Origin of the sequence: Clostridium sp. YIM B02569 (assembly GCF_022320765.1) — a bacterium.
Taxonomy (GTDB): domain Bacteria; phylum Bacillota; class Clostridia; order Clostridiales; family Clostridiaceae; genus Clostridium; species Clostridium beijerinckii.
This window is the reverse complement of sequence record NZ_JAKJJX010000004.1, coordinates 57,039-280,494: the sequence shown is the minus strand read 5'-3', so window position 1 is coordinate 280,494 and position 223,456 is coordinate 57,039. Positions and strand designations below refer to the sequence as shown.

Sequence of the window (223,456 nt, the reverse complement as noted above, 5' to 3'; positions counted from 1 at the left end):
CGTTAGCAGAATTAGATAATTTAGAAGAAAAATGGGGAGACAAATATCTAATAGCAATAAAAAGTTGGAGAAATAATTGGGATGAACTCTCAACATTTTTCAAATACCCACCTGAAATAAGAAAAATAATATATACAACAAATGCAATGGAGAGTTATAACCGCCAACTTAGGAAAGTTACTAAAAGTAAATCAATTTTCCCTAACGATGAGTCATTGCTAAAGATACTTTATCTTGCAACTATTGATATAACAAAGAAATGGACGCAAGGAATTAAGGGCTGGGCGCAAATTTTAGCTCAATTATCAATCTTCTTCGAAGGTCGTTTAGACGAAGTTTTGTTTTAAAAATGCAGGAACTCAACTCACTCAATCTATACATACATAATGTAATAATATTGAATAAATATAAAATTAAGGTTAGAAGTTTTATTCTACCTCCAACCTTATAAAATAAACATATTACTTTTTGAAGTTTACACGAAAGTCTTGACAGACTCTCAGGTACGTTGTGTGTGTCGAAATCAACATAAACAAGATTTTCAGTATCGGAAGCATTACTAATTACATGTGCACCTTCTTTACCTGCTGGAAAAGTTATAATATCGCCCGCCTTAACTGATTTTATCCCGTCAGGTGTTCTAACTGAGCCGACCCCACTAATTATATAGAATACCTCTTCATTTTTTTCGTGATAATGGTAACCGAATGCTTGGTTTCCAGGTGGTACTTCAATAAATGATACTGTACATTGGCTCGCATCAGTCCCAGCGACTACCGGTTTAATGTAAAATTCATTATCATTTTGTTTTCTTTGAATTGCTTCAATTGCATTTAAATTTTTAATAGTAAGTTCTTTCATAGAGAAAGCCTCCTCGATGTAATTAATTGGATATTATCTATCTATGTTTTTATAATACGGTTATATAAACAATCTGTAAAGTAAGCACTTCAAAGTGGTATAGGCACCTAAAGGTAACTATTATATCTATAATCTAAAAAATACTTCCATACAAAATAAATGATTGTACCTGAAGTTTGTTCTGAATTTTTATATAATAGGCTAGTATATTAGCCTTTATTTCTATATATTTATCATATAGATAACATAACTGTAACTTTGACTTATGCGTATAACTCATCGAAATAAATAATATAATTGTGTTCTATATAATTTCAGCTATTTTCAGGATTATGCTCTTCTCCCCAAAATGCCATTAATTCTAAGATAGGTATCAAATTCTTCCCCTTTATAATTTTATCTAATTTGTTTTATCAGTTTCAATAACTATTCTTATTATCTTAATTTCTCTTATAGATAGCCCAACCAATTCACTAATTAATTCATCACTCATACCTTGATCCATGGCTATCTTAGCAACCTCTACTGATTTTTTTAATTCACCTTGCCCAAATCCTTGTTTATAACCATCATCAATTAACATACCACTTAATTCAGTCATATACTTTCCCCTATAATACTAATTAGTTTTAATAGTTTTTCTTATTATCTGTATTTGCTCAATAGATAGTTCTAAAAATGAAGCAATTTGATAACGATGATTAATACAATTAATAATTGATTGTATTAATCTTTCTTTAAATCTTCATCTTTTTCCATATATCAGGTATTTATACTAAGTATTTCGAAAGATTCTCTATATCTCATATAAGCTTAGACAAATTAGAAACTCTCTATATAACAAATTTAATGTAAAATAATAGGCCTAAAATTTATACTCAATGCGGATATAAATATTCAAGCCAATTTGATAAAGTTAGGATCACCCATAAAAACAGATGATCCTGACTATTTTACACCATAATTTTTATCACAAATATATTTTATATTACCATTTCTTTCTAAACCTTGCGAGTACCTATTTTCCTAATCTCTTTAATTTTTCAGCTATTTTTACAACTGAATCAGCAACAGCATTGCAAACTTCTTCATTAAACACGCTTGGAACTATATACTCTTCGTTTAACTCACTATCATTTACCAAGCTTGCAATTCCTTTTGCTGCTGCGATTTTCATTTCATCACATATATCTTTCGCTCTAACACTTAAAGCTCCTTTAAAAATACCTGGAAAAGCTAAAACATTGTTAATTTGATTTGGAAAATCCGATCTTCCTGTTGCTATAACTCTAGCTCCTGCCTTTTTTGCCTCGTCAGGCATTATTTCTGGAATTGGATTTGCCAAAGCAAAAACTATACTATCTTTATTCATACTCTCTATCATTTCTTTAGTTACTGTATTACCATCTGAAACACCAATAAAAACATCAGCATTTCTAATTACATCTTCTAGTTTCCCTTTCTCTAAACTTCTATTAGTAACCATAGCAATTTTTTGTTGTGGTTCATTTAATGTAGTATCACCTTCTACAACTACACCATTTATATCGCATAATATTATATTTTTTACTCCAGCTGAAATTAAAAGTTTAGCAGTTGCAATTCCTGAAGCACCTGCACCATTTATTACAACTTTTATTTTAGCCATATCCTTATCTACTATTTTTAATGCATTGTATAATCCTGCTAAAACTGCAATAGCTGTTCCGTGTTGATCATCATGATATACTGGTATATCAAGCATTTCTTTTAGCTTTTCTTCAATATAAAAGCATTCTGGAGATTTTATATCTTCAAGATGTATTCCACCGAAACCTATTGAAATATTTTTTATTGTATTTATTATGTCATCTGAATCTGTAGAATCTACGCAAATTGGCATTGCATCAACATTTCCAAATCTTTTAAGTAATAGTGACTTACCTTCAACTACCGGAAGTCCTGCTAATGATCCTATATTTCCAAGCCCAAGTACTGCCGTTCCATTTGTAATTACAGCAACAGTTCTACCTTTTATTGTATACTCATATGCATTTTCTTTATCCTTAGCAATTTCTAAACATGGTCCTGATATGCCTGGTGTATAAGCCAGCGCTAAATCATCACCATTTCTTAATGGCATTGTTCCAATGATTTCAACTTTCCCTCTTTTTTCTCGATGTAATTTCAATGATTCTTCCTTTACATTAATACTCATACTATGCTAGTTGAACTATTCATAGTTATAGTTCAACTTCACCTCCTTCTACAATTACATTATAATTATTGCAAATATTATTTTATCTCTACTCTTCTATGGCGCAAACATATTCATCAATAGCTTGTGCTACCATTTTAGATACTCTTACAGCCTCAACGACAGTCTTTGCACCAGTTACTACATCTCCTGATGCAAACACTCCTTTTCTGCTTGTTCTACCAATCTGATCAACCTCTACTAAACCAACATCATTAACATCTATTCCTATTGTGTTTGAAATAATGTTTGAACGCGGTCCTTGTCCAATCGCCAAAATTATTGAATCTGCCTTAAATATATCTTCTGATGATTCTATATACTCAACTTTTTTATATCCAGTTTCATCTACTTTAATTTCCGTTCTTATATACTTAATCCCATCATCAACTATTTCAACAGGTGCTTTATAAAATTCAAATTTGACTCCATCAATTTTCGCGTATTCGACTTCAATATCTTCTGCTTCAATATTTTCTGGACCTTCTCTATACATTATATTAACATCTGTGCATCCATTTCTAAGAGCTGTTCTTGCTACATCCATTGCTACGTTGCCTGCACCTACTATGCATAATCTTTTCCCTAAGTTATAGACTGATGGATTTTTTAAATAATCAATAGCATAATGAACATGTCCAAAAGTTTCACCTTTTATGGCTAAATTTCTAGGTTTCCATACCCCTGTTCCAATAAATATAGCCTTATATCCATCTCTAAATATATCATCAACAGTTATAGCTGAGCCAATTAAGGTGTTTGGTCTAATTTTTATTCCCATGTTTAATAATTTATCTTTTAATTTTAATAAAACAGTTTTGGGTAATCTAAATTCTGGAATTCCATACCATAAAACTCCACCTATATTATCCAGTGCTTCAAAAATGGTTATGTCATAACCTTTAGCCGCAAGCATAATAGCTATAGTAATTCCTGCTGGACCTGCTCCTATTATTGCAACCTTCTTACCAATCTTTTTTATTGTTTTATTAGTATGAAAATTTAAATAATAGTCTGATATATAGTTTTCTATTAAACTTATTTGTACTGGACTTCCTTTTCTTCCCAGAACACAATGTCCCTCGCACTGATTTTCATGCGGACAGACTAGTGAACATATTACTGATAAAGGATTATTTTCGAAAAGTTTTTCTCCACAGTCTATAATGTTTCCATTTAAAAGCATTTCTATAATTTCATTAATAGGAGTGTTAACTGGACAGCCCTCTTTACACGCAGGCTTCTTACAATTTAAGCATCTCTTAGCTTCTTCTATAATAAACTTTCCCATAAATTATTCCTCCAGTACTTTAAATTATTTTACAGTGGTCCTTAAGTGTTATAGATTTAAACAATTGTTTTGAAAAGTTTATTATTTAAATGCTTCTGAATTCATCCCTGCTCTAGCAATATCTTCTGAGACATTTTTAAATTTTTCAAAATTCTTTTCAAAACTTTCTGCTAATTCTAATGCCTTTTTATCGTATTCTTTCGTGTCCTCCCATAAATCTCTAGGATTAAGTATCTCTGAAGGAACATTAGGGCATTCTGATGGTATAAATAGTTTGAATATAGGATGTTCATAGAATTGAACATTCTTAAATTGATCATTAATAACTGCATTAACCATTTCTCTTGTATATGATAAATTAATTCTTTTACCAATACCGTAAGCTCCACCTATCCATCCGGTGTTTATAAGGTATACTTCTGTGTTACATTCATTAATTTTTTCTCCAAGTAATTTAGCATAAGCTACTGGGTTTAAAAGCATAAATGGTTCCCCAAAACAAGCTGAAAATGTAGCTTTTGGTTCTGTTATGCCTCTTTCTGTTCCTGCTACCTTACTTGTATATCCAGACATAAAATGATACATTGCTGATTCTTTTGATAATTTACTTACAGGTGGCATTACTCCTGTTGCATCTGCTGTTAAGAATATAATCTTACTTGGATTATTTCCTGCACCACTCTCTTCAATATTTTCTATGTGATGAAGTGGATATGCTGCTCTTGTATTTTCTGTATATCTGTTATCTTTATAATCAGGTACTCTTTCATCATTTAAAACTACATTCTCAAGGATTGCTCCAAATTTAACAGCACCATATATTTCTTTTTCCTTTTCTTTGTCAAGCCCTATTGCTTTTGCATAACATCCACCTTCAAAGTTAAATACTCCGTTACTGCACCAACCATGTTCATCATCTCCTATAAGCTTTCTTTCAGGATCCGTAGATAGAGTTGTTTTTCCAGTCCCTGATAGACCAAAGAAAACTACTGTTTTTCCGTCTTCTCCTTTATTCGCTGAGCAATGCATAGGTAGTACACCTTTTTGTGGAAGTAAGAAGTTCATGATAGAAAACATAGATTTTTTTATTTCACCTGAATAAGCTGTTCCTCCTATAAGAACAATCTTCTTTGAAAAATTAACTAATACAAATGCTTCCGAATTTATTCCATCTTCAATTCCTTTAGCCTTAAAACCTGGAGCTGAAATTACATTAAACTCTGGAATATGATTAGAAAGTTCTTCTGCAGTTGGTCTAACAAACATTTGATTAGCAAACATAGCTTGATAAGCACATTCGCATACAACTCTTATAGGAAGAGTATATTCTTTTAAAGCACCTACAAATCCATCAAATACAAATAGATCCTTTTCCTTTAAGTATTCTGTTACATCGTTATAGATTTTATCAAATACATTTTCATCTATTGGTAAGTTTATTTCACCCCAATTTATTGTATCTTTTGTAATATCATCTTTTACAATGAATCTATCCTTAGGTGATCTTCCTGTATATTTACCTGTATTTACAACTAAAGCTCCCTTATCTGATAAAACGCCTTCCCCTCTTTTTGTAGCGAATTCTATAAGACTCGGTATGCTAATATTCCTATACACCTTGTTGTAACATCTAATATTTAAATAATCTAAATTTATATTCATTTCAATTTATCCTCCTTGTAATTTACACATTAAATTTATGTTAACTAGAATAATTTTCTTTATTATTGTATTCCAATGATTCTAATGTTTTTTCCAATCTGTATTAAAGATTTAACTTATTAAAAAAATCTTACACAATGATATTTTCTATTTCACAATCAATTAACATAAAACCTGAAAAGATAAAATCAATCTCAGGTTTTATGTTATTTTGAAACTAAATCAATTTAAAATTGATTAATTCATTCTCTTACTACATTAAAAATAGTTTATATAGTATTGTTATAAAGAATACTTTGCACAATAATGCAAATGGATAAGTTGCACCATAACCAGTGGCTGCATCATCACTGCCTATTGCATCAACCGCAGCTCCAAGCCCTGGTGTTGAAGTCATACCACCACATATAGCACCTGCCAATATAACCCAGTTAAGTTTGAATACATATCTTCCAACTACAAATCCCATTAGAATTGATGCTAAAACAACTACCAATCCCATCATAGCTAACCAAACTCCTGATCCACCAAATATATTAATAACATCATATCCATAAGTTAATCCAACTGTTGCCAGGAAGCATACTAATCCAAACTGTCTGATTGCACTTAGTATTTTACCGTCCATTCTAAAGCTAATAGTACCGATTTGACCTACATTACTAAATATAAGAGCACTCATTAATACTCCTCCTGGAGTTCCTAAACTAAAGTGTCCTAATTTTCCTAATGGAATGTTTATCGCACCTAAGAAATATCCAACAAAACAAACTAGCGCAAACGCAACGAGATCAAATCCAACTTCTTTAACAGTTTTTTTCTTTGCTTTTTCACTATCTACAGCTACTTCTTTTTCTAATTCCAAGTCATTTCCTGCAGCACTTTTTATTGATTGTGAAAACGCTTCTTTTTCTTTCTCAACATCTATACGGAATAATTTTGGAATAAGTACTACAGATAATATTATTGAAACTACTCCAAATGGGAATGCTGCTGTAAATCCTGAACTTACATCTGCTTGAGTTGCTTTAACAACTGCACCCTTTTGCTCATCTGTTAGTTCAGTAGTATTTTCTGGAGTTAGCTTTCCAGACTTATCTATCATTTTTAACACTTTATCTTTATCTTCTGTTGACATAGAACTATATGTTGCAACTATTTCGTTTCCATGTTCTTTAGCTGCATCTAGTGACGCTGCAAGCCCTGGTGAACTTGTAAGTGCTCCAGCATATATACCAGATACTTGGTGAGGATTGTATTGTTTATTAGTTGCTAAAAATCCGTAAGTTATTGCGACTCCTGTAAATGTAATTACAAAACCTATAATAATAAGTTTAGCTCCATATTTTTTCAATACACCTTTTAAATCTTTACCGGCTAAAAGTCCTACTGCCGCAATAAATAGAATGAGGAATAAATTAAAAAGATCTGTAGATATAACACCATTAGTTACTAATTGCTGTGCTGTTTTATTAGTTGCACCACTACTAACTATGTTTTTTGCATATGTTAATACTGACCACCCTAATGCTATTCCCGCAAATAAAGCTCCCGAAAAACCAAACTTAAACTGACCAATTTTTATTTTTCCAAATAGAAGTCCTAAAAATACTGATGCAAACAGTAACACAAATGGACTCATTACAAGACTATTAAAATTTATCATGGTAAAATTCCTCCATATACTCTAAATTATTTTTAATATTCGTTCCTTGTATATACATAACCATCCATTATTCTTCGTGCTGTTCTAAGTATTTTTACACTTTCAATCTTTTCACCATTAGATTGAGCAATTGTATCTGTAACACCACCAGGATGACCAATCGTAATTTTATTGCTACCGCCTTGTACTAACTTATTAACTAAAGTTCCTTCAATACTTGCAGCTGCTGTTATACATACTGCGCCTGTTATTGCAAGTGCCTTATGAGGCTTTTGCATTGACATCATTCTAACCACCAAATCCATATCTTCTTCTTTTCTTTCATTTCCACTTAAGTCTACATAATCAGCTGACGCTGATACAATTGTTGACTTTGGTACCGCTGGTGATTTTTTTGTTGCTTCTTCTTTACTTGCAAATCCGCATAGTTCAGCCGCAATAGAACGTATTTCTTCTATTAGCTTTAACTTTTCATCTGTAAAGTCATCGGGCAATTCAGTTCCCTTTAATCCAACATCTTCAGCATTAATAAAAACTAAAGGATTAGCTGCATCAACAATAGAAATACTTATTTTACCTATGGAAGTTTCTATGGAATCAATTACATTGCCTGTAGGTAAAAGCTTCCCTGTGACAGATCCTTCCGGATTGCAAAATCCAAGGTATATTGGCGAACTTGGATTCGGAACCCCCGGAATATACGTTTCACCTTCAGTTTTTGCACAGCCATTTTCAATTTCAACTTCTGAAATTATTAATTTATTTGTATTTGTATTTAATATTCTTACCTCTGCTTTTTCGCCTGTTACTTCTACTAACCCTTCATCTATTGCGAATGGCCCTACTACTGACGAAATATTCCCACAATTTCCTTTAAAATCAACCACTTTATCCGTTAAACTCACTTGAGCAAAAGTATATTCAACATCATACTCTTTGTTATCTGATTTTTTTATTATTGCAACTTTACTTGTTAATGAATTAGCTCCGCCTAAACCATCGATTTGTCTAGCATCTGGGCTTCCCATTACATCTAAAAGAAAATCAGACCATTTTGTTTTATCTTTTGGCATGTCATCATAATGAAATACTGCGGCTTTACTTGTACCGCCTCTCATTATAGCGCATTTAACTTTGTTCATCCTTAATTCTCCTTAAAAATTTATTCTTCTAATTTCTTGCATAAGCATTGAATAAATTGTAAAATTATATTTGAATAATTTATTATGCTTTACTCTTTGAGATGTTATTGAATCACACCACATAATTTTAATAGCATCCCAAAGAGTTTTTATAATTGATGAGTTTTTTTATAATTAATTTTTTTGAATTTTAGTTCAATAATTGTTACAATAACTTCTTAATGAAATTCAATTGTCCTCCAGCTAACAACACTTCTTTTTGTCTATCTGAAAGAGTTGCATAAGCTTTAATTTCAAATCCTTGAGTTTCATTTGCTATAACAAATTCACTTTTATTTACTAATTCCTTAACATTTTTAATGACCAATTTATCATCTTGATTTATTCTGTCGTAATCAGCTGCATCAGTAAATCTTAATGGTAAAATACCATAATTGATTAAGTTATCATGATGAATTCTTGCAAAAGATTTTGCAAGTACTACTTGAATTCCTAAATACATAGGTGCAAGAGCAGCATGTTCTCTACTTGATCCTTGTCCATAGTTTTCTCCTGCTACTATAAATCCACCATTTTCACTTTCTTTTGCCCTTTTAGCAAATGTAGGATCTATTCCGTTAAATACATATTGTGATATAGCTGGAACATTTGATCTAAGTGGAAGAATTTTAGCACCAGCAGGCATAATATCATCAGTTGTAATATTATCTTCTACTTTTATAAGACATGGTGCACTTATTACATCATCTAATTCCCCTCTTAATGGTAATGGTTGAATATTTGGTCCTCTTCTTACAACAACATCTTCTGTATTTTCTACAGGTGCTTCTAGCATTCTGTCATCTACAATACGATCCATTGATTCCTTTATTGATTCTAAAATATTTACATCTACTACATCTTTTGGATCAGTTATTACTCCTGTTATAGCACTAGCTGCTGCAACTTCTGGACTTGCTAAATAAACTTGTGCATCTTTTGTTCCACTTCTACCTCTAAAGTTTCTGTTAGAAGTTCTTAGAGAAACTCCAGCTGATGGTGGTGCTTGTCCAATACCAACACAAGGTCCACATGCACTTTCAAGTACTCTAGCTCCAGAAGCAATTAATTTTTGAAGTATTCCGTCTCTTGCTATCATTTCGAAAACTTGTTTTGAACCTGCTGCTACAGATAGACTTACGTCTGGATGAACGCATTTTCCTTCTAAAATAGCTGCAGCCTTAGCTAAGTCGCTATAGGATGCATTAGTACAACTTCCTATAAATACTTGATGAAGTTTAGTTTTTTCAAGGTCTTTTATTTTAACTACTTTGTCAGGCATGCTAGGCTGAGCTACCATTGGTTCTATTTCAGCAAGGTTTATTTCCATTACTCCGTCATATTCCGCATCTTCATCTGGTAGTAATTCTGCCCAATCTTTTTCTCTTCCTTGAGCTTTCATGAATTCATAAGCTACTTTATCACTTGGGAAAAGCGAAGTTGTTACACCGAGTTCAGCTCCCATGTTAGTTATTGTTTGTCTTTCAGTTATGCTTAATGTTTCCACTCCTGGACCAGTATATTCTAATACTTTTCCAACTCCGCCTTTAACAGTCATAATTCTTAAAATTTCTAAGATAACGTCTTTAGCAGCAACTCCTGGTCTTAACTTTCCTGTTAACTTAACATTAATTACTTGTGGCATTACTAATGGGAATGGTTGTCCTGCCATAGCCATTGCTACGCTCATTCCACCTGCACCTATAGCTATCATGCCTAATGCACCTGATGTAGGTGTATGGCTATCTGAACCTAATAAAGTTTTTCCTGGTGCTGCGAATCTTTCTGTATGAAGTTGATGACATATTCCATTACCTGGTCTTGAGCAATATATTCCATGTTTTTTAGCTATTGTTTGTAAGAATATATGATCATCTGCATTTTCAAAACCTGCTTGTAAGGTATTATGATCAATATAACTTACTGAAACTTCAGTTCTTACTTTTGGTATTCCTAATGCTTCAAAAGCTAAATAAGACATTGTACCTGTAGCATCTTGTGTTAGTGTTTGGTCAATTTTAATAGATATCTCTTCTCCTGCAATCATTTTTCCTTCAACTAAATGTGATTGTAGAATTTTTCTAGTTATATTTTGTTTCACTGTTTTATACCTGCCTTTCTATAAAGTGAAATATTTATATTCATAATTGTATACCTGTATACAATTGATGGAGTGGCATAATTTTTAAGTATTAAAAGTTGCTTATATATAATTCTTCATAATCAATTAATTCATATATTTTATATAATAATTCACTTACTGAATGATTTCTGCTTCTTCCACATGTTTTTGCACTATTGTTACACAACAAACACTTTCTTGAATGTAAGCCTATTCCACTTCTGCTAACTTGTTCTCCATTTACATTAATTACATCAAAGTCAAATAATCTTCCTAATTTATGATTTTCTTCAATTGATGTAGTTACTCTTTTTACACGCCATTGGTCTGCATCCACAACTAAGAATGCTTCATCACCATCAGCAGTAATCTGAACTATTTTATGAAGTAACTTTATATTTTGCTTTTCCAATTCTTCTTCTAATAATTCGATACCATTCTCATGAATCTTAGTAAAAGTTGGATTATGTTTTTCTACTCCCGGAATATTTAATGTAAAAGAAATCAAAGTATTTTTATAAATATTAATCAATTCCCTTTGCATTTCTGCTCGTTTCTCTCTTGCATTAAGTATTTCTTCAATTACTTGTTCTTTCTTGTTCATTATCAATTCCCCTTTTTTATCTATTTTACTTGCTTGATAACGTCAATAATTGTTCCATCTCTGTATTCTACTATTCCAACAATTTTATCGCCATATTCGATTGGTTTTGCTTTTCCCGTAACGCTTTCTGCTTTCTCTTTTAATTCTTCTATAGTAAATACAGGTAATTTTGCTTTTTTAAATCTTTCAATTAAATCTTGTCTTAAAGGATTTACCGCTATTCCTCTATCAGTAACTACAACATCTATTGTTTCTCCTGGAGTTATTACTGTATTAACCTTATCTACTATTGTAGGTATTCTTCCTCTTATTAATGGACATACTATCATAGCAAGTTTTGCACCTGCTGCAGTATCACAATGTCCACCTGAAGCACCTCTTATTACTCCATCTGACCCTGTAATTACGTTAACATTAAAATCAGTATCTACTTCTAAAGCACTTAACATAACTATATCAAGCTTATTAACGGCACAACCTTTATTATGAGGATTAGCATAGAACGATGCACTTATTTCATAATGGTTTGGATTTTCCCCTATTGATTTTGCTGCTGTTAAATCAAAACTTTGAGTGTCGAATAATTTTCCAATTAATCCTTCTTCTAACATTTCCACAAATTGTCCTGTAATTCCACCTAATGCAAAACTAGCTTTAATATCCTTTTCAATCATCTTTTCTCTTATGAATCTTGCAACTGCTAGTGAAGCACCACCTGTACCACATTGCATAGAGAAACCTGGCTTAAAATAACCTGAAGCTTCAATTGCTGATGCTGCATATTTTGCGATTAATAATTCTCTTGGATTTTTAGTATATCTTGTAGCTCCTGATACTATTCCCTTTGGATCACCGATTGACTCTACTTTAACTACATAATCTACATCAGTCTGAATAATACTTGCTGGTACATTTGGATATCCAACTAAATTATCTGTGATAAGGACAACTTTATCTGCATGTTCTGCATCTACCTTTGCATACCCTAATGAACCACAGAACGATTCTCCACTATATCCATTTGCATTACCATATTCATCACAGCAAGGTGCACCTAAAAATGCAACATCAATTTGTGAATCTCCTGCTTCTATGGCTCTAGCTCTACCACCATGTGAACGAATTATGATTGGTGTGTCTAAAATTCCCTTTGATATAGCTTCAGCCAAAGGTCCTCTAACACCACTTGTAATTATTTTAGTAACCACACCATTTTTTATGTGGTCAATTACTGGCTCGTGCACTCCATTTAGTGAGCTTGATGCTAAAGTTAAATTTTTTATTCCAAGCTTTGCTACAGCATCTAGAACCATATTTAAAATATAGTCACCTTCTCTAAAGTGATGGTGGAAAGATACTGTCATACCATCTTTAAGTCCTGTTTCAATAACAGCTCTTTCAATACTATCTAATAATTTACTGCTTCCTGGCATTACTTGAGATATTTTACGTCCAAATTTACGTTTTATAGGTTCAAAACTAAATGGTCCATTGTAAGGATTTAATTCTCCAATTCCTTCTATATATTCTGGTACTTCTCTTCCGATTATATTTTTAGGCAATTTCATCCCCTCCTTCATTTACATATACACCTGCTGCTTCTGCTAGCATAAGAGCTCTTTGTGCTCTTTCTATTATCGGCTTATCTACCATTTTTCCATCTAAAGATACTACCCCTGAGCCTCTCTTTTTAGCTTCTTCTGCTGCTTTTATTACTCTAATAGATTTATCTATTTCCTTTTGTGATGGCGTATATATATCATGAACAGGCCCTATTTGTCTAGGATTTATTACTGATTTTCCATCGAATCCCAATTGCCTAATTAATTTAACTTCATTTGCAAAACCTTCTTCATTGTTTACATCTGAGTACACTGTATCAAAAGCATATATTCCTGCTGCTCTTGCTGCAAGTATTATTTGACTTCTTCCAGCTAAAAGTTCTATTCCTTCTGGAGAACGAGTAGTCTTAAGATCGGTTACATAATCTTCAGCACCTATTGCAATCCCCATTAGTCTTTTACTTGCTCTAGCTATTTCATATGCATTTAATACTCCTAATGCTCCTTCAACAGCAGCCATCATCTTTGTTTTTCCTACTGGGATTCCCGCTTCTTTTTCTATTCTTGCTATTTCATTTTCTACATCTATAATATCTTGAGCAGATTCTGTCTTTGGAAGTCTAATAACATCAGGCTGTGCTCTAACTATAGCCTCTAAATCTTCCATTCCAAATGGCGTTTCTAATCCATTTATTCTTACTACTGTTTCTACTCCTTCATAATCTATATTTTTTAATGCATTATATACTAAAAATCTAGCAGCATCCTTTTCATTTAGTGACACAGAATCCTCTAAATCAAACATTATTGAATCTGCCCCATATATATGTCCATCTTTAATCATTCCCGGATTATTTCCTGGTATATACATCATGGTTCTTCTTAGCTTGTACATTATTTTTCGCCTCCCCATTTGAAGTTAGTCTCCTCTGCTGCTCTTAGGGCTGCAGTCTGCACTCTTGATCTTATAACACAATCTAATGCGCCTTTATCATTTGCCTTAATAATAGCGCTATCCACTTTAAGCTCTTTCAGTGTATCGATTATAACCTTCTTAATCTGTTCACCAAATTGTTTTTCTACAGAGCTTTGTAATTTAATAGATACTTCCTTTTCTGGGTTTGGTTCAATTACTATTGTAATATCACTAGATTCCAGAGTTCCTGCCATGGCAGTGTTTTTTATTTCCATAACTCTTCCTCCTATATTGAATTATAGTTATTTTAAAATTAATAAATTTTAAAGCTTATTAATTATTGCCTTAGCTTCTGATGATATCAAAAACTTATAAGTTGATTCAGGAATCAACTCTTTCAATGCTAAAAAATTATTTTCCTTAATTAATTTTCTAACTCTTGATGCGCTTGTCACATTATTTCCAATTCCTATTCTTGGGACTTCAATAACATCAACCTCATAACTAGGCAATATTTCTTTCATAGTTTCATTATATGTTTTAGTAACTTCACATGAGGGTTCTTCCCCTACATATCTTCTATTAATTCCTAACATTGGAACTATATAATTTGCAAAAATCTTTATATCTAATACTGTATGTATCTTAACTGCTTCATCTAATTTTTTTATAAAGTAGGATGGAAAAGTTGCACTTGAAATTATATATTCTTCCCCTGAATGTATTACTATATTTTTTAAGTGTTTCAAACCTTCTTCAACTAGCTTATATCTTACCTTCGCTGAAAAAACTGATCTATCTTCTGAAACCACAAAAACATGAACTACATCGCTTTGTTTAGATGCTTTTTCTATCAAATATTTATGACCTAATGTAAAGGGATTACAATTTACAACTACAGATGAAATTATTTTTCCATCAACTTTTTTGTCATGTATCCTATTTAAAAAACTATTTATTCCATTAGAATCATTTTCTAATAATATAACTTTATTAGGAACTTCTTCAATTTTATAAAAACCAAAATCTTTAAACATTTTATAATTACTAGGTTTGGTATAAACAAATAAATGATTATTACCTCTTCTATACTGTTCATTAATTAATTCTGATACAATTTTATTAGAAATCCCCATTCCTTTATGATTTTCATCTACTGCTATGCATTTTAAAATTTTTCCATCAAACGAACCAGTAGCAATTATCTTATTATTATCGTACAATGCCACTGTATATTCTACATTGTTATCAAATCTCAATCCTTGTTTGGTAAGAAAATTTTTCACCTCATTTAATTTTTTATAATCATTGCCTTCAATAATTACTAATTCCAAATTAAGGCATTCCATACCATCACTTCCTTCATCTTTATAGTAATATTTCATACATATTGTATTATTTAGAATTCTAAACATGCTATGAGCAATGTTTCTTATAACACAAAGCAAAGATTCTTAAGACATACACTTAATTTAAATAATACTTAAAACTACAATTAAGACGTAAATCATTTCCTGTATACCTGTATACAATCCTAAATAGAGATAGGACATATGATTGTATACCTGTATACAGTTATTTTACAAAAAATATAACAAATTACTTTTTGTACATCTTCGCCATAATAGATTGTATACCTGTATACAATCTATTATGAAAACAATCTTTGCTTTCCATGTGTTAATTATAATACATATTTTAATGCTTTGCAATCGTTTCTATAAAAAAAACAGAATTTTTTACGTTTTTAGTCATATTGTATACAGATATTCGTTTTTATACGACATAAAGTATACCTGTATACAACTATAATTAAAATAAATGAATCTCTTTTGTTAGAAACTTCTTAGCATTTAATGTATGCTCTCTGCCTATCTGTTCAGCTAATATTTCATCTTTTTTCTCAAAGGCTTCAATTAATGCTTTATGTTCTTCCATAGCAATACTTCTTCTTTTATTCATGACCAAAGTAAAATTTCTTAACTTTGATAAATACTCATAAATCTGTTTCATTTGATCTATAAGCCTTTGATTATTACTAAGATACATTATACTACTATGAAATTCACTATGTAATCGCCAATATTCTTTTATGTCATTATTATTAATACTTTGCTCCATTTTCAGAAGCATTTCCCTTAACTCTAAAATTCGTTCTTTAGAAATATTAGCACATGCTAACCTAAATGCTAATCCTTCAAGAACTTCCCTAATTTGATATATTTCTAATATATCTCTTTTCGATATTCCTTTAACAATAGTACCTTTTCTAGGAACATTCTCTGCTAATCCTTCAATTTCTAATTGTCTAAAAGCTTCTCTTACAGGAGTTCTACTTACTCCCATTCCCTCAGCTATAGAAGTTTCTACTAATCTATCTCCAGATTGAAAACTTCCATTCATAATTGCCTTCCTAAGTCTCTCAAGTACTATTTCCCTAATAGGTCTTAAATCGGTACTTTCTATCTTTTCAAATATTTGATCCATATATTCACTTCCTTAAATCCTGTATATATTTTTTTAATTATCTTATGTAAATATTACAACTTTTATATTATTATTAGTACAACTTTATTTAAAAAACGTTATTTTCTATAAGGTATTTATATTATAACTTCTTCATATATTCTTCTACAAGACTTAAAAACACTGTTACTCCTAGTAAATCTGCACTTCCGCCAGGGCTTATATTTCTTTTTATAAACTCTGTACTCAAATTATTTATTTTCTCTCTTCCTTTTGCAGTTTTCATTCCTCCTATTGCTATTATTTCTCGTGCTGTTTCTTTTACTTCTTCTAAAACTTCCACTGAGTGTCTATGGATTATAGTAGAATCATTGCAATTTTGCATTATTCCCATAAGAGTTTGAATCAGTCTATCATTAATACTTAATTTAGAATTCTCTTTATAAAAATTTAATGAAAATTGAAAGACTGTTGGAATCCCCCTTTCTACCTCACCTCTTACACCGTCAGTTTTATACTTTAAAAATAATTTCTCACCATGACTATGTGCATCCGTGTCCTTTAATTGCATGAGTTCCTTTTCCACTATTCCAGAAGTCATTTCTTTTATAATACTTTGTATGTATTTAAAACTTTTATTCTCATGAATGGTCTTTCCTACAGCTGCACAAGAAATTCCCATTAGAAACAACATCCCCTTATGAGTATTTATCCCTTTAGTTTTAACGAACATATCTTGCTCAGCAGTGATTCCTATCTTTCTGATAGAATTAAATATTTCTTTATATGACTTGTTAGAAAATCCTTCTTGGATAAAAAGTGTTAGATACTTACTTAATACTGATGTACTATCAATGAATGTGAAAAAATCCATGTCCTTATGTGCACCGCAAGATACTGGCGATACCAATCCAGGTGATGGATAACAAGAAACTTCGTATATCATAGCTTGAACTGCTAAACTACTAATTTCCATTGCCATTTCATTAACTGTATATACTTTTATTCTACTCATTTAGTTTCTCCATATATGTTTTTTTAGATTTTTTTGCATTAGTTGCAAAATTTTTTAGCTAATTTACAGTGATATTCTATCACACTTAAAATTGAAATACTATCTTAATTATAACCTTTGTAATATTTCTTCATCACTCCTTTTCGAACTTTCAGCATTTGTATGTAGATGTCGTGTTATTCCTAAAACTAAATAAAGGTAACTTTGAAATTGTTATTTATTTTCCTGTAACTAAATTTTAAATTTTTGAGCTAAACCAATTAATACTTGAGAAGTTTCAGCTTGACTTTGCGCTGATTTTGCAACTTCTGAAACTGCATGTGTTGTTTCATTTACACTAGCCAATATATCCTCAGAATTATTAGCTGATTCTACAGATGTTGATGATAAATCCTCTAATGCATGATTTATTTGATTTATAACTTCATTCATTTGCTCTGATGAATTTGCTATATCACGTGCTATATCATTAACAAATTCTGCATCCTTTTCATACTGAACTCCTGTTTCTCTAAGTAATTCATAACTTGGCCTCACGCTATTTTCAAGATATTCCAATACTTCTTGTCCACTTTTAGAAAGATTATTAAATGCTTCTTGCACTTTATAAACCATTCCTTGAATATTTCCCACAGCATTTGAAGATTGTTCTGCAAGTGTTCTTACTTCTTCTGCAACTACGGCAAATCCTTTACCCATTTCTCCTGCTCTTGCTGCTTCAATAGCCGCATTTAATGCAAGCAGATTTGTTTGTTCAGCTATCTCCCCAATTGAATCTGCCATAAGTTTAACTCCTTGAACAACTTTTCCATCTTCTATTGCTTTCAAAATATTTTTGCGATTTTCTTCATATATTGCATTTCCTTGTTCTATATTACCATTTGCTTTATCTTTTATCTTAATAGCTCTTTCTTTAATTTCAATTGCAGACTTAAAACTAATATTCGCTTTCTTAGTTAATTCATTGGTTGTATTCCCTATTTCCTCTGCTGATGCACTAACTTCCTGAGTCGTAGCGCTTAAATCTTGAATTCCTCTAGCTATTTGTTCGGTAGATTCATTAACTATTATCATCTTCGAAGAAACTTCTTCTGATGTTGCCGATAATTGTTCACTGGCAGCACTAATATCACTAGCATTATTAACAATCTCTGCTATAAGCACTTTCATATTACCTTTTGCTTTATTTAAAGAATTAGCAACTTCACCAAACTCATCTTTTGAATTAATATCTACATTTTTAGTTAAATCTCCTTCTCCTAATGAATTAGAAAAACTAACAATTTTCTTTAGAGACTTTGAAGTGGCTAATGATATTAAAACTCCAAGGATTATAGCAATAATTAGTCCTAATATTGTGATCCCAAGTACCAGCATTTTAGAACCATTATATGCTATTAAGTTATTCTCATATGCCGTGTCTGACTCATCCATATTAGTATTTATTATTTCATCAAGTGCCTTAAAAAGACCTGTTCTAGTAGCAGTCATTCCTGAAAGTTGTTTTTGAGCAGTTGGATAATCTCCAGCCACAACTGCATCAGACACCTTCTCTCCTACACTTAAATATTCTTTTGATAGATTTTCTATTTGATTTAAAGAAGCGTTTTTCTGATCTGTTGGAGAATTCTCCTTATAATTTACTAAAAGATCATTAGCTTTTTGAGATGAATCCTTAAAATCTTTTATCAGTCCTTCTAATTCATTTTTTTCTATTTTTTCTTTATAAGTCATTTTTAATAATGTTGCTCTAATATTAAGATAATTTTGTTCTATGCTATTGAGTTGTTCTACTGATTTGAGATTAACATCATGCATTACCATTGAATTTGACTTTATCTTATCCATATTATGTATTCCTATTGCCCCCACAATTCCTATAAACAGGGATAAAAATATAAATAGTGAAATTAATTTAGTCATCATTTTAAAGTTATTAAACCATCGTATCATATGTATTTCCTCCACTCTAATAATTAAACGATTTACTTTATTTGTCGTACATGGTCGAAGTTGCTTTAGTTATTATTTATTTTATATTATTTAAATTCTTGTAAAAATCCACATAATAATATGCATCAACTTAATGCAGCACTTTCAATTCAGTAGTATATATTCAGTAGTTAATTCCATATAGTTATTAGCCGTTAAGCGTTTCTCTTGTTTTAACACTTTAAATAAATTCATTTAGTTAGTCTTCTATGGAACCAAAGAATTGCAATTATTTGCAAAGCGCACAATACATTATATTTCAAATTTTTCTAAAATATCATACTACAATAACAAACATTTTTCTAATACCTTTTTCCTTATTTCATCACGATCAAATTGTTGTAATGAAATAAACAGTTTGATTAAATGCATATTTTTATATATAATACTTCTTAAAATGATTATTAACTTGTAACCCATAATCTATAGTTTTATAAATTTGTTTCATCAATGTTCAATATTTTTTAAAAATTAAAATTACAAGAGGTAATATTATTGATACAAAAACGAAATTTGACTAAAGAAAAAATTATTCAAGTTGCTTTTTTATTGTCTGAAGAAATTGGTCTTAATAAGATAACCTTTACTAAAATTGCAGAAAAATTAGACATAAAATACCCTTCATTATACAATTATTTCGACAACATGGATAATTTAAAAATAGAAATGGTCAAATATTTTTTAAATAATTTGAATCTAAATTTAATGAAAAGGTTAATTGGTAAAAGTGGTAAGGATGCTATCAAAGAGTTTGCCTATACTTATAGAGATTTTGCTTTTAAAAATAGAATTTTTTATGAGCTTTTTATGACCATTGGAATTACAAAAGATGACGAAATACATCTTTTAGTCAAGAAATTTAATAACATTCTTTATGAAATATTAAATTTTTATATCGAAGATAAAGAACAATTAATTTATAAAAGTAGATCTCTTAGAAGTCTTTTACATGGTTTTGTATCTATGAATTTCCATGGATATTTCCATACTGATGTAAATTTAGAAAGCAGCTTTGCATTTATGGTGGATGATTTTATTTTGTCACTTTCTCCAAAATAGCCAATATAACTCTCAGTAATATTAGCTTAAGTTTTGCGTACTTAAGCTAAAGAAACAAAAAGACTTATGACAATAGCAACTATAAGTTGAAAACTCAATTTCCCACGTAATAGCTTTTTCATATTCTGTATCCAACTCCCCATACTGTTTTAATATATCTCGGATTTTCAGGTTCCTCTTCTATTTTTTCTCTTATCTTCCTTATATGAACCATTACAGTATTGTCTGATTCGAAAAATACATCTCCCCATATCTTCTCATAAATCTTTTCTATACTAAAAACTATACCTTTGTTGCTTGCAAGAAGCTCAAGTATATCAAATTCTTTTTGTGTAAGTCTAACAGTATTGTTTGCTATAAATACCTGTCTTGTATCACGATTTATAGTTAAACTTCCAATTTTAATATGAATTCTATCTAATTTTTGATAACTAGGGCTAATTTTATATCTTCTGATCCGCAACTTTACTATTTCTATAAGTTCCTTAGAATTAAATGGCTTTTTAATGTAATCGCCCATTACTGATGGCAAGCCTTGAACAGCATTAATATTTTCTATCTCATTAAACATAAAAATAATAGGTACAACATTGTTTTTTCGAATTTTTAAGCAAGCTTCAATCCAGTTCATAGTAAAAATCTTAACATCTATTAGTATAAGGCTAATTTCACTTTCGCATACTTCTTTAAGTGCCTGCTCTCCATCTTCTACACCCAATACCTCATAGCCTTCGTTTTCTAAATACATGCCAGCAATTTTCCTTATTTCATTATCCTTATCCACTATTAAGATTTTATTGAGCATAAAGCTACTCCTTTCTTTTAATGACTTTCACATTTAAAAATGTAGGTTTGGAAAGCATGAAGTCAAAAGAATATATATTCATTTCTTTTTCCTATCATACCAAAACCTTACTATATAAAAAGTACTTATACTTATTGTCAACACCATCAAAGGAATACTACAATTAGACTCCATATTTTCTCCTCCTACTAGCATATTTTAAAAATTAACGCTTCTATTCCATCTCCTGTAATTTATATAGCTCATTAGAATTACAACAATAAATGTAGCAATAAATACATATAGAGAATACTTCATGCTTATCCCTAGGAAAGTATATAGAAGGATAACAGGTGTATCAGCCACAAATATAGTTAAGACATACTTTGTGAAAGACATTCCAGTTAAAGTAGAGAAGAAACATACTATATCTGACGGTACTACAGGCGACGAAACACCTAAAGCTAGGATTTTAACATTATTATTTTGAATTAGTGAATATATTTTAGGGTACTTATTAATTATCTTTTCTTGATACCCCATACCAATTGTGGCTTTAACAAATAAAAATAAAAGAATCTCACTTAACAAGTTTGCTATGGCAACTAAAACAAATGCTTTTAATGGATCAAATAATATTCCAGCACTAACAATGAAAACAGTACAAGGAATAAAAGTAAAGATCCTAAATGAAGCAATTATTAAAAATAACAACGTACTATACTTAGGATATGCTTCCAAAAATCCAGTAATTTTTGCAATTCCATTGATATATAATTGATATTTAATAAATACAAATAAGATTGCTATCCAAAATAAAAAAGCCAGACATTTAAATAACTTATTCATTATTAATCTCTCCATTCTTAAAGTTATTTTTATAATAATATGTAGTTATATCAATATTTGAAATAACTACTTTATGAATCTGACTTTATTATAAATCCTACTTATTAAATAATTTTCGAGGAAAACATTAAGAATTATTAAGATCTTTTCTTAAATAATTAATCTTTTCTTAACAAAACTAGAAGAAGTGTTTTGACCAAAATTAAAAGAGCTCTCAGTGCTTTCTTTAGCTCCAAGAACTCCTTGTTTTATATATGTAATACTAAATTATGAACTTTTCTAATCTATTCTCATTCACTTATTTTAGGTAATTCAATATTAAATTTAATTTTATTATCATTGCATTCTGCCCAAATTCTACCTCCATGAAGTTGAATAATTTTCTTTGAAATAGGGAGTCCCAGGCCAGATCCTTCAATTTCAGCATTCCTAGATTTATCGATTCTATACATTTCATCAAATATTTTCAGTAAATCTTCTTCATTTATATTATCACCTTCATTAATAAAGGAAAGTTTAATGTTCTCTTCATCATCCCACATTATAATTTTAAAAGTTGAGTCTTTATAGCTATACTTTTCAGCATTTTTTACTAAGTTTTCAATAACTCTAACAAATTTTTGCATATCAATTTCACAAATCAATTCATTTTTAGCACATTCAATTTCAACCTTTATATTCTTTTCAGATAAAAATAAAACATGCTCCCCCACTACCTGATTTACTAGAACAGCTATATTAAATGGAACTTTATCCAGTTTCACATAGTTATTTGAGAGCTTAGTATATTCAAAAAGTTCTTCAATTAATTTCTTTAAATTTTCGCTTTTTTCATAAGCTACTTTTAAAAACTCTTGCTGATTTTCTGTAAAATTTTCTTTATCTTTATTAAGAAGTTCCAAATATCCAATAATAGATGTTAGTGGAGTTTTTAAATCATGTGAAACAGCTACTATCAACTCGTTTTTAGCTTCTTCCTGCTTTTTCTCTTTTTCATAATTTTCTTTAAGTCTCTCAGACATTGTATTTATATCCTCAGCTAACTGAGAAATCTCGTCATTACCTTTTATCTCTATAGGATTTAAATAGTGCTGTGTCTTTATATTAGTGACACTTTTACTGATATACTTTAAATATTTAATCCTTCCATTAATTGCAATCAGAAAAATAACCATAAAAATTACCAATTCCAATACGAAACTTACGATAGCTATGACAGCTCCATATTTTTCGTAAAAATTAATGTTATCACCAATTATTTTCTTAAACATATTAAGAAGAAATCCCAAAAATAATAAACTTATTATTATATCGATAGGAATTAATATCAGTAATTTTATTCCTACTTTGTTGATTATCCCTTTCTTCATATCTTATATCCAACTCCCCAAACTGTTTTAATATATTTTGGGCTTTTAGGGTCTATTTCAATTTTTTGTCTAAGGTTTGTTATATGAACCACTATAGAAGTATCTGATACTGCAAATTGTTCATTCCAAATAGTCTCATACAATTTTTGTACAGAAAATACTACACCTCTATTTTTAGCTAAACACTCCAATATATCAAACTCCTTTGGAGTAAGCTTAATTTTATCACCTCTCACTGTAACTTCATGAGTATCAAAATTAATAATTAATTCTTCAATAGTAATACTGCTACTATTTTGAGGTTCTACATTAAATTTTTTATATCTTCTAAGTTGAGCCTTTACCCTTGCTATAAGTTCCATAGAACCAAAAGGTTTAGTAATATAATCATCAGCACCAACTGTTAAACCTTCAATTTTATGAATTTCTTCATCTTTTGCCGATAAAAATATTATAGGCATAGTGTAGTCTTCTCTAATTTTAAGACAAGCGCTTATGCCATCTAAAACTGGCATCATAACATCTAAAATTACTAAATCAAAATTATTCTCATTAATCAAATTCAAAGCTTCCTCTCCATTTGAAGCTTCCATAATATTATACCCTTCATTCTCAAGATAAACTTTTATCAAATTACGAATACTCTTGTCATCATCTACAACCAAAATATTTGTCTTCATACATACATCCCCTTTCTAGAATTGTACTTATTACACGGCCTAACTCTTCTTACTATATTTTTTATTATTCCTTCACCAAAAATTGTACTGATAATTAATATTACTATTACCATATATCCAATTAATCTATTCTTATAGCCTAGTAATATAAAAACTGCTATTATAATCCAAATAGCTCCTAGATTCCCCATTACTGTTATTGCAGGCATTAATATATCTAAATATTTATTATTTATGTATCTCTTTATATAACATAAAATATAATCATCAAATTTATTTATTGTTTTTAAAATATTTAAAAACACCCTTTCCCTCCATTCTGTTAGTATAACACCTTACCATTTTAGCTTCCTATAAATGTTTTTAATTAAATTCACTAAGATAAATATATTTCAACTTTTCCCTGATTTTAATTTTCACATCTCAAAACATAGGCTGGTGGCAGATTTAATAACACCCTTTTCCTTCTAATTTTACCAAAATACATTTTAAAAAGCTTGATTTTTAACAAAGTATATTGAAAAGTTATAAATACTCCCTGGCCTTTTAGTATCTCTTTTGTTACTGACAATATACTTTTGCTCATAGAATCAGGTAAACTTGCAAATGGAAGTCCTGAAACTATATAGTCAACCTTATTAATATTGTATTTATTTAGATGTTCTTTCAAATTCTCCGCTGAGTCATTTATAAGTATAAAGTTTGTCCTATTTTCAAACTTCTCTTTTAATATCTTATAAAAATCTTCATTATACTCTATTGCTATAAATATTGTACTGTCTTTCTTTTGGTCCAATATTTTCTCAGTAAAAACTCCTGTTCCTGGCCCATATTCAACAATACATGATGCATTTAAAAAATTAATGTCTTCAACCATTTTATATGCTAATTTCTCTGAACTTGGTGCTACCGCACCTACTGTTTTAGGATTTTTTATATACTGTTTGATAAAATTACTAATATCCATTATATTTTGCCTCCAAGATTAATATAGGGATAGTATAAAATACAAATATTAAGCTTTTATCAAAAAAAGTATTAAGATTTATTAAGATTTTTTTATTTCATTCTATAAGGAAATCGTCACAAGGACCATGGAACCAATGCCATAATCATTATTAAAATATTTTTTATTAAGCTAATAAAGCTTGAATATTTCAATAACTTTATAAAATATCAACTGCTTATTACTGCGCTAATACAAAAAATTTATTTGTTCTCTTTATAATTTGGGATAATAATTTAATATTTTGCATAAAATCAAACCTCACTATAAATTTAATATCTATAGCGAGGCTTCATTTTTTCTAATTATTGTCAAGTGTTTTTTTATTAATTTCTTATTTATTTCCTTAAGTTTATGCCATTGAGCGAACGCATGAGTCGGATTCCCTTTTATATTCCTAGGTTCTAATATTCTTAAATTCTTTTATTCTTAAGTTCTCGTATAAATTCAAATCTCATGCAAAACAAGAATTTACAGATATTTTTTCCCTTCGACCCATGCATCTCCGGCTTTCTCACCTAATGAAAAGTAGCTGTTGCTGAACGAATCAAAAAATAACATTCCTGTTTTCTTGGCATCAATTCTGCCGGTTTTATCTAACACTGACTCATCTGCCGCTACATTGACAATCCTGGCAAGTACAGTAGTGAAATTATTTGTTCTTACAACCTCTATGAGTTCGCATTCGATGACTAGTGGACTGCCTTCGATGATAGGGGCATTGACGTGTTCACTCTTTACAGCCTTCAAGCCTGTTTTTTCAAATTTATCAGGAACTCTATGGCCAGTTACAATTCCAAAATAATCCACTTCCTTTATCAAATTCTTATTAACCAGTGCAACAGTAAATGCGCGTCTCTTTTTAATGTTTTCATGCGTCTTACTACGTGGACCAATACATAATGCAAGATCACCTGCATTCGTCCTTGTACACTCATGCAAATTCATCACATTGACTGTTCTATCATCATTATAAGTGCCAACCATTAAAACCGGCGCTGGATAACCATACGAAAAAACGTTTGGGCCTAAATTTTTCATCATAATAAATAACCTCCCCCTATTTCTTCTCTCTTAACTGAAGTCCGTCGTGGTAAGCATCACCGGCCTTCTCACCAACGGACATATATGACTTATTCATCCAATCGAAAGTGATCGGATGGAATTTTTCAAATGATACCTTGCCATCTTCTCCAAGAATCCGTTCATCCAGACTTACATTGACGATTTCGCCTACCAGTCTCCAAGTTTCCTCATCATAGCTCTTCACTCTGCATTCAACGGCAAAAGGAAGCTCATCGATAATAGGTGCATCTACGAATTCGGACTTTGTTGTATGGAATCCGGACTTCTCAAACTTTTCTTCCACTTTATTTCCTGTTGTTATACCAAGGTAATCACAAGCAACTTCATTTTCCACATCTGCCATACTTACAACAAAGGAACCTCTAGCAGTAATTCCCTTTAACGTATTTCTCTGGGCTGCTACGGTAATAGTAATTTCTGTCTCATTCGTGATTCCACCCCATACTGCTAACATGGCGGTCGGCTTTTCAGCCTCATCATAAGACGAAATCATCAAAACCGGCATCGGTGTGATGTATGGCTTTGCTCCGATATTTTTTCTAGACATATTTATCCTCCTAATTATTTAATAAATCACAGTTATTCGATGCATTATACTCTTAACAATATGATTTCTTATAGATTTCCAGATAATCTTCATCCGTAAGCGGTAACGGGTCCGCGGTAATGTCGCCGCCGAGCACCTCGTGTATTCTCTTCGGATACTTTGTGAGCTCTTCTTCATTAATTCCTGCATCACTCATGCGGAGATCTTTACATCCGACTGATTCGATCAGTTCATCCAATGCTCTGATAAAATCTTTTCCGGATGTCGGATTATCAACTCCCATTGCTTTTGCCATTTTGATCATCTGTTCTTCTGCAGCCTTACGTTCTGCAAAGAAATCATAATAGGCATGAGCAATCATAATCAAACCAGCACCGTGGACCAGATTTTCGTGGTAGGATCCCATGGCATGTTCCATTGTATGTGCTGATGTGATGAGCATGTAGTAGCCCGCAAGTGAATTAGCTAGTGCCATATTTGCTCTTGCTTCCTGATTGCTTCCATCACGATATACAACAGAGAGATTGGCGGCAATCAGTTCGATAGCTTTCAAAGCAAACATTTCTCCCATCGGATGCTCATTCTTATTAATCACAGATTCAGCTGCATGGAAAAAAGCATCCATTCCCTGAAAAGCTGTAAATTTAGGCGGTACACTCATCATCAGATTAGAATCAACAACAGACAGTACTGGGAACATTGATGGAACTAAAAAACCGGATTTTTCACTTACTTCGTCGTTGCTGAGCACCGCGCAACAATCCACTTCACTTCCCGTTCCTGCTGAAGTGGTAATAGTGACAATTGGAGCGGCATCTTTTTCTGGATTCTTTTTTCCTCCGTTTAGCGAATAACTGTAATCCCAGATATCACCCGTATTGGTCATCATAAGTGCGATACATTTGCTGGAGTCCATGACGGATCCTCCCCCAAGTGCAATGACAAATTCACAGCCTGTCTCCTTTGCTTTCATTGCACCATCCATAATATTACGGTTTGTCGGATTTGGACGGATATCATCAAAGATCTCATAGGTAACTCCCGCAAGATTCAGTTCTTTCTCAAGCGCGTCCAGATATCCGAACTTCTTCGTAGATGAACCGTTCGATGTCACGATCAGTGCTTTCTTTCCCGGAAGCACTTCTGTATGCAGCTCCTGAAGTTTTCCAGCTCCAAATAATACTTTTGTCGGCATATAAAAATCAAAATTATACATATATTCTATTCCTTTCAATTTGAACTTTCTTGTTACTAAATCCATCATATAGATTTTCACCTTCCAAATCAGCGCTAAATATTAACTTGAATTATGGCGTATTTTAACCTTATAATTAGATATAAACATGTTTGGTTTACCAAAAACGTTGCAATGCTTGAAAGAATTGCTCAGAAATCTGAAGAAAGGAATGTTGTTATGTCTTGGAATTGTGATACTGAAATCGATCACTCATTAGAAAAACTCGGTCGGGACTTTCCGCACCTCAATTGGGACTTTAGCCCGGATCCGTCCTCAGGAAATAACGAATTGATTTCGCATTGGTTGGGAGAGAAATCCGAGGAAGTTATGGTGTGTGTATTTAAAGGGAAAAAAATTGAGGAGCGTTTTCACCGCCAGGACTTTTTTTTCATTCATTTTGCTTACCACGGAGATTATGATGCATTAAGCGCCAACTATAACAATCGGATCACGGTAAAAGAAGGAAACTGCTATATCGGTCAGCCCTACAGCGGTTATGCTGTTAAGCGGGATTCTGATCACGAATGTATTATTCTCGGAGTACTGATTCGTAAGGAAACCTTTTTCAGGGAATACCTAAGTGCGCTCTCAGCAGATAGCTCCATGCTTAATTTTTTTCTGGAACCACAGAAAAACAAATATTCAGAAGAGTTCGTTCATCTGGAAATTTCAGCTTCTTCGCCAATTTGGCAGTTGCTGAATGTCATGATTCTTGAATATGCTCATAAAACAGAGGACTCACAGAAAATTTTAAAACCTATGGTCATGTCCCTTGCTATGTATCTTTCTTATGAGTACAAGCGTCAGCATCTACCTACTGGCACGACATTAATTGACCGGATTATGGAATATATGGAATCACACTCTGATTCTGTAACATTGAATGACATTGCATCCCATTTCGGATATCACCCCGTCTATATTTCCCGTCTTTTGCCGAAAAAGACAGGAAAGACCTTTTCTGCTCTACTAGCTGAATCACGTATGCGAAGAGCCAAACTATTATTGGATCATACGGATCTTTCCATTGAAAAAATTGCTGATATGCTCGGATACAGCAATAGCAGCAATTTCTATAAGGCCTTTAAACAGTATTATGGTACTTCTCCTCGTCAGCTTTAATGGTCAATGTTACGGCTTCAACGTGAAATGCATCAATAACGTTAGAAGAAGATAGCCTTGTAGAAAGGACTGTATATGCTGAAGTACCGCCGAGAGTCGAATATTCACTTACTGAAGATGGAATGAGCCTAAAGCCTGTACTAAATTCTATGCTTACATGGGGAAAGCAATATAAAGAGAGGATAAATGCTAATCTATAATTCAATATACAATAAAAATAGTACCATAGCTTTCAAAAGCTTAGTACTATTTTAGCTAGTAATCCTATTTTTCCATGTTAAATGTACCTTGTATATGACTTCCAAAAACCATTACTTGGTTACTATCTGGTAAGCTAACAACTTCAGGCACGTTGTGTGTGTCAAAATCAACATAAACAAGATTTTCAGTATCGGAAGCATTACTAATTACATGTGCACCTTCTTTACCTGCTGGGAAAGTTATAATATCGCCCGCCTTAACTAATTTTATCCCGTCAGGTGTTCTAACTGAGCCAACCCCGCTAATTATATAGAATACCTCTTCATTTTTCTCGTGATAATGGTAACCAAATGCTTGGTTTCCAGGTGGTACTTCAATAAATGATACTGTACATTGGTTAGCATCAGAACCAGCGACTACTGGTTTAATGTAAAATTCATTATCATTTTGTTTTCTTTGAATTGCTTCAATTGCATTTAAATTTTTAATAGTAAGTTCTTTCATAGAGAAAGCCTCCTCGATGTAATTAATTGGATATTATCTATCTATGTTTTTATAATACGGTTATATAAACAATCTGTAAAGTAAGCACTTCAAAGTGGTATAGGCACCTAAAGGTAATTATTATATCTATAAGAGGAAATCTTGAAAGCACAAGGCTGGGATCATCATATTAATTTTAACCAAATGATGTTGACTAAAATATTTGGTTCTTCAGAAGCTCTTTTCAGTTTTGATACTTATCAATTCGAAGATTATTCAAAAGTAGTTACAAGCGTTGATCCTGAAAAGAAAGCAAAAATACGCAAAGAAGTGTTCCCAAAGGATTGTGAAGAAGCTTTTAAAATGGGAGCCAAATTTGCAACATCTAGAATCTAATTTGTTTTATCAGTTTCAATAACTATTCTTATTATCTTAATTTCTCTTATAGATAGCCCAACCAATTCACTAATCAATTCGTCACTCATACCTTGATTTATGCCTATCTTAGCAACCTCTATTGATTTTTTTAAATAAAAATATTAACTTTTTTACTATTATCTTAATTTAACTAGCTAAATCCATATATCTGCATATGCAGAATTATCTCAACTTGCACACTACACCAAAAACTATAGTAGCATCTTTTCTATCAACTGCAGCCTAAAACCTTATTACCACAAAGAAGGCATGTACATTTAGCTAAATAACGTTTCCCGAAGTGTTCCAGTTGAAATTAAGGAATAAACATATATAGTATCCTAATTGATACTTACTCGCTATAAAAATCGTACTTGTTATTTATAGTATACATGTTATCATTATTGCATAATCAATTTTAACATACAGATATAGGAGGAGTAATCATTATGAAAAAAGCATTGGAATTTTTAAAAGAGAGTGGTACTTTTTACTTAGCTACTACTGAGGGTGATCAACCAAGAGTAAGACCATTTGGCGCTGTTTTTGAATATGAAGAAAAATTATATATTGTTACTAACAACAAAAAAGATTGTTTTAAGCAAATGTTACAAAACCCAAAGGTTGAAATCTCTACTATGAACAAAAAAGGTCAATGGATTCGTGTTGCTGGAGAAGTTGCAAATGATGATAGACGTGAAGTAAAGGAATTTGCACTAGAAGCATATCCATCTTTAAAACGCATGTACAGTCTTGATGACGGGATTTTTGCTGTTTTATACTTCACTAAAGGAACAGCTTCTATTTATTCTATCAACGGTGAAACTGAAACATTTTCACTATAATGTATAATTAGAAAATTCAATTATCAGATACATAAAAAAGGAATGTCGCAAAATGATTAAATTTTAATCATTTTGCGACACTCCCTTAATACTAATTATATTAATAATGAGAAACTGTATTTTATTTACGATATAGTTGTCCGTGTCAATAGCAAGTGACAATAAATTTTAACTCATATATCGCTTTCTTTCATCTAAGTGACTTAAATGACATGCTATAACCATATATTTGATTCCTTATTTACAGGCTATATGCACGGATAAACAACTATTATATTACGGTATTGATGTAGTATTAAACCGGCTATCGGCTTTTTTTGACTTATCTCGTTGTGCATCTTACTTGTTCTTTATCTTTTGCTTGTGATATATTTCTCCCAAAGAAAAAAGATAAAATTAATCCCATAAATGCAAATCCACAAACTATCAATGTTGCAGTTGAAAATCCTGTTGCTATTGCAACTTCATTAGTTGCATGGTGCACTTCTAATGCATTAATTTGAGCTGCTGACATTATTCCAATAAAAAGTGATGACCCTATAGCAGCAGAAACTTGTTGAAGCGTATTTACTATTGCTACTCCATGAGGATAATATTCTTTTGGTAATTGATTCAACCCATGAGTTTGAGAAGGAGACATAAATAGTCCAACTCCTACGCTCATGCATATATAGATTATTACTAAGTGCACTAAAGATGTATCACTTTTAGATAAAGATATCAAAAATACAAATACAGTTACTATTCCTGTTCCTAATGGTATTAAAAACTTTACACCAAATTTATCGTAAATTTTCCCTCCTACAGGTGCTGCTAGTCCAGCACAAATTACAGCTGGTAATAATGCTAACCCTGCTACAGAACTTGTTTTTCCAAGAGCTCCTTCCATATACATTGGTAACATTATACTCATAGTAAAAGTAACCATCATTGCTATCATTACTAAAATTGTTCCTATTACAAATTTAGAATATTTAAACGGAGATAAATTTAGCATTGGTTCTTTTAAAGCATTTTGTCGTTTTATAAATAATATCAAACAAATAATACCTATTATAAAGCTTATTAAAGTTGTCCTAATATTCCCTTCACTTATACTGCTTATAGCATATATTATTGTTCCGACTCCAATTGTCGATAAAATAATGGATAGGTGATCCATCTTAGGCTTAGTTAATTCTCCTACATTAACTAATAATAGTGTTCCTATAATCATAAGTATGCCTACAATTGGTATTAACATTATAAATAACGCATGCCAGCTAAAATATTGTAATATAATTCCTGATACTGTTGGGCCAAATGCAGGGCCTAATAAAATTGCTGGCACACATATTGCCATTGATATTCCTAGTTTTTCTTTTGGTGCTACTAATAATATGGTATTCATCATAATTGGTATTATCATTCACGTACCTGATGATTGTATCATTCTTGAAATTAATAACATAGCAAAAGAATTTGAAAATGCTGCACATATTGTTCCAATAAGCAATAATCCCATTGCACTTAAAAATAATTTTCTTGTTTTAAATGACTGAATAAGAAAAGCAGTAACAGGTACCATTACCGCTGCTACTGTCATATAAGCTGTAACAAGCCATTGAACAGTTCCAGCAGATACATTCATGTCTTTCATAATTGCAGATAATGCAACATTAAGTATAGTTTCATTAAAAGTTGCCACAAAGGCACTTGCTACTAATATAGCAATAATACTTATAAAATTTATTCCTTGATTACTTTCTAACTTATATTTTTTATTCATAGTTCCCTCCATAAATTAGACCGATCTAAATAATTGATCACATAAAAATGTAACACTAATAATTATGTTAAAATTTAACTCAGTCTTATTGATTCATTATTAGCTTAATTTGTTCTCCAATTTTCCTTAAGTATTCCCCATTCTTCTCACTCAAACTAATCAAAATAGCGCATTCTGCCATAGATTAAATAGTCATCGTCGTTGATTTTGATTTATTTATCTCAATTTTCGAATCCATTGTAATCACTCCTTTTACATTACTTATTTTTTCAAATGCAATACTTGCTTCGTAATTGTAGCAATGTTTCATTAGCTTTCGTAAGCAAAATTTGTTCTAAATATCAAAAAACTTTTTTTATTAATATATGTTCTCGATTACATTAAAGTTTTTGCTCAATTATACTTAATGAATTATTGGTGATACAACGATTTGTTTAAAAACTGTATTTAAATGAAACCATTACATATTCGTTTCAGCTTCCCATTATAGACATAATTGAAGTTTCACTTATCTTTCAAATTACTATCAATACTTAAATCATTTAGATTTAGGTTTGCCTTGGCTTCTTTTCAACGGTTATAGATATATGCAATGATACCGTTTAGTAATAAAATTAGCTTAACCTATTTTAATTTCTTAGTATCTATACAATTTGTTCAATTAAATTAATTATGATAACATTACTAATATATTTTTAGGTGATGGAGTTCGCCTTTAACTGCGTAATGCTAATGACTCCTACAAAATAGCGGTAATCCGCTTTTTTGTAGGAGTCATTTTTAGTTTTCCAAGTACGGCAACTTTGGACTTGTTATTTATTTTCACGTACCTAAATGCAGTAATATTTACAATTATAACTATAATAAGAAAAGGAGAGATATAATGCAGAAAAGTAATTCAAAAACTTTAAAAACTATTTTATTTATTAGAAACTTAAACATGAGTACTATCCTTGGCCTCTCATTTTTAAAATGGATTGTAATTAGCACAATTGTAGGATCCCTGATAGGATCTGCTGCTGCTTTCTTTTTAAAAAGTTTGGATATTGCTACGACTTTGAGAAATGATAATCCTTGGTTATTATTCCTTTTACCAATCGGTGGTGCTTTTGTGAGTTTCTTATACTCTAAATATGGAAAAAACTCATCCAAAGGTAATAATTTGATTATAGATAAAATTAACACAAGCGAAGATCATATTCCTTTGCGTATGGCACCTTTAGTCTTTCTTGGAACTTTTATAACTCACTTGTTTGGTGGCTCTGCAGGAAGAGAAGGTACTGGTGTACAAATTGGTTCAAGCATAGCAGAAGCCATTGGAAATCTATTAAAATTAGATAAAGTAGATACTAAAATTATTTTAATGTGTGGTATAAGCAGCGGGTTTGGTTCTGTGTTTGGTACCCCCCTTGCTGGTACTATATTTGGACTTGAAGTAGCTGCTCTTGGAACTATGAATTATGCTGGACTAATCCCTTGTTTTATTTCAGCTTTTGTAGGAAATCTTATGACAGAAATATGGGGAATTCACCATACTCATTACAGCATTTTAGATGTTCCTGATATTACATATGGAGTGATATTAAAAGTTGTAATTGCTGCAATTTTATTTGGATTAATTAGTAAACTATTTAGTGAACTAACTCATAAATTAAAAGAAGTTTTTACTTCTGGTTTTGAAAATACATCTATTAAAAGCTTTATTGGCGGATTTATAATAATTGCATTTACTTATATAATAGGAACACGCGATTATCTTGGTCTAAGTATTCCACTAATTGGTGATTCATTTACTGGTCATGTTAACCCTTTTGCATTTATGCTTAAAATTGTATTTACTTCATTTACTTTAGGTACAGGCTTTCAAGGTGGTGAAGTTACTCCCCTTTTTGTAATAGGTTCAACTTTCGGTAATACTTTATCAAGTATACTTAATATTTCACCATCATTTTTAGCAGCCTTAGGTCTTATTGGAGTATTTGCAGGAGCTACAAATGCACCTATAACATCTTTTGTTTTAGGCCTTGAAATGTTTGGTTCAACAGGTATGGAATTTATGTTTATGACTTGCGCTATAAGTTATTTATTCTCTGGGCATTCAGGTATTTATACCTCTCAAAAGATTGGTATAAGTAAAAGTAGATTAATTAAAGTCCCTCAAGAATCCAATCTTGCTTACTACAGAAAAAAGAAAAGTGGAGAGAAAAAATCTAAAGATAATCAAGTTCTTGCAGGTCAATTTAAATTTGGAATTTCAAGTATAGAATTGCCTAGTATAGAATGACTAAATATTTATAAGATTAAATGTAGCAAGAAAGGTATTAGACTAGTGCATCGCTCATTTAATCCCGATGGTGGTACATGGTCAGATCCTCCAAGCGGCGATCAAGAACAACATATAGATTTATATGAAGGTGAGCATACAATAAAATTATCCATTGAAGAACATTTCGGAAGAAAAGATAAACTCACTTTGGTTAATACTAATTTTAAAAATAATGTTGATATAAACTATAGTGTTAATAAAATATCTGATGATTGCAGTTTAGAAAATCTCAGCTAATTAAATAGTATTATTTATAAAATAAATAGAAATATAAAAACTCAAGTATTTATGAAAATAAATTGCTTGAGTTTTTAATATAATCTATATTATACAATAACCTTACATAATGATGTAGCTAAAATAACTCCTCCTAAGCTCAAGAAAATATTTAGATTAATGGTTTTATTATTTATTCATAATTAAATCTATTGGAGTTGCAAATACAACACCCTCCTCAACTAAATTTTTGAGTTCATTTAACAAATCATTTAAATTTTCACATGGAACAATGCATTCTATTACAATAGGCATTTTTTCATTAAGTAAGCTTTTCATTTTATCACTTCCCCCTTAACACTTAATTTTTAAAACTTTTTAACTAGTATCAAAACTTAATACCTCCTTACTATATTAATTTATGTTTTAAAAATCTATTTTTTATTGGAATAATAAAATAATTGTCTATTGCTTTACATGATATATATTTATTGTGAAAATCCACCAAAAACAAAAGGACCCCTACTATAACTTTATTATAGTAGAAGTCATCAATCCCAAAAGAGATGTTTAAAGAAAAATTTTTTCTCAATATTACTTTTCTATATAAGTTATATGTAACTTAACCATATATACTATATATAGAGGTAATTTTAACACAAAACACAATATATGTAAAATAATTACTTTTATTCATAACTCTTATATTGAAGATGGAGGTTTATATGGATTTTGATTATGTTGAAACTTTAGTTACCAGATGTAAGAATAATGATGAAGACGCAAAAGAAAAATTAGCTTATGAATTTAGGCCTTTGATTTATAATATTTCTAAAAGGACTTTCATTGATAGGTATAATTTCCACGATATTATACAGGAATGTTACCATTCACTTTTCAAATCTGTTTCCAAGTATAATTTAGAAAAGCATAGATTTGTTGCCTACGCTACCAATGCTATTAAAAATAATATGAATGATCTAATAAAGCGAACTAGAACCAGAAGATCTACTGAAGGTAGTTATGCATTAAGCTTACATGATGATGTAGAAAATGATTTTCCAGAACTTGAAATCTCAACTGAAACTTCATTATGTGAGATGTGCGACTATGAGGATTTAAAATTAGCCCTTAAGAATTTAAATAAAGAGGAAGTTGAACTTATAGATTTTGTATTCTATAAAAATTACACTGTAAAGGAATATGCTTATTTTAAAAATATGTGCTACTCAACTGCCATTCAAAAAAAGAAAAACATTTTAATGAAAATCCTTAATAATATTTCATTGTATTATTAATCAATATAACAGCTCTAAGGTTAATACTTAGAGCTGTTAGACTTATAATAATACTAATATTTCATTTACCTATTCAAAACTAAAATTATTTACAACCTCTGTAGTTTTCTCCACATAATCTCCAATAACTTGATCTATTCTATCGCAAATGCATTTTAGGCTGCAGCCCTGGCATTTATCTAATATCTCATCCTCAAGCAAAGAACATTTTAAATCATCATTAAAAGTAGAATCTCTAATTGCTAAAGCTATTTGCTTTTTATCAAAGCACTCTCCTTCTTCTGAGTTAAGTTTAATTTCATCTCTAATCATTTTTACAACACGCCCCAATAATTTATTTACAGCCTTAAAATTTAGCAACTGCTATTATGGATATATGCTTTATTCTGTAACATAACATTAAAATAATGATTGAATTTGTATGTCTAATCTCCTAACCCGCATTTTACGAGCAAATTCTTAAGTAGAACTTTCGCTATGAGCATTTTATATTTGGCTATAAGTGAAAAGTTCTTAATTACAGCATAGCTGCTTAATTTATAGGGGCAGAACTTTCTCTGTGAGTATCCAGCAAGCACATGTGAGTCGTATTTCCTTTTATATTCTTAAGTTATAAAGAATAAATATTCTTATATTGTAAAATTCTTAAATTCCTAAGAATTTATATTCTAAAATTCTTGCAATATTTTTAGAATTATCATGAAGAATTATTTATGCAATGTATATATTTTAGTTTTATGTACTATTTGTTTTCTAACGTGAAATAATACGTTTTATATCATATATCCCTTATAGGAGGTGATGGATTTATGGAAGTAAATGAGTTAATTAACCTTATTGTTAATAATGGCTTTCCAGTAGCGGTATCTGCCTATTTGCTAATTCGTTTAGAGAAACAAATTGTTAGCTTATCTAGTTCAATTAATAAATTAAATACCATAATATCAGCTAAGCTTGGAGTAGCTATTGATACAGAGATTTCTGTTAAAAATTAATTACCATTCCAATGATAGATTAATTGTACAACGCCAGAAGAGAACGTTCTGGTGTTGACCATTTTTAAATTCAATCTCTGTTTTATATCACTAAACAACGGTTTTCCTTCTCCCAAAATAACAGGGTGAATAGATAATCTAAATTCATCAACAAGCCCTAAATTTATAAAGGTTGTAATGAGACTTGCTCCTCCATATAGCCAAATGTCTTTACCGGGCTTATTCCTCAATTTATTTACTTCTTCAAGAATATTTTCATTTATAAATATTGCTTGATTATTAGTAGCTATTTGTGTTCTGGAAAACACGTATTTCTCTTTACTATGAATTAACTTCCAAACTTCTTTTTCATCATCTGAATCTTCATCTTGTGGAATATATTGTCCCCATAAATCGTAACTCTTTCTACCATATAAAATAGTGTCAATTTCATTTAAGAAATTAGTGAATCCCATATCAGCGTCCATAATGCACCAATCAACTTCTCCGTTTTTCCCTTCAATAAAGCCATCTAAAGTAGTTGCTAAATCTAAAATTATTCTTCTCTGTTTTACGTTATTTGACATAACTCTTCCTCCTTCTTATATTCATCCTTGAAAACTTTAATTATGGCACAACAATTTACTATCAAGAAATATTTTTAAAAACCGTCTAAATTCATTTGTTTTTTCTTTATGCACTTATTTCTTTTTAATAATCATAGCTATACCTTAAAATTATTAACCATATTAACTAGCTTATTAGTGCTTACATTAACTTCATTAATTAATTCAACAACATTTCCTGAACTTTCAGATATAGTATTCATATTTTCTGCAATATTATTGGTTCCATCAGCTAATTCAGTATTTGAATCATTTATTTGTTTTACTGCATCCGCAACTCTAAGCATAGAATCCATAATACTGTTAGATTTATTGCTAAATTCTGTTGTCATATCATAAACCATAGCTGCATCCTTACTATACTGCTCTCCTGTTTTAACAATCATCTCATAATCATTTATCACATCAACATTAATAAATTTTATCATATCTTGAGAAGTAGAAACTAAGTTGTCTACTATTCCCATAACAATATTACTAATATTACTTATTTCTGATACAGTTTTTTTAGAATCTTCTGCAAGATTTCTAATTTCTTCTGCTACTACTGAAAAACCTTTGCCTGCTTCACCTGCTCTTTGAGCCTCTATTGATGCATTTAATGCTAATAAATTTGTTTGAGAGGCAATTTCTAAAATAGCTTCTGATAAAGCCTTTATCTTTTCTACTTCTTTAGCTTTTTCAATAGCTTCTAATAATTTACTTTGAGTTTGTAAATTAATCTTTTGAGCATTTTCCATAGAATTAACAGCTTTATTTTTAAGTTCATTAGCTCTCTCATTTATAAGCTTAGAATTCTCAGCTTCACTTTTTGCCTTTTGTGCAATTTCCATCATATCTGAGTTAATTAAATATGTAGTATTACCCATTTCTTCTGTTGACGCTGCTGTCTCCTCCATACCACTTGATAATTCTTCTGTTGTAGTATAAACATTTTCGATTAATCCAGATAACTTACCTATATTTTCATTAGTTTTTTCAACTTTATTTTCAACATTTCTTGATTCATTAATAACGACATTGATAATCTGCCTAAAAGATTCCTGCATTAAATTAAAACTTTTTGCCATTTCACCAATCTCATCATTGCTATGAAAATCAATCCTTTGAGTTAAATCTCCGCCATTATTAGACATTTCATTAAGTTTTGAAAGCATAGTAGCTATTGGTGTAACAATATTTTTAGATATATATCTCCAAGTTATAACAAATATTATTACCAATGCTAGAACAGATATTCCCATTAAAATTATTGTATTTCTTATATCATTTTCTATACTACTTATAGATATTTCAATGTTTTTTGCTGCTGCTTCGTTAAATTTATCAACTTCCTCATTAATCTTTTCTGAAGTAGAATCAAATTCTTCCATAGATAAATTTCCTTTTTCAGGCCCACCGTCTATGTAAGCTTGCGCCATTTTCTTTCCTGTTTCATAATAAGGTTCAAAACTTTTTTGTATATTATCTAATTCACTTACACTTTCTGGATTTTTTTCTTTAAGATCACTCAAAACACTTTCTAGATCCTTAGCAAATTTTTCTGCATCATCAAAACCATCATCAAAGCCTTTTGCGCCTCTTGTCGCGCTAATATCTGTAAGGAATTGCTGGACTTGTACAACATCTAATTTTAGTTCATCAGCTTTAGTGCTTGTATAAAAATATTTATTATTCATTTCCCGTACCTTTTTTAAATTATTACTTGTAGAGTTAAATTGTATTGCCATAAACACTATAAAAAACAAACTTATTGATATTAATGGCAGCAATACTTTTAGCTTTATCCCTTTTATCATTAAAATCATTCCCCTTATAACTTATTTAAACAAAGAATTAGCGAAAATTATACGCTTATTTATAGTTTATAACTTTCGCCAAAATATTTCATCTATTATCTTAATTTTTTATAAATTTACCTAATTATATCATAAACTTATTTTTACTAATCTAAACTTTTTCCATTAATATCATTAATTTTTACAAAATACCAAGATAGTCAAAAAAAGAATGATCTACTAGGGTGTAATAGACCATTCTGAATACTTGTTAATATTTATTTAATAATGGGTAAATAATGTTTAAATACTTTATATTTATATTTATATAATACTTAAGATTTGTGACAGCAATTTAGCATATATTCTAAGAAAGAATACCAGTAAAGGAGGACGCTTATGTCTGAGTTTAGCTGTCTATTTTGTAGAGTTTGGCGAGCCCACCATCTGCTGTTTCACGGTAATCGCTGCTCATATCCAGGCCAGTTTCATACATGGTCTGTACAACCAGATCAAAAGATATCTTACGAGTGTTTGACAAGAAATTTGCTAGGTTCATCGCATTTATCGCCCTCATCGCAGCCACGGCGTTCCGCTCGATGCAAGGGATCTGAACAAGTCCGCAAATCGGATCACAGGTCAACCCCAAATGGTGCTCCAAAGCGACCTCAGCTGCATACTCAATCTGGTCGATACCCATTCCAAACAGCTCTGAAAGAGCTGCCGATGCCATGGAGCAAGCACTACCAACTTCCCCTTGACAGCCACATTTAGCACCGCTGATGGATGCATTCTGCTTGATTAAGTTGCCAATTAAACCTCCAACTGCCAGAGCCCTGATGATCTGTTCGTCCGTGACATGTTTCTTCTCTTGCATATAACGAAGCACTGCCGGCACCACACCGCTGGCGCCGCAGGTTGGTGCCGTTACAATTGTACCACCGGCGGCATTCTGCTCGCTGACGGCGAAAGCATAAGCACAGACAATCCTGTTTTCCCGCGTCTCTGGGCTCTCATCAATATGCCGCTGGTTATAAAGAAATTGCGCCTTTCGTTCTACGTTGAGACCGCCTTCTAGAACACCTGTGGATGTAAGCCCTTCGTTAATCGAATGCTTCATAGCATCCCAGATTACATAGAGAAAATCCCAAATCTTTTTGCCTTCGCACTGCTCTATGTACTCGCTTAGGCTGATGTTGTTTGCTTTACAGAGACTGCTGATTTCTGAAAAGGTATTTTCCTTATATATATCCGGTACCAACATCTCCTCACGCCCATCGATAACTATATCCCCACCACCGACACTTACAACACGCATGGATGTTGTTTGCCGCCCATCTTTGTAAGCTAAAAAATCAATGGTATTTGGATGAGGCAGAATAAAATCTGCGTGGGTAATAAATTCAATCTCAGTTGGAACTGGTGACAGTGCCTTAATAATAGCCTTGTCAGTCATATGACCCTTGCCCGTTTTTGCAAGGGAACCATAAATCAACACCTTGAAGCGTTCTGCACCCTCATTTTCTGCTTTAAAGATTCTAGCGGCTTTTTCCGGCCCCATTGTATGGGAACTGGACGGCCCACTGCCAATCTTATATAATTCTATCAATGATTTCATATCGCCCTTATCTCCTTCCTCTGTTCTGTTTGAAGATCAAAAGACCTTCCTTTACCTTGACCAATATATTCATCTAATTATAGGCTAGTTCGTCGAATCGGACAAAACGAGTAATTACCAAATCCTTTTAACGAAATGGACTATCTTTCATTCCCCTGAAAACGTCCCTTGATTTTTATCAATCTCTCAAACACACCCTCTTCATCAATGGACATGTCGTACAATTGGCGGGTAAGTTGGAAACCTTGATCACTGACTAAGGCTTTTTTCCAAGGACGGGATAAAATTGAATGAGTAAGATGTCTCGCAGAGCGAGGTGCTTGCATTATCATTTCTGCGAGTTCCCATGCACGTGGAAGAAGCTTTTCACGTGGCATCACTTCACTGACCATACCGAGGTTCAATGCCTCTTGAGCATTAATGTTCATACCCGTGTATGCGTAAAATGCCGCTCTCTTGATCCCTAGTAAATTTTGAAGTGTTAAAACGATTCCATCTCCAGGAGGTATACCACCAAGATAATGTGCATCGAAAAATTCTGTTCCTTCAGCACAAATTGTAATATCGCAAAACGTTCCCAGTTGCCAGTGCGATCCTGTGCCATTGATCGCCCCAATTGTTGGAATATCAATGCAATATATCATATTTTCAATCATTCTCAAGGATTCATGATACATTTCCAGCTTACGGTTCCTCGGCCAATCCATAAATTTTGTTTTCCAGACTTCTGGATTTCCTATTTGCCACAAATCCCCTGTCCCCGTAAGAATCATCACCTCGTTTTCAGGGTCACGGCCAATATCTGACCATACATTACCATATGCGGTTTGGCCCGGCCAGTCAAATTGAAACGGTCCCCCATTAGTATGAAAACGTACTTCGATTATGCCGTTACGGCGGGTCATTATGAAAAAGTCTTTGTACTTCTCTGAGTATTCTTCGAGCCTTGTAGGCCCCACCATACATTTATCAGACATTTCGATTCCTCCTTAACAAAAATGCCAGTATTTCTTAAAAAACTTAACAAAGGGGCCGTTTGCCTTTAGTTTTATACTTAAAGGCATATAGCCCCTCTATCACTATTTATTTACTTCCAATATCAATTTAATGCTATTATCCTTATTTGCCCATTAATCGCCCTTTCATTTTTGTCAATCTTTCAAGAACACCTTCTTCATCAATGGCCATGTCGTACATTTGGTGAGTAAGTTGGAACCCTTGATCACTGACTAAGGCTTTTTTCCAAGGACGTGATAAAATTGAATGAGTAAGGTGTCTTGCTGAACGAGGTGCCTGCATTATCATCTCTGCAAGTTCCCAAGCACGTGGAAGAAGCTTTTCGCGTGGCAACACTTCACTTACTATGCCAAGCTCTAATGCTGTTTGACCATTAATATTCTTACCAGTGTATGCGTAATATGCTGCTTTCTTAAAACCAATCATATTTTGCAATGTAAGAATCATTCCATCTCCAGGAGGTGTGCCTCCTATAAAATGTGGATCAAAAAAGTCCGCGTCTTCTGTACAAATTGTAATATCGCAAAGAGATGCAATTTCGCAGTGAGTTCCAGGACCATTTATCGCCCCAATTGTAGGGATGTCAATGCAGAATATCATATTTTCAAGTAGTCTTAGTGATTCATGATATTGTTCAAGTTTCTTTTGCTTAGGCCAATCCATAAATTTTGTGTTCCAGACATCTGGGTTTCCTACTACCCATTTATCCCCTGTTCCAGAAATAATCATTACCTCGTTTTCAGGGTCACGGCCAATATCTGACCATGCATGAGACCATGCAGTATGGGCTTCCCAATTATGTTCATATGGTCCTCCGTTAGTATGCAATCTTACTTCAATTATTCCATCACTACGGGTCATTGATAAAAACTCTTTGTACTTCTCTGAGTACTCTTCAAATTTTGTTGGTCCAATCATACGGTTTTCTGACATTTTAATTCCTCCTAATTTTGTTTTAATATTATTAATTATTTTCAAGCCAATCTCTGGCAAAAGCCGCATAAACAGCAGCACCTTTCTTAAGCACATCATCCGAGAATATCGCCTTTGGATGGTGCATAGGGTAACTATAACCTTCTTTAGCATTGCCTGCATTAATAAACACCGAGATACTTGGCACCTCTTGTGTTACAAATGAGAAGTCTTCAGATCCCATTAATTTACCACCGGGTGTTAGTTGTGATAGATAAATATAGGAATTTGCACCAAAAGTGTTTGCTATAGTGGTTCTCATTTGACTGCTAAGCTCGCTGTCATTTTTTATTTCAGGACATCCCCTGGTATAAATCACCTCTGCCTTTGCATTAAATGTTTCCGCAATACCTGTGGAAATTTCTCGGATACGGGTTTCAATTTTTTCTCTCAATACGGCGTCAAAAGTACGTACGCTGCCTTTCATCCTGGCAGTATCGGGAATCACGTTGTTTGTAGTTCCGCCTTCCATTACTCCAACCGTAAGAATTGCACTATCAGTTGGAGAAATTTCATGGCTTATGATACCCTGTAGCGCCAGATGAAGATGAGCAATTACATTTAATGGATCTACTGCGGCATTAGGCATCGCTCCATGTGCACCCTTTCCTCTGATGATGACTTCGAACCAATCTGAAGAAGCTGAACTCGCTCCTCCAGCCTCAGGCGTAATAAATAACCCATTGGGAAACGGAATTCCTGTCATTACATGTAGCATCATTGCCGCATCCACTTTAGGATTTTCGAGGATCCCATTTTCAATCATCATCTTGGCACCATGCATAGTTTCTTCGCCCGGCTGAAACATAAGTTTGACCGTTCCTAAAAGCCGCCCTTCATTTGCCTTTAGTATCTCTGCAGCTCCTAGCAGCATTGAAGTATGCATGTCGTGACCGCATGCATGCATGTTTCCGTTGGATGATGCAAAAGGAAGATCAGTTTCTTCTTCAATTGGCAGCGCATCCATATCTGCACGAATAAGAATCACCTTCCCGGGGCGTTGTCCGCCGATGGTTACCATTAAGCCTGATTCTCCCACTGGAGTGGGCTTAAGGCCAATCGACTCCAACGCCTCTTTTACATAAGCAGTTGTCCCAGGTAAACTTAGGTCAAGTTCCGGAATCGAATGAAGATGATGTCTGTACATGACCAATTTTTCCTGTAACTGATTGGCCATATTCAAAAATTCTTCAGTTTTTTCAGCCAAAATTAACACCTCCTTAAAAATAGATTGTATTAGTGAACAACAGATTAAAATTGCTCATTTTTTTATTTTAAGACATTTTAAGAACACTTTCATTGTACTTTAAGAACAAAAAGTTGTCAATAATAAAATAAGACATTTTAAGAACATATTTTTTCCCAACTACTGGCATCATTGAAATATGACATTTTTTATGTTATAATTCATGTCATTAAATTGTTTATGAAAGGAATTTGCCATGAAAATCAGACTGGGTATAATCACAACGGAATCCTATATGGACTATTTCCGTGACATTGAAGAAGAATTGCAGTCGGTATGTAAGTTTCGAATTTTTACAATCAGTAACTTGAGAGAAACAAAAGACGTATATCTAAAAAACTTAGATTCGGTGGAAGGATTTGTTATCAGCGGCAGGATTCTTTACGAATCAATAGATAAGGAATGTTTAGATACGAAAGTACCTACGCACATTTTGCAGGATAATGAAACCCTTCTATACAGAGAGCTATTTAGGCTGCTGCTTACTGAACCTGGGCTTGACATATCAAGAATCTATGTAGATTTTGCATATATTATCGATTCTTTCAGTGAATTCCAAAAGTACTTGACTCATCAGGGAAAGCCTATTGATAGCGACAATCTGTTCGAAAGAGTGGAAACAATGCTTGAAAACCATATAACACTGTGGGAAGAAAATAAAATAGACTTGTCGATTACGGCATTCAGCCATTTTGTTCCAGAACTAAAAAAACACGGGGTAAAATATATCTTAATACGACCCACTTTGGAAAACGTTAAAGAAACCATAAGTGGGATCATCAACGAAATTACCATCCTCGAGCTCAAGAGCAGGAGTGCAGTTGTGGCATGCTTATCGATTGAAACGGTGCACCCACAGTCCGAAGAGCAACTTCATGAGCTGAAAGTGCTAGCCGGCAGATTTCTGAGCAGCATGAATCTTCCAGACACGGCCCAAGTTTCGGAAGGCTTTGTTAAACTATACACTACCTACGGAAATTTTACGAAAATCACCTCTAACGCGCAGAATTGTGCACTGTTGAAATATTTGGAGGAGCATGCAAGCGACAAAGTAATAATCGGATGGGGCTCGGGGCATGAATATTATCAAGCTAACGAAAACGCCATCAGAGCTCACCGTCAGGCCAATGCATTTACAGGCAGCTGTAGCTTTTTTATAAACGAGGATCAGAAGGTCATCGGACCAATGCAGAACATGAATGTTATACAGTTTTGTGAAAAGGCCGCCCCAGCAATCATGGCATTGGCCAAAAGCATCGGAATAAATAACATTAATCTGCAGAAAATCATGTATTATGCAGAAATTATGAGAACAAACAAACTATCCTCTGAGGATGTCGCCCAATGCCTATCCATCACCGTCAGAGGAGCAAACCGTATTCTTAACAAAATCGAAGAAAAGGAATATGCGAGAACTGTATTTGAAAAAAGAGACAGCGGCAAAGGAAGGCCCCAAAAGTACTATGAGCTACTGTTTCTCGACAGTGAGGGAAACCTCTTAGAAGGATAACCACGTTCTTTGTGGTTATCCTTTTTATAAATAAACTATTATGATTTCATAGATTAATTATACATAATGTTTTTTTAAATCCTGGTATATAGAAAATTTCTTACGAAGTTCAATAAGATTTTTGCCAAAACTTTCTTCTAATAATTCTCTATGCTTCTCCATGATTTCCATAATATACAGATCATGAATCATTACTTCTGTTATAGGCATAACCAATCCTTGATGCATTGTCCATGCTGCCCTGCTATCTTTACCTAGTGATACAATACCCGCTACAACTTCTGAATTATCAGCGCTAGCTACAATCCAACGCCCTCCGTATTCATCGGTAATTTCTGTACTCATATCATGTAAGTAAACATTTGCAAAATCAGCTACTATTTCTCCATAAGCAATAATGGTTACCATAACTCCTTTGTCAGCTGCCTTTTTTAATTCAGATTCTAATTCTTTGAATTCCTCTTTCCAAAGTTCAAGCAAAATTCTATGTTTTGCTGAGAGGATGCATTCTTTTACTTTATCAAGTATTTCGTCATGACCAGTTATATTCCAGATATTCTCACGATTCTTTGAAGATTGATTATATTGTTCTAACGATGTTTCTGCAAGTTTAAAATTTTCTTCAGCTTTTATCCGACGATTTTTAATAAGTTCTTTTGCTGGAATTGGAACATACTGTTGTGTATTTCCATGGCTAATTAAAATATCTCCACGCATAGCAAGACTATCTAAAACCTCATATATTTTTGAACGTGGCACACCTGAATTTTTTGCTACTGCATAGCCTGTTAATGGTGATTCTTCTAACAATGTAAGGTATGCTTTTGCTTCATATTCTGTAAAATTTAAATTTTTTAATACTTCTAAAATGTTATCTTCCATAAATCCTCCAATAATATTAGTCGCTACTTTAGTAACTAATATTATAACTAAATCTATTGACACAATCAACTAAAACTGATATTGTAATCACAAGTAGTTACAATAGTAGTCACTAAATTAAAAGGGGGATATATATTTCTATGTTAAAGGCCAAATCATTACTAGATAATCAAAAAACAACTATACAAAATGGAACTTTATCTTACTATTACTTGGCTAGTACTGGGGCTGTTGTATTATGGAGTGCATCTTTTATTGCAACAAAATTAGCTTATGAAACTTTTGCTCCTATTCAACTCGCTGCAGTTAGAACTCTTTTTGCTGTGATTCTCTTTTGGTTCATGAGGAAAATCACATCAAATAATGAACAAATACAAAAGGAAGATCGTATGCGTATTGCATTAAGTGGATTTTTGGGGATTACACTTTATTTTGCAATAGAAAACATTGGGGTTAGTATGACATCTTCTTCAAATTCTGCTTTGATAGTAGCTTCTTTTCCTGCTGTTACAACACTACTAGAATTTTTTATTTATCATTCAAAACCAAATGTAAAAAAGGTACTTGGAATTATACTCGCTATCATTGGTGTTGCAGTTTTAACTCAAATTAATGTAGATGGAAATTCTAAATCTATGTTAGGAAATATAATTCTAATAGGAGCCGGAGTTGTATGGGCATTCTACAACTTTATTACAAGAGATTTGACAAATAAATATTCTGCAATGACGTTAACATATTATCAAATGCTAGCAGGCTTCATCTTCTTTTTGCCATTTGTCATCATCGAGGGTAAAACATGGAGAATGCCTACCATGACTTCAGCAAGCGCATTGATCTATCTAAGTGTAGGTTGCTCTATTGTTGCATTTCTATTATATAATTTAGGACTCAGAAAACTCTCTGCTAGTATTTCAGTGTCTCTTATGAATCTAGTTCCTGTTTTAGGTTTGATATTTTCAATATTAATCTTACATGAAAGTGTATCTACCGTACAAATATTAGGAGGAATTATTGTCATCATAGGTGTTATATTAAGTTCTATTCAGAAAGGATAAAATTAAAATGTATAATGAAGTTAATATTTATTTAGTAAATCTATTTAAATTCTTTAACAAACAAAGTCTATAAAATATACCTAGATCTAGCCATAGGATATAAATGCACCAAAAACAGATTTGGTGCATTCACTATTATTTAAAGCTCTTGTTCATAGCTTTCTATCATTCTTTTCACCATTTCTCCACCAATTCTACCATTGTCTCTTGAAGAAAGGTTCCCTTTATCAATGTTTTCATAATCACTTAATCCAATTTCTGAAGCTGCTTCAGTTTTTAATCTTTGCAATCCTTGTTTTGCTTCTGGTACTAAAGTTGTATTTCTTCCACTACTACTTGATGCCATATTATTATTCCTCCTTTTGACTATATTTCTTTACAGAAATATATTAACCATAATTTCAAGCTATAGCCTTCAAAAATAATAACAAAAATAGAATTTATTTATTACTCTACCTATGCAAGGTTGATTTTTCTTGAAAAATTATAAACTAAAACATTCACTTTTCATATTCATCCTTTTAATACCTTTAACCTGTTTTAGTTCTTTTCTTAAATAAGAAAACAAATAATTTTCATCTATTTATGTAATGACTAAAATTTATACATATATCCTTTATGAAAACAAAATAAAGGAGGTTAAAACTATGGCTGTAACTAAAACTATTGACTCTGTTTCTCTCAGTATTGAAGTTCAAAAAGCTCTAGACAAAGCAGGCGATCCAATTTATACAAAAAAGACTTTTTCAGGTATAAAAACGGATGCTACACCTGATAATGTTTATGCTGTTGCAGATGCAATCAAAGGTGTTATGGAAGCTAATACTAGAGATTACTTCATTAATGAATCTTCTAGCTTAGCAAATGCTTAGGATCTTATTCTAAAAAAATATTGCAGGAAACTCGACTCACATTCGTCCGCTGAGTTCTCTACTTAAGATTGGAGGTAAATTAAATGGAATATTCTTTATCTATGACTTTTTTAACTGTAGCTGGTGAAAAAAGTACTTTAAGTGTTTCTGGTGTTAAACCTACTCTTACAAAAGATGAGGTTAACGCGCTTATGGACACTGTAATTTCTAAAAATGTTTTCAAGACTAATTCTGGTGATTTAGTTAAGAAATCTGGTGCTCAAGTTACTCAAAGACAAGTTACCAAATTTGAGGTAGCTTAGTATTTTAATAAAAATGGAGGTTTTTCCGATTGCAAGAGTCTGTCAAGACTTTTGTATAAACTTCAAAAAGTAATATGTTTATTTTATAAGGTTGGAGGTAAAATAAAACTTCCGACCTTAATTTTGTATTTATTCAATATTATTACATTATATATGTATAGATTGAGTAATTTAAGTTCATGTATTTTTAAAACAAAACTTCGTCTAAACTACCTTCGAAGAAGATTGATTATTGAGATAATTCTAATTCTATTAATTCTTTTTTATCTAAAAAGTATTGATACATTTCATCATCATCAGCTAAAATGCTGACAATATTTTATACTTCCCTTTATTAAAATTAGGATTTAATTTGCACTTTTAGGTTGAAATAATTTACCGTGTAACTTTCCTAATCTTTCTGTTATTTTCTTCTCAGCTAGTTCATATAAATTGTCAATCTTACATCTTAATTTCAAGTTATAAATATAATTTACTGCGAAAACAATTATATACGCACCTACTACATCCATAGGATAATGGTTTCCAACATAAACTCTTGAAAAACCAACAATTAATGATAATATAGTTAAAATTGTACTAAGTATCTTATTATATTTTGCAAGTCCCAAAGCTATACTCATTGTTCCTGTAGCATGATCACTAGGAAATGATGCATCTGTAACATGTGGTACTAATAAATTTACTTTATTGTGTACAAAAGGTCTGTCCACATAGTATATACTCCCAATTATAAAACTTAAAGTTAAATTAATTACTGTAATAACAAAAGCACTAAAAACAGCTTTTCTGCTATTAGAATTCTTTTTCATGATTCCTATGATAAATACTATTGCAGCAACTGCCATAAATATGTAAGGGACATCTTTTGAAAAGAAAATCATTATCTTATCTAAAATTGTATTTTTATTTGCTAGATTGTTTATCATTGTAAAAAGTTCCATATTCATTTTTATCTGTCCTTCCTGCAATATATTTTAACAAAGCAATTGATTCTTTACTGCATACTAAGCGTAAAGCATTACCAGCTAATACATCTGTTTGGTAATGTGCATATAAGTATAATCTTGAAAATGCCCTTAACTATATTGCTTTGTCATTATGAACCCAGAAGATTAAAATTAGATTAAAAACTTCTTAGAATCATCTTAAAAATAATAAAGATGAAAGAATAAACTTCTTCCATCTTATTATTTACTATATAGATTAATTTTCTCGATATAATATAACAATTACCCTTGTACCCTTCCCCTCTTCACTTTCTACATCTATAGTTCCTTTATGCATATCAACAATTCGTTTAGCTATGGACAATCCTATCCCTGAGCCAGCACTTTCTTTAGACCTTGATTTATCCACAATATAAAATCTCTCAAAAATATTGTTAATTTCATCTTTAGGTATTCCTATACCAGTATCGTTAACAGTTATTTTTACAAACTCTTTATGTACTTCTGAATCAATCTTTATTTTTCCACCTTTCGGAGTAAATTTAATACTATTACTAACAAATATTCTGAGCATCTGCTTTATCATTCCGTAATCTGCAGTAATTTCTCCAATATCATTCCTATCACTTAATATTTCATGATCTTTTTCTATTACATTACTTTCATCAATTACTTCTTCAATTAATTTATTAATGGAAATCTCCTTTTTCTCCATTACTTGTGTTCCACTATCACCCTTTGCTAAAAACAGTAGACTTTCAACCAAACTTGCCATGCTATTAGCTTCTAATTTAATTGCGTATATTGATTTTTCTAATGCTTCCTTATCATTTTTCCCCCATCTATCTAATAAATTAGCATATCCTTGTATGACCGCAATTGGGGTTCTAAGTTCATGAGAAGCGTCTGACACAAATTGTATTTGTCTATTAAAAGAATCTTGAAGCCTATCTATCATCTTATTGAAGGTAGATGCAAGTCTTTTTAGTTCATCGTCTGGACCTGTTATATTTATTCTTTCTTTTAAATTATTAATACTTATATTTTCAGCTGTTTTAGTTATGTAATTAATTGGTTTAAGCATTTTTTTACTTACTATGTATCCAACTATAATAGAGGCAATAACACCTATAGAATCTGCAATTGCCATAAGTCCAAATACCATTATCATAAAATAATGTTCACTTTTCATATCTTTTACTATTTGAAAATATATAATTCCATATTCTTGGCTGTTATATTCAACAGTTTTATATCTTAAATGCCTACCTTTATCTTCTAGACGTTTTACTTTATCTCCTAAATATTTTATGTTGTTATTGAGTTCATCAACATCAAATGGGAAATCTTCTGAAGCATTTATTAATTCTCCATCTTCTTTTAATATCCTTACATATATACTATCTGTAGAAGAAATATTAGCCAAAACTTCTTTGTTCAATAAATCTAACTGCTGATTTGAGGAGTCAAGCATATTTGATATCATGCCCTTAGTATCTTCTATATCATTATCTGCTTCACGATATAAATAATGTTCCATTCCAAATAAAACCGCTGCATTTATCGAAATTAAAATTAATGAAAACATAAAAGCGTAAATTATAGTTAACTTTATTGAAATCCTTGCATTACTAAGAATTCCAAAATTCACATATTTACTCTCCTTTAATAACATATCCTACCCCTCTTACAGTACTTATGATTTTCTCCTCAAAATTATCATCAATTTTACTTCTTAGGTATCTTATAAAAACATCTACTACATTAGTATCTCCTGAATATTCATATCCCCATACTTCCTCAATTAATTGATCTCTTGTAAGCACAATATTTTTATTTATTAATAACATTCTTAAAAGGTCATATTCTTTTTTAGTAAGTTCAATTTCTATTCCATCTCTCCATACTTGATGTATTCTATCATCCATAGTTATATTATTTACCTTAATCACACCAGTTTCATTTTTTGATACTTTTTCTCTCATATATACTCTTATTCTTGCTAATAATTCCTCTATTGCAAATGGCTTAGTTAAATAGTCATTTGCTCCAGCATCAAGACCTATAACTTTATCTGATACATCTCCCTTGGCTGTCAGCATTATTATGGGCACATTAGAGAATTTCCTGATTCTCTTGCAGACCTCAATTCCATTTAAATTAGGTATCATAATATCAAGTAATATTAAACTATACTCTATACTTTCTACTTTTTTAACAACTTCTCTTCCATCGTACTCTACATCAACCTTAAATCCTTCATGAATAAGTTCCATTTCAATAAACATTGCCATTTGCTTTTCATCTTCCACTAAAAGAATTCTAAAATCATTCAAATTTATAGCCTCCTTACATAATCTAGTTGTAGCATCACATAAAAAAATATTTATATACAATAACAAAACTTACACTTTTTAATATTTTGATATCCCAATTTACTGCTTTGCTTCTACCTTGTTAAAGAATTTACACTACATAGTTTTAATTAATTCACTATCTTTAATAAAAATATTATATACATCTATACATAGTATTTCTATAAGTATTAAATAATTTACTGTCTAAAAATACTTAGATATTTTCTCAACCTGAATTGTTTTATAATAATTTCATCTAAATATAAAAAGAGTTGCATAAAAACAACTCTTTTTATGAATATGAGTAAAAATTAAAAAAGATTTTATATGAATTTCTGACGACGACCTTCAGAAATTTCAAAATTCTAGGAAAAATATTTAATGATGAAAGAATACTTTCCCTTATTGCTAGAATAGTAAATCTCTTTACAATAATATTATTACATCAAAACATTAAAATTAGATTAAAATATAATTAGAATAACATTAGAATATTAATTAATCCACACCACATTAGATCCTAATTTATATTCATTTAATTTCGAAAACATTAAGCCACCTCCAATACTTATAATTATTTCATATTAATCTCGCTCATCACTTTAAGAAAATGCTTTCTGTATAATTCTTGCATAAGGATAAAACTATACTTTTTATGCAGGTAAGTATATATAACTATTATCAACATTAACACCCTTTCGTGCAAATATACCTTTACTAGTTGGATAATATTCATTTACCTCATAATCAGAAAAATCATTGAAACTTACCTTTGGAGTTGCTAAATCTACTGTCATCTTTGAAAGATGTCTATTATTAGTTACATTTATAAAATATATTGTCCCATTAAAAATCTTCATATCCTCTCCATTCATTACCTCTAATCTTTTTGTTGATAGGTCTTTTAAATCAATTGAATAAAGATTATTATTATCTGAAGAATTAAAAGCCAATATTTGTCCTGAATACGGTACAAACCTATTTACTGAAAAATTAGAAAGTTTTTTGTTTTTGTGTACCGTCTACTTTCATTGAGTATAAAGTAGATTAATTTTTCCACTTTTAAATTGTTCTTTGAATTCTTAACATAATATTACATTAAAAACTTCGTTTTCAACAATAATTTTCTTTGGTAGATTGGAGGTAGCTTAGACTTAGTTTTTGAATATAAAAATGGAGGTTTGTCCTAATTACAAGGATAAATCTCCATTTTTTCTTTACTTCTAATTTTTATATGAAAGCTTAAGTAAATTGATAAAAATTCACTTAACTAAAGTATCCTGGATATTGTGTTTCTTATACCCTTGTTGATGTTTTTTTGTATAAAATATCACTATATCCTTTTATGAATAATATAATTGTGATAATGCTAGATAAAAGGTCTGTTATAGGTTGAGCGAACCATAGCCCGTCTTGACCAATTACCTTTGGTAAGAAAAATATAGTTAGTGCTAATATCACTGATTGCCTTGATATACTTAATAGTACGGCGGTTTTAGGTTTACCTGTTAGCATCATGAAGCCAGATCCAAAGGTAGGGATGGAAATAAGAAAGATAAGCACTGTATATTTTTTTAAGCCATTTATAGAAATATTCACAAGTTCAGGGTTCTGCGTAAAAAGACTAACGGCGAATTTGGGGAATAGCTGCATAATTATAGCACTAAATGCCAAAAATCCAGTGCTAAACAGAACAGCAAGGGCAAGAGTCTTCAGGGTTCTGCCATAGTTCTTTTTTGCATAATTATAACCGATAATGGGCTGAAAGCCTTGAGCTATTCCATAAACTGGCATCAAAAATAACATTGTAATGGAGTTTAGTACAGTCATTGCGCCAATTGCTAGTTCTCCACCATATAAATTTAAGGAATAATTGCTTACAATTTGTGCAATACTTATGGATAATTGATTAGAAAATGGAACTAACCCAATTAAGAAAATAGCTTTTACAATTGAAATATGTAATTTGAAATTGATCTTTTTAAGTATTAAAGTATTTTTTAATTTCATGAAATAATAAAGTCCAAGAATTACGGTAGTAAATTGAGCAATGACAGTAGCAATAGCTGCACCTTTTATTCCCATGTGAAATACATATATAAATAAGGCATCAAGTAATATATTAAGAATGCACCCTGTGATTGTAATAGCAGCTGAAAATATAGGATTTCCATCAGAACGAACGATAAAAGGCAGACAAAATCCCAGCATATTAAAAATAGTACCAGCCATGATGATTGTAATAAAATCTTTGGTATAAGATAATATTTCACCGTTTATACCCAGCCATCCTAATATTGAATTTTGAAATATCAGATACAAACTGGTGACCAAAAGCCCTAAAACAATGCTTAGAGATAGTGCATTTCCAGCAAAATTTTCAGCTTCTTCTTTATTGCCTTCTCCGAGTTTTATAGAGATATTAGAGCTGGCCCCCATTGATATGAGAGCAGATAACGCTACTACTATTGTAGTAATTGGCATTGTAAGGCCAATTCCAGTTAAGGCTAGAGTTCCGACTTCTGATATATTTCCTATAAACATCCGATCAATTACTATATAAAGTGAATTAATCAATAAACTGAGTACTGTTGGAACTGAATATTGTATAAGTAATTTTCCAATAGATTTTTGTTCAAGTTCTTGTATTTTGTCCATTATGTAATTTCTCCTTTAGATATATTAAAGATATATAATATCTGCAATTCGAATATAAAAACCCATATATTAATGGGTAAATATTTATTCTTTGTTGGTTTTGCAGTTTGATTTATTTTGAGTCAGATCATATAGTTTTTTATCTTCTAGATAATTTTCTAGTACATTTTCAGCTTCTCCCATTACTTTTTCAATCAAACATTTGCTATTTTCATTTAAATTGCAAACAAATAATGAGCCAGTTCCTTCAGTGGCCTTAATAACATCCATAAAAGAAATAGACTTCATGTCTTTACGCAAAACGTAACCTCCATTTGCACCTGGAGTTGACTCAATTAAATCAGCTTTTACCAGCTGAGTTAAAATTTTTGAAAGATATGTAGTAGATAAATTAAAGTGTTCCGCTAGAGCACTTACGCTTAGCTTTTCACTTTTCGCATTTTCCATCATATATACAATTGTATGTAGCGCATAATTTGTTGCTTTTGTATATTTCAAATTAAAACCTCCTAAAAGATATTGCAGAGTTTATTTATCTATAATAATAAATATAATATATTATTTTGTCAATAAGTATTTCATGCACCTGGCAATTCGGATTTTGCAGTTAGGCGGTATACATCTAATTCCGGTATTAAACTCATTTCTACATTTTGGATAGCATCCGTTCCATCTTTCCTTTTTCCTGTTACTACCCCTATGTCGTGTTTCACGACACCCCTGCAATGTCTTAAAAGTACATCTCTTAGATTTTTATCCGATAGCTAGCATCCGTACCTCCCATTCTTTAAGTAGAAGATAACGACTGCACGCTCCTAGATAAGTTCAACTGGTTTAATCCTGCCATAAAGCCTTTCTGCATCCATCGCAAACAACTGCTCCATTAAATTCAATAACATCTTTATCACTTCCACAAAAAATGCATCCTTTAATATATTTTTTAACAACCACCCCATTATCAACCTTAATTATTTCCATGGAATCTCCCTCATCAATTCCTAGTACCTTTCTTATTTCTTTTGGTATTACAATCCTTCCAAGTGGGTCGAGCTTTCTTACTATTCCTGACGATTTCATCTTTACATTCTCCTCATATAAATTATTTCTTGCATTGAATTACTCTTGTCTTTTCCTCTAATATCTCTATTTTCTTTTCTAAAATCACATTTTCATAACCTAGCTTAGGCACAATCAAGGAAACTCCTACTCACATTCGTTCATGGGAGTAAGTGCGAGCAGCCAAATATGAAAGCTCACAGAGAAAGTTCGAGTAACCAAATATAAAATTTGGACTCTCACTTTTTGGGCTCTTACTTAAGCCTATAATTATTACTAATATCCTTCTCAATTTCTACAACATAATCTTTTGACATTTCATATATTCTTGAAGCGACCCCTTCATCAAATGTCAGTAATCTGTCAACAGAGAATTCGCTGCTGACTATGATAGGCAGAAAATTAAGATACCTGTAATTAATAATTTCAAACATAATATTTGTATCTGTTTCATTGATTTTTCCCTTAAAGAGATCATCAATAAGTAGTACCTCACATAATTGATACTTTGAGATGGTCCTAGTATAATATTCTTCATCAATCATATTTTGTTTTACCTTTGTGATTACATCACGATAAGGCATGTACAGCACTTTAATTCTTTGTTTTAAAAAATTCAATGCAACAGCAATGCTACAGTGCGTTTTACCGCTACCAACCTGTCCACATAATAAAATACTATTTCGCCTATTATCTTTTATTTCATCAAAATCAGTACAATATGCTGCTGCAGTGTCCTTCATCCTTTGTGACGCATTATTCCAAACTTCAAAACTAGAAAAAGTAAGTTTACTTTGTTCAACATTGATTCCCGAATACTTCCACTCATTCTTTAGTTTTTCTATTTTTCTGCATTCACAGGCTACAGCAAGAGGCTGCATATGTTCCTGGGGGATAAGTATCCATCCAGTATCACAGCATTTATCGCATTTATATGAGGTTTGCTTCAATCCTCTTTCGTTCAGCCTCTGTAAGTTTTCGCGGTTCCTTCGGCTTGAATCCTGCAAATTCATTTTTATCTGCTCTGTTACTCTTTCCATTGCTTCTAACCCCATTTTTCTTTACCTCCATATGATCTTCTGGATACCCATCTCTCCTCCAGTTTTTTAATACCCCAATTGCATACTTTATGTCAGGACAATTCTTCTCAAACCCAACATCCATGGCCATCTTAACCATTTTTTCTCCATGGATATCAATAGCCGATCTAAGAGCAACATAGTCGCATCCTCCTGGCTTTCCTGTTATTTTTTCATGATAATGCATAAGCTCTAAAGCTTTAAGATTTATGTCCTCCTCTTCCCCTGATTCACTTTTAGTATTATTGTGTTTCTTAGATAGATTCGACTGGCTAACTTCATCATCACAAGCTGAGCCTTTATTATTTATATCAAAACCATTATTCTTTTTACCCTCTATGTTTTTATCTTTATCTATCTCTTTTTTCTCTTTCTTATTCTTCTTCTTATTATCTATCTTTTTCTTATTCTGCTGCGTTACTGTAACGTTACTTCTATTTCGTGTAACGTTACTATTATTTTTAGTGACAATACAATTATCATCAGCAGTTTCTAAAATGTTATTACTGATATCTTCATTAGTATCAATAATTTCTACAGTACTATTATTACCTGCTTCGCTAGTAGTAATATTAGTTTTATCATTAATATACGTATTTCCAGAAGCCTCTTCATTAGTTTCCAAATTTTCTAATATATCATTTTTACCTAGAGCTTTGTTTTCTTCTATAGTAGAATTCTTAGAGTAATCTTTCTTTCGTTCTAATTCATTAGTTTTTTCTAATTCTACACTTTCATCCATATCTTGATTTTCTTCTAAATCTATAAATTCTTCTAAGACTTTATCTTCCTGAATTTCTTCCTTATTACTTTTAGCTGCATTCTTCTCTTCTTTTTTCTTTTCTCTATGATTTTCAACTCTTTTTCTATTTTGTTCACGGACCCTTTCCATTCCCTCTATATTCTGATGCTTATCCCAGTTCACAATTCTAATTACTTTATCAGAAGCTATTTCAATCATGCCAAAGTTAGATAATACTTTTAATGCAATCTTAATATCCTCTAAAGGCCTAGAAAATAATACAGCTAACATTTTGGCAGTGAGAGGTTTCCCTTCTGATAAGAAAACCTTTCCATTAGCATTAAGTTTTCCACCAAGTAAAAGTATTCTTATCCAAACATAATGAATTGTATCCCTGTTAGGCATTGCATCTATTAACTTCATCTTTTCATCATCATGCATATTAGTAGCTAATTTAATCCATTTAATATCTGCCATTATTTTCACGCTCCCATAAATAAAATTGCCTAAATCTTTTGAGACCATTCCATGATGGGTTTAACTCAATTAACTTACAAACATCTATATAACATTTAAAAATCCTAAAATTCATTTGTAAGTCCTCACTTTCTTTCTATACATTTCTATCAAAAGTTGTATCCCTGATACATTCTAGCTAAAGATGTATTAAAATAAATTTGCATTTATTTTTTAATTTAAGACTACTATTTTCTTAATTCAATTAAAATTTCTTTTAATGATTCTTCAGTAGCTTGTCCTTCTATAAAAATAACTATCAGCTCAACATAATGCTCTTACATTACAATATATACGTTGCAATTCCCAATGCACATTTCACAATTACGTATAAAATTCTTGCAATATTTTTAGAATTGTGATGAAGAATTATTTTTGCAATATATATAATTAATTTTTGATTTCTAACACTATATATAAAGTTAATACAATTTACTTTTCAAGTAATTTATTTATTAAAAAAAATCTCTATTGGATTATTTATATCTAATAGTTTTATCATCTTATCAATTTCATTAGAACCAAATATTCCTTTATTAAGTTTATTACCTAAGGTTTTTGGAGACATTCCTAATTCCCTTGCCAGCTTTTCCTGAGTATATCCTTTTCCTTTTAACTCATTAACTAATATCATAAATGCTCCCCTTTCGTTACTCATTAAGTAATATTTTATATATTATGGCTATTATTGTCAATACTTCTTACGTAACTTTTTCTATATACTGGAAAATAATTGTTGCATATCCAGAAACAGATGTTATAATAAATTAAAATATATAAATTTTGGACTGTCTTCCAATACATTAATATATATAAATGCTATAATATATTTTATCTACACTGTCTTAATTTATGGACTTTAACCAATGTATTAATTACAAGTGATTATTATTATTATTTATCATAACTCTTTAATTTATCGACCTTAATTAAAAATTAAATGCTAATACTTATTACCAGAATTTATTTAAATATTTTATTTTGTTAACCATTGCAAATAAATTATATTAATAGTCTCAAAATTAGAATGATTTTTTTAATTTGCCTAACTGCAGTAAACAAAATAAATAAAAAGTTATTAAGTTTTATTAGGACGCTTCAATTTTATTATAGATTATCAATAAATTATATTAATTGATAATCTATAATTTACTTACTTTTAATATAGAACTAAGAGGTGATATAAAATGGGTTTGAAAGAAAATATCAAAAATAGACGATTAGAATTGAATCTCACATTAGAAGATGTTTCTAAAAGATTATCTATTAGTAAGCCAACACTTCAAAGATATGAAAGCGGTGTAATCTCTAATATACCTTCTGACAAAATCGAAAAACTTGCAGTAATATTAGAAACAACTCCATCTATTTTAATGGGATGGGATGAAAACAAAATAAAAACACGTTTACAACTATCAGAAGAATTAGAATGTTTATTAAAAAAATATAATTCTTTAGATAATCTAGGCAAACATACGGTAAACACAGTATTAGAAATGGAGTTTAATCGTTGCTCACAACTTAATAATCATGATAAAGGCTTTTAATTTCTTGTCTATAATAGGAAGTTATTCACTAAAAATAAATTAAAATGCTGCAATTAAATTACAGTACTTCTAATTAATTGTACAAATAGCTATATCACTGATATACAACCTTTTAATTATTAATTTTCATATATAATTAATAATGCTGTATAATTCACTCTAGAATAATACAGCACTTTCATTTCTTGCTTTAAGCTATATTTTAATTTTAAGTTATTTTTAATTACACCCTCCTCAAATGCAAAAATATTGAACCTTTTCTATTCTCATACTTTTATTTTCATTGCTGCAACTAACTGACCATTTTTATATTTTGTAAATTCTATAATAATTTCTCTTCTATATTTTATGGCTGTTGTTATGCCAACTTCATCAAGATATTTGAACTTCTCATCTTCATGGAATTCTACAATTTGAAATTTAACGAATTTATCTGGGTATGATTTTTAGACTTCCTGCTATTTCACTTGAATAAACTTTATTCCTTTGTATAGTACGATCTTTTCATATTTTATTAAGGCTCATTCAAAAAAATAGCAAGTTAGTTTCCTAATTTTAAATAAGACTATAAATTTGAATTTTGAAGTCTACGTACTCTATCTTCTATCGTTGGATGAGTGCTAAATAGATTCATTAATCTTTGCTCACTTAGAGGATTGACTATAAACATATGGCTTACTGCAGGATTTACGTCCATAGGAACCACTCTTGAAGCCTGATCTAACTTAAGTAATGCATTAGAGAGTCCTCTGCTATGTCCTGCAATCCTCGCTCCTGTACTGTCAGCAAGATATTCTCTAGATCTCGATACTGCCATCTGTACTAACATAGCTGCAATAGGTCCTAAAATAATTAATGGTAAAGCTGCTAGGAATCCTGAGCCTTCTTCTTCATCACTGTTACCCATGCCAAACATTAACGCCCATTGCGCCCAATTAGCCATTGTTGTGATTACTCCTGCCATTACAGCTGCAATAGTACTTATAAGCACGTCCCTATTCTTAATATGTGCCAGTTCATGAGCAATAACACCTTCTAATTCTTCATAATTTAGTATATTCAATAATCCTTGTGTAACAGCAACAGCTGAATGCTTAGGATTTCTTCCTGTTGCAAACGCATTAGGCTGCGTAGAAGCTGTAATATAAAGCCTTGACATTGGTATTCCTGCATTTGCTGTCAATCTTTCCACCATATTATAAATTTCAATATTATCATTTCTTGTTAATGGCTTAGCTCCAGTCATAGATAGTGCAATTTTATCACTAAACCAATAACTTCCTCCATTCATAACTAATGCAAGCACCAAAGCCATCAGCATCCCTGATTGCCCTCCAATACCTCCGCCTATTAATACTACTAATATCGTCAGGACACTCATCAAGAGTAAAGTTTTAATTTGATTTCCAAAACTACTCATTTTGTTTTCCTCCTTTTACTTAATCACTAAAATATTTTGACAATTTTTTCTCAATTCAGAAATTTATGTAACAAAAAAAAACTCTATAGCTAGAACACGTTCTAACTATAGAGTCTCACTAAGCATTTTTTGCTTTCAAAGCCGGGATCTCTCCGTAATGACGACTTTGAATCCTGTTATAATTAACAGGCAGTTACTCCCCCTATAAATGAGATTATCACTGTCTTTTTAATATTGTTATTAACAATATTACTATTAAATAAAAAACTTGTCAATATTATAAAAATCTTAACATGATAAACTTTTATTGATTTATTCTTACATAATTGTTATATTATTTTAAATAAGTTTTTTAATTACTTTTTAAAATTATTATAATTTACACAAAAAAGCAAAAATTATATTAATATTGTTTTTACATAAAATTTCGAATATATTAAAAAAATATATACAATTTAAATACAAATTTATCTGAAAGGAGCTACAAAAATGTCTACTAGAAAACATTTATTTAAGTTTTTATTAATTACATTTATAGCCGCTATATTTAATTTAGCTATATGGTATTACATGGGTTCTGAAAGAGCTTTAGAATTTCTCGGAGGATATATTATTGAATTAAGTCTTAGTGTCGATAATCTTTTTCTCTTTTTATTAATTTTCTCAAGCTTTGGAATTACTGCTAAACATCAAAAAAGAATTTTAACTTATGGAATTTTTGGTGCGATTATTCTAAGATTTATATTTGTTTTATTAGGAATTGCAATTATTAATGCATTTAAATGGATTATATATATATTTGGTATACTTCTTATTATAAGTGGTATAAAAATGATGATTAACAAAGAAGATGATGTATCATTTGAGAACAGTAAATTAATTAAACTTCTAAAAAAAATGATACCTGTAACTAAAGAGCTTCATGATGAAAAGTTTTTTATAAGAATAAACAATGTTCTTCATGCAACACCATTATTTGCAATATTATTTTTAATTGAAGGATCAGATTTACTATTTGCTATTGATTCAATACCTGCAATATTTGCAATAACGACTAATGCTTTCATTGTATACACATCAAATATTTTTGCAATATTGGGTCTTAGAAATTTATATTTTATTTTAGAAAAACTACACAGCACCTTCGAATATGTTAAATACGGAGTAGCCTTAATACTTATATTTACTGGTATAAAGCTTGGAATATCATTTAAGTATCATATATCTATAGTGATTTCTATTTCTATTATTTTACTAATTCTTGTAATAAGTGTAATAACCTCTATAATAATCAGCAAAGAAGGGAAAAAATGAATTATTAAATAATATCATATAAAACAAAAAATAAGGCACATAAAAAAATAACAAGACCTAAATGCCATGATTATTTTTCATTAGGCAAGGAAATTAATTTTCATATATAATTAATAATGCTGTATAATTCACTCTAGAATAATACAGCACTTTCATTTCTTGCTTTAAGCTATATTTAAATTTCAAGTTGCTTTTAATTACATATTTCTTCTAATGCTAGTATGGTGCAGGTCATATTTCATAGTTTTCCAAAATAAAATTAATAAACTTATATCTATTTAACTAATCAAAAGTTTTCTTATAGGTTAACTTTTCTCATAATTTAATATACTACTTTATTTCTAGTGCTTTATTAAATTTGCACCTAGTTCAAATGCTTTTTGACAATCTAAAGGAAATTGAATTTTTCTATGTGCTGCTTTTTCTTCTTCAGAGAAGGATTCAACTTTATATTTTGAGTAATCATCAAATTGATAAGTATTATTTGAATACATAACTAATGGTTTTGTGAATATATGTCCAATATTAGATTCCATGCGCTCAAAAGTTTTTAAATAACCAATTTGCTTCATCACCTCTTCTTTAACATTCATTGTATAAACAAATGCTGTTGGCATCCTCTTTGGCGCCAGTGAAGTACCATTATTATCATACACAAGATATGGAAATAATAATCTTTCTAAAAATGATAGAAATTTACCTGTTACATTACTAAAATATACTGGAGAACTAAAAATAAGCCCATCAGCTTGAGATACTTTTTCTAAAACTTCTTGAAGCTCGTCTTTTACTGCACATTTTCCATAACTTTTACCTCCAAGTCTTTTACAAGCAAAGCAACTTATGCATCCAGTATAATTTAAATCATATAAATTAATTATTTCAGTTTCAATTTCTTTATCTTTTGCAGCTTCTTTTACTCCCTCTAAAGCTTTTTCAAGCAATGTAGCTGTATTTTTATTTTTTCTTGGACTTCCGTTAATACCATAAATTTTCATAGTAGCACTCCTCTTTCTGTATATTCTCTTATAATGTTTTTGTTATAATTAATATAGCATAGGAGAAAAGATATACAAGAATGCAGTTTTTTCTGTGCCAGTATAAAAAGTATACTATTGAATTTGAAGGAGTTGTGATTATGAGTGATTATATGAATTATAATAAAGAATTCCCTGCCGATAATGTATATGAAAGAAAATGTCCTGTTATATATGCACTCGATATTTTAGGCCAAAAATGGAAATTACCTATCTTATGGTGTTTATCCAACAATGATTTTACTAGATATAGTGAATTAAAACGAAAAGTTAAAGGTATTACTAATATGATGCTTACAAAGTCTTTAAAAGAATTAGAAGAACATAAGCTAATTGTTAGAACTCAATATGAAACCATTCCCCCTAAGGTTGAATATTCTTTGACAGAAAGAGGTAAAGCCTTACTTCCCACATTTAAGGAATTATACCTATGGGGTGAAGAGCAACTTAAACTTGATACGTCAAAATCAAATTATGAATAATATAATATAAAATAAATGTATAATATATAAATTTACGTAAAAGTAAATCTATATATTATCCTTATTATTATAAATTTATATTTCATATCTTTTAAATGCTTCTCATTTACTTTAATGCATAATGTAAGAATATTGAAAACTAGCATGAAACTATTTATGTCTAGTTATAACATCTTTAATGATTATTATTAAGTATTTAAAGCATAGATTATTAATGAAATTATTCCACAAACTATAACGCTAGTAATAATCCTAGTGAGTAGATACCCTTTCGTTAATTGACTTAAATTACCTATTTGTGAACAATTTACCAAATCTGTGAAGTTAGCCATTGAATTTTTTATATTCGTCAATTTTGCATTTATCTTTTTATCCACGAAATTCCTCCCTAGTATTAATTGATCATTGACAATAATTTACTATTACGAATCAATTATACCATATTTTGTAAAAATTCCATTGTTAAATTTTCAAAGAATAATATTTAAAATAGCTACTTCGCATTTTTTAGAATTACGAAATAAAAAATATCACATTATTCATTTATTATCTTGAATAATGTGATATTTAAATCTGTTTTTACTTTTGAAACATAATTATATTCTTCCATAGCATTGTAGTTTATTATTTGCCTAATAAACTTTTCTAAATCCTCTCACGCTGTCTGTAAACCCAACTCTTTCGTAAAATTGATGTGCATTTTTTCTAAAATCAGATGATACAAGAATTGCATAAGCACAATTTTTTGTTCTAGCGAACTCGTCAAGTGATTCCATTAATTTTCGCCCTATGCATTTTCCTCTTAATCCTTCTTTAACAATTACATCTTCAATTACTAAAAAAGATACCGCTAAGCATTTACAACATATCCCAATAGCCGAACCTATAATCTTATTATCTTCTTTAGCAACTACTAAATAATAATTCTCATTCGTTAGCATTTCTTTATATGTTTCAATAGCTTTATCAAAAGAAATTTCAAATGGTATAAGAGTACTATGCAATTCTAATACCTGCGAAATGTCTTCTATATTTAACTTTTCAATAATCATAATCTTAAAATCTCCTTTCTTAATAAAGCTTAAAATTTCAACTACTAAATTATATCATATTTTACAAGTATTATACTATTCAGTTTTCAAAGAACATTTTTTACCAGTTACTACGCACTTTCTACATATTGTGCAGTAAAAAACCGCAAATTCAATCTCTTGAATAATGCGATTTTATAATTTGCTATTTATTTTTAGTAATTCATAATTTAAGAATAGTGTAAATCTTATATATTGAATATAACATTAAAGCATGACCGTAAAACGGAAATTAAACTTGAATACATTTTAGTTTGTTTATTAAAAAAAATAACTATAATGATAGAACATTTCATTTCTTTTATACCCTGATTGTTCATATAGTTTTTGTGCAGTAGTATTATCTATTGCAGTTGATAAGGTTAATCCTTTTGCTCCTGTTTCAAATGCAAACTCTTTTGCTTTATTCATTAAACTTTTACCTATACCTTTCTTTCTCGCACTTTCTTCAACATATAAATCATTTAGTATCCATATTCTTTTCATGGATACTGATGAAAAAGATGGGTATAATTGAACAAATCCTAGAGGTATTATTGAGTCTTTCATGATAATAAAAATTACTGATTCATTATGTATCATTCGTTCTTCAATAAATTTCTTTGAAGATTCTAAATTTGAATCTTGTCCATAAAATATTCTATACTTATTGAATAAGTTTCCAATCAACTCTAAATCTTCTAAATCAGCTTTTTTAATTTTTATATTTTCCATATTCTCTCTCCTCTTTATACTTTATGATTTTATTTCGATATAACTATGCGCTAGTAGTATTTCACCATAATTTACTACATCAAATCTATATATTATGTAAAGTTTCTAGTATTTTCAACTCTCTAATTCACCTTTATAGTCTTCTAATATTATTTAAAAAAACTTTTGATAGTTTCACATACAAAATCAACTTCTGCTTCTGTTATTTGAGGATATATTGGAAGTGCAAGTATTCTCTCACATATACTTTCAGCAACCGGAAAATCTCCTTTTTTATAACCTAAATAACTGAAACACCTTTGAAGATGTAATGGTATAGGATAATAAATACTAAATTGAATCTGATTTTTCTTTAAGTATTCTCCAAGTTCATCTCTCTTTTCTGTTAATATATTAAATACATAATACACGGGATTTTGCTCGCCCTTCAAAGTGGCAAATTTTAATTCCTGACAATCTTTTAACCTATCAAAATACCAATTGGCAACAATTTCTCTCTTTTTAATGCTTTCTTTTATGTATTTCATTTTCACTTGAAGAATAGCTGCCTGTATAGTATCCAATCTTGAATTGTATCCAATGTGTTCATAGTGATATTTTTTTGATGCTCCGTGAACTCTATACATTCTAGCTAATCTAGCTAATTCATCGTTATTTGTCACTATCATTCCTCCATCCCCAAAACCACCAAGAGTCTTGGTTGGAAAGAATGAGAAAATCCCAAAATCTCCAATAGTGCCTGAATGTTTATATTCAGATCCATTTCCTTTCCATCTCATTCCAAATCCCTCAGCAGCATCTTCAAGTACTCTCAAATTATGTTTACCTGCTATGTCCATTATTTTATCTATATCAGCCATTTGTGAAAAAAGATGAATCGGAACTATACCAACAGTATTTTTAGTAACTTTTTCTTCTATTTTATTTACATCAATATTAAAAGTGTCCTCATCAATATCTACAAAAACTGGTTTTCCCCCTCTTCTTGTTATACATGATGTAGATGCAAGAAAAGTAAATGGAGATGTGATGATTTCTTTTCCATTTTCAAATCCTAAAATATCCGAAGTTAAAATTAGCGCATCAGTTCCAGATGCAACAGCAATTGCATGTTTAGCTCCGGTAAACTCCTCAATAGATTTTTCAAAATCAGTCACCTCTTTTCCAAGCGTTGAAATTCCTTCTTGCATAACGCTAATAACAGCATTATCAAATTCTTGTTTATGTTCTTCATATTCTCTTTTAGATGTATAAAAATCAACTTTCAATTTATGTTCCTCCTTTTGTTTTTTCTATATTTTTATAAATTACTACTATAAATCTGCATATTGCTCAAATTATATGAATAGTTATTTTTCTTTATACACCTATTTTAATTCCTACCCTTAGGTATGAGTCAATATTAATATCCTAACTGTTTTCCTACAATAATTACATTTATCCTATCTTTAATAAACTGCCCTCTAATTGATAGATAAGATTATTTATATACGAACATAATCAATTGCTATCCAACTTCTCATATTATATAGTCCTATACCCTATATATATTGCTGAATTAAACTTACATAATCCATATTAATAACATCTAAAAAGAGTACTTTTTAGATATTTCACTAATATAAAGTACTCTTTTTCAAAAGCTATGTTATATTATTACTATATAGTTTGCTTAGCAGATATAACTGTTATCTCTAATACTCTACTTAAAAAAGGAAATTTTTTCTTCACCATATCAAAGTCTGGACCCTCTACAAGGAATTTTGCAGTTCCTTCTATTAAAAATCCTGCTCCTGGATGTTGATGTCCCATAACCTCTTTGCTACCTAAAGTAACTTTAACTTTATTATTTGCTTCTATGTTTTTTTGAGTTCTTCTCATGCCTCCTGCAGGTACTAATATCCTACCATCTTCAGTAACACTAAGAAATGAATGCCAAGTATTAACTACATGCGCCTCATTGTTACTACAAGATACTATAGCCACTACACCTTCATGTGATATAACTTCAAGCAATTTTTCATTTAACATTTAAATTCCTCCTCTGTATTTCTACAAATTTAATTATTTTCATATTTTAAAAAGTCTTAATTTGTGCACATTGACTTTTCTATAAAACAATTATACAATCAACGTGTACTCATCAAAAGTGCCAATTCATTTTATTTTATAGGATACAGTTTATAAGGAGTGTGTTTTAAAAAAATGATTGTTCTAGATAATGATTCAAGAGTTCCACTGTATTTGCAAATTTACGAGCAGCTAAAAGAAGAGATAATTTCAGGACAAATTCTGGAAGGTAGTAAGCTATATTCAACACGAACGCTTGCAACAACATTAAATGTCAGTAGAAATACAGTAGAAAGTGCTTATCTACAACTTTCTTCTGAAGGATATGTTACAAGTAAAGCAGGCAGTGGATTCATAGTTGAAAAACTAGATAGTATGCTAATCACTAAGTTAAAAAGAGATAACTCTGTCAATATTGAGAAATATAAAAAAACTACGCTACCTAAGATGAATTCTGATAATAATTATAAGTATAATTTCAAATATGGAAAGTTAAATGCTTCTGATTTTCCTTTGCGCTTGTGGAGAAGGATATCCAATAAATGCTTGGCCTCTATAGATGCTGATGTTATGACATCCTATACTAGCAGTAAAGGCGAAAAAGAATTACGAATAGAAATAATGAATTATTTAAATAAGTCAAGGGCTGTCTCATGTACCTCAGAACAGATTATTATTACTTCAGGCTTTGAGCAGTGTTTAAGTTTGCTATGCCAAATGTTTAGAAACAATTTTTCTAAAGTAGCTTTAGAAGATCCTGGCTACATTGGCGCAAGAAAGATTTTTAACAATAACGGATATGATGTTGTTCCAATTAGCTTAGACAAGGATGGAATAAATATTGCTGAATTAGAAAATAATTCCGCAAAGATAGTATATGTAACCCCCTCACATCAATTTCCTACTGGATCAGTGATGCCAATTCAAAAAAGGTTACAATTATTAGATTGGGCAAGAAGAGAAAATGGAATTATAATTGAAGATGATTATGATAGTGAACTTCGTTACAATTCAAGGCCAATACCTTCAATACAAGGCATCGATTCAAAAGGCTGTGTTATATATATTGGTACTTTTTCAAAGTCTTTATCCCCAAGCTTGCGATTGAATTATATGGTATTACCCCAATCATTAATAGAAATATATGATAAATTTTTTAGCAGCTACCAAACCTCAGTTCCAATAGTTGAGCAAAAAATCATTCAACAGTTTATGCATTTAGGACATTGGGATAGTCATCTGCGCAAGATATCTCTTCTAAACAAAAGAAGACATGATATGTTAATTCACTCTATTCATAAATTTATGGGAGATAATGTTATTATTCATGGTAAAAATGCAGGTTTGCATATCTTGCTGGAATTAAATAATGGATTATCTGAAGAAGAGATAATAGAAAAAGCTAAAGAGTATGGCGTTATAGTTTCTCCTGTATCTACATATTGGTTACGCAAGGATAAATATCCTAATAATATGGTTTTTCTTGGTTTTGGTGGAATGACTGACAGTGACATTGCTGAAGGTGTTAATTTACTTAGTAAAGCATGGTTTAGTAAGTAAATCCTATTAGGAAATTAAAATAGGCATTATAAGGGTTGTCGCATTAGCGGATTAAAATCCATTAGCGATAGCTCATTTTTTAGCCTATATAAATTATTTATTAAATAAGATATTGAGCGAATTAATAAAAGGTCCAAATTCTATTTTTTAATCAACATTTGAACCTTTTAAATCTAATCTAATTGTTTTTATGCTATGAATCCAGCTCTTTTCTTTATTAAGAAATAATAATGGAATCTTAATTATAAGTCCAATATTATTCTTACCAATTAGATTATTTACTCGCTTTATATATGGGAAGCAAAATATTATCAATAATATCCTCAGTATTCGTTTCTGTGATCCTTCCATGTAAAACAAGCTCATTTATAATTAGTATAGCTGGTAAATTTAAAGCCTTTTCAGAAATAGTATCTATTGAAAGTGAAATCTCTTTGCGCTGATTAGCTCGCGTTATAATAGTTTCAGTTGATTCACGAAGACCATTTCCGTTGTTTATAACATTAAATAAATCGTAAGGCGTCATATTAGAAAGCATATCTAAAATAACATCTCGTAGATCATCGGGTCTGATAATTTCAAATAGATTTAAAACATTAAATAAGGCTATTAAATCTTCTCTTAGCGAACCATGATCACTGACTTCTAATTCTATTGATGGTGCATGTCGGCTTAAAGCGGCAAAAATAAGATAACATTTTTGTGGCCATCGACGATAAATAGCATTTTTATTAGTCTTTGCAGCTTGAGCTACATCGTCCATAGTCAATTTGCTATATCCTATTTGATTAAGCAATAACCAAGCCTGATCTAAAATCGCATTTTCAAGTATAACTCCTCGGCGTCGACTAACTTTTTCATTCATGATATAACCTCCTATTTTTGGTCTACATAATTCCACCATAATATAGTACCATAAACACCAATAAATAAAATAGCCAAAATCGTGAATTTACTGATCCAATTAATAAGCTGAGGATTATTTAAATATATTCCTGAAATTGTCCACGGGATATAACGACCCATGGGCTGCGATCCAAAAATGGCAGCTATAATTATAGCTACAAAGGAAGTACTAACGGGAGCTAATATTCCTCGCGTGATGCTAGCGATAAGTGGGAATAGAAAACTAAGACTACAATTATAGAGTGTTACTATCCCTAACCTTTTTAGAAGAGTTCCAGTCAATAACACATCAAAATTTGTAAAATCCAAGCACAAACCCATGGCAAATGTCCCACCAATTGCTAATACTGTTATGCCTAAAAAACTTAATCCTAAAGCAAAAAACTTTGCACATACTAAACTTGTACGAGAAATTGGCAATGACAAAAGATCTTTAAAAGTTTGATCCTGATACTCTCTACCAAATACCCAGCTGCTTAAAATACCAAATCCCATTAATCCAATAACAGTAGAATACATAAAAAAAGTATTTTTCAAAAATTCTTCCCACGTTTTATCCTGCATATGGATAAGTAACAAAAAGCTATAAAAGGCTAAAATGTAAATTGGTATATGACCTCGTATTATTTTATAAAACTCAATTTTAGTCATTGACCATATCTGTTTCATAATGATTTGCCCTCCTTAATTGTTCTAATAAAGAATTCTTCTAAGCTTTCATTTACAGGTTGAAAAATCATTGGATTAAATTTCTGATTTTCTAACTGCTGTAATAAAGCAGAATATTGGTTAATAGATATATCCGAAACAAGTATTTCCTGTTCACTTACTGATGTGCATTGCAAGTTTTTTGTAGCAAGGTAATGCTCAAGATTCTTGACAGAGCCATCCGTTTTTATGTAAAGCTTAGATTCTCTGCAGGTTTCAAATTCCGAAAAATTTAATTCTCGTAGCAGACATCCATGTGCTAATATCCCAATTCGACTTACCAGCTTTTCCATCTCATCTAATAGATGGCTTGAAATAAAAATAGTTGTCCCATCTTTAGCCATTTCTAATAGAAGATTACGAACGACTACAAGCCCCTCTGGATCCAATCCATTTGTTGGTTCGTCTAACAAAAGAATTTTGGGTCTATGAATAAGCGCCTTAGCTAATCCAATTTTTTGATTGTTTCCCAAAGAAAGATCTTTTACCTTAACCTGTAGGTAATTATCTAGCAATAGCTGCTGTGAAATGTCATCAATTCGTTTCTTAATTTCTGAATCAGGTATTAGTCTTTGCTTTGCATATAATATAAGATTTTCTTCTACAGTAAAGTTTGGATAAGCATGTGGTGTTTCAATTAGGTAACCCACCTGATTCCAAAATTCAGAAGGCAACTTTGAAATTGATTGTCCAGAGTAATAAATTTCACCAGATGTAGGATTAATCATTTTAAGCAACATCCGCATTGTGGTTGTTTTTCCTGCACCGTTTAATCCTAGAAAACCATATATTTCACCTTCATTAGCTGTCAGATTAATATCATAAACACTATTTTTTGATCCGTAACTCTTTGTTAACTTCTTCGTTTGTATTATTGACAAAACGTAAACACCTCCAAGTTATACTTCATTTAAGATACTGAAGTACCTTAAATGAAGTATAACATTGTAGATTATAAAACGCAATACTCAATATTCATGTTTTTTATTTATTCTTATCATTACTACTAAATTCCTTATCTCTATATTAATGCAGATTATTTTGAATATCTTCTTATCATTTACTGCAACAGTTTTTATGATTAGAATAGATGGTAACCAAGAGGTTATGGAGTCGCGTCGTTAATTACATGATCATCAAAAAAAAGCCGTGCAATATTGCACTAAGCTTTAATTTGATCAACCAATGATTTTAACAAGTTGCTCGTCTTTTCTTTCCCATCCTCTTTAATCATTTTTTCAGAAATAATAAATGATCCACCAACCGCTAAAATATTATCATTACTAATATAATCTATAAAGTTATCTGAATTAATTCCCCCTGTCGGCAAGAATTTCACATCATAGAATGGTCCACTTAATGCTTTAATTGCTTTTAAACCACCATAAATATCTGCTGGGAAATACTTTACAACATGAAGTCCATAACTAACTACTTTTTGAATATCAGTTGGAGTTGCTGTTCCAGGAAAAACTGGAACTTTGTTTTCAATACAATATTCAATTATCTCTGGAATCACTGCTGGAGAAACTATAAAACTTGCTCCATTTTCAATTGCCTTCTTAGCTTCTTCTAATGTACGCACAGTTCCTGCTCCAACAATTAACTTACCCGATTGTGAAAGTTTATTAATTGCTTCTAAAGCCAGATTGCTTCTAAATGTTACTTCTATAAAAGGTACATCATTTCTTAAAAGAATCTCTTCCAAATCATCTAAATACTTTAAATCAGTTGCAGTATAAAGTGGTAATAACTTTATTTCTCCTAATTTTTTATATACATCTACATTTACACTCATTATTATTGCTCCAATCCATTTTCTTTTTGAGATTTTGTGATAGCTTCATGCAATCCTCTTAAATAAGTAAAGCCTAAAGCACGATCATATAAACCATATCCTGGCATTGCTATTTCATCCCAAATTGAACGACCATGATCTGGACGAATAACCCCATCAAAATTAACATCTATAAGCGCCTTCATAAGTGCATACATATCCAATGATCCATCAATACTCAAATGAGCAGATTCTCTAAATTTTTGTTTTCCCAAAAATTCAACATTTCTTAAATGTACAAATTGAATTCTATTTCCTAATTCATGTATGACTTTGACTAAATCTGTTTCTGGATTTGCTCCTAAAGATCCTGTGCAAAGTGTTACACCATTATAAGGAGAATCAATAATATTTATTATTCTTTTATAATCCTCTAAATTTTTTGTTACCCTTGGAAGATTAAAGATTTCCCATGGTGGATCATCCGGATGAATCCCCATTTTCACATCAACTTCCTCACAAACAGGAATAACTTTTTTTAGAAAGTATGCAAGATTGTTAAATAAATCTTCTTCTGTAATATTTTCATACATTTCCATCAAATCATTAAACTTTTTCAGACGTTCTTCTTCCCATCCAGGTAATTTAAACCCATTAGATTGACTATTTATAAGCTTAAACATCTCACTCGCATCCATATGTTCTACAACAGACTGATCAAACAACAATGAATAACTACCATCTGGATTTTCATATTTCAAATTTGTCTTAGCCCATCCGAAAATTGGTTTAAAACTATAACATACTAAATGAATATCACATGCTGCTAAATTTCTAATTGTTTTAATATAATTATCAATATAATGATCACAGTCTTTTGTTCTTGCTTTAATTACATCATGAACCGCAATACTTTCAATACCAAGTAACTCCAATCCCTCTTTTTCAATTGAAGCCTTAAATTCTTTAATTTCATCAACTTCCCAAACATCTCCAGGTAACTTATTTAATAAGGTCCCTACAACACCATCTGTTCCTGGAACTTGCCTGAAATGTTTTAAAGGAATAGAGTCTTTCACTCCATACCATCTAAATCCCCACTTCATTTTATCCCTCCATCAAAAATCATCATCTTCATCAACCTCATTAGTATCTACATTATCAGAAAAATGCCATGAACTAATACATTCTTTTGCTTGCTCTGCAGCTGATTTTGCAACTATTTCAATTTGTGTCCCTAAAATTTGATGATTGATTATTTCCAATAACATAGGTAAGTTAACTCCACCAATAATATAAACCTTATCTTTTAGTTCTGGGTCTAACTGATTTGTCGCAAGAACTGATTGATTATATGGGCTTGCGCTCACTAAATCAACTAATACCACAACACCATCACCTTGATTTACTTCTAAAATAGCGTTATTTATCTTCTTACCAAGTTTCTCAACATCATCTCCTGCATTTAAATTTACAGTTGCGATATTTTCTGTATTCCCCATAATAACTTCAGCTGCATCTTTTATACCGTTGCTTAAGGTACCATGTGTGGCTATTACAATTCCTAACATGATTTAATCTCCTTTTATATTTTGATTTAAGGCATAATCAAAAATAATCATGACTTTTTGGACTCTTTATTTTCTTTCATATGCCTAACAATTCTATTACTTGAGTAAAATGGCTATAATTTAAATTTTTCTTATTTAACTTTGACTTATCTAAGTAAAACTCTTTATCTTGATTCATATCTGCACAAAATAAATAATTGATTTGACCTCTAGGTGATACATATCGGATTTCTTTAGATTCAGCAAGCTCTTCTTTAAATTGTTTACCCATTACATTTAAAGTGGCATCTGCTCCAATAGAATCTAAAAAATAAACCTTTGCATTCTTTTTTACAGAACTCATTAAGACATCTAATCCTCGTCTGCCATAACAACCGTCATCGATAAATGCATAAGCAACTTTTTTCTGATTTTGATTCTCTGTTAACATCTGTAGCAAGCAAAGTACTGAAGATGTATTTCTAATTAAATTCTTTCGATTCCACTCACCTTTTGATAACTTTGATAAAATAATAAAATATCCACCGTATATTAGTGCAAGACATGCTGTTTGCGCAGAAAATAAAACAAATGGTGCAAAAACCAATTTCATATATAAAAGTGTTCCTAGAATACCCAGGAAAATCCAAATTAGAGACATACAAAGAACGGCTTTTGTAGTTTGTTTTTCTTGTTTTTTTCTATTAAACAATACATAATCTCCTAAATAGGCTGGAGGTGTATCATAATAAGTACAAACGATTTGATCTGCCTTTTCAATATCTCCAACATACACATTTCGTGCACTGTCTTTTTTTTGATTACTATATTCGATTACGGAAATATCTTTTCGCACTTGTGATATATCTGTTACAAGCGCCTTCAAAAATCTAGTTTTCTCTTTATTGCTATTCCGTGAGCGATACATAAACGAATACCTAGCTAATCTATCGTTAAAAATATCCTCCATGATAAACCTCCAATTTTTATTATAAGGAAAATAATAATCTTTCATTTAAAAACAATTATTTAAATTTACTAACAACATCTTTCAATTCTGTTTTAGGAGCAGAAGGAGTAGCTTGGAAATAGATATTCTCTACTCCATATTTATCTTTCATTTCTACTAATCTATCTACATCCTCTTTGTTTATATAAACAGATTTTGTAACTAGTAAATCTTTACTTGCATCTTTTTGTGCAATACCTCCAATATTCAATTCTTTCATTGGCACTCCATGTTTAACCAAGTCATACATAACTTTTACAGTTTTTGCTATCAAGATACAATTATAATCTTTGAATTGATATTCATCCCAATAGAATTTAGCTTTCTCTGGCGTAATTACTATTGTTTTTTGTCCGGTACGGCTACCTGCATTTTTATATAAATCTCTCATGAATGGGTCTTTTGCTACAACTTCATCTACTACAAAAATTGAATTTACCCCGCTCTTTTGTGAAAGAGTCACCATAACTTGTCCATGAATTAAACGTTCATCTACTCTTGCTAAATTTATAACACCCATTTTTCAACTCTCCTTTTTACTCTATAGAATTCTAACGCTAGCTAAAACAATTAAAATTAATGTTAACCATAATAATGCTGGTGTAACTTTTAAACCTTTTTTATTGTAGAACAAATAAACTCCCATAACTACTGCTAATGGTAAAATACCCGGAGCAACAGAATCTAAAATATTTTGGATAATGAATGCTTTTCCAGAAATCGTAAATTGTAAATTTGCACTAACTTTTACATAGTTACCTGCTAAGATTCCCATCATAAATAGACCTAAAACAGATAAAGTATCGATTGCAGTTTTAACACCTGTACTTCCCATCAATCCTGTTGCGTTGCGTCCCATATCAAATGCTTGACGAGCAAAGAATAGACCCAATAAAACTTGGTAAAGTGCAAAGCAAACGAATGGGAACAACGCTCCTAATGGACTACCTTGCTGTGCCCAGGGAACTGCGATGGCAATAAAGATATATTGCACAGTCCCTGAGTCAATTGCATCACCAATTCCAGCAAGTGCACCCATTAAACCAGCTTTTGTGTTATACATCAAATCATCTTGCATTGTTATTTCTGATTGTTCATATTCTTCTTTTGCACGTTGTGATTCCATGGAAGCCATTAAACCAGTAATAACTCCACCACCCCAGCTTAACTGAGTATTGAAAAATAATAGTTGTCTTTTATAAGCAGCTTTTAACGATTCATCATCTTTGTATAATTTTCTTAAAATTGGCATCATTCCATACAACAAAGAAGATGCAAGATATCTTTCAAATGAATGTGGAATTTCATTCGCAAAATGCCATCTTAAATATGCTTTAGTAACATCCTTTTTTGTGATCTCTTCTGGAGCTTTAGCAGCTCTTTTTACATTTTCACTCATTTTATCTACTCCTTAAAACCCATCATCATAATCATCTTCATCTAATGTCTCTGTACCCTTAACAACATTTGTACTAGGAACATTCTTTCCTTTTTGAGACATACTGAAAATTAAAGCAATCAATAGACCAAACACAGCATAAGTTACCATTGTAATATTCAATGATTTTAATGAAACACTCATGAAATACGCCAAGAAAAAGAATGCTAAGTAATCCTTACGTCCAATTACATAAACTGTTGTGGCAATACCAATAGCAGCTAATCCACCACCAACAACTTCAAGTATATGAATGACATAACTTCCTTTCAAAGCATTGATTACATCTGCAATAATTGGTGCCCCAAAATATAAAGCTACAAATACCAATGGTACAAATAAAGCAAATGATGCAATTGTAGGTAAAAGAATTATCGAACGCTTAATAGCGCCATCATTTAAATCTTCTACAGCTTTATCTGTATATTTACCTAAGAATGTATTGATAAAAAAACGGAATTGATATAAATAACTTCCTAACAAACCAACTGGAACTGCGACAGCAATAGCGGCTTCAGGCTGTAAATTTCCTAATAAAGCAACCGGTACTGCGATAGCTGCTGCAATAGATGGTTCTTGTGGCATGGATCCTCCTGGAGAAAAAACGCCCATATAAATCAACTGCAGCGCTGCTGTAACAATCATTGCTTGGCCAACATTTCCCATAACAATACCAACAATCAAACCAGTCATTAAAGGTGAAAATCGAAGCGTTAGTGAAGCTCCTCCACCAAGCCATCTTGACATAACCGCGCCAACCCACAAAGCGATTAAAAAACTCTGTAATACACTTAAAGTTTCCATTACTCTTCTTCTACCTCTTTTCTACATATTTTTCTAAATCAAAGATTGTTTTTTTCAAAATATCTGGCGTAATTACAATAGGAATCAAATGAACTTTTTCTTTTGAATTAATAAAACCAACTATATCATCAAGAACTTTTTCATCTTCTGGATACAATTCCATATAATGCAGAGATACAGGTAGTTTCAAATCTGAATAGAAAGGCATTAAAGAATCAATCGTCGACCATTTGCCTTCTAGAGCCAACTGGTATAAAACCCCATAAGCTACTTTTTCGCCATGAAGATATGAATGGCTTTCCGGAATATATTTAGCTATTGCATCATGCATTGCATGTGCTGCGGCATTACGGGCATATTTATCTCCCAATCCTCCACATAAACCTGCAACTGCTATCACAATTTCAGATAAATGTACAAATTCCTCCGAAACTACTTTATTCTCCATATCTTTCATTGCTTTAGCCGATTCTTTTACAATTGATTCATTACATAACTTTGCAGTATAGCTTGCTAACTTCAAAAAAGGTTCGTTCTGTAAATGTTTTTGAGCTAAAATAGAATCTGATTCATACCATTTTGCAATTGTATCTGCCAACCCTGCAATGAAGTAACGTACTGGAGAATCAATCACCAAATGCGGATCTGTTATCAGGAAACTAGCCTGCCTCATATAATGCTCAGATTTTCCTTCTGATTCTCCACTTTCCTTATACATAACAGATAGAGGTGTCCATGGTGCACAATTACTAACCAAAGTTGGAACGACCCCATATTTAACATTACAAATATGACCAGCATATCCAACAAGATCTACAAGCTTTCCACCACCAACTCCAATAATAAAATCGATATCATTTTCTTCAACGATTTGTGCTATTAAATCTCCACCATAATAACTACATTCACCTGTATATTGATGATAAAAAACATTTTTATCTATCGTTTCTAAAAACTTCATCTTTGGCTTTGCTTTTTCCCAAGAAATTGTTCCATGTACGATCAAGATATTCTTTGATTTATGTTCTTTTAATAATTGCGGAATAAAATCAATTGCACCTTCATGATACCTATAGAACTCAGGACCAACTTTAACCTTTAAATCTGTCAACATTTTTATCCCCCCTATTTTTTAATGAATTTACTTGTTGACTGAATTGCCCTTTCTGGTAAAATACCTTGAACTATTTGTTCCACATCTGTTACGCATTTATTACCCATTTGCTCTAGACATTCTATAGTATAAGCTGATGTATGAGGAGTTATTAAAACGTTATCAAAAGCTAGATAAGGATGGCTCTTTCTTCCTGGCTCTTCTTCTAAAACATCTGTCGCAAAACCAGCAATTTTTCCAGATTTCAATCCCTCAATAACCGCATTTTCATCCAATAATGCTCCTCGCGCACTATTCGATATGTAAACACCGTCTTTCATTTTTTCTATTTCGTTTTTAGATATCATATGATAACTTTCTTTGGTTAAATTTGCACAAAGACAAATAATATCAGAAGAAGTCAACAATTCATCTAATTCAACTTTTCTTGCCCCATAAGTCTGTAAATACAAATCTGACTTGTATGGGTCATAAGCTAAAACATTACATCTAAAGCCATTTCTAACAATCTCTACTACACAACTTCCTGTGTTTCCAACTCCAATAACACCTACTGTTTTATTAAAAAGTGCATGTCCAACAAATTCAGCTCGATCTTCCCAACGATCCGCTTTAACTCGATTACTGGACTCCATTGTTTTTCTTAATACAACCAGCAAATTTGTAATGTTGTTTTCTGCGACTGCGTCCCGTTCTACTAAAGCCGGAACTATTGTAACAATAGTATCATGTTCTTTTGCCGCATCGATATCAATATTGTTGTATCCAATTCCATGACGTGTAATCAGCAAAAGCTCATCTTTATAATCAAAAAACTCTTTAGTGAAAAATGGGGTTACACTTGCAATGATAATATTGTATCCACTTAATAAGTTTGCAAGTTCTTTTCCATTCATTTCATTATCAACTTGAAAATAATCAACAGCTCCTATTTCCTTCAAACGATCAATGTGTTCAGGGAATATCTTTCCAAAACTACTTGAATTAACAATAGCTATCTTATATTCTCTCATATCTACTTATCCTTCTTTACAATAGAATGTCCACCAAATCCGTTTCGTAAAGCCGAAACTACCTTTGCAGAAAAACTATCATCTTCTTGAGACAAATTACGCATAAATAAACTTAAAGCAATTGTTGGTACTGCAATCCCCATATCCAAAGCAGTTTCAATAGTCCATTTTGCTTCTCCAGATGCAGCAACAACTCCTCTGTAGTCTTCTAAATTCAGACTAGCTTTGAATTGTGATTCAGCAATTTCCATAAGCCAACCTCGAATAACAGATCCGTTATTCCAAACCCTTGCAACAGCAGCTAAATCATAATCAAATTCACTTTCTTTAACAATTTGAAAACCTTCACCGATTGCTTGCATCATTCCGTATTCGATTCCATTATGGATCATTTTCAAAAAGTGACCACTTCCTGATTGGCCAGTATATAAGTAACCCTTTTCAACTGATATATCTTTGAAAATTGGCTCTATATCCTTAAATACTTCAGGATCTCCACCAATCATAGTACATGCACCGCCAAGTGCTCCAGAAGTTCCACCTGATGTTCCACAATCAAAATAAGATATTTCTTTCTCCTTAAAAGTCTTTGCACGTCGTATTGAATCCTTAAAATTTGAATTTCCACCTTCAATGACAATGTCATTTGGAGAAAGTAAATTCAGCAATTGATTCAATACAGATTCCGTAATTTCTCCAGCAGGTAACATAGACCAGATAACTCTTTTTTCAGTAAATGAAGTAACGATTTTCTCTAAATTATCAAATGTTTTTATACCTGCCTTTTCAGCATTTTCTTTTGCTTTATCAGATAAATCAAATCCCATAACATCATAATTATGATTCTTTAAATTACATGCTATGTTTAACCCCATCTTACCAAGACCTATAATTGCTATTTTCATACAATCCCTCCATTTCATGTCTCTATTGTATCAAAAAAAATTTTTTTTGTAAATATTTTTATAAAAAAAAATTTTTTTGATACAATTACGCTTTTCTCATACTTCTATCTCTATCCACCTCTTGCAATTTCAGAAATACTATGATATTTATATAAAGTAGCAGACATATTAAGTCGTTATAGTTAAAAGATTACTAATGATTTAGTTGTTAGTGCTTTAAAAATGCTTATTATAGTTAGTCTTCTCATAAAAATAAGGAACTGAGTTGACTTGTCGTATTCAAGATATTGACACAAAATTACTATTTGATATACTTATAACAATGCTATTTTTTAATAATTCAACCACTTTTCATACATATTAAACTCACTTGTTCATTCGACCATATGAACAAAAAATCTATATCATTTTCTTTTATAAATTTGATTTTTATATATAGTACTATTTAGAATATACATTACGCTCAAAATTTTTTAGTGTTTTTAAAGTTACAATATATCATTTATAAAAAGGAGGACCAACATGGAGGTATCTGTTAGACTTAAAATTAAATCGTTATACAATGGATTAAGTGCTAAAGAACAAAATATTGCAGACTATATACTTGAAAATCCCATTTCTGTGGCTCACAATTCTATCAGCTATTTATCTGATGAACTCAATGTTGCAGACTCTACCTTATTTCAATTCGCAAAAAAACTAGGCTATTCTGGCTTTAAAGAGTTTAAGATGGCTATCTTAATTGAAGAAAATAATTTTTCAACTACATCAATTCATGAAAAAATTGAAATTGATGATAATGAATTAACTATGGCACAAAAAGTCTTTGATTCAAACATTAAAACACTAACTAATACTAAGAAGATATTAGGGTTAGACGATTTGAAAAAAGCGGCTGAGATTATATCAAATTCAAATCTACTATATTTTTTTGGTGTCGGCGGATCAGGAATACTTGCAGAAGATGCATATCATAAATTTTTACGTTCCCCAGCTCATGTCCGTCATAGTACTGATTATCATATACAACTTATGGAAGCATCTTTATTAACACCACAGGATTGTGCAATTTGTATCTCACATACAGGAAAATCAAAAGAAACTATCAGGATTGCTGAAATAGTAAAAGAAGCTGGTGCAAAAGTAATTGTTATAACTAGTCATGCATCTTCTCCTCTAGCTAAGATAGGTGATGTCGTTTTTATTTCTATATCTGAAGAAATTGAATTTCATTCGGAAGCCTTATCTTCTCGTATATCTCAATTGAGCATCTTAGATTCACTCTATGTAATTTTGATGTTTATGAATAAAGAAAAATCAAAAGAGGCTTTATCTAAAGTTAGACGCACTATATGGGACGTAAAGCATTAAAACCTATTACAACAAGATTTTATTGAACCGTGATTAATGTTATCCTTTAAAGCGGATTATTTTATTGAAAGTTGAAGTCGGGATTAATTATCCCGACCTCTAGCTAATCAATTTGATTAATCAGAATTATTTTATTATCTGATAGAATAAGCTCTTTCCATTTCATTAAGGGGTAGCGCTACTAAAACTTTCAGCGGAATTTACATCTCCACTTCCTTTGTACTCAGTATACGCAGGATATTCTAAAGACGGACGTGTACGACCTTTAGTCTTTTCAGAAAATAGGATTTATAATGTTAAGAGCAATCTGCTTTTTATCACAATATTGTAAAATTCTAAAATTCTTAAAAATATACATTCTTAAATTCTTTAGAATTTTAGAATTTCTAATGAATAACCATATATCTTTTACGAGGATTCACAAAAAATACTTTAAAACTCTACAAAAGACTTATCTGATATTTATTTAATATAAAGCTATTCTTTTTTAACAATTAAAATTTTATTTATTCTTTTACTATCACATTTTAATATCACAAACTCACATTCCTTATAATTAATTTTATCATTAACTTGTGGATATGATTTTAGTTGTGAATAAACCCATCCACCTATAGTATCAATATTTTCAACCTCAATTTCTGCATCTACCAGTTCATTTATATCTTCAATATGAACTTTTCCGTCCACTATATATTTACCATCTTCAATTTTCTTAATTTCTTCCATCTCTTCATCGAACTCATCTTGAATTTCGCCAACTATTTCTTCTAAAATATCTTCAATCGTTACAAGCCCAAATGTTCCTCCATATTCATCAATAACTATAGCCATTTGTATTTTTTCTTTCTTAAATATCTTTAATAATTCACTTATTGACATTGACTCTGGAACAAATTTGATTTCTCTAATGATGTTTTTTATATTATTATCATTTCCTTCGATTTTAAGCTTATATAAATCCTTAATATGTATAAACCCACTAATATTATCTTTACTATCAGTACATACCGGATATCTAGTTAACTGTTCTGCTAAGGCATATTCAATTATTTCATCAAATGAACCTTCAAGAAAAATGCATGCCATATCAGTTCTCGGTATCATTATTTCTTTTACTGTCTTCTCCGAAAAATCAAATATATTATCTACAAAAGTTAATTCAGTTTTATCTATTAAACCATGCTTATAACTTTCTTCAACCAATAGCTTTATTTCCTCATCGGTATGGGCTGCCTCATGTTCATCAACTTGAGAAAGCCCAAATATCTTTAGTATAAAATTTGTAGTGTGGTTAAACAACCACATAATTGGATAAGTTAAATTATAAAACATAATCAAAGGTAAAGATGTATGCATTGCTATTTTCTCTGCGGTTATAATGGCTAATGATTTGGGTACTAACTCTCCAAGTACAATATGAAGAGTAGTTATAATTGAGAAACCTAAAACAAATGAAATTGAGTGCGCAGTTCCTTCTGAAATGTTAAATAAATTAAATAATGGCATTAACATATCTGACACTGCCGGTTCTCCAATCCATCCTAAACCTAAAGATGCTAAAGTTATTCCTAATTGACATCCAGATAAATATGAATTCAAATTATTGACAACCTTTAAAGTGTGTTTAGCACTTTTATTTCCTTCAAGGACTAATGTTTCTATTCTAGACTTTCTTACTTTTACAACAGCAAATTCAGCTGCGACAAAAAAACCATTCATAAGTACAAGTAAAATCACAATAACAATATTTATTAATATATTCATTTATTCATATACCTCCAAAATAATCTCTACTAACCACCACTTATGCTACGAAATTCAAGAAATAGTATAAAGTGTTTGCTAATAAAAAATAAATACAAATGCCTTGCATTTTCTGTAATACATCTATATCATAGTTTAACTATAAAACCATTTCTTCATTCTTAAGAGAAAGTTTTATTTTTTCAATTCTTTTTTCTATCATTTCTTTTATTTTAAAAACTAAATTATCATATTCTACATTTGGAAATTTATATAACAAAAGAACTCTATAGCCGGAATATTTTCCAACTATAGAGTCTCACTAATCATTTTTTTCTTTCACATATTTAGAAGTCGCCTTTTTAACTCATCACTCTTTTTTATTTTACTATATTTACTGTTCCTTCTTTTCTTGTTGGAGCTTTTGGTTCTTTTCCTCCATTAAAGCCTAGCGTCGCTGTACCAAATGTCGCATAGTTTTCTGGAATTCCTAGCTCAGTAAGCACATTTCTGACCTTAGGATCATCTCCAACCATAGCTAAGGTATGTACCCAACATGATCCAATTTTAAGTGAATGAGCTGCTAACATTATGTTTTGTATTGCTGCAGCACAATCAGACTGTCCTACCGGTAAGTTTTTATCACAAGATGTTATCACTATAGTAGGTGCATTATAAAATGGGTTAAAGTTTGGATTATTGGCCATCTTATTTATCTGCTCTATAGGAGAATTTTGTAATGCTTCTTTAGCTGCTGAAATCAGATTATTTATCTTCTCTCTATTTTGTACGGCTGTAAAATGCCAATCCTGACTATTCATTCCGCTTGGAGCAAACTTAGCAGCTTCTAATATTTTATTTAAGTCTTCATCGGAAATTTGCTCTTCTTTATACACTCTTATACTTCTTCTTGTTATGATGTTTTGTATTACTTCGTTCATTATTTTTCTCCTTCCATTTAAGCCCCAATATAACTTTATTTATATTATTATATTGATTAGATTAATTATAAATTTGTCTAGAACTTTCATTCTAGTATATAGTATTATCATTTTTGCAATAAATATATAAATGTGGCGCCAATAAATTTATATGCTTAATATTCCTTTTCACATAAATTTCACATAACAGAATTATAATTCCCTTATAGCCGGTTATTTCTATACTAATCTATGTTTTTAACATAAAAATAAATTTTTATATGACGTAAGGAGAGATAATTATGAAAAAGAAAAAAATACTAGGAATTGCAATAGCAGCTATAATCTCAATATCAAGCCTTGTTCCAGCATTCGCTGATGATGCTTCTACACAAAATGTAACAAATAGTGTTACTACAGGGCAAGTATCGCAAAATAATAAGGCCGATAAACTTGCAAAACTTACTCAAAAAGCTTCTAAACTTGGAATAGATATTACTGGATTAACTAATGACCAAGCAAAATCAAAAATAAGAGCTGCTGTAGCTGCTAAACTTGGGATTGATATAACAGGTCTGTCAGATAAGGATGCTTCAGCTAAAATTAAAGCAGCTTTTGAAGAAAAGACTCTTGAAAGACTTAATAAAAAAGCAACTGAATTAGGTATAGATATAACAAATCTTTCACCTGATAACGCTAAAGCTAAGATTTTATCTGCAGAGGCAGGAAAGCTTGGAATTGATATAACAGGACTATCAAATAAAGATGCTTCAGCTAAAATTAAAACAGCTCTTGAAGCTAAAAATCTTGCCAATTTAACTAAGAAAGCAACAAAACTTGGAGTTGATATAACAGGTCTATCAAATAAAGATGCTAGGATAAAATTAAATCAAGCAGAAGCTTCTAAACTTGGAATAGATGTTACAGGTCTATCAAATGAAGATGTATTAGCTAAAATTCAAAGTGCAAGAGCTGAGAAATTAGGAATAGATATAACAGGATTATCATTTAAAGATGCTCAAGCTAAAATTAAGGCAGCATCTGAAGCAAAAAAAGAAGCTCATCAAAAGAAAAATACATCAACAACTACAACAACTGATACTTCCGTACAATAATTTAATTAAAGAAGAGATGCTTTCATAAATTTGAAAGTATCTCTTCTTTACCATGTAATAATATGTGAATTTTAAGCCCTCATTTTCTATAATTTAAAGAATTTTATATATAGGATTTTAAAAATCCACCTCACTGAAGACTACATTATAAATTATAAAATAATTGAAGTACGATAATTTTATAAAAGATGAACTATGTTATTTAAATCTTACATACAAAGATTTATTAAACTTTGCTATTTCTGTAAGCCACATGCCTAGTAACCATCATGGTGTTTTCTTCCCCTGGAAAATATACTGGATTAATTTTAGTTTCATTATACAAATTGATTGCATCTACTACATCTATTGCTAATTCCTTAAAACTAATGAGACCATACATTCTCGGTGGAAGGATATAGATAGGTTTATCAATCTTTGAAGTTTTCACAAATTTCTTAACTTGCATTATTAGATGGGGACAACATACAATTATATCAAATTCATTCATTCTCTTATTTACTAATAAAAATGGAGAAAATTCAATTGAATAATCATTTTGCATATTATTCTCTAATATCTCCTTTTCGACCTTACTGGCTAGGGTACTTGATGAAAAGCCCCCTCCACAGCACAAAAGTATTCTTATCATTTCTAATCCTCCACTGCCTATTATTAATCTTAAACACTAAAGATTTATGGATATCTAATTTAGAGATCCAGCTTATTCAATAACTATATTTATTTGAATATACTAAACTTTATCAGTTTTTCTTTAACTTTACAATCCCCTCTTTAATCGTTATTTGATTAGTTTCCTCTAAATATCTTAGAGTGGGCTCTATACGTTCCTTTACTCTTCCAAGTTTTGAGCCGAGCAGAGTCTTTTGATAAGTTGTGAAACATATTCTATCCAATTCATACAAATTCATGCCATCTGGTCTTATCTTAAGATTCATTATGACTTTTTCTATAGTATTCATAATATTCCCTCCTTATACATATGTAATTATACAGAAATATGTAAATTCCTTCCATAAAATTTAATTATATAAAGATGAATCATATTATTTAATACTTCTATATTAGTGATATGAATTTCTTTAAATCCCGTTGTCGAGTAGCTCGTTGTATTGATTTATTATATCGTCTAACCTCTGACTAGCAGTAATAACTTCTATTCCTAATAAACTTTTTTCATTATTTATAATTTCATATAAGGATTGTCTCATTTTACAAATCATTTTCTCTATCTCTATTATTTTTTCCAAATTATACTCCCCCTTACTTTTTTATAAGTATAACTCTAAAAAAATACATTTACTGTATCAATTGTTACATTATGTAACAAACTTTACTTGTTGTATATCGCAATAAATTATATAATCGCTAAAAATAAAATATTCTATATTAATATTTATACAAAAAAATCGCAGACAACTGTTGAGCCATAGATTTTACTGGAATATAAATTTCCAAAGAATAAAACAAAGCCAAATAACCATTCTACTAGAATGAATATTTAGCCCTACATATATTCTAAAAATTTTAATCCCTTATATTTTTTCAAAGCGCCTGGATAAAACAATTCTATATATTATTCAGAACTTATATATTTCTAGACTTTAAATTTATTTGCCATTTCAATCATGCTATCAGCCATCTCTGATGTGTCTTTTGCCTGATTAGTAACATTGTCTACTGAGGCGCTAGTTTCACTAATACTTGCAAATATCTCTTCTACACTAGAAGCTGATTGCTGTGATTTTGACGAAATATTTACTATAGCATTATTGACTTTAGATACATTATCTGCAATTTTAATTGCTGACTCAGCAATCTCTTTTGACATCTCGTTCACAACTTCAGCATCTTTTTCATATTGATTTCCTATAGACTTCAACATTTCGTAATCTGGTCTAACCTGACTATCAATAAATCTCAATATATCTTTAGTATTATTAGTAAAGTTTTCAATAACACTTCCAACTGTACCTATATTTTTCTTTATATCTATAACTGTTTCTGATGACTTCTCAGCTAATTTTCTAACTTCCTCTGCAACTACAGCAAATCCTCGACCTGCATCCCCAGCATTAGCAGCCTCTATGGATGCGTTAAGTGCTAGAAGATTAGTTTGTTCAGCTATTTGTCCAATAGCTTCTGCCATTTTTTCTATTTCTTTAACTATCTTTATATCCTCAATTGCTTTTTTAATCTTAATTTCTTTTTCATTATATAGGCTTATTGCATTATTAGATGATGCTTCTGCTTTTTCTTTTACGTTTACCGCTCTTTTCATAATTTCATCTGAATCTAATTCTCTTTTTTCAGCATTTCTGCTAAGTTCATCTGTCAGCTTTTCTATTTCCATTGTATATGAACTAACATCTTGAGTTGCCGCACTTAAATTCATGCTTGCATCAGCAATTTCATGAGTTACAGTTTTAATATTATTCATAGTTGCAGACATTTCTTCCATTGTTGAAGTTAGATCTTCATTTGAAATTCTGACATTTTTCATACGATTAGTAAGTTCCATAATAAGATTTTTCACGTCTAATACAGCAATATTCAATGCTTTTGACATATTACCTATTTCATCATATGCATTTATATTTATTTTCTCAGTAAGATCTCCTTCCGCTAAACCATTAGCAAAATTAACTATACTGCTTATTCTCTTTCTTAACCAAATTGCTAATCCACCACTTAATATGGCTAATATCAATGCTGAAATAACAATAAATATTGCAAGAAATTTAAACGAATTTTTAAAAACTGCGTTACTTGATTCCGATGTTGCTTTGGCCGCATCAATATTTTCATTTATTACAACATTTATATCATTTGCTATCTCTTCTCTTAAAGTAAAATACTCCGAATTATATAATGTAATAGCTTCCTCATAATTATTGTCAGTAACATCCTTTATTATCTTTGTTCTTATATCCCTATACCTAGTTAATGCATCTTTAACTTTTTTATAATCAGCTTCTTCTTTTTCACTAGAATAAGGTATTTTTTCAATTTCTTCAAAAGTTTTATTATTTAAATCGGATAAATCTGCTAAATCTTTTTGTGCCTCATCTATATCATTTTTAAAATTACTATTAATAATATGTTCCATATCAGATAGTCCTAAGTTAATATTACTTTTTACTACGTATAACTTTTGAAGTCTCATTAAATTATTATTATAAATTTTATCTGTATTTATATTTAGTTTGTTCATGCTAAATAGACCAGCTATGCCGACTAAGACTAAAAATACAGTACATATCACACTACTTCCTATTAATTTTTGGGATATTTTCATTTTCTTAAACATTGTATTTATCCTTCCCTTCGTCCTTTAAGATATAAAAGCTATCATGTTTAATCCCAATACCTAATTCCATAACCATTCTATAAACTACTAAGCTTATTCACTTATTTTTACATAAATATCAAAAACCAATAAGTAATTTACTTCTACTCTAAATTATACCATAAAATCCACTTAATTTACATGAATCCGATAATTATTCTCATATTATTTGATTGTATTTGTTTTTTAATAGATGTGATAAAAGTTCCGCAAGAAAAAATGGATTCAATTTCCATCCGCTGTTTATTTTCAATCTTGTTGAATAGATTCCTGTGTAACTTTTCCACATTCTTACCTCATTACAATTTTCCAAAAATAAAAAACAATCTCCTCATCTTTTAATAGGAGACTGTTTTTAATTTAGTATAATTCTCTAACTAAATATTATTTTCTAATTTATTATATCAACAATATCAAACATTGCTGTCATTTCTATAAATACTTGTTTTTTGCAACAAAACTCTCTTTTTGAAATATGACAATTAGCAATTGCTTTGCTCGAGTTATCAGATTTATATTTCTCCAGCTTTTCTTGAAGTTCTTCAAGACATAGATCGTGAATTGCTTTAATGATATCTTCTTCCCATATACAGGCTGGGTAACTATTTATCACTTTTATTTTCATTAATTTCACCTCTTATTAATAATGGGGTGTAAAATCCAATAAATATTAACTACTGAATAATATTTATTATATAATAATCAGATGAAATTAATATTGTGAATGAAACATCTTTGTATTGTAAATTACTACCCTTTAGCATATTATGATTTAAATAAAATTAGAAATCCCCTGTAAAGTCATCATCAATTTACAGGGGATTTACTGTTAGTAGGTATAGTAAAATATAGGAGTGTTATGTAACCACATATTAAGGGGTATATGGGAATCAATTTTTACACACTCAATATATTATTCGTTAATAAATATAATTTTCTGACATAAAACATAAATTTTTCTGATAAAAAGTATATTCTCATTGTTATCAATCATAAATTTTATTATCCCTTTATAACTGAAAGGAGTACTTAGTAAATCTAAAGATATTATTATTTTGTCATTATTTTTTTATTTTTATGTATAATGTCTTTAAATTTCGCAAATAATTATTAGTGAAAATATTACTTTTCAACTACACCAAAAGAGATAGCATTTATTAATCTAACTGCTATCTCTTTTCACATTAAAAATCAGTTTCTAAAACTCCTATCATTTTTTTGATTTAATTACTTATACCTCTTAGTAATTTTAGAATATTTATCCTAAAATTTAATAGTATTCCAATGAAAAATAATATATTATTATTTTTTTTTGCCATTTGCACCTTTTTTATATTTTTATTGTTGAATTAAAACAGTTTATGTCGTATAATGTTAATGTAAATATACAATTTACTTATATTGAAATTTTTCCTAGAGTTTTGATATAGTATTTTCTTTTTTTACCAATTAGAGTAAGAAACTAGACATATTCTAGTTTCTTATTTTTTAACTCACAACCTCATCCGCCCATTTTATAGCATCTATATAGGCTTCTGCAAGCTTATTATCATTGGCACCTATTTCCTTAGTATAAAACTCAACATTTTCCCACTGACCTTTTTCATAGTTAATAGCCAATTTCAATATTTTATTCAAGAAATTATCTTTTTCAATTAGTCCTTCCTTTATTTCATCATCTATATATAATTCTTTTAAGATCACTTCAATTGAACAATTTAAAATTGCGTCCATAACTGAAAATAATCCTACCATATAAGCTGAATAAACATTATTTTTATACTCACTCATATTACATATTAATTCACATAACTTCGCTCTCTGCAATGAGACTTTTATAAGTTCATCTGTGTTATTTTCCTTTAGATCATTTAGCAGAACTACATATAACCATTTTATAATCTCTTTTCTTCCCAAAAGTGCAATAGCATATTTTATAGATCTTACTTCATTCTTTAGGCAGTATGCAGACGAATTTATCAATTTGATTATTTTATATGATAAACCTAAATCCTTTATTATTAATTCTTCTAATTTATTAAAATCAAAATCATCTCTATTAATTAACTTTAGAATTTTTATTGCTGTATCTTTGTTAGTCGGAATGTTTTTTCTGGAAAGCACTATTGGTTTACTAAAATAATATCCTTGAAAGTATGAATACCCTAATTTCAAAGCCTCATCATATTCTTCTTTGTTCTCTACTTTTTCAGCCAAAAACTTTATTTTATTATTTATTTTTTTTAGTTCAAATACTTTCTTCCTTTCACACCCTGTAGTGATTCTGAAATCTATCTTTATAATATCAGCTATTTCTATTAATTTAATATATTTAGTATGGAATACAAAATCATCTAACGCTAAGATAAATCCTCTTTTCTTAAGTCTTTTACACGCATCCACAATTTCATCATTTGGTTCTATATTTTCTAAAATTTCTATCACAACATATTCTTTAGGAAGTATGGTTGCTATTTCTTTCTTTATCAATTCTTCAGTAAAATTTATAAATGCCTTCTTGTTATCAGTAATATCTTTGAAGTCAAATGTATAAAATGTATTAGCTATAACCTTTAAAGTTGCTTCATCCCCATTAGTATTGTTATAGAAATTATTTTGTCCATTTCTAAATAGAAGTTCATATGCAACAACTTCATTTTTCCTGTTAAATATAGGCTGTCTAGCTACAAAAATATCCATAACAGTCTCATCCCCTTCATTAATACTTATATACCTCTTAATTTAACCCTTACTGTAGCTGTAGTATAATTGTGATTCATAAAAATTAAAATCTTCTCTCAATGATCTTACTTACGTAATGCTTAAACTTAAGATATATAAGTTCTTATTTATATATAAATCAAGTAAATTTTTTCACATAAAAAACCAATTAAAACTAACTAATAAAATAATTAATTAATCTTAATTGGTCGGTTGCACAACTAGCTCCAAACTCTTAAAGTGCCCACTTAGAAAGAATTCTTCATAGCTTCCAATTGTAATATAATACATTAATATGTACTCATTTCATATATATGAAATATTATCATCAATCTATAATAAAATCAACAAATAATATCATTAGGAATACTAAATTAGAGATTTTTAAGGAAATTTTAAGATTATTCCCTCTTTTTATAGAGACATTATTTTTATTTAAAAAATAACTTTTCTTAAATATCGTCTAAAATTATAAACAAAAAAAGATTAGTTACATCTATATTTCCTTGTAACTAATCTTCTTAATATATAATATATTAAATGCTATCTACTTAAATATTCATCTATTGCTGCAGCTGCTTTCTTTCCTGCTCCCATTGCTAAGATAACAGTTGCAGCACCAGTAACTGCATCTCCACCAGCATAAACACCTTCTTTAGTTGTTAATCCATCTTCACTAGCAACTAAACAAGCTCTACCATTGATTTCTAAACCTTTAGTAGTTGATGAAATTAATGGATTTGGTGAAGTTCCAAGTGACATTATTACTGTATCTACGTCTAACACAAACTCTGAATTTTCCTTAACTACAGGCTTTCTTCTTCCTGAAGCATCTGGTTCTCCAAGTTCCATTTTAACGCATTTCATTCCTTTAACCCATCCATTTTCATCTGTTAAGATTTCTGTTGGATTAGTTAAAACATCAAATATTACTCCTTCTTCTTTAGCGTGATGCACTTCTTCTACTCTTGCTGGAAGCTCTGATTCACCTCTTCTATATACTATATGAGCTTCTGCACCAAGTCTTAAAGCAGTTCTTGCTGCATCCATAGCAACATTTCCTCCCCCAACTATAGCAACTTTTTTACCTGCTTTAACTGGAGTATCATATTCTTCTTTAAAAGCTTTCATTAAGTTTACTCTTGTTAAAAACTCATTAGCTGAAAATACACCATTTGCATTTTCTCCTGGTATTCCCATAAACTTTGGAAGACCTGCTCCTGATCCAATGAATACAGCCTCAAAATTTTCATCTTCAATTAATTGATCTATAGTTATTGTTCTTCCCACAATTACATTAGTTTCAATTGTTACTCCAAGCTTCTTTATGTTTTCAATTTCTGCTTTAACAACATCATCCTTTGGTAATCTAAATTCAGGTATTCCATAAACTAGAACTCCACCTGCTTCATGTAGTGCTTCAAATATAGTTACATCATAACCTTTTTTAGCTAGGTCTCCTGCACAAGTAAGACCAGCAGGGCCACTTCCAATTACCGCAACTTTCTTCCCTTTAGAAGGTTCTGTTTGTGATAAATCTACTTTATTTTTTCTTGACCAGTCTGCGGTAAACATTTCTAATTTACCTATAGCTACAGCTTCACCTTTAATTCCAAGTACACAGTTACCTTCACATTGATTTTCTTGTGGACATACTCTTCCACAAACCGCTGGAAGTGCACTATATTTTGCTATTTCTTTAGCAGCACTTTCAAAATCTCCAGTTTTAGCCTTTGATATAAATCCTGGAATATTAATTGATACTGGACATCCCTCAACACATTTAGGATTTTTACAATTTAAACATCTATTTGCTTCTTTTATAGCATCGTCTTCATTATATCCTAAACAAACTTCCTTAAAGTTTTTTGCTCTTACTTCTGGAGCTTGTTCAGTAACAGGTGTTCTTTTCATTCTATCGTTCATCTCTATTACTTATCCTCCTTGCATCCACAACCACCATGGTTATGAGTGTTTCCTTCTTCATGTTTTAATAATTCTCTTCCTTCTTCTGTTTTATACATAGCTTGTCTTCTCATTGATTCATCGTAATCTACTAAATGTCCATCAAATTCAGGCCCATCAACACATGCAAATTTAACCTTTCCTCCGACAGTAACTCTACAAGCACCACACATTCCAGTACCATCAACCATTATAGGATTTAAACTTACTACAGTTGGAATATTTAATTCTTTAGTTAACATTGAAGTAAATTTCATCATTATCATTGGTCCAATGATAACAGCTTGATCATATTTCTTACCCTGATTATTAACTAATTCCTTAAGCATATCTGAACCAGTTCCTTTAAAACCGTACGAACCATCATCTGTTGTCACGTAAAGATTTCCAGCAACTGCCTTTAATTCTTCTTCATATATTAATAAATCTTTATTTCTGCTTCCTAAAATAACATCTACAGCTATCCCATGTTCGTGCATCCACTTAACTTGAGGATAAACTGGAGCTGCTCCTACGCCTCCTGCAATAAAGATAATATTTTTCTTTTTCAATTCTTCTAGATCTTCATGAATAAATTCACTTGGTACACCTAATGGACCTACAAAATCAGAAACATAATCTCCAACATTAAATGCTGCTAACTGCTTAGTTCCTTTTCCTATAGCTGCAAAAACTATAGCCACTGTACCTTTTTCCGCATTATAATCTGCAATTGTTAAAGGTATTCTTTCTCCTTTTTCATCATTTTTTATAATTATAAATTGACCTGGTTTTGCTGATTTAGCAACTCTAGGCGCTTCTATATCCATCAAGAATATGTTATTGGTAAGTTCTCTTTTGTTAACAATTTTGTACACTTTTAGTACCCCCTACGCTTATAAATTCTATTGATAATTTCAAATTAAACTTGCTTAGATAGAGCTTGATCTTAATCTTAGCTGAGCTTTATCTATAGTCATGTAGCTATTGCATCTCACTAAAAGAAGTCAGTGTATTACAGCTTCCAGAGATCAGATAAATCAGATAATTGGAATTTTCATCCTTATTGCCATATTAACAACAAAGACTCTCTGAGGTTGAGAGCCATTGTTGTTTTATTAATGTTGTAACGATTCTTTTAATAATTATTCAATTGTTTATCTCAATAACTTTTTTAAAGTTATATGATTTTTAATGTAAAACAACGTACTTTATCTCTATAAGATTATGAACTAAAAAAATTGCCTTTATTTATCTTACAAATTAACTTTAGTTCCATAGTATGTGCATTCAAATAATTTTTCCATTGTAGCATCATCTATTTCTCTAGGATTTGATCCTGTGCATGCATCTAATACTGCGTTATGAGCGATAAATGAAAGATTAGCTTTAAAATCTTCTTCAGTAACTCCATACTCTTTCATTGAGTGAGGAATCTCTAACTTATCATTTAATCCATTAATTAATTCAATTAATGAATCAGTTAACTCGGCATCATTGTTTCCTTTTAATTTTAAGGCTCTCGCAATATCTCCATATCTATTTTCGCATTTTGTTCTGTTATACTCAATTACATATGGTAAAAATATAGCATTTGCACATCCATGAGGAATATGGAATACAGCACCAACCTTATGAGCCATTGAGTGAACTATTCCAAGTAATGCATTAGAAAATGCCATTCCAGCTAAACATTGAGCTTCATGCATTAGATTTCTAGCTTCTTTATCTCCTTCAAATGATTTGATTAAATTTTCTTGAACCATTTCTACAGCTTTAATTGCTAATGGATCTGAGAAATTTGATTGAAGTGATGCAGTGTATGCTTCTATAGCGTGAGTTAATGCATCCATTCCAGTATGAGCTGTTAAAGTTTTTGGCATAGTTTGAGCAAGTGCTGGATCAACTATTGCTATATCTGGAGTTATGTTAAAATCAGCTAAAGGATATTTAATTTTTTCTGAATAATTTGTGATAACTGAGAATGCTGTAACTTCTGTAGCTGTACCGCTTGTTGATGGAATAGCTACAAACTTAGCTTTTTGTCTAAGGTCTGGTAATCCAAATGGAACAACTGCTTGTTCAAAAGTAAAATCTGGGTATTCGTAGAATATCCACATAGCCTTTGCAGCATCAATTGGTGATCCTCCACCCATTGCAACTATCCAATCAGGCTCAAAGTTTCTCATAGCTTCTGCGCCTTTCATTACTGTTTCCACTGATGGATCTGGTTCAACACCTTCAAATAATTCTACTTCCATTCCTGCTTCTTTTAAATAATCTTCAACTTGTTTAAGAAATCCAAATCTTTTCATTGATCCGCCACCAACTACTAAGAAAGCTTTCTTACCTTTTAAAGTTTTAAGTGCCTCAAGTGCTCCTTCTCCATGATAAATGTCTCTTGGTAAAGTAAAACGTGCCATAAATATTTCCTCCTAAAATTTGCTCATTCATTATTTTGCACAAGTGCAGAATAATAAGTTAATATGTCTATTTTTGACCACATAAATTATTAAAGCAATATTCATGCCAACTTGTGATTATTTTATCAATATATTTTATATTTATGATAATAAAATGTCAAAATACAGGAATACTTTTCTAACAAAAAACTCGTAATTCCTCAGAAATATTATATTTAAAGGTTTTAAATTAAGTTATTAAATATATATAAAATGAGTTATACACAAATTGATTGTTAAGCATATACTCATTTATATAAATAATTTTTAACAAAGATATGTCCTAAAATAATACAGTATAAATTTAATACAGCGTAATATTTTAGGACATGCTTTATAATTTATTTATGTTTTTTTAATTTTAGGTATAGAGTGTTTCTACTTATACCTAAAGTTTTAGCAGCTTTTGTCATATTATGATCATTTATTCTTACAGCTTCATGAATTGCCTTCATTTCTAGTTCTTCTAGATTTAAAGTATTTACCATATACTCAGTCTTTTCAGTATTAACATTCTTAAATAAACCATTAGTCTGATTGTCTTCCCATATCTCTTTATTTAAAAAGCCATCTTTTAATATTTTCCTATCATATGTTTTATCTGTCTCAAAACTTTGATTATCTTCAAATTCCCATAAATTAAAAGATGATCGTCCATCCAAATTCACTATATTCTCAATATAATTTTCAAGCTCTCTTATATTTCCAGGCCAATCATAGTCTAATAGCTTATTATATAAACCTTTATCAAGCTCTGGTATTGATTTATTCAACTGAAAAGATTTAATCCTTAAGAAGAAGTCAATAAGCATTTTTACATCGCCTTTTCTCTCTCTTAAAGGCGGTAAAGTGATTGGAATTACACATAATCTATAGTACAAATCTTCTCTAAAATTTCCTTTTTGAACTTCTCTTTTTAAATTTTTATTAGTAGCTGCTATAACTCTTACATCTATAGGAATCTCTTTGCTTCCACCAAGCCTTGTGACTCTTCCATTTTGAAGTACTCTTAACAGCTTAACCTGTGCATCAATAGGCATTTCTCCAATTTCGTCTAAAAACAAAGTACCTCCGCTTGCAATCTCAAACTTACCTGGATTTCCGCCTCTTTTTCCTCCTGTAAAAGTCCCATCCTCATACCCAAACAATTCACTTTCTATTATATTAGCTGGTATAGCTCCACAATTTATTGCAACAAATTTATTTCTTCTTCGCACACTATAATTATGCATAGCTTGTGCTAATATTTCTTTACCTGTTCCACTTTCTCCTTGAATTAGAACAGTCGAAGGACTATTGGCAATAACCTTACAGTTAGTTATCACATTAACAATAGCTGCACTATCCCCAATTATATCATTAAAAGTAAAAAATGCCCCTGTTGCATTTTTGTTGTCTTTTCCTTCTTTTTCATAGCTTATTGTTACAACCATACCTATAATATTTTCTTTATGTTTAAGCCCTTTAAAAACCAACCTTATTTTATGTCTGCTTGTATGCTTTAATTTTAATTCCTTTATAATATCACCGTTATGGTTTTCAAGTTCTTCTATTACATTTCCCAAATCAGGCAAAATATAATGTATATCTTGACTTATTATCAAATCCTTATCTATATTAAATATCTCTACTCCAAGTTTATTTATATTTATTACTTTATACTCTTTATTTACTATCATAATACCTTTGTCAACATTATCTATAACGCTCTCCATATAGTTATAGGTTTGATTCAATATATCCCGTATACCCTTCTTGTCCAATTCATTTTCGATTGCCTTTACACCAAAAACAACTAAACCTAAAGTATGTGGATGCTTCATATCTCTTCTACCTGTTAAGTTCAATGTTCCAATAATTTCTCCCTTTGTATTATGAATAGGTGCAGCAGAGCATGTTAAATTGTGAAACCTTTTTATGTAATGCTCAGTTGCAGTTATCTGAATACACCTGTCTTCTTTAATTGCTGTTCCCATTGCATTAGTGCCTATATTTTGTTCATCCATATAAGCCCCAACTTCAAGATTATTCCCCCCAAGCTTACTATTATTTTCTTCTGCTCCTTTAATATATAGAATGCACCCATTTTTATCTGTTAACACTATAATAAATTCATTATCCATAACTGCTGAAAATACCATATCTATGTATATTTTTGATACTTCTATTAATTCTTTATTAATAGTTAATATATTTTCTAATTCTTCACCAGTAAGAATCTTATTTGAATGATCTGAATTTTTTTCAACTCCATAACTTTCGCTTCTCTTATGTGAGTTTTCAATTAATAGTTCTTTATTCTCCATAACGTACCTCCATTCTTTAGTAAAATTCTTTATCTTCACATAAATTTACCTAATCTTTTAATATCTCAATACAATTTCTTAGCTACATTTTTTTCATTTTCATAACTTATTTACTAAAACTCTATAATTATTTAATAATATTTTAATAATCTATTTTTTATTCTATATTAATACCTTTCTCTCCCTTTACCAAAATACACTTTTAAAATCTACTTATATTTTAACATAAAATAGAGTTTTCTTTACATTAACTCACAATAAACTCCAAAAATCTTAAATCTATCAGATTTAACTCCCCTGTTATAGACAAACCAACTAAGACCTGAACTTATGCATATAGCTCGCCGAAATAAGAATTCAACTTATTAGATGAATGTCTTTACAAATTCACTAAAACTTTAAGCTCATATCTTCACTAGAAATCATAAATATATTTGTGAAGAAAACATTTGAAAATGAGCTGTTAAAGGTTCTTTGCTGTAGGTTGTTCCATTTTAGCTTGTCAAACTGAAAGTTGGAGCATGCTAAAGTGGATACAACCTGCGGCTTAGAACCTTCAGCGATATTTTCATAGCTTTTCGGAATCAAAATATTTATGATTTCGTTGAGGTATACGCATAAGTATGGATTATAGTTAGCTTATCTATATTTCTACATAAAAATAAAAAAAGGTAAATTAAGCGTTATCACTCAATCTACCTTTAAAGATAATTATACTTGTAAAAACTTTTCATAAGTCTCTATTTTATCCTCTCTGTTGTTTTTCTTTAGCCATTTATTATATTCTAAAATGACTTCTTCTACTGTTTTTAAATCTAGCTTAACATTCTTTTTTTTCTTCATTTCAGCGTACATATTAATTTTAATTATATTCCCCATGTTGTTCTCACCTCTTTTAAATATATGATAATATTAAATTCTTGTGATTTTTATACAAAAATAATTAAAACTTTATGACTTTTTGTAAACATTATCACACAATATAAAAATTTTTTATATTGCCTATAATACATTATTGACAACATTTACACTTTCTAATATATATATTACCATTAAATTTTGTCAGTTTTTTGTCAATTGAAAATGTTTTCTTAAAATTTTACTAAAAAATAAAAGTATATAACAAGAGAACCCTATCCAGGGTTCTCTTACACATATGTTTAGTTTAATATTTTGCTTAATGCATAATTAATAGAATCTTTCAAACCTTCAAATGACATTTCGTCCATTGTTATCGAAGGTTCATCTTTTACTACATATTCTTCACCTTTGCAACTTATTAATATTGCTTTTTCTATACTACTGCTTAATTCACGATTTTTATGTTTTGATATTTTCACTTCATTACCATTTCCATCTACACTGTATCTTATAAAAATATTTGCTTTTCTACCTGGGAATATTATAGCATTTTCATCTGGGACAAATTCAACATACTTGTCTGCATTTCTACTACTAAATAACTCATTCATTAAAGTTATTATGCTATTTATCTCTTTATCTACATTTTCTTTACTAATTTTTTTCGGGCATAAGCTATGTACATAGTTTTCAATCCATGACTTCTGATTAAATTCCATATCCTCACCTCTTTCCATAATAATAATTATACAAAAAAGGAGAAATTCCTCTAAAAATATTAAATCTTACTTAACTGTTTCCATAAATATTTTATTATAGACTCTCATTTCCTCTAATTTTGTTATTATTTTTTCATCCATTTTTAATAAGTTCTTATCGATAATTTCAACTTTCTCTGAATCGCTTATATTTTCTCTGCAAAAATCCAATATTTTTTTGTATGATTCCATTTGCATTTTAATCAAAGCTTCATACTGTTGGTTAGTTAAATCAACAAATTCTATTTCTTTACTAGTCATATTAGCCGCCTTTCTAAAAATCCAGTATGATTTTACATTATCTTTATTAGTACTATCTTATTATCTTTAAATATAGGAACTATTTTCCTCAGTAAATCATTATCTTGTATGTACTTGATTGCTTCATCAAATTCATCAATACTCATTCCTATCTGCTCATATCCCAAAGATTTAGGAACATTAACACCTTCGATATTTTCACATGGCATATTTTTTATTATTTCTAATATTATATCTACATTTTGATTCATTAACTCATCCCCTTAATATAGATAATTATATAAAAGTTTATATTTCCCTTCTATAATTTTATATTAATTCAAATATTAGTAATAATCATCCATTACATTTTTCTTAAAGTATTTCCATTTTTAAAGCTTTTTCAAACTCTTCACACTTGATTTTTATATACGAATTTTTATCATAACACACTCTACTATCCTCTTGGTGCATACATAATTACAATAACACCCACTAGAGCTATACATCCACCAATTAAATCAAACTTATCAGGTACTATATTATCAATTTTCCATCCCCATAAAATGGACATTACAATAAATATTCCTCCATATGCTGCATATACCTTACCAAAATCAGCATTTGAGGGCTGTAAAGTAGGAATTATTCCATATAAAATTAATATGACCGCTCCTATAACTCCATATAAATAGCTTTTTCCATCGCGTAACCATATCCATATAAGATATCCACCTCCAATTTCAAATATTCCAGCCAATATAAAATATAATATTGATTTTATAATCTCCATATTCTTTCCTCCAAGTGTAAGCATTTAAATAATAATTAAAAAGACATCCTTAAATTTATATCTACTACTAGGCTAAATTATAGCATATATTGTAAACATCATCTAATTGTTGTAAAGTCGCCTTTTAATTGATTAGGTGACCTATGGTTTATTAACATATCTCTTAACTGAATACGCAAAAAGATACAGCCAAATTATGGCTGTATCTTATATAAAATTTAGGGGAGATTAAGAGTGGGGTTTGGATATCTTTTGTATACATTTATATTAACACAATATTAAAAAATAATCTATATTTTTTGATATTGATTATCAGGTTTTTTTCGACAAATGCTTTTAATATATTTATAGTGCTAAAATAAGAATTTATCTAAGTTTTATAATTATTTTGCCCCTTATTTTATAAATAAGAAAAGAGATAACCATATCTATAGTCATCTCTTTTCGAAATATCTTTAGTTTATTTAAATCTTTAGTTTTTTCAAATCATTTGTTATGTATATAATATACCATAGTATGACATATTAGTCTATATTTTTTCATTAAATCTTTTTTACAAAAAGACAAATTTATTATTTTATTGTTCCATTCGCTTAGGTATATTATTTCTAAATTCTACCGGAGTTATTCCATATGCTTTCTTAAACAATCTAATAAAATGCTCTACATTTTCATAACCAACTTGCTCTGCAATATTTTCTACTGTCATTCCACTTCCTTTAAGTAAGCTCTTAGCTTTATCCATTCTAATTTGTTTTACTATATCCACAAAAGTACTATTTGTACTTTCTTTAATATATTTCGATAAGTAAGGCTTAGATAAGTAAAAAGTTTCTGAAAGCTTTTCTAATGTGACCGTCTTATAGTTTGATTGAATATAATTTAATACCTCTGTCATTCTACCATCTGATCTTTTCATATTCTTAATCTCTTCTAATTGATTAACTGCTACTGCTAAAGCTGCAATTGATGAATTAATAATATCATTTTCTATTCCTACGCCCCAATAAAGCTTATTATGGCATTTAATTCCCACATAAGTAACAGCTTTCGATGATGACCCTCTTGTTAATGAATGTTCTTCATACACATCTAAGTCATAATCAATATCAAAATACTGTTTAATTGCATTGCTAACTGCATCTAATCTTCCGTTTCCATGCGCTGTTATACATTGTATTTTCCCCCCATGACAAATTGTAGTATCGGCTGCCATCTCCTCTCCTTGTATAAAATGACATTCTGGAATTTGAAATACATGGGAGTTACGAATAAACTTCTCTTCTAAAATTTTATAAATTCCTTCTGGTGTTAATTCTCTATGAGCCTTATCTGATACATCCTTTACTGTATACCCAAATGCTTCCTGCATCTGTTTTGGAAGTGATATTCCGAAATTCTTTTGTAATATATAAGCCACTCCACCTTTACCTGATTGGCTATTAATGCGAATAACATCTGAATCATATTGGCGCCCAACATCCATTGGATCAATAGGTAAATATGGAACTTCCCAATACTCACACTCTTTATTTTCACGCCACTTTATCCCCTTTGAAATAGCATCCTGATGAGAACCCGAAAAGGCAGTAAACACTAATTCACCAGCATATGGTTGGCGCATACCCACTTGCATATTAGTTAATCTTTCATAATTTTCAACTATTTCAGGCATATTTCTAAAATTCAAATTAGGATCTACACCATGAGAGTAAAGATTCATAGCAACTGTAACAATATCTAAATTTCCTGTTCTCTCGCCATTACCAAATAAAGTTCCTTCTATTCTATCTGCACCTGCAAGTATACCAAACTCTGCATCACTCACTCCACTTCCTCTATCATTATGTGGATGTAAGCATAAAGTTACAGCCTCCCTATACTTTAAGTTTTTGTGAATATATTCAACTTGGCAAGCAAATACATGAGGCATTGCATTTTCAACTGTTGTAGGAATATTAATAATTGCCTTCTCTTCTTTTGTCGGCTTCCAAACATCCAATACTGCATTACATACTTCTACCGCATAATCTACTTCTGTTCCCGGAAAACTTTCTGGACTATATTGAAATGAATAGTTTCCTTTTTCTTCTTTCGCTATTTCTTTTAGAAGTTCTGCCCCGTTTACAGCAAGCTGCTTAATTTCATCCTTAGATTTACCAAAAACCTGTTCCCTTTGTGCAACTGAAGTTGAGTTATATAAATGAATTACTGCATGCGGAGCCCCTTTAACCGCTTGAAAAGTCTTTCTAATGATATGTTCTCTAGCTTGAGTTAAAACCTGAATTGAGACATCATTAGGAATCATATTTTTCTCAATTAGTGTCCTTATAAATTGATATTCAGTTTCAGAAGCAGCCGGAAAGCCTACTTCAATTTCTTTAAAACCTATTTTTACTAACATATTAAAAAATTCTAACTTTTCTTCTAAACTCATAGGTTCAATTAATGATTGATTTCCATCACGTAAATCAACACTACACCATCTAGGCGCTTTATCTATATAATCTTTTTTCACCCAATCGTATGTCACTTTTGGTGGCATAAAATACATTCTTTTATATTTTTCAAAATTTTCCATCTCTATCACTCCCCAATATAGCAATTTTATAAATGCGCTTACATATATCTATTAAAATATTAATTATATCTATTTTGGCATTAATCAATAAATTTTATTATGCGCTTTATGAAAATTTTGCCTTTTGCTTTATGATATATAGAATAGCACATTTTAAATATTAATTTTAGTGATAAATTTAATCATTCTTATTGATGTATTTTAACATACTACATATTAACTTGCATAATTATAGAGCATATAATAAATTACTCTTCAATCTCTATAAGTTATTATCTTTGATAATTTCCGCAAAAATAAAGAAAGAGATATTTATTTAAATTCAAATATCTCTTTCTTATTATCACTTAATCACTAATCTAGCCTTTCAAAAGTGACTCTTCCCATAAACTCTCATCTCTAAAACCAACAAGTACAAAGTCATCTCCAACTACAATAGGGCGCTTAACCAACATTCCGTTTGTTGATAAAAGCTTTACTTGTTCTTCTTCTGAAAGTTCTTTAAGCTTTTGACTCAAATTCATCTCTTTATATACAGTTCCACTTGTGTTAAAAAACTTTTTAATTGGCAATCCACTTTTCTTTATCCATTCTTGAAGTTCTTCTATTTTCGGATTGTTATCAACTATATGTCTATCCTCATATTCAACTTGATGTTCATCGAGCCACTTTTTTGCTCGTTTGCAAGTTGTACATTTTGGATACTCTACGAATAAATAAGACATTCTTATTCCTCCCTTTCAATTTTAAACATTAAATAAGCTTTTTCATCATTATATACCACTTTGCTGTCACTTCCAACATACTATAAAAAAATAAGCGTAAGTGTTTATCTACTTGCCTATAGAAATCACTTACACTTATACAATATTAATTATTGCTCAAGTACTGGAATTAGGAACGATGCAACATATAAATTACTATCTGTTCGCAGTGCATGAAAAACTCCAGTATATTTTCTTTTTAATAAGATTTTTATATCTGTAATATTATCACATGCATTACATATTCTATTTATTATTTCATAGGTATACTAGCAATCAATATCGAATAATTATCTATATTTACAGTATCTTGTGTTAATATCATTTTTTTGCATGAATTTTCTGTTTTTATATTTCTATCAATTACCTCTAGTATTTCCTCTCTTATAGTATCTAAAACATCACTAGATATATCAGTTTTATCATGTACCAATATAAGTTTTAGCCTCTCCCTCTCTAGACCATTTGATGAAGAAGTCGAAGAAAATAAATTCATCATAATTACCCCCTGCGTTATTTAATTTTAAAAATATTGTTTATAAAAAGAATTATTACAACTTTATTCTACAAAATATATTGTTGCAAATTTGTGGCAAGATATTATTATTTTTATAAATGTCACAAAGAAAAGGTTAAAAATGTAAATAGTGTACATTTTTAACCTTTCTTGGAGTATTCATTTTTATTTTATAATATGAATTATTATTTAAATTATGCATAATAGTCTAATATTATCCAATATTTGTAAACACTTATAGTACTTATCATAAAAATTATTAGCTAGTTATCTAAAATGTATTTGTATAATTCTTTTACAGCTGCTGATGGCTCCATCTGCAAATCATTTTCCATCATTTCATAATACTCATTATAATATTTTTCTGCTTTTTTTATTCCACCGATCTTATAATGAAACATCAAAGCATTTTCTCTCATCTCCTCGTCATAAGGTTCATATTTAATAATAAGCTCAACAAGTCTTAAAATCTTAATTGGCTCAGCATTAATATCTTTATAATATTTTACAAGTTTACGTGCTCCATTTAAAAAATATCTATGATAATTTTCTCTTTCAAAATAGCACCAATCACTATTAAAATCTTCAAGAAGCATATATTTATAATCAAGTATAATACTTTCATAGCATTCCAAGTTAGAGTCATCTATTTCAGTTATACTAAATACTAAGTTTTCTAATTCAAATGCATCTATTCTTATATCTGGTTCTGCTATTAGTAATTTGTATCCATTTCCAGTAGATATGATTGAAATTTTTATAGAATTCTCCCTAAAAGTTTTATTCAATCGGCTAATTGTACTTCGAAGATTAATATCCGCTTTTTCTTTATCCTTATCTGGCCATACTTCGTTCATTAATCTCCATTTAGATATTTCTTTATCGTCTTTCCCTAGAAGCATGAAAGCAAAAATTTCAGCACTTTTAGCTGTCATCCATCTAATAGGCTTCTTTTCATCTCCTATATATAGAGATACCCCTCCAAATAAAGAAATTTTTATTTCTTTATTTGGACTAACACTAGAAATCAAAAATCTTCTCTTTTTCACACGCTCAATTGAACTATATAGTTCCTCAACTATGATTGGCTTTAACAAATAATCTATAGCATTAACTCTAAATGCATTGATTGCATATTGATTATACGCTGTAATAAATACAATCTCGCAATCATGTTCTATTGAATTAACTATTTCTGCAAACTGCAAACCATTAATTTCTGGCATTTCTATATCTAAAAATAACACATCCGGTTTAAATCGCATTATGCTATCAAGAGCTTCATGAGGATTTGTATATCCCTCAACTTCAGCACCTGTATCCCTAATTAATTCGCAAATATGATCATTAGTTAAAGTTTCATCATCTACAACCATTGCCTTAATCATAACTTCAATCCCTTGCTCTTAAATATTTAATTTTAGAGGTATATTTATTGTAGAAGTAGTTCCTTGCCCCACCTTACTTTCGATAATTATACCATGTCCATATTCATTTATAAGTCTTTTGTTAACATTTTTTAATCCACTATTTATCGATATACTATCGTCCAATAATCCCTTTAACTTTTTAGCATCTATCCCTACCCCATCATCCTGTATTACAATTTTAATATAATCATTACTTCTTTTAATAGATATCTTTACTCTACCGCCAGAAATGCGTTTCACTAAGCCATGACGTATTGAATTTTCTACTAGAGGCTGTATAACTAATGCTGGAATAGTATTTTGCAAACACTCTTCATCAATATCAAATTCAAATTCAAGCCTTTCCCCAAACCTAGCTTTCTCTAATTTCACATAAGATCTGACAAAAGACATTTCTTCCTTCAAGCTTATAAACGAGTTGTAAGGGTCTATATCAAAGGCGAAACGTAAATATTTACTTAATTCTCCAAGAAGCTCTCCTGCCTTTCTCCCATCTCTATAGCACAGAGAAACAATAACACTTAAAGAATTATACAAAAAATGAGGTCTTATCTGAGATTGTAAAAATACAGTTTCCATTTTCAAAGCTTCTTTTACTGCAATTCTCATTTTTTGAAGAGTTATTACTCTAGCTTTTAATTCCATAAAATTAAAAGGTTTGGTTAAAAAGTCATTAGCACCTGCTTCAAAACCCAACGCTATATCATCTGGTGTACTTCTGACTGTTAAAAGTAATATTGGAAGCTCAAATAGCTTGTACTCTTTTCTTATCCTTTTACACACATCATAGCCAGATAATCCTGGCATCATTACGTCAAGTAATACAATTGATATATCTTTATGTTTTTTAACTAATTCTAAGGCATTTACCCCGTTATATGCAACTAAAGTTTCATAATTACTGTCATAAAATATTTCTTGTAAAACTTTGATATTGCATACATCATCATCAACAAGTAAAATCTTTAGCTTTTCTCCATTGTTTTTAGTTTCAGTTGGTTCACACAATATATTAGCACTAAGTTTTTCATCACTCCTTAAGGTAGTTATATTATTTTCAATATCCTGCTCTTGTCTAATGACATAACTATTTTCGTTTGCTTTAGGTATCTTTACAACAAATATTGATCCTTTATCTGGTTCTGACCACTTCAGATACAATTCCCCGCCAATTCTAGATGCAAGCAACTTAGAAATAGAAAGACCAAGCCCAGACGGAAATATTCCATTAAAAACATCTTTATCTATATCAATGTTTCTTTCAAATATTTCATCATGATACTTTTCATCAATGCCTATACCTGTATCTTCAATTGTTATATTAATATAATTCTTTTCTGCTACTTCAGCTTTAATTTTAATAAATCCATTTTCAGTATATTTCAAAGAGTTAACTATAAGATTAAACAAAATTTGCTTAAACCTATTTTCATCTGTATAAACATAATATTCTCCAATTGGCACACTATTAATTAACTGTATCTCTTCATTCTTTCTCATATAAGCCAAAATATCAAATACTGCCTGTACAACACCATTAATATCAAATACTTCTTTATTAACCTTAAGCTCTTCATTCTGTATACTTTGAAAGTCAATTATATCATTTACAAGGCTTGATAATCTTGTCGTTGTGGATATTATATATGCTAAATTTTCATCTACCTTTGCTGTGTTTCTATCGTTTTTATTTAAAATAGATTGAGCAATATTTATTATTCCATGCAAAGGAGTTTTAAACTCATGGGAAGTGCTGATTAAAAATTCATTTCTCAACTTGTCTAATGATATTAAATCACTATTTATTGTCTGAATTTTATTATATGCATTTATATGTTGCTTCAAAATAATAACCAAAGCCGCCAGTAAGAAAATAAAGTATGTAATAAAAGGAATTATGTTGCTCTTCATTATTGAAGAATAGTACAGTACAAAAATGCAATATTGAGTTAAAGCTGCAATAACTCCACAAAGCAAAAGTATTGTTCCTTTTTTCCCTAATTCTCCATATCTTTTGTTATAAATTGCTTTCATAATTGAAAAAGCCACAAAAACACAAATTAATATATTTATTGTATCAGTTATATTTTCCAATAATTCCACAAACTCCATTGGCATTAGAAAAGCTGTAAAGATACTAGCAAAAATTATATACTTTGTTATTTTTATATTTTTTCTAGTAATAAAATCATTACCATATTGTCGTATGAGTAAGAGTACAAGATATATACTCAGGCTTATTAATGCTAACTTTATCTTCAAAATTTCGGAATATGATATAAACGAAAAAATTTTATTAAATATCTTTTCGTTTACTGTGGATGAAACAAAAGCATAAATTATACATACGCTTCCAATATACAAAAATTTCTTTTGTTTAATATTTTTCAAATAAATTCCAATGTAGTAAACCCCAAAGATCCCTAAAATTAATATATTGGCTATATCTAATACTATAAATATAATGTAGTAATCTAATATCTTTTCATAATCTCCAAAGAAAACACTTTGGATTATCCCCCCACTAAAATAATCTAAATTCGCTACCTGAATAACAATATCTAAAGTATCTCCTTCTGGCTTAAAGCATGCAACAGTCCGTTGAATATCTGAAAAATATCCTTCCTCAAAGCTTGGCTTTGGGTCACCTCTTTGTCCAATTTCTTTTCCGTTCACAAATATTTTGTTTGCTGACCGTATGTGTGTAGTCTTTATACCATACATTAAGACACTTTTATTTATCTTAATTTTTACTCTATAAGTTCCAATTCCTTTATCAGATATCACATTATTGGGAATTTGGTTTCTCCATGCACCAGGAGTGTTAATGTAAACCTTATGTAATTCCACTTCATTATTAATATCTGAAGGAGATAAAAGTTCATTAGGATAGAATTCCCAATATCCATCCAATTTTACATTTCCCTCCTTATCGAAATCCCAATCTGAAAGATCAATAAAACCATTTTCAACTTGAGGCGCTTTATTATAGAAACTTTTGTTCTTAAAATAACCTATAGAAAATACTAATAAAATTATTAACCCAAATAGTAAATATACATATTTCTTTCTCAATTTTACTTAACCCCTCAATCTATACCCTTAAAATTTTTATTTTAAAATGCCTATTTTTCAATATGAATATACAAAACTTTTACTCCTTATGAACATAATTTCTATAATCCCCTCTAAATATTAACTGTTATACTTATCTAAATAATTTATAAATATAATAATGCGCATAAATAAAAACATATGATAAAGACATAGCAAAAACCAGATAACTACTATCTCATTATATGTTTTCTATAAATAAGCAAATTTTAATATATTAATCTAATTATTATAGTTACGATCGCTTCTTTGTAATTATATAACTATAATAAAAACATAATCTCATATTCAAAGCTTTAAACAAAACAAATCAATCATGACTAAGGATTAATTAGTTCCAGTTGATCGGTTACATACCCAACTTCAAATACTTAAAACCATTATATAAAAAGGAACTACTTAAAGTTCCCATATCAACATTTTTTATATAATATACGTTGCAAAAATAATTCTTCATCATAATTCTAAAAATATTGTAAGAATTTTAGTCGTAATTGTAAGATGTGCATTGTAAATCGCAACATATATATTTATAATTTTAATACAATTAAATATATTTTATCATTAGAATGCTAGAAAATCAATATTTGATTCACTTGAAATATTAGTAAAGCAGCCCCAAATTAAGTTCTAACTTGGAGCTGCTTATAGCTGTATATTTTTTAGTCACGAATACACTGTATATGTAACAACAAATAATATGGACAGATAAATTAACCCTTTAAGACCAATTCTTATTTTTATTTCTCTTATTAAGCTTTCTATTCTCCTTGTTAAATTCCCCGTATTCAAAGTTACTCTTAAACTTGTTTTTTCTATAGGAATAACTTCCATCCTCAAATTCATCATTTTCCTTAGTTGTTCTTGTGTACGCTTCAATTATATCTTTGTATTTTTCTTCTAAATCCATCTCATCTCATCCCCCTGAATATCAAAATTATTATAATGCTTTTAAGTTAAAACACACTCACCATTATCACGATGCTTACAAGTATGTATTATTTCTTTTATATTGCTTTCATCATCTAATACATAACAACATCTTATTGGAAATATCTTTCCACAAGTTAAAATATAATTTTCTTTTACTTTTACTTTTCTATCTGTGAATTCACAATAAATTTCATAGTTCTTTAATGTTGGCATAAGTTCATCATCCTTATAAACATTTTATTAATTTCATTAGAAACACGATCAAATTACAGCATAAATACTTATTAAAGACATTTTTACTTAATTTCTTTACACTCAAATAAATCTATTTCATTCATCTTTAAATCAGTTAGCTCAACAACTTCTCGTGCAATCTTATTCATTTTAATTAAAAATTCTTCTTTTTCTTCTTCTTTAATAATAAATCCATCAAATCTTATATCAAATTCTTCTGCAAATTTTGAATTTAAATTTACAAGCCAACTACTCATAAATTCCACCTGCCCTCTGTTTAGAATAAATGCGCTTCCTGATTTACAGATCTTTTTAATATTTATCATCAAAATCAGTCATAAAACTTCACTACTGGTGGGTTAGTTTAGAATCAAGTATCGTTTACATTTCTTTTTTCTATATAATATAGAAAAATAAGTTTCTATAAAAAGCATCTATTTTCTTCTATATAACTATTCATTTTTTGACAAATAATCAATTATTATTACATAATAAAACACTCACCACTCTTTCATTCTTCTTTTATTATTTTTTTATTTTAATTAAGATAAAACACTAGTGAAAATACTATAAATAAATTCTATCATAGCTCATTGATATTATTTGTCTTATTTTGTATTTTAGAAAAAATATTTTTTCTAAATATATTTTGAAATTAAATTTTATACATCTTACCATTAATTAATTCGCTAGGATTACCTTGTATTCCAAATATAAACCTATTTATCGAAATTATTGCGTAATAATTTCCATAATCTAATGAAAATAAATTAATGAGTTTCTAAAATAACTTTATTAATCATTCCGATATAATATTAATCTTAGCTTTAACCAAATAGGATTCGAATCTTTCATCTGAAGTTATAAAACTATTAATAATCTTTCCTATTTCATATTGTTGCTTTGTGATGTTCATTTTTTTATCTGGGAAAGGAATAAAACATGTACACGCATCTACAAAAACGCCATATACCACCTTAATTATTTGCTCCCTATATTTAAGAATAAACCTTTTATTATATGCATGTTTATTTGGAAAAATACTTGTCCAATCTTCATAACATGTATCATCGCTATTTTCAAGCCATTTTATATCATTTTTTATCATTATATCGATATTATTTCTATACAAATATACTCCTATATCATCCTCATAACACCAATCACTCATATCACTTGAGCATACTTCTTCAAAATATTCCTCATATTTCATCTCTCTCACTCCATTAAACATAGTTGCCTTTACTATATAGCAGTTAGAAAAGATATTGATAGAATCCATATTAAAATTAGACGTTATCAACTATCTTTTCCGTAATCTATCTTACAGCAAAAAATCTTTTCTATCTCTACACTCACCATCAACATCACTTAACTTCTTCTTTAGTTCTTAACCATTGAATATATTTAATATTTCTAATAATCCTTCATCGCTCCTACCCAAATTACTTAGCAAATAACGTTATTATGTGTCTTGATACTTTAATTCCTTTTAAACTTTTTTTCACACTCAGCCCCAATAAATCTCCTTAACTTATTAAGCAGTAAGTTTATTACAAAATCTACAATTGATCATAAGAATTTGCTCCTATTTTGATACTTGTCTATTCAATAAATTATTAATTCGTAATATATATAACCAAAATATTAATTATAAGCATAATTACAAACAAAAATATAAATGTAGATACTTTAAAATCTTTCATGAAATCTTTCATAATCTCTACCTTTCTCTGCTAGCATAAAGATTAAACATCAGCACTTCATGTGCTAAATATTTTTATCTTTACTTTATAACTTCATTCGCATCATATTAAAAGCTTCTTAACAATTAATTGCGAATTAACTCCCGTCTTTAAATGTAATTCAGTTACCTTTGAATACGAAATATCATTATCATACTCTATGTATGCATTATCCAAGACACAATGTCCTACAAATTCATTGTTAAGAAGCGTATAAAAATCAATAATATACGGCTTTACATTATCGTAGCTTATTTTATTCATAGCATTATAAAGAATGATTATTTCCTCATTATTTAATCTAATATTTATAAATTCTTCGCTCCCATAATTCAATTGTTTTTTTATAAGACTTACTTCTTTTGATAAATCAAATTTAATTTTTCCAACTTGTATGCCATATTTTTCTCTTGTATGCTTAGATCTAATTTCTATATCATTAATTAAATGAACCATATACTTCCACCTTTCATAACCTCCATTGTATTGTACCCACTTCAAAATTCACCACAGTAAACCACTATAAATTTTATTTTGCTTATTCCTTTAAAATTACATAAACGACCTATTTAAACATCCATAAGAAACTTGCCTATGTCTTTATCCAATTCTATTACATGTTTTCGCCACCAATATGACATTTTCTGTTGTTCGCTTATTACAAATAACGTAGACACGCCTGTAGTTTCGAACACTTTTCTCAATTCTTTTAAATTATTTTTGAAAATTTCATGTTCCTTATGCTGAATCTCATAATTAGGATAATTATTTTTCTTTTGAATTTCCTCCTCATCGTTGAAATGTCTAATTACATATTCTTCAAGAAAATTCAAAGTTGTAATCATCTCCTCTTTTCCTTCTGCACTTTTCATAGAACATACAAGCAAGTTAATTCTGTCAAACAATTCTTTGTGTTGTCTATCTATCTTATCAACACCAACCGACCACATTTTATCCCATATTAAATCCATCCATTTTCACCTCTCATACATATTTTCCCACATTATAATTTTGAATTACTTTTATCACTCATAATATCCTATTTAAATCTCAGCCTGATAATCCCATATCAACCACCTTCCTAAAAATTCATTTCTTTTATGTAATTAAACTTTTCTACAAAATACACTTGAAAACCTTCTTTTTATGTCAGAATATTTTTTCTTTTTTTCGTCATTTATTCACCTTTTTCTATGTTTTTTCTTTTTATATCCATGTTTTTATAATATTATTTGTATCTATTTGTCGTTATTAAAATTAAATTGTAACACGATTTTTTCTATAATCATTTATCCTTTTACATATAAATTCATTTTTTATAAAATTGCATTAATAGATAACCCAAAATCTATATTCTAACTTAATGTTTAATCAGTATTCGTTCAAGTAATAATAAAAGCTAGGCATATTTTATGCCTAGCTTTACTTTTTATTTAATTTCCCAAAAACATAATAATTTTCACCAATAACACTATATCTTCACCGCAAGCAATACATTATTCATATATAAATACCATTTCTCATATGCTACCCTCAATATATTAATACCCATATAATGTTGAATAGAATTATCCCATTTAAATTTTTGATATAAGATTATCAAATCAAACTAGCAAATACAATTTAACATCATGCTTATGATTATATTTACGCGTATTACGTCTATTCATCATATCAAATATAATTTTTTCCTCCGTAATGTTTACTTGATTAATATCTTTTACTACGCCCTCATTTATTCCATTAATCTCCTCATAAATAGAAGGACAAATTCTACAATTTAAATTTTTTCTTAACTCTTTTTTGTCTTGTTCTAAAATTCCCCACATAATTTTACACCCTCTTATAAATATTGTTTTTTCAATCAAAATAAATCTAATACTTTAAAACTAACGGATTATCATTTTCATTAAATAAAGCTTCATGCATTGAAGCAAACATGACATTCTTTTGATATTGATCAGCAAAAAAATTTATAACTTCAATATCTTCATCTGATAATTTACTTCTAATGACCATCACTTCATTATAGTTAGTTTTTTCTAGTAATTGAACAATATCTCTTGCGTATGTACTTTTCATCTTTATGCCTCCCATAACCCCTCTTTTTTTACTCAATTATAAAATTCCTCAAATTTGTATAAGCACCTTCTTTTTAACCCTTCCCCTCTCTTTTTAAGCACACTTTTACTTAAATTTCCACATTACTAACTGTTTTATTTTTTTAGCTTTTTAGCATTACGTATCTGTTTCAGTCGATATATTATTTTTTCCAAAATCACCAACCCACTTTTAACATTTCCTAATTAAGAAATTAACAATTCTCCTCTAATATATAACCATATGTAAAAATAAATATATATTAAAAACATAGTATGAAAAGTTAATCTCCCTCATATATTGACATTCATCCTTATATTGGATTAGAATTATCTAAATGTATAAATTAAAATTAATAAATAAGTTTAATAAAAATGCAAGGTATAAAAACATATTAAATTTATAATTTAATATTAATTAGTTCAAAGCTTAATTCTACTAAAAATCTTTTTATGTAAACTAGTATTTTTTGCTTATGTAGTACTGATTAATAAGGTGATTCAATTTAATGCTAATGCAAATTATCTCATCATTTCTACAAATATCTCCTTCACCAACTAGTTTGTTTAGATATTCTCTAACAGATTCTATTTTAACTTCCAATTCTTCCATAATACCCTCCTGATAGCATTTTATTGATTTTATACCCTAACTTAATAGTACTATTTTTATAATTCTCTGGCAACATTTTTTTGCAAATAGTTCATAAATTAATTCAAATAGCTACTTTTGTTATATTGATTAAGAATGTACAGTTATATAAAAAAAGAAATTAAATTAAATAATATTGATTTCACAGATATAAAAAAAACTATGAAAAACTAAAAGAAAGCCTAACGGAATAACTAAAGATTATTTTTAAACAAGCTGATAAATCAGCTTATTAAGTCCAACTTAAATTGGGACAGCATCATTTAGATTTTCTGCTTCAATTAGAATTTCCCAAGTTAAATATTCCTTTATTCTTTTAATTTCTTCAAAAGCATATGTATTTTAGTTAGTGTGCTTAATAGTATTTTTGTGAGAAAACTATATGTTTTAATTTTCATAAACGAACTCAAATAGCTTTTTTTGTTATTTGCCTTTAAAATATAAAGTTATATAAAAAAAGGAATGATAAACTTGAATAATATTAATTATATAGATATCGGAAAACGTATAAAGGCTGAAAGAGAACGCAACGGCTTAACTAGAGAAAAGTTTTCAGAATTGGTTAGTATATCTCCAACTTATTTAAGCCAGATTGAATTGGGACAACGTCACCCGTCGCTTCCAACTACAATTAAGATTGCTTCAACTCTACATATTTCTTTGGACTTTTTAGTTTATGGCGAAAGAGCCCTTAATGTTAATAAAGATGACTTGATAGATATAATAAATCATGCTCATGAGAAGGATTTATATGTACTAAAAGAGATTCTCACCGCTATCCTTCCATCCGTAAAATATTAATCAAACGTATATTTTTATACTTCTATGCACAAAAAGTAGACAGTTAGAATTAACTGCCTACTTTTTTTGTACTATGTTAAACGCTCTAAAAATATAAATTTCAAATCCCAACTTGATAATTATCTTTTTTAGAATGATATTGATATTTATTTAACAATTCACGTCCTAATTCTAAATGCACATTTTTATGTATATATAGAGAAGCATCATGTACGCAAAGAATACTTGAATTAAACTTTTCATTATATCGATTCCAATAATCTTCCTGCTGTAAAAAATATTTTTGCAAAGAAGATTGAATTATCCATCTATTTTTATTATATCCCTTATTTTCACTCATTTTTATTTCTTCACTAAAACTAATTGAATTACTCTTATTACGAATAATTTTTTTCATGTCTTCTATACATATAAATTGCACCTTTTCAATAGAAATTCCATTAATTATAAGTAAATTTTTTAATTTCTTGTAGAGATTTTTCTGAATAGAAATATGAACTTTTTCACTATTTCTTATACCTTCTTCTATATAATTATACAAATTAATAAACAAATTGTAGTCCCCATAATAATACACATCTCGTTGCTTATTACCTACAACAGTATTTCTTCTGCCAGCTTTATAAAACTTAAAAGCATTACAATCTATGCACTCAGCAATCAAATCACCAACATATTGATTCAAAGCAATTATCTCATCATCCAAAAAATTACCTTTCTTTTTAATAATCATACTATCTAATCTTTGTCTCCATTTTTCCACACTACTTCTTAAATAACACTCATTACACATTCTTCTCATTCCCCCACCCTATAATAACATTAAATACTTTTATATTTTTTCAAATTTTAATGTTTAATTTTTCCTAATTGATAGATAGATTATTTAATTCCAGGTATATAATTCTTTTTCCACATTAGACCTCTTAATACTTTTTTTATATACAATACCTTTATTTAATACTACTATTATTACAGAGCACTTGCAATATATTTTTTTACAATTAGTTCATTTTTTAATTCAATTAGCTTTTTGGGGATTAGTTTCAAAATTTATGAGTTCTTATTAAAACTAAGTTAATGCCCTAATTGAAAAGTGCATGTACATTTGCAAAAAAATAGCTATATGTAATTAACCCAAATTACATATAGCTAAATTGCTCAAAAAAATCAATTTCATCTAAAATATTCTTCACAAACGCCATTACATTCAATTATTGCATCTCTTAATAAAAGCATCAACTGATCACAACCCAAATTACTAATAGTTTCTTAAATTCTTCCATTACCGTTTTTATTTAGTTTTCATTCATTGTCCATTACAAGTTTTTTAGCGTTTTTTCCATGCTATAGACTGCTTTCATTAGTAAATCTTTATCATCATTTTTTGCAGCATTTTCTGCTTGTAACGCAAATTCAGCTATATCATTGACTCTTACAGTACCTGCTGACCCTTTTAGCTTATGTAGAAGTATACATGATTCATTTAAATCATTTTGATCTATACATTCTTTAATTTGACTCAGAATTTTCTTTGATTGCTCACAAAATTCTTCAAGCAATTCTGTGCAAAAACGTTCATCAAATCCCGATTCCTCTATAAGACTTTTTACTATTTCAGTAAAATAATCACTTTGATTCATCTCAAAACCATGGTCATTTAAATCACTTAAAATATTCATATCATCATTATGAATATTTTTCACATGCTTTTCTAACATTTCCATAACTTGATCAACAGTAAAAGGTTTGCTTAAATAATCGATCATTCCTGCTTCCAAACACTTAATTTCGTCATCTTTCATAGAATAAGCAGTCATAGCTATTACAGGAACATTTTTATAACTTCTTAACAAAAGAATTTTTCTTGTTGCTTCATAGCCATCCATAACTGGCATCTGACAATCCATAAAAATTATATCGTATTCCTTGTTCTCACATGCTTTTAACGCTTTTGCCCCATCAATAGCAATATCACAAGTCAAACCATTCAATTTTAAACTATTAACAAAAAATTTTATGTTTATATCATTGTCTTCTACTAAAAGTATTTTTATCTTTTTATTATATTTAGCTTCTTCAACATTTTGCTTTGTTATAAAAACATCATTATTATATATTTTAGAGCCATCTCCTTTAATCACCATTGCAACGCAATCGAGCAAATCCCCCCTTTTATAAGGTTTTGAAATATATCCAGAAAATTTATTTTCCTTCGCTATCCTTGCTTCAGAATTTGCGGTAACTGAAGTTAATAGTATCAACGGAATGTCATTTATTAAGCCTCTTTCCTTCATTATTTCAACAAGCTCAAAACCAGTTATCTCCTTCATTTGGTAATCAATCAAAATAGTGTTGTATGCCTTCCGATTATTTATAAGCATACTTAATGCCGACTCTAAACTTTCCGCCTCATCAATCATACACCCAACCTCTTCAAGATAAACTTTTGCTATATAACGATTCATCTCATAATCATCAATAACTAATATTCGTTTACCTTTAAATATAGAGTAATCAGGAGGCATTTGAATTACTGATTGTTCTGATTTATCTAGTAATAAATCAAAACAAAAGGTCGTCCCTTTATTTTTTACACTTTTCACACTTATAGTACCACCCATCATCTCAACTATTTTTTTGCATATCGCAAGGCCTAACCCAGTCCCTCCATATTTTCTAGTTGATGAAGAATCAGCCTGACTAAATGGTTTGAAAAGCTTACTTATCTCTTCCTCATTCATGCCTATCCCTGTATCTCTTATTTCAAAATAAAGCTGTACTTCAGTGTTCGTTTCTTTTATAACGGAAACTTCAATAAATACTTCTCCATTGTGTGTAAATTTGACTGCATTGCTGACTAAATTGCTTATAATTTGTCTAATTTTAGTAGGATCTCCTACCAAACAACTTGGTATGGCTGAATTTATAAGCATATTAAGTTCAAGCCCTTTCTCTCTTGCTTTTGCATCATAAAGAAATATAGTGCTTTCAATTACAGAACGGATATCAAAAGCAACTTTCTCTATTTCCATTCTCCCAGCTTCAATTTTAGAAATATCAAGTATATCATTTATAACTACAAGTAATGTCTCTGAAGAAGTTTGGATTGTCTCAACATAATCTTGCTGGGTACTATCTAGGTCAGTTTTTTCCAAGATACTCAAAAATCCAACAATTCCATTAAGAGGAGTTCTTATTTCATGACTCATATTGGCTAAAAATTGACTTTTTGCCATATTAGCATCTTCAGCTGCTTCTTTTGCAATAATCAGTTCATTTGTTCTTTCTTTAACTTTTTCTTCAAGGTTATTTATAAACGAACACAGTTCTTCCGCCATGCTATTAAAAGCCTTAGACAAACTTCCTATTTCATCATTTCTAAAAATCTTGGCCCTATCTGATAAATTCCCCTTAGAGAATTTATCAGATATCTCTATCAAATGATTTATTGGTTTCAATATAATTTTAGTACTCTTCATATGAATAATAACAGCTATAATAAGAGCAATCACAGTAAGTTCTATAGCTATATTAATATTATTCCTTATTTCTTTTGTAAAAATAGTTTCTGGAACAGATGTTATTATAAGCCAGTCCAGACCATCTTTATTATACTCAAATATTTTAGTATGGTAGTTCTCATTATTAACTTCCGAAATAAAACTTGTATTAGAAGTATTTATATAGTTTTCATATGCATCATTAATTGATTTATCCGTAATATTCTTAACTAAAGTTCTATTAATATTTCCATCAGAAAGTATTTCAAAATTAGTTTTGTTTAACGAATTCGCAACTAGAAATCCAGAATTCTTTTCAACTATATATATTGAAGCCGAATTCTCATTGGCGATTTTTTCCAAGGATTCATTAAGAGTAGAAAGAACTATATGTGTTCCCATTACCCCTTGAATACTCCCATCTTTATTATAAATAGGATATGCCGCTGACAAAGCCAAATCATCTTTTGTAAAATGTTTATAAACGGAAGAAAATACCGGCTTTCCATTTTCTTTAGCACTTATATACCAATCTCTTGTTCTAGGATCGAAATCGCCATAATCATTAACAAATTTTCCCTGCTTTAAATTTTCATCTACATTATAATATAAAGAATGACCTTTGGTTTCAGGTGTACTTCTATATATTTCTATATCGTCATTTCCATTTTTTCTAGCACCATAGTATTCACCATCTTCTGTACCAAAACTAAAACTGTAAATCTCATCACTACTATATTTAACTATTCCTGCAAAAAAAGCATCTCTCTGATCTTTGTTATGCATATCTATAACTTTGTTTTCAATCAGAGTATGGTTAACTTCATTGTTATATAGAGGTATGCTAAATAGCGATTGTATTTCACTAAAAACATCTTGATTGGAATCGTCTTCAATTTTTATGATAGTATTATTCACCGAACTTTTCCAATTATTAAATATAATATAGGTTATAATGCCAACAGTTGTAGCCATAAGTGTAATAAACAATACACTTATTAAAAGTCTTAATGAACCTTTTCTTCCTATCACTGTATTTCCAATTCTGTTAATTATAAATATCACCACCCCAATTTCTTATATAAATATGTAGAATGTTAATAGAAATAAATGTAAACTTATATAAATTATTCTTTGAATCTTATTATATCATCGCACTAATATTTATACAATATTTTTAATATTTCACTGTTTTTCATTATAAAAGTTTATTTTATTAATTTATTTCCATTCTTTAAATAAATATTCTTAAAAGCTTATGTATTTTTTTGACGAAATAGATAGCATTTAATTCTAAGTATCAACAAATTCTTTATAAAAAAAACAAAACGAGATATGTTTATTTTCTAATTTCAACACATCCCGTTTCAATCTTTAATGATTTACATTTAATCTAAACACAGATTGGTATTTAGTCGTTCGCATATTGTCTATTAAAAATCGAAGTATCTATTTCTCAAATCTTTTATAACCTCTATATTAGTGCTATAAGTTGCCCCCTCATCTCTAATATCCTTAGAATTTTCGTCATATTCTCCAGAGAAAGATAATAAATTAAAACTTGTCTCCATATAATATTGCTCATCGCAGATTAAAAGCTTATTATGAGAGTTCACCTTTTTTATTTTAAAATTCCCTCCATAATATTTAAATTTATCTTTTAGCCTTTCTGCTATTATATCGCTATTTCTATTCTTACTTCTATTATTGCCATCCTTTTTAATGTGATAAATAGAGCTATTTTCTTCTATACCATATATGATTTTGATAGATCCTCCTCTTGAAAGTAAATTTTCCATCATATTTATCAAATTATTGTTAACCACATAATTATTCATCCATGGGCTCGCAATATTAAGTTCATACTTGGCATCAGAAAAAGCTTTAATAAATTTATCTCTTATCTCTTTATTTTGTAAGTGATACTCTTCATATTTGTTTGTGATTTCATTCAATGTTCCATATATTTCTTTATCTAAAGGTTCTATATTTTTTATTACATATTTATTTTCTTCATAACTTATATATAAATCACATATATTCTTAATCCTAAATTTACTTAACTTATATGTTTTTTCTATTGAGATTTCATCCTTATTTAACTGGCCTATAGTTTCTTCTATCTGAATAATACTTTCTTTCCAAAAAAACATTAATGCATTTATTGCTTTACCATCAATATTCACATTCTCATATTTAAAAAATCTTCGAGATAAACTTTCTTTTTTACAGCTGATTACAGAGTTTAAATCATTAGATTTTATTAGACAATAATCCATTTCTTTTAATTGATCATCATACTTAAGAAATTCATTTTCATACTTTTCCAATTCTTCTTTCTTAGCTTTAAGCTCTTCAAACTGTTTTTTTGCAGATTCTAATGTTAGCTTCTCTGCTTTTCTAGATTTTTTAAATTTATATTTAATTAAATTCTTAAATTTAATAGTGTTTTTTGTAAATATATCTAATAATGATATTCTATTATCTTTTTTATTTTCAGAATATAATAAATCCTCCTTCATTCAAACACCTCATTTCCTTACTATTATGGATTACATTCTTTATTTATCCTAATTTTACATACTCAAATTATGTACGTCAATCTATATTTTAAAGAAAAATATTTTTAAGTTTTTTTTCAATTTTAGGAGGATTTTAACCAATTATGTCAAATTAATAACATTGAGAACATTTACTTAGTATATGTTTTAATAATCTAATGGTATGATTAAAGGGAGGAATAATTATGAAGAAATTATTTAAATGTAGTGTGTGCGGATTTATATGCGAAGGAGTAGAAGCTCCAGAGAAGTGTCCAAAATGTGGAGTTCCTAAAGAAAAATTTGTCGAATTAACTAGCGAAGAGGCTGATAAAATCTATCACTCTGATAGAACTAATGATATTCATTTAGAGATCATTAACTTAGCTGATAAAATTTTCAAACTTTCTAGAGAAGGAATAGACTTAAATTTAGATCCTACATGTGTAACAGCTTTTGAAAAAGCTAAAAATAGTGCTTGGACTATTAAGCAAATATCAAAAGCAGAATTAGCAGCGCATATGAGCAAAGGAAAATGGTAAAATATTAAAACGAAAATTTTCTGTTAATTAAACTATTGTTTAAAAAGCTGAAAATCCTCAGATTTGAAGGATTTTCAGCTTTATTAAATATCTATCTAGAATTCCAACAGCTTTGTGATTATTTATTTTCTACAAATTGAATCTTCAATCCATTAGGATCTAAAACATAAAAAAACTTAGTATTAGGATTTGGTTGAAATGGTCCACTATGAATTTCTATTCCTTTTTCCTTAATAAAGTTTATTTTCTCATCTATGCAGTCAACTTCAAATCCAAGAGAAATATGCTCGCCATAACTTACTTCTTTTACTTCCTCATCACATATTAGTTCTATTTTAGTTTCTCCATCTCCTAAAAATGCAATTTTCCTTCCAGGTCCTGCATTAAATCTTTTATTAGTCTTAAGACCAACAATCTCATGATAAAACTTCAATGATTCTTCTAGATTTTTAACTTTTAAAGTACTCCAACAAAATTTCATAACTTATTCCTCCTAAATATATATCACTTATGTATAAATGTTATATTTTACATTTATTTTAATATTTATTAACCTGTCTATTGCTAGCTTTTGAATTACATATGTATTAAAGTATGTCGCTCCTATATTTAATCACTAGAAACATATTACCCATTAATTTAGCAAATTTGTAAATCCAAGTTCAGTAAATATGTTTTTCATTCCCTCTTCATCTATTTGAAGTTTCAATTGATCTATTGTTATATTATTAAGTTCTTCTATATCACACTTTATAGTGGCCAATTGTTTGCAAAGCAAAGCTGCTTTTTTCCCGACTATTTTTTCATTTGATTCCTCAACTAACTTTGATAACGGGGAACGTAATATGCCAAGATCTTTGAACATTTTTTTTACTTCTTTTTCAGGTGAATTTTCTATAAAATCATATATACCTTCCACTGTTTCAAATTCTTGAAGTAATGGTATAACAGACTTTTCTCCAACTCCATTTATTCCCGGAATATTGTCAGAAGCATCGCCTTCTATAGCTTTTCTATCAATAATTTGGATAGGATCTACACCATAAAAATGATTTACATACTGTGTAGTAAATTCAAAAACTCCGCTAGGTATATTAAGTTCTTTAATATTTATTCCAAGACTTTCGTACATATCGGTACACTTTGAAGTTATAAGCCATACCCTTACATTATCATCAACAAGTTGAAGACAATCTTGATCTTTAGTCCAAATGCTAACTCTCATAGATCTTCCAAATTTCTTTGCCAAGGTACCTATTATATCATCCGCTTCATACTCTTTAAACACAAACTCTGGAACATTCATTTCTTTTAGAACTTTTTGAGCTAATGCAAACTGGCTACCCAGCTCACTTCTCATATCCTTTCTAGTACCTTTATACTCTGAATATAATTTTTTTCTAAAGGTAAATTCTTTAGTTAAATCCCAAGCCACAGCAATATGAGTGGGATTTTGATTCTTAATCATTTTAAGCATTGATGCCATCATTGTAAAGACCCCATTAGTAAACTCGCCTTTAGGTGATTGACGTAATTTTTCAATATATTTATCCTTCTCTTCATCAGTTTTAGCAAATCTATATTCTCTTGGAAGATTACCAAAAAAACAGCAAGATAAAAGAGACGAACCGTCTATTAATAATAAATTGTCATGCATAAATAAAAACTCCTAGCTTTTCTTAAGTTTATTCTGATTAATACCTTTTTATATTAAAACGACTAACCATAATTATTATACCACTATTAATTTGCATAAAAAATACAGCCAAACTAATGACTGCATTTTTTAGTTCCATATTATTGCTATAAAGGTTTATACATAATTACATATCTATATTACCATATTTTAATACCATATTAAACATCATTGCATATATTTGTTAAATATTACAAACACATCAATTAATTTATCTATAAATTATTAATTCACAATTTTTCTTTACTGTTATTTATTAGATTACTTATTATATAATTGCTTACTTTCTCTTAAAATTCATATATTGCTGGCTGGAATATTTCATTTTTGTCATTTCTTCTAAAGACCACAATTAATATTTTGATTGTTTTTCTTTTACTCTCAATAAGTTATCTCACATGTACATATCTATAAATGCCCTTTGCTTTTTTTGTAAATATTTTACATTTGTGTTATAATTTATTAGAGCCTATTATGTCTCATTAAAAAGCACCAACAAAGGGGAGTGGACAAATGCTAAGAGTAAAGAGGCTAGTGTGCTTATTAAGCATCATTTTAATACTTGATACATATGATGTAAGCACAATAACACCATTTAACGCTTTAGCAACAGATGTTGTAGAAGATAATAATATAGAAATAACACATAAAGAAAAAATAGAATTTAAGGAAAATCCTATAGATGAAATAAATAATGAAAAAATTGAGCAAAGAGAATTGACCAAAAAGAAGGAATCCGAAGAAAAAGAACAAGAAAAGAGTGTTACACCTGAATGGAAAGACTTTATATTAACTTTTTATACATCTCTTGATTCGGAAAATAGTAGTGCTGGTCCAGTGACCTGTCAAAATAAGCCATTAACTCCAGGTGGCGTTGCAAATAACGTAATACCTCTGAATACCCAAATATATTTGGATGGTTATGGACAAGTTACTGTTAATGATAAAGGTTCAGATAAGTATTTTGGAGTAGATAATAGATTAGATGTATTTGTACAACGAGAACCTGGTGAGAACGATCATGACTACTTTCGAAGGGTGAATAGCTACGGAGTACAAAGAGTTCGAGGTTATATAGTTAAATAAATTACATTAGTAATTACAACTCTTAAATCTCAGTAATATATAGATAAGCCAACTATAATCTATACTTATGCGCATACCTCACCGAAATGAGTAATATACTTTTGCTCCAGTTTCTAGGTAATTATGATGGGTGATTCTAAGGCTATAAAGTTGCACTCAAAGTGCTAGCCTCAAAGAGCAGGCTTTGAACTAGCACATTTGGAACAACTTATAGCCAAAGAATCACATCCATCAAAATTACCAATGGAACATTCCACAAAAGTATATTACTCATTTCTAGTTGGAAGCTATTTCATAGTCTAAGTATAGTTTATGATTGCGTTATCTATATAGATAAACAATATACAACTTATGCTTATGCAATAATCTCCGAAAGTAAAAACATTGTTATTTCACAGGACTATGAAAATTTCGCTGAGAGTTCTAAATTGCAGGTTGCACCATTAATGCTTGCTCCCAATTTCATTGTGACAAGCGTTAACGGAACAACCTACAATTAAGAGCTTTTAACAGCTCATTTTCAATTCCTGCTGCATAAAAATGTTTTTACTTTCTGGTATGGTATCTACATACCAATCAGCACTTAAGAAATCATATTTTTCTGTTTAACTTTTTCTTTCTTAATCTTATATAAGTCACTATTACTCCAACAAAACAGATAATGGCCGAACAAACATATACATACCTCATTCCATACATAAAGACATCATCTCTACCCTCTATATATCCAAGTACTTTCTCTCCCATTTTCATACTCATAAATGAATATAAAAGCATTGTCGCCATAGCAACACCGGATGATTGTCCCAAATTTCTTACAAAAGCGTTTATACTTCCTGCAATCCCCAACTTATCACTAGATGCTGAAGACATAACTAAGGAATTATTAGGAGGTAAAAACAATCCATTTCCAATAGCAATAAAGACTATATATACAATTAATTGATATATATTAGAGTTTTCATTTAAAGTCGCTATTAAACCCATTCCAATTCCTATGAGTATCAATCCTAAAAATGTTAGAAATTCTGACCCTATTTTATCTGATAGATAACCACTAAAAGGAGAAATAACTGTTATTAATACAGGAGAGATCATCATTATCATTCCCGCAAAACTTGGAGTCATTTTCAAAACATTTTCGAGGTAAAAAGGCTGTACAATATTATTACTGTTAATTGATGCATAACATATGAATGTGCATAATATTCCAACCGTAAAAAGTGAATTTCTAAATAATGATAAATCTAGAAGTGGATATTTTAACTTTCCTTCTATTCGTATGAATATTATAAATAGAATTATAGCTGCAATAAAACTAATTCTAATCATGTTATTATCGTAACCAACAGTTTGTCCATTTATAAGAGAATAAAATAATAATACGACACTTATACCAAAAATTATTGCACCAATAAAATCAACGTCTTCTTTCTTTTCATTTGACTTACGAGGCAATACTTTAAAACCAATTGCTGTTCCAATTATTCCTACTGGAATATTTATTAGAAATATATAATGCCAACTTAAGTAAGAAATTATAATACCTCCTAATGGCGGTCCAATCATTGTGCCAAGAGCTAGAAATGTTCCCGATATTCCAAGAGCTCTACCCCTTTCATTAGCTGGAAATACTTGCGTTATTATCCCTTGGTTGTTTGCCATAGCCGCAGATGCTCCTATCGCCTGAACTATTCTAAAAAATAATAGGTACGTAAAATTTTTTGATAACGCACAAAATAAAGAACCTATGGTAAACACCAATAACCCTAAATTAAATACTATAGACTTTCCTTTTATGTCACCGAGCCTTCCAAACAGTAATATTGTACTAACTATTGTTATAAGATAGCAGATTACGATTAACTGAATAGAAGACATCGTTACTGAAAATATATTCACCATAACAGGAAGTGCTACATTAACTATTGTACTATCAAGGGTGCCCATAAACGGAAGCAAAACCACAACAGCCAATATTATCCACCTATTCTTATATACATTTTTATTGTATATTTCCATTATTAAAATCATCCCTTTTCATTAATTCTGTTATAAATATACTTTATTATAATTTTAAAAGTTTCTAATATACTCAATGAAATACAAAAACTTTACTAAGTATATTCTTTCGGATATGTTATATTTATATATTATACAGAAGCTATAAAATAGATATTATTTATAGGAATAATCCAGCTTAATAAAATCACATTAACTTACTCTCTTACTGTTACTCTTTATTTTTTTAAATATTAAGTTTTTTAACTGCTAACTCCACAATTTCTCTTACCTTCTCATTTTCCTCATTAATATACATACAAAATACTATCCTCAACCTAAATTTCAACTTTAACATGTATATACATATATTTAAAATAATATAGTTTATCAATAATAGATTTAGGTTACTATTACTTGTTTTCAACTATATCTATAAAGCTATTAATTTCGCATTAATTAACATGCATATGAATTTAAATTAAGGACTTTTTTATCATTAAACAAACTATTTCTATAAATGATAAGACGTAAAATAATATATGGCTACAACTAAGTCCTAAATATGAATTAAATCATTACTTAGGTACTTTATTTGGAAGAGTTATTAATAAAATTTTGTATTTGCGCTAATGTTTTTAAGAATTCTTCAAATTTCTCAGCGCCTATCTCCTTCTCTATTGGTGATTGTACTTCATTCCATACAGGAATTGCCTCATCGAGCTTCTTAATTCCGACATCACTTATTGAAATGCACTTTCTTCTTGAATCATTATCATCTGTTCGCACATCTACATATCCCTTTTTTCTTAAAATTTCAATATTGCGAGTTACTGTTGTCTGATCCATTAGCAAAGCCTCTGCCAACTCACTTACAGCAACATTTTCACGAGATGCTATATCTGCTAATAATGAAAACTGTGGCGCTGTTAATCCAACCGCTTGAAAAACTTGATCAAAATACTGAGTAGTAACCCTTGTTGTCATGCGCAAATTTCTACAAACACAACTTCCAATTTTCTTTAAATCATCTAAATTAGACATAAATAAATTACCTCCGTCAAAACCTCTGAATATACATATAGTAATCTATAGAAATTCTTATTGTCAATATACTCACAAGCAGATTTCAGAAAAACCAGCTTTATTTAAGAATATATTATTTTTATCTCATGATATCATCAATTTTTAAGTTTAAGATATTATTTCCTATTAAAAACACAGATTGTTTTGCCAAATCCTGAACACTTACCGCATGATATACATTTTGATGGCTCAGCATTACCTTCGCTCCAACGATTAATAAGATCACTTTCACATACTAATGGTCTGGACAATGCAAAATAATCAATGGAGCTTTCATTAAGAATTTTTGTTAGCGCTGAAATGTCACGTATTCCGCCTACAGAAATAACTGGAATATCAACTTCTTCCTTTATCCTTTCAGCATAAAACGTATAGTAAGGAGCTTGCCCTTTCACTATTTTTCTTGAATAACTCTCATTTGGGCGTGAAGATAAACTCCCCCCACTAATTTCAACAGCATCTACGCCAAGCTTTTCAAGTTTTTTGCATACATATTTACATTCTTCAAAAGTCATGCCTTGATCCATAAAATCTTCGCAATTTATTTTAACTAAAACTGGATAATCTTTTCCTACTTTATCACGTATTTTTTTATACGTTTCTATAAGCATTCTAGATCTATTATCAATACTACCACCATACTCATCTATTCTTCTATTATAATAAGGTGTTAAGAACTTACTAAGTAAATATCCATGAGCTGCATGTATCTGAATGCCATCATACCCTGCTTTTTTTGCTCTAAGCGCTGCATTTGCAAAATCTATCTGAATTGAAACAATTTCTTCCAAAGTCATTTCTTTAGGAGTATTTTTATATCCCAAATCTGTTATATTACTTGGACCTAAAATTACCTTTTCTTCATTTCTAATGGTTTGTGTTCCTGCTGCTCCAAGTTGCAATATTATATTGGTATTGTGTTTATGAGTTACTTCAATAATTTTTTTATGATTATCAATAAATGAATCATTATAAATTCCCATTTGGCCTGGAATAAATTCTTCTAAATCAGTCACAGATGTTATTCCAGTAATTATAGTTCCTACACCTCCTTTAGCTAAATCTTCGTAAACTTTAAATAGTTCATCATTTATATTTCCTTTTTCATCTGCCATTCCCTCATATGTTGCAGATCTTATAAATCTGTTCTTTAATTTAAGTGGACCAATTTGCGTTTGATCGAATAATGATTTCATAATTAACCAACTCCATTCTAATTATATGCATATACATATATTTTGTTAAAATTTTTTATTCAATAAAAATAAATTTATCAAAACAGATATTATATGTATATGCATATAATATCATAATCGTTAATTAATCGTCAATCAACTAAAAATTGTTATACCTTATTTTAATTAAGACCTTATATTTTATTCGAGCTAATAAAAATTTCATTTATTTCAATATACTTTATTAAAATAATCAACGAAAATTATTCAATAGAAACACTACATTTGAATATATATTCCTTTTTAAAAATGTATAAAATTGAACCGCTACTTAATTTCAATATATAATAAATTTAATTAAAATAATATCTAAAAATGCCTGTCATAATTAAGCACAGTAATATTTAGTAATATTTCACATATTTTATAGGTACATAGTTTGATTTAACAATGAAACATCACATTTATTATCATATTATATATTTTTTTCTTAAAACCCAAAAATAGTAGTAGAAATTCTCCTACTATTGCTTAACATATCATCAATGCTAATTTGTATTTTTTACCAATTAATGTTATAATTATTATGCCATCTCAAATCGATATATTATGGAGGCGTAGCATATGAAACGTGCACATGTAAAAAGGCGTTTCGATAAGGATTTAATGAAAAATATATTTCTTTTTCTTAGTGAGCTACTCAATCTAATCTCTATAATTTTAAAACTCTTCAAATAACGATAGCAAAAATATATACTTGAAACATTATTTATATTTTTAGGACTAGTATAATTATATTGCTTAAAAAACGTAAGTACCAATTACGCGAGATGGTAAGTTATTATAATTGAACGTCCTTTTTTATTCTTTAAATAATTATAATTCGAATAAATATGAATAATTTATATAAAAGATCATTCAAGTGAGTTTAAAAATAACCCAAAGAATTTTTATTTTATCTATCACAACACAAGCATAATTATATCATATTTGGAATTTAATGTAAATATAATTTTGTATATTTTAGACCGACTCATTCTAAAAGTATAATTTAGTCTTATGAGTCTTATCTAAATGATTCAATGCACGATTACATTCCAACCGATAAGGACTTAGAAAGAGGATTCTTAGGTCTTCCTAAAATCCCTGGAATCTACTAATAAATCAAATATTATTCCTTCTCTCAATAAAAATGAGAGAAGGAACCCTTTTAATCATATTTAGTCTTCTAAAAACTTTTGTTTTCTCTCATCTTTTCTATCTATAACAATATCATCAATTTTAACGTTATTTGCTCTTAATCTTTGAATAATATCCTTTATAAATGCGTCACTTCCAACTACATAATACATAGCATCCTCTGATTTCATTGATTGGCTAAGTATTTCATAAAATTCTTTCCTAGAATTTATCCAATAATTCTTATAATTTTCATCTGCTAATTTATCCAGTTGATTTCTAAATACAAATTTATCTGATGAGTCTATATTTATATTTGATAAGTATGAGATATTAGTTTCATCATTAATAAATGATAAAATAAGAGGTCTCATAGTAGCTATTCCAACTCCCATTGATATTAAGATTATAGGTTTATTTATACGTCTTAACCCCATTCTTGAACCTATCTTAAAAAATACAGCTTCATCACCAATTTTTAATTCTGATAGCTTATTCTTGAATTCCGATTTGCTCCCTGGTACCCTTGTTGTTATGGCAATTTTATTTTCCTCTGGTAAAGTTGCAATAGACATGTGTCTTACCCATTCTTTCCTAGGCTGATCACCAATATCAAACCCAATGTGCCCAATATGGGTATGTGAGCCAGGTTCCCATATTAAATTTTCTGGTTTTTCAAAAAAATATGTTTTTGTATTATCTGTTTCATTAATTATATCAATAATTTTTAGTGTATATTTTTCCATAATCCCTCTCCTTTAATAACAATTCTCAATTTAATAGTATCAACTAAAATTTTTCAAGTCAATATTTATAAATTTCAATTATAGATAACCCAACTAAAACCTGAACTTATGCATATAACTCGCCGAAATGAATAACATACTTTTGTTCCAGTTTCTAGTTGAGATATATTTCATAGTATAAATCTAACTTATAATTGGCTTATCTATATATAGATTTTCCAAGCAAGAATAATAACTTTTAGTTTTCATTTATAATATGTTTTATTATATTCATTAATGATGATGTCACTAATGTCTTATCACGAAAAATGATATATATTACAAGAATAATCCTTCATCATAACTCTAAAAAAATTCCAAGAATTTTATCCGCAATTGTGAATTGTGAAATGTGCATTGTGAATTGAAATATATATACTTTGTAAAAAATTAAGAAGATAAATTTCTATTTATCTTATAGAAATTTATCTTCTTGATCTATATAAATACTATTAAAATATTATTCTTCAGATAACTATTTTATTATTTCAAGGCATTTTCCCTAAATTCATAGGTTTTAATGCTTCTTCAATTTCTTCAATATTTTTACCTATACTACTTTCAACTGCTGCTGTCACAGCTCCCTCAACTATTGGGCAATCTACTATCTTTATTTTTTCCTTCATCTTTTCATCTAGAAATTCTATTGCCATTTCTGCATTCATAAAGGCACTGCCTAAATCAAAAATAATAATTACTCCATCTTCTGAATAAACATCTTCTATTGCAGCTGATATTTTATCCATATCAGTGCCAACTCTTCCGTCTGCTATTCCTCCAGCCACACCTATAGCTACATTAGGTGCCATTTGACTTGCTAATTCCTTTACACCATCTGCTATATTTTTACTATGCGATATTATCACTATTCCTACCATATATATTCTCCTTCAACGACTATTTTGATGTAACTCAAAATAAAAACTACTAATTTAAAGCTTCATATATTGTTTCTAATATTATTGCAGAAGATGTAGCCCCAGCATCTTGGTGCCCTAAACTTCTTTCTCCAAGATAACTTGCTCTTCCCTTTTTAGCTATAATTTCTTTTGTATGCTCTACACCTTTATAAGCCGCTTCTTTTGCTGCTTTTAAAATTTCCTTGACTTCAATCCCGCTATCTATACCTTCTTTTATTGATTTTAATGCTGGCTCTATAGCATCTATCATAGTTTTATCATCTGCTTGACCTTTACCTCTCATTTTTATACCTTCAAGAGCCTCATCTAGCATCTTTGCGAAATCATTAATATCAACTTCCGATTTTCCATTAACACTTACAGCTGCCTTCATAAAAGCTGTTCCATATAGTGGTCCTGAAGCTCCACCAACATTAGATACTAATGCCATTCCTGACTTCTTTAATATACCTCCAATATCATTTCCATCATCGTCTTTTATCTTTTCTACTACAGCCTTAAATCCCTTGCTCATATTAAGCCCATGGTCTCCATCTCCAATTGCAGCGTCTAGCTCCGATAAATATGCTTTATTTTCATCTATCTTTTCACTTATTTTTTCTAATATTTCAATTACTTTCTTTCCTTGAATACTCATTTCTATTCCTCCTATATAGCTTAATTTAGATGATGCTTATATATTAAAGCTTCATCTAAATTATAATTCTTTGGTAGTAGAATCCGTCACACTCTTAGATATTCTCTACTAAATTCATCTAATCTCAAAAACTCTACCTAAAAATCTTTGCTTTATATTACTTTAAATGCTGGTGTGTTTGCTGGTGCATCTAATAATTCTTTTAATTCACTATCAAGTTTTAATACTGTTATTGAAAATCCAGCCATTTCAAGAGATGTCATAAATTCACCTACAAATGTTTTATGAATTTTAACCCCTTTTTCCTCCAATATTTCATTTACCTTTTTATTTACTATATATAACTCCATAAGTGGTGTTGATGATAAGCCATTTACCATGACTGCTACTTCTTCTCCACTACTCAATTTGATATCTTCTAGAATTTTGCTCATTAAATGTTCTGTAATTTCATCTGCTGTTTTTATTTCCTCTCTATGAGTTCCTGGTTCTCCATGAATTCCCATACCAATTTCCATCTCATTTTCTCCTAATGTGAAATTTGGTTTACCAGCAGCTGGTACAATACAAGATGAAATAGCCATTCCCATACTTCTAACATTTGATATTACTTTCTCTGCAACTCTTGTAACTTCTTCAAGACTAGCTCCTGTTTCAGCTTTAGCGCCTGCTATTTTGTGTATAAATACTGTTCCTGCAATTCCTCTTCGTCCTGCTGTATAAGTACTATTTTCAACTGCAACATCATCATTTACTACAACAGCTTTTACATTAATGCCTTCCATTTCGGCCATATCTTTTGCCATTTCAAAGTTCATAACATCTCCAGTATAGTTTTTAATTACAAGTAAAACTCCTTTGCCTGAGTCTACAGCTTTTATTGCTTCATATACTTGATCTGGTGTAGGTGATGTAAACACTGCTCCTGCTACTGCTGCATCAAGCATTCCTTTTCCTACATATCCTCCATGAGCTGGCTCATGTCCACTTCCTCCACCACTTACTAAAGCAACCTTTCCATCTATTGGTGAATCTACTCTTACTAAAACATCTGCATTTTCTAATTTTTTTATATATTCCGGATGTGCAGCTACCATTCCTTTCAACATATCCTCAAGTACTAGATTTGCATCATTAATTATTTTTTTCATAAAATTCTTCCTCCCATATTTAAATATTCTTTATGATTAAAATTATTTATATCTAATTTGTATACATATGTTGCAATTCACAATGCACATTTCACAATTCACAATTACAGTTAAAATTCTTTTAATATTTTTAGAATTATGATGAAGAATTATTTTTGCAATATATATAACTTCTAAATAACATAATTCATTCATTATAAAGTTATTAACCTTTATTACCTAAGTAATATAAGATAACTTTCATGAATTAATTTTTTTAGAATATATGTAAATAATTTTGATTTACTTTTATTTATATTTGTACTTTTATATACAGCAATACTCATGCCACAATTTGAATTACTAACTAAATGTTTTTAAAAGTATGTATTTTCAAGCCTTCTAGCCTAAAGTGTAAGTAAACATTTACAGAAAATTGTAATATAAGTGTTCTATTCCTTGGTAAAAAGTATCAAGTTGTTCTTTTTTATCATGATACTTTTTACCAACTTGCTATTTTTTATTCCCAAGTTACCTTTTTCTCTATTCCATATTGTCTTGCCTTCGCGGCTACTGTTTTATGAGTAAGTCCTAATGCTTTTCCCGCAGCATTATAGCTTCCATATTTCTTAAGTGCTTTTTCTATTATAATTTTTTCATATTCCTTTAGCGGTAATATTTCATCTGTTTCAATAAGCATGTCTATTTCATTATTATTTTTACTTTTGATTGCATTGTTAACTGTATTTATATCTTTTCTCATATAAGCTGGAAGATCACTTAATTCTATTACTTCTGTTTCATTTAAAGCCATTATTCTCTCTACCAGATTCTCTAATTCCCTTATATTTCCTGGCCATTTGTATTCTAATAGAGATTCCATTGCATCATTTGTTACTATAGTTATTCTTTTATTTATCCTCTTACCTATTTTATCTATGAAGTGCTCTAATAAAGGCGCTATATCTTGCTTTCTTTCTCTTAAAGGCGGCAAAAATATTGGAATTACATTTAATCTATAATATAAATCTTCTCTAAATTCCATTAACTTTACCATTTCTTCTAAATTTCTGTGAGTCGCAGCAATTATTCTAACATTTATTTTTATAGTTTCTTCTCCACCAATTCTTTGAAATTCTTTTTCTTGAATTACTCTTAAAACTTTAGCCTGCATACTCTTATCCATTTCTCCTATTTCATCTAGAAGTATAGTACCATTTTGAGCCAATTCAAATTTACCTAATTTTCTTTTTATAGCTCCTGTAAAAGCTCCTTTTTCATATCCAAAAAGTTCGCTTTCTAATAAGTTTTGTGGTATTGCCGCACAATTTACTCTAATAAAAGGTCCTTTGGAATTCTTACTTGAAAAATGTATTCCTTCTGCAATTAATTCTTTTCCTGTCCCACTTTCTCCTCTTATTAATACTGTGGTATCTGTTTTCGCTGCTTTTAATGTTGTAGCAAGTGCATCTAATATCTTCCCACTATGACCTATATACTTCGAAAAAGCTGAATCAGGTTTCTTAGTTCTCATAAGCTCTTCTTCTAGATAATCAGCTTTTGCAGAGACCTGAGTTAATTTCTCAGAAAGTTTTTGAACTTCTGTTACATTTCTAACTATAGACACAACACCTGTTATTTCTCCGTCAATTATTATAGGGTTTACATTTGAAACTATTATTACACCATTTTCCTTATAACTTATAGCCCCTATGATACTTTCTCCCGTTTTAAGTACTTTAATTCTTGCACCCTCTGGAGATACATCTCTAATATTTTTATTTAATATATCCTCTTCTTTTTCGTTCAAAATTCTAAGATACGCCTTATTTACGTATGTTATATATCCATCTGAATTTATAACACATATACCATCTTGTACTGTTTCTAATATAAGCTGTAGCCTCTCTTTCAAATCTTTCACCGTTTTTAGTTCATCTTTAACTTTTTCTAATTTTGAAATATCATTAAATACTGCTAATGCACCTTTAGGTTTCTTGTCTATTATTATTGGAGTTCTATTTATAAGTAATATTCTATTATTTATTATTTCTTTTACCATTAGCTCTGATTTGCCAGTTCTATTTATTTCATGAAGATTTGTGAATTCTATTATTTCATATACTTTTTTACCAATAGCATCACCAGAAGATATCCCTAATAATCTTTCTGCTTCTTCATTGAATATTGAAATTATATCTTTCTCATCTGTAGCAATGATTCCATTAGGTATATTACTAAATACGTGCTCCAACGTTATAGTATTATTATTTATTATGTTATCAACTTGATTAATAGTACTTTTATCTTCTAAATCAAAATCACTTTGTAGAAAATCGCATAATTCATTTAGCGCATCTTTTGGATCTTCTCCATGAACTTCTACTATAATTTTCGCATTCTGCTTTACCTTCAATAAAACCAGGGGCATAAGACTTGTAGCTAAAATTTTCTTTTTATCTTTATAAATTATAAAAAACTTTAAATCATGTCTCTTTTCAAGTTCGCTTACCTTATGAACAACCATAGCCAAGACTCTCGCATGCAATCCTTTACTGTGCCTTATAACCACTTCTTTGCTAAGTATCAAAATTCTTCACTCCTAATCTTAGTTCTTTAACATATATATGTTGCAATTCACAATTCACAATTACGGGTAAAATTCTTGCAATATTTTTAGAATTATGATGAAGAATTAGTTTTGCAAAATAATATATATTATTTTAAAATACAATTTTACATTTTCAATAACCATTAACTTATACTCTTTTAACTCAATTGTATAAATTTCATTTTATCAATTTACATATTATACTAATGTAGGTATAAATAAAAGCTAAATTTTACCACCCAATCTCTTAATTCATTGGCTATTTATACAATACACTTTAAATAATTCACTTTAAACAATACTATAACTTAAAATTAACAATATAATATAAGTAATAAAAATCATTCATATTTTTAATTTTCGATTAGCTTAATGAACCTTAACTTTCTGAATCAGTGTTTCCATAACTTATACTCTCAAGTGGTACAATGTCCACATGTTTAATCTGAAAATAAATTTCTAGATAACAAAAAATCCCCCTCTTATTTTATAAATAAGAGGGGGATAATAATTAATTATTCTATTATTTTAAATTCATAGCCTTGCTGTTTTAAATATTCTATTATTCTTGGTAAAGCCTTCGCTGTTTCTTCTTTTCCATAAGTATCATGCATTAAAATCAGTGCCTTTTCTCTATTACCAATACTTTTTATAGCTTCCTGGGTTAGTTCATCTGCATTCTTTTTATGAGTACCTTCTGCATCTCCTGATAATGCATTCCAATCAATTTGATGCCAATCCTTCTCATGTAGGGCTTTGTCCACTTTTTCTGCTCCTTGAGGATCCTTTTTACTCCATGTTTCTTGTCCACCTGGAAACCTGATTGATCGTGTTGAAAAATCTTCGCCCAAAACGTTTTTTAAAGCTTTATCTGTTTTATCAAAATCAGACATACAATTCTCCAAGCTTATTTTACCCTTTGGAAATAAGTAACCATAGTCATGTGAATATGAATGTATACCAATTGCATTACCTTCTGCTACTTCCCTCTTTACTAGGTTCTTGCTTGCATCATCTTTATCAACATACTTTCCTATAAGGAAAAATGTTGCATGTACATCTTCAGATTTAAGGATATCTAAAATTTGAGGGGTAACTGTTGTCGATGGGCCATCATCGAAAGTTAAGTAAGCAACTTTTTTGCCATCAGCGCCGTCGGGCTTTTGGTTCTTCTCTTGCTGCTCAATATACTTTTCTAAATATGCAACATCTTCTACGCTGCCATTACTTTCTTTATTAACTGAATCGCTATTTTCTTTATCATCATTACTACTTTCTCCCGTGCTGCTAGCAGCTTGTACCGTCTTACTGCCTGTTGAAAATTTCTGTGCTGCTACTATACTTCCTATAATTACAAGTAATGCAACTGCAACAATTAATATAGTAATTCTCGCTCTCTTAATATTTTTAGTGCTATTACTATTATTACGTTTCATTTTTCTACCTCTTATACATTTAAAAATTTATGATCCTCTATAGCTTTAAGAGACTCATGATAAAAAAGCTATATTATTAAATATGATATTACCTATACAATTTATACTAACATATAAATTTTTTTAAATATATAAACATCTTTTTACAGCTGATGCTTAAACTGACTATTATAAAGTTCTGTATAAATTCCACCTTTATTTACAAGTTCCTCATGATTCCCTCTTTCAGCAATTTTACCATTCTTCATAACAAGGATCATATCTGCATCACGGATAGTAGAAAGTCTATGAGCTATAACAAAGCTTGTACGTCCTTTCATCATTGAAAGAAATGCATTTTGTATTTTTAGCTCAGTTCTTGTATCTACATTACTTGTTGCTTCATCTAATATGAGCATTGGCGGATCAATTAGCATTACTCTGGCTATAGTCAAAAGCTGCTTTTGACCTTCAGAAAGATTTCCTCCAGATTCAGTTATAATCGTATCGTAACCATCAGGAAGTCTTTTTATAAAACTATGAATAAAGGCAGCTTTAGCTGCATTTTCAACTTCTTCTAAAGTAGCATTTGGTTTACCATAAGCAATATTTTGCCTTATAGTTCCTTCAAATAGCCATGTATCTTGAAGCACCATACCAAATTGGCCTCTGAGATTATTTCTTGTAAGATCATTTATACTCTTGCCATCTATAGTAATCCTACCTTTGTCTAAATCATAGAACCTCATAAGTAAGTTAACTATAGTGGTTTTGCCAGCACCAGTTGGTCCTACAATAGCTATTGTACTTCCTTTTTTTATATTAACGCTGAAATTTTCTATAAGTGGAACTTTCTTATTATAAGAAAATGATACATTATCAAACTCAACATTTCCATCACAGCTCTCTATATTTTCAGCTTCTTTAGAATCTGCTTTTTCTGGCTCTTCATCTATAATAGAAAATATTCTTTCACAAGATGCAATAGCTGCTTGAAGCTGAGTAGCTACACTAGTAATGTTGTTTATTGGTTGTGAAAACTGAGTTGAATAGGTTAAGAAACTTGAAATCACACCAACACTTAACCCGCTTAAAACCGAAAGTATTCCTCCAACAAGGCCAACTAAAATATATGTAATATTATTTACAAATCTTGTGGCTGGATTAGTAAGCGATGAATAAAACTGTGCAAGCTGTCCACACTTGTAAAGCCTTGAATTAATTCCCGAAAAGTTCTCTTGTGCTCTTTCTTCATATCCAAAAAGTCTTACTACTTTTTGGCTTCCCACGATTTCTTCTATATAACCATTTAATTCACCTAAAGTCTTTTGCTGCTCTTTAAACATTTTATTTGATCTCTTTGTAATGAAAGAAGCAATAAGAAAACAAAAAGGTGTCATTAAAACTATAACCAACGTTAATTTAAAACTTAAACTTACCATCAAAACAATTGAACTTATTATAGTTATGATTCCTGGATAAAATTGTGTTATTCCTTGAAATAACCCATCTGAAACATTATCCATATCATTTGTAAGTCTGCTTATAATATCTCCATGAGGATTTTTATCAAAGTATTTTAAAGGCAGAGAGCTTATCTTATTTAAGGCTTCATTTCTAAGATCTTTTACTGTGTTATATGCTACAATATTAGCTACTATAGTAAACAGCCACGTAAATAGTGCACTTATTACATATATTACTCCTAGTATTATAATTGTCTTAATTAATCCATCAAAATCAACTTCACCTTTAGCAACTATATGATCAATAGACCTTCCCACTATTAACGGCATAAATGCTATAAGTATATTACTTATTAGTGCAAATATCAGAGATGCGAACATATATCCTTTATATTTTGAAACATAACCAATCAATCTAGAAAATGTACTTTTTTTCATTTACATAGCCTCCTTTGTAACTTGAGAGCTACATATTTCTCTATAAACTTCGGACTCTTTAAGCAATTGTTCATGATTTCCAACTCCCGCGAGTTTTCCGTCATCTAATACAATTATTAAATCAGCATCCTTTACAGTGCTTATTCTTTGAGTTACCATAATTACAGTTGTATCACTTGAATTTTCTTTAAGAGCTTTTCTAAGTGCAGCATCTGTAGCATAATCAAGAGCACTTAAGCTGTCATCCATTATTAATATTTCAGGTTTCTTTACTAAGGCTCTTGCTATAGTAAGTCTTTGCTTTTGACCACCAGAGAAATTAACTCCGCCTTGGGATATATATGTGTCATATTTTTCAGGCATTTTTTCTATAAAATCTGCTGCCATTCCAATTTCAGCTGCCTTCTTAACTTCACCCATGCTTGCATTTTGAGAGCCCCATCTTATATTTTCTGATACAGTTCCGGTAAATAAAACGGCTTTTTGAGGAACTAGTCCTATATTGTTATCAATTTCTTTTTTATAATAATCTTTAACATTAATTCCATTTAGCAAAACATTTCCTTTGCTTGTATCATATAGTCTAGGTATTAAATTAACTAAAGTAGTTTTTCCTGAACCTGTACCACCTATTATCCCAACCATTTGTCCTCTTTTTATTTCAAAAGAAATATTACTTATTGCATCTTCCTTAGATCCTTTATAAGAAAAAGATACATTATCAAATTTAATTATTGGAATATCTTTATTAATATTTTTACTAAACTCAGAATTTCCACTGTACTTAATACTTGGTTCTGTTCTAAGTACCTCATTTACACGAGCTGCACTAGCTGCTGCCTTAGTAAAAGTAACTATAAGGCTAGCAAGTACTATGAGCGCCGATAATACCATGTTTATATAATTTATATAAGCTATAACCTGTCCTGTTGTCATTCCACCTACATTTACTCTTATTCCACCAAACCAAATTACTGCCATAAGTGCAAAATTCATTATTACACTTGTAACTGGATTCATAAGCGCAGATATTTTTCCTACCTTAATTGCAGTGCTTGCAAGTTCCTCATTCGATTCTCTAAATCTTACTTTTTCACCTTCTACTCTTGAAAATGCTCTTATAACTCTTACTCCAGATAAATTTTCTCTTAAAATAAGCGACAACTTATCAAGTTTTCTTTGAACCACCTTATATAGAGGAAGAGATTTATTCATAATAAGATATATTGCAAAAGCAAAGAATGGAATTGATAAATACATTATAAGCGACAATTTCACGTCAAGATACATAGCCATTATGATTCCGCCGATGCAAAGAAACGGCACCCTTATAGCAAGTCTTATAAGCATTGCAAGACCAAGTTGAAGCTGATTTACATCATTTGTAACACGATTAATAAGAGATGGCGTCCCAAAATCATCAATCTCATTATATGAAAAAGTTCCTATTTTTTTGAACATCTCATTTCTAAGAGCCGTCCCAAACCCTTGTGAAGCAATAGATGCAAAATACTGGCATGTAAAAGATGATAACACACCTAAAATTGCCATAAAAAGCATTATTAATCCTATTTCAAATATATAGTTTATATTTTTTGTTCCTATTCCTTTATCTGTTATAAATATCATTATTGTTGGTATTGATATTTCAAAGACAGCCTCGAGTAACTTAAATATAGGACCTAATGTAACTTGCCTTTTATACGGTTTTACGAATTTTAATAAATAATTCAAGATTTATCCCCCTATCTGTAATGTCTTATTGAATATTCTCAAAATTTCCTTTATCATTATAACAAAAACATATCTATATAAAAAATACATAATATGTATCGATGCCATATATTTTTTGTATATCAGAGGGTGGATAAAAATGGATATTAAACAATTAAAATATTTCTATGCGATTGCAGAAGAAGGTCAAATAACAAATGCTGCCAAAAGACTTCATATGGCTCAGCCCCCTTTAAGCTATCAGTTGAAAAACTTAGAAGATGAACTCGGCGTTAAACTGGTTGAGCGAGGAAGTCGAAATATAAAACTTACTGATGCTGGAGTTATACTTTATAAGCGCGCTAAGCAGATATTATCTTTAACAAAATCTACTGAAAATGAATTAAAAGATTTTAAACAAGGAAATCACGGGACCTTATCCATAGGCACTGTATCTTCATCTGGAGCGTCACTTTTAGATAGCAGATTAAATATATTCCACGAAAAATACCCTTTCATAAATTTTGAAATTCATGAAGGGAATACCTATGAATTATTAGAGTTATTGGATAAAGGTATAATTGAAATTGCTATTGTAAGAACTCCATTTAACAATTCAGGAATAAACTCAATTTTTTTACCAAAAGAGCCTATGGTTGCAGCTATGAGAAAAGACTTAAACTGGACTGATAGTGAAATCATAAACATTACTGAATTAAATAATAAACCCTTGATATTCTATAGACGATTTGAAAGTCTCATATTTAAAGTATGCCAAGATTTTAATTTTCAGCCAACTGTATTTTGCAAAAATGATGATGCACGGACTTCCCTGCTTTGGGCTAATTCTGGACTTGGAATCGCCATAGTACCAAAATCTGCAATAAAATTAATAGGTTCTTCAAGTATAATTTACAAAGAAATTGATAGTGACATATTAACAACTCAGATAGCTATAATATGGTCAAAAACAGGGTACCTTTCATCATCTGGAAAAAATTTTTTAGACCTGTTCGAAAATACGTAAATTTTTAATATCGGACTTGATTACTTTTTAAAAAAGTTTAAAACAACAGCAAACTCGCTGATTATTCAAAAACAGCTTTATAAAGTTCATCAGTTATCCCAATAATTCAGTAGTAACTTTACTAATCGCACAATATAATTTTTTAGTCTACTTGATTATCTCATTAGAATATGAAATAAATAAAGCTGAGGCTTTCTTATATAAGAGCGCCCCAGCTTTTAATTAATATTTATAACGTCTCAATCATTGTTAACTATTCTCTAACTATACTCTATAATTTAATTTACTTACATCAATATACGTTAAAGATTAGTTATTTATTTTTAAGCTTTTCTTACATTCCATTTTATAAAATACACTACTCCAACGCTAGAAATAGTGGTCAGAATAACGATGCTAAAAAGGCTAAAATTAAAATCTATTAATTGTCCAAAAATCAGTTGTCCAGGTGTCACGCTTACTGTAGCTACTGCTGTAGAAAAAGCACTGACCTTTCCAAGCATATCTCCCCTTACTTCCTGTTGAATATAGTTTAAAGATATAATATTAGATAAAGCCAAAGATAACATTATTCCAAAACCTCCAAATGAATAAAGCCCTAAAATAAAGAATTTGTTTTCAGCATTTAAGTATACAGCTATTCCCATAATCATTAGAGCAATTACCATAGGATACATGGTCTTATGTAATTTTTTCACACTAAATAATTTAGGCCTTAAGGTTATTGCCATGCCTCCTATTATCATGCCTGCAACAAATATAGCTTCTATAAAACCATACATACTGGAAGGCAGACTCATTTGTATATTAATAAAATATGGAGTCACAACACTTAAAATCGGCACCACAAAAATATTAGTCAGAGCATAAGAAACTATAATTCCTAAAACGATTGTCTTTCTTTCCTTTAAATATATAAAACTCTTTTTCATTTCCTTTATGGATTTTAAAATAGGATTTTTAAATTTCTCCCTTATTTCCAAATCAGGAATATTTAAAAATAACTCTAAGATTGCGCATATTAAAAAGCTTACAGCATTTATTATTACAACCAGCTTTATTCCAATGAAACTATATAAAATCCCTGCGAGTACTGGTCCAAGCAAATTAACTACATATCCAACCTGCTGAATTATTCCATTAGCTGAAGGTAATTTTTTCTTTTCTATAATTTGAGGAATAGAGGCTGTAACGGCTGGACTGTATAAAGTATAAATAACACTTAACATAAACATTACAATACCTACTATTATTGTATTATCTCTTCCACTCATAAGTATTATTCCATAGACGCCCATTAATACGCTACTTACAAAATCAAGATAAACCATTATTTTTTTCCTGTTTACTGTATCCGCAAGGAAGCCTGCAATTGGTGCAAATAAAACATATGGAATAGTTGATATTGCTAATATGGTTGAAAAAGCTCCAGCACTTCCTGTTAAATTTAAAATATATAAAGACATACAAAATCTCTGAATTGCATTTCCAAATAGAGATATTATCTGACCAATAACAATTATAATAAAGTTCTTATTTCTCATGTTATCCTCTCATAAGTTCATATTCTACGCAGATTGGATACTCACCATTTTCACTTAATTGTAATTTAACATCTATTCCGTAGATTTTTCTTAAGTTTTCTTGTGTTATTACTTCCCTAGGAATACCCTTGCATATGATTTTCCCCTGCTTTAGTCCAATGATATTACTTGCAAATCTGCAGGCATTATTTAATTCATGAAGAACTATTACAACAGTGATATTATTCTTTTTATTTAATCTCTCTAATACCTCTAATACTTCAAGTTGGTAAGACATATCTAAATAAGTTGTAGGCTCATCTAACATGATTATATCTGTTTCCTGAGCCAAGGTCATTGCAATCCATGCTCTCTGCCTCTGGCCTCCAGATAGATTATCTATTTCCCTGTCCGCAAACTCCTTAAGACCTGTCTCTTCTATTGCCCATTCTATGACTTCTTTATCATGGCTGTTTAGGCCTCCAATCATCTTTTGATGTGGAAATCTTCCGTAGGCAACTAATTCTTTAACAGTAATTCCACTTGGACATGTTGGCCCCTGAGGCAAGAAGGCAACCTGAGTTGCTATTTCTTTTTCCTTTTGTTTTTTTATATTCTTTTCATTTACAAAAATTTCACCGTTCTTTGGTTTTATTATTCTACCTATAGTCTTAAGCAGAGTTGATTTTCCACATCCATTGGCTCCTATGATTATACTTATTTCTCCCTTTGGAATCGAAAGGTTCATATTATCTATTATTAAATTATCTTCATAGGCTACGGATAAATTTTTTACACTAATCGCTTCCATCTAATTCTCCTTCATCATTAAATAAATAAAATATGGTACTCCAAAAATTGATATTGTAATCCCAACGGGTATTTCAATTGGAGAAAATAAATTTCTTGAAACTGCATCTGCAAGTAAAATTATTACTGCACTTATAATCGCAGATATTACAAGAAAGTTTTTATGATAAGGTCCAACTAACCTTCTTGCTATATGAGGACATATTAAGCCTATAAATCCAATATTGCCGGCAAAGGCTGTAGCTGCTCCAGCAAGAATAACGGCAATAGTTAAGAATTTTTTTCTCTCCTTATTTAAATTTAATCCAAGACAGACTCCATGTTCATCTGATAAATTAAGAACATCTAATTTCTTATAATTCATGATTACTAGAGTAAACATTATAATAACTAATGGAATTATTATTTTTGCATAATCCCAGCCTGAACCCCAGAGACTTCCAGAGGTCCAGATTAGCACTCTGTTATAATCACCAGCTCCACCTCTAAAAGTGAAAAAAGTTATAAAAGCACTTAATCCTGCATTTATTCCAAGTCCTATAAGAAGCAGTCTCTTTGGCCTTACTCTATCTCTGCTTGATAAAAAGTAGAGTATAATTGCTGAAATTCCTGCACCTAAAATAGCCATAAAAGGCAGCACATAAATAGATAAAGCACCAAGCTCACTATAATAATCCTCAGTTTTTAAAGAAATAAAAATAACTGCTGCCACTGCTGCTCCAGCATTAATACCTATTATCCCTGAATCAGCTAATTCATTTTTTGTTATTGTCTGAAGGAGCGCTCCAGCTGTAGATAAGGCTATGCCCACTGAAATTCCAACTAAAAGTCTTGGAAGCCTGGTGTTTAAAAGTGCTGCCTTCTGTAGTTTAGTTCCGCCTCCAAGGAGCGTATTTATAATATCTAAAGGTGATATTTTATAAGTACCCCAGCTCAAATATAATATTAAAGATATAAACAGCAAGGCTGCTAATATTGAAACTGTCATTTTAAAACTTTTCTTTTTCATATCAACCTTTCTCCTTTCTTGCTACAGCTATAAAGAATGGAACTCCTATTAAGGCTGTGAATATTCCAATTGGGGTTTCATAAGGATTTAAAAACATTCTTGCAGCAATATCAGCATAAGTTAAAAGAACTGCTCCAAGTAAAAAAGAACAAGGTATGTTTATCCTATAATCTTCTCCTAAAATTTTTCTTACAATCTGAGGTACAATAAGTCCAACAAAACCAATATTTTTACCAACAGCAACTGCACCTGCACACATTGGTATCATAACAAGTAAAGTTATTAATCTTATTTTCTCAGGATTTTGCCCAAGGCTTATTGCAACATCATCTCCAAGACTTAATATATTTATCTTTTTTGAAAGTAAAAGTGCAATTATTAAACCTATAGTTGCAATCACTGAAACTAATTTAAAATCTAACCAGGTTGCATTTCGAAAACCTCCAGCTACCCAGAAAGCAAGAAGTTGAGATTGGTTTGATAATAACCCTACAATAGTTGTAAGAGAAATAAAAAAGGTACTCATAGCAGTTCCTGCTAAAAGTATTTTTGTAATTGAACTATTATTTGCTTTTTTTGATATAAAACCTATTACTATAATTCCACTAAATATTGAACCAATTAAGGCTGCTATCATAACATTTGTAGTATTTATTGAAATTCCCATAGCATAAAATATTGCAATAACCAAAGTAGCTCCCTGGCTTACACCAAGAAGCGATGGTTCTGCTATTGGATTTCTTGTAACTCCCTGGATCATAGCTCCAGTTACCCCCAAAATCCCTCCTGTAAATAATACGCATAGAACTCTAGGAATACGTACATCTCTAATAAGTACAAGTTCAAGTCGTTCACTATAGTTAAAAATACTATGCCATATTTCAGAAATTCCAATCTGGGTAGCTCCTAGGCTTACGCCTAGGATTAGCCCAACTATGAGAATAAAAATACTACAAACTGTAAAAGTTATTGCATTTTTATTATTTCTTTTCATTTAACTTCTCCACTATTTCATCTAAAAGTTTTTCTCTTCCTATTGAGCTATAGCCTTGATTAAAGTAAGGTGAAGATGGTAATTTAACAACCTTGCCATTCTTTACTGCTGGAAGTCCATTCCATATTGCATTTCCTTCAAGAGTTTTTGAGTCTTCATCAGTTGCAAGAACGAATATATTATCTGCTTTTATTGCTGCAAGTCCTTCATAAGTTACAACTGGTAAGCTTATATCTGTCTGCTCTGGCATACCTTCTGGTTTATTTAAACCCATATCTTCATATAATACATTTCCAAATCCAGCTCCATCAAATACATAAAATTGACCACCGCTAGCTAAGAAGGATAAATAAGTTGCATCTTTCCCCTGAGTTTCCTTAATCTTATCTCCTGCTTCTTTTGCTTTTTTATCATAATTTTCTATCCAATTATTTGCTGCATCTTCTTTGTCAAAAACTTTTGCTAAATTCTTAACATCTTCCTTCCAATTTAATGCTTCTGATTTAATCATAACTGTTGGTGCAATTTCTTTTAACTGATTATACATTTTTTCCTGTACTGTTGAAATTATTATTAAGTCAGGATTTAAATTCATTATTGCTTCAATGTCCATAGTGTCCTGCATGCTATAACCTACTATTGTTGCATCCTTTAATGTATCTTCTAAATATGTAGGTAATTTTTTATAATTATAAGCATCACTATTAGCTGTTCCTATTACTTTATATCCTAAAATTGATAAAACATCACTCTTACCACTTAAATCAACTATTCTTTGAGGATTTTCTGGAATTTCAATTTCTCCTTTAACATCAGTTACTTTAACAGTTTTATTCTCCTCTTTTACTGTAGAATTGCTTGTATTTGTACACCCAACAAATATCATTGACGTTAAGCAAACTGCTAAAAGTTTCTTAGCCACTGAAATTTTCTTCATTTTGTATCTTCCTTTCATAATTTATATTTTTTCCACTATCTAGCTACTGTGAAAATCCCATCTAGAGCAATGGGCAAAGTGAATTACACTCTACATTTCTATTAAGGTAGAGACTAAGTAATACATTTCTATACAGAGTAACCATTCATTATAAAAATCCAACTCAAATTTATACATAGATCATATTCTATCTGAATTAAGTTCCACTTTATTATTTCCGACAAAAACAATTGTATATGACATTCATTCTCATTTCAATATTTGCACCAGATTTAATTATTTTTGCACCTTAATTGATTATTTTTTGTTTATATATGAATTAAATAACTTTATAATATCAATCACTTAAGTCTGAAACATATTAAAAATTATTGAATCAAATCCCCATTAATCCCCAGTTTATATCCATCAACCGTAGTATCATAAAGCATTTCTCCTGATGTATTTAAATAATACCATTTTCCACTCTCATTTAGCCATCCAGTTTTCATCGCTCCGTTTTCGCTTAAATAGTACCATTTGCTATTTTCATTAATCCATCCTGTCTGCATTATTCCAAAAGAATTTAAATAATACCATTTATTCTCGTCGTAAAGCCATCCAGTAGCTTTAATATACTCTGGCTTATTATAACTCCAGCTTCCATCGGTATTCATTATCCATCCTAATTTTTTTGCTAAAATCTCTTCTGGCCCAGATCCTTCTACCTTTATCTCTTCTGTATCCTCTGATTTTATTGAGTAAACATCAACATCTTCACTCCAAATTATCATATGATTTTCATCATAAACCGATAAATTATCCATAGATCCATCTACCTTATAAATCTTATCCCATTCACTGTAATTATCAAATTTATATACAATTCCATTTTCAACCTTCCATAGGTTCCCATTCGTATCGATATCTATATTTTTTATTTCTTCTGGATCAATATTATAAGCATATACATAATTTTGATTTCCTCGCTCTTCATATAATGAAATAGTTTGAATTGTTATTGTTCCTGAATCTTTTATATACTCTACTATATATCCTCCTGCAACACTTATTTTGGCCCCATCAAGTAGACTTACAGATGTTCCATCTGTACCAGAAAGTATATATGTAACTGTATTTTTAGCATAGTTAGCACCGTCTATCTTATCTTCAGCCTGCTCTTTTGAAATCTTTTGTATAGCTAGAAAACTTACTGTTTTACCATCATTTTCACTTGTATCAAATGCATTTCTAGCATTTACGTCAACCCCATCTATTTTACTTATTATTTCATCACTTTCAATAGTAACCTTTGCAGTTCTATATATATAATCTGCATCTTGTCCGAGTACATTTGACTCTGAAACGTATGCTCTGGTTCCTTCTTTTTTATCTATTGTATTTGTTAATGTAATAATATTGCTCGACGTTGTTGCTACCTTAATTTTGCCTAAATTGTAATCTGCATCTATATAATTTCCTTCTGAATCTGTATAAATATCATAACCATCATAATTAGTAGCATACCAGCTTTTACTGAATTTAGTATTAGGGATTTCAACTAAATCTTTTTTCAAACTAGTATCTGAGTATCTTCCCTTAGTGTTTTTTCTTATCTTTCTTGATAACGCCAAGTATGCATTATCTATATCATCCTCTATTAAGTTGTTTTTCGACAACTTACCATTTGACATGTCCAAATAGTAATCTCCATAGTTCATCTCAATATATTTATCTAAGTATGTTCTATAAACTTCTCTTTCAATATCTATATCATTAATTTCAGTATACTTATCTCCATTTAAATAATATGCCCCTTCATTTTCAGCCTCTTTTGTCTCTCCCTTAATATAAAACTTACCGTCTTTATAAGCCGCTGCTTCATAAATAGTTCCTTCTTCTGATGGTATTCTAGGATAAGTCTCTGCCTTAACTTGCATTGAACCCGTCACTGACACAATTGCTGCTAAAGCTAAAACTGATTTAATTTTATTTGTTCTTCTTTTCATAATTCCCTCCGACTTCTAACTTTTCTAAAATATACTTTACAACATTTTATAATTAGTTTAGAATTTATTCTTAACCAAAGCAATTGTAGATGATATTCATTCTCAATGCAATATTCACATCTAATTTAATTAGTTTTACATCTTAACTAATCATTTTCTTGTTTTGAGTATCTATATCATATGTCTAATAATATAAAAATTAAAGGAGTATTTTATGATTGTAAAATCTAGTGATGAGTTTAAAGCCGCAGTCTTAAAAAAATTGAATTTTAGTAAAATTGAAAATGAAAATTATACTTTATATACAAATAAGGATAGACCCGAATTTGGTCATTGCATTATTTATTCAAGGGATGGATATTATAGTTTAGGTATTGCGGATTATACTATTCCTAAAGACTTTTCCTTATCCTTTTCTAACCCTGAGCTACTAATGCGTTTTGGATTAGTTTATAAGGGAGTCACAGAATTTCAGCTTGAAAATAATCCTGTATCCTCTTTTACGCCTTCTTCATTCTTTGTTGTAGAAAAAGATTTAAAAGGAAAACAAAAATGGGCAAAAGGTCAGCATTATCATGGAACTGAAATAACTATACATGAAAAATATTTCACCGAAATTATAAAACCTAATTTTTCTAATGCGATCGATTTTGATTCTTTCATTAGAAATTATACATATATCTATCTTCCTCTAGAAATTACAGAAATTATCCGTCAACTACAAAGCTTAGCTAATAAAAACTTATTAAATAGTATTTACTTGGAAAGTAAAATATTAGAATGTATTGCTATTTTAATAAACGAGGTCAATAAATCTCCTGAGAATGCTTTTACTAATCAGATTGACTATGGAAACATTAATATTGGTAATAATAGAATAGTAAGATTAACCTCTTTTGATATTCGTGCTATTCAAAAAGCTCATGATATTTTATCTAATAACTATCATAATCCTCCAAATATAAATAGCTTAAGTAAGATGGTCTTTTTAAATGAGCAAAAATTAAAGGCAGGATTTTCAAAATATTATCATATGTCGATTGGTGAATATACAAATCATATTAGAATGATTATTGCTGCAAATCTTTTATCAACAACAGATTTAAGTATCGAGGAGATAGCATATAAGGTTGGATACAATTACTCTGCTAATTTTGCTAAAATGTTTAAGAAAACATATGGAAAAACACCTTTAAATTTTAGAAAACTCAAGTAAAAATATTACTAAAAGAATTTTTACATAATGGTATTGACAAATTATAATTTAGATTTATAATTATCTTAAGTGATAATCATTATCATTATTAAATAATAATATTTAATAAAATATAAATATAGTTTAAATATAAAAATGAATTTTAGGAGGTAATATATTATGTCATTAATAGGAACAGAAGTAAAACAATTTAAAGCATCAGCTTACAAAAACGGTGAATTTATAGATATCACTGAAGAAAATTTCAAAGGTAAATGGAGTGTAGTTTGTTTTTATCCAGCAGATTTCACATTCGTATGCCCTACTGAATTAGAAGATTTACAAGATAATTATGAAACTTTAAAGGGGCTTGGTGCTGAAGTATATTCAGTTTCAACAGATACACACTACACACATAAAGCATGGCACGATAGTTCAGAAGCCATCAAAAAAATAACTTATACTATGATTGGTGATCCTTCACATACATTATCTCGCAACTTTGATGTATTGATTGAATCTGATGGTCTTGCAGATCGTGGTACTTTTATCATAGATCCAGATGGTGTTATTCAAGCAATTGAAATTAATGCTGGCAATATCGGTCGCGATGCAGCTGTAATAGTAAATAAAATTAAAGCTGCTCAATATGTTAGAAATAATCCTGGCGAAGTTTGCCCAGCAAAATGGAAAGAAGGCGCATCAACACTTAAACCAAGCCTTGATCTTGTAGGAAAGATCTAAGAGGTACGCCTATGATACTAGATAAAGATATAAAACAACAATTAGCTCAATATCTTGAGCTTATGGAAGGCACTGTACTTATAAAAGTCAGTGCTGATTCCGATGATATATCCAACACTATGGTTTCTCTCGTAGATGAACTAGTTTCTATGTCTCCAAAAATAAAAGCTGAAAAATCAAAGTTATTAAGAACTCCTAGCTTTAGCATAAATCGTACTGATGAAGAAACTGGTGTAGCTTTTGCAGGAATCCCTTTAGGACATGAATTTAATTCATTAGTACTAGCTCTTCTACAAGTTAGCGGAAGAGCCCCAAAAATTGATCAGAAAACAATTGATTCAATTAAGAACATTAAAGGAGAATACCATTTTGAAACTTATATTAGTTTAAGCTGTCATAACTGCCCAGAAGTTGTTCAATCTCTAAATTTAATTAGCATCCTTAATCCAAAGGTCACTCATACAATGATTGATGGTGCCGTTTTTAAAGAAGAGATAGAAAGTAAAAATATACTTGCAGTACCATCAGTTTATTTAAATGGAGAATTCTTTGCAAGTGGCCGCATGACTATCGAAGAAATTCTTGCAAAAATCGGAGAAGCCCCAGTTTCAGAAAATTTTGCAGATAAAGATCCATACGATGTGCTTGTTGTTGGCGGCGGTCCTGCAGGTGCAAGTGCTGCTATTTATGCAGCTCGTAAAGGCATTCGTACTGGAATTATCGTTGAACGTTTTGGTGGTCAAGTATTAGATACTATAGGTATTGAAAACTTTATAAGTATTAAATATACAGAAGGCCCTAAACTTGCAGCAAGCCTTGAAGAGCATGTCAAAGACTATAACGTTGATATAGTAAACTTACAACGTGCTAAGACTATAGAAAAAAAAGACCTTATTGAGATTGAACTAGAAAATGGTGCACGTTTAAAGAGTAAAACGGTAATAATTTCGACAGGTTCCCGCTGGAGGAATGTCGGTGTTCCTGGAGAAGAAGAGTTCAAGAATAAAGGTGTGACATATTGTCCTCACTGTGATGGCCCTTTATTTAAAGGGAAACATGTTGCAGTCATCGGTGGAGGTAATTCAGGCATCGAAGCTGCCATTGACCTTGCTGGAGTTGCTAGTCAGGTAACTGTTTTTGAATTTATGCCAGAACTTAAAGCAGATTCAGTTTTGCAAGATCGTCTTTACAGTTTGAATAATATAACCGTCTTAAAAAATGTTCAGACTAAAGAAATTACTGGAACTGATAAGGTAAATGGAATTACCTATATTGAACGTGACACAGGAGAAATTAAGCATGTTGAATTAGATGGTGTATTTGTCCAAATTGGACTTGTGCCAAATACTGATTGGTTAGGAGAAACAGTCGATCGTAATAAGTCAGGCGAAATTATAATTGATAACCATGGTGCTACTAATGTACCAGGAGTATTTGCTGCAGGAGATTGCACTAATACCCCATACAAGCAAATAATTATTTCCATGGGATCAGGAGCAACAGCTGCCTTAGGCGCATTTGACTATCTAATAAGAAACTAATAAAAGAATCCCTTTGCTATAAAAACTATTACTGCAAAGGGATTCCTTATTTTTTCTTATATTCTAAATTATTATTTTAATCTAAGAATTAGAACTATTTTAAATTTCAATTCTTTCCAACTATTCCATCTGTTTTTCCTCTACCTTTATCTTTGTTATTAGGAAAACCAATTTCTGCACCAACATCTGACTTTACCGTATTTGAGTCAGTTCTTTTTCTAGATAGTGAATTTTTATGCACTCCGCTATTATTTAATGACATTTGAATCTACCTCCTTAATCATAATTTTATTCTGCAGTAATATGTTAACCACAATTATAAATTATACTCGGTAGTAATATTATCATAAAAAAGATTCTAAAATTATATAACTAAGTTTAACTACTCTATAGTATCTAAACACTTAATTATGCACTTCTCTTTGCTCCATGTTCCATCAATATATTTTCAATAGATTTATTTTTACACAGATATAGTGGTGTGTGACCTAAATTATTCTTTGAATTTATATCTAGTCCAAGAGAAACTACTTCGTTTAAGTATTCTTGAAACTTATCAGTATCACGACAAGTTAAATAGTCATCATGCAAAATAGTATTGCTATACTTATCTCTATGTTTAATATCTGCACCATATTTAATAAGAAGATTTAAAAGCTCTACCGAATAATTAAAGTTACAATAAAAGATAGGAGTTTTTCCTGATATATTTTCAGCATTTACTTTAGATCCCTTCTCTAACAGTAATTTAATGACGTCCATCTTAGGACTTACTCTCGCACAGATTCTATGTAATGGTAGTTCTTTCAAATAACTTTGATTACTATTTATATCAGCACCATTGTTTACTAGAAATTGTATTATGTCAAAGTAATTTTTCTCACAATTATCTATAGCAAAATGAAGCAGGCTAGTATCATTATATTTTTCATTAATATCTCCGCCATTTGTTATAAAATTTTTAAGTTCCTCCAAATCCCCTTCTTTTATTATTTTCAAAATAGATTTTGGTCTTGAACCAAACAAAATTTCATGAATGTTCATGATAATTACCTCCAATAAATTACTATATATCTTTTAGTGATTTTTAGTTCGAATTATTTCCTCACAAGTGAATACTTTCTTTTTTAATTCATCTATACATTTTAACATCTGTTTCATCAGTTTTTCAATGCTAATATTCTTTAAATTATATCTATATATCTATCAAGGTCATAAAAATATCCTTCATAAGTTTTAAATTTAAATAATATGCATATTAATATACAATTTTATATTTTCTAGTAATTTAATATCTCTTTATATATCATCTAACTAAATTAAACTAATCATTTTATCTGAATAAAATGCATGTATATTTATACAATATTTTGACATTATTTGTAGTATGATTTTTTTTGAAAATTTATTTTATGTAGATTATAATTTATTTTATGTGTATAAATTAGTAAAAAGAGGTACTATCATGAATAGATTTGAATTATTTAAGTTAAGATATAATATACGTTTAAGAAAATGTCTCCTAAATAATATGCTTTGTATTCTTTCTCCTAGAAATAAAATAGTTATCCGTATTTCTCAAAATCTGGACAAGCACATTGTTAAATATCAAAAAAAGGCCTAAGAATGAGGATCTTAGCCCTTTTTTGATGATTACTCATCCCTCTCATAATCATTAATTTTATACCCATCCTTATTTTACTATCTTTCAACAATATCTTCACTTATTTTTGTATTACTTTTTTATGTGTATTTTTATCTTTTTCTACAATATCTCGGTATAAATTTATTTTTTCGTGTCGTTTTAAGATTTAACATAGGATATGTAGTATTTTCATGTCATTGATTGTAATACGATTTATTTTGATAAAAAACTCCATGCATTTTATACTTTAATTGTACGAATCTACTTCAATACTCTCTAATTTTAGAGCGGCTTATTTCCTTGATAAGTCGTTCTTTTTTATAATCATTTTTTGAATAAATTCAGAAAACTAACGCAACAAAAATCTATCAATCCAACTTTATTCCTATATAAATATTTTTAATGACTATTAAACTTTATTTTTTAGTTCTTCTTTTCTTATAGTAAACGGTCTACTTTTTTGTATAGATAAACAATTTAATAATTAGACTTATTAGATGAACATATTCGCCAAGTTGCTAAAACTTTGAGTCCATATCTTCACTAGAAATCATAAATATATTTTCATAGCTTTTTAGAACAAAATATTTATGATTTCGGAAGTTACCACATAAATTTAGTTTTAGAGTTGGGTGTCTGCATATCAGTGCTAAAAATTTAAATATTTATTTTGTTTATATTAAGTTAATAAATTTGACACAATCATGTAACATTAATAATATACAATTAAACTTGTAAAGTAGTTAAAGCATTATTATTTATCCCCTTAAATAATAATAAAAGAATGACTTATTTCCCTAACTAAGTCATTCTTTTTTTGTACTGAACAATATTATTTAAGCACTTAGAAATACTCAATATCACCAATACATAAAATGTTATTATCATCTTGTAACTGTACTTTGTAAAGCTCCATAATCATCAAATTGATAACTCTTGCCTGCATCCAAAATAGAAGTATTAACCATTTTCCCTCTTAGATTTTCGACATCAGTATCTGATTCTCCATCAAAATTAGAAAAGTAGAACCAATTTCCATTAATGCTTTTCCATCCTAAACAGCGTTTTCCGTTCTCCATGTAATACCAGTTAAAACCTTTGGCACTACCCAATTGCTTCCATCCAGTAAAATTCTGTCCATTTTCTGTATAGTACAAATAGTTATTTTTATTTATCATTTTACCAATAACTTTATCATTCTCTATATAATAGTAATTATTAGATATATTCTTGTTTTCTCCATTTTCAATTTTCCATTTATAAGAATTTGAATCTTCATATTTTCCGCTAGGATTGCTTGCTGCAACTCCATTTGAATATATTCTATAACCATTTATTTGCGTATCTTTAGCCATATATCCATTTTGATAGAAATAATACCAATTTCCATCAACTTTTCTCCAACCAGTAGCCCATAGATTTCCTTCACTATACCACCATCCAATATTATCTTGCTTCCATGATGCGTTTGCCCCTACTGGGTTCAATAGCATTATTGATGTGGCGATCATTGATAAAGCTACGGCTTTTTTCCAACAGTTTTTTATCACGTTATCATCCCCTTAAACCTTTATATCATAATTATATATGATTTACATATTTTGTCAAACTAATAATATGCATTGTTGTATTCATTTACCAAATTCATATTATTTTAAATTATGCAATATAGCAAAAATATAGTCCACATAAATTAATTATAATTTTAAGTGTAAATAAAAAAACTTCAGTTTTAGATGATTTCATAATACTGAAGTTTTTATATATAATCTATAACCTAATCGCTAAATAAAATTAAAATTTATCAAACCAATTTAATATATATTCTGCAATGCACAATGCACATTTCACAATTCACAATTGCAGCTAAAATTCTTGTGCTGTTTTTAGAATTATGATGAAAAATTATTTCTGCAATATATATTACCTAGCATTTATCTGCATTTCTATCTTTCATTGAAGTCGAACTTCATATCTAACTATATTATCACTAATTTTTTTGAACATCTCTTTAAATGCACTATAAAAATCATCCATAGTTATATTTGTTTCAATTTCCAAGGCCTTGTATAAATTATTTGTATTAAATTTTTTTCTTGATATATTTGCTAGAAATGCACTTTCAAAATAATTTATAGCGTTTTCTTCAAGCCTTCCTTTAATAGATTTTATTAATTTTTCTTTATCTTCTTTAGAGATTTCGCCATTAACACTTACTAAAATTTTATTTTCATTAGGATTAAACCCAACTGTTTGATAACCATAATCAACCATCATTTTTAATATTCTTTTGCTATCCGTATAATCGCCACTCCTCATACTAAAATCAATTGGTTTATTATCTTTTCTTGTAGTTAAACATTTTGTAACTTTATATTCTTTATAATTATCTTTGCGATTTCTTATTATTGTATTAATCTCACTGTAAGTATATTTTTTACACTTCCTATCAATTTTTTCATTTTCATCACCAATGATTCTCTTCCACTGATCGACTAGATATCCATTATATCTTTCATAAAGCATTCCCATAAGAGCTTGCACTATCATTCTCTCTTGATTCAAAGAAATACTAATTAATCCGTCCTTATTTGATGATTTTATCTTTATAGGATTTCCTAATCTTTCGCTTTCTTTTCTAATTAGTCTTAATAATTGTACAAAATCATTGTGTGTGTCCAATTTATCTAATGTTCTTTTGTTTATATCTTTAAATTGCTCTGTTACAATAACTTTATCTTCTTTGATTCCTAATTTTTTAGCTGTAGCATATTTCAATGTATCTATTAAATCTTCTCTGGAATTAGAATCTAATAAGTCGTTTTCAAATGAATGATTTTTATATGATTCAAACTCGTTTAAGACATAAAATATTCTCTTCTTTAACGTAGTAGCATTTATATTTTCTTTCAATTCCAAAAGATGTTCTAAATTATTACTACATTTAGATATAACCATAAATAATTCTTTATAATCCTCGCCAACACGATTTTCTATTGTCTTTGCTATATTTTCACCTTTAGGACAATCAATAAATATTATTCCTAAGTATCTCGCTTTGCTAGCAGGAAGCTTAATATATGCTCTTTCAACCATAAGATCACAGGAAGTATTTGTTCCGTAAATAACATTACACAAATTTCGGAAATCTCTATTTAAAAACTTATTAATATAATCTTGAGCTTCATTTGCATATTCATGCCCCTCTTCATTATGCTCATAGTATTTTGAAATCATTTTCAACCATTTGCTATAATGTTTATGAAACTCATCTTTGAAATCTTCAAAATAACTCTTCCATATATGCTCATCTTTCTCTTCAAAATTATCAGAGTCATCAGAAGAATTTATTTTCCCTAATTCAATAAGCAATTCATTAAAATTGATATCTTTAAACACATTTTGTATATTATTTACTTCATAAAATTTGATTAAGGAAACATTATTAATTTCATTGTTTAAAGAATTATAAAAAGCTTTCTTAAAACCTTCTTCACTAAAATTATCGTTTTTTACACAATTATCATTATCAAGAACTAGATACGCCTCATATAGTGATTTTATAATCTCATCTTTAAGTTTTTCAACCAAGCTAAGTTCATTTTTCAAGCATAAATAAACATTAATAAAATTGCTTTTTGTAGATGAACACAACATTTCTGTTGGAAAGCCAATATAGTTGTCATTTTTTAAAAAATCTGTTTCTTCAAAAATTCCATCTTTAATAACCACTTTTTGCAATTGAGATTTCCCTAAATTCTCAAGATCTATCACGTTTACCCTTGTCTTAGTTTCATTTTCAAATTTGTTTATGATATTCCCCATAATTTCCTCCCTTTATTAAAATATAATGGAGCTTGAGTATTTAACATATAAGTTAATATATAATATTAATTTTTGTAAATATTTATTCCAATAAAACAAGGCAAAATCCACAATTATTTAATTCATGAATTAGGTAAAACAAAAAGGAGAGCTTCTACATATATAATGCATGCTCTCCATTTCTATTTAATTTTTAAATCTCACTAAGTTTTTTGTCAACAAGTTCTTTAGCGACTTTTGGGTTCGCTTTACCTTTTGACAATTTCATTACTTGACCCATTAAGAATCCAGCACTTTGTGTCTTTCCTGCTTTAAAGTCTTCTACTGATTGAGGGTTATTTGCAATTACTTCATCAACTATTTTTTCAAGTTCATCAGACGAACTGATTTGCATAAGCCCTTTTTCTTCAATCATCTTCATTGGATCTTTGTTTTCATCAAAGATTTCATCAAGAACTTCTCTTCCTACATTATTGCTAATTTTACCTTCTTCAACTACCTTAAGAAGCTTTGCAAAGTTTTCAGCTTCAAGAGGCATATCTTCAGATTCCATTTTTCTATCATTTAATATTCTTAAAATATCACCTAATATCCAGTTAGAAGCAATTTTAGGCTTAGCACCTAATTCTACAACTTTTTCAAAGAAAGTAGCAAGTCCTTTATCACCTATTAAAATATCAACTTCTTTTTCTGTAAGTTCATATGAAGTTAAAAATCTTTCTTTCTTTTCATCTGGCATTTCAGGTAAAGATTTAGTTATTGTTTCAATTTGTTCATCATAGATTATGATTGGTGGTAAATCTGGTTCTACAACATATCTATAGTCATCTGCTTCTTCTTTAGATCTCATAGAGATTGTTTTACCTTTTGCAGCATCCCATCTTCTAGTTTCTTGAACTACCTTATGACCTTCTCCATAAGTGTAAAGTTCTCTTTGTCTTCTTTCTTCTTTTTCTAAAGCTTTTTGAAGTTCTCTAAATGAGTTAATATTTTTAAGCTCTACCTTAGTTCCATATTCTTTTTGCCCTACTGGTCTTAATGAAATATTAGCATCGCATCTTAATGACCCTTGTTCCATACGACAATCAGAAATTTCACCATATTCTAAAATTGATTTAAGCTTTTTCATAAACGCTACAGCTTCACTAACACTTCTCATATCTGGTTCTGTAACTATTTCTGCTAGAGGAACACCAACTCTGTTATAGTCTACTAAAGAAATTGGTTCTCCTTCTACGTGAACTAGCTTTCCAGCATCTTCTTCTATGTGAATTCTATTTAATCTAACTTTTACTTGCTTTCCTTCATGTTCAAATTCTACAAGCCCACCTGAACAGATTGGTAAATCAAATTGTGAAGTTTGATAATTTTTAGGAAGATCGGGATAAAAATAATTTTTTCTATCCATTTTGTTATATTTATTTATTGTACATCCTAGTGCAGTTCCTGCTTTTATTGCTAAATTTACAACTTCTTCATTAAGCACTGGAAGCGTTCCAGGAACCCCTGTGCATATTGGACATGTATTAGCATTAGGTTCTGCTCCAAATTTAGTTGAACAAGAGCAGAAAATTTTTGTCTTCGATTTTAATTCTGCATGTATTTCAAGTCCTATTACTGTTTCAAAATTCATCGTAATTCCCCTCCTATAATTCAATAGCTAAAGCTTGCTCTAAGCTATATGCAGCTTTGAATATTTTTTCTTCGCATAACATATCACCCATCAATTGAATTCCAATTGGTAAGCCTTCTTTGCTCTTTCCTGCTGGAATTGATATTGCTGGATTTCCAGCTAAATTAACATTAATAGTGTAAATGTCAGCTAAGTACATTGATAATGGATCGGCCTTTTTTTCACCAATTTTAAAAGGTAATACAGGTGAAACTGGTCCTACTATTAAGTCATATTTTTCAAAAGTCTTTTTAAGATCATATCTTAATTTTCTTCTAAAAGCATCTGCTTTCTTATAATAAGCATCATAATATCCAGAAGCAAGTGCATATGTTCCAAGCATTATTCTTCTCTTAACTTCTGCTCCAAAACCTTCAGTTCTACTGTTTTCAACTAATTCATCTAGATTTGTGTAATTTGGAGTCTTATAACCATATCTTATTCCATCATATCTATCTAAATTAGTACTTGCTTCAGCAGATGACATTATATAATAAGCTGCTAATCCATCCTTAATTATAGGAAGAGAAAATGTTTCAACTTCTGCTCCTAATTCTTTTAATTTATCTAAACTATTTTTTACTGATTCCTTAATTTCTTCATCTAATCCTTCACCAAAGAATTCTTCAGGGACACCGATTTTCATACCCTTAATTCCATCTTGAAGACCAGCAGTATAATCTATTTCTTTTAAATCTCTTATGCTTGTAGAATCATATTCATCAGTTCCAGAAATTATATTTAAAATATAAGCACTGTCTTCTACTGAATTAGAAAATGGTCCAATTTGATCTAATGATGAACCAAAAGCAATAAGTCCAAATCTAGAAACTAATCCATATGTAGGTTTTAATCCTACAACACCGCAAAATGCTGCTGGCTGTCTTATAGATCCACCTGTATCAGATCCTAACGACACTGGTGCGAATTTTGCTGCAACTGCTGCTGCTGATCCACCTGATGATCCTCCTGGAACTCTAGTTGTATCCCTTGGATTTAAAGTCTTTTTAAATGCTGAGTTCTCATTTGAAGATCCCATTGCAAATTCATCCATATTTGTCTTACCAATAATTATTGCATCTTCAGCTAATAATTTTTTTATTACAGTTGCATCATATGGTGGAATAAAATCTTCAAGCATTTTTGATGCACAAGTAGTGTTTACTCCTTCTGTACAAATATTATCCTTTATTGCTATTGGAATACCTGCAAGTCTTCCTAGAGATTCACCGGCTTTTACTTTAGCATCTATTTCTTTAGCTTTTGCTAACGCTTCCTCACAAGTAAGTGTTAAAAATGCATTTATAGTTGACTCGTTTTTTGTAATTTCTTCAATATATGATTGAACTAGTGCTTCACTAGTTAATTCTCTACTTTTAATTTTTTCTACCATTTCTTTAATATTCATTTGCATTATCTAGTCACCACCCTATTCAATAATCTTTGGTACTTTAATATAAGTCTCTTGCATATCTTTAACATTTCTAAATAAATCCTTACATTCGAATTGCTTAACTTCATCTTTTCTTACTACTGGCTTTAATTCTGCCTTATTATCTATATCTTCTTTAATATCTAAATCTAATTCATTTAAATATTGAAAATGCTCTAAAATATTTTCAAATTCTTTTGCAAATTTAGCAGCTTCTTCATCAGAAAATCTTAATTTAGAAAGCTTTGCTATATATTTTACTTCATCAATACTAACTTTCATTAATTTCACCTCATCAAATTTTTTATCATTTATAATGCTGTTTTAAAGCACTATGTTAAAATTCATTAACTTTACATAAACTAATTAGCTTTATTCAATAGAAGCTTTTTCAGGTTTCTATTGAATAACTTTTTTAAATGAAACTCGACTCGCATTCGCTCACTGAGTAAGTTCGAATATCCAAATGTAAAAGCTCACAGAGAAAGTTCTGCTAACCAAATATAAAATTTGGAGCATCACTTTTTGGATTCTCACTTAAGGTGTTAATCTCTTCATGTCTCTTGGGAATAATGATGCTTCTCTTATATTTCCAAGGTTTAATATTTGCATTGTGATTCTTTCTAGACCTATTGCAAACCCTCCGTGAGGTGGCATTCCATATTTAAATGTATCTAAATAAAAAGCAAAGTCTTCAAGCTTTAATCCTAATCTTTCCATTTTAGCTTTTAACATTTCATAATCATGTATTCTTTGACCACCAGTTGTAATTTCAACGCCTTTGAAGATCAAGTCAAAACTCTTTGTCATTTCTCTATTTTCTTCACATTCCATTGCATACATTGGTCTCTTAGCTGTTGGATATTCTGTTAGGAATACATAGTCACTATTATATTTTTCTTTAACATATTTATGGAATAGTGCTTCACCCTCATTATCAATATTTCCAACTGGAGATTTTTTATTAAATTCTGTTAATAAAATTTCTTGAGCTTTAGCAAGTGGAATTCTTGGAATATTAATTTCTTCTGGAAGAACTACATCAAATAATTTCAATTCTTCAGCGCATTTTTCATTTAAGTGTTTATATAAATATCTTATAAAGCTTTCTTCCATTTCCATAAGATCAGTTTCATCTTTTATAAATCCCATTTCAACATCTAAACTAACATACTCATTTAAATGTCTCCAAGTGTTGTGAAGTTCTGCTCTATATGCATAACCAACTTCAAATACTCTTTCAAAACCTGCTCCAACCATCATTTGCTTCCAGAATTGAGGACTTTGTGCAAGGAAAGCTCTTCTGTTAAAGTAATTAACAGTAAACATTTCAGATCCACCTTCTGTTCCAGAATGAGTTATCTTTGGAGTATGGATTTCTTCAAAATCATTACCCTTGAAGAACATTCTAAATGCTTCTTCAATTTCATTTTGAACCTTGAAAATTGCTTTTTTCTTAGGAATTCTAAGACTTATTGTTCTATAATCTAATTGAGTTTCAAGAGCAGCCTTTTCTTTAAAGCTTTGAATTTCAAATGGTAATTTATCATAATATACAGTTCCTGCTATTTTAATATCTGATACTTCAATTTCCATTCCCTTTGGAGCCTTTTCATTTTCGCGAACTATTCCAGTTACTTCTACTGCATTTTCAAGTCTTAAACCTTTAATTTGTTCCTTAGTACATACTAATTGAATTATCCCAGATTTATCTCTAAGTAAGATAAATGAAACATGTGAAAGATCACGAATTTTATGAATCCAACCTTTAAGTAATACTGTTTCTTCCCCGTTAACTGCTAAATCTTTAATAAATATTCTTTTCATGATTATTGCTCCTTTTCCCATATATTGATTATTTTTACATAAAATTTTTATAGATATTTTGTAAAAATAAATATTTTTATTTTAACTAAAATTTATTAACAAAAAAACTCGTCCCTATGCATAATGCATAGGGACGAGATTAACTCGCGGTACCACCCTAGTTAGTTTATAAGAAACTCACCTCAATGAAGTACAAAACATTATTGTTTTATACTCTCCACTTTTAACGGTATGGACCCGATTAAGCCTACTCTTTTAATATAAAATTTCGGTTAATAGCTCCGAAGTGTTCTTTCAATTCAAGACTCATACAGATATTCCACCATCATCTGCTCTCTAAAAATCATCTATTTGAATTTACTTTTCTTCATCATTGCATATATAAATTTTAATTTCTCAAAAATTAATTTCTTTATTAATTATAAGCACATTTGCTTTATGGAATTCATTATATTGCAAAATAATTTATAAATCAATACTTTTTTTAAAAATTTGTTAATGAATTTTCAAATTATACTTTTTTATGAATAATTTTCTTGAAATGCATTTTAAAATAAACTAAGTTTTTACAGTGCTTAGAGTTTATCATTTTAATTCTTTCATTAAAACAAATCTTCTTAATCCACCATATTTTAATTTATCTTCCATAACATTATACCCAAGTTTTTTAAATGTATTCAAACTATATTTATTATCAGGAAAAACTGTTGCACAAATACAATTCATTCCTGCTGTTTTGCTTATTTCTTCAAGAGATTCGCATATTATCTTTTGAAGTTTATTTCCTCTATAATCATCCAAAACCATGGTTGATTCAATCTGTCCCACCTTAAGAAGTTCTTCCCCTTGAATTTTTATATCATGTCCATAATTATGTTCATCGTATCCATATTCAATATATGCTCCTATAGCAATTAGCTCATCTTCATCTAACGAAACACAACCCAAGACTATACCTTTTTCATTTATAGCAGTTTCAAATTCTTTTTTATCTGAACATGCAAAAAATTCTTTATTATCTAATCTTGCATATACATCATCTTGTAATTTCATAATTTTATCGATATAGCTTACATCCAATAGTTTCAATTGGGCTTGTACAACACTTTTATCTTTTTTATTTAATACTATTTGTTTCATTCTACTTTAGTAAGAATACAACTATATTTCTTACTAGTCCCCCCCTTAATGATTAATATCTGATTTGTATTATACTATAATAATTTGATTATATAAAATTATATTACAATTCACAATGCACAGTTCACAGTTCCAATTAGGGTTATTCTTGCAATATTTTTTAGACTTATATCTATGAAGAAAACATTTTGAAATGAGCTGTTAAACAAATTTTATTCTTTAAATTTCAAATAAAGCCTTAAAGTGCATTTAATTACCCCTTAAGGCAAATTTTATTTAGTAATGAACTCTAATAAGCCAAAACTTAATTTTTTTATCACTCCATCCTAAATCCCATGGAACATTATTTCTATCCGTATTATGACATGTTACTAAAGAATATCCTTTAGAATCGACTCCTGTAACTGTCGATACATGGGTTATATCACCTTTCTTTTCGTATGCTATGAAATCTCCTGGAAGTAATTTATAAGAAGCCTTATATACCTTTTCATAACTTCCTCTAGCAATTACCGATGCTCTTCCGCTATTAATCATATAATGAGTGAACTTACCGGCATTTACCCAAGGACCTGTCGCACTCCCTTTGTCATAGTTCCATGTAGAATTTTCCTTGAATTTTCCTCCTTCGCGTAGTATTTGTGACGCAAAATTTGCACAATCTCCACCCTCTGGATTAAAATCTCTATATTTATTGTTATACTTAAAGCCATATTCCTCAATGGTTGCTGCTCCACAATATCTTTCTGCATATTCCTTTGCACCTTTTCTTTTTTCATTAATATTGGAAATATCCCTAAGAGGCTGTGATGATATATATTGTTTAATCTCATCTGCTTTAATATTTTCTAAACTTAATGAATCAGCAAATGGATCTGTATACCACTCCTTTGTTATTATCCAATTATTATCTCTCTTGCTTAATTGAAAAGAATGATAGGTCCCCATTCTTGAACTATTTATGACTTCCGGCTGATCCGGATATATATATTTATACTCTGTATTACAAATTAAACTAAAAGAGCATTTATTATCTCCAATTTTACATTTTTTGATTACCACTTTAGGAATTATATCCACAAATTGTATTCCCTGCTTTTCTGCCCAGTTATTAACATATTTAACCTTTTTTTCCTCATACTCATATGCCCATTGACCATATCTAGTATCAGTAGCATATAAGGCTTTAATTGAATCCAAATCTTTGCTAAGTATAGCTTTATTTTTTATTGCAAATATATTTTCTACAATACTTTTCACTTCATTATCAGTACTAGTATAAGCAAATACAATGCTACTTTTATCACTAGTAATCAATGATAAAAACACAATGAATACTAAGATGATTATAAATTTTGACCGGTTTTTTTTGATTTTAGAGAGTCGCATCTATAATACCCCTTTCTAAATTAAGTCATTCTACTACAATTTATTGTTAATTATTTCAATATACTTATTAGTTTCTTCGTTTAGAGGAACACCTTGGAACCATTCATCATTTTTATTCCAATTAGCAAAATATCTAGCTTTTAATATTATTTCTGGTCTATATTCAAAATGCAATATATCAAAATGTCCCCATTTTCCTCCCCACACGAAATTATTCTTTTCAAATGCTTCCACTAGTTCTTTAGGGTAATCAGAGAGTCTTTCCTTCCCAGCCTTTTCTGAACTCCACTTCCAATAATCCCTCTTATCACTTTTAAGATCAATTGCAATTCCATATGAATGTGGGCTTAGCCTTCCAGTTCCAGATATAACTCTATAGTTAAATGTTCCACTTGCAGGGTAAAGTATACTACCTATATCTGATCTTGATTTTGCTAAAGGCATTAATTCTTTTAAAGCTGCTTCTAAAGACGCATTAGCATCATTTTGCTTATTGAATTGATAATTAGTATATCCATACTTTAAGGTAGCTAAGTTTTTTTCAATTGCTCCCTTAGAATTTCCATATACTTCGCTTAATAACTCGTAATGCCTAGCTCTACCAGGATCAAAATTTTTATCCATGATCTCTGTATTTTTTTCTAACGGATAGTCTTCCTCTAACATATCTTGTAAATCAGGATTTGTTAACTTTAGTTCATGATTTTTTTCCTTTTTATCATCATAAATAATTTTCTTACCTGATTTCATAATTATATAAACTTCATCATCACTTTTCTTTTCTACATCTACTATATGTTGAGGATATGATAACATAAGAATCAAAATATCCTGCTTCATCTCTGTTTTGTAATCACTATCTTCTGATGCCTTTGAATCTATAGGAATGCTAAAAATAATAAAAAAACATATTATAAAATTACTAATTTTTCTTATCAATTATATTTCACCACCTTTTTAATCGTATAAATATATACTGTCCCAAGAATAAACATACTATGTACACTAATTTCTTATAAAAACTTAGTAAACAAATTTTAAAAATTCATAAGAAATCATATTTTTTAATTAATATGAAAAAATATGATTTTTTTATGAAAAGCCATCTTTTTTTAATATATTGCTAATTCAACAACTCTTTTTAGGGATTCTATTATTAAATTTTTTATATAGAATATTTAATTTTTAATATAAATACCACTATTACACGTTATAATTTAACATTTTTGTAACCAAAAATTTGCAAGTTGTCGAATTTGTTGCTAAAATTGTTATGTTAATAAAATATCAAAGAAAGAGGTTTATTATGGAACTTAAAAAAGACAGCGATATAATGATGAAAGAAGTTTCATCAAACGGATCAAGCAAAATGAAACACCCACCAGGTCTGTATATGTTATTTTTTACAGAAATGTGGGAAAGATTTAGTTACTATGGTATGAGAGCATTGCTTGTAATGTATTTAACTACAGAATTTATAAGAGGTGGACTTGGTGTAGATAAGGTATCTGCAATGACTATATATGCAAATTTCACATCTCTTGTATATCTTACACCACTAGCAGGCGGATATATCTCAGATAGATACTTAGGACAAAGAAAAGCTATCACCATTGGAGGAATAATAATAGCTCTTGGACAGTTAACATTATTCTCAAACCAAAGTATGACTACATTGTACATAGGTTTATTTTTACTTATAATCGGGAATGGTTTCTTTAAACCAAATATTTCAACAATGGTTGGTCATTTATATGCTGATGGCGATAAAAGAAAAGATTCAGCTTTCACTATTTTCTACATGGGAATAAACGCCGGATCATTTTTAGCACCTCTTATATGTGGTACATTAGCAGAAAAAACAATGGCTACTACACAAGCAGGTGAAATTATACACTACGGATTTAGATATGGTTTCTTAGTTGCAGGACTTGGAATGATTTTAGGACAAGTAATCTTTAATGGATTAGCGAACAAATTCCTTGGAGATATTGGTAAAGCACCTGTAGGTGTAGCTAAATCTAATTCCAATGATAATAAAGCAAAGGCTAAACCATTAACTACAAAAGAAAAACATAGAACTGCAGTTATTTTAATATTAACAGCTTTTGCTATAATATTCTGGACAGGCTTTGAACAAGCTGGAAGTTCACTTACTATATACACACAAGATTTTATAGATAGGTCAGTTGGTGGATGGGAAGTGCCAGTATCTTGGTTCCAATCACTAAATCCATTGTTTATATTAATACTTGGAATACCTATATCAAAGCTATGGTACAAATTAGCTTGTAGCAAGAGTGGTGACTTAAGTATTCCTCAAAAGATGGCAACAGGTTCAATACTATTAGGACTTGGTTTCTTACTTATGGTAGGTGCTGTTATGCAAAGAGGAGGAAATATAGAAGATACTGCTATTAAAGCTAACATGATATGGCTTGTAGGAACTTATTTCTTCCATACTGTTGGTGAACTTTGCTTATCACCAGTTGGGCTTTCAATGGTAAGTCAATTGGCGCCAGCTAAACTTGCATCTTTCCTAATGGGTGTATGGCTTCTAAGCAGCTTTGTTGCTAATCAAATAGCAGGAAGACTTGCTGGTTATACAGAAACTTTAGGACATTTACAAATATTCGCTGGAATAGCTGCTGTTTCAATTATAATGGGAATATTATTCTTATTATTTAATAAAAAATTAGCAGCAATGATGGAATAGTATATTATGAATAGAAGCTTGTCTTTATACACAAAGACAAGCTTCTATATTTTGTTTAAAAAATTATACCTTATCATAAAAATCTAGTAATTCATTTAAATACGGTTTTTGAATTTCATCTTTTTCTAAATATATTTCATGTCTAGAGTTTTCTATCTTTTCTATTTCGCAATTCTTTGCGCTACTTGCGAATTTATTTTGTCCTTCTGCCTTTACATAAGTGTCATTATCAGCTTGAAATAATAATATTGGAATTTCTACTTTCGATGCATTTTCTGGTTTTATAATTTCCTTCGTTGTATCAAAGGCTTCTTTTGTCCAATTATAGCTAGCACCACCTCTTTGAAGTTCTTTGTTATTAGCTACTATATCATGACTATATTTATAACGATTCAAAGAACTTGTCCCAATCTCATTTTCCTTATACTCTGGTGTATATGCTTTCTTACCTAAAACGTAATTTCCACCATTACCAATAGCAACTTCAAATTCTACTATAAAATCAGCTAGAAATTTTGGTATATTTCCAGTGTTAACTTCAAGCATGGGAGCACTTAATACCGCAGCGTCAAAATAATCTGGATAATCCTCTATGAATTTTGTTCCAATAGTTCCCCCCATTGAATGAGCAAACAATAATACCTTTTTCCCTTGATTATTTGGCATAACAACTTCATCCATAAATTTTTTAAAATCAGTTACATATTGATCGAATTTTTCTACATTCACTTGGGTTTTATCAGCTATTCCAAGTGTGCCAGATCTACCATGACCTCTATGTTCAATTCCGAAAACATTATACCCTTCCTTTAAAAAATAGTATATTAATTCATGATACTTCTCTAAACTCTCAGTATATCCATGAGATATTACTATATTAGCCTTTGCATTTTCTATATTGTATTTTTCATAGTACAATTTAACGTCCTTATCTCCATCTATATATCCAGATTCCAGTTTACTTTTTATATATGGTTCGACTTTACCTTTCATATCTTCATTGTAATTAGATTCAGATATATATATTTCATCTAAATTACTATTTATTTCAGCAGCATTAACTTTAATATTAAAAATATTTATATTGACAAATAGCTGTACTATAAGTGAAATTAGCATTAAACCAATTTTAAATCTTTGAGTATTTCTATGCTTCCCCAATTGTTTTACTTCCCTTCTTATACATTAATTCATTTTATAAAAGAAAAAGCTGTATCAACAGCTAATTATCCTATAATTATTCTAATATAGAAATTACCCACTTATTACATGCTGTACACTTATGTACTGTTATAACAAATAAATCAAATCTCTTATTTAGATCCATAACTCCTAAAGCGTCTCTCTCCTCTTTAGTAATAAATTCATCATTTTCATCAATATATCCAATTATCTCAACTAGATAATTTTTCTTTGTCTTATCACAACATCCATTAGAACCTGCAATCTCTATAATCTCATAACTTAACTTTTCACTTAATTCATCAATAATATCAATTATGTCTTCATAATCTTTTATATCATCAACAAAATCCTCTTCATAAAACTCTAAATCTTTAATTTGAAATAATTTATTCATACATATCGCTCCTATTTTTATTTATATATGTTGCAATTCACGATGCACATTTCACAATTCACAATTACGGCTAAAATTCTTGCAATAGTTTTAGAATCATGATGAAGAATTATTTTTGCAATATATATATTTTTTAATATAAAACAGTAATTTCATACTAAAACATTATAATATGTTAACTTTCTTTTAGCAAACCAATTCGATTCAAATAACTTATAACCGATATCCAACTTTAAAATTATATTATGTGTGTTAAAACCGAAATTAGATACAAATTTGTTCCAGTAGACTAATGAAATTTTCGCTGGATTGTTCTAAGTGGAAGGTTGACCCCCCTTTCTGCATGCTCCAAAAACAAATTTAGGACAAGCAGAAAATGGAACAACCTTCAACTAAGAACAATCACAACTCAATTTCAAATGCCTCTTTCACAAACATGTATCTAATTTCTAGTATAATTCTCAAAAATTAAAGTATAGGTATATATTAGGGTTTGGATATCTATAGTTTAGAATATAAATTATAATTGCATAAAAATATAGTAGACTCATCATTTTTTCAATAAGATTAATCTACTATAAAGTATTGTATAGATATCTAATTTAGGAATTCGGCTTATTAGATGAACACATTTTACAAAGTTACTAAAACTTTAAGTTCATATCTTCACTAGAAATCATAAATATATTTGTGGAGAAAACATTTGAAAATGAGCTTTTAAAGGCTCTTAGCTGTAGGTTGTTCTAATTTAGCTTGTGAAGTGAAAGTCCAAAATTTTATTTTGGGTTATTGAACTTCCTCAGCGAATGTAATGAGTCGAGCTTCCCTAGGAAAGTGGGAGCATGCTAAATTGGATGCAACCTACTGCTTAGAACCTTCAGCGATATTTTCATAGCTTTTCGGAATCAAAATATTTATGATTTCGGTGAATTATCGCATAAGTCTAAATTTAATATTGTTCTTCTTTAATTTTTTTTAATTTATTTTGGACTAACCATAATTTCTTTTGCTTTCTATTAAATGCAACCATTCTGTTTTTATTATTTTTGTTTTCATCAATTAACTTTATATATTCTGCATCTGCAATTTTTAATGCATCTTCAATTACTAAAAGTTCCTCCTTGGTAAACATAATGCCTCCTTTATTAACTAACAACCTATTATTTTTTTGATTTTGCCGTCTAACATAAGTATATTAAAAATCACTTAACTAGTAAAGCTGCATTAGTTTATTGTCAACAGATTAAATCCACTCATTACTTATTAAATTTAATTACAACCTTAAATAAATCTCCATCTATCTCTATATTAAAAGTTCCACCTTGGACTTCCACAAAACTCTTTGCAATTGCAAGACCAAGACCAGATCCTTCTGTATTCCTTGATTTATCTCCTCTTTGGAATCTATCTACAATGTCAAATGGATCAAAATTCAACTCTTCTGCTGACATATTTTTTATTGTAATCTCTACATTTTTCTCATGATCTATTATGTTAACATATACTCTTGATCCCTTCATCGCATATTTGACTACATTTATTATTAGATTTTCAAAAATTCTAAAGGTTTTTTGGCTATCAAGATTTAATATAACTTTATTTGTAGGGTAACTGTTTTTTATTATTAACTTTGAATCTTTTATTTTATCATCTAATTCAATTTGCGTTTGTCTCATTAATTCTACAATATCCACATTCACTAAGTTTAGCTTAATATCTCCACTAGTAGCCTTACTTACTTCAAACAAGTCTTCAATCAAAAATTTTAATCTTTGTGATTTTTTATCAATTGTATCAATATAAGATTTTCTTTCTTCTTCAGTTAAATTATCTTTTTTTAATAAATCAGTATACGTTATTATTGAAGTAAGAGGTGTTTTTAAATCATGCGAAACATTTGAAATAAGTTCAGTTTTCATTCTCTGACTTTTAACTTCTTCACTTACCGCTTTTTTCAAACCATCTTTTATTTTTTCAATTCTATCTTTTAGTGGATTGAATAATCCTAAATCATCCTCTATTTCTACTTCTAAATTACCACCAGCAATTCTATCTGCTTCATTTAAAAGTATACTAAACTTATTCCTTATATCTCCATACTGTTTTCTAATTGAATGAAATAATATCATATTATAAATTAATGCTATTACTATTCCAAAAAACCAGAAAATACAGCAGATTAACATTATTATCAAATTTACGCCAATAACTTTTATAATGAACTTATTGGATTTATCATTTAAATCTATATGCCCTATATAATTAAATAAATTATTAAACCACCTTTTCGAGGAATTTACTATTTTTATAATTAGTAATTTTTCCTTAAGATATTTAATTACTCCTGTATTAATTATGAACTTTAAGAGCATAGTCACTGCGAAAATAGCATAAATGGTTATACTCAATATAATTGCATTTATCATAATTATAGCAAAACTTTCCAATGCCTTATCCATTCCCGGTTTAATAAGTGTATTCTTTAAAGTTTCAATAATAATAGATACAAGTACGACCCCAGAACCAATTCCTCCAATACCAAAAATAAAACAGTTGATCTCGAATGGTATCTTTTCGAAATATTTAATTCCAAATACATTTCTTCCCATCCTATAAGGCACTAATAACGCCAATATTAGCACAATACCTAATATTGATAAAACAACAGTTGCTACAGCTCTGTTATATATTTTATTTTGTGAACTATCTACAATTGAGCTTATTCTATCGAAATATTTTAAGTCCTTAGGAATTCCATAAATAAAAGTCACGTTTTTAATAGGATTAAATTTTATATCGTTCTTAACGATATAGTCATCATTCCAAACTTTTTTCATTGTAAAATCTAAAAAACTATTTCTTATTACATAATAATCAGAGCCATAAACCTTATTTACAGTAGCCACTCCATTTTCATCATACTTTACTACTATGTAAAAAGCATATTTATTATTTAAATCTTGACTTTTAGTTTCATCTTCTAGTAAGCTTAAATCATTATCAGTATTAGTTTTCTTTATAGACATATCATTAGGATAAACCAAATAATTTAAATTTTTATAGTTATTATTTAGATCATCTTTCCATGAATCTAAAATATTATTAAAATATCTAGCTACATCTAAGCCATTATCTAATTCTTCATTGTGATTTAAACCTTCATTATTATTTGAATTTTTCTCATATGATTTTATATAAATTTTATCAGCACTTAATTCTTCTTGACTTGTTTGCCCCAAAAGATCTTTATATAAAACATAATTACTTTGATACATAGTTCTCATCAATTCATAGTCTTCATACGGAGGTGAAGGTTCTCCCTTCGACCATTCCTTTATCTTTGGGTAAAAGTTAAAAATCCCCATAGACATTATTATAAGTATTGTAAATGCTACTAAATTTGTAACATATGATTTTTTACTGTTTTTCAATTTTGTATCCAACTCCCCATACCACCTTTAAATATTTTGGATTCTTTGTATCAATCTCTATTTTTTCTCTTATATTCCTAACGTGAACCATTACTGTATCAGTATTTATGGCTTCCTCATTCCACACTTTTTCATATATTTCTTCTGCTGAAAAAACTCTTCCTGGATTTTTCATTAACAATTGTAATATTTTAAATTCTATTGGTGTAACTTTTATTAATTCTCCATCAAGAATCACTTCTTTTGTATCATTGTTTAACTCTAGACCACCAATTGAAAATATATTACTTTTTTGTTCAGCTCCACTTACAACACTTAAATATTTTGAATATCTTCTAAGCTGGGAATTGACTCTAGCTATCAACTCCATTGGATTAAATGGCTTAGTTACATAGTCATCCGCTCCAATATTAAGGCCTAGAATTTTATCCATCTCCTCTGATTTTGCAGTAAGCATTATTACAGGAAAATCATAATTCTCACGGAGTTTCATCACCATTGTTATTCCATCCATCTTCGGCATCATTATGTCAACTATTGCCAAATGCAAAGTTTGATTTTCTATTATCTCCAATCCTTCTATTCCATTGCTTGCTCTATAAACATTGTAGCCCTGGTTTTTCAAGTATATCTCTATTCCATCACATATTTCTTTTTCATCTTCAACTATTAAAACATTATAAAAATTCATTATTCTTTAACACCCTCACTTACTATAATTTACAAATGATAATTAATTCATATATATGTTGCAATTCACAATACACATTTCACAATTCATAATTACGACTAAAATTCTTGCAATATTTTTAGAATTGTCATGAAGAATTATTTTTACAATATATATTTAATTAATCTTAGAATACATACTAAAATTCCTATTCTTATTTAATTTGGAATAAAATCCACATAAAATTTATTATATATCATATGTGAGGCATTTCCAAACTCATAAATATACTTTCCTACTAAATTTATTTTATTAAATTTGATTGTAAATTATAGAATTAAAGATTCTACCATAAGCACCTCCTATTCTTAGATGATATATGCTGCAATAATGTACTTGCATTTAAACTCCTAGTAATCCAAACGTTAAATTAATACAAAATGTATAATCTCAAATACAACATATTTATTTTTTATATACTGATTAGCTACAACTAAAATATACAATTGAAAAATAAAGATAGTTTACAATTAAATCGAAAGAATTTCTAAAGAAATTTGGAAATCCTATAAAAAATAACTTTTCAACTAAAAATCCCAAGCAATTAGTTATATAGCACATATAATTAATTGCTTGGGATTATATGATATTCACTTATTTTTACGAGAATTTTTTTAATAATTGTTTATATTCAGTCGTTATATTTAGATATTTTGCCATTAAATCACTAGCCTGCTTTTTTGCCTCATCAATTATAAAATCATAATTATCTATAAGCAAATTAGTGATATGTAAATCAATTTTATTATCCTTAGCCATATTATTTAGAATTTTTATTATCCTATCTTTACTAAATTCCTCTTTATAACTCCTTACTCCTAATAAAGCGCTAGTAATATCCCCTATTGCTACTATTCTCATTTCTTTAGTTAATTGATCTCCTTTTAGTCCAAACGGATAGCCCGCACCATCTAACTTCTCATGGTGAAATGTTCCTATATCTCTTATATCATCTATATTTAAATCACTTAAAATCTCATATCCTATAATAGCATGGCTTTTCATAATTTCAAACTCTTCGTCTGTAAGTTTACCGGGCTTTTCTAAGATTTCTACTGGAATAGCAATCTTTCCTATATCATGAAGTGCAGCTGCTATTTTAATTTTTGATAAAATTTTCTCATCTAACCCACACAACTTTGCAATTTGAAAACTTACAGCTTCTACTAATATGGTGTGTTTAACTGTTGCTTCACTTCTAAAATCAATTGAATAAGCTAACATTTTACTATACGATACAACTTCATCTCTTGTAAGTATTCTAGTACCAAAAAAATCATACAACTCATCAACATAAGTTTTATCTATTAACTTTTCGATAAAATTAAATTTTCTATCTGCTTCCATCAATAATTCTATATATTCATTTGAATATTCTTCTGCATGATTTCTAATAAAATCTTTCGTTAATTCTTTTTTCGATAAATATACCCTATCAATATAATCGGCAAAACTTAATATCATTCCTTCTTTAGATAGAATATCCATGTGCTTGTCCTTAAAATACTTACACGTAAAATGATGGCTTAGAACTATATTATATAAATTAGGTAACGGAGAAAAATATTTTATAAATAATGAACCATAGATAGCATGATCAAACGGAGTTTTTACATCAATATCAACAAGCTTATCTCTTTCCGCAACCTTATATGCACCAATATCGTGAAAAATTGATATGACGCAAATTTTAAGCATATCTTCATTACTATAATTTCCTCTTGCTTTTAATAAATTTAACATTATATATGCAACTTTTTCTCCATGATTCAAAAGTCTTTTGTCCACAGAATTAATAGCTCTATGAATGATATGAATCATTTGCTTTAATGTAACTTCCAAGTTTTCCTTCATATGTTTCCTCCAATTCATTCAGTAACAGTAAAATTATCACCTATGACATGCGTAATAATCTGTTCATATTATAGCATTATTATTTACCAATAAAAAGGCTTACTTGATACATGTTTCCTGAATTAGAAAGAATTAATGCATTTATCGTGCATTTTATAAAAAGAGGTCATCTCATTGGTTTATACACCTTCATAAGATAACCTTTTTTAATATATATGCTGCAATTCACAATGCAAATTTCACAATTCACAATTACAGTTAAAATTCTTTCAATATTTTTAGAATTATAACGAAGAATTATTTTTACACTATATATAATTATTCAAAGCATTGAAAAAATTATAAATTGTTAACTTTTATATTTTTTTCTTTAAAAATATTTTCACTTTTAAATTCTTATATTCTTTAATTCTTAAATTCCTTTATTCCTAAATTCTTATATTCTTTCCTTTTTAACTTTATAGATAGACAATTTAAGAGCTCAACTTACAGTTAGAATATACCGCTATACTAGAAATGTATTTGATTTCGTTGAGTCATCGAATAAATCTAAGTTTTAACGTTAGATATCTATATACCTTCCTGTTTTCTAAATTTTTTGAGTCCTTTTTTAGATCCTCTTTCAATATCTCTATTAAGTTTTCTTTCTTTATAGCTTGAAAATAGCTGACTCATATCATAATCTTTAGGATATAATTCTTCAGCACTAATTTCAAGTTTAAGCCTTCTGTAATTTACTTCTATAAATTCATTATTAAATAAAACAGTTATATTATTTAATCTATCAATTTCTCTATAGACAATTCCACTTGCATCTTTATCAAGCAGTAATACTTTATCTCCAACTCTATAAATATACTCATGAGTTTCGGATTTTTCTATTTTTCTTTTAGGAATTTTACTTTCTTTTACTAAATTATAATTATAATCTTTCGTTTGAATATATTTTCTACTTCTTTCAATTATATTATCACTAATACCCATTTTTCTTGATATATATAGGGCATTACTGTCTCCACTTTTTCCTATATGAAGTTTATATAATGGCTCCAAAGTATCTCTTTTAAATTCCATAGCTGCATTTTCGAAGTCTGGATGATTTTGCGAAAAGTTTTTAATTTCCCCATAATGAGTACTTGCTACTGTAATGCACCCCTTATGATAAAATTCTTCTAAAATTGCAATAGCAAGTGCTGCTCCTTCATTTGGCTCAGTACCACTTCCAATTTCATCAAAAAGCAATAATGAATTTTTACTGCTTTCTTTTAAAATCTCTGCTAAATTTTTTACATGAGAAGAAAATGTACTTAAAGCATTTTCTACACTTTGATTATCACCAATATCAACAAAAATATCATCAAATACTGCAATTTCAGTATTTTCATGTGCACTTATATGAAATCCACTTAATGCTGCTAAAGTTAGTAATCCAACACTTTTCAATACAACTGTCTTTCCGCCTGCATTTGGACCAGTTATTATTAAGCTTCTATATTTATTTCCTATTTCAAAATCCAGTGGAACGCACTCTTTAATTAATGGATATTTTCCCTTTACTATTTCTATATAGCCATAATCATTGAGCTTTGGCTCAATTCCGCTTATTTCCTTGCTATATTTTGCTTTTGCAAGTATCATGTCATACTCTGAAATAACTTCGATATTTATTTTTATTTCTTGATGCTTTTGAAAAATCATTTCACTTAAGGTAGATAATATTTTGTATTCTTCAACACTCTCTTCAGCCTTTAAAGCTATTAATTCAGTTGTATATTTTGAGACTGAAGCTGGTTCCATAAACACTGTAGTGCCTTTTGAAGAAGCTTCAACTATAGTCCCTTGTACATGATTTTTATAAGCAGCTTTTATAGGAACCGTATATCTTCCATTTCTTATACTAACAAAAAATTCTTGCATATACTCTTTATTGCTTGGATTCTTAATGAATTTCTCTATCTTTTCTTTTATTTTTTCTTCACAAAGCTCAATGCTCCTACGAATTTTTTTAAGTTCTTTTGTAGCATTAGAATCAACAATGGTTCCTCTAATAGCCATATTTATTTCATCTTCAATATATTTTAAATCTGTAATATTTTCTCCATATGCACTTAATGTTTCTGCATATCCTTCTTTATCTTTAATGAACACTTTTACCTTTCTGCATCCTCTGAGAAAATCTCCTACTGTAATCACTTCTGATGGCTCCAAAACCCCACCTTTTTCTATTTTTTCAATTAATGGAGATATATCAAAAACTCCTTCAAGGGGCATATGGTAAGATGCATCGATTAGCCTTCTCCCTTCGGAAGTTTCTTTAATCATTCTTCTTACTTGTTTTATATTATTACTTGGAACTAATTTATCAATTAACTTTTTTCCTAAGTTACTTACGCAATATGATTTTACAATTTCTTTTAATTCTTTATAATTTAATTTTTCTAATGTGGCATTATTCATTTTTTCATTTCCTTTTCTTATATATTCAAGCCACGAATAAGGTTATAGATTCCAAAATAGAGCTACTTAGCGAACTAATATTTAATGCAATGTATACATTCATCAAATATTTATCTATATTGCAATAATAAAATTACACTTAGTATGTTTTTAGGATAAGTAAATTCTTGCATACAAAATGCGTAAAAACAATTGCAATACATATATAGTTTAAGTTTTTAAATAAACAAAAAAGCTGTGGATACCTCCACAGCTAAAAAATTCAACATCAAATAAAGATAGAAATATACCTATCTTTTGAAAGCAAATTCGTGGCTCGTATCTTTTAATAGTTATAATTAATTCAACAACAAATAAAAGTATAAAATACTTCTTTTTTGAATTAATATTAAATTGCTATAATTAAGATACTAAACACTCACAAAAATACTTCCTTCCAATGAAATCTATATACTATATAATATGACATGGGTTAAATAATGTCAATTTTAATTTTTATTATTTGAACATTTAATATTAACTATGAGTAATTTCATATTTTAATTTGCAAACTCTCCATAATTCCTTGCGAAACAGTTGGGCTGCATCTTGTAAGTTTGAAATCACCTCATAGTTTATTCTCTTTACTGTTGAGCATTATAGTGATTATCTTTTAACATTACATCATGAGAACTTCCTTCTACGATACTTGTTGCAGACACTAATGTTATTTTTGCATTCTTTTGAAGTTCTGGAATAGTAAGAGCACCGCAGTTACACATTGTAGAACGAACTTTATTAAGTGTTATACTTACATTATCTTTTAGACTTCCGGCATATGGAACATATGAATCAACACCTTCTTCAAAAGATAATTTCTTATCTCCACCAAGGTCATATCTTTGCCAATTTCTTGCCCTATTTGAACCTTCTCCCCAATACTCCTTCATGTAGTTTCCGTTTATATTTACTTTATTAGTTGGACTTTCATCAAATCTTGAGAAATATCTTCCTAACATAATAAAATCTGCACCCATAGCCAATGCCAAGGTAATATGATAGTCATGAACAATACCGCCATCAGAGCATACAGGAATATAAACTCCTGTCTTTTCAAAATATTCATCTCTAGCTTTAACTACATCAATAAGAGACGTTGCCTGCCCTCTGCCTATACCCTTTTGCTCACGAGTTATGCAGATAGATCCACCGCCTATTCCAACTTTAACAAAGTCGGCTCCAGCTTCTGCTAAAAACATAAATCCATCTCTATCAACAACATTTCCAGCTCCGACTTTTATGTTTTCTCCAAAATTCTTATGTATATAATCAATTGTTATTCTTTGCCATTCTGAAAATCCCTCAGATGAATCAATACATAATACATCTGCTCCAGCCTCTATTAATGCTGGTACTCTTTCAGCATAATCTCTAGTATTAATACCTGCTCCTACTATGTATCTTTTTTGAGAATCAATAAGTTCATTTGAATTTTCCTTATTAGCTGAATAATCTTTACGGAATACCATGTGTTTTAACTTTTGATCTTTATCAACTAATGGCAGCATATTTAATTTATTATCCCAAATAATGTTATTTGCTTCTTTCAAACTTATATTAGAATCCGCATATATAAGTTCACTGAAAGGTGTCATAAATTCCGAAACCTTAGTACTTAAATCCATTCTAGTTATTCTATAGTCTCTACTTGTTACAATTCCAAGAAGTTTTCCATTTGGAGTCCCATCTTCAGTAACTGCCATAGTAGAATGTCCTGTTCTCTCTTTTATTTCTACAACTTCCTCTAAAGTAGTATCAGGTTTGATGTTAGAATCACTAGTAACAAAGCCTGACTTATAGTTCTTAACTCTTGCAACCATAGCAGCTTCATTTTCAATTGACTGAGATCCATATATAAATGAAATCCCACCTTCTTTTGCTAAAGCTACTGCCATTTTATCATCTGATACAGACTGCATTATCGCCGAAACTAAAGGTATATTAATGCTTAATGGTGATTCTTCACCCTTTTTAAACTTAACAAGAGGTGTTTTCAAACTTACATTTTGTGGTATGCAGTCTACAGAAGAGTAACCTGGTACTAATAAATATTCTCCAAAAGTATGGGATGGTTCATTAAAATAATATGCCATTTTATCTTACTCCTTTTACATTTTAGATATTTTGTATATAATAATATATTTATCCTGTTATTGTCAATGTAAAACAAAATCTATTTACTTATTTTAAAATACTACCAAAATTTAATGTAAATTTATATATAAATGTACGCTAAATAATGCCTATTAATATATAGATATCCGACTTTAAAACTGTATTTATGCGGTAACTTGCCGAAATCATAAATATTTTGTTCCGAAAAGCTATGAAAATATCGCTGAAAATTCTAAGCTGCAGATTTCACCACTTTAGCATGCTCCCACTTTCAGTGTGACAAGCTAAAGTGGAACAATCTACAACTAAGAATCTTAACAGCTCATTTTCAAATGTTTTCTCCACAAATATATTTAGGATTTCTAATGAAGATACAAGCTTAAATTCTTAGCAACTTTGTAAATATATTCATCTAATAAGTCGAATTCTTAAATTGGATACCTATAACTATATGGTTCCTCATTGAAACTTTGAAATATATCAAGCAGAGAAATTGGATACATATTTGTGAAATAAGCATTTGAAAATAAGCTGCTTAGGTTCTTAATGGTAGGTTGTTCCATTTACTGCTTGTCACACTGAAAGTGGGAGCATGCAGGGATGGCGGCAACCTACCATTTAGAACCTTTCAGCGAAATTTTCATAGTCATATGGAACAAATATGTATTCAATTTCGACTGATATCCACATAAGTTCAATTATCATTGTGGAACCCTATAATACATATGTATTTTATCTAAATACTTTTATAGAGTAGTTTAGAATTCCTGATCCTCCGCCTAAATCTATCACAATATACCAGTGACCAGAACTTGGAACTGTAATATTATATGGTGAGCTATCAACTGGACCACCATAGTATTTAAAACTATTATTATTTCTATACCTAATAAAATTATCACCATCTAATAAATAAATATTTACCTTTCTGTCAATAGTAATCCCTAGTATATCTCCTTTTCTAAAATTACCTTCCTCATAAGAATATTTCATAATATTTTTAAAACTCCTTTCTTAAATTACATAAAACACTTTCGAATATACAATAGATTCCACATATAAATATAAAGCTATAATAGCACAATTTATACTATTATAGCCTTACAACTATTGATTTATATGCAAATTTTATAAATTAATGACTCTATATATTTCACAACAAGCTCTATATATTTTTATTAACTGTAACTATCAATATCATTTCTATTTAGAATATGAGAAATATTTTCTTCCCCAGTGAAGTGCTACATTTACTAGTCCTATCATTACTGGAACTTCTATTAACGGCCCTATTACTGCTGCAAAAGCAACCCTTGATTGAATTCCAAATACTGCTACTGCAACTGCTATTGCAAGTTCAAAGTTATTGCTTGCAGCTGTAAAAGATAAAGTAGTAGTCTTATGATAATCTATGCCTGACTTATAACTAATGTAAAATGATACAGAAAACATTACTATGAAATATATTACAAGTGGTATAGCTACTTTAATAACATCTAAAGGTAATTCTACAATATATTTTCCTTTAAACATGAACATAACTACAATTGTAAATAATAAGGCTATTAGAGCTAATGGACTAATTTTAGGAACAAATTTTTTTACATACCATTCTGTTCCCTTCATAGGTTCTAGTATAAGTCTAGTAAACATTCCTAGTAAAAAAGGAATACCAAGATAAATTGCAACAGACGTTGCCACTTGTCCCATGGAAATATGAATCTCATATCCTGTAAGTCCAAAAATAGGTGGCAATACAGTTATGAAAAAGTATGCAAATACAGAATAAAATACTACTTGGAATATTGAATTAAATGCAACTAATGCAGCAGCATATTCACTATCTCCATCTGCTAAGCTGTTCCAAAGAATTACCATTGCTATACATCTTGCAAGTCCTATAAGAATAAGTCCTGTCATTAATTCCGAATCAGATTTTAAAAATACAAAAGCAAGTATGAACATTAATACTGGCCCAATAAACCAGTTTTGTACTAACGATAATCCTAGAACTTTTGGATTTTTAAATACTTTTCCTAGTTCCTTATAATTTACTTTAGCAAGTGGTGGATACATCATAACAATAAGGCCTATGGCTATTGGTATTGATGTTGTTCCAATAGATAAACTCGCGAGTCCTTCCGATAGGGCTGGTACTCCCCATCCTAACAATATTCCTAGCGCCATGGCTGCAAATATCCAAAGAGTCAAATATCTATCTAAGAATGATAACCTTGATGATTTATTACTCAATTTTAAAATTCCCCCTATTTTTAATTTACTATTCTAATTTAATTTCATTATTCTCAATTCTTCTGGCTAATTCTTTTACCTTTTCTTCTATTGTTTTAGCTGTTTTTATAAATTCATCATCACTTTTTCCACTTGGATCTTCTAAGCCCCAATCTTCTCTATGCTTAGATGGTAAAAAGGGACATTGAACATTACAGCCCATTGTTACCACTATATCCACCTCAGGAATATCTGATAAAAGCTTTGATTTTTGTGTTTCATTCATATCAATGTTGTATAAATCCTTTATGATCCTTACTGCATCTTGGTTTATTTGAGGTTTTGTTTCTGTTCCTGCTGAATAACTTTCAAAAACATCATTTCCATAAAGTTTTCCTAGTGCCTCTGCCATTTGTGATCTGCATGAATTGTGTACACATATAAATGCAACTTTTGTTTTCATCTTTTTTATCTCTCCTTAAATCTATCTATTTAATTAAGTTAATTAGGTTATTTCCTCTTACGTCTTCTGCTTTCCACTCTATTACCGCAAAGTTTCCATTAGAAATTTCATCAACTTTGTTAATCCACTGAATTTCATTACTTGCCTTTACCTTTAAGATTTCATTAGTTGTATCAGTTGCATAAAGACTTGAATTGATTATCCACCATTTGCTATGAATCTGAGCCCTATCTAAATCCTTTTGAAGTCTCATGGCTTCATAAACAGGAGTTGTTTCAGCCAAAGTTACTATAACTACTTCAGTTTCACTTTCATTTCTTAATCTAGGCAATAATTTTATTACTGACTCTGGTATATCTCCTTCTGACCTAGAAATTTCTTTATTATAACTTTCTGTCGAATCTAAAAGAAGTAACGTATGACCTGTTGGAGCTGTATCTATTACTACAACTTCATTTTCTGATCTTTCAACAATTTCAGCAAAAGCTCTAAATACTGCTATTTCTTGAGTACAAGGTGATCTTAAATCTTCTTCAATATATTCAATATCTTCATCAGTCATATTGTTTTCTCTTGCCTTACCTATAACTTCTTGTCTGTACTTTTCTAGTTCTTCTTTTTCATCAATATTGCTCAAAGAAATTCCATAGCTTTCATCTAATACAAATTTCAAGTGAGCCGCCGGATCTGTAGTTGTTAAGTGAACCTTCTTACCCTTTTTTGCAAGTCCTAGTGCTATAGCTGCTGCTATAGTTGTCTTACCTACTCCGCCTTTGCCCATTGTAAAAATAACTTTTTTGCTGCTATTATATAGATCCTCAATGACATCTTTTAATTTTGGCATAGCCACTGCATTTAAAGATTCCTCACTAATTTTAATATAATCTTTTTTAAGGAAAGCTCTTACGTTTTCAAGCCCAGTTATATTATAAGGTCTTAGAGGAATTTCAAAAGTTTCGATATCCTTAAATTTAGGTGGCATATTACTTAAAGCTTTTTGCTGCTTTTCATAAATAGCACTTGAGAGTTCATCATCATGATTTTGAAGTACACCATTTATAACTAATATTTGATTATTTACTCCTATTTCTTGAAGTTCACTAGAAGCTCTTTCTGCCTCTTTTAGTGGAGAAGTTTCAGGACGAGATACAAGTACAAGCGTTGTTTTCTCTCCATCAGCTAAAGTATCTACTGCACTTTTGTACATCTCTTTCTTTTCTTCAAGTCCTGCAAGTTGGCCTAAGCATGATGCTCCATGAGTGCTTTCATTAATAAAATCACTCCATGCAGAAGGTAATTGTAACATTCTTAAGGTATGCCCTGTTGGTGCAGTATCAAAGATAATATGATCATATTCATTGAATACTTTTTCATCAGTTATCATAGCTGAGAACTCATTAAATGCTGCAATTTCAACAGTACATGAACCTGATAATTGTTCTTCCATATTATCTATTACTGCTTGTGGTAACTTTCCTCTATATGGAGCTATTACACTTTCTCTATATTCAGCCGCTGCAGCTTCTGGTTCAAAATTTGCAACAGTTAAGTTTGGGACTTCCTTTATTTGAACTCCTTTATTACTTAACTCTGTATTAAATACATCTTGAAGATTTGATGCTGGATCAGTACTTACAAGCATAATCTTCTTTCCTTGATCCGCTAAATTTACAGCTACAGCACAGGCTGTTGAAGTCTTACCAACTCCACCTTTTCCAGTAAAAAATAGATACTTAGTTAAGTTCAGCTTTTCAATATCAAACAGTTTCAACATAATTTACTCTTCCCTTCTACTTAAGTGTATCGATTTATTCTAATGAACCTAATTATTAGCAGCATCCACCTTTACATCCACAGCTTTTAGCAGGCTTTTTTATGCTAGCTTTCTTTATATTAAGCTTTAAAGTATCTGTTGGTATATCTAATAAAATACAAAATTCTTCGTTAGTTGGATAACTACCTTCCTTAACTACTACTCCATCTACCATAGTTACAGGTAAAGCTTCAATTCCTTTGGTGTTTAAAATTTCATTTATCACTTTATTATCTACAAATATTTGAGGATTACTTGTTAAATTGTGTCTTTCCACTACTATACCTTTGTTTTTTAAAGTATTAAGTGCAGTTGAAACTCTCAATAATTCTTTATCTACAGATGGCCCGCAAACACCTGTTGAACAACACATAGCTGGATCAAAAATAATCATTTTTTTCATTTTTATTAACTCCTTTACAATATGATTTTTTATATTTAAATTTCATTTATAGATACATTTAATTTTTTCTTCTTATTTGCAAGTACACTTAGATTTATCCTTACAAATACAGTCTTTTGTTTCTGTTACGAGGTTCATCATAAATAAAGTAAGTTTATTGCAATTATTAAGATTTAATCGGTAGTAATTCCAAAGACCTTCTTTTCTAACTTCTATAAGACTACAGTCACTTAATACCTTCATATGATGCGAAAGGGTTGGCTGAGTAAAATCAAAGTATTCTAGTATATCGCATGCACATCTTTCACCACAAGATAATATATCAATTATTTTCAACCTGCTTGGATCAGATAATGCTTTAAAAATTTTTGAATTTTCTTCATAGCTCATTCTCATTCACGCCTTTCTTATATAGACATCTATCTATATATAATATAGAACATCGTCTATTTATTGTCAATCCAAAGTATATATCTTAAGTTTATTTTAACACTAAATATATAACAATCTATATAGTCACTTTATTCAGTAATTAAATTATTGTTACAAAATCGTATACTTTTTTCACTAGATTTATAAAATATTAAAACTTTCAAAAATAGATAATCCCATAAGTCGCTATAAAGCTACCTATGGGATCTATAATATATACGTTATAATCAATGCTATTCATTTTTTATAAAATCATTTATTTCTTATTACATTATAGTTTAATGTTGATTCTGCTAAGTTTAATTTTCAGAGTATATATATGTTGCAATTCACAATTCACAATCACGGCTAAAATTCTTGTAATATTTTTAGAATTATTAAAACATTTAGGACCAAGTAGGAACTGCTTTCTTAAGTTGTCCTCCACAACGTGATAATTCTCCCATAACCTTATCAATTCCACTCTCAGTTTTGAACCAATTTTCTTTAGTTATTCCGTCTACATCTATTGGACATACAAAGAATTTTGTCTTTGGATATGCATAACTATAAAACATGAGACATCTCTTGGCATGAAATGATTTGCAACATATTATAGCCTTTTTTATATCTAAATTATAGTTATCAGTAACTTCCTTTGACTTAAAGGCATTCTCCTTTGTCCAAGTTGCATTATCTTCTTTTAATATTGCATCACCATTGACTCCATTTGATATGGCTATATCTCTCATAAACTCCCATTCAGTGTTATATTCTCCATTATATATTTCAGCCTTAGTTATTGGTCCTGGAAAATATCCTTTTGACATGCTATATTTTCCTGATGGAAGTATATATGGTGCATATCCCTCTAACCAAAGTTTTGAAGCTTTTTCTGCTGGCTCTGGCCATGCACTACCAGGTATAAAAATAATATCACAGTATTCTGGCTTATCTTCCACAAAGATAAAAGATGTAATTTCTTTAATAAAATTAATACCTTCTAATGACATACCTCACTCCTCAATATAGTTTTACTGCTGCTATCCGAAATTTATTCTTTATCAAAATCTCTTCCAACATCACTTGCTGTGTGAGAATCTGATCCGTATACTTTTTTAACCCCGTACTCATCTATCAACTGCTTAAAAATATCTGATACATATATTTCACCACAATATGGCTTTCTAAGGCCTGCTGTATTTACATCTACTTCATAATTCCTTGATTTAATTTCTCTTACTATTTCTTCTAAAAGTTCTTTGTTTTTATATTCTAATGGATATAATTTATTGAAAATCCTAATTAAATTTGGATGCCCTACACGATGAGGCTTATACTCCCCTAAGTCTGATTTTATTGCTTTAAGCAAAGTCTCATAATACTTATCATAAACTTTTTCAGTGGTACCATAAAACTCTAAAGCTCTTTCAAAGCCTTCTTTTCCATCAATAGCCACATATTCATCGCCCATTTTTATAAAATGTACAGAAATTAGCCCATCTTCTAATTTTGGACCATATGAATTAAGTAGTCTTTTAGTTCCTTCTTCATATCCATCAACAAAATCAACTTCTAGTCCTATATTTATTTTGATTTTGTCTTTATATTTTAATTTTATTTCTTCAACATCCTTAAAATACTTCTCTATTACTTCTTCATTTGGAGCACATTCATCTTGAAATTCTTTGTCATCTATAAAATAACATGGAAAAGGCATGTGTTCAGTAAATGTTATTTCCTCTAATCCCTCTATTAATGCTTTATCAACATACATTTCAAAACTATCTTTAGTTCCATGAGGACAATATGGCGAGTGCATATGTCCATCTCTTACTATCTTTTTATTATTCATAATATTATTAAAAGAGAGGATTTAATACGCTCTCCTTTAATTCTCACTTCCCTTCTATTGTAAAATATGATTTATATATGTTGCAATTAGTTTCTACATTTTGCCTTAATAGGGCACTTAGCATACTAGAAGTTTAAATGTAAATTTATTATTGCAACATATATAGATATCCAACTCTAAAACTAAATTTAGGTGGTAACTTACCGAAATCATAAATATTTTGATTCCGAAAAGCTATGAAAATATCGCTGAAGGTTCTAAGCAGCATGTTGTATCCACTTTAGCATGCTCCAACTTTCAGTTTGACAAGCCAAAATGGAACAACCGTTAGCGGAAACTCGACTCACGTTCGTTCACTGAGTAAGCGATTCTCACCAAATCAAAGATTTGGGTTCTCTGCTTAAGAACCTTTAACAGCTCATTTTCAAATGTTTTCTCTACAAATATATTTATGATTTCTAGTGAAAATATGAACTTAAAGTTTTAGCAACTTTGTTAATATGTTCATCTATATATGAACAAAACTTATAGAGGCTGTCTTTAATGAAAATTGCAGCTTTCTGCTAGCTTAGATCATAGGCAGCAATATTATCACTTCTAATTATTTTTCATATTCATACATATTATAATTACATTCGCTCATCCCAAGTGATTCATATGTTGCTTTAGCATTTATATTTTCTTTTTCTACATACAATCTTATGCCAGCTATTCCATCATTATTATCACATATATTCTTAACATTATGATACAACTTCTTATAAATACCTTTTTTTCTATACTCAGAATCTACATATACACTTTGTACCCAAAGAAACATACCATTTCTCCAATCACTCCATTCATATGTAAACATAATTTGTCCAACTACTCTGCCATTTATTTCATAAACATAGTATTGTCCTTTTGATGAATCTTCAATCATCGCTCTAACACCATTGCTTAAAATTTCTAAATTAAGTTCTTTATCCTCTGTTTCTTTTGCTAAATTGTAATTAAATTTTACTATGGTTTCCAAATCTTCAATTCTTGCTTTTCTTATGTTTCCTAAATTAGTATCATTATTAATATTACTCATTTCTTTCCTCCATATATCCAGACACATTCAAAAAAATATCAAATCTATATCTGATAGTGTATTTTATTTTTATATTTTATTCTTTACTTATATTTTAGCATTTAAATATTATGTTACATAGTATTTTTATTGTTTTGTCTAAACAATAGAGTAAATCACATACAAAATTCCATTAAACATTTACTATACTTAAATGCATATAAAAACAAAGAAATTCCATATATGATTGTAACCTCAATGTCATAATATGGAGCAGTCATTAGAAAATAAGCTGATGAAAATAATTAATGTAGGGTTGTTCCAAGTTTACTTGTCCTAATAAAATTAGGAGCATGCACATATGGATACAACCCTACATTAACTGCCTTTCAGCAAAATTTTTATAGTTCTATGGGACAAACATATATAGAATTTCGGTTAGTCACCACATTACTATAACTTTCACTGTGGTTATCTATTTACTACTTTTTATTCATAAAACTCAGGGGCAAGTTTTATTGTTTTAAAGAATTCTTCATCATGAGCAAAAAATACTTTTGCGTCATATTTTTTCTCTAATGCTCTTACTTTCTCAATTGATTTAAAGAAAGAAAGACTATCATAAAGTAATCCTGATGCCTTAGCTGGTGGTCCATAAATTTCTGAACTATATACACAATCTTGTGGGAAAATTAATGTACCTTCATTTTCTAAATGAACTACTATTCCAAGTAATCCTGGTGTATGACCTGGTAAATTTACTATTTCTATACCCTTTGCAAATTCAAAATCCTCTTCAACTAAATGATATTGCTTTACTGAAACATCCATATCAGCTTTAATATAGCCTCCATGTGTTAACGGATTTTCATTTAACCTTACTTGAGTTTGAGCTTGCATAAAGTCTGCCTTTGGTACATATACATCTGCATGTTTAAACATATCTAAATTTCCTGCATGATCTAAATGCATATGAGAAATTATTACTTTCTTTATTTCTTCTGGCTTTGTACCACATAAAGCCAATTGATTTTCTAGTCTTTGTTCTTTTGTTTGATATAATGGATAAACTTCTTGAAGGTTTTTTGGCCAATAACCATTCATAGCTTCTGGATTGCTTCCTACATCATATAATATTTTTCCATCTGGATGATCAATTAAAATAGACATTACAGGTAGCTTAATCCATTCATTTTGTACATGTGGCTGGCTATATGTTCCCATAGTAGCTCCACCCACTACATTATTTTTATCAGTTTCTAAATATCCCGTGTCTAAAACATACACTTTCATAAATTATTTCCTCCCATATTTTCATTTATTTTAATTTAAAATTTCACTTTAAATCTCTTTTCCCACTCTTTAATAAGGGTATCTCTAAAATCAGGATGTGCGACATTTATTAATGCTTTAGCTCTTTCTTTTAAAGTTTTTCCTTTGAGCTCTGCTATTCCAAACTCAGTTACAACATAATGAATATCGTTTCTAGATGTTGTAACAGTTGCACCCTCATCTAAAATTGGAACTATTCTTGAAAGTTTTCCTTTACTTGCAGTTGATGGCATTGCAATTATTGATTTACCGCCTTTAGCCATTGCTGCTCCTCTTACAAAATCAACTTGACCGCCTACGCCACTGAACTGTTTAATTCCAATTGTATCAGCTGCTACTTGCCCCATAAGATCTACCTGAATACATGAATTTATAGAAACCATTTTATAATTTTCTGCTATAACACATGGATTATTTACATAATCTACAGGATACATTTCTACACTAGGATTTCCATTAACATAATCATAAAGCCTCTTAGTGCCCATTAAAAATGTAACTACAGATTTTCCATGATGTAAAGTTTTTGCTTTATTTGTTATTACACCTGCTTCTATTAATTCAACTACTCCATCAGATATCATTTCCGAATGAATTCCAAGATCCTTTTTTTCCTTTAAGAATAATAGTACTGCATCTGGAATTGCACCAATTCCTAATTGAAGTGTAGAACCATCTTCAATGAGCTTTGCACAGTTTTCACCAATAGCCTTTTCAACTTCTCCTATTTTAGGTGGCTTAAGCTCAATAATATCATTTGAAGTTTCAACTATATAATCAATATCAGAAACATGTATAAATGAATCTCCTAAAGTTCTTGGCATTTTGTCATTTAATTCAGCAATAACAATTTTAGCGGCCTCTGCAGCAGGTTTTGTGTAGTCATTTGAAACTCCGAAACTACAATAACCATGTTCATCAGGAACACTTAATTGAACAAGTGCTACATCTACTGGTAAAGTACCTTCCTTAAACATTTTTGGTACTTCCGAGAAAAAGCACGGTGTAAAGTCTGCTCTTCCGTCAAGAATAGCTTCCCTTGTTGTTCCACCTGCGAATATAGAATTGTGGCGAAAATTAACAGCCATTTCAGGCTTGCAATATTCACTTTTACCCATTGATACCATATGAACAATTTCTACGTTTTCATATAAATCTTTATTTATAACCATAGCATCTATAATTTCTTTTGGCTCTCCGCAAGCATGTCCAGTTACTACTCTATCATTCGATTTAATTTTTCTTACAGCTTCGTCAGCTGTAACTACCTTACTCTTGTATAAATCTTTCCAGCTAATATTAGACACCTCCTAAATATAACCGGATTACAATTTTTTCAAGTCATATACTAATTTATCATAATCCCCTATATTTTTAATAAAAATTTTACTATATTTTAATATATATTTTTCATGGCTTACACAGCAATTTGAACATCCACAGACTAAAATTAAATAGTCATATTCCTTATTTTCCTTTGCAATCTCGAAATTATGAGTTTTTCCAAGATCGTTAATTAAATTTGTAATAAACGTTTTTCTATCATAACCGGCATTACAGCTACCACAGTATCTAATACCTATTTCCAAAATTTCACCTGGCCTTTATTTTCTAAGCAGCTGTCTAGCAAAATCAAGCATTTCTCTGCTAATTGGATCAACAAGTTGTACATCTTTTACTTCCGGTATCTCTTTTAATACGCAGGAAATTAATTCTTCCATAGTAAACCTTGCAGAAGGGCAGCCACTGCATGCGCCTAAAAGTTTTACGTAAGCTACACCATTGTTAACTTCTACAAGCTCAATATCTCCATTATGCTCGGCAAGTAATGGTTTTATTCTAGTATTGATAGCATTATTAATTTCATCTACCATGATTTTGCTCATATTATTCTTCAATTCTAGCTATTTTCTTAGCTATTTTCTTTTTAGCTGCTAAATTTCCTTGTCTAGCTATCATAATTCTTTGAGCTTGTGGTGATCCAGCTCCATGCATTGATTCTGTTCTATATCCGACAGCTGCAGTCCCTAAACAAATATTTTCTATTAATCTTAATATTCTCATTCTATTTTCTGTTGAAACTGAGTTTACACCTCTCAAATATTTATCTATATATGGACCTATCTTTTCATCTTTAAAATCTGCTTCTGATGGCATAGTAACCATGATTCCTCCAGCAATATCTTCTGCAAGTCTACATATTTCATAAGGGAATCTTGTAACATTTTGCTTACATACATTTGCTAGCAGATTATCAATATAATAATTTCCAGCTTCTGTTTTAGAGCCCATTGCTGAACATGCAATACCACAAGAGAATAAAGTTTCATTTAAGTGAGTCATTTCTATTAATTTATCTTTAACATGAGATGCTTTGTGAGCTCCGTTATAATCAGCAGCTACTGCAGCAGCTCCAATTAGAACATCTCCAACTCCAACTTTGCATCCACCATAACTTTGTCTATGATATCCTGCAAATCTTTCAACTATCATTCCAGCGAAATCAGTTTCTCCATTTAAGAAAATTCTTTCATTTGGTACGAACACATTATCAAAGATAGTTAATGTTTCTTGTCCACCAAATTCAGCATTTCCAAGATCAATATCTGCACCTGGTTCTAGTTTTCTTGTATCACAAGATTGCCTTCCATATATATGAATTATTCCTTCAGCATCTGTAGGCACTGCGAAAGATATTGCCCAATCCTTATCATTTGGAGTTAAAGCTATTGTAGGCATTACTACTACCTCATGAGAATTTAACATTCCAGTTTGGTGACATTTTGCTCCTCTAACAACTACCCCATCTTCTCTTCTTTCAACTACCCTTAAGTATAAATCTCCATCAGCTTGTTTACTTGGCGATAATCCTCTGTCCCCCTTAGGATCAGTCATTGCACCATCAACGGTTAAGTCGTTTTCTTGAACATATTTTAAAAACTTATTAAAGTTTTCATGATAATTTGTTCCACACGCTTTATCTATTTCGTATGTTGAACTGTATAGTGCATTAAAAGCATCCATACCAACGCATCTTTGGAAACATGATGCGGTTTTTTGACCAAGTAATCTTTGCATCTTTACTTTTTTAATAAGATCATCTGTGCTTTGATGTAAATGAGCAAATCTATTTACTTTTTCTCCTGTTAAATTTGAAGTAGCTGTCATTAAATCTTCATACTCTGGCATTTGTGCTAATTCATACGTCATAGCAACTGAATTAAGAGATGGTCTTATAATTGGATGATCAACAACATTGTCTATCGCTTTTCCAAACATGTACACTTTTAGGTTTAGCTTTCTAAGACTTTCAATATATTGTTCCTTTGTTTTTAATGGCATATTATCGCTTCCTTCACTAATTTTTATTTTCTAATAATTATATAAGCAATAAGTGTGCCAAAATAAAAAATTACTATACTGCCTTGAATTTTCCATAATAATCTTATAATTTTTTCAATATCACCTCTAATTTCTGGAACAATATAAATATTTGTTGCAAAAACGCAACTAAAATCTCAATTAAATTTCATAATAACCTCAGAATACGTTTACAGTAGTTATAATTTGAAAATATTTTATTACGTTGCACTTCTGCATCTTGTTGCATTTTTGCACCACTGGCTATCCAATATTTAGCATGTTTATAGTATGATACATGAATTTAAATAGATTATATATTTATTCGCCATACTCAACAAAGAAATTGGATACATATTTGCACAGCAGGCATTTTAAAATAAGCTGCCGTAGCTAATGAATAAATATGTATCCAATTTCTATTTAAATACGTCATATTATTAAATTTCTTCTTTTATATATTTCTGCCTCTTCCTTACAAAGGTTGATGCATCTATTCCTAGTGATTTTGCTGCAGCTCTGACATTACCATACTTGTCATATGCCTTCTTAATTAATTTCTTTTCTATGGCATCTAAGGTTTCTCTTAAATTTATACCTTCTTCAAAAGTATTTAAAGTTACAATCATGCCATTTGAGCCAATAATATTTTTAGGAAGATCTGACCTCTTTACCTTATCATCCTCACTCATTATTACAGCTCTCTCAACAATATTTTTTAGCTCCCTAACATTCCCAGGCCAATTATATTCATACATACAATTTAAAGCATCTGAAGCAAATACCTTATTGAAATTGTACTTTTTATTAAGCTGTGTGAGAAAAAAATTAATTAATGGCAAAATATCATGCTTTCTTTCTCTAAGGGGTGGAATATATAGCGGTATGACATTGAGCCTATAATACAAATCCTCTCTAAATTGTTTTTTCTTTATCATATCTTCCAGATCTCTATTGGTTGCGGCTAGTACTCTAACATCAATTTTTATGGGCTTTGTTCCTCCAATTCGTACTACTTCCATTTCCTGCAATACTCTTAGAAGCTTAACCTGCATATCCATTGGAAGTTCTCCAACTTCATCGAGGAAAATAGTCCCTCCAGAAGCCATTTCAAATAAACCTATTTTTCCTTCTTTATTTGCGCCAGTAAAAGCACCTTTTTCATAGCCGAAAAATTCAGATTCTATTAAACTTGCAGGCACTGCACCACAATTAACTTTAATAAATTGTTTTTTACTTCGCTTGCTTACTTTGTGTATATGCTTTGCTATTTGATCCTTTCCTGCTCCAGTTTCTCCGAGCATAAGAATTGTAGTGTCCACTTTGGCAATTCTATTGGCAAGCTGGATAATTTCAATAGTTTTATGATCTTCTGCAACAATTTCTGAAGTATTTAATAATTGAGTTCTCATTTCTTCGATTTCAGAAACATATTTAAGAGTAATTTCTTTATTCTTTTGAAGTTGCTCTTTTAACTCATAAAGTTGTGTTACATCTCGTACGTTTGTAACCACCATGATTATTTTTCCATTCTTATCAAAGATGGGATTACTGCTCACAAGAACCTTTACTCCTGTTTTGAATTCCTGTTGAATTGTAGTGGTTTTTCTATTCTTTAGCACTAAAAGAGTAGCCGACTGAGATATAACACCTTCTTTCTCCAGGTCTTTCATATTTCTTCCTAAAACCTCTGATCTTTTAAGTCCTGTAATACTCTCATAGGCATTATTTATCTTTATAGTATTAGCTTCCCCATCTGTTATATAAATTCCATCATAAGAGCACTCAATAATAGAGTCTAACTCAGTTAACCCTAACTTTGTATTTTTCATATCTCTACATTTTTTTGAAATTTTTTCAACCAAATCATTAATAAAATCTGTATGAGTAATTATCCCTATAATCTTATTGTTTTTATCTATAACTGGAAGACGACCAACATTATATTTCAATACATCTTCTATATTCATTTCACTATTAATTGTTATTACTTTTTTAAGATCTAAAGTTTCTAGCTTCGTATTCATTTCTAATTTATTAAAAATAGCTTTCATTAAATCTGTTTTTGTTACAATGCTAATTAACTTTCCATCTTTATCTACAACGGGTGCTCCATCTATGCCATTTTCAATAAAAAGCTTTGCTGCCTCTTCAAATGTATTATTAGGTTTTAACACCAATACCTTTTTTGTCATCAATTCTTTTACTTTCACATTCTCCACACCCTATATCTTATTTATACAAAATTTATAATTCACCAGTAACATAAATACCGTTTATAAAACAAATCTAAAGATTTATCCATTATTAAGTATTTCTCTTTTTTAATTTAGATTTAAAATTGTCCATTTAACTATTTCACTCATAAAAAGTATTCCATCCCAAGGTGAATCATATAAATTCATGAGACCAACTTTAACTAACCTATCAACACCATGCGGGCTGACTTTATTTGCAAAATTCATAATCCTGCTATTATCTTCAGAAGCTATTCCAATAGTTTGTATTCTTGGAGTTATTAGCTTGCAAATCTCCAATATATCTTCAACCTCTTTTAAAAATATAGTTATATGCTGCACAGGTTCTTCTAACATTATTTCTTTATCTATTAAAATTGTATATTTAAGGTCTTTACTGCATATTATATCTTTTTCTAAAGATAAAATATATTCCCCTCTTTTATTAATTATATTTGCAGCTGCTCCTTGATTAATTTCAAGCTTGGGATATCGTTTTAAAACCTTTTCTAATGATTGTGAAAGCATTTGTGCTGCTTCATTAATACCTACAGTAGATTTCTCAATAAATAACACTTGAGGAGAAGAGCATGCCCTTTGATCAAAGCTTATTATATCCTTTGCAAAATTATCGAAGGTTTTAGTTATCTTAAGACTTTCCATGGCAGATTTTTCAAATACAGCAAAGGAATATTTAGGGCCAAATATAACATCCTTACATGTGGTCTTCTTAGGAAGAACTGACAATGTGTTCACGGCTTCTTCACCGCCGCATATTACTCTTACATCCGCTACCTGTGACATTTCAGTATTTAATTTTAAATCATTACTCGAAAAATTTATAATTGAAATACTCTTTAATAAGGTGCTTCCATAATATTTTTCTCCTCTAAAATTAATTACAATATCTTTTAAAGGTTTTAGAAGTTCAATTACAATATTTATACTACCAATAGGTATCCTGCATAAATTAACATTTCTACAAATAATGGCTTGAACTAAATAATATATTGGAAGAGTAGGAACATTGCCAGCCATGAAATGACACACTATCCCTCTAGGTTGAGCCTTCATAAATTTATTATCTGCTGTTTCTATAAAATCATCTAGGAATTCTTGTTTTCTTAGATCTTGGTGTAAGAGCTTCTTAATATTGTCTTTCTTTAGCCATAATATCAAAAAAGGCACACCTTCATAACTTAAAAACTTTCTATCACTACATAATATTTTACTATATTCATTAATTATTTCAATCATAGCTTCGCATGGATATGAATAAATTGTTTCTCTATTTTTATTAAGCTCTTCTATAATTTTATCTAAACTTTGAAGATTCTTAGGTTCCTCATAAAATTTATCTCCTAACATAAAGCAGCTTATCATTTCTTGTCCCTCTTTTCTGCAAAAGTATCTCCACATCCTCTTGTTTCAGATTTTTCTACTCTATCTTTAAACTTAAAGTATTTTCCCTTTCTTCCACATTTACAATCATCTATACCTGCAAATTCACCTATATCTTCAGTTAATATAGCCTGGCCCGGATAACTTGAAGTAATGGCGCTCATGACTTCAATAAATCCACATTGGCCTATTTCTACCTCTTTAAGCGTTAAGAAATCTCGTATAATAATTTCTCCAAAGTCAGGAACATGTTTATATCCGAATTCACAGTCAAGAAAAACTACGCCTAACTGTTCGACCATTCCATAAAAGTCAATTATGTTTTCAGGATCAGTTCCAAATACTTCAGCTACAGATCTATTAAACTCTTTCTTTTCAACTTTTTGGGCATTTAATTTTTTCCAGCCTCCGCTATGAAGTATTTTAATTTTCGGCATGTTTAATTTTATATTTTTTTCTTTTAGTACGTTAACAAACCTAGTCCAGATAATATAAGTAAATCCATATACTAATATATCTGTATCTTTGTACTTTTCTTCAAATTCTTTAAGTCGTTCTATATTAAGTATAATGTTATCATCTACCAAATCCATAACATAAGTTAAACTTTTTCCAAAACCGCTTACTCCTCTTATTGCCGCGCCTCTTGCCGTTAAATATTCGCTTTTTTTATTAATTTCTTTGCTATCAATTATTAGCATTGGTCTTCTATATGATCCTAAAAAACTTGTTAGAGTTGATATTAATCCTTGAGATTGTCTTATAGATGTTTCCTTATCAATAAATATCTTGCTAGGAATGTTTCCAGTCGTGGAACTTGAGTTTAATATTCTAACTACACTTTCTTCACTACAAGTCCTAAGCTCAAAATGCTTAAACATATTTACAGGAATAAATGGAATCTCTTCAAGAGAATTTATATCATTTATATTAACTCCTAGTTTTTTATACATAATGCTTAAATTTTCATTTATTCTACTTTTCTCTATTTGTGGCTTTATAATGCTCAAAAGCTTTTTTTCTTTATCCTTTTGCAGACACTTAAATTGCTCATTATTTATAATTTCATCTATCATTTCAGATCCCCCATCATTACTTTACCAGAAGAATTTTTTGGAATTCCATCTAAAAACACCACATATTTAGGTAATTTGTAGGACGGCAATTTATCTTTGCAATATTCAATTATATACTTTTCATCAACTTTTAAAACTTCATCATTTAGTACTACAAATGCTTTTACCGCTTCCCCTAATATATCGTCTTGAACTCCAATTACTGCTGATTCTATAACGCTTGGAATTTGAATTATGATATTTTCAATTTCTTTAGGACTTATTCTATTTCCACCACTTTTTATGATTTGTTTTTCCCTTGCCACAATATAAATATAACCATCTTCATCTACTGTGGCCAAGTCACCGGTATATAAATAACCATTTCTAATGACCTTTCTCGTTTCTTCTTCATCGTTAAAGTAACCCTTCATTATATTTTCACCAAAAGCCACTACTTCACCTATTTCATCCACTTTTACTTCATTTCCTTCTTTATCAATTACTTTAAGCAAAGTTCCAGGAATGCCTTTACCTATTGAACCCATTTTTTCATCAAGCATATTAGGTGGAAGATACGAAAGTCTTGCAGTTGCTTCAGTTTGTCCATACATTATGAATATTTGTGCATTGTTCTTAAGAGCTTGTTTTAGTTCTTTAATAAAACTATCAGGGAGTCTTCCTCCTGCTTGAGCCACGTATCTTAGACTTTTCAAATTTCTATCTTTAATACTAGATTTTCTAAGTAAAATTTGATAATTACTTGGAACTCCAGCAAAACCTGTACATTCATATTTTTCAATATCATCTAGAACTGTTTCTGGGAACATGAATTTATTATTTATTACTAAGCTACCGCCAACTCTTAAATGTGTATGGAGCAACGATGTCCCAAAGCAATAGTAAAATGGTAAGACAACTTCTATCCTATCCTCGCTATTTAATTTTAAATATTCTATTATGGAATTAGTATTATGACAGAGATTATGATGCGTAAGCATTACTCCTTTTGGTCTTGCTGTTGAACCAGATGTAAATAATATTACAGCCACACTATTTTTAAAATCAATCTCTTTTTCTTCTCTATTATTACTAGCACATTCTTTATCTAATAGAAGATTATTTAATTTTTCTTCAGTAACTATCTTAATATCTTTATTAATCAAACTTCGCATATTATCTAAGAAACGTTTTTCAATAAAAATCGCTTTAGGATTGCAACTATTAATTATATACTCAATATCATTCTTACTTAGAGTAGGATTTAGGGGTACACAAGTGCACCCACTTTTTATTATTCCAAAGTAACTTTCTATAAAAAAAGGTGAATTCTCACTTATTAATAGAATCTTATCTTCCTTTACTATATTAATTTTCTTTATATTATGAGATATCATCAGTACCTTACAGTACAAATCACTATAGCTGATATTTTTCTTATCAATTATTGCAGTTTTGTTAAGCCCTGAGGAGAATTCAAAAACATAGTCAGTAAAGGTCATATTTCAACCCCATATTTTCTCAATGTATTTTTGATATCTCCTATAGTATATAGCCTTGAAATATCTTGAACTGCCATAGATATTTCAAATTCTTCCTCAAGGGCTACTACTAGTTCAATATGGCTAAGTGAATCCCATGCCTCAATTTCGTCTGGGCCAAAACCGTCTTCAATTTCATCTAAATTTTCAATACTCCAAACAGATTTTATTATTTTGTTGAAAGTTCCTAAATTACTCATTTCTAATTCCTCCAATATTTTTTATTCTTCAAGCATATTTAAAGCAAGAATTATGCCAATAATTCCAGGTAACTACTTTTTGTTTTAGTATGAGTAATTTAATTTATTTTTTAATGTGTACATAAATATCCAATTCAACTTATTAGATAGATGTATTTACAAAGTTGCTAAAATTTTAACTTTATATCTTCACTAGAAATACTAAATATATTTGTGAAGAAAACATTTGAAAATGAGCTGTTAAAAGTTCTTAGCTGTAGGTTGTTCCATTTTAGCCTGTCAAACTAAAAGTTGGAGCATGCTAAAGTGGATACAACCTGCTGCTTAGAACTTTCAGCGATATTTTCATAGCTTTTCGGAATCAAAATATTTATTATTTCGGTAAGTTATCACATAAATGTAGTTTTAAAGTTGTATATCTATATGTTGCAATTCACAATTACGTGTAAAATTCTTGCAATATTTTTAGAATTATAAAAATCCACTTTCTTGTATAAAATAAAGGATAGTATACAATATTACTATCGTCTACTATCCTTAAAATATTATAATTTACATTACTTCACTATCTAAATTTGCTCCAGAGAATTGGCTGTTGTAAAGATCTGCATAGAAACCTTTCTTTGCAAGAAGTTCATTATGGTTACCCATTTCTATGATACTTCCCTTATTCATAACTAGAATTAATTCTGCATCCCTAATTGTAGAAAGCCTATGTGCAATAACAAAACTTGTTCTGCCTTTCATAAGTTCTGTCATAGCTTTTTGTATATAAACTTCTGTTCTTGAGTCAACACTACTTGTAGCCTCATCAAGAATCATTATAGTAGGATTTGCTAGAATTGCTCTAGCTATTGTAAGAAGCTGCTTCTGGCCTTGAGATATATTAGAAGCCTCTTCGTTTAATATTGTATTATATCCATCTGGAAGAGTTTTAATAAAGTGATGAGCATGTGCTGCTTTTGCTGCCTGGATAACTTCTTCCTCAGTAGCACCTTCTCTGCCATAAGCTATGTTATCCATTATAGTTCCGTTAAATAACCATGTATCTTGAAGAACCATACCAAACATATTATGAAGTGCACCTCTTTTTATATCTCTGATATCTACACCATCGATCATTATCTTACCAGAATTTATTTCATAGAAACGCATAAGTAAGTTAACGAGTGTAGTTTTACCTGCTCCAGTCGGTCCTACAATTGCAATTGTATGACCTTGTTTAACATCAAGGTTCATGTTTTCAATAAGTGGTTCTTCTGGTTTATAGCTAAAATCAACATTATCAAATTTAACTTCACCTTTAGGGAATTCTATAATCTTAGCATCAGCAGTATCTGAAATCTCCTCAACTTCATCTAAAAGTTCAAAAACCCTTTCTGCAGATGCAACTGTTGATTGAATTATATTAGCAATATTAGCAGTTTGAACTATTGGTTGAGTAAACTGATTTGAATATTGAATGAAAGCTTGAATATCACCAATACTAATTTTTCCGAGTGTTGCTAAATATCCACCTACAACACAAACTATTACATAACCTATATTACTAACAAATCTCATCATTGGCATTATTATACCTGATATAAATTGTGCTTTCCATCCAGCCTTATAAAGTCTATCATTAATATTTTCAAACTCTTTTATTGAATCTTTTTCATGTCCAAAAACCTTAACTATTTTATGTCCTGTATACATTTCCTCTACATGACCATTAAGTTCTCCTACTTCTTTTTGTTGAGCAGCAAAAAACTTTTGAGAATGCTTAGCAACAAGTGTTGTTATTACAATATAAAGTGGTAATGTTAATATTACTACTAATGTCATTATTGGACTTATAGTTAACATCATGATAATAACACCAACAATAGTTACTATAGATGTAATAAGCTGAGTCAAACTTTGTTGAAGTGTTGTTGAAATATTATCAACATCATTTGTTACACGGCTTAAAATTTCACCATGAGTTCTTGAATCAAAGAATTTAAGTGGTAAACGTGAAATTTTATCTTCAACTTCTTTTCTTAGGTTGTATACTGTTTTTTGAGCAACCCCTGCCATAATATATTGTTGAAGGAAGCCAAAAAGTGTACTGATTACATATAAGCCAAGTAGTAATAAAAGAATATCTCCTATATATTGAAAATCAATCCCCGGTACTGGTATATTACCTGGTTTTCCTGCTTTAAGTAATGCAGCATTTTGAGACATTACAGTAAATTTTCCTACTAATCCTTCAACTAATCTAGTTATAGCTTTACCTGAAATTTTAGGTCCTACTATATTAAATATAGTACTCGCTATAGCAAATATAAAAACTAAAATGAAATTCATTCTTTGTGGTTTCAAATAATTTAAAAGTCTTTTTAATGTCCCTTTAAAATCCTTAGCTTTTACTTTTGGGCCAGCAAAAGATCCCATTGGACCACCGCCAAAACCGCCACCTGATCTTTTATTTACTCTATTACGATTTTCACTCATGATAATTCCTCCTCTGAAAGTTGTGATGATACAATCTCAGAATATACCTTACAACTGTTTAATAGCTCTTTATGAGTTCCAATACCTGCAATTTGTCCTTCATCTAAAACTATAATTCTATCTGCATCCATAACAGTTGCAACTCTTTGAGCTACAAGAATTACAGTTGATTTTACTGTTTCCTTTTTTAATGCTGCACGAAGTCTTGCATCTGTTTTAAAATCAAGGGCTGAAAAACTATCATCAAAGATGTATATCTCTGGTTTTCTAACAAGAGCACGTGCTATTGATAAACGTTGCTTTTGTCCTCCTGATACGTTAGTTCCTCCTTGAGCAATTAAATGCTCATATCCATCATCCATTCCATTTATGAAATCTGTTGCTTGAGCTACTTCTGCTGCATGTTTAATTTCTTCCATACTAGCATCGTCTTTACCATATTTTATATTTTCAGCAATAGTTCCAGAGAAAAGCACAGTTTTTTGAGGTACAAAACCTATTTTAGCTCTTATACTTTCCTGACTCATTTCCCTTACATCAATACCATCGACAAGCACTGAACCACTCGTAACATCGTAAAAACGTGGTATCATATTAATTAATGTCGATTTTCCTGAACCAGTACCACCAATTATAGCTGTTACTTCTCCAGGTTTCGCACTAAATGATATATTGCTAATAGCTTCTTGCTCTGCACCTTGATAGCTAAAACTTACATCTTTAAATTCAACATAACCGCCTTCATTTTCATTTAATAATGGCTTTTTAGGATCTACAATTTCAGATTCCATATCTAGTACTTCATTTATTCTAACTGCTGAAGCTTGAGCTCTTGGAATCATTATAAATACCATACCAAGCATTAAGAAACCAAATAAAATCTGCATTCCATATTGCATAAAGGCTATTAAAGATCCAACTTCCATATTCCCTGAATCTATTCTTATACTTCCAAACCAAATTACTGCTACAGTTGTAGCATTCATGATAAACATCATTATTGGCATTAAAATTGCCATAATTTTATTTACTTTTATAGCATTATTCATTAAATCTTTATTTGCATCGTCAAATCTAACCTTTTCAGTATTTATACGATTGAAAGCACGAACTACTCTTATTCCTGTAAGACCTTCACGTAATACCAAGTTTAATTTATCTATTTTAACCTGCATTAATTTAAATAAAGGCATTGCAAATTTTAAAGTTAGGGCTATTATAACTGCAAGTAGTGGGATTACTACTGCAAAGATCCATGTTAGAGTTACATTCTCTCTTAAAGCCATAACAACTCCGCCTAAAGCTGTTAATGGTGCGAAAAGTGCAATTGAAAACATCATTATTGTAACTGATTGAACCTGTGTAACGTCATTTGTAGTTCTTGTTATTAAAGTGGCTGTTCCAAATTTATCAAATTCATTTAAGGAAAAACTTTCAACTTTTGCGAATAACTTATTACGAATTATTTTAGCAAAGCCTATTGCAGTTCTTGAAGATAAAAATGATGCAATAATTGCACAAATTGCACCTCCAAGAGATACAAGCAGCATTAATCCTCCTATTCTTAGAATATAATCAACTCCACTATACTCACCGTTATAACCTAAAAATGATATAGTCTGAACCACATCTTTTTGAACAATTCCTTTATCAACTATATCAGCCATTAATGTAGGCAGATATAAGTTTGCAATTACTTGTGTAAAAACTAATAAAACAATTATTATTATATTAACTGTATACTGTTTTAAAAATCTAAACAATTTAATCATTAGCGCACTCTCCTTAATTAGCGTTATTTTCACTTAAAAGTCTTTTGAATATTATTAGTCCCTCAGAAATTTTATTAAGCTCTTCTTGTGTTCCTTGATTTAGTATACTCTCAATATTATGTTCAATTTGTTTATTAAAATTCTTATGAATTTCAATGAATTTTGGAGATATACTTACATAGACAACTCTCTTATCATCTTCACTTCTTTCTCTTATAACAGCCTCTTGTTCTTCAAGCTTATCGATAATACCTGATACTGTACTATTGGGTAAATGCAGCTGCTTACTTAATTCAGTCACTTTCATTTTCTTATTTTTATATAAAAGTCCAATAACCATCCCCTGTGGAGCTGTCATTCCAGTCCGCTCAATTATTTTTTTCATATTTAATCTAAATAAACTCATTACTTCTTGAAATAATCTTGATACTTCTATACTTTCATTAATAATCTCCATATAATTCCCACCCCTTTTATATTTCGCTTTCAAACATTTCGTGTACGAATATTTCGCTTTCGAAATAAATTATATATCTCTAAATATATTTTGTCAATTAATTAAAATAAAAAACTCCAAAAACCAGAAATTTCTCACTGATAATCTCTAAATTCAATTAGTTTATAAAGTATAATTTTAAATAAAATAAAAAAAGATACCGAATTACAATAAATTCAGTATCTTTTTTAAAATAATTTCTCAGTTTTTATCTAAATATGGATAAATAACTTAAGAATTAAACTTATTAGATGAACAGATTAACAAAGTTGCTAAAACTTTAAGTTCATATTTTCACTAGAAATCATAAATATATTTGTGGAGAAAACATTTGAAAATGAGCTGTTAAAGGTTCTTAGCTGTAGATTGTTCCATTTTAGCTTGTCAAACTGAAAGTTGGAGCATGCTAAAGTGGATACAACCTGCTGCTTAGAACCTTCAGCGATATTTTCATAGCTTTTCGGAATCAAAATATTTATGATTTCGGTGAGCTATACGCATAAGTATAAATTATTGAAACACATCTTTACTATCTACATCAGCTTGAAGTAAATTCTTATCTTTTAGCCATTTAATGTTGTTATTCCAATTCTCTTTATCTTGACTTAAGAATTTACCACTTTCATTTTCCATAAGAGGTAAAAGTATCTCTAAGCTCTTCTTTTCTGTCTCTTCATCTAATGGGAAACTTTCATTTTGAGCCTTCAATATTAAATCTAAAGCCTTATCAGGATTCTTTTGAGTATATTCAAATCCTTTTTTAGCAGCTCCTAAGAACGCTTGTATTGTATCATTATTATTCTTAATTGCGTCATCGCTTGCAACAAATGCTAATTCGTAGTTATTTGGCACGCCAAAATCTGATGGCGCAAAAGTTTCTAATTCAATACCTTTTTTCTCTAATAATATTTTTTCATGGTTTATATATCCACCTATAATTGCATCAACTTGTTTTGTTTCGATTCCAGGCATTAAGTCATATCCAACATCTACAAATTCAACCTTTGATGGATCTCCACCAGCTTGTGCTACCATTGCTTTAACAGTTTCTTTATCAATATCAAAAGATGCATATCCAACTTTCTTTCCTTCTAGATCCTTTAATGTTTTAACTCCTGAATCTTTACGAACCATTAGTTGATTTAATGAACTTCTAACTATCGCTCCAACGGATTTAATAGGAATATTTTCGCCTCTTGCTAAGATAATTTGTTTAGGATAGCTTATTGCTAAATCAGCTTTTCCTGCTGCTACTAATTTAATTCCATCATCTGTACCTGCAGGTGTAATTAAGTTAACCTTTAATCCTGCTTCTTTAAAGTATCCTTGCTCTTCTGCTGCATATAAGAATGAATGTACTGCATTTGGATACCAGTCTAAAAGAACATTAACTTCTTTAAGTTCTTTGGTAGCACTCTTGTCTTCCTTATTATTGGAAGCACTAGAGCACCCGCTAAATACTAAACTAACTAACATAATAAATAGTAAAAATATACTAAGCTTTTTTAATTTCATGATTGTCCTCCTTCAATCCTCTTCTGTATTTTAATAAAATCTTTTCTAGCAAGAATCCTACGGAAAATAGAATTAATCCTAGAAATGATAAAACTAACACTCCTGCGAAAACAGAATCTGCCTGAAGCATTCCTGCTGCTCTCTTAATATATATACCTAATCCCTTTTCAGCACCTAGCCATTCTCCAATGGTAGCCCCTGAAATACTATAGGTTGCAGCTATTTTAAAACTGCTTAAAAAATTTGGTAATACTGAATTCATATGGAGTTTAAAAAATATTTGAAATCTATTTCCTCCAAGAGCTTTTAAAACATCCTCTAAATCTCTATCTACACTATTTAATCCATCTAATGTACTTATAACTATAGGGAAAAAACAAAATAATATTACTACTGCTACCTTTGACCATATGGTATATCCAAACCACATAACCATAATTGGAGATAAAGCTATAGTCGGAATTGTTTGAGAAAAAATTATAATTGGATATAAAGTTTTCGAAACATTTCTCCAAAGGTATATGGAAAGTGCACAAGATATACCTATAATTACGGACGCAATAAGCCCTAATAGTGCTTCACCTAGTGTGATAAGAGAATGTTTATATATTAAATCTTTTTGATCTACTAAAGCCTTTATGATTTCAGAAAATCTAGGCAAAATAAAATTCGGCACCTTAAAATATGGTATTATAAATTCCCATGTCAAAATTATAATTACCAAAAATATTAAAGGAAATATATAGTCTTTAATTTTTTTCATTCTATATCCCCCCTTTATTTTCTTCTAAGGAGTCAAGAACATTTAAAATATCTCTTTTTAGCTCAATAAACTCACTAGAAAGTGTGGTCTCATAATTCCTTGGTCTTTCAATATTTACATCTATAGATTTTAGATTTCTATATGGAAGCTCCGTACAAATAAGAATTCTATCTGATAAAAGCAAAGCTTCCTCTATATCATGAGTTATCATAAACACAGTATTACTTTGTCTTTGACAAAGATCTAAAAGCCATGACTGCATCTTTCTTCTTGTTAACGCATCTAGAGAAGAAAATGGCTCATCTAATAAAATTATGGAAGGATTATTTACTATTGCTCTTAAAAATGAAGCTCTCTGCCTCATACCACCTGATAATTCATGTGGATAATATTTTTCAGTTCCTTTAAGTCCAAAATCCTCAAAGTATGTAGCTGCCACTTTTCTAGCTTCTTTCTTACTATAACCATTTAATTCAAGTCCAACTGCTGTATTGTCGAGAATATTTCTCCATGGCATTAAGGAATCTTTTTGAGGCATATATCCTATAATATTTTTATTGCCATCTTTTAATATATTTATATTGCCCTTTTGTGGCTTTAATAGTCCTAAAATTAATCGAAAAAGGGTACTTTTGCCTGTGCCACTAGGTGCAATAATAGTGACAAATTCATTTTTATTTATATCAAAAGATAAATCATCTACTATTAATTTTCCAGAATCCTTATATCCAAAGGATAAATTATTAATTTCCAATGCTTTCATCTAAATAACCCAACTTTCCTTTTTGTAGCACCCATCCCAAAACATATATTCATATTTTGAAGATATAATAAAAATTTCTTCTAATTTTTGAAGTTGTCTTTCTGGAAGCCCTTCTGCTAGTTTATCCATAAGTTTTACGCACCAATCATTTTCTTTGTTATATTCTTCTGTTGCATATGTAAGTATCCATTCACTATAAAGTGGATGCTCTAATGCCTTACTATTCTTTGCTAAGGTTTTTCCGATAAATGCATAGCTCCACATACATGGAAGTAATGCTGCTACTAGTTCTGCTAAAGATCCTTCTGATGATACCTGTAGCATAAACTTTGTGTACGACAAATTACTTGCATTTGGCTTTGTAGCCTCTAGTTCTTCCTTAGTTATTCCAAACTTCTTAGCATATTCAGTATGTGCATCCATTTCAATATTTACTATAGCATTTGCACATTTGGCAAAGGCTTGTATATCTTCTAATGAATCTGCTTTAACCATACCTAATGCGAAAAGCTTTATATAATCTATTAGATAAACATAATCCTGCTTAACATAAAAGCAAAACTTATCTTCTTTTAAAGTTCCCTCACTAAGTTCCTTAAGAAAAGGATGCTCCAAGCATGCTTCCCAAATAGGTTTACCTTTCAATAATAATCTTTGTGAAAATTGCATAAAAAAACTCCTCCCAAACAGTACTAAAATACCATTGAAAAGAGTTAATAATCTAATTAAATTGTAAATCTACTACCTTTAGATTTAGCTTTATATTATCTTATAACTTCCCTTCGCTGGCATTACCCAGTGCAGGTTCAAAGGGTCTGAAAAACTCATCTCAGCCATTACGGCTCCCCTAGTGCTCGTCTAAATTTTATACTCAAAGCTTAAAAATGTCAATAAAAATTTACCATCTTCTTTAGCTATATATATCTGAAAACTCAATATTAATATTTTCAACCTTAGATTGGTTTGCATAACCATTCTTGCTTTTCTTACCTTCATCTTCTGGTACGATCTTAACAGGAAGACATATAATAAACTCTGTACCTTCTCCATAAACGCTTTTTACTTCTATTGTTCCTTCATGCATCTCAACTAAGGCTTTAACTATGGATAACCCAATTCCACTACCTTCATGACTTCTATTTAATAATCTCTCTACCTGCTTAAATCGTTGGAAAAGCTGCGATACTTTTTCCTCTGGAATTCCTCTTCCTGTATCTTTTACAGAGATAACTATATGATCATCCATATCATATAAATTAACACTTATTTTATCTCCTGGTTCAGTGAATTTAGTAGCATTGGAAATCAGATTGAGCAAAATTCTTTCTAGCTTTTCCTCGTCAAAAGCCATAATTTTTTCTTCATTATCTGTATCAAATATTATTGTTCTAGACATATACTCTACATATTCAGCGGTTGATTGTGTTATATCCTCTACAACTTGTACTATATTGCCATTTTTCAATTCTAGTTTCATATAACCTGAATCAATCTTTGTTATATCTATAAGATTATTCACCAATCTTACCAACCTATAACAGTTTTGCTTTATACTATTTGTATAATTCTTCATTTTCTCAGTATTTAAATTCTCATCTCTATTTATAAGTACATTAAACAACTGCGCTGTTGAAAATATAATATTTAATGGTGTCCTTAATTCATGTGACATATTAGCGATAAATTCTGTTTTTAACTTTTCATACTGCACAGTTTCTTCTAATAATCTTTTATTTTCTGCAAGCATATTATTAAAACTATTTGCTAAAACTCCTATCTCATCTTTACTATCTATATTACATCGTATTGTCAAATCGCCTTTACTCGCTATCTCCATACAGGATTTTAACTTATTAATAGGCTTAACTAATGTATTAGCTAAAAATAATGCTATAATTCCGCTTAAAATAATAATTATTCCCCCAGTAGCTATTGTGGTAGTCAAAATTGATTTTGCTGAAGAGTTTAATTCCTCATAATCTGCTGTAGTAACTACATACCAATGCCAAGCTTCAAAATACTGATAATATCCTACCTTTTTAACTCCGTTATAAGTGTACTCAATCATTCCACTTTTTTCATTATGCATTTTTTGAACAAAATCATAATCACTTACATTTTTCCCACTATCAGATGGATGAAGAATTACATTTCCTTCAGAGTCTAGTATGTACGCATATCCAGTCTTTCCTAATTTTATATTGCTTAATGTCTTGTCCAAATAATCATTACTAATTTTATTTCCTAACCCTATTGCCCCTATTACTTTTTTATCTTTATCCAATATTGGCTTCATTCTTGTTAAATATCCAATTCCTTCTATTCTAATATCGCCAATATATTCTTCATTATTTAGTGTCTTTTTATAAGCTTCAGTATCGCTTGAAATATATGTACCTAATATTCTATTACCATTATTAAATACGGTAGTAGAAACCCTTATTAGTTTATCATCTTGTAATAAAAACATTGTTGCTATAGTACCTGTTGATTGTTTTAGTTTATCAACTATAGTATTATCTAAGGATATTCTTTGATTTCCTGAATATAAAACTGGTAAGTTAAAATCTCCAACTTTTACGATTTCATTGTAATCAACTCTCATATCAGCTAAATTGTTTAATACGTTATTTGCAAAATTTAAATCTCCATAAGATTTCTCAGTAAGCAAATCATTTCTTACACTCAAAGTTGTAATAATTGATTCTGTTAAACGTTGACTTTTTTCGTTAACCTCTTTAAAAACTGCTTTGTTAGATTTATTCCCAATTAACAACCCCAATACACTTACAGCAAATACAATTAAGATCAAATAGCTAATGATAAGCTTATATTTTATTCTCATTTCAAAACACTTCTCCCTAGTTAATTATATTTATTAACACTAAAATCAAATACGACCATAATATACATAGCTATTTGATTTATTGCATACCCGGATAATTATACCACAGGCGCAATGTTTTTTGAAATATTATTATCTCTCTAAAATATATTTATAAAAAAAATAAGAAGTACCCTTTTGATACTTCTTAACATAAACATTAATTAATCTATTGTTCTAGCCTTTTTAATGCTTCTATATCAATGTCTTCACTATAATTGACTCCATCAATTTCAAAACCATTTAACTGCATAAATTCCTTTTTATATCCGTCATAATCCGATAATATTTTAAAATTATCTGGAGTTATTTTTTCCCACAATTCATTAACTTCACTTTGTACATCTTCCCTAAGTTCCCAATCATCCATTCTTAATCTTCCACTATCATCAAATTCAAGTGGATTTTCTGCATATATTTTATCAGCAAACATTCTTTGCATCTGCATAATGCAGTTTTCATGTAAATTCTTTTCTTTCATTACTTTATATAATACCGCTGCATACAATGAGAAAGAAGGTATATATGCACTTGCCTTAGTTACAATTGCTTTATTTACAGAAACAAAAGCCTTTCCATTAATCTTCTTTTTCCACTCTTTATCTATTTGAATTGCAGTATTTTCAAGATGGCGTTTAGCCTCTCCTATTGTACCTTCCCTATAAATTTTATATGTTCTTGATGCTCCAATATATGAATACGAAATTGTTATAGCCTTCTCAGAGAGGCAATCATTTTCAAGAAGTAGCGTACACCACTCGCTCCAATCTTCACCTCCCATTACTTTTTTTGTTGCTTCTATCTCTTTATCAGTTGCTGAATTAACTTTAGTCGTAACTAATTCATCTTTCTCCATATCAATTGTCGGACCCTGAAATTCTCCAGATGTAGTTTTTAAAGTTGAATCGTATATATTACCTGTCTTAGGATCTTTTCTTCTTGGCGATGCTAAACTATAAATGAGTAAATCAATTTTTCCAAACTCATTCTTTATATATTTTATAACATTTTCTTTTACTTCATCTGAAAATGCATCTCCAATAAAGTTTTTTGCAATAAGTCCTTCTTTTTCTGCAAACTCTTTAAAAAATATATTATTATACCAACCTGCAGTCCCTGTTCTCCTATCTGTAATTCCTGTTTCAAATGAAACTCCAATTGTATCAGCTTTCGCTCCACCAAAGGCTAAAGAAATTCTTGTAGCAAGGCCAAAACCTGATGATGCTCCAATAATAAGCACTTTCTTAGGGCCATGAAATTGCTTTGCATTCTTACAGTATTCGATTTGGTTTAGTACTTCTTTTCTACATCCATATGGATGGCTTGTTTTCGCTATTCCCTTAATTAATTCAGGTTTAAATATCATTCTATATCCTCCATTTATAAAATCTTCTTTAGCTAGTCTTTGTAAATCTTCGATAATATACTCTCCAGCGAATCACTTAAATATTTTTGATATTTCTTATTAGTTATATGAATCTCTATTTCATTCTTCTTTAGTATATCCACTAAGATTTTGTTTTTGGCATTTAAATCTGCCACTGCGAGAACAAGGTTTGCGATAATGTTTTGCATATCCGCATTTTTACCCCTGTATTTCTCAATTATTTCTTTAACGCCCATATAATCACCCCCTGATACAATAAATTATAAAAATATCAGTGATTATATTCCAAATTTTATAAATATATATTTTGCAATTGACAATGCACAATTTTTAATTCACAATGCATATTTCACAATTCATTATAATTCTAAAATTATTGCAATATTTTTAGAATTATAATGAAGAATTATTTTTCCAATATATATTATTCCTATTAATGTATCTTTATAGCAATATTCTAATTATAACTATTTTACGCTTATTTTCTATAATAAACAGTAGTTAAGTATAAATTTCATTTATACAAAAATTTATCTAATTAAAAATCATCTTAATCTATAATATAATTTAAGAATTAAAACTTATATGATAATTGAACCATTAAAATCCATGTATATCTGTTTTCTTTATATCAAGTTCCTGAAACATGCTTGATATGATTCCTTTATATTCCTGTAAACTACTAGTCTTTCTTATCTTTTTAGCATATTTATCACTATTAGTAAAGATATGTATCATATAAAACCATAATTCTTTCATTTTAAATAAGACATTTTTATCACCTGAAAGAACTTCTTCATATCCTATGCAGACTTTATCATGAAATGCCTTTATTAACTCTTTATCCATAAGACGATTGGTCTTAATTTCTTCAATCAATCCCGGATTTGCAATAAGTCCTCTACCAAGCATTACTGCTTCAAGCTTTGGATGAGCTTCGGATAATTTCTTATAATCTTCTACATTAAAAATATCACCATTATAACAAATAGGATTTTTACTTAATGCCAATGCATCCTTAAACACTTTCATGTTAGGCTTATTTTTATAAAAGTCTGTCTGAATTCTTGGATGAATTATAAGCTCCTCTAAAGGATATTTATTAAAGATTTCAATTAACTCATAAAATTCATCTGGCGAATCCTTTCCAATTCTTGTCTTTATGGAAATTTTGCTTGACGCATTTGAAAATATATCCTCTAAAAATTCATCGAGCTGCTTTCTTTGTGCAAGAAATCCTGATCCCTTATGCTTTGCAACAACAGTGCCAGATGGGCATCCTAAATTTAAATTAACTTCATCATATCCAAATTTACTCAACTGATTTACAGTATCAATGAAATACTCAGAATTATTAGTAAGTATCTGAGGAATCACATTAATTCCTTCATTATGCTCAGGTAATACATCGTTTAGCTCTCTAGAAGTAAAGCTTTTATTTTTAGTTGGTGATATAAATGGCATAAAGTACTTATCAATTTGTCCAAAAAAAGTTTCATATGCATTCCTATATACATATCCAGTAACACCTTCTAATGGTGCAAAATAATATTTCATATCATGAATCTCCTCATTAAGTAAGTAATTTCACCTTTATTGTATCCAACAAATACATTTTTGTATATAGATATATCAGCTATAATCCATACTTATGTGTATAGCTCGCCGAAATCATAAATATTTTGATTCCGAAAAGCTATGAAAATATCGCTGAAGGTTCTAAGCAGCAGGTTGTATCCAATTTAGCATGCTCCAACTTTCAGTTTGACAAGCTAAAATGGAACAACCTACAGCAAAGAACCTTTAACAGCTCATTTTCAAATGTTTTCTTCACAAATATATTTATGATTTCTAGTGAAGATATGACTTTAAGTCTTAGCAACTTTGTAAAAATATTCATCTAATAAGTCTATTTTATTGAATATATATCTGTTCTATATGACTATGAAAATTTCACAAATATTTATCAAATTTCTCTACCAGAGATATTTCAATTTTTCAATGAAGAACCTTATAGATAACCCAACTATAAGTTAGATCTACACCATGAAATATATCCAAACTAGAAATAAGAATTATGCTTTTGCGAAATGTTTCATTAGGAATTTGATGGTTTTGATTCTTAGATTAAAAGTTGTTCCAAGTATGCTAGTTCAAAGCTCGCCTTTGAGGCTAGCATCTTGGGCGCAACTTGTAATCTTAGAATTATCCATCATAATTTCCTTAGAAACTGGAGCAACAGCATAATCCTTATTTCGGCGAGTTGTATGCATAAGTTTAAGTCTCACTTAGGTTATCTATAGCCACAAAAAAGCTATAAATATATTGCTTCAATAAATGAGTATCCTAATTTTAAGCCATAGAATATAAGTACTAGTCCACAAACTATGTTAATCCATTTAATTATTTTATTAAATTTATTGCTAAACTTTCCTACAAAGCCTGCAAGACTACTAAACCATATGGCTGATGCCATGCAGACCCCCACTATAAAGTACTTTGACATTTCTGCTGGAAGTGAGGCATTAAATCCACCTAATAATAAAGATCCATCAATTATTGCCTGGGGATTAAGCCACGTAACAGCAAAGCAAGAAATAGTAATCTTAATAAATGAATTATCACTTAGCTTATTATCTTCTAATATTTGTGAAGATGTTCTTATTAATCCAGCTCCTATGTAAATTATAACGACAAATCCAAATAGAAGTATTGCCAATTTTAATATATGGTATTTTTGAATAAGCGCCCCTATTCCAAAAAAGCACGAAATCGCTAATGAAATATCAAATAAGATAGTTATAAGTGCAACTTTATATGTTTCAGCCTTACTTTTTTGCAGAGCAGTGTTTATTACATATAGGTTTTGTGTTCCTATTGGTGCTACATAAGCAAGTCCAAATAGAAGCCCTTGTAATAAGTATTTAATCATAATTTACCCCCTTTATTAGTTCTTTTCTTATTTTAACTAATAAAATATAAAAAGTCCCCAACCAAGATATTAGTTTATTACCCAACCAAAAGCAGCTATTGAAAAAAATCAATAGCTGCTTTTGGTTATATCATTAAAATAGCTCTTTTTTATCAATTCTGATAATATCTTTAAACCCTTTTCTAACTCTCCCAGTGAAGCATATGAATATGAAATTCTTAAATTTTGACTATTAGAAAAATCATAAATATTTCCCGGATTAATCAATATTCCTTTCTCATAAGATAATTCAAATAGTTTATTTAATGATAATGATTTCTTTAATTTTAGCCAAATATAAAATCCACCCTGTGGTTTGCTCCACGTTGCTATACCATCAAAATACCTCTTTAAAATATCTAGTGTCACATCTCTTCGAATTTTTAGCTGATTTCTTAGCTGTAATAAATATTCATCATATAAGCCATTATCAATCAATTCAGCTAAGACTTCCTGAGATAAAGAACTTGTTCCATAATCCATCTGCATCTTAAGATCACTTAAATGTTCAATTACATTTTCTGGTCCAACTAGCCAACCAACTCTAAGGCCTGCCGCTATAGATTTTGAAGCCGTGCCTAAATACATCACATTTCCATTTTTGTCTTTTGATTTTAACGGTAGCGGCGGCTCTTTATCTAACCATAGTTCTCTATATGCGTCATCTTCAATAATAGGAATTCTTTCCTTTGAGCATATTTCTAAAATTTCATTTCTTCTCTCTTCGGTCATTACAATTCCTGTAGGATTTTGAAAAGTGGGTATAGTATATAATAAAGTTGAATTATCATTTTTCTTATTTTTTATAATTTCATTTGGCTTGATTCCAAAGTTATCCATTGAAACACTATTTAAATTCATTCCATATGATTGAAATAAATTAAGTGAACTCAAATATGAAGGCTTTTCAACAAGTATTGTAGATCCACTCTTTAAAATTCCCATAGAAATTAACTGCAGTGCTTGCAATGATCCGGATACAATTAATATTTTTGATGGGGAAACATTTATGTTATGCTTTTTCAGATACTTGCTTATTGTTTCTCTTAAATGTAGTGATCCTTTTGGTTCCTCATAACCTAAATCTTTTACATTTTCTGAAACTTTGTTTAAAATCACTTTCATCATATCATAAGGATATAAATCACGCGAAAGCTCTCCAGTTCCTAATCGTATCATTCCATCCTTAAATTCTAATTGATTTATTTTTTGAATTGTAGGTAAATTGGGCTTTTGTATGCCACTTAAAATATAATTTTGCCATTTTAATGGTGAAATAGATGTAATTAGAGACCAAGTATTATTAACTATAACAGTTCCTACACCACTTTTACCTTCAATTAGTCCTTCTGCTTTTAATTCATCTAAAGCCTCCACAACAGTACTTCTATTTACTTCAAATATTTTTGACAGCTCTCTTTGTGTTGGCAGTTTACTACCTACATCCCATTCCCCCGTTGATATCATCGTCTTAATATAATTAACTATTTGCTGATATAATGGAATAGATGACATTTTATTTGGTTTCCAATTAACATTTAACATATAACTCCTATAATATATAGATAACCCAACTAAGACCTGAACTTATGCATATAACTCGCCGAAATGAATAATATACTTTTGTTCCAGTTTCTAGGTAATTCTGATGGGTGATTCTAAGGCTATAAAGTTGCACCAAAATGCTAGCCCCACAGAACAAGCTTTGAACTAGCACATTTGGAACAACTTATAGCCAAAGAATCACATCCATCAAAATTACCAATGAAACATTCCACAAAAGTATATTACCCATTTCTAGTTGGGATATATTTCATAGTATAAATCCAACTTATAATTGGCTTATCTATCTAAATATCCAACTTTAAAACTATATTCATGTGGTAACTTACCGAAATCATAAATATTTTGATTCCGAAAAGATATGAAAATATTTATAATTTCTAGTGATGATATGTACTTGAAATTTTAGTAACTTTGTAAATATATTCATCTAATAAGTCCAAGTCATATATTGTTTATCTATAACAACTATGCTATTTATTTTAAATAAATTAATGATGGTATGCAAATTTGAGATTTAAATTATTTGTAATATTCAATCCTTATTTCAACATTTTACAATAGTATCTCTAGATACTCCATAACTTAAATAACAATTATCAGGATTGATCTTTCTAAGTATATCCTCTATAAACTCATCAGTACTCTTTAATAGAAGACTATTATCTTTATAATACTCCGCCTTATTATTATCTATCTGGTCTAGGCATGTTATTGCAATAGATTTACTTACATTGATTTTTTTATTTTTGCTCTTGAAGCTAATCTTATTATAATCATTTTCTATATTCTCTGATAATAAATCTATGTCTAGTGGTGCGAATCTTAAAACACCTTGAAATTCATTTTGAATATTAGTTAAATCTGTAATATTCTTGTATGGCTTCTCTTTTATTTCATTTGGCAATGGTCCTGCCCCATGTCTTGTTAAATAGCTCCTTGTTACATAGATTACTTCTATATCCAGTTCACAGAACTTTGCTTTTTCTAACAAATCTATCGCATTGCTTAAACCTGTTTTAGAATGGGTCACATAAGGAAAATATTTATAGTCCTCCGATAGCATTAATCCTTGTGCGCCTTCGAATATAGGAGTTTGATAATTTTCTAAAATACTTTCTATATTAGATAGCTCTATCTTTGATTTAAAATTATTATCAACATCATAAATAAAATGTTCTATTATATTTGCATCAAATAGTATATTTATTAAATTATCATTGGAAGACTTTAAGTTTAACTGTTCAATCCTCTTATCTATATATTCTTTTTTTATAAGCTCCAGCTTATCTTTATAATTTCCGCTAAAAATATCACCGCAGGTTATTTTATATCTATCCATACTATTTCTTACAATTGACTCATTATACCCTAGTCCGCAACTTCCATGTTTATTATTTCCTCTATGTCTTTCTAATATCTGATTTAATATCATGTCTTGTGGTATAACTACAGGGCAATTTGAATCTATCATTGTATATGGAATAATTCCTATTTTATTAAGTTCATCATATTCTTTTATAAATAATAAAGGATTGACTGAAAAATAACTGGTTAAAAAAGTTGGAATACCTTGTAAGCTTCCTGCTCCAAAATGTCCAAATACATGTCTTTCACTATCTGGTGTAACTACAGTATGACCTGCTTGAGCAGATGAATTGAACCGAATCACAACCGGGTTTTCATTTATAGAACACATGTAATCTGTCATTAGTCCTTTTCCTTCATCACCAAAATTAGAACCTATTATCACTTTTATAGATTTCATGCCAAGCTCTCCTTTCATAATATTAAACATGGAGCTGTTCCATTAAGAAAATCGGCCACAGTATGTTGTATTAGAATTTTTAAATTTAATACAGTATATTGTAGTTTTTATTCTTTGTGGCACAGCTCCAATAACATTAAAACTTTACAAGTCCATTATCATCTTTTGCATTTGGAACTAATTCTTTTATAGCATTTCTTATTATTAAGCTTGTACTTCCATCCCAACTATCAGAAACATTATCCTTGTCTTCTCCAGTTAATACTTGTAGTGTTGATACTATAAGTTCAGGCAATTTTGTATAATCTGACAATCTCAAAACTCTTTGACCTAAAATATCATTCCATGACTTTATTACTTCATCTGGCTGATAACGCATATGACTTCCTTCTTCAATAATAATATGAAATACTTCATATTGCTTAGATACAAGCCTTAATAAATCGTGTGCTGACATACTATCAGTTTGTATTGCATCTCCAAAGACTTTTTTTATTTCATTTTTAAGAACAGTCTTAGGACACTCCTCATCTCCTATAGTAAATAGATATCCCTTTTTTCCTCTTTTTATAAAATTATCACATTTTGTATGCATTCCAGCAAACCACCAAGGTAAAGTATAACTTTCAGAGTTATTTCCTCCACCTCCATGTTCCACATAAATTTTAGTTAACTCTTTTGCAATTCTTATATCAGCTTCAAATTGAGTCACCTGTAAAGGGGCTGAATCATATTTAACATCACCAATTCCAATAAACATGATATGTGGGTCAGAAACAGGCTTTCTACTATATACTTCAGTAGCTAATTTTTCTAAGCCTTCCCTTGCAATGCTATCTGCAATTATGCCCATTGAACCAGTTACATCAAGTCCAATAATAATTGGTGTTGAGTTTGGGTTGTCACTGCTGTCACAACTTTCTCTAAAACTTACTTTATACGGATTTAAACTTGGATCAAGTTTCCTCGCTGCAAAGACATCATCTACTGTTTTCTTTCCTTTTATAGTTGCACTTGCGTAACTATCCCAAGCTTTTGAATCCCATCTTCCTGTTCCCATTTTAATACCTCCTAAATACTCATATATTGCAATTCACAATGCACATTTCACAATGAACACTGCATAATTACGACTAAAATTCTTGCAATATTTTTTGGAATTATGATGAAAAATTATTTTTGAAATATATATTACGTATTAATTTTACTAGGGTATAATTTATTTATATCAATATCCATATTTACGAATTTTCTTTCTCCATAACTTTGTTTAATTACACTTTCCCAAAGCTTATACTCTTCCATTGGATTGTTTACTGAAACTCCTCTGACCCAATCAATAAGCGGCTTAGGTATATCAGAATCTTCAATAAAACTTATTCCATTCTTATCGCCAAGCAAGGTTCTTCCAATTAGCCGTATGGATTCTAAATCTAGTAGAAATGTGCCTGTTTTAGATGACTTCATTTCTGGAGACATGATGCTATAAATTTCGCTAGGTATTCCAAGCATTTTCCCATCTATAGGGACTGTATACCACCATCCACCCAACAAAAATCCACTATTATATGATGGAGATATAAAATAATTATCAATATTTATTCCATTATGTGATAGATTATTATAATATAGAAAACAAGTTATATTATATAAACTGCTTAGAATCCACATTACATGTCTTGGTGGAACTTTGCTGCTATAATAACTTAATATATCTTTAAGAGAATAGGCATCTTCCGGCTTTTCTATAAGCAATCCTATCTTCTTATCCATAGTTTCAAATCTTTTTAACACTTTTGGAAAATACTTTTCGAATTCAGATTTCATGTTGTTATTCTCGTATTTTAAATTCTTGATTCTATCCAATGCATTTTCTACAAAATCCTTATGCTTTTTATCAATTAAATATAAAATTGATCTATTACCAATGAAATAGCTTCCTAATTCAAATGAATATTCTACATTATATTTCATTGAATATTTTTCGCCATCAGAACTTGTTATTTTAATTAATCCATCTTCAATCCAGTTTCCATTGTCTAATAATTTAACAGTTTCAGAATATAATTCGTTTATTTTACTTGTAACCTCTTTGTATTTCTCTGAATCCCTATGCAAATCTGGATGAAATATTTTAAGAAGATCAATGTGTTCTTTTTTAGCTGTTTCTTTATTACCTGTAAAAAGCTCATATGGGTATTTCATTTCAAGAATCTCTTCAATAGTGTACAAAATTCTCATTCCCTTCTTAAAAATACAATAAATATCTTACTTTTCTAATCCCTCAAAGGCTTTTATGCAGTTTTGGTTTTTGGAGTTATCTAAAACAGCAAATATTATATTATCAAAGTAACTAATAAAATTTTCGTTAATTAGAAGTTCTCGCCAGTATTCTGCTATTAATTTAGGGTCATTTCTAAATACACCACACCCATATGCACCTAATATTAGATTTTTATTTCCTGCATTTACGAAAAGAGCTAAAACTTTTCTCATCCTTATTTTCATTACCTTTTTAGCTAGTGTTTCATTTTCTCCCTTTAACAAAACTTGTCCATAATTTACTGCCGGTGCTGTAATAATATTTGCTGTTACCCATTGTTCTAATAGATTTAATTCATCATCTCTTATAAATACCACTTCTGGTGAATAAATCATGTAATCCGTATACATCATAGTCTTACAATTTCTATTTTCTAAATAATATTTCTCATTTTCTAGCTGAGTATCATATAATCCTGTTCCTATAGCAATGCTTTCTTCTTGAGCTAAAGCTCCATTTAAGAAACCTCCCCCTGGATTTTTAGCACTTGCAAAATTTAATACTCCTATTTCTTTTAAATTTTCACTTACTAAGTCTAACACAGCTTTTACTGTAGATATATTTTTAACTTTAATATTTGCTTTCTTATTTACTTTCGAGTCTTTATACTTTTCTACTAAAGCATCCCCTTCTTCTGGAGAAATTAAAATGCTTTCTTTAACAGACTTTTTATGAACATCTGCAATATCTAATCTTTTATCCTTTACTATATAATAACCATTTTTTATATATTTCAATGTATTTTGAGCTGCTTCTATTCTTAAATTCTTATTCATATGTTAACTCACCTCCATTATTTTTCCTAATAGCAATAAAAACAAGATAATTTATCAAAACTCTCCATGTAACTTATCTCTAATTTCTTTTAATGA

At 29.8% G+C, this 223,456-nt stretch carries 203 protein-coding genes, 3 pseudogenes, 3 riboswitches and 1 other annotated feature (1 of these 210 running past the window's edge); of the genes and pseudogenes, 29 read left to right on the top strand and 177 right to left on the bottom strand.

Features of this window, described 5'->3' with window-relative positions:
- Positions 1 to 347: transposase (locus tag L3B96_RS05650; protein WP_238859187.1), on the top strand; the 347-nt coding region annotated here is incomplete at its 5' end.
- Here L3B96_RS05650 and L3B96_RS05645 read toward each other — a convergent pair.
- The 16 genes from L3B96_RS05645 to L3B96_RS05570 form a co-directional block, all read right to left on the bottom strand.
- Positions 274 to 861, bottom strand: coding sequence for a cupin domain-containing protein (locus tag L3B96_RS05645; RefSeq protein WP_238859185.1), 588 nt, complete (start codon positions 859 to 861; stop codon positions 274 to 276). The genes L3B96_RS05650 and L3B96_RS05645 overlap by 74 nt on opposite strands.
- A gap of 400 nt (positions 862 to 1,261) precedes the next feature.
- Complete coding sequence (locus L3B96_RS05640; protein ID WP_238859176.1) at positions 1,262 to 1,462, bottom strand: hypothetical protein; 201 nt, start codon at positions 1,460 to 1,462, stop codon at positions 1,262 to 1,264.
- A 417-nt stretch (positions 1,463 to 1,879) separates the two neighbouring features.
- Positions 1,880 to 3,058 carry a malic enzyme-like NAD(P)-binding protein gene (locus tag L3B96_RS05635; protein WP_238859174.1) on the bottom strand — a complete coding sequence of 393 codons (1,179 nt, stop codon included), beginning with the start codon at positions 3,056 to 3,058 and terminating at the stop codon, positions 1,880 to 1,882.
- An 88-nt stretch (positions 3,059 to 3,146) separates the two neighbouring features.
- Entirely contained in the window at positions 3,147 to 4,388 is a 1,242-nt protein-coding gene (locus L3B96_RS05630) for an NAD(P)-dependent oxidoreductase (protein WP_238859172.1), read from the bottom strand.
- An 81-nt stretch (positions 4,389 to 4,469) separates the two neighbouring features.
- Positions 4,470 to 6,050: a phosphoenolpyruvate carboxykinase (ATP) gene (gene pckA, locus L3B96_RS05625; RefSeq protein WP_238859170.1), complete on the bottom strand. Its 1,581-nt coding sequence runs from the start codon at positions 6,048 to 6,050 to the stop codon at positions 4,470 to 4,472.
- Positions 6,051 to 6,303: 253 nt separating this feature from the next.
- Positions 6,304 to 7,716 (bottom strand): hypothetical protein, encoded by a 1,413-nt coding sequence (locus L3B96_RS05620; protein ID WP_238859168.1) that lies wholly within the window; start codon positions 7,714 to 7,716, stop codon positions 6,304 to 6,306.
- Positions 7,717 to 7,748: 32 nt separating this feature from the next.
- Positions 7,749 to 8,858, bottom strand: coding sequence for a PrpF domain-containing protein (locus L3B96_RS05615; protein WP_238859166.1), 1,110 nt, complete (start codon positions 8,856 to 8,858; stop codon positions 7,749 to 7,751).
- Between the two features lie 205 nt (positions 8,859 to 9,063).
- Positions 9,064 to 10,998, bottom strand: a complete 1,935-nt coding sequence (locus tag L3B96_RS05610) for an aconitate hydratase (RefSeq protein WP_343073058.1) — start codon at positions 10,996 to 10,998, stop codon at positions 9,064 to 9,066.
- Between the two features lie 91 nt (positions 10,999 to 11,089).
- Positions 11,090 to 11,623: a citrate lyase holo-[acyl-carrier protein] synthase gene (gene citX / locus L3B96_RS05605; protein WP_238859165.1), complete on the bottom strand. Its 534-nt coding sequence runs from the start codon at positions 11,621 to 11,623 to the stop codon at positions 11,090 to 11,092.
- 20 nt (positions 11,624 to 11,643) lie between these two features.
- On the bottom strand, positions 11,644 to 13,185 hold the full coding sequence (gene citF / locus L3B96_RS05600) for a citrate lyase subunit alpha (RefSeq protein WP_238859163.1): 1,542 nt from the start codon (positions 13,183 to 13,185) through the stop codon (positions 11,644 to 11,646).
- Positions 13,178 to 14,080, bottom strand: coding sequence for a citrate (pro-3S)-lyase subunit beta (gene citE, locus L3B96_RS05595; RefSeq protein ID WP_238859161.1), 903 nt, complete (start codon positions 14,078 to 14,080; stop codon positions 13,178 to 13,180). The genes citF and citE overlap by 8 nt, the downstream gene beginning before the upstream one ends.
- A complete protein-coding gene (gene citD, locus L3B96_RS05590) occupies positions 14,080 to 14,376 on the bottom strand; it encodes a citrate lyase acyl carrier protein (RefSeq protein WP_077830924.1) in 297 nt (98 codons plus the stop codon). Before citD ends, citE begins: the two co-directional genes overlap by 1 nt.
- Positions 14,377 to 14,424: 48 nt before the next feature.
- Positions 14,425 to 15,486, bottom strand: coding sequence for a [citrate (pro-3S)-lyase] ligase (citC, locus tag L3B96_RS05585; RefSeq protein ID WP_238859160.1), 1,062 nt, complete (start codon positions 15,484 to 15,486; stop codon positions 14,425 to 14,427).
- Positions 15,487 to 15,913: 427 nt separating this feature from the next.
- Complete coding sequence (locus tag L3B96_RS05580) at positions 15,914 to 16,588, bottom strand: GntR family transcriptional regulator (protein ID WP_238859158.1); 675 nt, start codon at positions 16,586 to 16,588, stop codon at positions 15,914 to 15,916.
- Between the two features lie 121 nt (positions 16,589 to 16,709).
- Positions 16,710 to 17,582 carry a triphosphoribosyl-dephospho-CoA synthase CitG gene (gene citG / locus L3B96_RS05575; RefSeq protein WP_077830921.1) on the bottom strand — a complete coding sequence of 291 codons (873 nt, stop codon included), beginning with the start codon at positions 17,580 to 17,582 and terminating at the stop codon, positions 16,710 to 16,712.
- Positions 17,583 to 17,813: 231 nt separating this feature from the next.
- Complete coding sequence (locus L3B96_RS05570; protein ID WP_238859156.1) at positions 17,814 to 19,535, bottom strand: methyl-accepting chemotaxis protein; 1,722 nt, start codon at positions 19,533 to 19,535, stop codon at positions 17,814 to 17,816.
- 537 nt (positions 19,536 to 20,072) lie between these two features.
- Between L3B96_RS05570 and L3B96_RS05565 the strand changes: the two genes are divergently transcribed.
- Positions 20,073 to 20,633, top strand: a complete 561-nt coding sequence (locus tag L3B96_RS05565; protein WP_035768717.1) for a TetR/AcrR family transcriptional regulator — start codon at positions 20,073 to 20,075, stop codon at positions 20,631 to 20,633.
- Positions 20,634 to 20,751: 118 nt separating this feature from the next.
- Here L3B96_RS05565 and L3B96_RS05560 read toward each other — a convergent pair whose 3' ends face one another.
- The 9 genes from L3B96_RS05560 to L3B96_RS05520 all read right to left on the bottom strand — a co-directional run bounded on the left by L3B96_RS05560 (position 20,752) and on the right by L3B96_RS05520 (position 28,219).
- Positions 20,752 to 21,438: a response regulator transcription factor gene (locus tag L3B96_RS05560; RefSeq protein WP_238859155.1), complete on the bottom strand. Its 687-nt coding sequence runs from the start codon at positions 21,436 to 21,438 to the stop codon at positions 20,752 to 20,754.
- A 198-nt stretch (positions 21,439 to 21,636) separates the two neighbouring features.
- On the bottom strand, positions 21,637 to 22,266 hold the full coding sequence (locus L3B96_RS05555; protein WP_238859153.1) for a VTT domain-containing protein: 630 nt from the start codon (positions 22,264 to 22,266) through the stop codon (positions 21,637 to 21,639).
- Between the two features lie 290 nt (positions 22,267 to 22,556).
- Entirely contained in the window at positions 22,557 to 23,636 is a 1,080-nt protein-coding gene (locus L3B96_RS05550; protein ID WP_238859151.1) for a HAMP domain-containing sensor histidine kinase, read from the bottom strand.
- On the bottom strand, positions 23,633 to 24,316 hold the full coding sequence (locus tag L3B96_RS05545; protein ID WP_238859149.1) for a response regulator transcription factor: 684 nt from the start codon (positions 24,314 to 24,316) through the stop codon (positions 23,633 to 23,635). Before L3B96_RS05545 ends, L3B96_RS05550 begins: the two co-directional genes overlap by 4 nt.
- Positions 24,313 to 24,621 (bottom strand): hypothetical protein, encoded by a 309-nt coding sequence (locus tag L3B96_RS05540; RefSeq protein ID WP_238859147.1) that lies wholly within the window; start codon positions 24,619 to 24,621, stop codon positions 24,313 to 24,315. The genes L3B96_RS05545 and L3B96_RS05540 overlap by 4 nt, the downstream gene beginning before the upstream one ends.
- A gap of 104 nt (positions 24,622 to 24,725) precedes the next feature.
- The gene (locus tag L3B96_RS05535) at positions 24,726 to 25,283 is read right to left on the bottom strand and encodes an rRNA adenine N-6-methyltransferase family protein (protein WP_238859145.1); all 558 of its coding nucleotides are present in this window, start codon (positions 25,281 to 25,283) and stop codon (positions 24,726 to 24,728) included.
- Positions 25,284 to 25,793: 510 nt separating this feature from the next.
- Complete coding sequence (locus L3B96_RS05530) at positions 25,794 to 26,366, bottom strand: flavin reductase family protein (protein ID WP_238859143.1); 573 nt, start codon at positions 26,364 to 26,366, stop codon at positions 25,794 to 25,796.
- Positions 26,367 to 26,382: 16 nt separating this feature from the next.
- Positions 26,383 to 26,955, bottom strand: a complete 573-nt coding sequence (locus tag L3B96_RS05525) for a flavin reductase (RefSeq protein WP_238859142.1) — start codon at positions 26,953 to 26,955, stop codon at positions 26,383 to 26,385.
- Positions 26,956 to 27,007: 52 nt separating this feature from the next.
- The gene (locus L3B96_RS05520; protein ID WP_238859140.1) at positions 27,008 to 28,219 is read right to left on the bottom strand and encodes an iron-containing alcohol dehydrogenase; all 1,212 of its coding nucleotides are present in this window, start codon (positions 28,217 to 28,219) and stop codon (positions 27,008 to 27,010) included.
- 105 nt (positions 28,220 to 28,324) lie between these two features.
- Here L3B96_RS05520 and L3B96_RS05515 point away from each other — a divergent pair, with 105 nt between their 5' ends.
- Together L3B96_RS05515 and L3B96_RS05510 are read left to right on the top strand one after the other, a co-directional pair.
- Complete coding sequence (locus L3B96_RS05515) at positions 28,325 to 29,314, top strand: AraC family transcriptional regulator (RefSeq protein ID WP_238859138.1); 990 nt, start codon at positions 28,325 to 28,327, stop codon at positions 29,312 to 29,314.
- A gap of 41 nt (positions 29,315 to 29,355) precedes the next feature.
- Positions 29,356 to 29,514: pseudogene (locus L3B96_RS05510) on the top strand (helix-turn-helix domain-containing protein); the annotation flags it as partial.
- Between the two features lie 64 nt (positions 29,515 to 29,578).
- On the opposite strand, the gene L3B96_RS05505 reads toward L3B96_RS05510, so the two are convergent.
- A complete protein-coding gene (locus L3B96_RS05505; protein WP_238859136.1) occupies positions 29,579 to 30,019 on the bottom strand; it encodes a cupin domain-containing protein in 441 nt (146 codons plus the stop codon).
- Positions 30,020 to 30,160: 141 nt separating this feature from the next.
- On the opposite strand from L3B96_RS05505, the gene L3B96_RS05500 reads away from it, so the two are divergent.
- The gene (locus tag L3B96_RS05500; RefSeq protein WP_238859134.1) at positions 30,161 to 30,394 is read left to right on the top strand and encodes a hypothetical protein; all 234 of its coding nucleotides are present in this window, start codon (positions 30,161 to 30,163) and stop codon (positions 30,392 to 30,394) included.
- Positions 30,395 to 30,864: 470 nt separating this feature from the next.
- Positions 30,865 to 31,260, top strand: a complete 396-nt coding sequence (locus L3B96_RS05495) for a pyridoxamine 5'-phosphate oxidase family protein (RefSeq protein WP_039773497.1) — start codon at positions 30,865 to 30,867, stop codon at positions 31,258 to 31,260.
- A 322-nt stretch (positions 31,261 to 31,582) separates the two neighbouring features.
- Here L3B96_RS05495 and L3B96_RS05490 read toward each other — a convergent pair.
- Positions 31,583 to 33,028: pseudogene (locus tag L3B96_RS05490) on the bottom strand (MDR family MFS transporter).
- Between the two features lie 689 nt (positions 33,029 to 33,717).
- Positions 33,718 to 33,777: riboswitch (Fluoride riboswitch) on the top strand.
- A gap of 134 nt (positions 33,778 to 33,911) precedes the next feature.
- Here L3B96_RS05490 and L3B96_RS05485 point away from each other — a divergent pair.
- The gene (locus L3B96_RS05485) at positions 33,912 to 35,312 is read left to right on the top strand and encodes a voltage-gated chloride channel family protein (RefSeq protein WP_238859132.1); all 1,401 of its coding nucleotides are present in this window, start codon (positions 33,912 to 33,914) and stop codon (positions 35,310 to 35,312) included.
- Positions 35,313 to 35,357: 45 nt separating this feature from the next.
- A complete protein-coding gene (locus L3B96_RS05480) occupies positions 35,358 to 35,591 on the top strand; it encodes a hypothetical protein (RefSeq protein WP_238859130.1) in 234 nt (77 codons plus the stop codon).
- Positions 35,592 to 35,759: 168 nt separating this feature from the next.
- Here L3B96_RS05480 and L3B96_RS05475 read toward each other — a convergent pair whose 3' ends face one another.
- Positions 35,760 to 35,909 carry a DUF190 domain-containing protein gene (locus tag L3B96_RS05475; protein ID WP_238859128.1) on the bottom strand — a complete coding sequence of 50 codons (150 nt, stop codon included), beginning with the start codon at positions 35,907 to 35,909 and terminating at the stop codon, positions 35,760 to 35,762.
- A 386-nt stretch (positions 35,910 to 36,295) separates the two neighbouring features.
- On the opposite strand from L3B96_RS05475, the gene L3B96_RS05470 reads away from it, so the two are divergent.
- A complete protein-coding gene (locus L3B96_RS05470) occupies positions 36,296 to 36,868 on the top strand; it encodes a sigma-70 family RNA polymerase sigma factor (protein WP_012058461.1) in 573 nt (190 codons plus the stop codon).
- Between the two features lie 69 nt (positions 36,869 to 36,937).
- On the opposite strand, the gene L3B96_RS05465 is transcribed toward L3B96_RS05470, so the two are convergent.
- Positions 36,938 to 37,180 (bottom strand): hypothetical protein, encoded by a 243-nt coding sequence (locus L3B96_RS05465; protein WP_238859217.1) that lies wholly within the window; start codon positions 37,178 to 37,180, stop codon positions 36,938 to 36,940.
- A gap of 497 nt (positions 37,181 to 37,677) precedes the next feature.
- Here L3B96_RS05465 and L3B96_RS05460 point away from each other — a divergent pair, with 497 nt between their 5' ends.
- The gene (locus L3B96_RS05460; RefSeq protein ID WP_077306551.1) at positions 37,678 to 37,863 is read left to right on the top strand and encodes a YvrJ family protein; all 186 of its coding nucleotides are present in this window, start codon (positions 37,678 to 37,680) and stop codon (positions 37,861 to 37,863) included.
- Here L3B96_RS05460 and L3B96_RS05455 read toward each other — a convergent pair.
- The 6 genes from L3B96_RS05455 to L3B96_RS05430 all read right to left on the bottom strand — a co-directional run bounded on the left by L3B96_RS05455 (position 37,860) and on the right by L3B96_RS05430 (position 45,069).
- Positions 37,860 to 38,429, bottom strand: coding sequence for a dihydrofolate reductase family protein (locus tag L3B96_RS05455; protein ID WP_238859126.1), 570 nt, complete (start codon positions 38,427 to 38,429; stop codon positions 37,860 to 37,862). The two genes, L3B96_RS05460 and L3B96_RS05455, sit on opposite strands and share 4 nt — an antisense overlap.
- 137 nt (positions 38,430 to 38,566) lie before the next feature.
- Positions 38,567 to 40,267, bottom strand: coding sequence for a methyl-accepting chemotaxis protein (locus L3B96_RS05450; protein WP_238859124.1), 1,701 nt, complete (start codon positions 40,265 to 40,267; stop codon positions 38,567 to 38,569).
- Positions 40,268 to 40,655: 388 nt separating this feature from the next.
- On the bottom strand, positions 40,656 to 41,864 hold the full coding sequence (locus L3B96_RS05445) for an L-serine ammonia-lyase, iron-sulfur-dependent, subunit alpha (protein ID WP_238859122.1): 1,209 nt from the start codon (positions 41,862 to 41,864) through the stop codon (positions 40,656 to 40,658).
- A 140-nt stretch (positions 41,865 to 42,004) separates the two neighbouring features.
- The gene (locus L3B96_RS05440; protein WP_238859120.1) at positions 42,005 to 42,841 is read right to left on the bottom strand and encodes an enoyl-CoA hydratase/isomerase family protein; all 837 of its coding nucleotides are present in this window, start codon (positions 42,839 to 42,841) and stop codon (positions 42,005 to 42,007) included.
- 142 nt (positions 42,842 to 42,983) lie between these two features.
- Complete coding sequence (locus L3B96_RS05435) at positions 42,984 to 43,814, bottom strand: enoyl-CoA hydratase/isomerase family protein (RefSeq protein ID WP_238859119.1); 831 nt, start codon at positions 43,812 to 43,814, stop codon at positions 42,984 to 42,986.
- Between the two features lie 31 nt (positions 43,815 to 43,845).
- Entirely contained in the window at positions 43,846 to 45,069 is a 1,224-nt protein-coding gene (locus L3B96_RS05430) for a M20 family metallopeptidase (RefSeq protein WP_238859118.1), read from the bottom strand.
- Positions 45,070 to 45,406: 337 nt separating this feature from the next.
- On the opposite strand from L3B96_RS05430, the gene L3B96_RS05425 reads away from it, so the two are divergent.
- The gene (locus tag L3B96_RS05425; RefSeq protein WP_238859117.1) at positions 45,407 to 46,609 is read left to right on the top strand and encodes a transcriptional regulator; all 1,203 of its coding nucleotides are present in this window, start codon (positions 45,407 to 45,409) and stop codon (positions 46,607 to 46,609) included.
- A 57-nt stretch (positions 46,610 to 46,666) separates the two neighbouring features.
- Here the strand turns inward: L3B96_RS05425 and L3B96_RS05420 are convergent, their stop codons facing one another.
- Positions 46,667 to 47,554, bottom strand: coding sequence for a TrmB family transcriptional regulator (locus L3B96_RS05420; RefSeq protein WP_077831410.1), 888 nt, complete (start codon positions 47,552 to 47,554; stop codon positions 46,667 to 46,669).
- A 77-nt stretch (positions 47,555 to 47,631) separates the two neighbouring features.
- Between L3B96_RS05420 and L3B96_RS05415 the strand changes: the two genes are divergently transcribed.
- Positions 47,632 to 48,549: a DMT family transporter gene (locus L3B96_RS05415; RefSeq protein ID WP_077831411.1), complete on the top strand. Its 918-nt coding sequence runs from the start codon at positions 47,632 to 47,634 to the stop codon at positions 48,547 to 48,549.
- A gap of 139 nt (positions 48,550 to 48,688) precedes the next feature.
- Here the strand turns inward: L3B96_RS05415 and L3B96_RS05410 are convergent, their stop codons facing one another.
- Positions 48,689 to 48,895, bottom strand: a complete 207-nt coding sequence (locus L3B96_RS05410; protein ID WP_012058449.1) for an alpha/beta-type small acid-soluble spore protein — start codon at positions 48,893 to 48,895, stop codon at positions 48,689 to 48,691.
- Positions 48,896 to 49,196: 301 nt separating this feature from the next.
- Here L3B96_RS05410 and L3B96_RS05405 point away from each other — a divergent pair, with 301 nt between their 5' ends.
- The gene (locus L3B96_RS05405) at positions 49,197 to 49,421 is read left to right on the top strand and encodes a DUF1659 domain-containing protein (protein WP_009168792.1); all 225 of its coding nucleotides are present in this window, start codon (positions 49,197 to 49,199) and stop codon (positions 49,419 to 49,421) included.
- Positions 49,422 to 49,504: 83 nt separating this feature from the next.
- The gene (locus tag L3B96_RS05400; RefSeq protein ID WP_236898374.1) at positions 49,505 to 49,723 is read left to right on the top strand and encodes a DUF2922 domain-containing protein; all 219 of its coding nucleotides are present in this window, start codon (positions 49,505 to 49,507) and stop codon (positions 49,721 to 49,723) included.
- A gap of 347 nt (positions 49,724 to 50,070) precedes the next feature.
- Here L3B96_RS05400 and L3B96_RS05395 read toward each other — a convergent pair whose 3' ends face one another.
- The 11 genes and pseudogenes from L3B96_RS05395 to L3B96_RS05345 all read right to left on the bottom strand — a co-directional run bounded on the left by L3B96_RS05395 (position 50,071) and on the right by L3B96_RS05345 (position 59,715).
- Positions 50,071 to 50,673, bottom strand: coding sequence for an undecaprenyl-diphosphatase (locus L3B96_RS05395; protein ID WP_238859116.1), 603 nt, complete (start codon positions 50,671 to 50,673; stop codon positions 50,071 to 50,073).
- A gap of 256 nt (positions 50,674 to 50,929) precedes the next feature.
- A complete protein-coding gene (locus L3B96_RS05390) occupies positions 50,930 to 52,324 on the bottom strand; it encodes an ATP-binding protein (RefSeq protein WP_238859115.1) in 1,395 nt (464 codons plus the stop codon).
- A gap of 4 nt (positions 52,325 to 52,328) precedes the next feature.
- Positions 52,329 to 53,009, bottom strand: coding sequence for a response regulator transcription factor (locus L3B96_RS05385; protein ID WP_275297099.1), 681 nt, complete (start codon positions 53,007 to 53,009; stop codon positions 52,329 to 52,331).
- A 674-nt stretch (positions 53,010 to 53,683) separates the two neighbouring features.
- Positions 53,684 to 53,983 carry a hypothetical protein gene (locus L3B96_RS05380; protein ID WP_238859114.1) on the bottom strand — a complete coding sequence of 100 codons (300 nt, stop codon included), beginning with the start codon at positions 53,981 to 53,983 and terminating at the stop codon, positions 53,684 to 53,686.
- A gap of 343 nt (positions 53,984 to 54,326) precedes the next feature.
- A complete protein-coding gene (locus tag L3B96_RS05375; protein WP_238859113.1) occupies positions 54,327 to 55,688 on the bottom strand; it encodes an MATE family efflux transporter in 1,362 nt (453 codons plus the stop codon).
- 84 nt (positions 55,689 to 55,772) lie between these two features.
- Positions 55,773 to 56,186 (bottom strand): Rrf2 family transcriptional regulator, encoded by a 414-nt coding sequence (locus L3B96_RS05370; RefSeq protein WP_238859112.1) that lies wholly within the window; start codon positions 56,184 to 56,186, stop codon positions 55,773 to 55,775.
- Positions 56,187 to 56,269: 83 nt separating this feature from the next.
- Positions 56,270 to 56,443 (bottom strand): annotated as a pseudogene (locus tag L3B96_RS05365) (phage antirepressor Ant); the annotation flags it as partial.
- A gap of 79 nt (positions 56,444 to 56,522) precedes the next feature.
- The gene (locus L3B96_RS05360) at positions 56,523 to 56,765 is read right to left on the bottom strand and encodes an AbrB/MazE/SpoVT family DNA-binding domain-containing protein (RefSeq protein ID WP_238859111.1); all 243 of its coding nucleotides are present in this window, start codon (positions 56,763 to 56,765) and stop codon (positions 56,523 to 56,525) included.
- 233 nt (positions 56,766 to 56,998) lie between these two features.
- Positions 56,999 to 57,625 (bottom strand): ATP-binding protein, encoded by a 627-nt coding sequence (locus tag L3B96_RS05355; protein WP_343073059.1) that lies wholly within the window; start codon positions 57,623 to 57,625, stop codon positions 56,999 to 57,001.
- Positions 57,626 to 57,674: 49 nt separating this feature from the next.
- Entirely contained in the window at positions 57,675 to 59,042 is a 1,368-nt protein-coding gene (locus tag L3B96_RS05350) for a phage replisome organizer N-terminal domain-containing protein (RefSeq protein WP_238859104.1), read from the bottom strand.
- A 487-nt stretch (positions 59,043 to 59,529) separates the two neighbouring features.
- Positions 59,530 to 59,715 (bottom strand): helix-turn-helix domain-containing protein, encoded by a 186-nt coding sequence (locus L3B96_RS05345; protein ID WP_238859102.1) that lies wholly within the window; start codon positions 59,713 to 59,715, stop codon positions 59,530 to 59,532.
- 553 nt (positions 59,716 to 60,268) lie between these two features.
- On the opposite strand from L3B96_RS05345, the gene L3B96_RS05340 reads away from it, so the two are divergent.
- Positions 60,269 to 60,628, top strand: coding sequence for a helix-turn-helix transcriptional regulator (locus L3B96_RS05340; protein ID WP_238859100.1), 360 nt, complete (start codon positions 60,269 to 60,271; stop codon positions 60,626 to 60,628).
- Between the two features lie 565 nt (positions 60,629 to 61,193).
- On the opposite strand, the gene L3B96_RS05335 is transcribed toward L3B96_RS05340, so the two are convergent.
- Positions 61,194 to 62,048 (bottom strand): zinc metalloprotease HtpX, encoded by an 855-nt coding sequence (locus L3B96_RS05335; protein WP_238859098.1) that lies wholly within the window; start codon positions 62,046 to 62,048, stop codon positions 61,194 to 61,196.
- A gap of 471 nt (positions 62,049 to 62,519) precedes the next feature.
- Between L3B96_RS05335 and L3B96_RS05330 the strand changes: the two genes are divergently transcribed.
- On the top strand, positions 62,520 to 63,362 hold the full coding sequence (locus tag L3B96_RS05330) for a TerC/Alx family metal homeostasis membrane protein (protein WP_275297109.1): 843 nt from the start codon (positions 62,520 to 62,522) through the stop codon (positions 63,360 to 63,362).
- 341 nt (positions 63,363 to 63,703) lie between these two features.
- Here the strand turns inward: L3B96_RS05330 and L3B96_RS05325 are convergent, their stop codons facing one another.
- Entirely contained in the window at positions 63,704 to 64,360 is a 657-nt protein-coding gene (locus L3B96_RS05325; RefSeq protein ID WP_238859075.1) for a flavodoxin family protein, read from the bottom strand.
- Between the two features lie 140 nt (positions 64,361 to 64,500).
- Here L3B96_RS05325 and L3B96_RS05320 point away from each other — a divergent pair, with 140 nt between their 5' ends.
- Positions 64,501 to 64,881, top strand: a complete 381-nt coding sequence (locus tag L3B96_RS05320) for a helix-turn-helix domain-containing protein (protein WP_077831526.1) — start codon at positions 64,501 to 64,503, stop codon at positions 64,879 to 64,881.
- Positions 64,882 to 65,069: 188 nt separating this feature from the next.
- Here the strand turns inward: L3B96_RS05320 and L3B96_RS05315 are convergent, their stop codons facing one another.
- The 5 genes from L3B96_RS05315 to L3B96_RS05295 all read right to left on the bottom strand — a co-directional run bounded on the left by L3B96_RS05315 (position 65,070) and on the right by L3B96_RS05295 (position 68,717).
- Positions 65,070 to 65,258, bottom strand: a complete 189-nt coding sequence (locus L3B96_RS05315; protein ID WP_238859073.1) for a hypothetical protein — start codon at positions 65,256 to 65,258, stop codon at positions 65,070 to 65,072.
- Between the two features lie 255 nt (positions 65,259 to 65,513).
- Complete coding sequence (locus L3B96_RS05310; RefSeq protein ID WP_077853834.1) at positions 65,514 to 65,933, bottom strand: GNAT family N-acetyltransferase; 420 nt, start codon at positions 65,931 to 65,933, stop codon at positions 65,514 to 65,516.
- Between the two features lie 300 nt (positions 65,934 to 66,233).
- Positions 66,234 to 66,686 carry a GNAT family N-acetyltransferase gene (locus tag L3B96_RS05305; RefSeq protein WP_012058434.1) on the bottom strand — a complete coding sequence of 151 codons (453 nt, stop codon included), beginning with the start codon at positions 66,684 to 66,686 and terminating at the stop codon, positions 66,234 to 66,236.
- Between the two features lie 149 nt (positions 66,687 to 66,835).
- Positions 66,836 to 67,954 (bottom strand): DegT/DnrJ/EryC1/StrS family aminotransferase, encoded by a 1,119-nt coding sequence (locus L3B96_RS05300; RefSeq protein ID WP_238859072.1) that lies wholly within the window; start codon positions 67,952 to 67,954, stop codon positions 66,836 to 66,838.
- A 391-nt stretch (positions 67,955 to 68,345) separates the two neighbouring features.
- Positions 68,346 to 68,717, bottom strand: coding sequence for a pyridoxamine 5'-phosphate oxidase family protein (locus L3B96_RS05295; RefSeq protein ID WP_012058432.1), 372 nt, complete (start codon positions 68,715 to 68,717; stop codon positions 68,346 to 68,348).
- 174 nt (positions 68,718 to 68,891) lie between these two features.
- Between L3B96_RS05295 and L3B96_RS05290 the strand changes: the two genes are divergently transcribed.
- Positions 68,892 to 70,316, top strand: a complete 1,425-nt coding sequence (locus tag L3B96_RS05290; protein ID WP_238859065.1) for a PLP-dependent aminotransferase family protein — start codon at positions 68,892 to 68,894, stop codon at positions 70,314 to 70,316.
- A gap of 274 nt (positions 70,317 to 70,590) precedes the next feature.
- On the opposite strand, the gene L3B96_RS05285 is transcribed toward L3B96_RS05290, so the two are convergent.
- The 13 genes from L3B96_RS05285 to gnd form a co-directional block, all read right to left on the bottom strand.
- The gene (locus L3B96_RS05285) at positions 70,591 to 71,181 is read right to left on the bottom strand and encodes a TetR/AcrR family transcriptional regulator (protein WP_012058430.1); all 591 of its coding nucleotides are present in this window, start codon (positions 71,179 to 71,181) and stop codon (positions 70,591 to 70,593) included.
- Positions 71,182 to 71,192: 11 nt separating this feature from the next.
- Entirely contained in the window at positions 71,193 to 71,891 is a 699-nt protein-coding gene (locus L3B96_RS05280; RefSeq protein ID WP_012058429.1) for an ABC transporter permease, read from the bottom strand.
- A complete protein-coding gene (locus L3B96_RS05275; RefSeq protein WP_012058428.1) occupies positions 71,888 to 72,811 on the bottom strand; it encodes an ABC transporter ATP-binding protein in 924 nt (307 codons plus the stop codon). The genes L3B96_RS05280 and L3B96_RS05275 overlap by 4 nt, the downstream gene beginning before the upstream one ends.
- Positions 72,812 to 73,092: 281 nt before the next feature.
- Positions 73,093 to 73,728, bottom strand: coding sequence for a bifunctional 4-hydroxy-2-oxoglutarate aldolase/2-dehydro-3-deoxy-phosphogluconate aldolase (gene eda / locus L3B96_RS05270; RefSeq protein ID WP_171788391.1), 636 nt, complete (start codon positions 73,726 to 73,728; stop codon positions 73,093 to 73,095).
- 2 nt (positions 73,729 to 73,730) lie between these two features.
- Positions 73,731 to 74,813 (bottom strand): mannonate dehydratase, encoded by a 1,083-nt coding sequence (gene uxuA, locus L3B96_RS05265; protein ID WP_238859064.1) that lies wholly within the window; start codon positions 74,811 to 74,813, stop codon positions 73,731 to 73,733.
- 12 nt (positions 74,814 to 74,825) lie between these two features.
- On the bottom strand, positions 74,826 to 75,278 hold the full coding sequence (locus tag L3B96_RS05260; protein WP_238859063.1) for a PTS fructose transporter subunit IIA: 453 nt from the start codon (positions 75,276 to 75,278) through the stop codon (positions 74,826 to 74,828).
- Positions 75,279 to 75,354: 76 nt separating this feature from the next.
- Positions 75,355 to 76,227 carry a hypothetical protein gene (locus tag L3B96_RS05255; RefSeq protein ID WP_238859062.1) on the bottom strand — a complete coding sequence of 291 codons (873 nt, stop codon included), beginning with the start codon at positions 76,225 to 76,227 and terminating at the stop codon, positions 75,355 to 75,357.
- Positions 76,228 to 76,282: 55 nt separating this feature from the next.
- Positions 76,283 to 76,786 (bottom strand): PTS sugar transporter subunit IIB, encoded by a 504-nt coding sequence (locus L3B96_RS05250; protein WP_012058423.1) that lies wholly within the window; start codon positions 76,784 to 76,786, stop codon positions 76,283 to 76,285.
- 21 nt (positions 76,787 to 76,807) lie between these two features.
- A complete protein-coding gene (locus tag L3B96_RS05245) occupies positions 76,808 to 77,665 on the bottom strand; it encodes a PTS system mannose/fructose/sorbose family transporter subunit IID (protein WP_012058422.1) in 858 nt (285 codons plus the stop codon).
- Positions 77,666 to 77,677: 12 nt separating this feature from the next.
- Entirely contained in the window at positions 77,678 to 78,508 is an 831-nt protein-coding gene (locus tag L3B96_RS05240; protein WP_238859061.1) for a PTS sugar transporter subunit IIC, read from the bottom strand.
- A gap of 10 nt (positions 78,509 to 78,518) precedes the next feature.
- Entirely contained in the window at positions 78,519 to 79,622 is a 1,104-nt protein-coding gene (locus L3B96_RS05235; protein ID WP_238859060.1) for an iron-containing alcohol dehydrogenase family protein, read from the bottom strand.
- Between the two features lie 11 nt (positions 79,623 to 79,633).
- Complete coding sequence (locus tag L3B96_RS05230; RefSeq protein WP_238859059.1) at positions 79,634 to 80,635, bottom strand: D-isomer specific 2-hydroxyacid dehydrogenase family protein; 1,002 nt, start codon at positions 80,633 to 80,635, stop codon at positions 79,634 to 79,636.
- Between the two features lie 2 nt (positions 80,636 to 80,637).
- Entirely contained in the window at positions 80,638 to 81,540 is a 903-nt protein-coding gene (gnd, locus tag L3B96_RS05225; RefSeq protein ID WP_023975169.1) for a phosphogluconate dehydrogenase (NAD(+)-dependent, decarboxylating), read from the bottom strand.
- 522 nt (positions 81,541 to 82,062) lie between these two features.
- Between gnd and L3B96_RS05220 the strand changes: the two genes are divergently transcribed.
- The gene (locus tag L3B96_RS05220) at positions 82,063 to 82,911 is read left to right on the top strand and encodes a MurR/RpiR family transcriptional regulator (protein WP_012058417.1); all 849 of its coding nucleotides are present in this window, start codon (positions 82,063 to 82,065) and stop codon (positions 82,909 to 82,911) included.
- 477 nt (positions 82,912 to 83,388) lie between these two features.
- On the opposite strand, the gene L3B96_RS05215 is transcribed toward L3B96_RS05220, so the two are convergent.
- Together L3B96_RS05215 and L3B96_RS05210 are read right to left on the bottom strand one after the other, a co-directional pair.
- Positions 83,389 to 84,678 carry a hemolysin family protein gene (locus tag L3B96_RS05215; RefSeq protein WP_012058416.1) on the bottom strand — a complete coding sequence of 430 codons (1,290 nt, stop codon included), beginning with the start codon at positions 84,676 to 84,678 and terminating at the stop codon, positions 83,389 to 83,391.
- Positions 84,679 to 85,037: 359 nt separating this feature from the next.
- The gene (locus tag L3B96_RS05210) at positions 85,038 to 85,598 is read right to left on the bottom strand and encodes a nitroreductase family protein (RefSeq protein ID WP_238859058.1); all 561 of its coding nucleotides are present in this window, start codon (positions 85,596 to 85,598) and stop codon (positions 85,038 to 85,040) included.
- A 281-nt stretch (positions 85,599 to 85,879) separates the two neighbouring features.
- Between L3B96_RS05210 and L3B96_RS05205 the strand changes: the two genes are divergently transcribed.
- The gene (locus L3B96_RS05205) at positions 85,880 to 86,692 is read left to right on the top strand and encodes a hypothetical protein (protein ID WP_238859057.1); all 813 of its coding nucleotides are present in this window, start codon (positions 85,880 to 85,882) and stop codon (positions 86,690 to 86,692) included.
- 226 nt (positions 86,693 to 86,918) lie between these two features.
- Here L3B96_RS05205 and L3B96_RS05200 read toward each other — a convergent pair whose 3' ends face one another.
- The 29 genes from L3B96_RS05200 to L3B96_RS05060 all read right to left on the bottom strand — a co-directional run bounded on the left by L3B96_RS05200 (position 86,919) and on the right by L3B96_RS05060 (position 116,156).
- Complete coding sequence (locus L3B96_RS05200) at positions 86,919 to 87,323, bottom strand: PTS sugar transporter subunit IIB (RefSeq protein WP_012058413.1); 405 nt, start codon at positions 87,321 to 87,323, stop codon at positions 86,919 to 86,921.
- A 112-nt stretch (positions 87,324 to 87,435) separates the two neighbouring features.
- Entirely contained in the window at positions 87,436 to 87,654 is a 219-nt protein-coding gene (locus tag L3B96_RS05195) for a hypothetical protein (protein ID WP_017212670.1), read from the bottom strand.
- A 120-nt stretch (positions 87,655 to 87,774) separates the two neighbouring features.
- Positions 87,775 to 87,942 (bottom strand): aspartyl-phosphate phosphatase Spo0E family protein, encoded by a 168-nt coding sequence (locus L3B96_RS05190; protein ID WP_039770849.1) that lies wholly within the window; start codon positions 87,940 to 87,942, stop codon positions 87,775 to 87,777.
- Between the two features lie 347 nt (positions 87,943 to 88,289).
- Entirely contained in the window at positions 88,290 to 90,002 is a 1,713-nt protein-coding gene (locus L3B96_RS05185; RefSeq protein ID WP_238859056.1) for a methyl-accepting chemotaxis protein, read from the bottom strand.
- Positions 90,003 to 90,432: 430 nt separating this feature from the next.
- A complete protein-coding gene (locus L3B96_RS05180; protein ID WP_105412403.1) occupies positions 90,433 to 90,666 on the bottom strand; it encodes a hypothetical protein in 234 nt (77 codons plus the stop codon).
- Between the two features lie 863 nt (positions 90,667 to 91,529).
- Entirely contained in the window at positions 91,530 to 92,741 is a 1,212-nt protein-coding gene (locus tag L3B96_RS05175) for an HDOD domain-containing protein (RefSeq protein WP_238859055.1), read from the bottom strand.
- Positions 92,742 to 92,960: 219 nt separating this feature from the next.
- Positions 92,961 to 93,044, bottom strand: a riboswitch (cyclic di-GMP riboswitch).
- Positions 93,045 to 93,305: 261 nt separating this feature from the next.
- On the bottom strand, positions 93,306 to 94,694 hold the full coding sequence (gene gltA / locus L3B96_RS05170) for an NADPH-dependent glutamate synthase (RefSeq protein ID WP_238859212.1): 1,389 nt from the start codon (positions 94,692 to 94,694) through the stop codon (positions 93,306 to 93,308).
- Positions 94,694 to 95,584, bottom strand: coding sequence for a sulfide/dihydroorotate dehydrogenase-like FAD/NAD-binding protein (locus L3B96_RS05165; protein ID WP_012058408.1), 891 nt, complete (start codon positions 95,582 to 95,584; stop codon positions 94,694 to 94,696). The genes gltA and L3B96_RS05165 overlap by 1 nt, the downstream gene beginning before the upstream one ends.
- Positions 95,585 to 95,962: 378 nt before the next feature.
- Positions 95,963 to 97,129, bottom strand: coding sequence for an iron-containing alcohol dehydrogenase (locus L3B96_RS05160; protein WP_012058407.1), 1,167 nt, complete (start codon positions 97,127 to 97,129; stop codon positions 95,963 to 95,965).
- A gap of 380 nt (positions 97,130 to 97,509) precedes the next feature.
- The gene (locus tag L3B96_RS05155) at positions 97,510 to 99,474 is read right to left on the bottom strand and encodes a sigma 54-interacting transcriptional regulator (RefSeq protein WP_238859054.1); all 1,965 of its coding nucleotides are present in this window, start codon (positions 99,472 to 99,474) and stop codon (positions 97,510 to 97,512) included.
- 711 nt (positions 99,475 to 100,185) lie between these two features.
- The gene (locus L3B96_RS05150) at positions 100,186 to 100,353 is read right to left on the bottom strand and encodes a hypothetical protein (RefSeq protein WP_171788397.1); all 168 of its coding nucleotides are present in this window, start codon (positions 100,351 to 100,353) and stop codon (positions 100,186 to 100,188) included.
- Positions 100,354 to 100,634: 281 nt separating this feature from the next.
- A complete protein-coding gene (locus L3B96_RS05145) occupies positions 100,635 to 101,072 on the bottom strand; it encodes a hypothetical protein (RefSeq protein ID WP_236892214.1) in 438 nt (145 codons plus the stop codon).
- A gap of 48 nt (positions 101,073 to 101,120) precedes the next feature.
- Positions 101,121 to 101,354 (bottom strand): hypothetical protein, encoded by a 234-nt coding sequence (locus L3B96_RS05140; RefSeq protein WP_012058404.1) that lies wholly within the window; start codon positions 101,352 to 101,354, stop codon positions 101,121 to 101,123.
- 32 nt (positions 101,355 to 101,386) lie between these two features.
- Positions 101,387 to 101,605, bottom strand: coding sequence for a hypothetical protein (locus L3B96_RS05135; RefSeq protein WP_012058403.1), 219 nt, complete (start codon positions 101,603 to 101,605; stop codon positions 101,387 to 101,389).
- A gap of 185 nt (positions 101,606 to 101,790) precedes the next feature.
- A complete protein-coding gene (locus tag L3B96_RS05130; RefSeq protein WP_012058402.1) occupies positions 101,791 to 102,126 on the bottom strand; it encodes a YnfA family protein in 336 nt (111 codons plus the stop codon).
- A gap of 577 nt (positions 102,127 to 102,703) precedes the next feature.
- Positions 102,704 to 104,707, bottom strand: a complete 2,004-nt coding sequence (locus tag L3B96_RS05125; protein WP_077869784.1) for a 2-isopropylmalate synthase — start codon at positions 104,705 to 104,707, stop codon at positions 102,704 to 102,706.
- A gap of 359 nt (positions 104,708 to 105,066) precedes the next feature.
- Positions 105,067 to 105,432, bottom strand: coding sequence for an arsenate reductase family protein (locus L3B96_RS05120; RefSeq protein ID WP_012058400.1), 366 nt, complete (start codon positions 105,430 to 105,432; stop codon positions 105,067 to 105,069).
- A 292-nt stretch (positions 105,433 to 105,724) separates the two neighbouring features.
- A complete protein-coding gene (gene minE / locus L3B96_RS05115; RefSeq protein WP_238859053.1) occupies positions 105,725 to 105,970 on the bottom strand; it encodes a cell division topological specificity factor MinE in 246 nt (81 codons plus the stop codon).
- A gap of 281 nt (positions 105,971 to 106,251) precedes the next feature.
- Positions 106,252 to 107,376: a response regulator gene (locus L3B96_RS05110; protein ID WP_238859052.1), complete on the bottom strand. Its 1,125-nt coding sequence runs from the start codon at positions 107,374 to 107,376 to the stop codon at positions 106,252 to 106,254.
- An 18-nt stretch (positions 107,377 to 107,394) separates the two neighbouring features.
- On the bottom strand, positions 107,395 to 110,493 hold the full coding sequence (locus tag L3B96_RS05105; RefSeq protein ID WP_238859051.1) for an ATP-binding protein: 3,099 nt from the start codon (positions 110,491 to 110,493) through the stop codon (positions 107,395 to 107,397).
- A gap of 760 nt (positions 110,494 to 111,253) precedes the next feature.
- Positions 111,254 to 111,442, bottom strand: a complete 189-nt coding sequence (locus L3B96_RS05100) for a hypothetical protein (RefSeq protein ID WP_017212654.1) — start codon at positions 111,440 to 111,442, stop codon at positions 111,254 to 111,256.
- A gap of 41 nt (positions 111,443 to 111,483) precedes the next feature.
- On the bottom strand, positions 111,484 to 111,678 hold the full coding sequence (locus L3B96_RS05095; RefSeq protein ID WP_238859050.1) for a hypothetical protein: 195 nt from the start codon (positions 111,676 to 111,678) through the stop codon (positions 111,484 to 111,486).
- Between the two features lie 83 nt (positions 111,679 to 111,761).
- Positions 111,762 to 111,956, bottom strand: a complete 195-nt coding sequence (locus tag L3B96_RS05090) for a hypothetical protein (RefSeq protein WP_238859049.1) — start codon at positions 111,954 to 111,956, stop codon at positions 111,762 to 111,764.
- A gap of 542 nt (positions 111,957 to 112,498) precedes the next feature.
- Complete coding sequence (locus L3B96_RS05085; RefSeq protein ID WP_238859048.1) at positions 112,499 to 112,981, bottom strand: hypothetical protein; 483 nt, start codon at positions 112,979 to 112,981, stop codon at positions 112,499 to 112,501.
- A 526-nt stretch (positions 112,982 to 113,507) separates the two neighbouring features.
- A complete protein-coding gene (locus L3B96_RS05080; RefSeq protein WP_023975857.1) occupies positions 113,508 to 113,900 on the bottom strand; it encodes a hypothetical protein in 393 nt (130 codons plus the stop codon).
- 113 nt (positions 113,901 to 114,013) lie between these two features.
- Positions 114,014 to 114,415, bottom strand: coding sequence for a hemerythrin family protein (locus tag L3B96_RS05075; protein ID WP_238859047.1), 402 nt, complete (start codon positions 114,413 to 114,415; stop codon positions 114,014 to 114,016).
- Between the two features lie 633 nt (positions 114,416 to 115,048).
- Complete coding sequence (locus L3B96_RS05070) at positions 115,049 to 115,273, bottom strand: hypothetical protein (RefSeq protein WP_012058390.1); 225 nt, start codon at positions 115,271 to 115,273, stop codon at positions 115,049 to 115,051.
- 46 nt (positions 115,274 to 115,319) lie between these two features.
- The gene (locus L3B96_RS05065) at positions 115,320 to 115,526 is read right to left on the bottom strand and encodes a hypothetical protein (protein WP_012058389.1); all 207 of its coding nucleotides are present in this window, start codon (positions 115,524 to 115,526) and stop codon (positions 115,320 to 115,322) included.
- A gap of 477 nt (positions 115,527 to 116,003) precedes the next feature.
- The gene (locus L3B96_RS05060) at positions 116,004 to 116,156 is read right to left on the bottom strand and encodes an aspartyl-phosphate phosphatase Spo0E family protein (protein ID WP_017212648.1); all 153 of its coding nucleotides are present in this window, start codon (positions 116,154 to 116,156) and stop codon (positions 116,004 to 116,006) included.
- Between the two features lie 510 nt (positions 116,157 to 116,666).
- On the opposite strand from L3B96_RS05060, the gene L3B96_RS05055 reads away from it, so the two are divergent.
- Positions 116,667 to 116,996, top strand: a complete 330-nt coding sequence (locus L3B96_RS05055) for a helix-turn-helix transcriptional regulator (RefSeq protein WP_017212647.1) — start codon at positions 116,667 to 116,669, stop codon at positions 116,994 to 116,996.
- 100 nt (positions 116,997 to 117,096) lie between these two features.
- Here the strand turns inward: L3B96_RS05055 and L3B96_RS05050 are convergent, their stop codons facing one another.
- The 3 genes from L3B96_RS05050 to L3B96_RS05040 all read right to left on the bottom strand — a co-directional run bounded on the left by L3B96_RS05050 (position 117,097) and on the right by L3B96_RS05040 (position 123,021).
- On the bottom strand, positions 117,097 to 117,798 hold the full coding sequence (locus L3B96_RS05050) for a hypothetical protein (protein WP_012058387.1): 702 nt from the start codon (positions 117,796 to 117,798) through the stop codon (positions 117,097 to 117,099).
- A gap of 517 nt (positions 117,799 to 118,315) precedes the next feature.
- Entirely contained in the window at positions 118,316 to 121,531 is a 3,216-nt protein-coding gene (locus tag L3B96_RS05045; RefSeq protein ID WP_238859046.1) for a hybrid sensor histidine kinase/response regulator, read from the bottom strand.
- 401 nt (positions 121,532 to 121,932) lie between these two features.
- Positions 121,933 to 123,021 carry a hypothetical protein gene (locus L3B96_RS05040; RefSeq protein ID WP_238859045.1) on the bottom strand — a complete coding sequence of 363 codons (1,089 nt, stop codon included), beginning with the start codon at positions 123,019 to 123,021 and terminating at the stop codon, positions 121,933 to 121,935.
- A 224-nt stretch (positions 123,022 to 123,245) separates the two neighbouring features.
- Between L3B96_RS05040 and L3B96_RS05035 the strand changes: the two genes are divergently transcribed.
- Entirely contained in the window at positions 123,246 to 123,581 is a 336-nt protein-coding gene (locus L3B96_RS05035) for a rubredoxin-like domain-containing protein (RefSeq protein ID WP_012058384.1), read from the top strand.
- Between the two features lie 118 nt (positions 123,582 to 123,699).
- Here L3B96_RS05035 and L3B96_RS05030 read toward each other — a convergent pair whose 3' ends face one another.
- Complete coding sequence (locus L3B96_RS05030) at positions 123,700 to 124,062, bottom strand: VOC family protein (RefSeq protein WP_012058383.1); 363 nt, start codon at positions 124,060 to 124,062, stop codon at positions 123,700 to 123,702.
- Between the two features lie 153 nt (positions 124,063 to 124,215).
- Positions 124,216 to 125,238 (bottom strand): 5'-3' exonuclease H3TH domain-containing protein, encoded by a 1,023-nt coding sequence (locus tag L3B96_RS05025; RefSeq protein WP_039770874.1) that lies wholly within the window; start codon positions 125,236 to 125,238, stop codon positions 124,216 to 124,218.
- Positions 125,239 to 125,790: 552 nt separating this feature from the next.
- On the opposite strand from L3B96_RS05025, the gene L3B96_RS05020 reads away from it, so the two are divergent.
- Complete coding sequence (locus L3B96_RS05020) at positions 125,791 to 126,363, top strand: 3D domain-containing protein (protein WP_238859044.1); 573 nt, start codon at positions 125,791 to 125,793, stop codon at positions 126,361 to 126,363.
- Positions 126,364 to 126,954: 591 nt separating this feature from the next.
- Here L3B96_RS05020 and L3B96_RS05015 read toward each other — a convergent pair.
- The 11 genes from L3B96_RS05015 to L3B96_RS04965 form a co-directional block, all read right to left on the bottom strand.
- On the bottom strand, positions 126,955 to 128,385 hold the full coding sequence (locus L3B96_RS05015; RefSeq protein WP_238859043.1) for an MFS transporter: 1,431 nt from the start codon (positions 128,383 to 128,385) through the stop codon (positions 126,955 to 126,957).
- Between the two features lie 570 nt (positions 128,386 to 128,955).
- Positions 128,956 to 129,408, bottom strand: a complete 453-nt coding sequence (locus L3B96_RS05010; RefSeq protein WP_012058379.1) for a MarR family winged helix-turn-helix transcriptional regulator — start codon at positions 129,406 to 129,408, stop codon at positions 128,956 to 128,958.
- Positions 129,409 to 129,566: 158 nt separating this feature from the next.
- Positions 129,567 to 130,646 (bottom strand): NADH:flavin oxidoreductase, encoded by a 1,080-nt coding sequence (locus tag L3B96_RS05005; RefSeq protein WP_238859042.1) that lies wholly within the window; start codon positions 130,644 to 130,646, stop codon positions 129,567 to 129,569.
- 1,199 nt (positions 130,647 to 131,845) lie between these two features.
- Positions 131,846 to 132,550, bottom strand: coding sequence for a hypothetical protein (locus L3B96_RS05000; protein ID WP_238859041.1), 705 nt, complete (start codon positions 132,548 to 132,550; stop codon positions 131,846 to 131,848).
- A 527-nt stretch (positions 132,551 to 133,077) separates the two neighbouring features.
- Entirely contained in the window at positions 133,078 to 133,467 is a 390-nt protein-coding gene (gene dhaM, locus L3B96_RS04995) for a dihydroxyacetone kinase phosphoryl donor subunit DhaM (RefSeq protein ID WP_238859040.1), read from the bottom strand.
- Between the two features lie 49 nt (positions 133,468 to 133,516).
- Positions 133,517 to 134,146: a dihydroxyacetone kinase subunit DhaL gene (dhaL, locus tag L3B96_RS04990; protein WP_023975873.1), complete on the bottom strand. Its 630-nt coding sequence runs from the start codon at positions 134,144 to 134,146 to the stop codon at positions 133,517 to 133,519.
- Positions 134,147 to 134,298: 152 nt separating this feature from the next.
- Positions 134,299 to 135,297: a dihydroxyacetone kinase subunit DhaK gene (gene dhaK, locus L3B96_RS04985; protein ID WP_017212634.1), complete on the bottom strand. Its 999-nt coding sequence runs from the start codon at positions 135,295 to 135,297 to the stop codon at positions 134,299 to 134,301.
- 499 nt (positions 135,298 to 135,796) lie between these two features.
- A complete protein-coding gene (locus L3B96_RS04980; protein ID WP_023975875.1) occupies positions 135,797 to 137,866 on the bottom strand; it encodes a sigma 54-interacting transcriptional regulator in 2,070 nt (689 codons plus the stop codon).
- Positions 137,867 to 138,402: 536 nt separating this feature from the next.
- Complete coding sequence (locus tag L3B96_RS04975) at positions 138,403 to 139,323, bottom strand: polysaccharide deacetylase family protein (protein WP_023975876.1); 921 nt, start codon at positions 139,321 to 139,323, stop codon at positions 138,403 to 138,405.
- 143 nt (positions 139,324 to 139,466) lie between these two features.
- Positions 139,467 to 141,206 carry an ABC transporter ATP-binding protein gene (locus tag L3B96_RS04970; protein WP_238859039.1) on the bottom strand — a complete coding sequence of 580 codons (1,740 nt, stop codon included), beginning with the start codon at positions 141,204 to 141,206 and terminating at the stop codon, positions 139,467 to 139,469.
- Positions 141,207 to 142,940 (bottom strand): ABC transporter ATP-binding protein, encoded by a 1,734-nt coding sequence (locus L3B96_RS04965; RefSeq protein ID WP_238859038.1) that lies wholly within the window; start codon positions 142,938 to 142,940, stop codon positions 141,207 to 141,209.
- Positions 142,941 to 143,079: 139 nt separating this feature from the next.
- Between L3B96_RS04965 and L3B96_RS04960 the strand changes: the two genes are divergently transcribed.
- On the top strand, positions 143,080 to 143,946 hold the full coding sequence (locus L3B96_RS04960; protein WP_023975879.1) for a LysR family transcriptional regulator: 867 nt from the start codon (positions 143,080 to 143,082) through the stop codon (positions 143,944 to 143,946).
- 323 nt (positions 143,947 to 144,269) lie between these two features.
- On the opposite strand, the gene L3B96_RS04955 is transcribed toward L3B96_RS04960, so the two are convergent.
- The 6 genes from L3B96_RS04955 to L3B96_RS04930 all read right to left on the bottom strand — a co-directional run bounded on the left by L3B96_RS04955 (position 144,270) and on the right by L3B96_RS04930 (position 151,207).
- Positions 144,270 to 145,490, bottom strand: coding sequence for an MFS transporter (locus tag L3B96_RS04955; RefSeq protein WP_238859037.1), 1,221 nt, complete (start codon positions 145,488 to 145,490; stop codon positions 144,270 to 144,272).
- Between the two features lies 1 nt (position 145,491).
- Positions 145,492 to 146,280 carry an ABC transporter ATP-binding protein gene (locus L3B96_RS04950; RefSeq protein WP_023975881.1) on the bottom strand — a complete coding sequence of 263 codons (789 nt, stop codon included), beginning with the start codon at positions 146,278 to 146,280 and terminating at the stop codon, positions 145,492 to 145,494.
- Positions 146,281 to 147,288: an iron ABC transporter permease gene (locus tag L3B96_RS04945; protein ID WP_236898505.1), complete on the bottom strand. Its 1,008-nt coding sequence runs from the start codon at positions 147,286 to 147,288 to the stop codon at positions 146,281 to 146,283.
- A 1-nt stretch (position 147,289) separates the two neighbouring features.
- Positions 147,290 to 148,282: an iron ABC transporter permease gene (locus tag L3B96_RS04940; protein WP_012058365.1), complete on the bottom strand. Its 993-nt coding sequence runs from the start codon at positions 148,280 to 148,282 to the stop codon at positions 147,290 to 147,292.
- Positions 148,269 to 149,219: an ABC transporter substrate-binding protein gene (locus tag L3B96_RS04935; RefSeq protein WP_238859036.1), complete on the bottom strand. Its 951-nt coding sequence runs from the start codon at positions 149,217 to 149,219 to the stop codon at positions 148,269 to 148,271. Before L3B96_RS04935 ends, L3B96_RS04940 begins: the two co-directional genes overlap by 14 nt.
- A 368-nt stretch (positions 149,220 to 149,587) precedes the next feature.
- Positions 149,588 to 151,207: an N-acetylmuramoyl-L-alanine amidase family protein gene (locus tag L3B96_RS04930; RefSeq protein ID WP_238859035.1), complete on the bottom strand. Its 1,620-nt coding sequence runs from the start codon at positions 151,205 to 151,207 to the stop codon at positions 149,588 to 149,590.
- A gap of 214 nt (positions 151,208 to 151,421) precedes the next feature.
- On the opposite strand from L3B96_RS04930, the gene L3B96_RS04925 reads away from it, so the two are divergent.
- From L3B96_RS04925 to ahpF, 3 genes are all read left to right on the top strand, one after another.
- Positions 151,422 to 152,423 (top strand): AraC family transcriptional regulator, encoded by a 1,002-nt coding sequence (locus L3B96_RS04925; RefSeq protein ID WP_236898509.1) that lies wholly within the window; start codon positions 151,422 to 151,424, stop codon positions 152,421 to 152,423.
- A gap of 159 nt (positions 152,424 to 152,582) precedes the next feature.
- Positions 152,583 to 153,146, top strand: coding sequence for an alkyl hydroperoxide reductase subunit C (gene ahpC, locus L3B96_RS04920; RefSeq protein WP_017212628.1), 564 nt, complete (start codon positions 152,583 to 152,585; stop codon positions 153,144 to 153,146).
- An 11-nt stretch (positions 153,147 to 153,157) separates the two neighbouring features.
- Positions 153,158 to 154,687, top strand: coding sequence for an alkyl hydroperoxide reductase subunit F (gene ahpF / locus L3B96_RS04915; RefSeq protein WP_238859034.1), 1,530 nt, complete (start codon positions 153,158 to 153,160; stop codon positions 154,685 to 154,687).
- A 106-nt stretch (positions 154,688 to 154,793) separates the two neighbouring features.
- On the opposite strand, the gene L3B96_RS04910 is transcribed toward ahpF, so the two are convergent.
- The 11 genes from L3B96_RS04910 to L3B96_RS04860 all read right to left on the bottom strand — a co-directional run bounded on the left by L3B96_RS04910 (position 154,794) and on the right by L3B96_RS04860 (position 168,553).
- Entirely contained in the window at positions 154,794 to 154,949 is a 156-nt protein-coding gene (locus L3B96_RS04910) for a hypothetical protein (RefSeq protein ID WP_012058359.1), read from the bottom strand.
- A gap of 146 nt (positions 154,950 to 155,095) precedes the next feature.
- Positions 155,096 to 155,731, bottom strand: a complete 636-nt coding sequence (locus L3B96_RS04905) for an ankyrin repeat domain-containing protein (RefSeq protein WP_238859033.1) — start codon at positions 155,729 to 155,731, stop codon at positions 155,096 to 155,098.
- A 1,485-nt stretch (positions 155,732 to 157,216) separates the two neighbouring features.
- Complete coding sequence (locus tag L3B96_RS04900) at positions 157,217 to 157,882, bottom strand: cell wall-binding repeat-containing protein (protein WP_012058357.1); 666 nt, start codon at positions 157,880 to 157,882, stop codon at positions 157,217 to 157,219.
- Between the two features lie 403 nt (positions 157,883 to 158,285).
- Entirely contained in the window at positions 158,286 to 160,157 is a 1,872-nt protein-coding gene (locus L3B96_RS04895; protein ID WP_238859032.1) for a hypothetical protein, read from the bottom strand.
- 193 nt (positions 160,158 to 160,350) lie between these two features.
- Positions 160,351 to 161,790: an Asp-tRNA(Asn)/Glu-tRNA(Gln) amidotransferase subunit GatB gene (gatB, locus tag L3B96_RS04890; protein ID WP_017212623.1), complete on the bottom strand. Its 1,440-nt coding sequence runs from the start codon at positions 161,788 to 161,790 to the stop codon at positions 160,351 to 160,353.
- Between the two features lie 13 nt (positions 161,791 to 161,803).
- Entirely contained in the window at positions 161,804 to 163,243 is a 1,440-nt protein-coding gene (gatA, locus tag L3B96_RS04885) for an Asp-tRNA(Asn)/Glu-tRNA(Gln) amidotransferase subunit GatA (protein ID WP_238859031.1), read from the bottom strand.
- 15 nt (positions 163,244 to 163,258) lie between these two features.
- On the bottom strand, positions 163,259 to 163,543 hold the full coding sequence (gene gatC / locus L3B96_RS04880; protein ID WP_012058353.1) for an Asp-tRNA(Asn)/Glu-tRNA(Gln) amidotransferase subunit GatC: 285 nt from the start codon (positions 163,541 to 163,543) through the stop codon (positions 163,259 to 163,261).
- Positions 163,544 to 163,798: 255 nt separating this feature from the next.
- Entirely contained in the window at positions 163,799 to 165,088 is a 1,290-nt protein-coding gene (aspS, locus tag L3B96_RS04875) for an aspartate--tRNA(Asn) ligase (protein WP_238859030.1), read from the bottom strand.
- A 126-nt stretch (positions 165,089 to 165,214) separates the two neighbouring features.
- Positions 165,215 to 165,471: a binding site (T-box leader), on the bottom strand.
- 202 nt (positions 165,472 to 165,673) lie between these two features.
- Positions 165,674 to 166,228: a GNAT family N-acetyltransferase gene (locus L3B96_RS04870; RefSeq protein WP_238859029.1), complete on the bottom strand. Its 555-nt coding sequence runs from the start codon at positions 166,226 to 166,228 to the stop codon at positions 165,674 to 165,676.
- Positions 166,229 to 166,504: 276 nt separating this feature from the next.
- Positions 166,505 to 167,617, bottom strand: a complete 1,113-nt coding sequence (locus tag L3B96_RS04865) for an amidase domain-containing protein (protein WP_238859028.1) — start codon at positions 167,615 to 167,617, stop codon at positions 166,505 to 166,507.
- 33 nt (positions 167,618 to 167,650) lie between these two features.
- A complete protein-coding gene (locus L3B96_RS04860) occupies positions 167,651 to 168,553 on the bottom strand; it encodes a M15 family metallopeptidase (protein WP_238859210.1) in 903 nt (300 codons plus the stop codon).
- 370 nt (positions 168,554 to 168,923) lie between these two features.
- On the opposite strand from L3B96_RS04860, the gene L3B96_RS04855 reads away from it, so the two are divergent.
- Positions 168,924 to 170,333 (top strand): peptide MFS transporter, encoded by a 1,410-nt coding sequence (locus L3B96_RS04855; RefSeq protein WP_061114829.1) that lies wholly within the window; start codon positions 168,924 to 168,926, stop codon positions 170,331 to 170,333.
- A gap of 63 nt (positions 170,334 to 170,396) precedes the next feature.
- On the opposite strand, the gene L3B96_RS04850 is transcribed toward L3B96_RS04855, so the two are convergent.
- The 38 genes from L3B96_RS04850 to L3B96_RS04665 all read right to left on the bottom strand — a co-directional run bounded on the left by L3B96_RS04850 (position 170,397) and on the right by L3B96_RS04665 (position 215,516).
- On the bottom strand, positions 170,397 to 171,452 hold the full coding sequence (locus tag L3B96_RS04850) for an alpha/beta hydrolase (protein WP_077831283.1): 1,056 nt from the start codon (positions 171,450 to 171,452) through the stop codon (positions 170,397 to 170,399).
- Between the two features lie 118 nt (positions 171,453 to 171,570).
- Positions 171,571 to 171,912: a hypothetical protein gene (locus tag L3B96_RS04845; protein WP_026889797.1), complete on the bottom strand. Its 342-nt coding sequence runs from the start codon at positions 171,910 to 171,912 to the stop codon at positions 171,571 to 171,573.
- Positions 171,913 to 172,861: 949 nt separating this feature from the next.
- Positions 172,862 to 173,044, bottom strand: coding sequence for a hypothetical protein (locus L3B96_RS04840; RefSeq protein ID WP_017212616.1), 183 nt, complete (start codon positions 173,042 to 173,044; stop codon positions 172,862 to 172,864).
- A gap of 124 nt (positions 173,045 to 173,168) precedes the next feature.
- The gene (locus L3B96_RS04835) at positions 173,169 to 175,355 is read right to left on the bottom strand and encodes a HAMP domain-containing sensor histidine kinase (RefSeq protein ID WP_343073052.1); all 2,187 of its coding nucleotides are present in this window, start codon (positions 175,353 to 175,355) and stop codon (positions 173,169 to 173,171) included.
- Positions 175,330 to 176,034, bottom strand: coding sequence for a response regulator transcription factor (locus L3B96_RS04830; RefSeq protein ID WP_012058343.1), 705 nt, complete (start codon positions 176,032 to 176,034; stop codon positions 175,330 to 175,332). The genes L3B96_RS04835 and L3B96_RS04830 overlap by 26 nt, the downstream gene beginning before the upstream one ends.
- A 639-nt stretch (positions 176,035 to 176,673) precedes the next feature.
- Complete coding sequence (locus L3B96_RS04825; RefSeq protein ID WP_012058342.1) at positions 176,674 to 177,927, bottom strand: HD domain-containing phosphohydrolase; 1,254 nt, start codon at positions 177,925 to 177,927, stop codon at positions 176,674 to 176,676.
- A gap of 570 nt (positions 177,928 to 178,497) precedes the next feature.
- On the bottom strand, positions 178,498 to 180,384 hold the full coding sequence (locus L3B96_RS04820) for an endonuclease MutS2 (protein WP_238859026.1): 1,887 nt from the start codon (positions 180,382 to 180,384) through the stop codon (positions 178,498 to 178,500).
- 623 nt (positions 180,385 to 181,007) lie between these two features.
- Positions 181,008 to 182,516 carry an IMP dehydrogenase gene (locus L3B96_RS04815; protein ID WP_238859025.1) on the bottom strand — a complete coding sequence of 503 codons (1,509 nt, stop codon included), beginning with the start codon at positions 182,514 to 182,516 and terminating at the stop codon, positions 181,008 to 181,010.
- A gap of 754 nt (positions 182,517 to 183,270) precedes the next feature.
- A complete protein-coding gene (locus L3B96_RS04810; RefSeq protein WP_041896297.1) occupies positions 183,271 to 183,531 on the bottom strand; it encodes a DUF1883 domain-containing protein in 261 nt (86 codons plus the stop codon).
- Positions 183,532 to 183,741: 210 nt separating this feature from the next.
- Positions 183,742 to 184,791: an ACR3 family arsenite efflux transporter gene (gene arsB / locus L3B96_RS04805; protein WP_077831595.1), complete on the bottom strand. Its 1,050-nt coding sequence runs from the start codon at positions 184,789 to 184,791 to the stop codon at positions 183,742 to 183,744.
- 28 nt (positions 184,792 to 184,819) lie between these two features.
- Entirely contained in the window at positions 184,820 to 185,233 is a 414-nt protein-coding gene (locus tag L3B96_RS04800; RefSeq protein WP_023976194.1) for an arsenate reductase ArsC, read from the bottom strand.
- Positions 185,234 to 185,258: 25 nt separating this feature from the next.
- Positions 185,259 to 187,007 carry an arsenical pump-driving ATPase gene (gene arsA, locus L3B96_RS04795; RefSeq protein WP_275297096.1) on the bottom strand — a complete coding sequence of 583 codons (1,749 nt, stop codon included), beginning with the start codon at positions 187,005 to 187,007 and terminating at the stop codon, positions 185,259 to 185,261.
- Positions 187,008 to 187,062: 55 nt separating this feature from the next.
- Positions 187,063 to 187,449, bottom strand: a complete 387-nt coding sequence (gene arsD / locus L3B96_RS04790) for an arsenite efflux transporter metallochaperone ArsD (RefSeq protein ID WP_026889808.1) — start codon at positions 187,447 to 187,449, stop codon at positions 187,063 to 187,065.
- Positions 187,450 to 187,521: 72 nt separating this feature from the next.
- The gene (locus L3B96_RS04785; protein ID WP_077306431.1) at positions 187,522 to 187,845 is read right to left on the bottom strand and encodes a metalloregulator ArsR/SmtB family transcription factor; all 324 of its coding nucleotides are present in this window, start codon (positions 187,843 to 187,845) and stop codon (positions 187,522 to 187,524) included.
- Between the two features lie 422 nt (positions 187,846 to 188,267).
- Entirely contained in the window at positions 188,268 to 188,873 is a 606-nt protein-coding gene (locus L3B96_RS04780) for a YdcF family protein (RefSeq protein ID WP_238859024.1), read from the bottom strand.
- Between the two features lie 41 nt (positions 188,874 to 188,914).
- Positions 188,915 to 189,715, bottom strand: a complete 801-nt coding sequence (gene hisJ / locus L3B96_RS04775) for a histidinol-phosphatase HisJ (RefSeq protein ID WP_012058332.1) — start codon at positions 189,713 to 189,715, stop codon at positions 188,915 to 188,917.
- A 601-nt stretch (positions 189,716 to 190,316) separates the two neighbouring features.
- A complete protein-coding gene (locus L3B96_RS04770; RefSeq protein ID WP_238859023.1) occupies positions 190,317 to 190,793 on the bottom strand; it encodes a GNAT family N-acetyltransferase in 477 nt (158 codons plus the stop codon).
- A 468-nt stretch (positions 190,794 to 191,261) separates the two neighbouring features.
- The gene (locus tag L3B96_RS04765; RefSeq protein ID WP_077868977.1) at positions 191,262 to 192,065 is read right to left on the bottom strand and encodes an N-acyl homoserine lactonase family protein; all 804 of its coding nucleotides are present in this window, start codon (positions 192,063 to 192,065) and stop codon (positions 191,262 to 191,264) included.
- 35 nt (positions 192,066 to 192,100) lie between these two features.
- Positions 192,101 to 193,402, bottom strand: coding sequence for an acetyl-CoA hydrolase/transferase C-terminal domain-containing protein (locus L3B96_RS04760; RefSeq protein ID WP_238859193.1), 1,302 nt, complete (start codon positions 193,400 to 193,402; stop codon positions 192,101 to 192,103).
- 27 nt (positions 193,403 to 193,429) lie between these two features.
- On the bottom strand, positions 193,430 to 193,693 hold the full coding sequence (locus tag L3B96_RS04755) for a hypothetical protein (protein ID WP_238859022.1): 264 nt from the start codon (positions 193,691 to 193,693) through the stop codon (positions 193,430 to 193,432).
- Positions 193,694 to 193,708: 15 nt separating this feature from the next.
- On the bottom strand, positions 193,709 to 193,990 hold the full coding sequence (locus L3B96_RS04750) for a NifU family protein (protein WP_077868975.1): 282 nt from the start codon (positions 193,988 to 193,990) through the stop codon (positions 193,709 to 193,711).
- A gap of 1 nt (position 193,991) precedes the next feature.
- The gene (locus tag L3B96_RS04745) at positions 193,992 to 195,446 is read right to left on the bottom strand and encodes a 4-hydroxyphenylacetate 3-hydroxylase family protein (RefSeq protein ID WP_238859021.1); all 1,455 of its coding nucleotides are present in this window, start codon (positions 195,444 to 195,446) and stop codon (positions 193,992 to 193,994) included.
- Between the two features lie 458 nt (positions 195,447 to 195,904).
- Positions 195,905 to 197,677: a sigma 54-interacting transcriptional regulator gene (locus tag L3B96_RS04740; protein ID WP_238859020.1), complete on the bottom strand. Its 1,773-nt coding sequence runs from the start codon at positions 197,675 to 197,677 to the stop codon at positions 195,905 to 195,907.
- Positions 197,678 to 197,788: 111 nt separating this feature from the next.
- Complete coding sequence (locus tag L3B96_RS04735) at positions 197,789 to 199,084, bottom strand: acyl-CoA reductase (RefSeq protein ID WP_238859019.1); 1,296 nt, start codon at positions 199,082 to 199,084, stop codon at positions 197,789 to 197,791.
- Positions 199,081 to 200,178: an acyl-protein synthetase gene (locus L3B96_RS04730; RefSeq protein WP_238859018.1), complete on the bottom strand. Its 1,098-nt coding sequence runs from the start codon at positions 200,176 to 200,178 to the stop codon at positions 199,081 to 199,083. Before L3B96_RS04730 ends, L3B96_RS04735 begins: the two co-directional genes overlap by 4 nt.
- The gene (locus tag L3B96_RS04725; protein WP_238859017.1) at positions 200,175 to 201,659 is read right to left on the bottom strand and encodes an AMP-binding protein; all 1,485 of its coding nucleotides are present in this window, start codon (positions 201,657 to 201,659) and stop codon (positions 200,175 to 200,177) included. Before L3B96_RS04725 ends, L3B96_RS04730 begins: the two co-directional genes overlap by 4 nt.
- A complete protein-coding gene (locus tag L3B96_RS04720; RefSeq protein ID WP_012058321.1) occupies positions 201,656 to 201,898 on the bottom strand; it encodes an acyl carrier protein in 243 nt (80 codons plus the stop codon). The genes L3B96_RS04725 and L3B96_RS04720 overlap by 4 nt, the downstream gene beginning before the upstream one ends.
- A gap of 552 nt (positions 201,899 to 202,450) precedes the next feature.
- Positions 202,451 to 204,379 carry an ABC transporter ATP-binding protein gene (locus tag L3B96_RS04715; protein ID WP_017212824.1) on the bottom strand — a complete coding sequence of 643 codons (1,929 nt, stop codon included), beginning with the start codon at positions 204,377 to 204,379 and terminating at the stop codon, positions 202,451 to 202,453.
- On the bottom strand, positions 204,376 to 206,151 hold the full coding sequence (locus L3B96_RS04710; protein WP_238859016.1) for an ABC transporter ATP-binding protein: 1,776 nt from the start codon (positions 206,149 to 206,151) through the stop codon (positions 204,376 to 204,378). The genes L3B96_RS04715 and L3B96_RS04710 overlap by 4 nt, the downstream gene beginning before the upstream one ends.
- Positions 206,152 to 206,164: 13 nt before the next feature.
- Complete coding sequence (locus tag L3B96_RS04705) at positions 206,165 to 206,608, bottom strand: MarR family transcriptional regulator (RefSeq protein WP_238859015.1); 444 nt, start codon at positions 206,606 to 206,608, stop codon at positions 206,165 to 206,167.
- A 549-nt stretch (positions 206,609 to 207,157) separates the two neighbouring features.
- A complete protein-coding gene (locus tag L3B96_RS04700) occupies positions 207,158 to 208,162 on the bottom strand; it encodes an ABC transporter substrate-binding protein (RefSeq protein ID WP_023976214.1) in 1,005 nt (334 codons plus the stop codon).
- Positions 208,143 to 208,925, bottom strand: a complete 783-nt coding sequence (locus L3B96_RS04695; protein ID WP_238859014.1) for an ABC transporter permease — start codon at positions 208,923 to 208,925, stop codon at positions 208,143 to 208,145. The genes L3B96_RS04700 and L3B96_RS04695 overlap by 20 nt, the downstream gene beginning before the upstream one ends.
- A 1-nt stretch (position 208,926) precedes the next feature.
- Positions 208,927 to 209,688, bottom strand: a complete 762-nt coding sequence (locus tag L3B96_RS04690; protein WP_023976216.1) for an ABC transporter ATP-binding protein — start codon at positions 209,686 to 209,688, stop codon at positions 208,927 to 208,929.
- Positions 209,689 to 210,357 (bottom strand): thiaminase II, encoded by a 669-nt coding sequence (tenA, locus tag L3B96_RS04685; RefSeq protein WP_238859013.1) that lies wholly within the window; start codon positions 210,355 to 210,357, stop codon positions 209,689 to 209,691.
- A gap of 91 nt (positions 210,358 to 210,448) precedes the next feature.
- Positions 210,449 to 210,547: riboswitch (TPP riboswitch) on the bottom strand.
- Positions 210,548 to 210,598: 51 nt separating this feature from the next.
- Positions 210,599 to 212,533 carry a Cache 3/Cache 2 fusion domain-containing protein gene (locus L3B96_RS04680; RefSeq protein ID WP_238859012.1) on the bottom strand — a complete coding sequence of 645 codons (1,935 nt, stop codon included), beginning with the start codon at positions 212,531 to 212,533 and terminating at the stop codon, positions 210,599 to 210,601.
- A gap of 208 nt (positions 212,534 to 212,741) precedes the next feature.
- Positions 212,742 to 213,938, bottom strand: a complete 1,197-nt coding sequence (fabV, locus tag L3B96_RS04675) for an enoyl-ACP reductase FabV (protein WP_238859011.1) — start codon at positions 213,936 to 213,938, stop codon at positions 212,742 to 212,744.
- Positions 213,939 to 213,970: 32 nt separating this feature from the next.
- Positions 213,971 to 214,195, bottom strand: coding sequence for a hypothetical protein (locus tag L3B96_RS04670; protein WP_026889638.1), 225 nt, complete (start codon positions 214,193 to 214,195; stop codon positions 213,971 to 213,973).
- 364 nt (positions 214,196 to 214,559) lie between these two features.
- Entirely contained in the window at positions 214,560 to 215,516 is a 957-nt protein-coding gene (locus L3B96_RS04665; protein WP_238859010.1) for a tRNA-dihydrouridine synthase family protein, read from the bottom strand.
- Between the two features lie 558 nt (positions 215,517 to 216,074).
- On the opposite strand from L3B96_RS04665, the gene L3B96_RS27180 reads away from it, so the two are divergent.
- Entirely contained in the window at positions 216,075 to 216,206 is a 132-nt protein-coding gene (locus tag L3B96_RS27180) for a hypothetical protein (RefSeq protein ID WP_275297094.1), read from the top strand.
- A 67-nt stretch (positions 216,207 to 216,273) separates the two neighbouring features.
- Here the strand turns inward: L3B96_RS27180 and L3B96_RS04660 are convergent, their stop codons facing one another.
- The 7 genes from L3B96_RS04660 to L3B96_RS04630 all read right to left on the bottom strand — a co-directional run.
- The gene (locus L3B96_RS04660) at positions 216,274 to 216,891 is read right to left on the bottom strand and encodes a LysE family transporter (RefSeq protein ID WP_238859009.1); all 618 of its coding nucleotides are present in this window, start codon (positions 216,889 to 216,891) and stop codon (positions 216,274 to 216,276) included.
- A 108-nt stretch (positions 216,892 to 216,999) separates the two neighbouring features.
- Positions 217,000 to 218,475 carry a PLP-dependent aminotransferase family protein gene (locus L3B96_RS04655; RefSeq protein WP_238859008.1) on the bottom strand — a complete coding sequence of 492 codons (1,476 nt, stop codon included), beginning with the start codon at positions 218,473 to 218,475 and terminating at the stop codon, positions 217,000 to 217,002.
- A gap of 565 nt (positions 218,476 to 219,040) precedes the next feature.
- On the bottom strand, positions 219,041 to 220,261 hold the full coding sequence (locus tag L3B96_RS04650) for an adenylosuccinate synthetase (RefSeq protein ID WP_238859007.1): 1,221 nt from the start codon (positions 220,259 to 220,261) through the stop codon (positions 219,041 to 219,043).
- Between the two features lie 136 nt (positions 220,262 to 220,397).
- Complete coding sequence (locus tag L3B96_RS04645; protein ID WP_238859006.1) at positions 220,398 to 221,321, bottom strand: hypothetical protein; 924 nt, start codon at positions 221,319 to 221,321, stop codon at positions 220,398 to 220,400.
- A gap of 131 nt (positions 221,322 to 221,452) precedes the next feature.
- Positions 221,453 to 222,502 (bottom strand): hypothetical protein, encoded by a 1,050-nt coding sequence (locus L3B96_RS04640; RefSeq protein ID WP_238859005.1) that lies wholly within the window; start codon positions 222,500 to 222,502, stop codon positions 221,453 to 221,455.
- Between the two features lie 27 nt (positions 222,503 to 222,529).
- On the bottom strand, positions 222,530 to 223,360 hold the full coding sequence (locus L3B96_RS04635; protein WP_238859004.1) for a TIGR02452 family protein: 831 nt from the start codon (positions 223,358 to 223,360) through the stop codon (positions 222,530 to 222,532).
- A 54-nt stretch (positions 223,361 to 223,414) separates the two neighbouring features.
- Positions 223,415 to 223,456, bottom strand: the final stretch of a protein-coding gene (locus L3B96_RS04630) for a nicotinate phosphoribosyltransferase (RefSeq protein ID WP_077831685.1). The gene runs 1,428 nt beyond the window's last position; 42 of the gene's 1,470 nt are visible here — the last part of the coding sequence; its start codon lies off the right edge, out of view; it ends in the stop codon at positions 223,415 to 223,417.

Coding starts and splice junctions, on each gene's coding strand:
- L3B96_RS05645 (WP_238859185.1), bottom strand. CDS start 861: ATGAAAGAACTTACTATTAAAAATTTAAATGCAATTGAAGCAATTCAA.
- L3B96_RS05640 (WP_238859176.1), bottom strand. CDS start 1,462: ATGACTGAATTAAGTGGTATGTTAATTGATGATGGTTATAAACAAGGA.
- L3B96_RS05635 (WP_238859174.1), bottom strand. CDS start 3,058: ATGAGTATTAATGTAAAGGAAGAATCATTGAAATTACATCGAGAAAAA.
- L3B96_RS05630 (WP_238859172.1), bottom strand. CDS start 4,388: ATGGGAAAGTTTATTATAGAAGAAGCTAAGAGATGCTTAAATTGTAAG.
- pckA (WP_238859170.1), bottom strand. CDS start 6,050: ATGAATATAAATTTAGATTATTTAAATATTAGATGTTACAACAAGGTG.
- L3B96_RS05620 (WP_238859168.1), bottom strand. CDS start 7,716: ATGATAAATTTTAATAGTCTTGTAATGAGTCCATTTGTGTTACTGTTT.
- L3B96_RS05615 (WP_238859166.1), bottom strand. CDS start 8,858: ATGAACAAAGTTAAATGCGCTATAATGAGAGGCGGTACAAGTAAAGCC.
- citX (WP_238859165.1), bottom strand. CDS start 11,623: ATGAACAAGAAAGAACAAGTAATTGAAGAAATACTTAATGCAAGAGAG.
- citE (WP_238859161.1), bottom strand. CDS start 14,080: ATGTACAAGCTAAGAAGAACCATGATGTATATACCAGGAAATAATCCG.
- citD (WP_077830924.1), bottom strand. CDS start 14,376: ATGGAAATAAAAAACACTGCCATGGCAGGAACTCTGGAATCTAGTGAT.
- citC (WP_238859160.1), bottom strand. CDS start 15,486: ATGAAATATTACTATAAAGATGAAGGAAGTGATGGTATGGAATGCCTT.
- L3B96_RS05580 (WP_238859158.1), bottom strand. CDS start 16,588: ATGGATCAAATATTTGAAAAGATAGAAAGTACCGATTTAAGACCTATT.
- citG (WP_077830921.1), bottom strand. CDS start 17,582: ATGAGTAGAATAAAAGTATATACAGTTAATGAAATGGCAATGGAAATT.
- L3B96_RS05570 (WP_238859156.1), bottom strand. CDS start 19,535: ATGATACGATGGTTTAATAACTTTAAAATGATGACTAAATTAATTTCA.
- L3B96_RS05560 (WP_238859155.1), bottom strand. CDS start 21,438: ATGCTCAATAAAATCTTAATAGTGGATAAGGATAATGAAATAAGGAAA.
- L3B96_RS05555 (WP_238859153.1), bottom strand. CDS start 22,266: ATGAATAAGTTATTTAAATGTCTGGCTTTTTTATTTTGGATAGCAATC.
- L3B96_RS05550 (WP_238859151.1), bottom strand. CDS start 23,636: ATGAAGAAAGGGATAATCAACAAAGTAGGAATAAAATTACTGATATTA.
- L3B96_RS05545 (WP_238859149.1), bottom strand. CDS start 24,316: ATGAAGACAAATATTTTGGTTGTAGATGATGACAAGAGTATTCGTAAT.
- L3B96_RS05535 (WP_238859145.1), bottom strand. CDS start 25,283: ATGGATATTAGTAATTTTATCAAACAGTATATAAAAAATCCTAAAACA.
- L3B96_RS05530 (WP_238859143.1), bottom strand. CDS start 26,366: ATGATGAAAAATTTAGGCCCAAACGTTTTTTCGTATGGTTATCCAGCG.
- L3B96_RS05525 (WP_238859142.1), bottom strand. CDS start 26,955: ATGTCTAGAAAAAATATCGGAGCAAAGCCATACATCACACCGATGCCG.
- L3B96_RS05520 (WP_238859140.1), bottom strand. CDS start 28,219: ATGATGGATTTAGTAACAAGAAAGTTCAAATTGAAAGGAATAGAATAT.
- L3B96_RS05515 (WP_238859138.1), top strand. CDS start 28,325: ATGCTTGAAAGAATTGCTCAGAAATCTGAAGAAAGGAATGTTGTTATG.
- L3B96_RS05505 (WP_238859136.1), bottom strand. CDS start 30,019: ATGAAAGAACTTACTATTAAAAATTTAAATGCAATTGAAGCAATTCAA.
- L3B96_RS05495 (WP_039773497.1), top strand. CDS start 30,865: ATGAAAAAAGCATTGGAATTTTTAAAAGAGAGTGGTACTTTTTACTTA.
- L3B96_RS05485 (WP_238859132.1), top strand. CDS start 33,912: ATGCAGAAAAGTAATTCAAAAACTTTAAAAACTATTTTATTTATTAGA.
- L3B96_RS05475 (WP_238859128.1), bottom strand. CDS start 35,909: ATGAAAAGCTTACTTAATGAAAAAATGCCTATTGTAATAGAATGCATT.
- L3B96_RS05470 (WP_012058461.1), top strand. CDS start 36,296: ATGGATTTTGATTATGTTGAAACTTTAGTTACCAGATGTAAGAATAAT.
- L3B96_RS05465 (WP_238859217.1), bottom strand. CDS start 37,180: ATGATTAGAGATGAAATTAAACTTAACTCAGAAGAAGGAGAGTGCTTT.
- L3B96_RS05460 (WP_077306551.1), top strand. CDS start 37,678: ATGGAAGTAAATGAGTTAATTAACCTTATTGTTAATAATGGCTTTCCA.
- L3B96_RS05455 (WP_238859126.1), bottom strand. CDS start 38,429: ATGTCAAATAACGTAAAACAGAGAAGAATAATTTTAGATTTAGCAACT.
- L3B96_RS05450 (WP_238859124.1), bottom strand. CDS start 40,267: ATGATAAAAGGGATAAAGCTAAAAGTATTGCTGCCATTAATATCAATA.
- L3B96_RS05445 (WP_238859122.1), bottom strand. CDS start 41,864: ATGAAATCATTGATAGAATTATATAAGATTGGCAGTGGGCCGTCCAGT.
- L3B96_RS05440 (WP_238859120.1), bottom strand. CDS start 42,841: ATGTCTGATAAATGTATGGTGGGGCCTACAAGGCTCGAAGAATACTCA.
- L3B96_RS05435 (WP_238859119.1), bottom strand. CDS start 43,814: ATGTCAGAAAACCGTATGATTGGACCAACAAAATTTGAAGAGTACTCA.
- L3B96_RS05415 (WP_077831411.1), top strand. CDS start 47,632: ATGTTAAAGGCCAAATCATTACTAGATAATCAAAAAACAACTATACAA.
- L3B96_RS05410 (WP_012058449.1), bottom strand. CDS start 48,895: ATGGCATCAAGTAGTAGTGGAAGAAATACAACTTTAGTACCAGAAGCA.
- L3B96_RS05405 (WP_009168792.1), top strand. CDS start 49,197: ATGGCTGTAACTAAAACTATTGACTCTGTTTCTCTCAGTATTGAAGTT.
- L3B96_RS05400 (WP_236898374.1), top strand. CDS start 49,505: ATGGAATATTCTTTATCTATGACTTTTTTAACTGTAGCTGGTGAAAAA.
- L3B96_RS05395 (WP_238859116.1), bottom strand. CDS start 50,673: ATGAATATGGAACTTTTTACAATGATAAACAATCTAGCAAATAAAAAT.
- L3B96_RS05375 (WP_238859113.1), bottom strand. CDS start 55,688: ATGGACAAAATACAAGAACTTGAACAAAAATCTATTGGAAAATTACTT.
- L3B96_RS05360 (WP_238859111.1), bottom strand. CDS start 56,765: ATGAAATCGTCAGGAATAGTAAGAAAGCTCGACCCACTTGGAAGGATT.
- L3B96_RS05355 (WP_343073059.1), bottom strand. CDS start 57,625: ATGCAGCCTCTTGCTGTAGCCTGTGAATGCAGAAAAATAGAAAAACTA.
- L3B96_RS05350 (WP_238859104.1), bottom strand. CDS start 59,042: ATGGCAGATATTAAATGGATTAAATTAGCTACTAATATGCATGATGAT.
- L3B96_RS05345 (WP_238859102.1), bottom strand. CDS start 59,715: ATGATATTAGTTAATGAGTTAAAAGGAAAAGGATATACTCAGGAAAAG.
- L3B96_RS05340 (WP_238859100.1), top strand. CDS start 60,269: ATGGGTTTGAAAGAAAATATCAAAAATAGACGATTAGAATTGAATCTC.
- L3B96_RS05335 (WP_238859098.1), bottom strand. CDS start 62,048: ATGAGTAGTTTTGGAAATCAAATTAAAACTTTACTCTTGATGAGTGTC.
- L3B96_RS05325 (WP_238859075.1), bottom strand. CDS start 64,360: ATGAAAATTTATGGTATTAACGGAAGTCCAAGAAAAAATAAAAATACA.
- L3B96_RS05320 (WP_077831526.1), top strand. CDS start 64,501: ATGAGTGATTATATGAATTATAATAAAGAATTCCCTGCCGATAATGTA.
- L3B96_RS05310 (WP_077853834.1), bottom strand. CDS start 65,933: ATGATTATTGAAAAGTTAAATATAGAAGACATTTCGCAGGTATTAGAA.
- L3B96_RS05305 (WP_012058434.1), bottom strand. CDS start 66,686: ATGGAAAATATAAAAATTAAAAAAGCTGATTTAGAAGATTTAGAGTTG.
- L3B96_RS05295 (WP_012058432.1), bottom strand. CDS start 68,717: ATGTTAAATGAAAAATTGCTTGAAGTTATATCACATGAAGGTGTAGTG.
- L3B96_RS05290 (WP_238859065.1), top strand. CDS start 68,892: ATGATTGTTCTAGATAATGATTCAAGAGTTCCACTGTATTTGCAAATT.
- L3B96_RS05285 (WP_012058430.1), bottom strand. CDS start 71,181: ATGAATGAAAAAGTTAGTCGACGCCGAGGAGTTATACTTGAAAATGCG.
- L3B96_RS05280 (WP_012058429.1), bottom strand. CDS start 71,891: ATGAAACAGATATGGTCAATGACTAAAATTGAGTTTTATAAAATAATA.
- eda (WP_171788391.1), bottom strand. CDS start 73,728: ATGAGTGTAAATGTAGATGTATATAAAAAATTAGGAGAAATAAAGTTA.
- uxuA (WP_238859064.1), bottom strand. CDS start 74,813: ATGAAGTGGGGATTTAGATGGTATGGAGTGAAAGACTCTATTCCTTTA.
- L3B96_RS05260 (WP_238859063.1), bottom strand. CDS start 75,278: ATGTTAGGAATTGTAATAGCCACACATGGTACCTTAAGCAACGGTATA.
- L3B96_RS05255 (WP_238859062.1), bottom strand. CDS start 76,227: ATGGAGGATATTTTTAACGATAGATTAGCTAGGTATTCGTTTATGTAT.
- L3B96_RS05250 (WP_012058423.1), bottom strand. CDS start 76,786: ATGGGTGTTATAAATTTAGCAAGAGTAGATGAACGTTTAATTCATGGA.
- L3B96_RS05245 (WP_012058422.1), bottom strand. CDS start 77,665: ATGAGTGAAAATGTAAAAAGAGCTGCTAAAGCTCCAGAAGAGATCACA.
- L3B96_RS05240 (WP_238859061.1), bottom strand. CDS start 78,508: ATGGAAACTTTAAGTGTATTACAGAGTTTTTTAATCGCTTTGTGGGTT.
- L3B96_RS05235 (WP_238859060.1), bottom strand. CDS start 79,622: ATGTTGACAGATTTAAAGGTTAAAGTTGGTCCTGAGTTCTATAGGTAT.
- L3B96_RS05230 (WP_238859059.1), bottom strand. CDS start 80,635: ATGAGAGAATATAAGATAGCTATTGTTAATTCAAGTAGTTTTGGAAAG.
- gnd (WP_023975169.1), bottom strand. CDS start 81,540: ATGAAAATAGCAATTATAGGTCTTGGTAAGATGGGGTTAAACATAGCA.
- L3B96_RS05220 (WP_012058417.1), top strand. CDS start 82,063: ATGGAGGTATCTGTTAGACTTAAAATTAAATCGTTATACAATGGATTA.
- L3B96_RS05215 (WP_012058416.1), bottom strand. CDS start 84,678: ATGAATATATTAATAAATATTGTTATTGTGATTTTACTTGTACTTATG.
- L3B96_RS05210 (WP_238859058.1), bottom strand. CDS start 85,598: ATGAACGAAGTAATACAAAACATCATAACAAGAAGAAGTATAAGAGTG.
- L3B96_RS05205 (WP_238859057.1), top strand. CDS start 85,880: ATGAAAAAGAAAAAAATACTAGGAATTGCAATAGCAGCTATAATCTCA.
- L3B96_RS05200 (WP_012058413.1), bottom strand. CDS start 87,323: ATGATAAGAATACTTTTGTGCTGTGGAGGGGGCTTTTCATCAAGTACC.
- L3B96_RS05195 (WP_017212670.1), bottom strand. CDS start 87,654: ATGAATACTATAGAAAAAGTCATAATGAATCTTAAGATAAGACCAGAT.
- L3B96_RS05185 (WP_238859056.1), bottom strand. CDS start 90,002: ATGTTTAAGAAAATGAAAATATCCCAAAAATTAATAGGAAGTAGTGTG.
- L3B96_RS05180 (WP_105412403.1), bottom strand. CDS start 90,666: ATGAAAATAAAAGTGATAAATAGTTACCCAGCCTGTATATGGGAAGAA.
- L3B96_RS05175 (WP_238859055.1), bottom strand. CDS start 92,741: ATGGATATTTTTGTAGCTAGACAGCCTATATTTAACAGGAAAAATGAA.
- L3B96_RS05160 (WP_012058407.1), bottom strand. CDS start 97,129: ATGGCACGTTTTACTTTACCAAGAGACATTTATCATGGAGAAGGAGCA.
- L3B96_RS05155 (WP_238859054.1), bottom strand. CDS start 99,474: ATGGAGAATAAAGAACTATTAATTGAAAACTCACATAAGAGAAGCGAA.
- L3B96_RS05150 (WP_171788397.1), bottom strand. CDS start 100,353: ATGGGGAATATAATTAAAATTAATATGTACGCTGAAATGAAGAAAAAA.
- L3B96_RS05145 (WP_236892214.1), bottom strand. CDS start 101,072: ATGGAAAGAGGTGAGGATATGGAATTTAATCAGAAGTCATGGATTGAA.
- L3B96_RS05140 (WP_012058404.1), bottom strand. CDS start 101,354: ATGACTAGTAAAGAAATAGAATTTGTTGATTTAACTAACCAACAGTAT.
- L3B96_RS05135 (WP_012058403.1), bottom strand. CDS start 101,605: ATGAATCAAAATGTAGATATAATATTAGAAATAATAAAAAATATGCCA.
- L3B96_RS05130 (WP_012058402.1), bottom strand. CDS start 102,126: ATGGAGATTATAAAATCAATATTATATTTTATATTGGCTGGAATATTT.
- L3B96_RS05125 (WP_077869784.1), bottom strand. CDS start 104,707: ATGGAAAATTTTGAAAAATATAAAAGAATGTATTTTATGCCACCAAAA.
- L3B96_RS05120 (WP_012058400.1), bottom strand. CDS start 105,432: ATGTCTTATTTATTCGTAGAGTATCCAAAATGTACAACTTGCAAACGA.
- minE (WP_238859053.1), bottom strand. CDS start 105,970: ATGATGAATTTATTTTCTTCGACTTCTTCATCAAATGGTCTAGAGAGG.
- L3B96_RS05110 (WP_238859052.1), bottom strand. CDS start 107,376: ATGATTAAGGCAATGGTTGTAGATGATGAAACTTTAACTAATGATCAT.
- L3B96_RS05100 (WP_017212654.1), bottom strand. CDS start 111,442: ATGGATTTAGAAGAAAAATACAAAGATATAATTGAAGCGTACACAAGA.
- L3B96_RS05095 (WP_238859050.1), bottom strand. CDS start 111,678: ATGCCAACATTAAAGAACTATGAAATTTATTGTGAATTCACAGATAGA.
- L3B96_RS05090 (WP_238859049.1), bottom strand. CDS start 111,956: ATGAGTAGTTGGCTTGTAAATTTAAATTCAAAATTTGCAGAAGAATTT.
- L3B96_RS05085 (WP_238859048.1), bottom strand. CDS start 112,981: ATGGATTCTATCAATATCTTTTCTAACTGCTATATAGTAAAGGCAACT.
- L3B96_RS05080 (WP_023975857.1), bottom strand. CDS start 113,900: ATGGTTCATTTAATTAATGATATAGAAATTAGATCTAAGCATACAAGA.
- L3B96_RS05075 (WP_238859047.1), bottom strand. CDS start 114,415: ATGGATTTAATATGGGATAAAATGTGGTCGGTTGGTGTTGATAAGATA.
- L3B96_RS05070 (WP_012058390.1), bottom strand. CDS start 115,273: ATGTGGGGAATTTTAGAACAAGACAAAAAAGAGTTAAGAAAAAATTTA.
- L3B96_RS05065 (WP_012058389.1), bottom strand. CDS start 115,526: ATGAAAAGTACATACGCAAGAGATATTGTTCAATTACTAGAAAAAACT.
- L3B96_RS05060 (WP_017212648.1), bottom strand. CDS start 116,156: ATGGAAGAATTGGAAGTTAAAATAGAATCTGTTAGAGAATATCTAAAC.
- L3B96_RS05050 (WP_012058387.1), bottom strand. CDS start 117,798: ATGAGAAGAATGTGTAATGAGTGTTATTTAAGAAGTAGTGTGGAAAAA.
- L3B96_RS05040 (WP_238859045.1), bottom strand. CDS start 123,021: ATGAAGGAGGATTTATTATATTCTGAAAATAAAAAAGATAATAGAATA.
- L3B96_RS05035 (WP_012058384.1), top strand. CDS start 123,246: ATGAAGAAATTATTTAAATGTAGTGTGTGCGGATTTATATGCGAAGGA.
- L3B96_RS05030 (WP_012058383.1), bottom strand. CDS start 124,062: ATGAAATTTTGTTGGAGTACTTTAAAAGTTAAAAATCTAGAAGAATCA.
- L3B96_RS05025 (WP_039770874.1), bottom strand. CDS start 125,238: ATGCATGACAATTTATTATTAATAGACGGTTCGTCTCTTTTATCTTGC.
- L3B96_RS05020 (WP_238859044.1), top strand. CDS start 125,791: ATGCTAAGAGTAAAGAGGCTAGTGTGCTTATTAAGCATCATTTTAATA.
- L3B96_RS05015 (WP_238859043.1), bottom strand. CDS start 128,385: ATGGAAATATACAATAAAAATGTATATAAGAATAGGTGGATAATATTG.
- L3B96_RS05010 (WP_012058379.1), bottom strand. CDS start 129,408: ATGTCTAATTTAGATGATTTAAAGAAAATTGGAAGTTGTGTTTGTAGA.
- L3B96_RS05005 (WP_238859042.1), bottom strand. CDS start 130,646: ATGAAATCATTATTCGATCAAACGCAAATTGGTCCACTTAAATTAAAG.
- L3B96_RS05000 (WP_238859041.1), bottom strand. CDS start 132,550: ATGGAAAAATATACACTAAAAATTATTGATATAATTAATGAAACAGAT.
- dhaM (WP_238859040.1), bottom strand. CDS start 133,467: ATGGTAGGAATAGTGATAATATCGCATAGTAAAAATATAGCAGATGGT.
- dhaL (WP_023975873.1), bottom strand. CDS start 134,146: ATGAGTATTCAAGGAAAGAAAGTAATTGAAATATTAGAAAAAATAAGT.
- dhaK (WP_017212634.1), bottom strand. CDS start 135,297: ATGAAAAAAATAATTAATGATGCAAATCTAGTACTTGAGGATATGTTG.
- L3B96_RS04975 (WP_023975876.1), bottom strand. CDS start 139,323: ATGAAACGTAATAATAGTAATAGCACTAAAAATATTAAGAGAGCGAGA.
- L3B96_RS04970 (WP_238859039.1), bottom strand. CDS start 141,206: ATGAAAAAAAGTACATTTTCTAGATTGATTGGTTATGTTTCAAAATAT.
- L3B96_RS04960 (WP_023975879.1), top strand. CDS start 143,080: ATGGATATTAAACAATTAAAATATTTCTATGCGATTGCAGAAGAAGGT.
- L3B96_RS04955 (WP_238859037.1), bottom strand. CDS start 145,490: ATGAGAAATAAGAACTTTATTATAATTGTTATTGGTCAGATAATATCT.
- L3B96_RS04950 (WP_023975881.1), bottom strand. CDS start 146,280: ATGGAAGCGATTAGTGTAAAAAATTTATCCGTAGCCTATGAAGATAAT.
- L3B96_RS04945 (WP_236898505.1), bottom strand. CDS start 147,288: ATGAAAAAGAAAAGTTTTAAAATGACAGTTTCAATATTAGCAGCCTTG.
- L3B96_RS04940 (WP_012058365.1), bottom strand. CDS start 148,282: ATGAAAAGAAATAATAAAAATGCAATAACTTTTACAGTTTGTAGTATT.
- L3B96_RS04935 (WP_238859036.1), bottom strand. CDS start 149,219: ATGAAGAAAATTTCAGTGGCTAAGAAACTTTTAGCAGTTTGCTTAACG.
- L3B96_RS04930 (WP_238859035.1), bottom strand. CDS start 151,207: ATGAAAAGAAGAACAAATAAAATTAAATCAGTTTTAGCTTTAGCAGCA.
- L3B96_RS04925 (WP_236898509.1), top strand. CDS start 151,422: ATGATTGTAAAATCTAGTGATGAGTTTAAAGCCGCAGTCTTAAAAAAA.
- ahpC (WP_017212628.1), top strand. CDS start 152,583: ATGTCATTAATAGGAACAGAAGTAAAACAATTTAAAGCATCAGCTTAC.
- ahpF (WP_238859034.1), top strand. CDS start 153,158: ATGATACTAGATAAAGATATAAAACAACAATTAGCTCAATATCTTGAG.
- L3B96_RS04910 (WP_012058359.1), bottom strand. CDS start 154,949: ATGTCATTAAATAATAGCGGAGTGCATAAAAATTCACTATCTAGAAAA.
- L3B96_RS04905 (WP_238859033.1), bottom strand. CDS start 155,731: ATGAACATTCATGAAATTTTGTTTGGTTCAAGACCAAAATCTATTTTG.
- L3B96_RS04895 (WP_238859032.1), bottom strand. CDS start 160,157: ATGGGGAATATCATAAACAAATTTGAAAATGAAACTAAGACAAGGGTA.
- gatB (WP_017212623.1), bottom strand. CDS start 161,790: ATGAATTTTGAAACAGTAATAGGACTTGAAATACATGCAGAATTAAAA.
- gatA (WP_238859031.1), bottom strand. CDS start 163,243: ATGCAAATGAATATTAAAGAAATGGTAGAAAAAATTAAAAGTAGAGAA.
- gatC (WP_012058353.1), bottom strand. CDS start 163,543: ATGAAAGTTAGTATTGATGAAGTAAAATATATAGCAAAGCTTTCTAAA.
- aspS (WP_238859030.1), bottom strand. CDS start 165,088: ATGAAAAGAATATTTATTAAAGATTTAGCAGTTAACGGGGAAGAAACA.
- L3B96_RS04870 (WP_238859029.1), bottom strand. CDS start 166,228: ATGAAACAAATAGTATTAAATAAAAAAGATAAAAGTGTTGTACAAGCC.
- L3B96_RS04865 (WP_238859028.1), bottom strand. CDS start 167,617: ATGCGACTCTCTAAAATCAAAAAAAACCGGTCAAAATTTATAATCATC.
- L3B96_RS04855 (WP_061114829.1), top strand. CDS start 168,924: ATGGAACTTAAAAAAGACAGCGATATAATGATGAAAGAAGTTTCATCA.
- L3B96_RS04850 (WP_077831283.1), bottom strand. CDS start 171,452: ATGCTAATTTCACTTATAGTACAGCTATTTGTCAATATAAATATTTTT.
- L3B96_RS04845 (WP_026889797.1), bottom strand. CDS start 171,912: ATGAATAAATTATTTCAAATTAAAGATTTAGAGTTTTATGAAGAGGAT.
- L3B96_RS04840 (WP_017212616.1), bottom strand. CDS start 173,044: ATGTTTACCAAGGAGGAACTTTTAGTAATTGAAGATGCATTAAAAATT.
- L3B96_RS04830 (WP_012058343.1), bottom strand. CDS start 176,034: ATGAATTTTTATAATGTTTTAATAGTTGAAGATGAAAAAGAAATATGT.
- L3B96_RS04825 (WP_012058342.1), bottom strand. CDS start 177,927: ATGAAGGAAAACTTGGAAGTTACATTAAAGCAAATGATTCATATCATT.
- L3B96_RS04820 (WP_238859026.1), bottom strand. CDS start 180,384: ATGAATAATGCCACATTAGAAAAATTAAATTATAAAGAATTAAAAGAA.
- L3B96_RS04815 (WP_238859025.1), bottom strand. CDS start 182,516: ATGGCATATTATTTTAATGAACCATCCCATACTTTTGGAGAATATTTA.
- L3B96_RS04810 (WP_041896297.1), bottom strand. CDS start 183,531: ATGAAATATTCTTATGAGGAAGGTAATTTTAGAAAAGGAGATATACTA.
- L3B96_RS04800 (WP_023976194.1), bottom strand. CDS start 185,233: ATGAAAACAAAAGTTGCATTTATATGTGTACACAATTCATGCAGATCA.
- arsA (WP_275297096.1), bottom strand. CDS start 187,007: ATGTTGAAACTGTTTGATATTGAAAAGCTGAACTTAACTAAGTATCTA.
- arsD (WP_026889808.1), bottom strand. CDS start 187,449: ATGAAAAAAATGATTATTTTTGATCCAGCTATGTGTTGTTCAACAGGT.
- L3B96_RS04785 (WP_077306431.1), bottom strand. CDS start 187,845: ATGAGAATGAGCTATGAAGAAAATTCAAAAATTTTTAAAGCATTATCT.
- L3B96_RS04780 (WP_238859024.1), bottom strand. CDS start 188,873: ATGTCATTAGAAGGTATTAATTTTATTAAAGAAATTACATCTTTTATC.
- hisJ (WP_012058332.1), bottom strand. CDS start 189,715: ATGAATAATAAAAAGATAGTAAGAGATGGACATATGCACTCGCCATAT.
- L3B96_RS04770 (WP_238859023.1), bottom strand. CDS start 190,793: ATGAGTAATATTAATAATGATACTAATTTAGGAAACATAAGAAAAGCA.
- L3B96_RS04765 (WP_077868977.1), bottom strand. CDS start 192,065: ATGAAAGTGTATGTTTTAGACACGGGATATTTAGAAACTGATAAAAAT.
- L3B96_RS04750 (WP_077868975.1), bottom strand. CDS start 193,990: ATGAGCAAAATCATGGTAGATGAAATTAATAATGCTATCAATACTAGA.
- L3B96_RS04745 (WP_238859021.1), bottom strand. CDS start 195,446: ATGCCATTAAAAACAAAGGAACAATATATTGAAAGTCTTAGAAAGCTA.
- L3B96_RS04735 (WP_238859019.1), bottom strand. CDS start 199,084: ATGATAAGCTGCTTTATGTTAGGAGATAAATTTTATGAGGAACCTAAG.
- L3B96_RS04730 (WP_238859018.1), bottom strand. CDS start 200,178: ATGATAGATGAAATTATAAATAATGAGCAATTTAAGTGTCTGCAAAAG.
- L3B96_RS04725 (WP_238859017.1), bottom strand. CDS start 201,659: ATGACCTTTACTGACTATGTTTTTGAATTCTCCTCAGGGCTTAACAAA.
- L3B96_RS04720 (WP_012058321.1), bottom strand. CDS start 201,898: ATGAGTAATTTAGGAACTTTCAACAAAATAATAAAATCTGTTTGGAGT.
- L3B96_RS04715 (WP_017212824.1), bottom strand. CDS start 204,379: ATGAGTGAAAATCGTAATAGAGTAAATAAAAGATCAGGTGGCGGTTTT.
- L3B96_RS04710 (WP_238859016.1), bottom strand. CDS start 206,151: ATGATTAAATTGTTTAGATTTTTAAAACAGTATACAGTTAATATAATA.
- L3B96_RS04705 (WP_238859015.1), bottom strand. CDS start 206,608: ATGGAGATTATTAATGAAAGTATAGAAGTATCAAGATTATTTCAAGAA.
- L3B96_RS04700 (WP_023976214.1), bottom strand. CDS start 208,162: ATGAAATTAAAAAAGCTTAGTATATTTTTACTATTTATTATGTTAGTT.
- L3B96_RS04695 (WP_238859014.1), bottom strand. CDS start 208,925: ATGAAAAAAATTAAAGACTATATATTTCCTTTAATATTTTTGGTAATT.
- L3B96_RS04690 (WP_023976216.1), bottom strand. CDS start 209,688: ATGAAAGCATTGGAAATTAATAATTTATCCTTTGGATATAAGGATTCT.
- tenA (WP_238859013.1), bottom strand. CDS start 210,357: ATGCAATTTTCACAAAGATTATTATTGAAAGGTAAACCTATTTGGGAA.
- L3B96_RS04680 (WP_238859012.1), bottom strand. CDS start 212,533: ATGAGAATAAAATATAAGCTTATCATTAGCTATTTGATCTTAATTGTA.
- fabV (WP_238859011.1), bottom strand. CDS start 213,938: ATGATATTTAAACCTGAATTAATTAAGGGAATAGCGAAAACAAGCCAT.
- L3B96_RS04670 (WP_026889638.1), bottom strand. CDS start 214,195: ATGGGCGTTAAAGAAATAATTGAGAAATACAGGGGTAAAAATGCGGAT.
- L3B96_RS04665 (WP_238859010.1), bottom strand. CDS start 215,516: ATGAAATATTATTTTGCACCATTAGAAGGTGTTACTGGATATGTATAT.
- L3B96_RS04660 (WP_238859009.1), bottom strand. CDS start 216,891: ATGATTAAATACTTATTACAAGGGCTTCTATTTGGACTTGCTTATGTA.
- L3B96_RS04655 (WP_238859008.1), bottom strand. CDS start 218,475: ATGTTAAATGTTAATTGGAAACCAAATAAAATGTCATCTATTCCATTA.
- L3B96_RS04650 (WP_238859007.1), bottom strand. CDS start 220,261: ATGAAATCTATAAAAGTGATAATAGGTTCTAATTTTGGTGATGAAGGA.
- L3B96_RS04645 (WP_238859006.1), bottom strand. CDS start 221,321: ATGGGAACAGGAAGATGGGATTCAAAAGCTTGGGATAGTTACGCAAGT.
- L3B96_RS04640 (WP_238859005.1), bottom strand. CDS start 222,502: ATGAGAATTTTGTACACTATTGAAGAGATTCTTGAAATGAAATACCCA.
- L3B96_RS04635 (WP_238859004.1), bottom strand. CDS start 223,360: ATGAATAAGAATTTAAGAATAGAAGCAGCTCAAAATACATTGAAATAT.